The sequence below is a fragment of the Clostridium sp. SY8519 genome (assembly GCF_000270305.1).
Classification (GTDB): Bacteria; Bacillota; Clostridia; order Lachnospirales; family Lachnospiraceae; genus SY8519.
Genome location: NC_015737.1, coordinates 2,259,892 through 2,490,577 on the forward strand (window position 1 = coordinate 2,259,892; position 230,686 = coordinate 2,490,577).

The following is a 230,686-nucleotide window of genomic DNA, read 5'->3' on the forward strand; positions in this document are numbered from 1 at the left end:
CCTATGGTGGAAGCGGCCAGGGCAGGTACCTTCTGGCGAATCAGAATCTGCAGGTCGTTGGGATAGATATTATGTCCGTTAACGATCAGCATCTCTTTGCGCCGGCCGGTAATATACAGATGGCCGTCATACAGAAAGCCCAGGTCACCGGTACGGTAAAACTCCCGGCCGGGGTAACCGTTCATGCGGATGTGGAAATTGCGGTTGGCGGGCGGATTTCCCCAATAGCCGTCTGCGACGCTGTCTCCGCTGATGAGAATCTCGCCGATGCGCAGATCCGGGAACACTTTGCCGGATTTCGGGCTGCCTACCAGAATGGTCAGATCCTTCACCGGCCGTCCGATGCTGACGATTGCTTTGGCGTCCGGCGCATTGCTGAACTGAACGCGGTTGTTCTGGAAGGCTTTCTGGTCCAGCCGCAGTTCCCGGTATTCCCGCATGGTGAAGCTGGCCAGACAGGTGTTTTCTGCCAGACCGTAGCCGGGGGTCATGGAATTCGGATCCAGATGAAACATGGATACGAACTGATGCACAGAAGCCGCGCTGATATATTCGGAGCCGTTCATCAGATGGGTCATGTGGGACAGTTCGCAGCGGTCGGCTTCTTCCCGGGTGAAGATCCGCGTGCAGGCATCAAAAGCGGAGCCGGGCCCTACGGTCAGGTTCAGCTTGAATTCGGACAGCATACGCACCCACAGGCGCGGGTTGGAAAGAAACTGCAGGGTGGACAGGAAATAGACACTGGCGCTTTCCATGCAGATGGGCATCAGGATGGTCACCACCAGTCCGAGATTATGGAAAAAAGGAACCCAGGTGCCCAGACGTCCATGCTGAAAATCACCGGCATGGTCGCACTGTTCCAGCTGTTTTTCCAGATTGCGCCGGGTGATCCGGACGCCTTTGGGCGCACTGGTGGAACCGGAAGTATACTGCAGATAGACCAGGTCCTCCGGTCCGATCCGACGGATCACGTCATCATAAAAATAAGGACCAATCTGGTCCGCGTAGATCCGTTTCATGCGCAGGGCGGTGAAAAGTGCTTCTTTGGCCAGCCGCTTGGCCAGGCTCTGACTGCTGCCGGCAGCCTGTTCCATGGAAAAATTGGAAATCAGGGCCTTGGGACGGCAGGATTTTACGACGGAGATAAACCGTTCGGCTTTGCCTTCGTCAATGGGCGGCGGAATGACGGTAAATGTTACACCGGCCAGGATACAGCCAAGGATGGAATACACAGTGGTGTCATCCTGCATGGAAAAGATCACCACCCGGTCGCCGCGCCGGATTTTTTTCTCCTGCAGCACATGGGCGATGCCAAGGGCTCTCTGATACAGGCTGCGGAATGTGATCTCCTGTATGTCCCAGTCATCCCGTTCCGGGATATAGGTGAGAAACCGGTAAATAATGTGCTGCGGGTTCTGTTCTACGTGCTTTTTTAAAAGATCTATCACGGAATAATCGTTCATAGATGTCTCCCTCTTGTTCGTTTTGTACCTATTTAATGATAATTGATGCAGTGGGAGGTTTCAAGTGAAATAAGTCTAAACTGGAGGGGACGGGAATCATTAATAATGTATTAAGTTTTATTAATTCCGGGCGGAATTCTTGAAAAGAACATAAAATCATGGCACAATATGAAATCAGCAGATAGATACGCGCATATGAAAGGACTTTTTTTCTATGGAAGCAGTACTGCACTTATTCCTGTCAACGGTAGGAAATTATATTTCCAAACAGCTGGCAGTGTTTTTGGTGTCAATCTGTCCGGTCCTGGAGCTCCGGGCAGGGATCCTGGCATCTGTGGCTCTGAAAGTGCCGCTGATTCAGGCGATTCTTCTTTGTCTCATCGGCAACATCCTGCCGATGCCGTTTTTTATGTTTCTTCTGAAACGCCTGTTCGCCGCAGTCCGAAGGAGCCCGGGCAGACACAGATTTGCCGAGTGGATTGAACAGAAAGCATTGAGCAAAAAAAGCGAGCGGATGGAACGGACCGCGTTTTGGGGAATTGTAGCCTTTGTGGCCATCCCGCTTCCCGGAACCGGAGGCTGGTCCGGCGCGATTATCGCCTCGGCGCTGCGCATGGATGTCCGGAAAGCCACACTGGCCCTGTTCCTCGGCATGTGCATTGCCATGTCCATTATGGTACTGGTGTCTTACGGACTGATCGGGCATTTCGTGCATTAGCCCGCGCCTGCCGCGTCCGGCAGATTCCGGCGGGGTCCGTATGACACAAAGGAGACAGTTATGATTTTTCATCGCAGATACGAGGGCCTTGATTTCGGCAGAAGCAGGCGCAGACGCAAACCAGACAAAGAAATGATCCGAAAAAAGGCGGGCTGGGTATTCCGGATTGCGGCAGTGGCCGCATTTGCCTTTTTTCTTGTGTTTTTCTTCGGATACCGGATTACCATATCCGGGTCATCCATGAAGAAGGTTCTGCAGGAAGGGGATCAGGTGCTGGTGAACCGGCTGGTCTATGAAATATCCGTGCCGAAAGAAGGGGATGTGATCGTCTTTGCCCCCAACGGCACCGGACGCAGCAGATATTCGGTCAAACGGGTCATTGCAGGCCCGACTGACACTGTGCAGGTAAAAGACGGTTTTCTGTATGTCAACGGAAAGAAATACCAGAAAGACGGAACCGATGTGGCAGTGGACAATCCCGGAGTCGCAGAAGAGAAAATAAAAGTAGGCGCGGATGAATATTTTGTGCTGGGCGATAATCTTTCCGGCAGTGAAGACAGCCGGTTTTCCAATATCGGGAATATTAATAAGTCAGAGATCGTGGGAAAGGCATGGCTGATTATCCGGCCGTTTTCCAGAATCGGAAGAGTACAGTAATGCATCCGCAGAGAAGGAGATAAAATGGAGTATCAGTGGTACCCCGGCCATATGGCCAAAGCGAAACGTCAGATGCAGGAAGATATCCGCCTGATAGATCTTGTCATCGAGCTGACAGACGCGAGAATTCCCCAGTCTGGCAGAAATCCGGATATTGATGCCCTGGGAAAAAACAAAGCCAGGCTGATTTTGCTCAATAAGGCTGATCTGGCGGACGAACGGTACAATCAGCAGTGGGTCAGCTATTATCAGAGCCTGGGATATGAAGCCCTGGGACTGGATGCCCGCAGCAGGAAATCCATGAACCGCATTACAGATGCGGTAATGTCCGCCTGCAGCGAAAAGCTGGAGCGTGACCGCAGGCGCGGAATCCGCAACCGCCCGATCCGTGCCATGGTGGTGGGTATCCCCAATGTGGGAAAATCCACCTTTATTAATTCCTTTGCCGGCAAAGCGGCCGCTAAAACAGGAAACCGGCCGGGCGTCACCAAGGGCAAACAGTGGATCCGCCTGAATAAGACCCTGGAACTGCTGGACACACCGGGCATCCTGTGGCCGAAGTTTGAGGATCCCGGCGTCGGCCGGAATCTGGCCATGGTCGGATCCATGAATGATCAGATCCTGCCGCTGGACGAACTTTCCCTGGATCTGATCGCGTTTCTGACAGAGGCTTATCCGGGAGTGCTGGAGAAGCGGTACGGCACAGAGGAAACCGGCCGCCCGGTGGAAATCCTGGAGCGGATCGCCCGGGCCCGGCAGTGCATCAAAAAAGGATCCGAAATCGACTACGACAAGGCGGCGGCGCTGATTCTGGACGAATTCCGCTCCGGCAGGCTGGGACGCATTACCCTGGAACGGCCGGATACGGTTTGATTTAGAGGAGAAATTTATGCGCACAGGAGAAACAATTGCCTCCATACGGGCACAGCTGGACCGGACGCCGGACACGGAACTGGATCAGTTTATGGAACGCTATGGTTCGGATCCCCGCAGCGGAGTGCAGCAGCTGGTGCAGCGGGCGGCAAGAAAAAAAGAAAAGCTTCGCGCCGAACAGGAGCGTGTGGAAGCGCTCTGCTATTATGAAAAAAAGTATGAGGATTACGCGATGATCTGCGGAATTGATGAAGCGGGCCGCGGCCCCTTGGCCGGGCCGGTAGTGGCCGGAGCGGTGGTTCTTCCGAAGGACTGCCGGATCTTATATATCAATGATTCCAAAAAACTTTCCCCGGGCAGAAGGGAAGAACTGTATGCGGTGATTCAGGAGCAGGCAGCTGCCTGGTCCGTCGGAATTGTGGGACCGGAGCGGATCGATGAAGTGAATATCCTGAATGCCACCTACGAAGCCATGACGCAGGCCATCCGGGGGCTTTCCCCGGAACCGGATCTGCTGCTGAATGACGCGGTGACGATTCCGCAGATAGATATTCCGCAGGTGCCGATTATCAAGGGGGACGCGAAAAGCATCAGCATCGGCGCCGCCAGTATTCTGGCAAAAGTAACCAGGGACCGGATCATGGTGGAATATGATAAAGTCTATCCGGAATATGGATTTGCCCAAAATAAAGGATACGGCGCGGCGTTTCATATCGAAGCCCTGAAACGTCTGGGCCCTACGCCGATTCACCGGCGTACGTTTATCACACATTTTATCTGAACCCATCGTCAGAACCCTGCAGGACTCATGGAGAGAGGTTATGACAGGAGTGATTGCGATGCGTGACAGAATTCCGTCACAGAATTTCACAGGAAACAAAAGAAATACAGGAACTGTATACGAGCACAGAGCGGCCCGGTGGCTGACCTCCCGGGGGCATGAAATACTTGCCCTCAGTTTTTCCTGCAGATTCGGGGAAGTGGATGTAATCAGCCGGATCGGAAATCTTCTGGTATTTTCAGAAGTAAAGTACCGGAGCACGCTTGCATACGGAAGTCCGGCCCAGGCCGTGACCCGTCAGAAACAGCGCCGCATCAGCAATGTGGCCTCCTGGTATCTGTACAGCCGCGGGTACGGTCCGGACACCCCCTGCCGTTTTGATGTGATCGCGGTATCGCCGGACAGCATCCAGGTCTATGAAAACGCGTTCGGTTATCAGGGGGATTTTGACTACTGACAGCAGCTGCAGAAGCAGACAGGAGAGACAGATGTTTACATGGAAAACAGGCAGCAGCATACCGGAAGTGCGGCATCACAGCCTGAAAAACGGCACAGAACTTCCGGTTCTTGTATTTCCGGCACTGGAGCGTACCGGAATGGTCCGCCAGGCCTTTTCTACCCGCCTGGGAGGCGTCAGTGAGGGCATTTATGCCACAATGAACCTGAAGTTCGAACTGCAGGATGATCCTTCCCGGGTCATGGAAAACTACCGCAGAATCGCGGAAGCGCTGGGGACAGCACCGGATCGGTTCGTTGTGTCTGCCCAGACCCATACCGCCTGCGTGCGCCGTGTGACGGAAGAGGACGCGGGAAAGGGCGTGACCCGTCTTAGGGACTATACGGATGTGGACGGACTGGTGACCGATGTGCCCGGCCTGGTACTGGTGACACAGTTTGCCGACTGTGTGCCGCTGTATTTTGTGGATCCGGTCCGGCGCGCCATCGGTCTGAGCCATTCCGGGTGGAAAGGAACGGTACAGCGGATGGGACAGGCAACGGTACGCAGGATGCAGGAGGAGTTCGGTACGGATCCGGCGGATCTGATCTGTGCCATCGGCCCCTCCATCTGCCAGAGCTGTTATGAGGTCAGCGAAGATGTGGCGGATCAGTTTTTCGCGGAATTTCCTTCCTGTGGAGAGGAGATCCTGCAGCCGGGAGCGGCGGGCAGGTATCAGCTGAATCTCTGGGAGGCAAACCGCCGGATTCTGATGGAGGCCGGTGTGCCCGGACCTCAGATTTCGGTCACCGGACTTTGTACCTGCTGCAACAGAAAACTGCTGTTTTCCCACCGCGCCACCCAGGGAAAGCGGGGCAATCTCGCGGCTTTTCTCGGGTTAAAATAAGCAAGACCTTTACTTTTCCTTTTTCTTTGTGTAAAATGCAGGTTGTGCCTGGACGCGGACCGGCTGCAAACCGGAGAAACGGCAGGAAATGCAGGCAAAGAAACCGAGCTGTTTGATAGTAATAAAGGAGTCCGATTCCTATGATAAGTGCAAATAACATTACCCTTCGCGTGGGCAAGAAAGCCCTTTTTGAAGAAGTCAACATTAAATTTACCGAAGGGAACTGCTACGGGATTATCGGTGCCAATGGTGCCGGCAAGTCCACCTTTTTAAAGATTCTGAGCGGTCAGCTGGAACCCACTTCCGGAGATGTGGTGATCACGCCGGGACAGAGGCTTTCCTTCCTTCAGCAGGATCAGTATAAATATGACGATTATACGGTCATGGATACTGTGATTATGGGGAATCAGCGTCTGTATGATATCTCCAAGGAAAAAGAAGCCATTTATATGAAGGAAGACTTCAGCGAAGAGGACGGGATGCGCGCCAGTGAGCTGGAGGCGGAGTTTGCCGAAATGGACGGCTGGAACGCGGAGGCAGATGCGGCCACCCTCCTGAACGGCCTTGGAATCGAGACCGAACTCCACGGAAACCTCATGAAGGAGCTGAAGGGCGCCCAGAAAGTGAAAGTCCTGCTGGCGCAGGCCCTGTTCGGCAATCCGGATATTCTGCTGCTGGACGAGCCGACCAACAACCTGGACCTGGATGCGATTGCCTGGCTGGAGGAATTCCTGATCAATTTTGACAACACGATCATTGTGGTATCCCATGACCGTTACTTCCTGAACAAGGTATGTACCCATATCGCGGATATTGATTACGGTAAAATCCAGCTGTATGCCGGCAACTATGACTTCTGGTATGAGTCCAGCCAGCTGATGGTGCGCCAGATGAAAGAGGCCAACAAAAAGAAGGAAGAAAAAATCAAGGAACTGCAGGATTTTATCTCCAGATTCTCCGCAAACGCGTCAAAATCCAAACAGGCGACTTCCCGAAAGAAAGCCCTGGAAAAAATCGAGCTGGATGACATACGTCCTTCCAGCAGAAAATATCCCTATATTGATTTCCGGCCCAACCGGGAAATCGGAAATGAAGTCCTGGAAGTCAACGGACTGACCAAAACCATTGACGGTGTAAAAGTCCTGGATCATCTGTCCTTCCGGATTGAGCGGGAAGACAAGGTGGCGTTTGTAGGCGGCAATGAACTGGCCAAAACCACCCTGTTTAAAATCATCACCGGCGAACTGGAACCGGATGAAGGCTCCTATAAGTGGGGCGTAACCACCAGCCAGTCCTATTTCCCGCGGGATAACACCAAAATCTTCGACACAGATCTGGCCATCGCGGACTGGCTGACCCAGTTTTCGGAAATCAAGGACGCGACTTATGTCCGCGGCTTCCTGGGCCGGATGCTGTTCCGCGGAGAGGACGGCGTAAAGAAAATGCGTGTGCTGTCCGGCGGGGAGAAAGTGCGGGTGCTGTTTTCCCGCATGATGATTGAAGGCTCCAATGTGCTGATCCTGGATGAGCCCACCAACCACCTGGATATGGAAAGCATCACGGCGTTAAATGACGGCCTGGTGAAATTCCCCGGGGTGATTCTGCTGGCCTGCCGCGACCATCAGATTGTACAGACCACGGCAAACCGTATCATAGAGATCCTGCCGAACGGTCAGATGATCGACAAGATCACTTCCTACGATGAATATCTGGAAAGTGATGAAATGGCCAGAAAACGTACCGTATACAATATGTTAGACACAGAGGATGAGGTCCCGGAAGAAGCGTAACCTCAGGGACAGCGCCTGGAGACTGGCGGCAGATGTGTCATTGCTGAACAAAGCGCAGAGCACGAAGGAAAGCTTCCGCCAGCTGCTGTCAGTTTCCTGATTCGGAACGGACAGCAGCTTTTTTTATTCATGGACGGATTGGGAGTTTCCAATAAAAAGAAAATGAGTGAGTGAATTTTTTTTCTGCAGTTCATGGAAAAGGTGAACAAAAATATTTTGAAAATGATATTTTTCTTGTTACAAACGCTTTCTTGTATACAACTGGGTTTTTCTTGAATACAATCCCTGAATCCGAGGGAAAACCCTTGTCTGAAAAAATTAGCAGTGGTATATTTAGAAAAGCGAAGAAGTCAGAAGAATATGATTGTATTGAAATATGTACAAAATCATGCTAAGATTCTAAGGGCTTGTTCACAGGTGGTAAACCTGAAGAGTATCTTTTTTTCAATCAAGGAGGAAAGCTAATGAAACGTAAAATGAAAACCATGGATGGTAACCATGCAGCAGCTCATGCTTCCTATGCGTATACCGATGTGGCAGCGATCTATCCGATCACTCCCTCATCCGTAATGGCAGAAGCAACTGATGAATGGGCTACCCAGGGAAGAAAGAACATGTTCGGCCAGGAAGTAAACGTTGTCGAGATGCAGTCTGAGGCCGGCGCAGCAGGTGCCGTACACGGCTCTCTTGCAGCAGGCGCGCTGACCACGACCTACACCGCATCCCAGGGTCTTCTGCTGATGATCCCGAACCTTTACAAGATCGCCGGCGAGGGACTTCCGGGTGTGTTCAACGTATCTGCCCGTACCATTTCTACACATGCCCTGTGTATCTTCGGTGATCATTCCGACGTATATGCATGCCGCCAGACAGGTGCAGCTATGCTGTGTGAATCCAGTGTACAGGAAGTTATGGACCTTACACCGGTTGCTCACTGCGCAGCACTGGAAGGCAGCCTTCCGTTCATCAACTTCTTCGACGGATTCCGTACTTCCCACGAAATCCAGAAGATCGAAGAGTGGGATTACGCAGATCTGGAAGATCTGGTAGACAAGGACGCAATCGCAAGATTCCGCGCAAACGCTCTGAATCCGGAGCATCCGCGTGAGATGGGCTCCGCTCAGAACCCGGATATCTTCTTCCAGGCACGTGAAGCATGCAACCCGCTGTATGATAACATGCCGGCAATTGTTCAGAAATACATGGACAAAGTCAACGAAAAGATCGGCACAAACTACGCACTGTTTAACTACAATGGCGCAGCAGATGCAGAGCACATCATCATCGCTATGGGTTCTGTGAATGAGACCATCGATGAGACTCTGGATTACCTCCTTGCTAAAGGCGAGAAAGTCGGCGTCGTAAAAGTCCGCCTGTATCGTCCGTTCTCTGCAGAAGCACTGATCAAAGCAATTCCGGATACCACAAAGGTAATCACTGTATTAGACAGAACCAAAGAGCCCGGCGCACAGGGCGAGCCTCTGTACCTGGATGTTGTTGCAGCTCTGAAAGGTTCCAAGTTCGATGCAGTGCCGGTTCTGTCCGGACGTTACGGCCTTGGTTCCAAAGATACCACACCGGCACAGATCATCGCTGTATATAAGAACAAAGACAAAGAGAAATTCACCATCGGTATCGAAGATGATGTAACAAACCTGTCCCTGCCGCTGGATGAGAATCCTCATACCGCACCGGAAGGAACCGTTGCATGTAAGTTCTGGGGTCTGGGCGCAGACGGTACAGTAGGCGCAAACAAGAACTCCATCAAGATCATCGGCGACAACACAGATATGTACGCACAGGCTTACTTCGATTATGACTCCAAGAAGTCCGGCGGTGTTACAATTTCCCACCTGCGTTTTGGAAAGAGCCCGATTCATTCCACCTATCTGATCAACAAGGCAAACTTCGTTGCCTGCCATTGTACTGCATACATCCATAAGTACAACATGGTACAGGATCTGGTTCCGGGCGGCACATTCCTGCTGAACTGCTCCTGGGATATGGAAGGTCTTGAGAAGAACCTGCCGGGTCAGGTAAAACGCTACATCGCTGAGAATGACATCCAGTTCTACACCATCGACGGTATCAAGATCGGTAAGGAAATCGGACTGGGCGGACGTATCAATACCGTACTTCAGTCTGCATTCTTCAAACTGTCCAACATCATCCCGGAAGATCAGGCAATTGACCTGATGAAAGCAGCTGCAAAAGCTACTTACGGCAAGAAGGGCGACAAGATCGTACAGATGAACTACGACGCAATCGATGCCGGCGCTAAGAACGTAGTGAAAATCGAAGTTCCGGCTTCCTGGAAAGACGGCGCAGATGAGAGCCTTACCGGCGCTCCGGCAACCGGCAGCCGTCAGGATGCGGTTGATTTCGTTAACAATATCCAGAAGAAGATCAACGGTCAGATGGGCAACACCTTACCGGTATCTGCTTTTGAAGCTTACAAATTCGGCGACACTCCGTCCGGTACAGCAGCATATGAGAAACGTGGCGTAGCCGTAGACGTACCTGTATGGAACAGCGAGAACTGTATCCAGTGCGGATTCTGTTCTTATGTCTGCCCGCATGCGGTAATCCGTCCGTACGCTCTGACAGAAGAAGAAGCTGCAGCAGCTCCGGAAGGCATGCAGACCACAGCTATGATGGGTATGCCGAATTATAAATTTGCGATTGCAGTATCCGCTTACGACTGCACAGGCTGCGGTTCCTGCGTCAATGTATGTCCTGGAAAGAAAGGCAACAAAGCCCTGTCCATGGCTAACTTTGAAGCAAACGAAGGCACACAGAAATACTTCGATTACGCATCCAAACTTCCGGAGAAGGAAGATGTCAAAGAGAAGTTCAAAGCAGATTCTGTAAAAGGATCCCAGTTCCGTCAGCCGCTGCTTGAGTTCTCAGGCGCATGCGCAGGCTGCGGTGAGACACCTTACGCTAAGCTGCTGACCCAGCTGTTTGGTGACAGAATGTATGTTGCTAACGCAACAGGATGCTCCTCCATCTGGGGTAACTCTTCACCGTCCACTCCTTACACCGTAAACGCGAAAGGACACGGTCCTGCATGGTCCAACTCCCTGTTCGAGGATGCGGCTGAGTTCGGTTACGGTATGCTGCTTGGCGCAAACGCAGTACGTGCCGGCCTGAAAGAGAAGGTAGAGGATCTGGCTGAGAACGGCAAGTCCGATGACGTAAAAGCTGCAGCAAAAGAATATCTGGATACCTTCATGAACGGTGTGGCCAACGGTCCTGCAACTGAGAAACTGATTGCAGCCCTGGAAGCTTGCGGCTGTGAGAAAGCACAGGAGATTCTGGCACAGAAAGAGTTCCTGGCTAAGAAATCCCAGTGGATCTTCGGCGGCGACGGCTGGGCATACGATATCGGCTTCGGCGGCCTGGATCATGTCATCGCTTCCGGCAAAGACATTAACATCATGGTATACGATACCGAGGTATATTCCAATACAGGCGGACAGTCCTCCAAATCCACCAAGATTGGTGCAGTTGCACAGTTCGCTGCAGGCGGTAAAGAGACCAACAAGAAAGACCTGGCAGGCATTGCAATGAGCTACGGCAATGTATATGTAGCTTCCATCGCTATGGGCGCTGATTACAACCAGTGCGTAAAGGCAATCGCAGAAGCAGAAGCTTATCCGGGACCGTCTCTGATCATTGCTTACGCTCCTTGTATCAATCATGGTATCAAGATCGGCATGAGCAAAGCACAGACCGAGGAGAAGAATGCGGTAGCATGCGGTTACTGGCATAACTTCCGTTACAATCCTGCTGCCAAAGCAGAAGGCAAACCTGCATTCTCACTTGACAGCAAAGAGCCGAACCTGGATGACTACAAAGCATTCCTGGACGGCGAGGTACGTTTCAACTCTCTGGCAAGACTGGACAAAGAGAAAGCAGCGGCTATGTACGAGGCTTCCGAAGAGTGGGCAAAAGAGAGATATGCTTACCTCAAGAAACTGGTTGCTCTGTACGGAACAGAGGAATAATCCGTTTCACAAAACAACACACAGCTGCCGGTACGGCAGAGAACAGGAGCTGTCCTTCGGGGCAGCTCCTGATTTGTGCTTGAATACAGCAGGTATTTCTGCTATGATGGCATGCGTAGGAGACTGCAGTATGGAAGTAAAAGAACATCAGATTGACAAAATTGAACCAGGAAGCATTGCAGACGAGCTCGGTATTGTACCGGGTGATTTTTTGCTTGCCATCAATGACAGACCGCTGGAAGATATCTTTGACTATCACTATATGATTCAGGATGACCACCTGACCCTTCTGGTGCGGAAACAGGACGGGGAGGACTGGGAATACGATATCGAGAAGAATTACTATGATGATCTGGGGATCGTGTTTTACAACGGACTGATGGATAATTACAAATCCTGCACCAATCAGTGCGTGTTCTGCTTCATTGATCAGATGCCTCCGGGGATGCGTGATACGCTTTATTTTAAGGATGACGATTCCCGGCTGTCCTTTCTGCAGGGAAACTATATCACCCTGACCAATATGAAGGAATCAGATATTGACCGGATCATCCGCCTCCATTTATCCCCCATCAATATTTCCGTGCACACCACCAATCCGGAACTGCGGTGCAGAATGCTCCACAATCGTTTCGCCGGAAGTTCCCTCTCCATGATCCGCCGTCTCTATGAGGCGCAGACGGAGATGAACAGCCAGATTGTCCTGTGCAAAGGGTGGAACGACGGGGAAGAGCTGGAGCGGACGATCCGGGATCTGTCCGGCTATCTGCCGTATATGCGCAGCCTTTCGATTGTTCCGGTGGGAATTACAAAATTCCGGTCCGGACTGGAACCAATGGAACCTTTTTCCAGAGAGGACGCGAAAAAAGTCCTGGATACCGTGCATAAATGGCAGAAAGTCTGTTATGATAAATACGGCATTCATTTTGTCCACGCCAGCGATGAATTTTATCTGCTGGCAGAGGAAGCGTTCCCGCCGGACGATGTGTATGACGGCTTTATGCAGCTGGAAAACGGCGTGGGAATGATTCCCCTCCTGTCCGCGGAATTCACCGAAGCCCTGGATGAGGCGGAGCCCGGGGAAGAAAAGGTTAAGGTACCCTTTTTCCGACCGAAACAGGCCCGCCGGATACCGGACAAACGAAAAATATCCATCGCCACCGGCCGTCTGGCCGCGCCTCTGATGCGGAAGCTTTCCCTGATGTTTATGCTGAAATATCCCGATACAGAGGTACAGGTTTTTGAAATCAGCAACCGGTATTTCGGAGAGACCATTACCGTATCCGGACTGCTGACGGGCACAGATCTCCGCAGTCAGCTGACCGGACAGGAGCTGGGAGAGAAGCTGCTTCTTCCTGTGAATATGATGCGCAGGGATGAAGAAGTGTTTCTGGATGATATGACCCGTTCCGAGCTGGAGGAAGCGCTGGGCGTACCGGTGCATATCGTGGGAACCAGCGGCAGAGAACTTCTGGATGAGCTGATGAGCCACGGGAACACACAGAAAAAATAACACGCAGCGTCTTCGCTGTATCAGACAGATAAGGAGCAGTACATGAGCAAACCAGTTGTAGCGGTGGTGGGCCGGCCCAATGTGGGCAAATCCACACTGTTCAATGCCCTGGCCGGGGAGCGGATTTCCATTGTGGAAGACACCCCGGGCGTAACAAGGGACCGGATTTATGCCGATGTGGAATGGCTGAATCACCCATTTACACTGATTGACACCGGCGGCATTGAGCCGGACAGCAAAGATATTATTTTATCCCAGATGCGGGAACAGGCGGAGATTGCCATTGCTTCCGCGGATGTGATTATCTTTATGACAGATGTCCACCAGGGACTGATCGACGCGGACGCCAAGGTGGCGGATCTTCTGCGCCGTTCCCACAAGCCGGTGATCCTGGTGGTGAATAAAGTAGACAGTTTTCAGAAGATGATGCCGGATGTCTATGAATTCTACAACCTGGGCATCGGCGATCCCCACCCGATTTCCGCCGCTTCCCGGCTGGGACTGGGGGATATGCTGGAGGCGGTGGTGGCCCATTTTCCGAAACAGGAGCAGGAGGAAGAAGAGGATGACCGTCCGAAAGTGGCAATCATCGGCAAGCCCAACGTAGGCAAATCCTCGCTGATCAACAGACTTTCCGGCGACAGCAGAGTCATCGTTTCCGATATCGCAGGCACCACCAGGGACGCGATCGATACGGATATTTCCTACAACGGCAGGGAATATGTGTTTATTGACACGGCCGGCCTGCGGCGCAAAAACAAAATAAAAGAAGAAATCGAACGATTCAGCATTATCCGCGCAGTAACCGCGGTGGAACGGGCAGATGTGGTGGTGATCCTGATCGACGCAGTCGAAGGGGTGACAGAGCAGGACGCGAAGATTGCCGGGATTGCCCACGAGCGGGGCAAAGGAATCATTGTCGCGGTAAATAAATGGGACGCAATCGAAAAAACAGATAAATCCGTTTATCAGTATACGGACAGGATCCGTCAGACGCTGAGTTTTATGCCGTACGCGGAGATTATGTTTATTTCCGCGAAAACCGGCCAGCGGGTATCCAAGCTGTTTGATATGATCGATATGGTCCTGGAGAACAATTCCATGCGGATTGCCACAGGCGTGCTGAATGAGATTCTGATGGAAGCGGTAGCCATGCAGCAGCCGCCCTCAGACAAGGGCCGCCGCCTGAAAATCTACTATATGACGCAGGTGGCTGTGAAACCGCCTACTTTTGTGGTGTTTGTCAACAGCAAAAAGCTGATGCATTTTTCCTATACCCGCTATCTGGAAAACCGGATCCGTGACACCTTCGGATTTCGCGGCACCTCTCTGAAATTTCTGATCCGTGAAAGAAAGGAAGACAAAAAATAATGATAACTGCCCGTATCATCGTATTAGTGATCGGATACTGTGCCGGATTGTTTCAGACCGGAGTGATCTACGGGAAAGCAGTAAAAACAGATATCCGCAAGTCCGGAAGCGGCAATTCCGGCATGACAAATTCCATCCGGGTACTGGGCTGGAAGGCCGGCATAATCGTCTGCGCGGGGGATCTGCTAAAGTGTGTGGCTGCCATGGTTGCTGCCTGGCTTCTGTATCGGAACAGTTTCCCGCAGGGGGTGCAGATGCTGGAATTATATGCCGGACTTGGCGCCATACTGGGACATAACTTTCCGTTTTACCTGAAATTTAAAGGCGGAAAGGGCATCGCCTGTACCGTTGGCCTGATCTGCACATTTGATTTCCGGATGATTCCCATCTGTGCGGTTTTGTTCTTCGCGTCAGTTGTTCCGACCGGTTTTATGTCCCTGGGTTCTCTGGCAATGACCGCAGGGTTCTTTGTGCAGACTCTTGTGTTCGGGCAGCTGGGGCTGCTGCGGGTGGCTGCGCAGTATCTGCCGGAGACGTATCTGGTGTCGGCAGTGATTACCGCGGTGGCGTTTATCAGACATCGTTCCAATATCGTTCGCCTGGTGCATGGAGAAGAGAACAAATTCGCGCCAGGCAGAAAAAAGCAGAAAGCATAGGAGGGTATTATGGCAAAAATCGGTGTGATCGGAGCAGGCAGCTGGGGTACTGCTCTGGCAATTGTATTGGCGGACAATTATCATACAGTCACAGTATGGTCGATTATTGAAGAAGAAGTAAATATGCTGAATGCCAGCCATGAGCATAAAGACAAGCTGCCCAGCGTGAAAATACCGGAATCCATCCGTTTCACCACAGATCTGGAGTCCGCTGTCCGGGATATGGACATGGTGGTGCTGGCAGTGCCGTCGCCCTATGTCCGGAGCACATCCAGGAATATGGCGCCTTTTGTCGCAGAAAATCAGCTGATCGTAGTCGTGTCAAAGGGAATCGAAGAATCCACCCTGATGATTATGACTGATGTGGTGGAAGATGAGATCCCGCAGGCAGATGTGGCAGTGCTGTCAGGTCCCAGTCACGCGGAAGAAGTAGGCCGCAGACTGCCGACCACGGTAGTGGCCGGCGCGCACACCAAAGCAACCGCAGAAAAAGTGCAGGCCATGTTTATCAACAGCCGATTCCGGGTATACACCAGTCCCGACATGCTGGGCATTGAGCTGGGCGCCTCACTGAAAAATGTCATCGCGCTGGCGGCGGGAATGGCAGACGGCTGCGGCTTCGGCGACAATACGAAAGCAGCGCTGATCACCCGCGGAATCAAGGAAATCACCTCCCTGGGACTGAAGATGGGAGCTAAAAGTGAGACATTAAACGGTCTGTCAGGCATCGGCGACCTGATTGTCACCTGTGCCAGCAAACACAGCCGTAACCGGAAGGCAGGCATGCTGATGGGACAGGGCCGGACCATGCAGGAGGCGATGGATGAGGTACAGATGGTGGTAGAAGGCGTATATTCTGCAAAAGCAGCCAAAAAACTGGCAGATAAATACGGCCTGGACCTGCCGATTGTCAATCAGGTCAATGCGGTGCTGTTTGACAATGTATCGGTGGAACAGTCTGTGACAGACCTGATGATGCGTGACAGAAAATCCGAGCACGAAGGACTCTGCTGGGACGACGAACCGAAAAAATCATGAAACAGACAAAGAGACACAGCCGACGGGCGGATGGGAGACAGAATGAAAATTAGAATAAAAAAACTGACAGACCGCGCGAAAGTGCCGATCTCCGGCAGCGCCTGCGCCGCCGGCTATGATCTGTGCGCAGATCTGGAAGAACCGGTGCAGATCGCGCCCCACACCACAGAAAAGATCAGTTCCGGGCTTGCCTTCGAAATTCCGGAAGGGTATTTCGGCGCGGTTTTTGCCCGCAGCGGACTGTCCGTCAAAGAGGGACTGCGGCCGGCCAACTGTGTCGGGGTGATCGATGCGGATTACCGGGGACCGGTGACCGTGGCGCTTCACAATGACAGTGACCTGCCGCGCACTGTGGAACCGGGTGAACGGATTGCCCAGATGGTAATCCTTCCATTCCTCACCGCGGAATTTGAAACAGTGGAGGAACTGAGCGATACGGTCCGCGGCGCCGGTGGCTTTGGCAGCACCGGCAGACAGTAGGATGACAGCGACGGACAGCAGACGGATTCCTGCAGGAACGGAAGAAAAGAATGGGAGACAATCATGGGTATTTTTGACAGACGGCGGGACGCCTACATGGAGCAGCAGATTCATGCAGAGGTTCGCAGACGGGAACAGAAATCAGCGCAGGAAAAAGAACTGATGCATCAGGTGGGGGATCTGCAGAAAGAGACACATCAGCTGACGGATTCCGTGGATCATTTGAATACACAGGTGGAAGTGCTGAAGAACAAGGCAATGGAAGCAGCGGACCGGGAAACGGAAGCTTCCGAAAAACTCCGGGAAGAAAACGCGGCCATGCAGTCCGCCTTGGATCAGACCATTCAGGAAATCCGTACCGATCAGGAAAACTCCCGGGCTGCGATATCCGATTCCGTGATGGAAATGAAGGCGGATATCCAGATGCTTACACAGGAATCCGAGAAAAACAGAGACACCATTGTGGAGACTGTGGGGACCGCTTCCGCCCGGACCAGGTCCGCGATTCTGGATGTGATTGACGTGACTTCCGAGCGGACCCGCAGCTGCGTATCAGAATCGATCGCAAAGGAAGCCGCACGCAACAGAGAAGCGCTGATTCAGGCATTAAACGAAAAAGCGGGAAACAGCAGAGAGGAAATACGGGAACTGATGGTCGACCATTCCCGTCAGAACCAGTCAGAACTGGCAGAAACTATGGATCAGAATTCAGAAAAAATTATTTTAGCAGTAACTGCCGGTCAAAAAGAGGCCAAACAGGAGCTTTTTGACCGGATTCATGAGGAAAGTGTAAAAAATTACCGCAATGTGCAGGCTCTGATGGAGGAGCAGGCCGAGCAGGTAGGCGTCAGTGATATCAGCGAAGACAGTATAGGAAAGATCCGCCGTTCGTTTCGCGGAGTAAAGATTTTCAGCGGTATTTCTTTTCTGGGCGTATTGGCGATCATTGTCTTTCTCATTCTGCAGTATCTGCGGATCATCTGATCCGTCGGCAGATGTCCCTGCTGCGGGACAGACAGGAAAAAAAGCAGCAGTTGAGTATTTAATGGAAAAGAGGAAACAGAATGGAAGAAAAAAAAGTCTGGGTCGTCGGACACAAGAACCCTGATACGGATTCGATCTGTTCCGCAATTGCATACGCCGATCTGAAGAACCGGATCGATGCAAAGACCTATGTTCCGAAGCGTGCCGGTGAAATAAATGAAGAGACACGTTATGTGCTGAATACATTTGGTGTAGATACCCCGGAACTGATTCAGGATGTGGGCGCGCAGGTAAAAGATATTGAAATCCGGAAAACACCGGGAATCAGCGCGAAGTGCTCCATGAAGAACGCATGGGAAATGATGAAAAAGCAGAATGTGGTGACTCTGCCGGTAGTGAATTCCCACGGACGGCTCAGCGGAGTGATCACCACCGGTGATGTGGCAATGTCCTACATGGATATCTATGATAACAACATTCTGGCGCGGGCGAAGACCAAATACCGGAGCATTATAGAAACCCTTGATGGTACACTGCTGGTGGGCGATGCGGAAGACTTTTTTGACGAGGGCAATGTGATGGTAGGATCCGCCAATCCGGAGATCATGGAAGAGTTCATCAACGAAAGGGACCTGGTGATCATGGGCAACCGGTATGAGGCACAGCTGTGCGCCATCGAGATGAATGTCAGCTGCATTATCATTACCGGTACCCCGAAGGTCAGCCGCTCCATCCGGAAACTGGCGGAAGAAAAGAATGTGGTGATCATTGCCACCCCTTATGACACCTATACGGCGGCCCGCCTGATCAACCAGAGCATGCCCATTGATTATTTCATGAAACGGGACGGACTGATTTCCTTTGAACTGGATGAATATATCGACGATGTCCGGGAAGTCATGTCCAAAGAAAGGCACAGAGATTTTCCGATTCTGGATGAAAACAGCAGATACTGCGGCATGATTTCCAGAAGAAATCTTCTGAATATGCAGAAAAAGCAGCTGATTCTGGTGGACCACAATGAAAAGACACAGGCAGTCGACGGGATTGATGAAGCGGATATCCTGGAAATAATCGATCATCACCGAATCGGCAGCCTGGAAACCCTGTCACCGGTATTTTTCCGCAATCAGCCCCTGGGCTGCTCCGCAACGATTGTATACAAGATGTATCGGGAAAGTCAGGTGGAAATACCGAAAACCATCGCAGCCCTGCTCTGTTCCGCGATCATATCCGATACCCTGATGTACCGCTCGCCCACCTGTACGCCGGAAGATCAGAAAGCAGCGGAAGATCTGGCACAGATTGCAGGTCTGGATATTGAATCCCATGCCATGGCCATGTTTCAGGCAGGCAGCGATTTCCGCAGCAAATCGGAAGAAGAGATTTTTTATCAGGACTTTAAAAAATTCGAACTGGGCGACACGGATTTCGGCGTAGGCCAGTTAAGCGCCATGACCCAGAAAGAGCTGGACGAAGTAAAACAGCGCCTGCTGCCTTATCTGAACCAGGCAATGGCAGACCGGAAGATCTCCATGGTGTTTGTGATGCTTACCAATATTATGGAAGAGCGCACGGACGTCATATGCGCGGGAGAAGGCGCGGATGCGGTCGTAACGGAAGCGTACCATGTGGAGAAAGAAGAGGACCGCTTCCGGCTGGACGGAGTGGTATCCCGCAAGAAACAGCTGATCCCGGCATTTATGGAAGTGCTGCAGGGGCAGTAAGCGATGAGCAGACAATACTGGAAACCGGGAAACATGCTGTACCCCCTTCCTGCTGTAATGGTAAGCTGTAAAGACCGGGAAAACAGGCCGAATATCATTACAGTCGCTTGGACAGGCACGGTATGCACCGATCCGCCTATGGTATATATTTCTCTGCGGAAGTCCAGGTATTCCTATGAACTGATTAAGGACAGCGGAGAGTTTGTGATCAATCTGGTCACTTATGACCTGGCCAGGGCCGCGGATTACTGCGGCGTCAGAAGCGGACGGGATGTGGATAAATTCGAGCAGATGCATCTGCATCTGTCACCGTCAAAGACAATTGACACCTGCGGAATCGCGGAAAGCCCGGTCTGCATTGAATGCCGGGTCAGACAGATTCTGCCCCTGGGAACCCACGATATGTTCCTGGCAGAGGTGACTGCTGTGGGAATCAACGAGGAATATCTGGACGAAACAGGCAGGTTCCAGCTGAATGACGCCGGGCTGATTGCGTATTCCCACGGGGAGTATTACCGACTGGGCGAGTACATTGGAAAATTCGGCTACAGTGTGGCCAAAAGACCATCAAAACATACCGGAAGAAAAAAATCCGCGCAGGCAGCGCGGAAGAAAAACGCGAAATCCGGCATAAGACCGGCAAGGAAAAAAAGAAACTGAAGAAAAAAACGGATCCTCTGCTATTTCAGCAGAAGATCCATCAAGCCGGTATAGGCGTCAATATACCCGGAAGACCAGTTGCGGCTGATGGCCGCAGCCTGTTCTTTGGTGCTTACCTCCAGGGTAAGATCCAGAATCGAACGGCTGCCGCTTCGGATTCTGCAGCGCACTTCGTAGCGTCCGCCTTCCACCGAGTAGTAATCCGCGGAGGCCTCTGCCTCCCGATGAATCTCAGAATCATTCGCGCTGAGAAATTCATGGACATCATGTTTGATGGAATCGGATATTTTGTCCTGAAAGAGTTCCAGGGTATAGCGGCCTTCTTCCGTAATCTGGTAGAAGGTGTTGCTGTAAGTGGGTTCTGAGGAAATCAGATCCGCGGCTTCGAGATCGGAAAAAGACTTCTGTATGATAAAATAGTTGGTATATTCCTGATCCAGCATAAATCCTGTGATCTGCGTGTTGCTCAGGGGAAGTTTTGTGTTTGCCAGCATATATAAGATAATGAGGCGGTATAAGGTTTTTAAATCTGCCATGGTACGATTTTCCTGCTGCGTTTTTGGACTGTAGTTTATTCTATTTTATCATGATTCCATGCCCAGCACAACGGAACGAAGGGGCAGAAACGCTTTCCCGGGATTATGGAATTGTTTTGTTACAGGAAAAGTAGTATAATGGCCATAGACAGAAAGCAGCAGATCGCAGGGTTCCTCCAGCAGATCCTGCTGTTTATCCGATTGTTCGATTGATGATTCGCATCATATTTCACAGACAGAATTATTTATTCAGACCATTAGCTTTAGATTTATCAGAGGAAAGAACAGACAGGGAGCACGCGGGAATTCTGCAGCGTGATTCTGTCTGTATGTTTCATTATAATATTCGGATTCCGGCGGGGATTTTACCCTGCTGTATTCTATAGAACAAACCCTGAAAAAGGAGACTTCATGAGAGAAAAATACGAAAGTCTTTCTCTTGCAGCACTGCGCGATCTGGCAAAATCCAGAGGAATGAAAAAGATATCCGCGCTTCGGAAGGCAGAATTGATTGACGCGATTCTGGCAGAAGAAGGGGATACCGGGGCGAATTCAGACCGTCCGCTGCAGCAGGAGAAAAAACAGGCAGCAAAGGAACCGGAACAGGGAAAGGATCCGGCGGTGCCGGATTCTGACGGACCGGACACGTCCAAAGCTGCGGACAGAGGCACCCCTCTGCGGCAGGGGCAGGAAACCGCCCAGGAACCGCCGCGGACACAGGGCAGACCAGCAGATGAGGAATCTGAGGGTACCCATACACGCCGCAAACGGGGAGAGTCCAGAACCCGCGGAAAACGTACGGAACCCGCGGAAGAGAACAAAAGCCGCAGAAAGCGTGTGGAAGCAGCGGAGGAGAACAAGAGCCGCGGCAGACGCATGGAAACCACGGAAGAGAATAAGAGCCGCGGGAAGCGTACAGAAGTCACGGAAGAGCACAAAAATCACCGGAAGCGCACAGAAGCGGCGGAAGAGAACAAGAGTCGCGGCAGGCGTACAGAAACCACGGAAGAGAATAAAAACCGCGGCAGGCGCACAGAAACGGCGGAAGAGAACAGGAGCCGCGGAAAACGTACAGAAGCAGCGGAAGAGAACAGGAGCCGCGGAAAGCGTACAGAAGCAGCGGAAGAAAACAAAGGCCGCAGAAAACGTGCGGAAGCAGCGGAAGAGAGTAAAAGCCGCGGCAGGCACACAGAGGCTGCGGAAGAGATGAACAGCCGCGGCAGACATGCGGAAGACCCGGACGAGGGAAAAAACCGCGCAGGACAGACAGAAGTATCCGAAGAGGGAAGAACCCACGTAAGACACACGGAATCTGCCCATACCAGGGACCACAGAGAAAATCAGGGCGAAAGCTCCGGCAGCGGTCAGCCCCGCACGGAATACGCCAGGACAGAAGCAGAATTTGATACCGGCGTCAAGGCCCATGGCATACTGGAAGTGATGGCAGACGGCTATGGATTTATCCGCTGTGAAAATTATCTGCCGGGAGATAATGATGTGTATGTGTCTCCTTCGCTGATTCGGCGGTTTAATTTGAAAACCGGTGATTTTATCACAGGAAATATGCGGCTGCGTTCCCAGGGGGAAAAGTTCGGCGCCCTGCTGTTTGTGTCGGACGTCAATGGCTATACACCCTTTGAAGCTGCAAAACGAACTGCGTTTGAAGATCTGACACCGATTTTTCCCAATGAAAGAATCCGGCTGGAAACCGACGCTTCCGGCATTTCCATGCGAATCATGGATCTGATTGCGCCGGTGGGAAAAGGACAGCGCGGAATGATCGTCTCTCCGCCAAAGGCAGGAAAAACCACCTTGCTGAAAGAAGTGGCCCGGTCGGTGCGGATCAACAATCCGGAGATGCATCTGATCATCCTGCTGATTGACGAGCGTCCGGAGGAAGTTACGGATATCAAGGAAGCCATTGAATCAGAGAATGCGGAAGTTATTTACTCCACATTTGATGAACTGCCGGAACACCACAAACGTGTATCTGAGATGGTGATCGAACGCGCCAAGCGCCTGGTGGAGCATGGGCAGGATGTCATCATTCTGTTAGACAGCATTACCCGGCTGGCACGGGCGTACAACCTGGTGGTTCCTCCCAGCGGACGTACTTTGTCCGGCGGCCTGGATCCGGCGGCGCTTCACATGCCGAAGCGGTTTTTCGGCGCGGCCCGCAATATGCGGGAAGGGGGAAGCCTGACGATTCTCGCCACCGCCCTGGTGGATACCGGCAGCAAAATGGACGATGTGGTATACGAAGAATTCAAGGGAACCGGCAACATGGAGCTGATTCTGGACCGGCATTTATCGGAAAAACGGATCTTTCCGGCCATTGATATCGTCAAATCCGGTACCAGAAGAGAAGATCTGCTGCTGAATCCGGAAGAACAGGAAGCGGTCAATCTGATACGAAAAGGTATCAATGGCATGAAAACAGAGGAATCGGTGGAATCCATCCTCCGTCTCTTTATTCACACCAGGAATAATCATGACTTTGTCAATTATCTGCGGAAAAAAAGAATTTTTCCATAAGAGAAGAACAGAAGACACTTGCAATCACAAAAAAAATGTGATATAGTTTCATGGATTGTCAGATAGATGACAGAAAAACTGATTTATTGTTTCCGACAGGCCATTGGCAGGAAACAAAGAAATTTGGCAGATGCGAGGTGAAAGATACATGCGCGAGGGAATTCATCCTGAATATTATCAGGCAACTGTAACCTGTAACTGTGGCAATACTTTCGTTACCGGTTCTACAAAGAAAGACATCCACGTGGAGATTTGTTCCAAATGCCATCCGTTCTACACCGGACAGCAGAAGGCAGCTCAGGCTCGTGGACGAGTAGATAAGTTCAACAAGAAGTACGGTATGAAATAATTGCCAGAACGAAGGATTCAGAAAGGTTGAGGAATTTTCCTCAACCTTTTACTCGTTAAATGCCGGTTCGCTGCAGGCAGCGCATGATGCGTACAGGAATCCTGCAGACGGGCAGAGACAGGAGAAAAACGATGAAGTACTCCGGTATTGGCGGACAGGCAGTCCTGGAAGGCGTGATGATGCGAAACGGAGACCGCACAGCAGTGGCGGTGCGCAAGCCCAATCAGGAAATTGCCATTGTGAAAAAAACATATCCCGGCCTGACCAATGAGGTAACCCGCCGGATTCCGATTTTGCGGGGAATTCTGAGTTTTGTGGATTCCCTGATTACCGGCATCTCGACGCTGATGGTTTCCGCCGCTTTTTTTGATGAAGCGGAGGAGCCGGCAGAAGGTGCCCCAGAAGGGGAAACAGGCAGCCGTATTGTGGAAACAGAACAGGAGATTTCCGCGAAGGACAAGCGGATGATGGGAATTACCACAGGAATCTCCCTGGTCATTGCGCTGGCGATTTTTGTCGCGGCCCCCTATTATCTTTCCCAGGTTCTGATGCGGGTGATTCCCAGCCAGACGGCGGTGACATTTTTTGAAGGCCTGATCCGCCTGGCTGTTTTCGTGGGGTATATTCTCCTGATTTCCCGAATGCCGGATATTCAGAGGACTTTCATGTACCACGGGGCGGAACACAAGTGCATCAACTGCATCGAACACGGTCTGGATCTTACGGTGGAAAATGTAACCGCCAGCTCGAAAGAGCATAAGCGGTGCGGCACAAGTTTTCTGATGTTTGTTGTCATCATCAGCATTGTGGTCTTCCTTTTTATCCGGGTGGATTCCCATGTGCTCCGGATTGTTTTCCGCCTGCTTCTGGTGCCGGTGATTGCCGGGATTTCTTACGAGATACTCCGGGCAGCCGGACGGAGAGAGGGACCGATGCTGAACCTGGTCAGCAAGCCGGGACTCTGGATGCAGGGACTGACGACTAAGGAGCCGGACCAGTCGATGATTGAAGTGGGAATCGCGTCCGTAGAGGCTGTATTTGACTGGAAGCCTTATGTCGAGGAAGTTCGAAAGGAAGAAGGGCTCCGGAAGGAGCAGAACAGGAAGGCGTTATTATGACAGACGCTGCAAGGACCTACCGGCAGGCGATGGCAGAGGCCGGGGCGCGGCTCAGGGAGGCTTCTGTAGAGAATGAACAGGAAGAAAGCTGGTTCCTCCTGGAATATGCCGGCGGCATGAGCCGCAGTGAATATTATCTGAAATGCGAAGAACCGATGCCTTTCGAGATATATCAGAAGTATCAGGAGCTGGTGGAAAAGCGCTGTACCCATATACCGCTGCAGTATCTGACCGGTGAACAGGAATTCATGGGACTGGTCTTTCAGGTGAATGAACATGTGCTGATTCCCCGGCAGGATACAGAGACCCTGGTGGAAGAAGCGCTGCGCTTTGCGGCTCCCGGCATGAAGATGCTGGATTTGTGCACCGGCAGCGGCTGTATTGCGGTCAGCATGAAGCATTATGTGCCGGGACTTGCGGTCACTGGGTCGGATCTGTCGGAAGACGCGCTGCGGACAGCCCGGGAAAATGCCCGCCGGAATCACTGCGCGGTTACTTTTGTACACAGTGATCTGTTTGACGCGCTGGAAGGCCCCTTTGACCTGATTGTATCCAATCCGCCCTATATTCCGGAAGGGGTAATCCCTGCGCTGATGCCTGAGGTAAAAGACCACGAACCCATGACTGCCCTGAACGGAGGGAAAGACGGTCTGTATTTTTACCGGGAAATTATTCGAGGAAGCAGTCGGTTCCTGACAGAAGAGGGATATCTGCTGTTTGAAATCGGCTCGGATCAGGGCAGGGCAGTCAGTGAACAGATGGCAGACAATGGATTTTCCGAAATCCGGGTCATCCGGGATCTGGCCGGGCTGGACCGGGTGGTCTGCGGCAGGAAAAAGAGCAGATAACGGGCAAGTTTGAAATATAGAGGAGAAAAACAGCCATGTTCGATAAATTAGAAGATACGCTGCGCAGATTTGAAGAGATTCTTCATTTGCTGACAGAACCGGATGTAGTAAACGATCAAAAAAGATTTCAGGCGCTGATGAAGGAACAGAGTGAACTTTCCCCCATCGTGGAGGCCTATAAAGAGTATAAAAACTGTCAGGAAACCGCGGAAGACGCGCTGGCAATTCTGCAGGAAGAAAAAGATGAAGAGATGCGTGAACTGGCAAAAGAAGAAAAAGCAGAAGCCGAGAACCGCATCGGGGAACTGGAGCAGGAACTGAAAATCCTTCTGCTTCCCAAGGATCCCAATGATGACAAGAATGTCATTGTGGAAATCCGCGCGGGTGCAGGCGGGGATGAAGCGGCGCTGTTTGCCGCGGAAGTCTACCGCATGTATGTGCATTACGCGGAGTCGCAGCACTGGAAAGTGGAAACCATGGATGTGGAGGAAATCGGGATCGGCGGCATGAAGTACGTCAGCTTCATGATCAGCGGCCAGGGCGCCTATTCCAAGATGAAATACGAAAGCGGCGTCCACCGTGTGCAGCGTGTGCCCGAGACAGAATCCGGCGGCCGGATCCATACTTCCACCATTACCGTGGCAATTATGCCGGAGGCGGAAGATGTTGATGTGGAACTGAATATGAATGACTGCAAATTTGACGTGTTCCGGGCTTCGGGAAACGGCGGGCAGTGCGTCAATACTACGGATTCCGCCGTGCGTCTGACCCATATCCCTACGGGAATTGTGATCTCCTGTCAGGATGAAAAATCCCAGCTGAAAAACAAAGAAAAAGCCCTGAAAGTGTTGCGGGCCAAATTATATGATATGGAACTGCAGAAAGCGCATGACGCGGAAGCAGACGCAAGAAGAAGCCAGATTGGTACCGGTGACCGGTCGGAAAAAATCCGCACGTATAATTTCCCCCAGGGACGTGTCACGGATCACCGGATTAAACTGACCCTGTATAAACTGGACGCGATATTAAACGGCGACCTGCAGGAAATCATTGACAACCTGATAGCTGCTGATCAGGCTGCGAAGCTGGCCAAAGTTGACCAGGCATAAGAACGTACAGCTGGCGGCACTGGACCTGGACGGTACCCTGCTGAATCCGGAGAAGAAGATTTCAGCGGAAGACGAGCAGACGATCCGGGAGGCCCTGTCTGCCGGCAGGGAGATTGTGATCGCCAGCGGACGTCCGTATTTTGGACTGCCGCTTAGGAAAATTGCGCAGATGGGCATCCGGTACGCAATTACGGTGAATGGCGCAGCAGTGTATACCATTCCCGATATGAAGTGCCTCTACCAGGATCCCATGCCCAAGGAGGCGGCGCTGACTGTCATGGAACACCTGGAAGACGCGGAAGTATACTGTGATGTCTTTATTGACGGCAGAGGCTATGGGAGCAGGAGCAAGCGGGCCCTTCTGGATCAGCTGCCGCTGCCGGAACCCATGCGCCGGTATAAAAAGGAAACCAGGACTTTTGTGGATGATCTGCCGGCGGCTGTCGGCGCCATGGGACGTCCGGTACAGAAACTTACCCTGGATTTTGTCCGGCGGGACGGTCAGATGCTGCAGCGTCGGGAAACAGAACAATATCTGCAGCAGATGTCAGAACTCTGCGTGGTCAGCGGAGGCGGCGGCAACCTGGAGGTAACAGGTACCGGTACCAGCAAGGGAAAAGCCTTGAAGGTGCTGGCAGACCGGCTGCAGATACCGGTCTGCGACACGCTGGCCTGCGGAGATTCCGGCAATGATCTGGATCTGATCAAAACAGCCGGAGTAGGTGTGGCGATGGCCAATGCAGACCGGGAAGTGCTGGCCGAAGCAGATTTTATTACAAAATCTAATGCGGAATCCGGCGTGGCATATGCCCTTCGCTGTTTTATGGAGTTCTGACCGGCGTTTTTTTGAAAAAACGCAGTTGGCTGCAGAAAAACAGCTGCAGAAAAACAGCTGCAGAAAAAGATTGCAGAGAAAAACGTGGAAAAAAGGTCGCAGAAAAAAGCTGCAGAAAAACGGAACCGCCTTCTTCCGGAAGAAAAGGGAAGAAGGCGGTTTCTTTCCAAATGCACGCAGACTGGAAGCAGTTACTGCTCCGGCGCGATCAGTACCATGCACGGCGAATATTTTACTACATATGCGGTAACAGAACCGATGGCCTGAATCCAGCCTTTTTTGGTGGATTTGGTCATGATAATAATGTCAGTGCCGTCATTTTTGGCGCATTTCAAAATATCTTCACCGGCACGGCCAAAGATAATCGTGGGTGTGACATCATAGTCCGTCAGCATAGCAGCGGCCTTGTCCATCAGTTCTTTGGCGCGGCCTACGGCAGGATCCAGCTCATCACTGGGAACCGGCGCAATGACATCCTCCCGGATCATCAGAAGCCGGATCTTGACATCGCCGGGCTGGAACAGCTTTTTGGCTAATGTGATTGACTTGATACTGCGTTCAGTGCCGTCAATCGGAATAAGAACGTTTTTCATACAAGTTCACCTCCCAAAAAAAGTAATAGATTTATTTCCTATCTTTATTATAATAAGTTTTCGTCAGACAGTAAAGTGATTGCAGAGAAGATGACAGATATAAAGCAGAATCTGAGGCAGATCAGAGAGTACTGGAACTATGGAAAAAAGAATATGGGGACGCTTCTGATTTTTGAAGTGATTTACAAGCTGGCGCTGATCCTGGTGGCCAAGCCCTGCATCAACGGACTGATTCATCTGGCGATGTATCTGCGGGGGCTGACGTTTATTTCGGACGAGACCCTGTTTGAACTCCTTCGGTCGCCCTGGACGATTCTGCTGCTGGCGGTATTCTGTCTGCTGCTCACCTTTCTGGTGCTGTTTGATATTTGCTGTATCATCAAATGTTTTCACGCGACTTATCATCGGCAGCAGATTCCACTTACCGCACTGGCAATGGAAGGACTGCGGGCGGCTACGGGACATCTGTTTCAGCGTTCCATCCTTCTGATTGTCTATTTGCTGGTAATCATCCCGCTGACCTATTCGGCAGTTATGTCCGGCTATGTGGCAGTATGGTCTGTTCCCCATTTTATCATGGAATATATTGATTCCAAACCGATGCTGCGGATTGCGTATGTGGGCGGAATGATTTTTCTTGCCTGGAAGTTTTTTCCCTGGGTATATGCACTGCATATCTATACACTGGATCACGTCAATTTTAAAACAGCCAGAAAACAGAGCAAGCGGCTGGTGTCCGGACATTACTGGATGGATCTGATTTTTCTTGCCGGCTGGTGTATCCTGTTGCTCCTGGCTTATTATGGGATCATTCTTCTGGGCGGCTGGGTAATCTCTTCCGTGAATCATCTGCTGGCCAGTTCAGATCTCTTCAGCAGCCTGACGTTATCCGGTTTTGCGGTGCTGCTGAATGTGGTAGGTGTTGTTTATTACTGTATGGCGCTGCCCATGGTATTTCTGGGGGTGAGCATCCGCTACTACAGCAGAAAAGAGCAGAACGGAGAAACGGCTGCGCCTGCCTTCCGGGATCTGGAGCACTGTTATCATATCTCGGAGGCGGCCTGGGTGCAGAAGATTGTCGAATACCGGAAAAGGATACTGGTGGCGGTGCTTGCAGCCCTCATCGGGACGTTTACCTTTTTGTCTGTAGCAGACAAGAAGGGCTGGGTGCGCATGAATGTGCAGACGGCCACCCAAGTGACCGCACATCGGGGATATTCTGCTCAGTATCCGGAAAATACGATACCGGCGTTTCTGGGCGCTGCCAGGATCGGAGCGGATTTTGCGGAACTGGATGTGCAGCAGACAGCGGATGGAGAACTGGTCGTCATGCATGATGCGTCACTGAAGCGGACCACCGGGTGGAATAAAAAGGTGTGGGAATGCACCGCAGCCCAGATCAGCCGACTGGATGCGGGAAGCTGGTTTGGCAGCAGATATAAAGGGACAGCAGTGCCCACGCTGGAAGAAGTGATCCGCGCAACCAAGGGGAAGATCCGGCTGAACATTGAAACCAAACCCAGTGAGCATGATACCGATCTGGAAGAAAAACTGACGGCGCTGATCAAAAAATACCATCTGGAGAAAAGCTGTGTGGTCTCTTCTCTGAAATACAGCAGCATCAAGAAAGTAAAACAGCTGGATCCGGATATTACCACAGCTTATATTTCATCCATTTCCTATGGAAATTTTTCCGATATGCTGTATGCGGATGCCTACAGTGTGGAATCCTCCGGTGTAACCGCGCAGTTTGTGCACAGAATTCACAGAGCAGGCAAACAGGTATATGTGTGGACGGTGGACGATGAGAGTACGATGAAAGAGATGGTAGAGCTTGGGGCAGACCAGATCATTACCAACGAGCCGGTAGAAGCGGAAAAGCTGATCATTCAGGATAAGCATATGAATTTCTGGGATCATTATCTGGATGATCTGATGGAGCTTGGTAAATGAGACGGATCTTCGGACGCTTTGGACATACCTGTGGGTTAAGTTCCTGGCAGGAATTTGTGCAGTATGCCAAGAGAAACAGGCTGCAGATGTATATTCGATATACAGGAAAAACGGTCTGCAAAAATAGTTCTTACTGTAGGAAAAAAGCCGCTCAGACCTTACGGTCTGGGCGGCTTGTATTCGGGGACTTTTTCAGTCCTATGGATGGGAGGGGGTTATCGGATGCGGATCGTCAGTGTTTTTGTCAGTGTTTTTGCCTGATAGGTTTTGGTAGCTGCCGCACGGATTTTAATTTTGATTTTGTAGGTTCCTTTCTTCAGCCCTTTCGGAATGCGAACGGTTCCTTTCCGGCTGACAGATATTTTTTTGCTGCCGGATTTCCGCGTAAAGGTGACAGGGGCTTTTCCTTTTACGGAAACTTTGAGTTTAAAGCGTTTTGAGGATTTTTTCAGCGCGCGTGCCTTGTAAGTTTTCTTTAAGTATTTTTTGCTGACGCGGATCGTCTGTGTTTTCCTTTTCTTATTTGGTTTCGGAGCAGACGGTTTTTTGGCGGCGTCCTCTGCGTCGGCAGTTTTGACAGCGTCTTCCAGCCAGGAATAGGCTTCCTGCACATCATAGTCACCGGAATGGGGTTTCAGCCATGCAAATTCAAAATTGGCATCCTTGATGCTGGAATCATTGGTCATTGCGTAGCGCAGAACTGTCTGCAGAGCGAAGGAAGTATCCCGGTCCGCCATACCGTGCCGCACATACCAGTACGGTGCGGAATCGCCCAGAGAGTCTTTGCTGCCGGAAATTGTCTGATTGGTCAGATAAGGGATCGGACTTGCCATTTCCAGCTGCAGCGCCAGGGCCTTTCCTTCCTTAGTCTTCATAAATTCATCCCAGGTTTTTCCGGTTTCGTCTTTTCCGGCGGAATTTTTACTGTCCTTATCATTGTTCCAGGAATAAAATTCGTAGGGGGTATAAGCCTGATCGTCAGTACCGAAAAGGTTGTCTTCATTCTGGCCCGCAATACCCATGCCCACATTACTGAAAGCCATGGGAACCTTCAGGGTTTTGTTAGATGCAATATAATACAGATATCTGTCATAATTAAAGCTTGCTGGATCCACTGTGACGGATGCCCGGGGGCCGGAACCTTCGGATCGGAAAGTGATCCAGTCCTGATTCCGGGCGGCCGGAACGGAAGCGTCAGAAGCAGCGGGGAATTTTCCGGTGACATCTGCCTGCATCTGCGCGCCGCCGATTTCATCCGCGGATTCCCTGATCTCATCCTTTAGCAAGCTAATGACAGCATCCTTAAGATTTTCAGAAGTCAGTGGTGTTTTTCCGTCATCCAGTTTCAGTCCAAGGTGATTGACATACTGACCGTATTGCAGTGCCAGCGCTTTGCTGGCAGCCTGGGCTTCCTGCTGAGTGAAGTTGTAGCCGTTGAGTTTCATTCCGAGAGGATCCTGGAAGAGATTGCCCTTTCCGTCAACACCTGTATCAGCCAGCTCCTTGTCTGCATACAGAGCATTTCTGGTGTTCTGGTAGGTCCATTCATAAGCTGCGTCAGCCTCGCGCAGATCATTGATCGGACAATAGGCGATGGTGGCAAATACGTCATCGCGGATGGAAGAGGTATAGGTTCCGTTGGAATGTTTGGTAATACCGGCGGCGCCAATTTCGTACAGGGACTGGAAATAATCAGAACTGTTGCCGCTGGCGGCGATGATCGTGGACAGTGCGCCGCCGCCGGAGGTACCGGTGACAACGATGCGTTCCGGATTGCCGGCTTTCAGACGCGAGGCATTGGCACGCAGATAGCGGATGACAGCTTTTGTGTCTGTCATGGTAGCCGGGGAGTGGCTGATATGCTTTCCGGCAGGATCCGTCTTGTCCGCACGGCTGCGGCAGCCGTAGCTGACAATCACATACCCTTTTTTCAAAGCCTTTCCGATCTTGTCGGTATTGGATGTGCTGAAGTAATTTTTGCCGTTTACAACCTGGGTCCGCGCGGCATAGGCATCGGACATCCAGCCGGCATTGTTTACATACAGCAGGATCGGAGATGAGGAAGTGGCGTTTTCCGGTACATAGATGCTAAGTTTTTGGTCGATGCGGTCTTCATTCTGTACCGTGGCCACATTGGTGGGATGTTTGACATAGCAGTCTTCGTACATGGTGACTTTTTTCGGTTTTCCGTCCACTTTTACGGTCAGTGCGGTGGATGATGCGGTGGAAAAATCCAGATCCTGTGTACCGGCCGGTGCAGTATCGGATGTTTTGGGGCCTGCGGCCAGAACTGTGGGTGCCAGAGTACCTGTTATGGCACATGCCATCAGTATGGCCAGGGCTTTTGCTCGTTTCAATGGGTGGTTCCTCCTTTGTGGTTTGATGAATTTCTTTTTCTTTTGTTGTGACTTCCGTACGGTCTGAAAACAGGTTTCCTGCCGTCTGCTGCTGGGATCCGGATCCTGTCGGCAGGGGTAAATTATCAAATAGTTTATTTATTTGACGAAATTATATAAAAAATAAAAGGAGAAAACCATAAGATTATAGATAAAAATGACAATAATAGAAGAATTTCTATGTTTTGCCCATACAAAATAGATAAAGTATACACTAGGTATATAGAAAAAACAGAAATTACCAGAGGGTCAACCTTTATTACAGAAGATTGATTCTGTTTTGCCTTGTAAATTAATTTCTGTTCGAGGTCATAAAACGCCCACGATACAGAAACATAGCGATTTTCTGTTCTCACGCGTTCTGTGGCATTACGAACACCTGTCAAATCTTCAAGTACGAAAAGAGTATGCTTTGGGTTAGATTCAACGAGTGCCTTTGATACACAATGGTTCACATCCTGCATCCAACGGTTTTCTCGCTGACCAATAGCTTTCAGTCTTCTTCTTGCGGAAGGTGTCTGTCGCATTTGGAGTTCTTTGCGAAGCTTGGAATAGCTGGTGCGTCTCTGCTTGATAGCTTTCCCGCTTACAAAACCAGACTTGTGCTTACTATCATAGGTTGCAACAACGAAGTTAATCCCTCTGTCAATGCCTACCACATTACAAATGTCAGAAATATTACTTTCTTCGACATCATAAGTTACTGGTATGTGAAGATAATATTTACCAAGCTTTTTTGTGAGCTTGGCTGTGCCAAACTTATAGATTGTTTGGTCAAAATATTGAGACATGCCTTCAGTGAAATAGGACAGTTTAACGCGACCATTAAGCGCATTTGCAAGTATGGTTCTTTTCTGTCTAAACAGTATTGGAAGGGCGGCAGGAGTCAGCAGTTTTGCTGGTAAAGGGATTGAATAAAAGAGAGAAGAAAATGTATAATGTACATAAACGATATAACTCCTTACAACGAAGGTTTGCTGAAAAAAGTAATGAAGGAAGGGATTCGCATATATGGATAAGGGCTTATTTGTGTTAGAATAATTATCTAAAAGAGTATTCGATCCCATAAATGGAGAGAGAAAATGAAAAAAATAAATGTGAAATATTATTGGCTGCTCTTTGTACTGTCTGTGGTTTTTTCCATCATGATAATGCCTTGTCGTGTAAGTGCTGATGCTGAACATCCTAATCAGGAAGAGGCCATCGCATGGGTAAATCAGAGAGCAGCAGAATCCTGGTGTAAAAATTTGGACAATTTTGCTGGCTGCCAGTGTGTAGATTTGATTCAGGCCTATTATAATTATCTTGTTGGTTCTAAACAAAGTGGAAATGCAATTGACTATGCTTCAAATACGCCTCCTGATGGATGGAAAATCGTAAACGGATCACCTCGACCCGGGGACGTGGTTGTATGGGGTAAATATGTTAATGTCGGGGATAATAATGTTGGAAACGAATATACCAACAGCGAATTTGGGCATATAGGAATTGTAACGGCAATCATCGATGGGACATATATGTCTACAGTAGAAACGAATACATTATCCGGTCCCGCAGCAAGTACAAAAACAAGGCGGATTGATTCTGCATTGTGTTTTATCAGACCCAAATTTGATTTTATTCCTCCAGAGGTAACTGGTGATGGAAAGGTGATACTCAAAGGATCTTATGGTGGGTTATCTTCTTCTGGAAATTCCAGTGGATTTAGATTTAACCTTAGTTTTACGGTTACAGATAATTGTGGAATTGATCACATATCTGTATTGCAGCGAGAGTTTGGTCAGAATGATTCACAGCTAGTATCTGTTTATGAACTTAGCTGCACTGATAAAGAAGATAAGAAGAAACAAGATGTTGTATGTACACTTACAGCACCAGAAGGTATTTATTATTATAAGGTAATTGCAACTGATGAAGACGGGAATTCTAGGACGCAATGGCTTAACAACACAGTGAATCTTTATGAAGTAAGAACTTCTGATACGGGAACCTACAAGGTTACTGCAGATAAAGCTGTATTGCATTTAGCGCCATGGGCTAAAGTGAATGGCAAGTCTACGAACACAGGTGTATCTGCGCTGAAAGGAACAAAACTCGATGTTATTGGATCTTATACAAATCCGAATAACGGACATGTGTGGTATCAAATCGGAAATGAAAGGTGGATTTATTCAGAACGTGTAAAAAAATGCAGCTGGTTCAGTAATTTTATAGATGGACTATTTTCGATTTTTGGTGGTTCACAAGGCGGATATAGCGTTGAACGGGTAGTTTATACGAACGGTCAGGTCGTAGACCCATCATCAGAGGATGAATCAAAATCATCGATCAGTTATCGATTTGTTGATTCGGCGCCAGATGAGATCGACACAGTGGATGATGATGGCAATTCAGAAGCACCTGTCGGATCTTATAAGGTCAGTTTTGATGCAAATGGAGGTGTCAGCAGTGCATCGCTGAAATATGTAAAGGAAGGAAATGAGTATGGTACTTTGCCGACTGCTTCCCGATCCGGCTATAGCTTTGCCGGCTGGTACACCAAATCTGAAGGCGGAACAGAGATACTGGCGAATAGTATCTGCGAAGGGGATATTACACTCTATGCGCAGTGGAGTGAAAAAGTATCAGATTCTGGTTCTTGTGGCGAGAATCTTACATATAACCTCAGGTCAGATGGAACGTTAATAATTTCCGGAAGTGGTGCCATGACAAGTGCACCGTGGTATACAAAAGGACTGAATAAAAATATTGTAGAAGTCATCCTGCCGGATGGATTGACAAGTATATATAGCAATGCATTCAGTGGGTCTAATCTGTATGAAATTGTAATACCGAGCAGCGTAACCAAAATTGGAGCATCTGCCTTTTCTTCAGCATCCGGACTGCAAGGAAAGGTAACGCTATCATCCAATATAACGGATATTGAGGCATATGCCTTCAGTGGATGCAGTTCTCTGGAAGAGATTGAGATCAGATCATCAAAAGCTGTTTTGGGAAGAGCGGCATTCAGAGGAACAAGCGGTGTACAGAAGGTGACACTGCCGGCGGATATCAAATGGGAATATAGCCGCGGTGCTGATAGCGGTGCTGATACATTTTTAGGCTGCGGAGCAAAAGAAATTGTGTATACAGCCGGAGAGACAGGCGTCATGACCGATGCCGTGCCAGGGAGCGAGAACAATTGTTATACAGGAGGCGTATGCTACGGAACGCGGGCAAATGTGGAGAAGATCACGTTTGAAAAAGGAATCACGCATATCGGAAATTATACCTGCTATTGTAGTGGCAGCGACAGAGCATATCCGAACCTGAAGCAGGTGAACTTCCCTGAAGGGCTGGAAAGTATCGGAGAATATGCGTTTTATAATGCAGGAGGGACGTTTGACTGTACGCTGCCGTCGAGTCTGAAGGAAGTAGGGCAATATGCATTTAGTTCCTGTGGAATCACCGGAAATATCGCTGCGGGCTGTGAGTTTACGTCATTAGGACAATCTGCTTTTGGTGGAGCATCCGGACTGCAGGGGAAGGTAACGCTGTCATCCAATATAACGGATATTGGGGCATATGCCTTCAGTGGATGCAGTTCTCTGGAAGAGATTGAGATCAGATCATCAAAAGCTGTTTTGGGAAGAGCGGCATTCAGAGGAACAAGCGGTGTACAGAAGGTGACACTGCCGGCGGATATCAAATGGGAATATAGCCGCGGTGCTGATAGCGGTGCTGATACATTTTTAGGCTGCGGAGCAAAAGAAATTGTGTATACAGCCGGAGAGACAGGCGTCATGACCGATGCCGTGCCAGGGAGCGAGAACAATTGTTATACAGGAGGCGTATGCTACGGAACGCGGGCAAATGTGGAGAAGATCACGTTTGAAAAAGGAATCACGCATATCGGAAATTATACCTGCTATTGTAGTGGCAGCGACAGAGCATATCCGAACCTGAAGCAGGTGAACTTCCCTGAAGGGCTGGAAAGTATCGGAGAATATGCGTTTTATAATGCAGGAGGGACGTTTGACTGTACGCTGCCGTCGAGTCTGAAGGAAGTAGGGCAATATGCATTTAGTTCCTGTGGAATCACCGGAAATATCGCTGCGGGCTGTGAGTTTACGTCATTAGGACAATCTGCTTTTGGTGGAGCATCCGGACTGCAGGGGAAGGTAACGCTGTCATCCAATATAACGGATATTGGGGCATATGCCTTCAGTGGATGCAGTTCTCTGGAAGAGATTGAGATCAGATCATCAAAAGCTGTTTTGGGAAGAGCGGCATTCAGAGGAACAAGCGGTGTACAGAAGGTGACACTGCCGGCGGATATCAAATGGGAATATAGCCGCGGTGCTGATAGCGGTGCTGATACATTTTTAGGCTGCGGAGCAAAAGAAATTGTGTATACAGCCGGAGAGACAGGCGTCATGACCGATGCCGTGCCAGGGAGCGAGAACAATTGTTATACAGGAGGCGTATGCTACGGAACGCAGGCAAATGTGGAGAAGATCACGTTTGAAAAAGGAATCACGCATATCGGAAATTATACCTGCTATTACAGTGGCAGCGACAGAGCATATCCGAACCTGAAGCAGGTGAACTTCCCTGAAGGGCTGGAAAGTATCGGAGAATATGCGTTTTATAATGCAGGAGGGACGTTTGACTGTACGCTGCCGTCGAGTCTGAAGGAAGTAGGGCAATATGCATTTAGTTCCTGTGGAATCACCGGAAATATCGCTGCGGGCTGTGAGTTTACGTCATTAGGACAATCTGCTTTTGGTGGAGCATCCGGACTGCAGGGGAAGGTAACGCTGTCATCCAATATAACGGATATTGGGGCATATGCCTTCAGTGGATGCAGTTCTCTGGAAGAGATTGAGATCAGATCATCAAAAGCTGTTTTGGGAAGAGCGGCATTCAGAGGAACAAGCGATGTACAGAAGGTGACACTGCCGGCGGATATCAAATGGGAATATAGCGGCGGTGCTGATAGCGGTGCTGATACATTTTTAGGCTGCGGAGCAAAAGAAATTGTGTATACAGCCGGAGAGACAGGCGTCATGACCGATGCCGTGCCAGGGAGCGAGAACAATTGTTATACAGGAGGCGTATGCTACGGAACGCGGGCAAATGTGGAGAAGATCACGTTTGCGGAAGGAATCACGCATATCGGAAATTATACCTGCTATTGTAGCAGCAAAGATTATCCGAACCTCAAACAAATTATTCTGCCGGATTCACTGACCAGCATCGGAAGCAACGCATTTTATAATACAAATTCTCTCACGGCCGTACAGTTCCCGGAGGGAATCACAACGCTTAACAGTACTTCCTTCTATAATATGGCATCGGGTGTAAAGTTCTATGGCTATAAAGGTACCCGTGCCGAAAGCTATGCTTCGGAAAAGAACTACACCTTTGTTCCGCTTTATGATCCTGAGATCAGCGGAATTGCTGATAGCGATGAACTGAAGAGAGGTGAGACTTACCAGCTGAGTGTATCAACCTGCACGGGAATCGATACCTATACAGATGAAGCTGACTGGAGTATCGAAGGGCAGGAATTTGAAGGAACCACAATTGATCAGACGGGAAAACTTGTTATTGATCCGGATGAGATGGCTGAAGCACTTACTATTACGGCTTCCGTCGGAGACCATACAAATTCGGTGAATGTTTCTGTTATACAGGAAACGTATCAGGTTCGCTTTACCGGCGAAATTGAGAAAGAACTGGAACTGAAGCGGGGGCAGAAAGTCTGCAGACCGACAGATGAAGAGGAAGTCGGATATCAGTATTCGTATGTAGCGGTGATAGACGGTGAAGAGAAAACACTTGCTGATGAGAACTGGGAGCTGAAGGTTCTTTCGGATATTACGGTTCAGGTTTCCAGAGAACTTAAGACATTTACAGTCACCTTCATTCCTGGAGAAGGACACTTCACGGAAGAAGGTATGAGCACAGGTACCTATGGATATGGTGCAAAACTCACAGATATGCCGGTTCCGGTCCGGGATGATTATGATTTTGCCGGATGGTATACATCTGAAGCAGAAGAGGGAGAAGAAGTGACGGAAGAAGATATCTGTAAATCGGATATGATTCTGTACGCACATTGGACTCCGCACGTACATCAGTGGGATGAAGGAACTGTAACGACAGAAGCAACTTGCACAGAAACAGGTACTATGACATATACCTGTGCTTGCGGCGAGACAAAGGAAGAGTCAATTGAGGCATTGGGACATGATTATCAGTCTGAAGTAACTACGGAGGCAGGTTGTACAGAAGAAGGAGAACTTACTTATACATGCAGCCGCTGTGAAGATCACTACACAGAGCCTATTCCTGCGAAAGGTCATATATGGAACGAAAACTATACAGTCGATAAGGAAGCCACCTGTTTGGAAGAAGGATCTGAGTCAATACACTGTTCAGTATGTGATACTGTACAGGAAGGAAGTGAGCGTGTCATTGAGAAAGGGCCCCATACTTATGGAGAATGGGTTGTTACAAAAGAAGCAACCTGCACAGATCCGGGAAGCCGGGAGAAGACCTGTACGGTGTGCAGCGACAAAGTAACAGAGGAAATCGCTGCCACCGGTCATGATTACGGTGAGTGGATATCCGATGATGAGTCCGGACACACACATGTCTGCGCAAATGATGCTTCTCATAAAGAGACAGAATCACATACATTTGATGCGTGGAAGAATGTCAAAGAAGCAACCTATGAACAGACAGGACTGAAGGAACGTATCTGCACCGGCTGTGGATACAAAGAGCAGGAAGAGATTCCGAAATTGGAAAAGACAGCAGATCAGAAAGCAGCGGATGTAGTCGCAGAAAAGATTCAGGCAATTGGAGCGGTAACGTTAAATTCCAAAAAGGATATCGAGCAGGCAAGAAGCAGCTATAATGCATTGACAGCCGATCAGAAGAAACTGGTCAATGAGAAGACGGTGCAGGTACTTACAGATGCGGAAAGCCGGTATGCTGAATTAGAGGAAGCGGATGGGAAGTTCAAGGCCGATCAGAAAGCGGCGGGTATAGTCGCAGAAAAGATCCAGGCAATCGGGCCAGTAACGCTGGATTCGAAAACTGCCATCGAAGAAGCAAGAAGCGGTTATGATGCACTGACGGATGCGCAAAAAGATCTGGTGACGTCCAAGCAGTATGCGGCTTTGGTGAAAGCAGAGAAAACATATGCGGAACTGAAAGCTGCAGATGAGCAGAGAAAAGCTGATCAGAAAGCCGTTGCGGAAGTAATCCGGAAGATTAATGCGATTGGAACGGTAACGCTGAATTCGAAAGCTACGATCGAAACAGCCCGAAAAGCATACAATACGCTTTCGGACAGCTTGAAGGGATCCGTTACTAATTACGAAAAATTGAAAAATGCAGAAATGCAGTATTCGAAATTAACAGTAATAAGTCAAAAGATTATTGTTGATAATTCTATTACGAAGATATTTGGCATGAAACCATTTAAAATGAATGCTAAAACAAATGGTGATGGAAAATTATCATATGTGTCATCTGATAAGAGGATTGCTACTGTATCGTCTTCAGGTATTGTTACTATCAAGGGAGTTGGTACTGCACGAATTATTATTACAGCTACACAAACAGAAAAATATAAAGCCGCGTCAGAAACGGTAACAATTAAAGTACTTCCGAAAGGGATAAAGGTTGCGAAGCTTACTGGTGCAAAAAAGTCTTTCTCTGTAAAGTGGTCAAAACAACCGAATATAACTGGCTACCGCATACAATATTCAACGAGTAAATCATTTAAGAAAGGATCAAAGTATAAGATTATAAAAAAATATAACAGCACATCAGCAAAGATCTCTAAATTAAAGAAAAAGAAAAAGTATTATATTCGTATTCAGACATACAAAACAATTGGAGGAAAGAAGTATTATAGCAACTGGTCACAGGTAAAGGCTGTAAAAACAAAATAATTTATCATACAATAGCCAGGGAAACCTGGCTATTGTAGTTTTGGAAGAAAAGGATACTTTGCTTGCAGCATTGGAGAAGTATCGGCAGCGACTATAAAAAAGTATATTAAGAGTCAGGGCTAATGGCTAAAGATTTACAAGGCTCCTCCCACCACCTGAAGGTAGTGGGAGGAGCCTATGCCAAACGAAAGGATTTAATTTATGAAAAAAACACCGGAGAGGTATTCTGATCAGCCCCCTGTCAAGTAGACAGGTAAAATAATTAAAAATAGTTACAGATATCCGTCATGCTGTTATCGGTGTGACGGATTTTTGGGGCGTGTGAATAATTCTCTGTAAATAAGATTTTCTATGATAATTATTGAGGGCTGGACGGCAGAACCTGCTGTTCAGCCCTTGGTTACTATCTAACAGAAATCCACAGGCATGTCAAGGGTACCCGACTCCGTCAGGCGTGCATTTCAACATTTACCTGCCAACGGATTTTTGTTATTCAGGCATCCGTTCCGGATACATGATCGATAATTCTCCGCGGACTCTGCCCCAGTTCCGGATCGGCATAGTCCATTTTTTGCATATTTCGAAGGATGATAAATATAAAGCTTTTAGCAAGGCTTGGGAACTCGGGAAAACGCTGCGCTGCCGGTTCAGTCGGCGGAACGACGAATTTAAGGATTCGATCGCATTTGTCGTATAGAAAGCCGTCCGCACGTCTTTCGAAAATTTAAAAATAGGCGAAATCGCATCCCAGTTTTCATGCCAGCGGTTCATGGCATGGGGATACTGACCGGACCATTTTTCTGTTACGCGGTCAACCTGCTCCAGCGCGGCCTTTTCATCCGCAGCTGTATAAATCGTCTTTAGGTCCTTGGCAAATGCTTTCATGTCCTTGTTCGCGACATATTTCAACGTATTACGCACCATATGGACAACACAGCGCTGCTGTTCTGTTTTAGGGAAGGCAGTGCTGATGGCATCCTTAATTCCCGTCAGACCATCGGAACAAAGGATCAAGATATCCTGTATCCCACGGTTTTTTAAGCTATTTAATACACTCAGCCAGTATTTGCTGCTTTCATTTTCGCCAATCACAATCGTTAGGATTTCTTTTTTGCCTTCATCATTGATTCCCAAGACAACATAGGCAGCAAGTTTTCGTATCACGCCGTCATCACGAACAGAAAAATGAACCGCATCAATAAAAACGATCGGATATACTGCGGAGAGCGGCCGGTTCTGCCATTCTTCAATTTTTGGCAGCAACTTGTCGGTAATATCAGAGACCATGCCTTCACTCACCTCGAAGCCATAAATGTCTTCGATCGTATCTGAAATCTGACGTGTGGACATTCCCTTTGCGTACATGGATATGATTTTTTCATCGATTGACGAAATATCTTTTTTACGTTTCGGAAGGACTTTAGGGGAAAAGGTGCTTTGCCGGTCCTGTGGGACATCTACCTCAAACTCACCATATTTACTGCGGACGCCTTTGGACTTTGTTCCGTTTCGATCATTTGGTTCGGAAGAACGCTCATACTTTTCGTAGCCAAGGTGGTTGTCCATTTCAGCTTCCAGCATTTCCTGGATCGTTCCGGACAGCAGATCTTTCAGGGCGTCCTGAATATCATCCGCTGTTTCGATATCGTACTCTTCAAACAGTCCCTGGATGATATTTCTTTTGTTTTCTGTCATGGGTTTCGGTTTGTAGACATTTCGCTTTTTGTTTGCCATAATCAAAGGCCTCCTATAAATTTGATTTTATCATAGAAGACCTGGATGATACGATTAAGTATTCATTTTTACAGAGATTATTTCATAGGCTCGTGACGGATTTTTGTGTTGAGACGTTTATGCCGCCAATCTTTTAGGCGCACCATTGAGCCTTGTATTTTTTAATTCGTTTATTCTCTGCAATCGGGTATTGCACAGGAGTAGTCGCTTCTAATGCTGCTTGGCGTACCTCACCAGGTGTCATGCAGCCAAACCTTTCCTGCGGTCGTTCATAAGTATAGAATCGCATATAGTTGTGGAGTGCTTCTTTCAGGGAACGTTCATCAGTGATATTGTACATCTGAAACATCTCTGTTTTGATAATTCCCCAGAGTCCTTCGGTCGGGCCATTATCGATACAATGACCAACACGGGACATGGACTGTTTCATGCCTTGTTTCTGTAGCTTCATTTGAAACACTTTGCTGGTATACTGAAATCCCCTGTCGCTATGAAAAATAGGTTTTGCTTCAGGATTGATTTCAAGCGCTTTATTATAAGTATCGAAAACTAACTTATTATCATTCCTTCTGCTTATCACATAGGACACTGGACTGCGGTCATACAAATCCAGGATAGCACTCAGATATAGTTTCTTATCCGTCCCAGGAATCTTAAACTCAGTTACATCTGTTGTCCATTTTTCGTTTGGAGTTGTGGCAAAGAAGTCTCTCTTGAGAAGATTTTCAGCTGTGGCTTCCGGAGTAGATGATCTATATTTTTTCTTACGAATCACGGAATGAATTCCCAGTTTCTGCATGATACGGTGAACTCTGTTTTTGCTGTAATGAGTATGATTGAAGTGATTGATCCACTTCGTCATTCTACGGTATCCAAGGATGTGACAAAAGCGCTCGTCATACTCTTTGATCAGTTCGGCCAGCTTTATATTTTCCTGTTCTTGATCCGGCACAGATCTGTGAAGCCATTTATAATAAGATGAATGTGAGATATCAAGCTGTTGGCACATCCAGTTGATGCTCCAGTGTTTCTCTTCATAAAAGTGCTGAATTGTCAGATATTTTGATTGATTGCGTAGTTTTCCCAGCGTCACATCCTTTCGAATTCCTTCACTTTTTTTAACAGTTCTACCATCATGTCTTTTTCTTCCAACTGGCGTTTCAGCCGAAGGTTCTCCCTACGGAGCTGTGCCAATTCATCTACTTCATCATCTGATTTGTGACGCCCACGTTTATCCGATAGTCCGTCTTCTCCATCGGCATCATATTTTCTTACCCATGAATACACTTGCCCATATGAAACATCATACAGTGAAGCAGTTCCTTTGTAATCTCGATTATGGGCAATGCAGTATTCGACAATTTCCTTGCGCTCGGTTAGCGTTGTCTTTCTTCGTGCTTCTGCCATATAGACCTCCCTCTTGGGATTATAATCCCGAAGTTCTTTATTGGCATTATACAACGAAATCCATTTTTGTAGTGTACCATGTCCAGGAATGCCATATCTGGAACATAAATCCGTAACCGATCCTTCCCCGGCAATATATCTTTGAACCATTTCAATTTTAAAATCCTTGGAATAGGAGTGATTGGCTGTGACAGGGCAGAGAGCTTCTATACCACCATTCTGATATGCCAGTATCCAGTTCCTTATGGTTCGTGTACTATTTATAGATAAGTCGACCATGATTTTAGAGACAGAACGTGTTCCATTCAAGTAATCCTCAACAGCAGCAACTTTTTCTTCAACTGTACACTTGGGTTTTCTTCCCATAAAAATACCTCCAAAGTAGATTTTGGTTATTTAACCTATCTACTTTAGAGGTACCATATCATTCTCCGGTGTTTTCATGCAGTTTTATAGAAAATGATCAGCTTCTTTTTGTCAGCCAGGAGGCGATGAAGGAAGTGATGGGAACCGTAAGGACGATGCCGAGACTTCCGGCCACCCCCTGCATGATTTCAATGCCGATCTGATAGGAGTTGATGAGCTGATAAAAGCTGATGTTGTAGGCGTAGTCAATAACGAGTGTGGTGAGAGATCCGCCTACAAAGGCCAGAATCAGCGTGTTTGTCATTGTCCCCATCATATCGCGGCCGACACGCATGCCTGACGCGAACAGCTGCCGCCGTCCCATAGAAGGATTGGCTTCATGAATCTCCTGGACAGCAGATGCCAGGGACATGCCTACGTCCATGACGGCACCCAGGGCGGAAATGATAATTCCGGCAAACAGCAGCTGACCGATCTGCAGACTGGAGTGCTGTCCGACATACGAAAGGGTTTCGATTTCTGTTACATTATAACCGGAGATTCCGGCTGCAGCTCCAAAGAGCGCGGCAGCGATACCGGCCACAGCCACGCCGAAGGAGGTCCCCAGCATGGCAGACCAGGTTTTCCGCGAGAATCCGTTCAGCAGCCCCAGTGTGACGACTGTTGTCAGCACGGACACCAGGACTGCCATGAGGATGGGGGAGACACCTTGATAGATTGCCGGAAACATCAGGTACAGAATGGCAGTGAAGGCAAAAACCAGTCCGAAGATCGACAGGATTCCTTTGCGGCCGCCGATCAGGCAGACCGCTGCGGTAAAGATACCGATAAATGCAAGAATGGCGGGAATCCGGTTCTGACTGTATACCGTTGCAACCTGTGTACCGCTGGAGGCACTGAAGATTACAATGACATGCATACCCGGTTTGCAGGTGGCCCCGAAGAGCTGACCGCTGGGACTTGTGGCGGAGAAACTCTTTCCTTTGTAAGTACCGGAGTTGATGCGGACCGTTACCTGCTGATTGCCGTATCGGTTGCCGTCTTCTGCCAGATTGTCCCGGGTCACTGCAGTGACAGTCGCACGTTCGTAGGTCTGTCCCGCAGTGGAAGTCAGGGGCTCTTTGGTAAACTGGTTGCATTTGTACAGGATCATGCCAAAGAGCAGGACCAGGATCACCGGGATCAGGATCCGCCGGATGGCGTGGATATTATGGTTGCTTTTCTTTTGAATTGCTGTAACTGCCTTCATGTTCTGTTCCTTTGTGTTCTAGCGATTTTCTGATCAGCGGGTGCGGGCGGTTTTGGAAGCGCTCCAGGTGCTGAAGTAGGTTTTTCCGCCGGTTTTCTTATAGGTGCGTACCCGTACCGAGTATTTCTTTTTGGCGGAAAGCTTTTTGATGGAAACTTTTGTGCCTTTCGCGCTTATGGTCTTCCATGTTTTGGATCCGGATTTCCGGTAAGCAAACTGATAGCGGACACCGCCGGCGGTCTTTTTGGCTGTTGCTTTCAGACTGCGTTTGGATGCTTTCAGGGAAAGAGAAGTCTTTGCGGGAAGTACTTTAAAGTTCAGAGTCTCCTTCTTTGCCACCTTGTAATCACCGATGAATCTGACAGTGACACTGTGGGTTCCGATGGATTTGGAAGAAGAACGGGAAACGGTAAAGTCCCTGCCTTCTTTTAACCAGCTGCCGTCCTCTGCCTTGATCTGTACCTTCGGCGTATGGCTCTTTCCGTTGTAGGTATAGCTGGATTTGCTCAGACGAAGAGACTGGATACCGGCACGCTGCAGGTTTTTCGTTTCTTTTTTGCCGCTGTCCGAGGTATTTTCTTTCGAGTCATCTGTCTTTTTGATGGTATAAGCAGTGGAATTCTCCAGTGCGGCACCGGTGGTTGCATCGTAAGTCCGGATGGAGAAGGAGTCATCTGTGATATTAATTACAGAATAGCTGGGTGTCCAGGTCTGGCTCCGTTCGGAAATGTAATCCTGCTGCGTCGGGATCAGATTGTAGAATTTGGATCCGGTACCGGAGTTGGCCTCCATATATACGGTGCCCTTGGGATTGACCACGGTGCCGCTTCGCTGACCGCTCTTGATGGAGTAGCACAGGTTGTCATTCTGGAAAGCGGTTTTGTCTGCGCTTCCGTAAGAGGATCTGTCATAGGCAGTGTGGGAAGAACCGTCGCTCTGCAGCTGATAGGTACGGGAGTAGGTGTGGTCGTGTCCCTGCAGTACCACATCAATTCCGTATTTGTCAAACAGAGGGGTCAGCTGGGTACGAAGAATGATTCCGTCGCTTGCAGAATGATCCAGGCCGGAACCATAGATATCCTGGTGGATCGTTACCACTTTCCATTTGGCATCCTTGTTTTCACTGATGGCCTTTTTGATGACATTTTCGTGTGTCGCGCAGTTATAGTTGTTGGTATCCAGGGTGATAAACAGCGTATTGCCGTAGCGGTAGTAATAGTCGGTACCTGCTGCCGTGCGCCCTGCGGTATAGGAATCATCGGAATCCGAGAAGGTATTGGGGTTGTTGAAATGCAGGCTGTAACGGCTGCTGGTGGAGTCGTGGTTTCCGATGGTCGTTGCCACCGGAAGACTCTTTAATGCGGAGGCGCTCAGGTATCCGGCATATTCTGTTTCGTGGGTGGAAGCGTTGACCTGATCACCGGCAGAAATCAGAAAGCTGGCGTCAGGATTGGCGGATACGGCCTGCTTGAGCACCTTGTTCCAGTTGTAGGAATCGTTGCGGGCGGCCAGATTGTCCTTAGTATCATATTTGTTTGAGAGCTGGGTATTTTCCGAATCCGTTTGCTTGGTGCTGGCGCCGATCTGCGGATCGCCCACATACAGGACAGAAAAATCGGAAGAATTTCTGGTATGGTAGGAAACCGGATCGCTCCAGGCCCCATTTTTATATACCTGATAGTAGTAACCGGTGTTTTCCTTCAGTCCGGTGACGGTGACTTTGTTGGAGTAGTAACCGTCCAGTCCGTTCAGATCACTTTGGGTAGCATCGATTTTTGTCTGCGTACCGGAAAATTCTGCGGGATTCGTCATATCTTTGGATTCCGACAGACGGATCTGCGGAGTTTCCGCAGTTTTGGAATACCAGGCAAAATTCAGGCTGCTCTGCGTCGCGCCGGGGGTCAGGGACACATTTTCATAATTGGAAGAAATGTCCGCCCAGTTGGATTTATAATTGCTCCAGGCTGTGCTGTCTTTGGATGCGTCATTAAAATGTTCTGTTGCTGCCTGAGCTGTCATCGGGATTATTGTGACCCCGGATGCGGATGCAAGTACGGCAGAGCAAAGAAGAACAGAAAGTCGTTTGATTCTCTTTTTCATAAATATCCTCCAAATGATTGATACGAAGAGAAAACACGTGTCTTGGTAATCTGAGCTCGACTCTTACTATATAGAATCCCGGATACACATACAGTCCAGATCCTGTAAAAAAAATGAAAAAAGACAGGAAAGCCCGAGGAACGAATGTAAACAATATCTAATATAGGTGAAACCAGGTATACATAACATGCATGTGTGGAAAAAGAAGGTAAAGGTTGCTTTACAAATCGCTGTTCTGGAAAGATCGAGACAGTTTTGCGGCAAGTTTTTCCTTTTCAGGTGCAAAAGAAATTCCAAAATGTTATAATATGGACAGCGAAAAGAATAAAGAAAAGAGAGGACAGGTTATGAAGTACGCAGAACGAATTGAAAAAAGACAGTCCATTCGGGAATACCGCAAAAAAGATATCACACCGGCACAGATGGATGAGATCCGTGATTTTTTTGAAAACAAGGCAAAACGTCTGATCCCGGAGATTGCTACAGAACTGCAGATTTTTACCGGCGACGCAGGGGTGCGCTTAGAAGGCGTGGCCGGCTATGGCGGAAAAGCATTCGGCGCTCCGGCCTATCTGGTGCTCCTTACGGAGAAGACAGACTATGCCATTGAAAATGCAGGATTCATCGTCGAGGATCTGGTTCTCCAGCTGGAGGAAATGGGCCTGAACCACTGCTGGCTGTCCGTGAATGATGACGCTTTTGTAAAAAAAGTGCTGAATATTTCTTCTGAGAAAGAAGTGGCAGCGATTGTCGCTTTCGGTTATGGCAAGCAGGAACGCACCCTGAAGCGTCTGGATATCATCAATCCGTCCAATGTAACAATGAATGAGCGCAAGGGACATGTAGCGCCGAAAATCGCCCAGGAAGATATTGCGTATTACGGGGTCTGGGGCAATCCGGTGGACTGGGATCCCAGAAGGATCGCACCCCAGGTGGATAAGGCGATCTATGCCGCCAGCCTGGCGCCGAGCTTCCTGAACCGTCAGCCCTACCGCTTCATGTTCAGCAGCAAGATCCTGCTTTTGCTGGCCAAGAAGGAAGAGATGATCACAGAAAATGACACCCGTCTGGATCTGGGAGCCACGATGCTGAACTTCTACGCCGTAATGGATGAACTCAACGGTACCGGTGGTCCGTGGAAGATGGGGATTCCGGAGCAGATCGGTGATACCAAGAAACCGGATGAATATGAAATTGTCGCATATTATAATTTAGAGAACTGATCAAAACCCACAGAATTTCCCCCGGACGGATTGGCCTGCTGCCAGAGCATACCGGATCCTGTACGGGGGATTTTTTCTGCGGTTTTTCCAAGAGATATCCGTGGGAAAGCAGACGGATATTCGATACAGAGCAGAAGGGAATACAGAATGGAAGAAATACTGGTAAGTGACGGAACCGCCCGATTGAAAAAGGGCGGCGGGAGACTGATGAAAGCAGGCGGCCCCTGGATCTACGACAATGAAATCGCTGCGGTCACCGGAGACTTTGAAAACGGGGAGATTCTCCGGGTGGAGGATTTTGACGGATTTTTTCTCGGCTATGGGTTTTACAACGAAAATTCCAAAATCCGGATCCGTATGCTGTCCCGCTGGAGACAGGAGCCGGTGGATGGGGCTCTGATCCGGCAGCGGGTGGAGGATGCCTGGAATTACCGGAAAATGGTGATGACGGACTGTTCCTCCTGCCGTGTGATTTTTGGCGAGGCGGACTGGCTGCCCGGCCTGGTTGTGGACAAATACGAGGATATCCTGGTGGTGCAGTCGCTGGCTCTTGGAATCGACCGGCTCAAAGAGAGGATTTTAACGGAACTGACCGACGTGCTGCGGCAGGACGGGATCCGGATCCGCGGAATCTATGAGAGGTCGGACGCCCAGGTGCGCCGGAAAGAGGGAATGCCCCTGTATCAGGGATTCTATGGGGATCCCTTCACTACCAAAGTGGAAATCACAGAAAACGGGGTACGTTATCTGGTGGACGTGGCAGAAGGGCAGAAAACCGGATTCTTCCTGGACCAGAAGTACAATCGCCTTGCGATGCAGCGTTTCTGCCGGGGAAAGCGGGTGCTGGACTGTTTTACCCATATAGGAACATTTGCGCTGAATGCGGGACTGGCAGGCGCGGCGGAAGTGATTGGCCTGGATATTTCCGAATTCGCGGTGCAGCAGGCCAGAGAAAACGCTGTCCGGAACGGTCTGTCGGATCGGGTGCAGTTCCGTCAGGTCGATGTGCTGGATGAACTGCCCCGACTGGAGCAGCAGGGGGAGACTTATGATGTGGTGATCCTGGATCCGCCAGCCTTTACCAAGTCCAGGCAGGCCACTCGCCAGGCCATTAAGGGATACCGGGAAATCAACCGCAGGGGAATGAAACTGGTGCGGGACGGAGGAATCCTTGCCACCTGTTCCTGCTCCCACTTTATGACCCAGGAGCTTTTCGCGAAGACCATTGAAGAGGCCGCCCGCAGCGCGCACCGGCGGCTCCGTCAGATTGAGTTCCGGACACAGGCGCCGGATCACCCGATTCTGTGGAACAGGGAAGAAACCTCCTATTATTTGAAATTTTATATTTTTCAGGTGTGTATGGAACAGTAAAAAAAAACGCCTTCCGACTGCAAGAAATCGGAAGGCGTTTTTCAAAACGGGTAAAGGTTCATCCCTTAATAAGCCAGAACAGGAACCAGGAACAGGAAGCCGCAGGCAACAATGATACCGGTTACGATCAGAATAACGGCACAGTAACCCATGATATCCCGGGCGCCCAGACCTGCGATACCCAGAGCGGGAAGAGCCCAGAACGGCTGCAGCATATTGGTCCATGCGTCACCCCAGGCAATACCCATAGCGGTGATGTTCGGTGTAACACCCAGCGCTTTGCCGGCAGGCATCATGATCGGAGCCTGTACTGCCCACTGGCCGCCGCCGGAAGGAACGAAGAAGTTGATAATACCGGCAGAGAGGAATGTCCATACCGGGAAGGTTCTCTGGGTGGAGATGCTTACGAAGAAATCGCTGATGGCACCTGCCAGAGATACGCCGTTGGCACCGGCTGTGGTCATCATACCCATGATTCCGGCATAGAACGGGAACTGCAGGATAATGCCGCCGGCGCTCTTTGCAGCGTCCATGATGGCGCGTACATAGCTGATGGGGGTCTTATGGAAAATGATACCCAGTACCAGGAAGATCAGGTTTACTACATCCAGGGATAAATTGAAAGAACCGCTGGAATAGAAGTAATAGATCAGGTACATGACACCGATAATGGCGATAATCGCGGAAAGAATCGGGCTGTTTTCCATTCTTTCTGCCGGGGTCTCAGCTTTTTTCTTTTCTGGAATCGGCTCATCTACCAGCAATGCAGGATCTACGGTTACCGTATGTTCTGCATCCGGATGCATTCTGCCGTTGACAAAAGTGATGACAATTAATACAGCCAGAACCATAATCAGATTCCAGACAGAAAAAATAGTCTGGGAAGTAGGAATGGCCTTGGTGATAACACCGGCTGTCGCGGTTTTTACACTGTCATTGTAGGTAGCAACGGTTAACGGAATGGAACCTGATACGCCGGCATGCCATACAACGAAGCCGGAGTAAGCGGAGGCAATCAGCAGGCGGTAGTCTACGTTTTTCACCTGTTTTGCAACTTCTTTTGCCAGGATTGCGCCGACAACCAGACCGAAGCCCCAGTTTAACCAGCAGCAGATGGTGGAAACGACGGTAACAAACATGATTGCCTGAACCGGACGTTTCGGAATAGATGCTAAGCGGACAATACCGCGATGTACTGCCGGCGCGTTTGCCAGGGCGGTACCGAGTACGAGTACAAGAGCCATCTGCATGGAGAATGCAAGCAAGGACCAGAATCCGGATCCCCATGCGGATGCCACCTGAATGGGATTCATGCCCGTGACAGGCATGCAGGCCACGAATACTACGATGGTCAGTATGATGCAGAAGATAAATGCGTCGGGCAGTAATCTTTGCACAATACGCACGCAGCCATTTGTGAATTTCTTGAACATAAATGACACCCCTCTTTCAAATTAGATAACAAAATTACTCACTTCACCCGTTTTTGCTAGTGTAACTTTAGCACATTTGCACACTAACTGTATACCAAGTATACATTTATTCAAATGGAAAAGCAATAGATTCCGGTGAATATGGCAGATTTTTTTACATGAAAGTGTATTTTTTCTGTAATGAATAAAAAAAGTACCTGGTGTTATCAGATAAAAAATGCCTTTTCTTCTGTTTTCGGTACAAACAGAAGAAAAGGCACTGGCAAACCAGACAGTCATAGGACTGCAGGAGCAAAAAACGATCAGTTTTCTTCCCGGTAGCGGGAGAATTTCGTCAGGTCATAGTCTGCAAGGTTTTCGTGGATCGTGCGTTTGTCCGCGCGGGCAATCATTTTTTTCCGGTCCCGGACAGCCTTTGCGCTGTCATCCCGGGCGCTGGGACCGTGGAAGCATCCGCCGTCGCAGGCCATGCCTTCGATAAATTCCTCCGGAAGCCGGCCGAGGGAGGCAAGCTTTAAAGCTTTTTTGCATTCTGCTCCGCCGCAGACTTTCAGAATGGAAAGATCTTCCTGATAGCCCTCTTCCTTGAGGTATTCTACGCAGGAATCCGCCACGCCGCCGGCAAATGCGTACATTTTTCCGAAGACACTGGCCCGCTGATAGTCCTCCTCCATGGGTTCCAGAGTGACTCCCCGGGCCCGCAGGATCGCGTTGATTTCAGAAAAGGAAATGGCGTAGTCCGCATTGCCGGGAATTTTCTGATCAATAATTTCGGATTTTTTTGCGACACAGGGTCCGATGAAGACGGTGACCGCGTCCGGATGTTCCGCCTTAATCAGACGGGAGGTCTGGCACATCGGGCTGACAGCGGTGGAAACCTTGTCGGCCAGTTCCGGATAATGACGGTAGATCATATTGACAAATCCGGGGCAGCAGGAAGTCGTGCGCATTTCACCCTTTTCGTGGGCTTCCTTCCAGTCTACCGCCTCGGCGGAAGTGGTCAGGTCAGCGCCGAGCCCCACTTCTACATAGTCGGTGAATCCCACTTCTTTTAATGCTTTGCGCCAGCTGGCCATGGTGATGCCTTCCCCATACTGTCCTTCGATGGAAGGAGCGGCCATGGCATAGACTTCTTTTTCGGATTTCAATGCTTCGATGACATCCACCAGCCAGTATTTGGAACGGATTGCCGCGAAAGGACAGTGGGTGATGCACTGGCCGCAGCGGATGCATTTATCTTCCAGAATAACGGAAAGGCCATTTTCGTCATAGGTCAGGGCATCCACTGGACAGCTGGATTTGCAGGGGCGTTCCAGATGGGCGATGGCGTTAAAGGGGCATGCTTTCGCGCACATGCCGCATTCTTTGCATTTGTTCGGATCAATGCGGGACCGTTTGTCGCCTACGGAAATGGCGCCGAAGCGGCAGGCACTCTGACAGGGCTTGCCTACACAGTTCTGACAGTTGTCTGTAACGACGTAGCTGGAAATGGGGCAGTCCGCGCAGGCTGGCTCTATGACCTGGATGATATTGCCGTCATCCTTCGGGCCGGCGGATTTGCCCATGGCAAGACGCACACGCTGACGTACGATTTCACGCTCTTTGTATACGCAGCAGCGGTAGTGGGGAAGGGTACCCGGCACAATGGTGTCCGGAATGTACTCGGCTTTTTCGTCCAGCGTTCCCTCAAATGCGAGCCGGGCAACTTCATACATAACTTCATGCTGCAGATGTTTGATTGTTCCTGGTTTAGCCATAGCGATTCTCCTTTACCTGATTTTTTCTTAATCATACCATAAGAGTCTCCGGAATATCAGAGTAAAAAGGTACCAAATCTGATGCAATGTATTCTGTATACATTAAAAAACAAATGTTTAACAATCTCTGAAACAGAAATATCATTCCCCTGCTGCAGTGCAGATTGTCACCGGATGGAAATCGCTGTATAATGAGGACATTAGAACAGAAAGAGAGGACATATTTTCGAATGGCAATTTTATCTATCTTATTGGCCATATTGATTGTCTGGCTGATCTGCTCAATCATTTTTGGTTTGATCAAACTGTTTTTGAAATTTTTCTGGATTATACTGGTCATTGCAGTGATTGCGGTGGCCTGCAGCGCAATATAACTGTCCGACCGGACCGCATGATCCGGAGCATAGGGAGCAACAGGATGAAGAAGATGAAAAGAAAGAAACTTGCAGCCATAGGGATCAGCGGCGCGCTGGCAGTCAGTATGCTTTGTCTGCCGGCAGCGCCTGCACAGGCAGCCACAAAAAAGACACTGTATCTTCCGGATAAGATTACGGGAAACATGTACCATTCCGGCAAAACCTATACCGTGACATATCGGTATGATTATACAAAAACCGGAATCCTGAAGAAATCCGTGATTTCGATACCGTCTCTGAACGCTTCGGTTACGCTGACCTATCGCTGCAACAGCAGAAAACAGATTGTCCGGGCAAGTGAGCGCACCCGGTTTGTCAGATCCTCTGATATCACAGGGGTGTATCGATATCAGTATAACCGGGCAGGATATGTGATCCGGCGGAAGTCCTATGATTCTTCGGGGGCTTATGCGGGCCGTGTGAACTATGGGTATAACAGGAAACACCAGCTGATTTCCGAAAAGCAGTACAATGCCAGGGGAAGGCTGCAGCAGAAGACAGCCTATCGCTGTGATGCCAGGGGAAATTATACCGGATACCGGGATTACGATGCTTCCGGCAAAGTGACGGATGTAGGGGTGATCCGTTCGGTCATCCGGTCCGGGCGCGTCAGATCGTCAAAAGAGTATGTCAATGGAAAAAAGGTATCGGTACAGACGTATCACTACAGAAAATTCCGCTTGTCAGGCAGCAGTTACAAAACAGCCAAACGGCAGCTGAATTCCAGCCTGGCGTATCTGATATGATTCTTACCAGCTGGAATATTTTCAGGAGGAGCGTATGGACAGCAGCAAGCAGAATGCGGCGGCCAGGGCAGAAGCAGCCGGCCGATATTTTACCGAAGGGTATAACTGTTCTCAGTCCGTGCTCCTGGCCTTTGCGGATCTTCTGCCGGTGGAGCCGGGGCTCCTGACCCGGATGGCTTCTTCCTTTGGCGGCGGTATGGGCAGGCTTCGGGAAGTCTGCGGAGCCGTCAGCGGGATGTTTCTGGCGGCAGGCATGCTGTATGGCTATGAAGGACCGGAGACGGGGGCGCCGAAGGCGGAACATTACCGCAGGATCCAGGAACTGGCGGCCGCTTTTGAAGCCGAAAACGGCTCCATTGTATGCCGGGAGCTTCTGAATCTGCGGTGCAGGAGGGATCTTCCGGAGCCGGAAGCCCGGACAGAAGAATATTATCGCGGGCGTCCCTGCAGAGAACTGGTGAAAAGCGCGGCCGGGATACTCGGCGCATATATCCGGAATCATCCGGAATACCGGATGGCCGGCAGCGGAGGGCGGCAGGCGGAAACAGCAGAAAAAGAAACAGGACGATAACAGCAAGGAGGCTGACAGATGGGGAAACCGGTCTGTTGGCCTTCCTTTACTGCATAAGAGTAATACAGAAATCCATCCGGAACAGGGATGAGAAAACAGCGAGATTGGAGAAAACAAAATGAAACACGGATTTTTGAAAGTTGCGGCGGCATCCCCGAAAGTGACAGTGGCAGACTGCGGAGCCAATTGTGTGGAAATCCTTCAGACCATACAGCAGCTGGCGGAGGAACAGGTGAAACTGGCAGTATTTCCGGAACTGTGTCTGACGGGATATACCTGCAATGATTTGTTCCTGCAGGGAAGAATGCTGACGGAAGCCAGGGAACAGCTGGCCAGGATTCAGCGGGAAACGGCCCATCTGGATCTGATCGCAGCCATCGGGCTTCCGCTGGAACACGCCGGAAAGCTCTACAATGTGGCGGCTGTGATCAACAGAGGCCGTCTGCTGGCCCTGATTCCGAAGCGTTTTATTCCGAATTACAATGAGTTTTATGAACGGCGTTACTTTGAGCCGGGCAGGGCGGAAGCGGAATGGATTGAAATCAACGGGGAAAAGGTTCCCTTCGGCATGAATATTCTGATCGACGTACCGGAACTGCCCCATCTGGTAATCGGCACGGAACTCTGTGAGGATCTGTGGGTTCCCTGCCCGCCGAGTATCGGACACGCACAGGCCGGAGCTTCCGTAATTCTGAATCTGTCAGCCAGCAATGAGATGGTGGGCAAAGAGGCTTACCGCAGGCAGCTGGTTGCCGGTCAGTCAGCCAGACTGGTCAGCGCCTATCTCTATGCCTCCGCAGGCTATGGCGAATCCACCCAGGATCTGGTGTTCGGCGGTCATGACATGATTGCGGAAAACGGTACCCTGCTGAAAGAATCCCGGCGCTATGGGAACAGCACCATTATTACAGAGATTGACCTGGACCGGATTGCCTTTGAGCGCCGGCGCATGAGTTCCTATCCGGCCGGAGACCGTTCCGCGTATGTGACCGTTCATGGATCCCTGCAGATCAAGGATACGAAGCTGACCAGGCAGTTTGAGGCTCATCCGTTTGTTCCGCAGGATATTCATCAGCGGGAGGAACGCTGTCAGGATATCCTGACCATGCAGGCCATGGGACTGGCAAAACGTCTGGATCATATCCATGCTTCTTCTGTTGTCATCGGGATTTCCGGCGGCCTGGATTCCACGCTGGCGCTGCTGGTGACGGCCCGGGCCTTTGATCTTCTGAAACTTTCCCGCACGGGAATCCATGCGGTGACCATGCCCTGTTTCGGCACGACGGACCGGACCTATCAGAATGCCTGCCTGCTGACCGAGCGGATTGGCGCCCATCTGATGGAGATTCCCATTCGTGATGCGGTGAACCAGCATTTCCGCGATATCGGTCAGGATGCGTCTGTGCATGATGTGACATATGAAAACGGGCAGGCAAGAGAGCGGACCCAGGTACTGATGGACATTGCCAATAAAGAGAATGGAATTGTCATCGGAACCGGGGATCTGTCTGAGCTTGCGCTGGGCTGGGCCACCTATAACGGGGATCATATGTCCATGTATGCGGTAAATGTATCCATCCCGAAAACACTGGTGCGTTATCTGGTGCGCTTCTATGCAGATACCTGCGGGGATCCGGCGCTGGCAGCCGTGCTGGATGATATCCTGGATACACCCGTAAGTCCGGAACTGATCCCGCCGGAAGAAGGAGAAATCAGCCAGAAAACCGAAGACCTGGTGGGGCCCTATGAACTCCACGACTTTTTCCTGTACTATATGCTGCGGGCAGGATATGAACCGGATAAGATCTTCCGCATCGCCTGCGATACGTTTGCCGGTATCTATCAGAAAGAGACGATTCATCACTGGCTGCGGGTATTTTACCGCCGGTTTTTCAGCCAGCAGTTCAAGCGTTCCTGCCTGCCGGACGGCCCGAAAGTCGGTTCGGTGGCTCTGTCTCCCCGAGGAGATCTTCGGATGCCTTCGGATGCATCCAGCGAAATCTGGATGCGGAAGCTGAACGAAATGAATGGACTGTCCGGTACAGATGACAGGAAATAACCGGGACGCCGGGATTTAGACAGGAAATTTCCTGATACATAAAAATACTTCCGGCTTGTTAAGTATACATTACCGCGCACTTGAATAGTTTACCAGACAGGTATATAATTCGCTTGAACTGTCAAAACATACATAATTGAGAGGTTTTGTATTGTTTCGATCAGAAGATAGAAAACTCATTGGCAGGAAAGGAGAATTTATGAAAAAGCCAAAGACAGGCAAGTATCGAAGTCTGGTCAGCGCATTCCTGTGCTGTGCACTTCTGGCAGGCTTGCTGCCAACGGCGGTGTATGCGGATACTTCCCCGGTGGAAGAGCATTCTGCAAATACTGTTCAGACGGACGAAACGGCAGACGGTTCCTCAAACAAGGGATCAGACCGGAGGGAGGATCGTTCCGCAGCGGTATCGAATGATTCCGCCTCGTCAGATACGAAAGCTGCGGCAAAAGAATCCGCTGCGGGAAAAACGGATGCTGCAGACGGGAAGAAAGATCAGAAATCCGAACAGCCTTCGGATGCGTCCAGACAGACTTCTTCCGGAAATGATGCAGAAGAGAAAGCTGCGGAATCATCAGAGAAGAAGACGGCTGCACAGGCGGATGAGGGCAGGCATGCAGCGGAATCTGAAAAAGGTACGGTGCAGCTGAAGGCATCTACGGGATCCAGGGTGGATGTACAGACCGCCTTTTCCGGAAAAACATTTGAAACCACACCGAAGCTTACCGTGTCAGATGTTTCCGAACAGGAAGCGGAGGCAGCGGTAAAAAAAGCCCTGGGCAGGGATACGAAAGTACTGGGTGCCGTGGGGGCAGATATTACATTTCTTGCGAACGGGCAGGAAGTACAGCCGGCAGACGGCGCGCAGGTATCTGTCACGATGAAGTGGCAGGACCCGCTGGCAGAAAAAGAGAAGAATGTATCTTACGTGCTGATTCATGTACACAATGGAGAAGCGGCACGGATGAAATCGGCTGAGGTATCGGATACCAGGGTATCGTTTTCCGCAGACAGTTTTTCGGAGTATATTGCGGCGGCAGTACAGGATACCGGCGAAGCCGGAACCGCGCAGGCCAATGCATCGGATACCAGGATCAAGATTGATTACGACGAAAAAACCGATATCCATTCGGTGGATAATGGAAACATTATCCTGTTCTGCATGAACAACCAGATGCACTGGCCCCATGATACGCCCACGTTTCAGGCGCCGGAATATGTATCCGTGGATTTTAATGATTTCTTTAAAGACAAGGAAAATGCGGCAGAACTGGCACAGCGCCTGAAGGTTCTCCTCTATGCCGGGTATCCCTATAACGGACTGGGGCTTTATGAAATTTCGGATCATGGAACCATTTCTGAGGCAGAGTTCAATCTTTTGCTGAACCCGCCGGAGTGGATCCGGACGGATTTCCCGGACAGTATTGGCAGTGAAACCTTTACCTATGCGGATTTAAAGGACCCTGCCAAGATGGCAAAACTGGACCAGTTCATCAAGGCAAGCGGAACTCTGTTACATGGAGAAAAAACAGCATCCGGCCGTACCTATCAGGAGGTAAGCAGTCTTCCCTTCTGGAAAGCGGCATACTGCATGACACAGTTTTCATCGGATCCGCGGGAAGCTTATACGCAGATTTATAATTCCGGATATTATGTGACAGAATCCCAGGCATATGTAAATACTTCTCATGCCGTCTGGAAGCTGATGTATGACTATGGAGTAGATCATAATAACATCAGTTCTCTCAGCGGTTTTGAACTGGCAGATAATCTGCTGAAGGCATCCACAGATGAAAAAATCCTGGAAAACGAACCGACTTCCGATGCGCTCAGCATTTCCGGAAACAGTACCTTTACTTATGATCCGGATCAGAAAATCTGGCAGACCGGTACGCTGACCCTGAAAGCGCCGGAGAATTATCACGGCAAATTCACACTTACACTGCCAGCGGGCGTATCCACGGAAGACGGAAGCACCACGGTACAGCCGGGAGAGAGTTTCCGGCTGATATCCACAAAGACACCGGAAGATCAGAGTACCGTCTCGTTATCTGCGTCGCTGGTGTGGATGGATGGCGGCCTTCGTATGTATACACCGGCTGCTGCAGCGACAGCTTCTGACGGCAAAGGCTTTCAGAACATGATCGGCGCGGTGATCCGGAAGAAAGAGGTTTCCGCATCTGTGACTCTGAGTCGGAAAGATGACACAACGGCGGTTTCCGTGGAAAAGGTATGGAAGGATGGAGACAACCAGGACGGCATCCGTCCGGAGAAAGTAACCATTCACCTGCTGGCAGACGGAAACGACACGGGAAAGAGTGTCACGCTGAATGCGGATAACAACTGGAAGGCAACTTTCACGGATCTGGATGTGTATGCGTCCGGCAAAAAAATTGCTTATACGGTAAGTGAAGACGGCGTCAAGAATTATGATGCAGAAATCACCGGAACCGCCAAGGACGGATATACAGTAACCAATACCCACGCACCGGAGCAGACCAGCGTATCCGTGGAAAAGGTATGGAAGGATGGAGACAACCAGGACGGAATCCGCCCGGAGAAGGTAACCATCCACCTGCTGGCGGACGGAAAAACCACCGGAAAGAGCGTTACGCTGAATGCGGATAACAATTGGAAAGCATCGTTTGATGATTTGGCCGTATATAATTCGGGAAAGGAGATTGCCTATACGGTAACGGAAGACGAGGTAAACGGCTATACTCCGGAAGTATCCGGAACCGCCAAGGACGGTTATACCGTAACTAATATCCATACACCGAAAAAAAATGGAAATCCGTCAGATCCAGCGGATCATAACGGGAAAAAACCGACGGCTCCGACGGATACCGGAAAAGGTTCCGTGTCCAATGGAACAGGAACTGGAACAGAAACAGGGACAGGAACTGGAACGGAAACAGCAAGTCAGCCCAATACGAGTGATACAAATGCCTTTGCCGGCTATGCCGGCCTTCTGGCAGCCGCCCTGGCGGCAGGCGCTGGATCCCTGATCTGGTACAGAAAAAAACGGAAGATCAGCAAGTAAAAAGAATGGGTGGAACGGGAAAATCCCCAGACCATAACAAATGATATACGGCCCCCGGCAGGACATGGAAATGAACATGTCCTGTCCGGGGGCCGTGTATGTTACAGGATCCGGGGACTATTTTGTGTTCATTCGATGGTAAAACGCAGGCCGGCAGTAAGCGGAACCACACGGTCTCCCAGTTCCTCTTTCAGCCATTTCATGGCAATTGCGCCGGTACAGTGTCCGGTATAGATGCGCTGCAGTCCGCAGGACCGGATGCAGTCGGCCAGATTGCGGACTTCTTCCCGGCTATAGAGGCAGGCTTCCGCGCCGTGCTTTTTTGCGCGCATATGCAGGCCGCCGCAGAAGGCCAGAAGCGGCTGCTCCGGAAACTGCTGACGGACTTCCCGCAGGATCACTTCCAGTCCGCTGTGGGAACAGCTGTTGCAGATTACCAGTCCCTGATCCAGGCAGAAAACAAGGCTGAGTTCATGGGAAAAATCATCCGGAATCAGGCCGCCGTCTGACTGGCGAAAAAGATGGGCGCGCTGCGCAATGGTGGAGAGCCCGGGCGTAGAATGGGGCAGCAGCCAGATGCCATCGGCGATGGATACTGGTTCCCGTACCGCGAGAAACCGCTCTTTGTGGGAAAGAACAGAGGCCGGAACGCCAATGGAGCGTGTGGAGCTGTCAGTATGAAAAAAGAATGGTCGGTCGTAGCCGTCAGCCGCGTAAACAGGAGCATACGCGTTTTGCGCAAAGAAAGTCGCCAGGCCGCCGCCGTGGTCGTAATGGCCGTGGGAAAGCACTGCGGTCTGCACCTGACCCAGATCGATGCCCATCTGCCGGGCGTTGCGGGCAAAACAGTCACTCTGACCGGCGTCCAGCAGGATACAGTGGTCTTTGTACCGGATCAGGAGACTGAGTCCGTGTTCGGCGGTAAGAGACGGATCTCCTGCAGTATTTTCAGTCAGTACGGTAATATTCATAAATGCCCCCTTTCAGATGTCACAGTTTCTGGCTTTATCATAGCACAGCCGGCAGGCGGATGAAATATTCCCGGTGTGTATTTACTTTTCCTGTTTCCACTTTATAATTGAAGATAGTTGACACGACAGAGAAAGGACAGATCGTATGGCACTCAGATACATTGTGGGAAGCTCCGGAAGCGGAAAATCGGATTACCTGTACCGGGAACTGCTGGCACAGGCAGATCAGAATCCGGATCGGAATTTTTATCTTATTGTTCCGGAACAGTTTACAATGCAGACACAGAAAGAGCTGGTCCGGCGAGCAGAACAGCACGTTATAATGAATATTGATGTGGTGAGCTTTGAGCGTCTGGCGTTTCGGATTTTTGAAGAAACAGGCAGAACGCAGAAGATTCTGGAGGATACCGGAATCCGCCTGATTCTGCGCAAACTGGCCCAGGAACAGAAGGAAAATCTTACGGTATTCCGGGCGAATATCGGACGGATGGGCTATATTGACCAGATGAAATCCATGCTGTCGGAACTGGTGCAGTACGGCGTCACACCGGAAGATCTGCGTGAGATTATCGACAAGATGCAGCAAGCGGACGGACTGAAGGATAAGCTGCAGGATGTACTGGTGCTGTATCAGACCTTTGAGGATTATCTGTCCGGTCATTATATTACCGCGGAGCATCTGCTGGACGCGCTGTATGATACCGTGGGGGAATCCGATCACCTGCGGCAGGCGGTGCTGGCCTTTGACGGATTTACCGGATTTACGCCGGTACAGATGAAACTCATGGGTCGGCTGATGGAGACGGTTTCAGAGATCTGGCTGACGGTGACCTTCGATCTGCGGGAAAATCTGCTGTCCGAAAATCATGTGGAAGAATTGTTTTACATGAGCCGCCGGATGGTTCAGGGAATGAACCGGTCCGCGCAGGAAACGGGGTTTGAAATTGGGGAGCCGGTATGGCGGAACCGGCCGGAACAGACACGCTTTCAGGAGAATCCCGCCCTGCGCTTTCTGGAGCACAATCTGTTCCGCAAACAGGTGCAGCCCTTTGCCGGTGATGTGTCTGACAGCGTGAGCATCAAGGTCTGCTCCAATCCCAGGGAGGAACTGGAGCAGGCGGCGGCTGCTATCCTGAAAATGCTGCAGGAGGATGAACAGCTGCGCTATAGGGATTTTGCCGTGGTCAGCGCGGATGTGACCCGTTATGAGCTGTACGCGGAACGGGTATTCGGGCGGTATGGAATTCCCTATTTTACCGACAGGAAGCGCAGCGCCGTGTACCATCCGCTGACCGAGCTGGTACGGGCGCTTCTGGAGGTTGTGGAAACAGATTATTCCAGGGACAGCATTTTCCGGCTGCTGCATACCGGCCTTACCGATCTGCCGGAAGAAGACAGGGATCTGCTGGATAATTATGTCACAGCCCGCGGTATCCGCGGGCACAGGAGATGGAATGAGATGTTTCGGGTGGCTATGCGGAGAAACCGCAGAATCCAGACCCTGCCGGAAAAAGAGGAGGAGCGGCGCAAAGCAGAGGAACTCCTGGCCTTAAACGCTTCCCGCAAATACATTGCCGGACTGACAGAGCCGCTGTATCAGGCGTTTCACAGCGGGGAGGCAACGGTGCGGGAAATCTGCACCTGTCTGTACCAGATTCTGACGGAGCTTCGGGTGGAAGAGAAGCTTTCTGCCCGGCAGGAAGAACTGGAGCGTCAGGACCGAAAGGAGGACGCGGCGATTTACGGACAGATCTATCAGACGTTTCTGGATCTGCTGGATAAGTACGTGGATTTGCTGGGGGAGGAAATTCTGCCGGTGACAGAGTACACGGAAATCCTGGAAACCGGTCTGACCGGCGCCAGGATCGGTATGATTCCGCCGGGCAACGACTGTGTTCTTCTGGGGGATATGGAACGGACCCGTCTGGAGGGGGTCAAACATCTGTTTTTCCTTGGGGTCAATGACGGACTGGTTCCGAAAATCGGCGTGGGCGGAGGCATCCTGTCACAGTATGACCGGGAAAAGCTGCGGGAAACATACGGCCTGGTACTGTCTCCCACCGAGCGGGAAGCCGTATTTATTCAGCGGTTTTACCTGTACTGGAGCCTGACAAAACCTTCTCGGGGACTTCATCTGTCCTACGCGCGCACAAACAGCGCCGGTGATGAAATACGTCCTTCTTATCTGATCGATGTGTTCCGGCAGCTGTATCCCCATCTGCAGGAACAGACCGTGACGGATACCTGCATGGGTGATCTGCTCTCTGCCGGTTCCGCGGTGGAGCAGTATATCCGTGGTCTGGAGCTGGCCCGGGAGGGACAGGTGCCGGAAGCATGGAAAGTGCTGCATCAGTGGTATATGAAAGAACCGGGCTGGAAAGACAGGATCCTTCCGCTGTATCAGGCGCGGTATCCGGTCCGGCACCGGAAGAATCTGACACCGCAGACCGCCTGGTCCGTTTACGGCACCGGTATCCGTGGTTCTGTGACCCGTCTGGAAAGTTATGCCCGCTGTCCCTATGCCCATTTTCTGGAATACGGTCTGAAGCTGGGAGAACGGGAAACCGCGGAATTGAAAGCCACGGATTTGGGAAGCCTGAATCATGAAATTCTGTTCCGGTATTCGGAAAAAGTTACCCGGCAGAACAGCTGGTATACGATTCTTCCGGAAGAAAGTGAGGCTCTGCTGCTGGAAAGCATCCGGGAAGCGGAACTGGCCAGAAAAGATACAGCCCTGTATGACAGTGCCAGAAATGAATACCGGCTGACTATGGTGCGGCGTACGCTGCATACTGTAGTGGACACAATCCACGCCCAGGTAAAAGCAGGTATTCTGGAGCCGGTATGGTATGAACGCACCTTTCACATAACCCGGCGGCTGCAGAGCGCGGCGGAACAGCTTCCGGAAAAGGCGCAGCTGCAGCTCTACGGGGTAATTGACCGGATGGATCTGGCCCGACCGGAAGGAAGACCGGGAGAGCAGCTTCTGCGGATTATTGATTATAAGTCCTCGAAGCGGGAGTTTGATCTGCAGGAATTTTACTATGGTCTGCAGCAGCAGCTGATCGTATATCTGGCAGCTGCGGAGGAACTCCTGCGCAGAGAATACCCGGATCAGAAAATTATCCCGGCGGGCGTCTTTTATTCACAGATGGATGATCCGGTCCTGGAGGATACCGGTCAGACAGCGGAGGAGATTCAGGAGGAAATCCGGGAAAAGCTGAAACTGCAGGGACTGGTAAACCGGGATGTTTTTACCTCTATGGACAGGGAAATGGAAGAAGGAAAGCAGACTTCCCGGGTCATCCCGGTATCCATAAACAAAAACGGCCTGCCCAGCAAACGGTCGGACAGGGTACTGACCAGCCCGGAAGATTTTGAGGCGCTTACGGCATACAGCCGCAGACAGATGAATCGGTTCGGCGCCGAAATTCTCGGGGGGCACATTGAGGTGGCGCCCTATCATATGGACAAAAAAACAGGATGTGATTACTGTATTTACAGCAGTATCTGCGGATTTGACCCGCGGCGGGCAGAAGACGGCTATCGGGAGCTGGAGCAGATGCAGGATGAGGAGATCTGGACACGGATCAGAGAAGCAGCGGAGGATAAGACACAGGCATGGGAACAGAGTGGACAGAAGAACAGCGCAAAGTAATTGACCTGAGAAACCGAAGCATGCTGGTATCGGCGGCTGCCGGTTCCGGCAAAACAGCGGTACTGGTGGAGCGGATCCTTTCCCGGGTTCTGGATCCGGAGCATCCGGTGGATATCGACAGGATTCTGGTCGTGACATTTACCAACGCGGCCGCGGCGCAGATGCGGGAAAGAATTCTCCGGTCCATGGAGCAGAAACTGGAGGAACATCCGGAGGATCAGCGCCTGCGGCGACAGACGACTCTGATCCACAATGCGCATATCGAGACCATTGACAGCTTCTGTCTGCAGGTGGTGCGCAGCCATTTTCACCGGATTGACCTGGAGCCCGGCTTCCGTATCGCGGATCAGGGTGAGATCAAACTGATCAAAGGAGAAGTCTGTGATCGGGTCATGGAGTGGTTTTACGCGGAAAAAGACCCGGAATTTCTGACTTTCGCGGATAATTATTCCAGTGCCGGGAAAGACGAGGGAATCCAGAACATGATTCTGTCCCTCTATGAATATGCCAATTCCTATCCCTGGCCGGAGGAATGGCTGGAAAGCTGTCTGCAGTCCGGACGGGCGGATACGCTGGAAGAAATGGACGAAAAGCCCTGGATGCGTCAGTATATCGGCTTTTTTCGGCAGATGACCGAAGAATATCTGCAGACCATTGAGCAACTGCTGCGGATCTGCCGGGAGCCGGGAGGGCCGGATAAATATGAGGCCGCGCTGGAAAGTGACCGGACACAGCTTTCGGAACTGCTGGAACGGTCGGGCTATTCCGCGTGGCAGCAGGGGCTGAAGGAACTGACTTTTGCCAAACTGGGCAGATGCGGAAAAGAAACGGATCCGGAATGGAAAGACTATGTCAAAAATCAGCGGGACGCCTATAAAGAGGACATCCGCAGCCACTGGAAAAAATATTTTGCCGCAGATCCGGAAGAGCAGAAAAACATACTGCAGGACACGGCAGAGATGCTTCAGGTACTGGTGCGTATGACCCGTTCCTTCGCGGAGGAATTCACAGCGGTGAAACGGAAGAAAAATATCCTGGATTTTTCGGATATGGAACACTTTGCCCTGCAGATTCTGCTGACAGAAGAGGAGCATCAGCCCACAGAGATTGCCCGGGAATATCAGGAACTGTTCGAAGAAATTATGATTGACGAGTACCAGGATTCCAATTATGTGCAGGAGGCCCTTCTGCAGGCGGTTTCCCGGGAATCCGACGGAGAACAGAATGTATTTATGGTAGGGGACGTCAAGCAGAGTATTTACCGGTTCCGTATGGCACGCTCCGAGCTGTTTATGGAAAAATATCATACCTATCAGACAGCGAACAGTCCCCATCAGCGCATCGATCTCCACAAAAATTTCCGCAGCCGGCCCGAAGTGCTGGATTTCGCGAACCGGATTTTCGCGCGGGTGATGCGGGAAGATATCGGAAATATTACCTATGACCGGGAAGCGGCTCTGTATCCCGGCGGAAATTTCGCGGATGATCCGGCGGGAAATTACGACCCGGAAGTGATTCTGCTGGAAAAACAGAAAGGAATGGATGCAGCGGAATCCGAGGCCAGAGCAGCCGCGCTGAAGATCCGCCAGATGGTGGAGGAGCAGGTGATTGAGGGCCTGACCTACGGAGATATCGTGATTCTGATGCGTTCCCCGAAAAAGTGGGCACCGATCTACCAGAGCGTCTTTGCGGATGCCGGAATCCCGTTCCTTGTAACTGCGGACAGCGGATATTTTTCCGCCAGGGAAGTACAGGTCCTGCTGGCATATCTGAAGATCCTGGACAATCCCATGCAGGATATCCCTCTGACCGTTTGCATGACCGGATTTTTCGGAAAGTTTTCTTCGGATGATCTGGCCCGGATCAAAGCGGCTTATCCGTATCTGACTTTTGCGGAATCGGTCTTTGCCTATGGAGGGCGGATTTCCGACACCCTTACATCCAGAATTCCGGAGGAACTGTTCCTGCCGGCAGAAGAACCGGATCCGGAGCTGGCTGCCCGGATCGGAATATTTCTGGATACACTTGAGATCTACCGGAGCCGTGTGCCGGACACCCCGATCCACCGCCTGATGGAGGAGATTATGCGGGAAACCGGGTATTATCAGTATCAGGCCGCGCTTCCTGCCGGCAGACGAAGGAAGGCCAATCTGGATATGCTTCTGGAGAAGGCGGTGGCGTATGAACAAACCAGTTATCAGGGACTGATGCATTTCAACCGTTATATCGAAGAACTGCATAAATATGAAGTAGACTTCGGTGAGGCGGAAACTGCCGAAACCCATGAAAACGCAGTGCATCTGTACAGCATCCACAAGAGCAAGGGACTGGAATTTCCTGTGGTTCTCCTGGGGCAGACCGGAAAAAAATTCAATACCAATGATCAGAAAGGGGATCTGATCCTGCATCCGGAATACGGCGCGGCACTGCGGTACCGGAACCGGGCGGAGCACCGGCGGCGGGACACGATTCTGAAAAATGCCCTGACCCTGGAAGAAAAACGGGACAGCCTGGGCGAGGAACTGCGGATTCTCTATGTGGCCCTGACAAGGGCGGAAAAAAAGGTAATTGTCATGGGAACACTGGAAAAACTTCCCGACGGGGAGAATGAGCCGGACCGGGAGGAAATGGGCATATTTTCCGGGGAAAGCCAGCCCCTGCCATTTGCGCAGCGGTTTTCCGCGGTCTGCTATATGGAGTGGGTGCTTGGCGCGATCCGGGGAGACGCTTCCTGCCACCGGGAAATCTGGAAACCGGAGGACCTGGATCAGATGGAAGCGCGGTACCGGTCTGCGGTCAGCCGGGAATCCGCCCGGATTCTGGAGGAGTCCTACGAAGGGGACCGAACCATGATGCAGGAGCTGGAACACCGGTTTGCCTGGAAGTATCCCTGGGCGGACCGCATGCTGCGCCGTCAGAAAGTATCTGTCTCTGACTTAAAGCACAGAGCCATGGCGGAGCAGATGCGTGCCTTTTCCGATGTGGATGAGCCGGAGCTCCTGCCGCAGAAAGAGCCGGAACCGCATATTCCGGCATTTATTCAGGCGTCGGAAGAAAACGGAGGCGCCTTGTACGGAACGGCCATGCATCGGCTGCTGGAATGTATTGATTATACGGAACTGCCAGAGACCGGGGATCTGTATGCGGTGCTGGAGGCTGTGGAGAAACAGATGGAAAACCTGTATGAAGCAGGCAGAATCGATGCGCAGATCAGAGCGCGGATTGACCGGAAGCGGGCAGCAGCCTTTTTCTGCACGGATCTGGCGCGCCGTATGCGCAGGGCTCAGCAGAAAGGCTGTCTGCACAGAGAACAGCCCTTTGTTATGTCGATCGAAGCGTTCCGGGTCTGGGAAGAGGCAGAAACTGAGGAAACCGTGCTGACCCAGGGAATTATCGATGCCTTCTGGGAGGAAGAAGACGGGATTGTGTTACTGGATTATAAAACGGACCGGGTATCGGATCCGGAAGAACTGCGGCAGCGTTATTCCACACAGCTGAAACTGTATCAGGAAGCCATCAGCCGCAGATATCACGGAAGCGCCGGCGTCAAGGAGACGCTGATTTATTCCTTTGCGCTGCAGACGGTGATCCCTTTGTGAAAAGTTTCTGTTGAGAAGACGGTGCAGACTGAGTATAATGCATTTGTAAGAGGATGATACACAAATCCCGGTATGAAACGACCAGAGGAGAGAACCATGAGAAAAGATGTCAGGATAATCCTAGCCAGCGGATCTCCGCGAAGGAAAGAGCTGTTAAAGCTTCTGGGCCTGGATTTTACAGTGCTTCCGGCGGAAGGGGAAGAGGAGACCCATGCGGAGGCTCCTGCGGACGTGGTACAGGATCTGGCGCTGCACAAGGCGCAGGAAGTCTGTGACCGGACAGCTGCAGAAGCAGGGACAGAGACGGAATCCGATGTTCTGGTGATCGGATCCGACACAGTGGTTGCCAGCGGCGGAACAATACTGGGCAAGCCTGTGGATGAAGCGGATGCTTACCGCATGCTTTCCATGCTTCAGAGCCGGGTGCATCAGGTGTACACCGGCGTGGCGCTTCTGGGACAGATCCGGGGCAGACAGGTGCGCCGGGTGTTTTACGAATCGGTGGATGTGACCTTTTACCCGATGGATGACCGGGAGATCCGGGATTATATCCATACCGGCGAACCGATGGACAAAGCCGGATCCTATGGGATCCAGGGCGGCGGCGGTCTGTTTGTAAAATCCATCCGCGGCGATTACAATACCGTGGTCGGACTGCCGGCAGCCAGATTATATCAGGAACTGAAAGAAATTCTGCGGTAATCATACGGATGCCGGATGCGCCGAATGTATGAAAACGCCTGGATACCGCGCAAACTGCACGAACATTTTTTATAATATTTTAGGGGGTATTTGATATGAATGAATATGATGATATGTGTCTGGAGACATTCCTGGAGAATCAGCTCCAGCTGCTGCCGGAGGAAGTGGCGCAGACACCGGAGGAAGCGGAGGAGTTTCTCGAGGAGTGCATGGCCACCGTCTGCGAAAACAAGCAGGAAGTATTAGCCTATTTCAAAGAAACCGGCGCGGACATCACGGGAGTCGATGATTTCGACAATGTGGCGGAAGTGTTCCCGCTTCCCGACGGACGTTATCTGATAGTAGAAGCTTAAACGGTCTGCATAGAGAAAAATAATTGCCTGCAAAAAGCCCCTCCGCGGTGACAGTACCCTCTTCACTGGACAAACCAGTAAGGAGAGTACCGTCACCGCGGAGGGGCCTTTTCATTTCGGGCGTTCTGTTTTATTTTGTCAGTAAAGACATGATCTGATTGCTGCGAAGAATGAACTGATTCATCTCTTCCGGTGTCAGCGGATGGTTGCTCATTTTGGCCAGATCATAGATCTGGTGGCAGAAGAGAGGCGTATGTTCGGAATCTTCGTGATCCAGGATATACTGAACCAGCGGATTGCTCAGATTCAGGGTCAGGGTCTCCGGCGCGTTGTACATGGAAGGATTCATGCCGTCCATATTGTACATCCGCATCATATCCATCATGCGGTGGCCTTCTTCGGAGACAGTCATGACCGCAGCCAGATCCGCGTCTTTTAACTTCTCTACAGCTACTTCCAGGTGTTCGTTGTCCAGGGCAGTGCGGAAGGTTTTCTGAAGCTGCTCCAGTGCTTTTTTTGCATCTTCTTCCGACAGGTCCTCTTTCAGGGCGCCGGTTACGTCCGCGTCGATCCGTTTGAAGGTGTAGCGTTCGTTTCTGCGCTCCAGCTGTGTAATAAAGGAAGCGTCGATATCGGAATCCAGAATCACCGCGTTCATATCATGCTCTTTGAACATCCGGATATACTGTCCCTGCTGGTTGCGGTCGGTGACATAGTAAACGGTTTCCTTTTCCGGCTCTTTTGCTGTGTCTTCGTCCTTGGCGTCTTTTGCGCTGCCGTCTGCGGAAGCATCCTCTGTCTGCTTGTCTTCGGCACCGGTATCCCCCGGTTTCACCAGAAGTTCCGGCAGTGTAAGATAATGATCGTTGATATCCTTAAAGAGGATGTAGTCATTCATCTTGTCACAGAATTTCTCGTCTTTCAGGCAGCCGTATTTGATAAAGGGACTGATATCATCCCAGTATTTCTCGTAGTTTTCCTTTTCGGTTTTGCACAGGCCGATGAGTTTGTCCGCAACTTTCTTCGTAATATACTCACTGATTTTGTTTACAAAACCGTCATTCTGCAGGGCGCTTCGGGATACGTTCAGCGGCAGGTCCGGGCAGTCAATGACGCCTTTTAACAGCATCAGGAAATCAGGGATGACTTCTTTGATGTTGTCGGCGATGAATACCTGGTTGTTGTAAAGCTTGATGGTTCCTTCCGCTGCCTCATACTGCAGGTTGATTTTCGGGAAGTAGAGGATGCCCTTCAGGTTAAACGGATAATCCATGTTCAGATGAATCCAGAACAGGGGCTCTTTATAATCGTGGAATACCTTGCGGTAGAATTCCTTATAGTCATCCTCCGTGCATTCGCTGGGATTTTTGGTCCAGAGAGGGTGAATGTCATTTAACGGAACCGGGCGTTTGAGAATTTTGAGTTTTTCGGTGCGGGGGGAGACTTCTACGATTTCCTTTTCACCGTTTTCGTTCTCTTTTTCTTCTGTTTTCGCCTCTTCTACGATGGTTTCAATGACAGTATCCTTATCGGTCTTTTCTTCCGGAAGGATGGTCTCATATTCCGGTTCCGCGTTTTCCTTCTGCAGATAGATGGGGGTAGGCATAAAGGAACAGTATTTCTCGATAACTTCCCGGAGACGGTATTCGTTGCAGAATTCCAGGCAGTCTTCGTTCAGGAAAAGGGTGATGCAGGTGCCGACTTCCCCGCGGCTGCCGTCGGTCATGTCAAATTCCGTGCCGCCGTCGCAGGACCAGTGTACCGGTACCGCGTCTTTTTTGTAAGACAGGGAATCGATGTGTACTTCATCGGCTACCATGAAGGCAGAGTAAAAGCCTAAGCCGAAGTGACCGATAATCTGGTCATTGGAATCCTTGTCTTTGTATTTTTCCAGAAATTCGGTGGCGCCGGAAAAAGCGATCTGGTTAATGTATTCGGAGACTTCTTCCGCGTCCATGCCCAGACCGTTATCTGTGAATTTCAGAGTCTTTTCTTCCGGATTGAAGGTCACATGAATGGCCGGTTCATAATCATCCGGCAGTTCATATTCACTCATAAGATCCAGCTTTTTTAATTTTGTAATGGCGTCGCATCCGTTGGAGATCAGCTCACGAACAAAAATGTCGTGATCGGAATAGAGCCATTTTTTGATTACGGGGAAAATATTGTTGCTGTCAATCGACAGGCTGCCATGTACTGCTGCCATGTTTGTATGTTCACTCCTTTGAAATCGAAAATATTTTAGCACTCTAACGTACTGTTTGCTAACAAATATCATACGACGAAACCGGAAAGAAGTCAACCGAATTTTAGCACTCAGATAAAAAGAGTGCCAAAAACAGGAGAAAAACCCAAAGGACATGATTCACGGCGCAGGCAGATACATGTCTCAGGGCGCTTCCGGGCATGGCGTCCACAGAATCAGGACATGGCATCCAGATAAAAGGAGAGAAGCAGATGGAAATATTCATCCGGATTTTCAAAGTCAATGCCGGTCAGCCCCAGGATCCGATCGATGCGGTAAAGCAGCGTGCTTCGGTGGATATAAAGACTGCGGGCGGTTTCGGTGGCATTGCACCGGCAGGTGAGGTAACAATGCAGGGTATGGCTCAGTTCCGTATGGTGTGTCTGATCATAGGTTTTCAGAACAGAGAGCGCAGGATGCCGCAGATCCGTCACGGAATGCTCCTGCAGCAGAGTCAGCAGATAGGGAAGCAAAGCGGACGGAAAGTCCTGAATGGCACCCGGTATTTTTGGCGCATATTCTGCCGCAATGGAAGCCGCGCGAAACTCATCCGGGAGCTGTGCGGGACGGCGAAAGGAAGGACTGGCACCGGCACAGTACCGGACACTGGTCAGAAGATCCGTGAATTCTCTGCGAAAGGGCGTCTGGTCGGTCAGATCGTGATTCACCAGTTCCAGGAGGTGGTTCTGATAAAACAGGACAAAGGCAGCAGGATGGATTGCCTCCAGATGATGAAACAGAACCGTTGGGGGAAAAGTGCTGCTCTCCAGCGGTTTTAATACGTACAGGGTCAGCCGGTCGCCGGAAGACCAGCCGAAGCTGCGCAGGCGCAGATCGATCTGCCGGGGATCTGTCTGTTCCCCATTCAGGATATCCAGAAACAGGCCGGCTTTCTGTGTATGCTCTTTCGTGGAACGATTGCGGGCAAGCCAGCGGCAGAGCAGCTCGGCCAGCTGCCCGTGGAGATCTGTCTGGCCTTCGGTATAGGTATTGTCGGCCGAATCGGCAATGAGCCACCCGGCGTGCAGACCGCCGGTAAAGAGATTGGAGACGATGGCGCTGCCGACAGCGGGAACAGAAACCGGATAGGCAGGAAGGTCCGGTTTCCGGATGCTGCTGCTTTGATTCAGGGCCTGAAGCGCGGGCAGGGGAAGCATGCGGGTGCGCAGCAGGTCTTTGAGCTGCGGATGGGCGGACAGGATGGTATCCGGAGCGAAGAAAGCCCGCATGTAGAAGGTTGCGTCCGCGAAAATCATCAGATGATGGGTGATCATGGAAAACTGCTTCATCAGTTTCTCAATGGAACAGTCGGCTTCTATGGCCTGGAGCATTTGATTTTCACAGTCATTATAGTAGTCAAAGGCGTCCAGGATGCGGTTCAGGATTTCGTTGACATCGTCACAGTGCAGCGTCAGGATGTCATTTCCGTTGGAGCAGACGATTTTTTCCTCTTCCATGGGCATCAGGTAAACGGTGGAGGAAGAGAAGCGGAGCTGCTCGGAAAAAAGCCGTACATTCTGTATGATGCATTTGCCGTTCTGAATCTCCGGTTCCGGGGAATAGTCCCGGAGCCAGTCCTTGAGAATCCACATACTAAGCTTCATAAGTCCCTCCCTGACAAGCGGAATATTCTTTCATACAATTTGTAGGAATAACAGATAAATATTTCCTGCAGTTTTACTATATCACAGGATGCATTTGTCAGTAAATTGTGTAATGATAGAAGCAGGAAAAAGAAGGAGGAAACGCCTATGAACGCAATGGAGAAATTTCAGAAAATGCTGAGCCTTACCCCTTATCAGGACCGGACGGAAATCCCGGTATTCCCCATGATGCTAGTGACTTACGCGGCCATGGCGAAGGGAATTACCCAGGCGGATACCATCCGCAGCGCGGATAAGTGGATAGAAGCAATGCAGCAGGCCTGGGAGATCATCGGCAAGCCGGACTGCGCGATGCCCATGTATCCGGGGGATACGGTTTTTATCATGGGACTGCCTGCCCGTGTACCCGGAAAAGAGCTGGGGGAGAACGAGCTTTACCAGTTTGTGGAAACGCCGTTTTTCGAGGATCAGGAAGAGTATAAGAAAATCATGACTATGGGCTGGCAGGCCTGGCAGGGAATGTACCTGTGCAGGATCCAGAATCCGCCGTTTACCAGTCCGGAACAGCTGATGGCCAGATTCGGAGAAATGGGCCAGAATCTGGGAAAAACCATCGGTTTTCTGTACCGGAACGGTGTGGTGCCGATCTTTGAAGGGGCGACGGCACCGATTTTTGATACCCTGTCCATGGCGCGGTCCATGGAAGAATTTATTTATGATCTGTTTGATGTGCCGGGGGATATCATGGATATTCTGAACAAATACCAGCCGCTGGCGGACGAGGCGACGATTCAGCAGATCAAGGGGAACGGCGGTTCCCGCGTGGGCTGCTTTGCCATGCGTTCTTCTGCGACGTTCCTGTCTCCGGACATGTTTGAGGAATTTGCGTGGCCTGCGTTGAAAGGCATGATTGAACGCTTCCATCAGGCAGGACTGACTACAATTCTGCATGCAGACGGCAACTGGCTGCCGATGATGGAATTCTTCACGCAGCTGCCGAAAGGAAGCGTCCACATCGAGCTGGATGGCGCCACAGATATAGAAAAGGCCTATGAGATTCTGGACGGAAGCCAGAGTATCCGGGGGGATGTCCCGGCCACTCTGCTGTGCTACGGAAGTGAGGCGGAAGTGGCAGAGTATTGCGAAAAACTGATTTATATGGGCAGAAAAGGCGGATTTATGCTGGGTTCCGGATGTGAAGTGCCGATGAACGCGAAACCGGAAAATATCAAGGCAATGATCGATTCTGTTCGATAAAAAACTTCAGAAAGTAAGTAAATGGAAAAGGGGAAGACCGTGTCTGCGGCCTTCCCCTTTTCACGGCTTCCGGCAGGAATTTCCTGCCGGAGTTCTGCCGATCCGCAGAAAGGATATTTCCTGCGGGATCAGTGTGCACTGTTTTGCTGCTGTTTTTTCTTTTCGATATTGCGCTGCGCAGTGGTCAGCATCAGCTTGATACGGTTCAGCTGGTTAACTTCGCTGGCACCCGGGTCAAAATCGATGGCGACAATATTGGAGTCCGGATACTCAGACCGCACTTTTTTGATGACTCCCTTGCCAACGATGTGGTTCGGCAGGCAGCCGAAGGGCTGGCAGCATACGATGTTGTTGACGCCGTGGTTGATCAGCTCGATCATTTCACCGGTCAGGAACCAGCCTTCGCCGGTCTGATTTCCTGCGGATACGATGTCGGCAGATCCCCGGGCCGTGTCATAGATGCTGGCCGGCGGATCGAAATGCACGCTGTCTGCCAGGGCTTTATGGGCAGCGCCCCGGAGTTTCTCGATGGCCCAGATTCCCAGGTTAGCCTTGCGTTTTGCGGCTTTGCTGAAGCCCAGGTTATCGGTCTTGAAATTGTTATTATAGAAACAGTACAGGAAGAAGTCCAGAAAATCCGGAACGACCGCTTCCGCGCCTTCCTGTTCAATCAGTTCTGCCAGGTGGTTGTTTGCCAGCGGCATGAATTTTACCAGGATTTCTCCTACAATACCGACTTTCGGTTTTTCGATATTTTTTCGTTCGATATGGTCAAAATCCCGTACCATTTCCCGGCAGAAGCGTTTGTAGGTCCTGTGGGACAGCCACTTCTTATCCTGGCAGAGGAATTTGTTGATGCGTCTGAGCCATTTCTGGTGCATCTTGTCTGTGGTTCCCGGTACTGCCTCGTACGGGCGTGTGGCGTTGATGACACGCATCAGGATATCGCCGAACACACAGCCATAGACGGCCTTCTGGGCCATGGGCAGGGTAAAGGAAAAGCCCGGATTCTTTTCTAAGTCGGACAGATTCAGGGAAATTACCGGAATCTGCGGATAGCCGGCCTTTTTCAGCGCCCGGCGTATGAAACCGACGTAATTGGACGCCCGGCAGCCGCCGCCGGTCTGTGTCATGATAATGGCCAGACGGTCTGTGTCATATTTGCCGGATTCCACGGCGGCCAGCATCTGTCCCACAACGATCAGGGACGGATAGCAGGCGTCATTGTTCACATATTTCAGGCCGGTGTCCACCGCTTCTTTGGTATCGTTGTCCAGTACCACCACATTGTAGCCGCAGGAGCGGAAGGCCGGTCCCAGGATATCGAAGTGGATCGGCGACAGCTGCGGCGCGATGATGGTATATCCTTCGGCGCGCATTTCTTCGGTGAAAAGTACCCGGTTGTGGTTGGTGGGCACAAGGTCCCGTTTGGTCGGATGCTTTTCCCGGGTGCGGATGGCCGCAATCAGGGAACGGATTCGTATCCGGGCTGCACCTAAGTTGTTTACCTCATCGATTTTCAGGCAGGTGTAGATCTTGCCGGACTGGGTCAGGATATCGCTGACCATGTCGGTGGTGATGGCGTCCAGACCGCAGCCGAAGGAATTTAACTGGATCAGATCCAGGTTATCCGTTGTCTTGACATAATTGGCGGCGGCATACAGGCGGGAGTGGTACATCCATTGATCCAGAACCACCAGGGGCCGTTCCACCTGGTGCAGATGGGAGACGGAATCCTCTGTCAGAACAGCAAATCCATAGGAGGTAATCAGTTCCGGAATGCCATGGTTGATTTCCGGATCAATATGATAGGGGCGTCCCGCGAGCACGATGCCGCGCCGGTGGTTGTCTTTCAGCCACTGGATGGTTTCCTCGCCTTTTTTCCGCATATCATCCCGGGCACTGGCCATTTCTGCCCAGCCGGCTTCCACGGCTTTGGCGGTTTCGTGCTCCGGAATGCCGAATTCCTCTTTCATGACGATTTTCAGGCGGTCCCGAATGGTGTCAAGATCCGCGAAGGACATGAAGGGATTGTGGAATTCGATCTGTCCGCTGGTGATTTCCTCTACGTTGTTTTTGATATTTTCCGCGTAGGATGTCACGATCGGGCAGTTGTAGTTGTTGCTGGCTTCCGGAAATTCCTTGCGCTCATAAGGAATGCAGGGGTAGAAGATCCGTGTGATGCCGTGGTTGATCAGCCACTGGATGTGTCCGTGGGTGATCTTTGCCGGATAGCATTCGGACTCGCTGGGAATGGATTCTATTCCCAGTTCGTAGGTTTTGCGGGTGGACTGTGGCGACAGAATCAGCTGGAATTTCAACTCTTTGAAAAATACAGCCCAGAAGGGGTAGTTTTCATATAAATTCAGCGCCCGGGGCATACCGATGACACCCCGTGCCGCCTCTTCTTTTTTCAGCGGCTTGTAGCGGAAAATCCGCTTTAATTTGTATTCAAACAGGTTTGGAACTTCTTCCTTTTTCACTGTTTCGCCCAGCCCCCGTTCGCAGCGGTTGCCGGTGATGTAGTGACGGCCGTCGCTGAACCGGTTGATGGTCAGCAGACAGTTGTTGGTACACTTGCCGCAGCGTTTCAGGTCGGAATGGAAGGTCAGATGCTCGATTTCATCAATGGTAAGCATCTGGGTCTGATGTCCCTCTTCGTAGCGGTCCCGTGCGATTAACGCGGCGCCGAAGGCGCCCATGATTCCGGCAATATCCGGACGAATTGCCCTGCAGCCGGAGATGAGCTCAAAACTGCGGAAGACCGCATCATTGTAGAAGGTTCCGCCTTGTACCACTACATTTTTGCCAAGCTGGGAAGCGTCGGTCAGTTTGATGACTTTAAAAAGGGCATTTTTGATGACAGAGTATGCCAGGCCGGCGGAAATGTCTGCCACGGAAGCGCCTTCCTTCTGAGCCTGTTTTACCTTTGAGTTCATAAATACGGTACAGCGTGTGCCCAGATCGATGGGATGCTCGGCAAATAAGGCTTCTTTGGCAAAATCTTCTACCTTATAATTCAGGGATTTAGCAAAGGTCTCGATAAAAGAGCCGCATCCGGCAGAGCATGCCTCGTTCAGCATAACATTGTCGACGGTATTGTTTTTGATTTTGATGCATTTCATATCCTGTCCGCCGATGTCCAGGATGCAGTCCACATCAGGATCAAAGAAGGCGGCAGCGGTGTAGTGGGCGATGGTCTCCACTTCCCCTTCGTCCAGACGGAACGCTTCTTTTACCAGAGCCTCGCCATAGCCGGTGGAGCAGGAGTATACGATCTGCGCGTCTGCCGGCAGCTGCTGATGAATCTCGCGGATGGCGCGGATGGAGGTGTCAATGGGGCTGCCGTTGTTGTTGCTGTAAAAGGAATAGAGCAGGGTGCCGTCTTCTCCGACCAGGGCAACCTTGGTGGTGGTGGAACCTGCGTCGATCCCCAGATAGCAGCGGCCTTTGTAAGTGGAAAGATCTCCTTTCTTTACAGTGGCTCCTGCGTGCCGCTGGATAAATTCCTCGTATTCGGCAGAATCCCGGAACAGAGGGTCCATCCGGGCGACTTCAAATTCCATATGAAGCTCGCCGGTTAATTTCTCCAGTAAAGCGCTGAGCTGCAGGGCATTGTCCCGGTTGTAGTTCAACGCGGAGCCTTTGGCGGCAAAAAGATGGGAATCCTCCGGCACGATGGTATGCTCTTCGTCCAGCTTTAGGGTGCGGATAAAAGCTTCTTTCAGTTCCGGAAGAAAATGCAGGGGACCGCCCAGAAAAGCCACATGACCGCGGATAGGTTTTCCGCAGGCCAGGCCGCTGATGGTCTGGTTTACAACTGCCTGAAAAATAGAGGCAGCCAGATCCTCTTTGGAGGCGCCTTCATTAATCAGGGGCTGAATGTCTGATTTTGCAAATACGCCGCAGCGGGCGGCAATCGGGTAGATCGCGTTGTAATGCTTGGCATATTCATTCAGGCCGGAGGCGTCCGTCTGCAGAAGGGATGCCATCTGGTCGATGAAGGAGCCGGTTCCTCCGGCGCATACACCGTTCATACGCTGCTCCACGTTTCCGTTTTCAAAATAAATGATTTTGGCGTCTTCGCCGCCCAGTTCGATGGCCACATCAGTCTGCGGCGCGTCATGTTCCAGCGCGGTGGATACGGCAACCACTTCCTGGATGAAGTCCACACCCAGGTGTTTTGCCAGGGTAAGGCCGCCGGAACCGGTGATCATCGGGCAGATGAGCACGTCCCCGGTTTTCTCATAGGCTTCTTTCAGCAGGTGGGAGAGGGCCTCCCGGATGTTGGCATAATGCCTCTGGTAGTCTGCGAAGATCAGATGATCTGCTTCATCCAGCAGGGCTATTTTGACTGTGGTAGATCCGATATCGATACCAAGCTTGTAAATCTTGTTGTTTTCCATTGAATCACCTTTCGTATTTATCTGTATCTGAAACTAACGGTACGCAGGCTGTCTTTCCGCAGCCTGCGGATTTCTGCAAAAAAATGGATTGGTTCGGTGCAAAAGCACACAAAAAAACTCCACGAAATAACTCATGATATTATACGCCCAACAAATTTAAAACACAACATATTAATATAAACTTTATATTTACCGCTAGATCATGTATAGCAGGGCAGTTTGGGCGGGAAAAGTAAAGAAAAACGTCTTTCATTCCATCGGTGTTTTATGCTACAATGAAATACCGATTAACAGAATAAGTTTTTCAAGGAGCAGATATGAATTTTCTCAATCGTCTCGAAAAAAAGATCGGCCGGTATGCCATACCGGGACTGATGAAATACATGGTGGGCTGTTACGTCATCGGATATATCATCATGTACGCGGCCCCGAACCTGGTGTCCTGGCTGACCCTGGAACCTTATATGATTTTTCACCAGGGGCAGGTCTGGCGGCTGGTATCCTGGCTGCTGATTCCGCCCAGCCGCAGTTATCTGATTTTTGCCATTATCATGATCATCTTTTATTATCAGATCGGTACTGCGCTGGAACACACCTGGGGAGTCTTCCGATTTAATGTATTTATTTTCGGCGGCATCATTTTTACGATTCTCGGCGCCCTTCTTCTGTATTTTGCCACCGGGCAGGCGCCGCTGATCCTGCAGGGCGCGTATTATACGACCTATTATTTGAACCTGTCTATTTTCCTGGCATTTGCGGTATGTTATCCGGATCAGCAGGTAATGCTGTATTTTCTGATTCCGGTCCGGATGAAGTGGCTTGCCATTGTCTATGCCGTCCTAGCGGTGGCCGGCGCTGTCAGCGGAGGTGTGGTCAGCATTGTTGCCATCGCGGCATCTCTGGCGAATTTTTTGATTTTCTTCCTGCTGACGAGAAACTATCACGCGGTTTCGCCGCAGGAGATCCGGAGAAAGCAGTCCTTCCGCAGGCAGATGAACCGCCCTTCCGGAAGCTATCGGTCTGAAGACGGCAGAATCAGCAAGCACAAATGCGCCGTCTGCGGACGTACCGAGCTGGATGATCCGAACCTGGAATTTCGGTTCTGTTCCAAATGCAACGGAAATTACGAATACTGTCAGGATCATCTGTTTACACACAAACATGTGAAATAATTCATCCGATGGAGGAGTTTTTCCATTGACGAAAATTAAAAAACGGGGAGTATGGAGTAACTATGGAAAACGAAACACAATCACGCAACTTTATCGAACTGGCGATTGACAAAGATCTGTCTGAGGGAAAGTATTCCGAGATCTGCACCAGGTTTCCGCCGGAACCAAACGGATACCTGCATATCGGACATGCCAAGTCGATCCTTTTGAATTATGGGATCGCCCAGGAATATCACGGCAAGTTCAACATGCGGTTTGATGACACCAATCCCACTAAGGAAAAACAGGAATTTATGGAGTCTATCCTGGAGGATGTCCGCTGGCTCGGCGCAGACTGGGAAGACCGGCTGTATTTCGCGTCGGATTACTTTGACCGGATGTATGAGGCTGCCCTGATTCTGATCCAAAAAGGAAAAGCATATGTCTGTGATCTTACCGCGGAACAGATCCGCGAATACCGGGGGGATTTTGAACATCCGGGCAAGGAAAGCCCTTACCGCGGCCGGAGCATTGAGGAAAACCTGGACCTGTTTGAACGCATGAAAAACGGAGAGTTCCCGGACGGATCCAAAGTGCTGCGCGCGAAAATTGACATGGCTTCGCCGAATATCAACATGCGTGACCCGGTCATTTACCGGATTGCCCATATGCATCATGTGCGCACCGGTGACAAGTGGTGCATTTATCCCATGTATGACTTTGCGCATCCGCTGGAGGACGCCTTTGAGGGTGTGACCCATTCTCTGTGCACACTGGAATTTGAAGACCACCGCCCGCTGTATGACTGGGTGGTGCATGAGACCGGTCTGTTTGAGCAGCCGCCCCGTCAGATCGAATTCGCAAAATTATATCTGACCAATGTGGTTACAGGCAAACGCTATATCAAAAAACTGGTAGAAGACGGAATCGTGGACGGCTGGGATGACCCGCGTCTGGTGTCCATCGCGGCGCTGCGCCGGCGGGGATACACGCCGGAGTCCATTCGTAAATTTGTGGAACTGTGCGGCATCTCCAAAAGCAACAGTTCCGTGGATTACGCCATGCTGGAGTATTGCATCCGGGAAGATCTGAAGTTAAAGGCACCCCGGGCCATGGCAGTGCTGGATCCGCTGAAGCTGATTATTGACAATTATCCGGAGGGAGAATCCGAGGAACTGGAAGTGCCAAACAACATGGAGAATCCGGAACTGGGCTCCCGTATGGTAAGTTTCAGCCGGGAACTGTATATCGAGCGGGAAGATTTCATGGAAGAACCGCCGAAGAAATACCGCCGGCTCTATCCGGGCAACGAAGTACGGCTGATGAACGCGTATTTCGTAACCTGCACCGGATTTGAGAAAGATGAAAACGGCGAAATCACAGCGGTGCACTGCACCTATGATCCGGCCAGCCGCGGCGGAAACAGCCCCGACGGGCGGAAAGTCAAAGGTACCATCCACTGGGTGGATGCGGCCACGGCATTCCGGGCAACGGTACGCCTGTACGAAAATATCGTAGATGAGGAAAAGGGTGTCTATAATAAAGAAGACGGCTCCCTGAATGTAAATCCGAACTCACTTACCGTCTGCGGGAACTGTTATATAGAACAGGGGCTGCAGCAGGCAGAAGCATATGACAGCTTTCAGTTTGTGCGGACCGGCTTCTTTAATGTGGACTGCAGGGATTCCAGACCGGGTCAGCCGGTGTTTAACAGGATCGTTTCGCTGAAAAGCTCCTACAAACTGCCAAAGGCATAAACAGATACACAGAACCTTTCAAATGCGGGTTCACTGATTTCGGCCTTTCCTTTCGGAAGAACTGTACTTCGTGTACAGCAGCTTTTTCGGAGGGGAAGGCCGATTTCTATATTACAGGGTCTTGCGAAAGCAAACGCAGCAGGGGATATTTTTTGTGAAGATTTTGTACTATTTTCCAATAATAAAGGAAAAGCCCTGCATCCGGCGGAAAACGTGGATGATTGTATACAGACCATTCTTGTATTAAGATCTGTGCAATGATATACTGTAGGTGTTGTATTTACAGGAGAACATAAAAGTACTGTTGGGGAGGAAAGCAATTGAAAGTAAAACAGACAGTCCCTTTTAAAGGCACGAAAGAGCAGGAACAGGAACTGAGACGTTTTATGGCTGCCCATAAGGGACAGCCGGGTGCTGTGCTGCCTGTTATGCAGAAAGCAAAGGAAATTTACGGTTATCTGCCGCTGGAAGTACAGCAGATGATCGCGGAAGGTACCGGCCAGCCGGTCAGTGCCGTTTACGGAATCGCAACCTTTTACTCTCAGTTTAATCTGCAGCCGAAGGGAAAGTATCAGATCAGCGTCTGTCTGGGAACCGCGTGCTACGTGAAGGGATCCGGCGATATTCTCGCCAGAATTGAAGAATATCTGGGGATTTCCAGCGGAGAATGCACACCGGATGGGAAATTTTCCATTGATGCATGCAGGTGCATCGGTGCCTGCGGAATGGCACCGGTCATGACGATAAACAATAAAGTATACGGCCGTCTGACACCGGATGAGGCAGAACGTATTCTGGATCAGTACCGGCAGAGAGAGGAAGCAGGCGGACGATCGGCTTCTTAGCGAAATAACGTCATGGACAAATGGAGGATATCTATGAATTCTTTGAAAGAACTGCAGACAGTCCGGGAACGGATGGAGGAAAAGCTGGCGGTACGCGGGTACCGGCCGGAGGATAAGGGAAACAGACACTGTGTGCTGATCTGCGGCGGACAGAACTGTCAGTCCGCGGACAGCCACAGAATTTATGAACGGTTCTGTGCCCTGCTCCGGGAAAACGGACTGGATCGGGAAATCGACGTGGTGCAAACTGGCTGCCACGGCATGTGTGAACAGGGCCCGCTGGTGCTGGCCTATCCGGAAGGGGCGTTTTATACCAGATTTCGCCTAGAAGATGTGGAAGAAGTGGTGGAAAGGCATCTGAAAGGGCATCAGATTGTAGAGCACCTGGAATATCAGGAAAACGGAAAAGCACTTTCGGTGAATGAAACCGCTTTCTATGGAAGACAGCAGCGGGTGGCGCTGCATAACTGCGGGCATATTGATCCGGAGAGCATCGAGGAATATATCGGTACCGGCGGATACCTGGCATTGGGTAAGGCAGTCACCGAAATGACGCCGGATGAAGTGATCCGGATTGTGACAGACAGCGGGCTGCGGGGACGCGGCGGCGCGGGATTTCCTACCGGGAAAAAATGGGAGTTCGCTTCCGGCAGCCGCGGACAGGTACAGAAATATGTCTGCTGCAACGCGGATGAAGGCGATCCCGGCGCGTTTATGGACCGCTCGATTCTGGAGGGCGATCCCCATGTGGTGCTGGAGGCAATGGCAATTGCCGGATATGCAATCGGTTCGGATCAGGGCTATATCTACGTCCGGGCGGAATATCCTGTGGCCGTGCAGCGTCTGCAGATCGCGATTGACCAGGCCAATGAAAAGGGGCTTTTAGGCGACCGGCTCTTTGGCACAGACTTTTCTTTTCGCGTCGAACTGCGGCTGGGGGCAGGGGCCTTTGTCTGCGGGGAAGAGACGGCGCTGATGACCTCGATTGAGGGACATCGGGGAGAGCCGAGGCCCCGTCCGCCGTTTCCGGCAGTGAAAGGCCTCTTTGGCAAACCGACGATTTTAAATAATGTGGAAACTTATGCCAATGTGCCTAAAATTATTCTAAACGGAGCGGAATGGTTTCGGAATCTGGGCACGGATCAGTCTAAGGGCACCAAAGTGTTCGCCCTGGGCGGAAAAATCAACAATACCGGCCTGGTGGAAGTGCCCATGGGCACCACGCTCCGTACGATTGTAGAAGAGATCGGGGGCGGCATACCAAACGGGAAAAAATTCAAAGCCGCCCAGACCGGCGGACCTTCCGGCGGCTGTATTCCGGAGGAGTATCTGGATGTGGCCATGGACTATGAGCACCTGGCGGAAATCGGCTCCATTATGGGATCCGGCGGTCTGATTGTCATGGACGAAGATAACTGCATGGTGGATGTGGCCAAGTTCTATCTGCAGTTTACTGTGGATGAGTCCTGCGGCAAATGTCCGCCCTGCAGGATCGGTATTAAGCGTATGCTGGATATTCTGGAAAAAATCACAGACGGCCGGGGAGAGATGAAAGACCTGGATCAGCTGGAAAAACTGGCAAAGGATATCAAGCAGAATTCTCTGTGCGGTCTGGGACAGACAGCGCCGAACCCGATTCTGTCCACGCTGAAGTTCTTCCGGAAGGAGTATGAAGCGCATATTCTGGAAAAGAGATGTCCGGCTCATGTATGCAAGGCGCTGCTCCAGTATGAGATCGATCCGGAACTGTGCCGGGGATGCACGCTCTGCGCGAAAAATTGTCCGGCAGGAGCCATTTCAGGAGAAGTGAAACAGCCCCATGTCATTGACGCGTCCAAATGTATCAAATGCGGTGTCTGCATGAGTCAGTGCAGGTTCTCCGCTGTGGTGCGCAGATAACAGACCGGAGGAATTAGTGATCGAGCAATCAGGAGGTTTTAGATATGATCCACGCAATAATCAACGGTACCGCAGTAGAAGCGGAAGAAGGCTCCACCATCCTGCAGGCCGCTGAAAAATATGGAATCCGGATTCCGCAGCTTTGTTATCTGAAAGAACTGAGTCCGGAAGGCGCATGCAGAATGTGCTTTGTAGAGATTGAAGGCAATCCGAAACTGGTGACCGCCTGCTCTTTTCCCATCGGTGAGGGCAATGTGATTCATACGGAAAGTGAACGGGTCATTGAGGCGAGAAAGTCAACCCTGGATCTGCTGCTGTCCCATCACGACATCCACTGTATGACATGTCCGGGAAACGGCAGCTGCAAACTGGCGGATCTGTGTTATGAATATGGGGTAGAAGGATCCAGTTATCCCACAGGAGAGGACGAATTAAAAGAACCGGTGGACGATACCAATGAATTTTTTGTTTATAATCCGAACCGCTGTATTTTATGCCACCGCTGTGTAAACACCTGTCAGAAGATTGTCTGCCGCGGCGCCATCGCCACATCAGAGCGGGGATTCCGGTCGGTGATCAGTACGGCTTTCGGCATCGACTGGAAAGATTCCAACTGTGAGTCCTGCGGAAACTGTGTACAGGCCTGCCCCACCGGCGCGCTGACTATGAAGCGCAGGAAAAACTACCGGCCCTGGGAAGTGAAAAAAATCCGCACGACCTGTCCCCACTGTGCCACCGGCTGTCAGTTTGATGTGTATGTGAAGGACAACCGGGTGGTGGATACCGAGGCGGCGGACGGGCCCTCCAACCGGGGACTCCTTTGCGTCAAGGGCAGAAGCGGCTCCTTTGATTTCGCCATGTCCAGGGATCGGATCCGCACACCGCTGATTAAAAATCGGACGACGGGCAAATTCCGGGAAGCGTCTTGGGATGAGGCACTGGATCTGGTGGCCCGCAGATTTATGGAAATCCGGAAAAAATACGGTTCGGATGCCCTGGCCGGATTTGCGTGTTCCAGATCCCCCAACGAGGATATTTATATGGTGCAGAAGATGGTGCGCACCTGCTTCGGGACCAACAATACCGACAACTGTGCCAGAGTCTGTCATTCTGCCTCGGTAACCGGACTGGCCATGTCTTTCGGTTCCGGCGCCATGACCAATACGATCGAGGACATTACCCATGGTGTGGATATGATTCTGCTGGTCGGTTCCAATCCGGAAGAAGCCCATCCGGTGGTGGGCATGCAGATTCGTCAGGCGGTCAGAAACGGTACGAAGCTTGTGGTTGCGGATCCGCGTACCACCGGACTGGCAGCCCGGGCGGACATTCATCTGAAGCTGCGTCCGGGCACCAACGTAGCGTTTGCCCTGGGCATGCTCCATGTCATGATCTCCGAACATCTGATTGATGAGGAATTTATCCGTACCCGTACGGAAGGATTCGAGGAAACGAAAAAAACGGCGATGGAATATACCCCGGAACGCACCGCGGAAATCTGCCGGATTTCTGCTGATGATCTGCGGGAAGCGGCCCGGATGTATGCCCGGGCGGAAAAAGCGCCGATTATCTATTGCCTTGGAGTGACGGAGCATACCACAGGAACGGAAGGCGTACGGTCTCTGGCAAACCTGGCCCTGGCTGCCGGAAAACTGGGCAAACCGGGCTGCGGCGTCAATCCGCTGCGGGGGCAGAACAATGTCCAGGGCGGCTGCGATATGGGAGCCATGCCGGACAAATTTCCGGGATATCAGAATGTCACCGATGAGAAGATCCGCAGAAAATTTGAACAGGCCTGGGGGGTTCCCCTGTCCGGAAAAATCGGGCTTCACGCCACGGAAGTCTTTCCTGCCGCAGTGGAAGGCCGTATTCGGGGGCTGTATATCTATGGGGAAGACCCTGTAGTGACGGATCCGGACACCCATCATATCCTGAAGGCATTGAAAAGCCTGGACTTCTTTGTGGTGCAGGAACTGTTCATGACGGAGACCGCTCAGCTGGCAGACGTGATTCTGCCGGGGCGTTCCTATCTGGAAAAAGAAGGCACCTTCAGCAATACGGAACGCCGGCAGCAGCGGGTGAGAAAAGCCATCGAGGTACCCGGGGACATGCGTCTGGATACGGATATCATCATTGATCTGATGAACCGTATGGGCTACCCTCAGCCGCAGATGACAGCGGCAGAGATTTTCGATGAAATGGCGTCTCTAACCCCTTCCTTTGCGGGAATCAGCCACAAAAGACTGGATTCCCAAGAGATTGGCGGCAGAGGCATCCAGTGGCCGTGTCCGGCTCCGGATCATCCCGGAACACCGATCCTGCATGTGGGTACCTTTGCCCGGGGGCTGGGCGCCTTCAGCCCTGCGCCGTATAAGGAATCTGCGGAACTGCCGGATGAGGAATATCCGATTCTGCTGATGACCGGACGGATTCTGTATCATTATACGACCCGGGCCATGACCGGACGGACCAAAGGACTCATGAATATCGAAGGGCATTCTTTCATTGAAATGAATGAGCAGGACGCAGCTGCGCTGGGTATACGGGATAAAGAACGGGTCCGTGTCCGTTCCAGACGCGGCGTGATCACATCGGAAGCCAGAGTCAGCGGCAAATGTTCGCCGGGCGAGTGCTGGATGCCGTTCCATTTCCCGGATGGGGACTGCAACTGGCTGACCCATGCGGCGCTGGACCCGTACTGCAAAATTCCGGAATACAAGGTATGCGCGGTCCGTATTGAAAAAATTCCTGACAGCGAAGCGTATACCGCGGAGGGTGTGTATATCACCCAGGCGATGGTTGCCGAGCAGATGCGGCAGCAGATGGCGGAAACTGCAGAGCATCTGGTGGAGCGGGAGAACCATGCGAATTGACAATCGGTTTCATCCGGACGGACTGAGCACAGAGATCCGGGGACAGTGTTATGACCGTCTGGACCAGCGGCATACAACAGAATATGATGTGACCCGGGAACATCTGCTGGATCTGTGGATCAATGAAGTGCGCACCATGCGCTTGGTCTGCAGTCCTTCAGATCTGCCGGAGCTGATCCTGGGAAGACTGCTGACAGAAGGGATCATCACGGACTGCAGCCAGGTCAGCAGTCTCTATATCTGTGAGGAAGGAGCCCGAGCTCGCGTGGTGCTTGCGCCGGATCATGGCAGAAAGCAGGCGGCAGAGGCACGGGATTATGTGGAAACCGTGCCTAGCTGCTGTACCGGCAACCGGGTCTACAACGATCTCTTCGCGGATGCTTCACCCATGGCAGCGGTTACACCGATTCCCTGGAAAAAAGCGTGGGTTACGGCTCTGGTACACAGTTTTGAAAAGCAGCTGCCGCTGTACCGGAAAACCGGCGGCGTGCACAGCTGTCTTCTGGCCTGCCGGGAACGGCTGGTATGCTGGTGCGAGGATCTGGGACGGCACAACGCCATGGACAAGACCATCGGGTATGCGTTGGAACGGGGCGAGTCCCTCAAAGACTGTCTGCTGTACTCCAGCGGACGGATTCCCACCGATATGGTAATGAAGGCAGTACGGGCAGGGGTGCCGATCCTGGCGACCAAAGCCGCACCTACGGATCTGGCGGTCGAAATGGCCAGAACCTATGGACTGACACTGATCTGTTTCGCGCGAAATGGGAAAATGACGGTATTTTCCGGCCGCCTGCCGGAAGAATCCGGCGGCAGGATGCTGCAGAACACGGCGCAGGAAGTGATCTGAAAACAGGCAGTCCGTCAAGAGCGGAAGGATACAGAAATACATAGAAGAACTGAAAAAAGCACCCCCGGCAGTCAGGCGGTGTGCGGTCCCGGGCAGAAGATGAAACATCTGCCTGGGGACGGCGCACCGGAAGATTTCCGGGGGTGCGGTTCTGGCTTTTGATATGATTCAGAAGAAAGAGGAATTATTTTTTGCTTTCGTTCTTTAATTCCTGCATTTTCATGGCACGGACTTTCAGCGGCAGGCCGAAGAGTGTGATGAAGCCCTCTGCATCGTGATGATCATAGAGATCGCCGGTGGTAAAGCTTGCCAGGGATTCGCTGTACAGGGAGTAGGGAGAAGTGGTGCCTTCTTTGATGATATTTCCCTTATAAAGCTTGAATCGTACTTCGCCGGTTACGTATTCCTGGGTTTTTTCCACAAAGGCCTGCAGGGATTCCCTGAGAGGGGTGAACCAGGTGCCTTCGTAGAGGCACTGGGCGAACTGGTTGGCAACGATTTTCTTAAAGCTCATGGTAGCGCGGTCCAGAACCAGTTCTTCCAGCTGGTTGTGTGCTTCCATCAGAATGGTGCCGCCGGGAGTCTCGTAAACGCCGCGGGATTTCATGCCTACGACACGGTTTTCCACGATATCCACAATGCCGATGCCGTGCTTGCCGCCCAGGCGGTTCAGCTCGCGGATGATATCCGATACTTTCATGGCTTTGCCGTTTACTGTCTTGGGCACACCTTTTTCAAAGGTCATGGTAATGTGCTCTTCTTCGTCCGGCGCTTTTTCAGGAGTTACGCCAAGGACCAGGAGATGGTCATAGTTCGGAGCCTGTGCCGGGTCTTCCAGTTCCAGTCCTTCGTGGCTGATGTGCCATAAGTTCCGGTCGCGGCTGTAGCTCTGGTCTGCGGAGAAGGGAAGGTCGATGCCGTGGTCGCGGCAGTACTGGATCTCGTCTTCCCTGGACTGGAGCTGCCACTCATCCTGACGCCACGGAGCGATAATCTTGATGTCCGGAGCCAGTGCTTTGATGCCCAGCTCAAAACGGATCTGGTCGTTGCCCTTGCCGGTAGCGCCATGGCAGATTGCCACTGCGCCTTCTTTTCTGGCAACATCCACCAGTGCTTTGGCGATTCCCGGACGGGCCATGGAGGTGCCCAGAAGGTATTTGTTCTCATATACGGCACCTGCCTGTACGGTGGGCACGATATAATTCTCGCAGAAGTCGTCGATAATATCTATAATATATAATTTTGCTGCGCCGCAGTATTTGGCTCTTTCTTCCAGACCGTCCAGCTCTTCGCCCTGTCCGACGTCGATGCAGCAGCATACAACGTCATAATTATAGGTTTCTTTCAGCCACGGAATAATAGCGGTGGTATCCAGACCGCCGGAGTAGGCCAGAATAACTTTTTCTTTCATCTTGCATGTCTCCCTTATCTATAATTTCTGTGATTTAGAAAAACCGGAGTGCCCGGTATTCTGCTGAAGACTACTATACTACAAACAAATGGAGTTCACAAGTGTAATTTTATACATAAATATTTAATAAAAATACACATATAGATGCAATGTGCAGAAAATAAATTAACTCTTTTCATCTGGGAAGAATGGTGATATATTGATAAGGCACAATGTTTTCAGCAGAATTGGAAAATGTATTGGGAAATGTATAAATGTATATATATTCATTTTCTGGATAATTATATGCATTCCACTTCCTTCCTTTACTTTACTGCTGAGAAGTATTAGAATATTTGAGTTAAAGAAGGCAGCATGGGAGGACAGTTTTTTGGGAATATTCATTCGATCGATGACAATAGAAGATTATGATCAGGTATACGCGCTGTGGAAGACGATTCACGGCTTCGGCATCCGCAGCATTGATGATTCCCGGGAAGGCACGGAGATCTTTCTCCGACGCAATCCGACCAGCAGCATTGTCGCGGAGGAAGACGGAGAGATCGTCGGGGCGATTCTGTGTGGCCACGACGGACGGACCGGTACCTTCTATCATGTATGTGTCCGGGAAGACTGCAGAAACAGAGGAATCGGACGCAGGATGGCTGCCGCGGCCATGCGCGCGCTGCAGGCAGAGCATGTAAACAAGGTAAGCCTGGTGGCTTTTAAGACAAATGCCCTTGGCAACCAGTTCTGGCAGGATGCCGGATGGGTGAAGCGGGAAGACCTGAATTCTTATGAATTCATATTAAATGAAGAGAACATTACCAGATTTAATCAGTAGGAAAGACTTTATCAGTCAATCATAAACGGCAAAGGAAAGGAACAGACAGAGAGATGGAAAAGATCACAGGCGGCGTGACTGCCGCACAGGGGTTCCGGGCTGCATCAGCGGCGGCAGGGATCAAGTATAAGGACAGAAAAGACATGGCCATGATTGTCAGCGAGGTGCCCTGCAGGGCAGCCGGTACCTTCACCACCAATCTGGTAAAAGCAGCACCGGTGCTCTGGGACAAAGAGATTGTCCGGGGCAGCGGCACGGCCCGGGCAGTGGTGGTCAATGCCGGGATTGCCAATGCCTGTACCGGATCCCAGGGCATGGATTACTGCCGGCAGACCGCGGAAGGCGTGGAGAAAGTCTGCGGTATTCCGGCGGACCAGGTGCTGGTGGCATCCACCGGCGTCATCGGCATGCAGCTGCCCATGGACCGGATCCTTGCGGGAGTGAATGCTATGCAGCCGGAGCTGTCGGACACCGCGGAAGCCGGACACGCGGCAGCCTGCGCGATTATGACGACCGACACCAGGGAAAAGGAAGCGGCGGTGACTTTTGAAATCGACGGACATCCGGTGACCCTGGGAGGCATGTGCAAAGGATCCGGCATGATTCATCCCAATATGTGTACCATGCTTGCTTTTCTGACCACAGACCTGGCCATTTCACAGGAACTGCTCCAGGAAGCGCTGTCAGAAGATGTGCAGGATACTTACAATATGATTTCCGTGGATGGGGATACCTCCACCAATGATACGGTGCTTCTGCTGGCCAACGGTCAGGCGGGCAATCCGGAAATCACCGAAAAAAACGAGTCTTACCGGATTTTCTGCCGGGCCCTGCGTCAGATCAATGAGACACTGGCCAAAAAAATGGCCGGTGACGGTGAAGGGGCGACGGCACTGTTTGAAGTAAAGGTCATTCATGCCGCGTCAAAAGAGCAGGCAAAAATCATTGCCAAATCCGTCATCTGCTCGAATCTGACCAAGGCGGCTATTTTCGGCCATGACGCCAACTGGGGGCGGATTCTCTGCGCTATGGGATATTCCGGCGCTGTCTTTGACCCGGATCAGGTGGACCTGTATTTTGAAAGCAGTGCCGGAAGCCTGAAGATCATTGAAAACGGGGTGGCGCTGGATTACAGCGAAGAACAGGCGTCAGAGATCCTGGCGCAGGAGGCTGTGACCGCAGTAGCGGATCTGAAGATGGGAGATGCCCAGGCGGCGGCCTGGGGCTGTGATCTGACTTATGACTATATCAAAATCAACGCGGATTACCGTTCCTGAAATCAGGGCAAAGTGTCCGAATATTCCGGAACCGGCAGACAGAAACAGGAAAGAGAGTGTGTAACGAACATGAATCAGAAGATCAGTGTAATGGACAAGGCGGAGGTGCTGATTGAAGCGCTGCCTTATATTCAGCGATTCAACCGCAAGATTATTGTGGTCAAGTACGGCGGCAGCGCAATGGTAGATGAAGAACTGAAAAGAAACGTGATTCAGGATGTTACCCTGCTGAAACTGGTAGGATTCAAACCGATCATTGTGCACGGCGGAGGAAAAGAAATCAGCCGGTGGGTCAGCAAGTCCGGGATCGATCCGGTATTTGTCAACGGCCTGCGCAAAACCGATGCCCAGACTATGGAAATCGCGGAAATGGTACTGGGACGCATCGGCAAATCCCTGGTATCTTTAGTGGAATCCCTGGGAGTAAATGCTGTCAGCATCAGCGGCAAGGACGGCGGACTCCTGAAAGTGGAGAAGAAGTATTCCGAAGGCCAGGATATCGGGTATGTGGGAGATATCAAACAGGTGAATCCGAAGATCCTGTATGATCTGCTGGAAAAGGACTTTCTGCCGATTGTCTGTCCGGTGGGGCTGGATGAGGATTACAATACTTACAATATCAACGCGGATGACGCGGCCTGCGCAATCGCCCGGGCGGTACAGGCAGAAAAGCTGGCCTTCCTGTCCGATATTGAAGGGGTTTACCGGGACGCGGACGACCCGTCTACCTTGATCAGTGAGCTGACGGTCCAAGAGGCAAAACAGCTGCTGGAAAGCGGCTGCATCGGCGGCGGAATGCTTCCGAAGCTGCAGGGCTGTATCGACGCGGTGGAAAACGGCGTATCCCGGGTCCATATTCTGGACGGCAGAATCGCTCACTGTCTTCTGCTGGAGATCTTTACCAACCGCGGCATCGGAACCGCAATATTAAATACAAAGGAGCAGAAATATTTCAATGAATAAAGAAGGTTATATCGAAGAAGCAGAGCATGCGCTGCTGCATACATACAATCGGTTTCCGGTGGTTTTAGACCATGGGGAGGACGTGTATCTTTATGATACCGACGGAAAAAAATATCTGGATTTCGCGGCGGGCATCGCGGTATGCGCGCTGGGATACAGCAACGAAACTTACAAACAGGCGCTGAAAAATCAGGTGGACAAGCTGATCCACACCTCAAATCTGTACTATAATCCGCCGGTTGCGGAAGCAGCGGAAAAAGTTCTGAAAATCTCCGGCATGGACCGTGTGTTCTTTACAAACAGCGGAACCGAGGCGATTGAGGGAGCCATCAAATCGGCGAAAAAATATGCCTATACACGGGACGGCCATGCCGGCCATGAAATCATTGCCATGAATCATGCCTTTCACGGCAGAAGCCTGGGCGCGCTGTCGGTAACCGGCACCGCCCACTACCGGGAACCCTTTGAACCGCTGGTACCCGGTGTGCATTTCGCGGAATATAACAATCTGGAGAGTGTAAAAGCACTGGTAAATGACAGGACCTGTGCCGTTATTATGGAAACCGTACAGGGAGAAGGCGGAATTTACCCGGCGGATCCGGAGTTTATCCGGGGAGTCCGCAAACTCTGCGACGAAAAAGACATCCTGCTGATTCTGGACGAAATCCAGTGCGGCATGGGGCGTACCGGGTATATGTTTGCCTGGCAGAAATACGGCGTACAGCCGGATATCATGACCGTGGCGAAAGCGCTGGGCAACGGCGTACCGGTAGGCGCTTTCCTTATGACACAGCGGGTGGCGGACAAATCCCTTGCGCCCGGCGACCATGGCACCACCTATGGCGGCAATCCGCTGATTGGCACGGCGGTCAGCACAGTCATTGATATTTTTGAACAGGAACACCTGACGGATCATGTCAGAGAGATATCCGGTTATCTGGTGAAACGGCTGGAAGAGCTGAAAGAAAAGCACAGCTGCATTACAGCCCTGCGGGGCGCGGGACTGATGCAGGGCGTGGTGCTCAGCCTTCCGGTTGGGGAAGTATCCCGGGCGGCGCTGACCAGGGGGCTCCTTGTGATCTCCGCCGGCAGCGATGTGCTGCGTCTGGTGCCGCCGCTTGTGATAGAGGAAACGCATGTGGATGAAATGATCCGCATACTGGATGAAGTGCTGACCGGGCTGGAGGCCCGTCAGTAAACCGCGGCAGAAGAGATTCCGCAGTCGGAAACCTGTACCCGGCGGATCGGCCGGACGGAATAGGACAAGTTCTTTTCCATGCGAAAAAGAACTTGTCTTATTTTCTATATTTCGTTAGAATGAATGAGAAGCATTAAGGGGCCTTTTTAACAGATTCTGTTTGAAAGGATATGCTTTTTATGTATTACAGATACATTTATACAGGTATCATTACGGTTCTGGCATTCATCTGTACCGCGTGCTCGGGACCTTCTCACGGCGTTTTGCTGTCGGAATCCCGAAGTGAATTATCCGAATGGTCCTCCTCCAGTGAGGAGACAGATCCGGTTTTGCAGAAGAAATCCGATTCCCTGCAGAATGGGATTTATGTTTATGTGTGCGGTGCTGTCAGGCATCCGGGCGTCTATCAGCTGCCGGGCGGCAGCCGTCTGTATGAGGCGGTGGACCGGGCAGGGGGATTTACCCGGAAGGCAGACAGGGAAAGCGTGAACCTGGCGGAAGAAGTATCTGACGGTGCCATGGTTCGGATTCCGGCAAAGCCTGCCGACAGCAGACAAACGAACGGCTCCGGCGGAACCGGCGCGGATCAGAGCCGGAAGGCTGCTTCTTCCGGAAGCGCGGATCTCATAAATATCAACACCGCCGATGTGGAGAAGCTGATGACCCTGCCGGGTATCGGGGAGAACAAGGCGTCCGCGATTGTGCGTTACCGGGAGACCAACGGAAGATTCGGCAGAAAAGAAGATCTGATGAATGTGCCCGGAATCAAAGAAGGTACCTTTTCCAAATTTAAAGATCAGATTACGGTATAAGAGGTGTAAAGATGGCAACAAGAGTACTGGTAGTAGATGATGAGGAGCTTATCGTAAAGGGAATCCGTTTCAGCCTGGTACAGGAAGGGATGGAAGTGGACTGCGCCTACGACGGGGAAGAAGCGCTGCAGAAGGCTAAAGACAATGAATATGATATTATTCTCTTGGACATAATGCTTCCGAAGATGGACGGTCTGCAGGTGTGCCAGCAGATTCGTGAATTCTCCCAGGTTCCGATCGTGATGCTCAGTGCCAAAGGCGAAGATATGGATAAGATCATGGGACTGGAATATGGCGCAGACGACTATATTACCAAACCCTTCAACATCCTGGAAGTCAAAGCCAGAATCAAAGCGGTGGTCCGCCGTACTTCCGTACGCCAGACAGAGAAAAAGGACGAAAGCCTGATTGTCAGCGGCGATATGAAAATTGACGCGGAAAGCCGGCGTCTGTTCATCAAGGACAAAGAGATATCCCTGACGGCCAAGGAGTTCGACCTGATGGAGCTTTTCGTGAAAAATCCGGAAAAAGTCTTCAGCCGGGAGCAGCTTCTGAATCTGGTCTGGGGCTATGAGTATCCCGGGGATTTAAGGACTGTGGATGTGCATGTCCGGAGGCTTCGTGAAAAAGTGGAACCGAACCCCAGCGAACCGAAATATGTTCACACCAAATGGGGTGTCGGATATTACTACCATGTGGCTTAGGCTTAGAGGATATTCATGTTTGCTGCTTTACGTAACTTTTTTAAGAGTCTGAAATTTCGTATCTATATTTTTCTGCTGATTTTCGCGGTGATTCCAAGTGTGGTGATTCGTGTCGGTGTGATACGCGCCTATGAGAATTATTCCGCGGAAACAAGAATGAATGATATTATCTCACAGATCCGGCTTCTGAATTCGCAGATCACCAGAAATGACTATCTGAATGACGCGGAATCAGAAGCCATTACCGCACATATCGAACAGCTGGGATCCGTCTATGATATCCGCATTATACTGGTGAATGATTCCTTCCAGGCTGTCACGGACACTTACAACCGCATCGTGGGCAAGGATGTGATTTCTTCCGAGATTCTTACCGCGTACAATGAAGCGCGTACCGTCCGTGAGTACAACCGCAAGGAATCCTATATCCGGATCGCCGTTCCGATTTACCGGGAGGTCCCGGTTCAGGGGGATCGGAACACTGATTCCTCCAACAGCAGCATCCGGACGACACAGGTCTGCGGCGTGGCGCTGGTAAACGGATCCTCGGATTTCATGACGGAGGATCTGAACCACATGATCCAATGGGCCTTTATCCTGCAGCTGATTACCTATGTGATTGTTGTGGTGGGAGGCTTCCTTCTGGCCAATCGTCTGGTGAAGCCGCTGCATCAGCTGGCGTCTTCGATTCAGGAGGTCAAGGAGGGGTATACCTCAGATTTTACAGCCGTCAGCAAATATCAGGAAGTGCAGGAGATTTCCGATGCCTGCAGCGAGATGCTTGGGCGCCTGAAGCTGCTGGATGAGTCCCGGCAGGAATTTGTGTCCAATGTGTCCCATGAGCTGAAGACCCCCCTGACTTCCATGAAAGTGCTGGCGGATTCCTTAAACAGCATGGAGAATGTGCCGGCAGAGCTTTACAGCGAGTTCATGGGGGATATTACCAATGAAATCGACCGGGAAAACAAGATTATCAATGATCTGCTTTCCCTCGTACGACTGGATAAATCCGCCGGCGAGCTGAATATTTCCAATGTAAACATCAACGACTTGTTAAACCTTCTGATGAAGCGCTTAAAGCCGATTGCTGCCCGGCAGGAAGTGGACCTGGTCCTGGAAAGCTTCCGTCCGGTTACTGCGGAAGTAGATGAAACCAAGCTTACGCTGGCACTGTCCAATCTGATCGAAAATGCCATCAAATACAACAAACCGAAAGGGTTTGTCCATGTAAGCCTGAACGCGGATCACAAGAATTTCTTTGTCTCTGTGATGGATAACGGCATCGGGATTCCGGAAGACGCCCAGGCACATATCTTTGAGCGTTTTTACCGTGTGGATAAATCCCATTCCAGAGCCATCGGCGGTACCGGTCTGGGTCTGGCAATTACAAGAAATATTATTATCATGCATCGCGGCGCCATTAAAGTACACAGTATTGAAGGCGAGGGAACGACTTTCCAGGTCAGAATTCCGCTGACGTATGTAGCCAAGACAGAAAGATAGGGTGACGACAGCCGCATGAAAATAAAAATCAAACCAATACTGGCTGCCGTGATTCTGGCGGCGTCAGTTTCCATGGCCGGATGCGGAAAAGATAAAACCGCGTCCTATAACGCCTATCTGTATTATATCAATAATGATGCCACCGGGCTGACCAGGGAGGGAATTACCTGCAGGGGAGACAGTACCCAGGAACAGGTGCTGTATCTTCTGAAGCGTCTGTCCGGGGAGCAGTCCGGCGCCGACCGGCAGCCCATCCTTCCAAAGGATGTTACCATGTCCAGTCCGGAAATCCGGGACCATCAGGTATATCTGTATTTTGATGATAAATATGCAGACATGAAACCCTCCCAGGAAATCCTGTGCAGAGGCGCCATTGTCAAAACCCTGATGCAGGTGGAAGGCGTAAAGGGAATCTCCTTTTTCGTTGACAGCAAGCCCCTGACAGATGCGGGCGGGAAAAAGATCGGCATCATGACAGACACCAGTTTTTCCGACGATCTGGGCAATGTGGAGGATGAATCCTATCAGATGGACTTAAACCTCTACTTTTCCAATAAAAAGGGAGACGGGCTGGTTCGGGAGACCAGGACGGTGCGTTCTGCCAGCAACATTTCCACACCGAAGCTTGTGATGCGGGAACTTCTGAAAGGGCCCAAATCCAAAAACGCCCGTACGACCCTGCCGAATTCTGTGGTACTGAACAGAATTTCTGTTATGGACGGGGTGTGCTATGTGAACCTGGGAAGCTCATTCAACGATCAGGATTACAACATCGGGACGGAAGTGGTGATCTATTCGATCGTGAATTCACTGACAGAACTTCCGGGAATCACCTCCGTGCAGATTTCCATTGACGGCAATTCCGACCTGCTGTACCGCAACTCGATGCCCCTTCAGATCTATTACGAAAAAAATTCTGACCTGGTGAACAGACAGTCCTAGTAATACGGGCAGCAAACTGCAGAAACATGAGAGAGTGTCAGGAGGTTTCGTCTGCGGCACTTCAGAATATTGCTTTTATCCGCTGCGGCAGCCGCGGTGATCTTGATGTATCTATCCGGTATGATGGAATCACAGCGCTGCAGCAGCTTTTTTTCACAGGATCTGCGGGGAACGGCCACCGGCATTGTGACCGAACGAAGCAGAAAAGAGGAAGGCGCGGTCTATGTGATCCACAGGGTGTCGGTACGCAGCGGGAAAGGAGGGTACCGGCTTCCCGGAATGCTTCTGTACAGCCGGAATGACCGGATTCCGGCAGGAAGCAGAGTGCGTGTTTCCGGCGTGATGCAGCCATTTTCCCGCAGGACCAATGAGGGGAATTTTGACCCACGTCAGTATTATCAGCAAAAAAGGATTTTCTGCTGTCTGACCTGCGATTCGATTCAGGTGATCTGTTATCCCCGGTTTCCGGTGAGAGAAGGACTGACAGAGATCAGGGAAAGACTGGCGGCGGTATATCAGCAGGCGCTCCCCGGCCGGACGGCGGGGATTCTCTGCGCGCTTACAGTGGGAGACAGAAGCGGCCTGGAAGAAGAGGAACTGGCGGCCTATCAGGATCACGGAATTGCGCATATTCTCGCGATTTCCGGTCTCCATGTATCTGTGGTGGGCATGAGCTTATACCGGCTGCTGCGGAAGCGGTTCCGTGTTTCCTACGGCGCGGCGGTGTCTGTCTGCGGCATGGTGCTGCTTCTGTACGGAGCAGTCAGCGGCTGGCCGGCCAGCAGTGCCCGCGCGGTGATCATGTCCCTGTACATGCTGGGAGCGGAATGGTCCGGCCGAAAGTATGATTCCCGGATGGGACTGCTCAGCGCGGCCCTTATCCTGCTTCTGGTGGATCCGTTTTTCCTGCGGCAGGCAGGGTTCCAGCTGTCCTTCTGCGCGATTCTGTCGATTCTTGCCCTTTATCCTTCGGTATCTGCGCTGTATGGCCGCTTTCCGCTTCCGCCGCCGGTCCGCGCTCTGCTGGATCGCAGCGGATTTGCCATGAGTCTTACGGTGAGTCTGGGAATGCTTCCTTTGACTGCCTGGTATTTTTATCAGATCCCCGTCTATGCGGTTTTTCTCAACCTGCTGGTCATCCCGCTGTGCGGCCCGCTGCTGATCTGCGCTCTGGCCAGCGGACTGCTCGGGCTGGTATCTCTGACCGGCGCAGGCATCCTGCTGCTTCCCTGCAGGGGGATCCTTGCTCTGTTCCGGTCTGCCATGGATCTGACGGACCTGCTTCCAGGCGGCACATGGATTGTGGGGCGACCGCCGCTTTGGGCAATGGCGCTCTTTTATATTATGTTATTCGGCACGGCAGTATGGATGCGGCTGCTGGAGCGGCGCCTGGTGCAGAGAAGGGATCAGAGCGGTGCGGCACGCAGAAGAAAAATTTACCGCCGCTGCTGTGTGCTGCGGGGTCTGCTGACGGGCGGATCTGCTGCAGTCATGAGTGTTTTTCTGCTGGTTCCGCCCCCGCCGTCCTTTGAGATCAATCTGCTGGATGTGGGGCAGGGGGACGGCATTCACATTCAGACAGCGGACGGCGGCAATGTCTGCATCGACGGCGGCAGCAGCAATATTTCCTCCGTTGGTCTCCGGCGCATTCTTCCCTATCTGCGTTACCGCAAGGTAAAAAAAATAGACTGGTGGCTGGTATCCCACACGGACGAGGATCATATCAGCGGTCTGCTGGAAATCCTCCGCGCAGGGTATCCGGTTTCCAATCTGGTGTTCAGCAGGGCGTCCGCCGCCGCAGATGCCGGGGATGCCGGAATGGGGGAATTGCGCAAAGCGGCGGCAGCAGCAGGCTGCCGGGTGGTATATGTGCAGGCGGGGGACTGTCTGCGCATGGGAAAAATTACAATGACCTGTCTGTATCCCCGCAGGAATGACCGATCAGAAGATCCGAATGAACTTTGCCAGGTCTGGCGTCTGGAAGGCGGGGGGATTTCCGCACTGTTTACCGGAGATCTGGGAAAAAAAGGAGAAGAAGAGATGATCCGGCGCGGACAGGTCAGAAAAGTTGATGTGCTGAAAGTGGGACATCATGGATCCAAAGGCTCCACTTCGGAGGAATTTCTGAGAAAGGCAGCGCCGGAAGCAGCGCTGATTTCTGTAGCGGAACATAACCGCTACCGCCATCCTTCCCCGGATACGCTGAAACGGCTGCGGGAGGCAGGAGCCAGGATTTATACGACGAAAAACGGCGGCCAGATCCGGATCCGCGTCAGGGCGTCTGAAACAGGAACCAATGGAAGCAGGGCCTTTTATACCGAACGTCCCTGTGGCTACTCGGACTGAGGAGAGGCTTCCCTTCGCGTCACCTGATTGACGATTAAGATGCCGGCGCAGACCAGGGCCAGTGCCGGAAATACCGCGAATGGAAGGGTGGAATTTTCGCCGGCGAAAAGCAGGGACAGCAGGACGCCGAAGATCGGAATCGTAAAGGAAAATACGGTTACCCGGGAGACCGGATGGTATTTCAGCAGAATGCCCCAGAGGGTGTAGGCAACGGAAGAGATCAGCGCCATATAAAGCAGAAGAAGGAAGGCGGACGGTCCGGCCGGATGCAGATGGCCGCCCATGCCGGCGCCGATTCCCATCAGCACTATTCCGCCCAGGGAAAACTGCCAGCCGGAAAGCATCACCGGATCATGTTTTCCGGAAAAGATCTTCAGACAGGCGGTGGAAATGCCCGAAGACAGGGCGGACAGAAGCATCAGGGCATCTCCCAGCGGAGCCGCGTGCAGGGAAACAGAGGTGCCGCCCAGGTTTACGAGGACCAGGCCGGCAAATCCGACCAGGCATCCCAGAAGTTTCAGGAGGGACAGCCGCTCGGCGCGGAAGAGCAGCGCCGCCGTCAGAATGGAAAAAAAGGTGGTGGTGCCGGTGATCAGAGCCCCCTTGACTGCCGTGGAGTGCGCCAGGCCTGTGTAAAAAAAAGCATACTGCAGAATCGTCTGAAACAGGCTGAGTACCGCAATGCCCGGTAGGGCAGCCCGGTCCGGAAGAATTACTTTTCTGCGGCGGATGGATTCAAAGATCAGTACCTGGATGCCGGCCAGAAAGAAACGCAGTCCGGCAAAGAGCATCTGCGCGCCGGTATCCGAGCCGGCGACCGCAAACAGGCGGTAGCCGATTTTTATACTTGGGAAAGCGCTGCCCCAGAGGGCGCAGCTGATTAATGCACAGAGAATCAGTGCAGGGGTTTTTGCCATAATCGAAGTTTTTGTATTCATGGCAAATATAGTAGCATGATTTTCCGTGAGAAGCAACGGCTGCCGCGGTTGACAGGCAGGAATCCGACTTGTTAGAATATTTTTATGAAGCAGATAAATACAGATATTAAAAATCAAACCTTTCAAAATCTTTACCTGATTTTCGGGGAAGAACGCTATCTGGCGGTGCAGACCAAAGAAAATCTGATCCGTGCGCTGACCGATCCGCAGGATACGATGAATTATACGGTGATGGAGGGAAAGCGCACAGACCCCGGAGAATTGATCGAACTGGCCAGAACGCTGCCCTTTTTCGCGGAACGCAGGGTGATTCTTGTGGAAGACAGCGGTTTCTTTCGCTCTTCCCAGGAACGTCTGGTGAATTTCCTCCCGGAACTTCCGGAAAGTACGGTTCTGATATTTGCGGAATCGGAAGTGGACAAACGCGGCAAATTATATAAATATATCCAGAAACACGGACATGCGGCAGAATGCGGCAGACAGAAAACAGAGACACTGGTGCTCTGGGTCGGGCAGAAGCTGAAGGCGGAACACAAGAAGATCACCCGCAGTGTGATGGAACTGTTCCTGTCCCGCACCGGGGATGATATGAATGTAATCGCGAACGAACTGGAAAAACTGCTGGCATATACCATGGACCGGACGGTGATATCCGCGGAAGATGTGGAAGCGGTCTGCGGCAGTCAGGTGCAGGGAAAGATATTTGCCATGATTGACGCGATTGCAGAACGGAATCAGCAGAAGGCGCTTCGCTATTATCAGGATCTGGTGATGCTCCGGGAACCGCCCATGCGGATCCTGGCACTGATTACACGGCAGTTCCATATTCTGGAACAGCTGAAAAGCATGCAGGAAAAGGGGGTTCCACGGCAGCAGGCGGCATCCCGGTTAAAGATTCCGCCCTTTGCGGTGAAAAAAAATCTCGGACAGGCGTCGAAATTTACCGCAGACAGACTGCGGAAGGCCTTTGCCGACTGTATCCGTACCGACGAGGAAATAAAAAGCGGCAGACAAAACGACCGCCTGGCGGTGGAACTGCTGATCATCAGGTACAGCGCGTAAATAAAAGCATAAAAAAACAGCTGGATGACGGTTCCAGCTGTTTTTGCGATCTGTTTTACGCCGTATATTAATTCATGCCGTTTACTAACTTGCTTAAACGGGAAACTTTTCTTGCAGCGTTGTTTTTGTGGTAGATTCCTTTGCCGGCTGCCTTGCTGATTACAGAAGTAGCGGCAAGTAATGCTGCGGATGCAGCTTCTTTGTCATTAGCTGCGACAGCTGCTTCCACTTTCTTGATAGCAGTCTTAACAGAAGAGCGGATTGCTTTGTTGCGCTCTGTCTTGGTAGCTGTTACAAGAATTCTCTTTTTCGCTGATTTGATGTTAGCCATTCGTTACACCTCCCATACTGAGTTGTTCTTAGCGTTCATCAGTACAGACACGGAAGCACTGACGAAATCATGCTTATTTATGATAGAAGATCAGATGATGTTTGTCAATAAAAAAATAATTTTTTTTCGATATTTTCCCGCCGGGAGGCCGGTTACAGATTAGACAAATAATTCCTGACTATGCTATACTTTGTTTCGCAGATATTATCAGCCTCTGGAGAGGCTGTACAGGAGGAAATAAATTGATCGATCAGAGTAAAATCAGAAATTTTTGCATCATAGCCCATATAGATCATGGGAAATCCACCCTTGCTGACCGTATCATAGAAATGACGGGCACACTGACCGAACGGGAGATGACCTCACAGGTTCTGGACAATATGGAACTGGAGCAGGAACGGGGCATCACCATCAAATCCCAGGCGGTTCGGATTATTTATAAAGCGGATGACGGCGAGGAATATATCTTTAACCTGATAGACACGCCGGGGCATGTGGACTTCAATTATGAGGTGTCCCGCAGCCTGGCAGCCTGCGACGGAGCGATTCTGGTGGTGGACGCCGCCCAGGGCGTGGAGGCGCAGACCCTGGCCAATGTATATCTGGCCATTGATCACGATCTGGATGTCATGCCGGTGATCAACAAGATTGATCTGCCCAGCGCGGATCCGGACCGGGTCATTGAGGAAATCGAGGACGTGATCGGCATCGAAGCCCAGGATGCGCCCCGTATTTCTGCAAAAACAGGAGAAAACGTGCATCAGGTGCTGGAACAGATCGTTCAGAAGATTCCCGCGCCCACAGGAGATCCCAAGGCGCCCCTGCAGGCACTGATATTTGACTCGGTATATGATTCCTATAAAGGGGTGATCGTATTCTGCAGGATCAAGGAAGGATCTGTGAAAGTGGGAACCCGGATCCGCATGATGGCAACCGGTGCTGAGGCCGACGTAGTGGAAGTGGGATATTTTGGCGCCGGCCGCTATATTCCCTGTGATGAACTGAGCGCCGGCATGGTCGGTTATCTGACTGCCAGCATAAAGAATGTACGGGATACACGGGTCGGAGATACCGTGACGGATCGGGAACGTCCCTGCAGGGAGCCGCTGCCGGGATATAAAAAAGTGACACCCATGGTGTACTGCGGTGTGTATCCGGCAGACGGAGCCAAGTATCCGGATCTGCGGGACGCACTGGAAAAACTGCAGCTGAATGACGCGGCCCTGCAGTTTGAGCCGGAGACTTCGGCAGCGCTGGGATTCGGCTTCCGCTGCGGGTTCCTGGGTCTGCTGCATCTGGATATTATTCAGGAACGGCTGGAACGGGAATACGATCTGGATCTGGTTACCACAGCCCCCAGCGTTATTTACCGGGTGCACAAGACCGACGGAACCATGCTGGAGATCACAAATCCTTCCAACTTACCGGATCCTTCGGAAGTGGAATACATGGAAGAACCGGTGGTAGACGCGGAAATCATGGTAACCAGCGAATATATCGGCAGCATTATGGATCTGTGCCAGGAACGCCGGGGCGAATACATCAGCATGGAATATATTGAAGAGAGCCGCGCGGTTCTGAAGTACGTGCTGCCGCTGAATGAAATCATCTATGATTTCTTTGACGCGCTGAAATCCCGTTCCAGAGGATATGCTTCCTTTGATTATGAAATGAAGGGATACGTAAGGTCAGAACTGGTAAAACTGGACATCCTGATCAACCGGGAGGAAGTGGACGCCCTTTCCTTTATTGTATTCAAAGGCAGCGCGTATGACCGGGGACGGAAGATCTGCGAAAAATTAAAAGAAGAGATTCCGCGCCATCTGTTTGAAATACCGATTCAGGCGGCAGTGGGCGGCAAAGTAATTGCAAGGGAAACGGTCAAGGCGATGCGCAAGGATGTGCTTGCGAAGTGCTACGGCGGTGATATTTCCCGAAAGAGAAAACTGCTGGAAAAACAAAAAGAAGGCAAGAAACGCATGCGCCAGATCGGCAGCGTGGAAATTCCACAGAAGGCATTTATGAGCGTTCTGAAGCTGGATGATAAATAGAAAAGAGAAGAAACCATGAAACAGGCAGAATTGTATCTACACATTCCCTTTTGCGTAAGGAAGTGTGAATACTGCGATTTTCTGTCCGCTGCGCCGAAAGATTTCGCTGAAACAGAAGCTTATCTTTCGGCGCTTCTTCACGAAGCAGAAGAAAAGGCGGAAGATCTTGCGGATTATGAAATCATCAGTATATTTATTGGCGGAGGCACGCCGTCCATTTTAAGACCCCGGCAGATACAGCGGCTGATGGAAGGACTGTACCGGTGGTACCGGATCCGGGAAGACGCGGAAATCACGATGGAATGCAATCCAGGAACGGTGGACAGGGAAAAATTGAAGATCATGAAAGCTTCCGGCATCAACCGGATCAGCTTCGGCCTTCAGTCCTGCAGCAGAGAAGAACTGCAGCTTCTGGGCAGAATCCACACCTTTGAAGAGTTCCTGGACGGTTATCAGACGGCGCGTCAGACAGGATTTTCCAATATCAATGTGGACCTGATGTTCGGCCTGCCCAATCAGTCGCTGAAGACGTATAAGGACACGCTGCAGAAAGTGATTGCCCTGGAACCGGAACATATCTCCGCATACGGTCTGATCATTGAAGAAGGCACGCCGTTTTACCAGCGTTATGAAGAAGATGAACGGGCGCGGCAGCGCGGCGAGGAGCCGCGGGAGCTTCCCTCTGAGGAAACGGAGCGGCTGATGTATCTGCGTACTGCGGAGATTTTACGGCATGCCGGGTATCAGCGCTATGAAATATCCAATTACGCAAAAAAGGGGATGGAATGCCGCCACAACATGGGATACTGGACCGGTGTGGAATATCTGGGCCTGGGGCTGGGTGCCTCTTCCATGATGAAGGTGCATCTCCGGCACCGCAGCGGCGAGCTGACCCGTCCGGATCCGGTTTGGAGATTCCGGACGAACTCGGATCTTTCTTCATATATAAAAGGAGATTTTCACGCGGAATCCGAGACTGCGCTCAGCCTGAAGGAGCAGATGGAGGAATACGCTTTTCTCGGCCTTCGCCTGACGAAGGGGATCAGCAAGGCCGAATTCGGCAAACGCTTTCACAGGCCCTTTGACTCGGTTTACCGGGATACGGTTCGGAAAGCACAGAAAGAAGGCCTGCTGGCAGAAGAGGGAGACCGGGTGCGCCTGACTCCTGCGGGGATTGATATCAGTAATTATGTGCTCAGTCAGTTCCTGCTGGATTCCTGAACGGCAGCCGCGGCACATTTTTTATTATTTTCAGAATTTTTCCGAAAAAAATCTTCCGAATGCTTGACAAAGGATTAGGGTGGTAGTATATTAGCCTCAGAAGCGATTAGCACTCCAGACTAATGAGTGCTAACAAATGAGAAACGAAGGAAGAGGCACGAACGAGATGGATGCACTGGATGAAAGAAAAACAAAAATCCTGAATGCCATCATAAGGACCTATCTGGATACCGGGGAACCGGTCGGATCCAGAACCATATCCAAGATGACGGACCTGAATCTGAGTTCAGCGACGATCCGCAATGAGATGTCTGATCTGGAGGAGCTGGGATACATTCTGCAGCCCCACACATCGGCAGGACGGATTCCTTCGGATCAGGGCTATCGCTTCTATGTGGACAACCTGATGAAAGACAAAGATCAGGAAATCTCCGATATGAAGGATTTCGTTATCGAGCATACAGAAAAAATGGAAAAAGTGCTGAAAGAAGCGGTGAAGCTCCTGGCGGCAAATACCAATTATGCGACAATGATATCCACACCGGCGGTGACGGGCAGCAAGCTGAAATTTATCCAGCTGTCCAATGTGGACCAGAATCATGTGCTGGCGACCATTGTGCTGGACGGGAACCTGGTAAAGAACAAGATGATCAAAGTCAGCGAATCCCTGGATCAGGAGACCATGCTGAAACTGAACATCCTGCTGAATTCCAGCTTAAACGGACTGACACTGGATCAGATTAATCTGGGTACGATTACCCGTCTGAAAGAGCAGGCCGGCAGCCACAGCAGCATGATTTCGGATGTGCTGGACGCGGTTGCCAACGCGATCCAGCCGGATGAAGACCTGGAGGTTTATACCAGCGGGGCCAAGAACATCTTCCGCTATCCGGAGCTGAGTGATTCCCACAAGGCCTATGAGCTGATTTCGGCCCTGGAGGACAAGACCGGACTGAAGAATTTTCTCGCGGACAAGGCTTCCGAACAGTCGGACTCGGATGAGATACAGGTTTATATCGGCAGTGAGAATGAGATGGAAGAGATGGAAGACTGCAGCGTCGTGACAGCAAATTATGACCTGGGCGGCGGCCTGCGGGGAACCATCGGAATCGTCGGTCCGAAGCGTATGGATTACGGGAAAGTGGTTCAAAGCATGAAGATCATCAAGCAGCAGCTGGATGATCTGTATCCGGAACGAAAGAACAAAAAACTGGAAATCGCCATCCGGCAGGATTTTTTTAACGCGCTGACGACAGAAAAAGAGTCGGATGATTAGCAGAAAATAAAGCGAGAAAGGAGTGCGACCATGGAAGACAACAAGACAACGAAGGCTGATCTTGACCAGGAAGAACTCAAACATAAAGCAGAAGATTCCCAGGCGGAAGATTCAGTGAAGAAAACAGAAGAACCGGAACAGGAGCCGGCGGAGGCAGCAGAGCAGGCATCCGCAGAAGGTGAGAAGCTGGACGACGGATTCTTTAAAAAGAAAAAGAAAAAAGACAAAAAAGACGAGCAGATCGAAGAACTGACCGATCGTCTGAAACGCCAGATGGCGGAATTTGACAATTTCCGGAAACGCACCGAAAAGGAAAAAACACAGATGTTTGAAATCGGGGCAAAGGATATTATTGAGCGTATCCTTCCGGTAGTGGACAACTTTGAGCGGGGACTGGCAGCAGTATCCGAAGAAGACAAAGACAGTCCGATTGTACAGGGCATGGAGCAGATTTACAAACAGCTGGTAACCAGCCTGGAAGAAGCAGGCGTTACCGTCATCGAAGCAGAGGGACAGACCTTTGACCCGAACCTTCACAATGCAGTGATGCATGTGGATGACGATGCCTTTGGTGAGAATGTTGTGGCAGAGGAGTTCCAGAAAGGGTATAAATACCGGAATTCTATCGTACGGCACAGCATGGTGAAAGTTGCAAACTAACTGTATTTGAATATAGATTGAGAAAAGCAGGAAACAATTTCAGGAGGATAATACGATGAGCAAGATTATAGGTATTGATTTAGGTACTACAAACAGCTGCGTAGCAGTTATGGAAGGCGGACAGCCGGTAGTAATCGCCAACACAGAGGGCGCAAGAACCACACCGTCCATTGTCGCCTTTACCAAAAACGGCGAGCGTCTGGTAGGCGAGCCGGCAAAACGTCAGGCAGTAACAAATGCCGAAAAGACAATTTCATCCATCAAACGTGAGATGGGTACCGATTACAAAAAGGAAATCGACGGAAAGAAATATACACCGCAGGAAATCTCCGCAATGATTCTTCAGAAGCTGAAAGCAGACGCAGAGAACTACCTGGGTGAGAAAGTGACAGAAGCGGTTATCACTGTGCCTGCATATTTCAATGACGCGCAGCGTCAGGCAACCAAGGACGCAGGCAAGATTGCCGGTCTGGATGTAAAACGTATCATCAACGAGCCTACCGCAGCAGCACTGGCTTACGGACTGGACAACGAAAAAGAACAGAAAATCATGGTATACGACTTAGGCGGCGGTACTTTTGATGTTTCCATCATCGAAATCGGTGACGGCGTCATCGAAGTTCTGTCCACTTCCGGCGACAACCGTCTGGGCGGCGACGACTTCGATAACAAGATCACACAGTGGCTCCTTACCGAATTCAAGAATCAGGAAGGCGTGGATCTGTCCACAGATAAGATGGCGCTTCAGAGACTGAAAGAAGCAGCTGAGAAGGCAAAGAAAGAGCTTTCTTCCGCTACCACTACCAACATCAACCTTCCGTTCATTACAGCTACAGCAGACGGCCCGAAACATCTGGATATGAATCTGACCAGAGCGAAATTTGATGAACTGACCCATGACCTGGTGGAGAGAACTTCCGTACCGGTTCAGAACGCTTTAAGAGATGCCGGAATCACAGCTGCCGACCTGGGACAGGTACTGTTAGTCGGCGGTTCCACACGTATCCCGGCGGTACAGGATAAAGTAAAAGCACTGACCGGCAAAGAACCCAGCAAGAACTTAAACCCGGACGAGTGTGTGGCAATCGGCGCTTCCATTCAGGGCGGCAAGCTGGCCGGAGATGCCGGTGCCGGCGATATCCTTCTGCTGGATGTTACACCGCTGTCTCTGTCCATCGAAACCATGGGCGGCATCGCGACCACACTGATTGAGCGGAATACCACCATTCCTACCAGAAAGAGCCAGATCTTCTCCACTGCGGCAGACAACCAGACTGCAGTAGATATCAACGTGGTGCAGGGCGAGCGTAAGTTTGCCAAAGACAATAAATCCCTCGGCCAGTTCCGTCTGGATGGAATCCCGCCGGCACGCCGCGGCGTTCCGCAGATCGAGGTAACCTTTGATATTGATGCCAACGGTATCGTTAATGTATCCGCTAAGGACCTGGGTACCGGAAAAGAGCAGCATATCACCATTACCGCAGGTTCCAACATGTCGGAAGAAGATATCAACAAAGCCGTGCAGGAAGCTGCTCAGTTCGAGGCAGAAGATAACAAACGGAAAGAGGCAATTGACGCAAGAAATGACGCGGATGCCTTTGTATTCCAGACAGAGAAAGCCCTGGAAGAAGTGGGTGCCAATGTATCCGACGCAGATAAAGCTCCGGTACAGGCAGACCTGGATGCATTAAAGAAGATTCTGGAGGAGCATCCGGATGCAAGCCAGATGACGGATGCGCAGGTAGACGAGCTGAAAGCTGCAAAAGAGAAACTGATGAACAGCGCGCAGACCGTATTCACCAAGATGTATGAGCAGCAGGCACAGGCACAGCAGGGCGCTGCAGGCGCTGATGCCGGCGCACAGCAGCAGAGCACCGGCGGATCCGACGATGATGTAGTAGACGCTGATTATAAAGAGGTATAAGAAATAGCATATGGCAGAACAAAAACGCGATTATTATGAGGTCCTCGGAGTAGACCGAAGCGCGGACGATGCCACGATAAAAAAAGCTTACAGAAAATTGGCGAAAAAGTATCACCCGGATGCAAATCCGGGTGATGCTGAAGCTGAGAAAAAGTTTAAAGAAGCATCGGAAGCATATGCTGTTCTGAGTGACAGCGAAAAGAGAAGACAGTATGACCAGTTCGGCCATGCGGCATTTGAAGGCGGCGCCGGCGGTGGCGGCGGCTTTGATTTCTCCGGAATGGATATGGGAGATATCTTCGGAGATATTTTCGGCGAATTCTTCGGAGGGGGCAGAGCCTCCCGCTCCGCAGGCAGTCAGCCCATGAAAGGCGCCAATCTGCGTGCCAGGGTACGGATTTCCTTTGAGGAAGCCGTATTCGGCTGCGACCGGGAACTGGAGATCACATTGAAAGACGAATGTGAATCCTGCCACGGCACCGGCGCAAAGGCAGGCACTTCACCGGTTACCTGTTCCAAGTGCGGCGGCAAGGGGAAGATTGTCTTTTCCCAGCAGTCGTTATTCGGCATGGTACAGAATGTATCCACCTGCCCGGACTGTAACGGTACCGGAAAAGTAATTAAAGAAAAGTGCCCGGATTGTCACGGAAGCGGCTATATCGCCTCCCGCAAAAAGATCAAAGTCACCATTCCGCCCGGAATTGACAACGGGCAGAGCGTGCGGATCCGCGGAAAGGGAGAGCCTGGTGTAAACGGCGGTCCCCGGGGAGATCTTCTTGTGGAGGTCTCAGTAGGATCCCATCCTTTCCTGCAGCGTTCCGGTATGGATCTGTTTTCCACCGCGCCCATCACCTTTGCCCAGGCGGCACTTGGCGGTGATGTCAGAATCAGCACAATTGACGGTGATGTGATTTATACGGTAAAAGCCGGCACACAGACCGATACCAGAATCCGGCTGAAGGGGAAAGGGGTTCCTTCTCTGAGAAATTCCAGCACCCGGGGCGATCACTATGTGACGCTGATCATTCAGACACCATCCCATCTGAGCACGGAAGCCAAAGAGGCGCTGCGCAGATTTGACGAGCTGACGGATGGTTCTCTCGGAGAACAGGAAAGTTCACCCGAACCCCATCACAAAGGAAAAAATAGAAAAAAAGGATTTTTCAATAAAAAAGAAGATTAGTACAGGGGAACCGCTGGTTGCAGCGGTTCTTTTGCTGTGTGACTGCGGGACAGAGCCTGTACTGGGTAATGACAGAAGAAAACAGTTATGATACAATTGCGTCGGATCAAATCAGGTTTCGGATCAGGCAAAGCGGAGGTTCACCATGAAGTGGGAAAAATACAGAATCAAGACAACGACACAGGCAGAGGATTTTGTCAGCAGCATGCTGGCAGACTGCGGCATCGCAGGCGTGGAGATCGAGGATAACACCCCTCTGACCGAGCAGGAAACTGCCCGGATGTTTATCGATATTCCGCCGGAACTTCCGCAGGATGACGGAACCAGCTATCTGACGTTTTACCTGGAGGCAGACGGCGACCATACGGAACTGCTGGACAGGATCCGGCAGGAACTGGAAGATCTGCGGGATGTGGTTGCGATCGGCGACGGGACGATCACGGTAAGCCAGACCGAAGATCAGGACTGGGCCAATAACTGGAAACAGTTCTTTCACTCCTTCTATGTGGGGGATATTTTTATCCGCCCCACTTGGGAAACAGAAGAGCCAAAGCAGGAGGTAAAGACCGTGATTGAAATCGATCCGGGCATCTCCTTCGGAACAGGCAAACACGAAACCACACAGCTGTGCATCCGGGAACTGGACCGTTATGTGCGGCCGGACAGCCGGGTGCTGGATTTAGGCTGCGGCAGCGGCATTCTTTCCATTGTGGCGCTGAAACTTGGCGCAGCCCATGTCCACGGCACAGATATTGATGAAGACTGTATCCGATCCACCTATGATAATTTTGCCGTTAATCATCTGACCAAAGAACAGGGAACCTTTGAAGTGGGCAACCTGATCACGGACAAAGAGCTGCAGCAGCGGCTGGGACAGGAATCCTATGATATCGTTGTGGCCAATATACTGGCAGATGTACTGATTCCCATGGCGCCCTATCTTCCGGCCTGCCTGAAGCCCCAGGGCATTCTGATCTGTTCCGGAATCATTGATTTTAAGGAGAATGCCGTAAAAGAAGCAGTGGAAGCCGCGGGCCTTCGGGTGGTCCGGGTCGGACATCAGGGAGAATGGGTGTCTGTCACTGCGGTAAAGGAGTAGCTATGCAGCAGTTTTTTGTAGATGATTGTCAGATCGGCAGAGAATATGTTACGATAACCGGACCGGATGTGCGGTATATGCGTGCGGTGCTTCGGATGAAACCGGGGGAAAAGATCCGGGTCAGCAGCGCTTCCGGAAGAAACCTGCTCTGTGCAGTCAGCGAAATCTCCGATGCGTTTGTACAGGCGGATATTATTGACGGAAATGCGCCGGATACAGAACTTCCTTCCAGAATCACCCTGTTCCAGGCCATCCCCAAAGGCGACCGCATGGAATATGTGATTCAGAAGGCGGTGGAACTGGGGGTTTCCAGGATTGTGCCGGTGGCAATGAAGTACTGTGTGGTACGCCTGGACGCGAAAAAAGCGGCGAACAAACAGAAACGCTGGCAAAGCATTGCCCTCAGTGCGGCACGGCAGTCCAAACGAAGCGTGATCCCTCAGGTCTGTCCGGTGATGACGCTGGAGGAAGCGCTGGCAGAGGGAAAGCGTATGGACCTAAGAATTGTACCCTATGAAAATGCCAGAGGCATGCAGAGTACTGCGCAAGTCCTGCCGAAAATCTGCCCGGGACAGGACATTGCGGTTTATATTGGGCCGGAAGGCGGTTTTGCCGAGGAGGAAATCGAAGCGCTGCGTCCCGGCGCGGAAGTGATTTCCCTGGGCAGAAGAATTCTACGCACCGACACAGCGGCTGTTACCGTTATGTCATTTTTGAGCCTCCGGCTGGAATATGCGCTGGAACAGCAGAATCATACAGAAAGTATGCAGGAATAAGAATGGAAATATATTTGGATAATTCAGCAACGACCAGATGCGATGCAGAAGTAACGGATCTGATCGTCAAACTGCTGACAGAAGATTACGGAAATCCGTCTTCCCTTCACAGAAAAGGCATCGAGGCGGAAAATCATGTAAAAAAAGCGGCGTCCAGAATTGCGAAGACGCTGCACTGCAAAGAAAAGGAAATTATATTCACTTCCGGCGGAACAGAGTCAAACAATCTGGCACTGATCGGGACCGCAAGGGCGAATCAGCGGAAGGGAAAACATATCATCACGACGGCCATCGAACACCCTTCGGTCCGCAATGCCTGCGAACATTTGAAAGAAGAGGGATTCCGCGTAACCTATATCCAGCCGGACGCATCCGGAACGGTGGCGCCGGAGGCTGTGGCGGCAGCGGTATGTGAGGATACGATTCTGGTTTCGGTGATGCTTGTGAACAATGAAATGGGCGCCCTGGAGCCGGTGGCGGATATCGCGGCGGCGGTCAAAGGCAAGAATCCGGAAGTGCTGATGCATGTGGATGCGATACAGGCCTACGGCAAGATCCGCATCCATCCGAAACAGATGGGCATCGACCTTTTGTCGGTCAGCGGACATAAGATCCACGGACCGAAGGGGATCGGTTTTCTTTATGTGAAAGAAGGAACAAAGATCCGACCGATCTGTTACGGCGGAGGCCAGCAGAAAGGTATGCGTTCCGGCACTCTGAACGTGCCGGGAATTGCCGGCATGGGGCTGGCAGCGGAGCTTTCTTACCGGAATCTGGAGGAAAAAATCCGGGCAATGTATGCGCTGCGCAGCGATTTTATGGAACAGATGAAGGAGATTCCGGATGTGGTGCTTAACAGTCCCGAAGGAACCGACTGCGCCCCCCAGATTGTAAATATCAGTTTTCCGGGAGTCCGCAGCGAGGTGATGCTGCATGCCCTGGAAGACCGGGGAATCTATGTTTCATCCGGAAGCGCCTGCGCTTCCAACCATCCGGGAGAGGGAAGCACACTGATGAAGCTCGGAAAACCGAAAGAAATCACGGACTCTGCGCTGCGCTTCAGCTTTTCGTTTTCCACCAGCAGAGAAGAACTGGACCGGACGGTGCAGGCGATTCGTGAACTGGCTCCGGTACTCAGAAAATTTATACGTCGATAAGGAGAAGATATCGCATGGTATTTCGACAGTTTTTAATTAAATACGGTGAAATCGGCATCAAAGGGAAAAACCGCCGCAATTTTGAAGAAGCGCTGATGAATCAGATCCGGTTCGCGCTGCGCCGCATCGAGGGCGAATTCCGGGTAACGAGAGAACAGGGGCGGATTTATGTCTATGCACCGGAATCCTATGATTATGAAGATGCGGTGACAGCACTGACACATGTGTTTGGCATTGTAGGCATCTGCCCCATGTTCCAGGTAGAGGATCAGGGATTTGACCAGCTGGTGCAGGATGTATTTCACTATCTGGATACGGTGCATCCGGAGCAGGGGCATACCTTTAAAGTGAATGCCAGACGGGCAAGAAAAGATTATCCCCTTAACTCCCAGCAGATCAATATGGATCTGGGAGAAAAAATCCTGGAGCATCGTCCGGATCTGAAGGTGGATGTGCATCATCCGGATATTATGCTGACGGTGGAAGTCCGCGAAAAAATAAATATTTACTCAAAAATCATTCCGGGTCCGGGCGGAATGCCGGTGGGAACCAACGGCAGCGCCATGCTGCTTCTGTCCGGCGGAATCGACAGCCCGGTGGCCGGCTATATGATTGCGAAACGGGGAGTATCCATTGATGCCACCTACTTCCACGCGCCGCCGTACACCAGTGACCGGGCGAAACAGAAAGTAGTGGATCTGGCCCGTATCATTTCCAGATACTGCGGACCGATTCGTCTGCACGTGGTAAATTTCACAGATATCCAGCTGGCAATTTATCAAAAATGCCCCCATGATGAACTGACGATTATTATGCGGCGGTATATGATGCGGATTGCCGAGCATTTTGCCGAAAAACAGGGGAACCTGGGACTGATCACAGGGGAAAGCATCGGACAGGTGGCGAGTCAGACCATGCAGTCTCTGGCGGCTACCAATGATGTATGCACCATGCCGGTGTACCGGCCGCTGATTGGTTTTGATAAAAGCGAAATCGTCCGTGTGGCGGAAAAAATTGACACCTACGAAACGTCGATTTTGCCCTTTGAGGACTGCTGTACCATTTTTGTCGCAAAACATCCGGTTACCAAGCCGAATCTGAATATTATTCGCCGTTCGGAACAGAAGCTTGCGGGAACCATTGAAGCGCTTGTGCAGCAGGCCATTGACACCACACAGGTGATACGGATTGAACCGGAAGAGTATCAGGCATAAAAAAAACGGGCTGTGATCAGAAGTTTTGAAAACAGCCCGTTACTTTTTCGCTTGTGATGAATTCCCCCGGATACAGCGGATCCGCAGTCAGACGATGAATGGTTTCAGCTCTTCCATGGCTTTGGCGAGCTCGTCACCGGATGCGTGGATCGTCAGTTTGATCGGTTTGGAAAGATCAAGACTGAAGATTCCCATAATCGACTTGGCATCAATTACATAACGTCCGGATACCAGGTCAAAGTCAAAGGGAAAAGCAGTTACGATATTCACAAAGCTTTTTACTTTTTCGATTGAATTTAAGAATACATTCACGCTGTCCACTCGAAGTACCTCCCTGTTGATATTAAGTCACAAAAACTATATTTATATAGTATACATTATTGTGAAAAATGTCAATCAAGAGCAGGGTATTTCTGTCAAAAAACATAGAATCAGAAAGGGTTAGGCATGAAAACAGCCGCGTTACATAATTTGGGATGCAAAGTGAATTCCTACGAAACAGATGCCATGCAGCAGCTGCTGGAAGAAGCGGGATATCAGATTGTTCCGTTTCACGAACGGGCAGACGTCTATGTGATTAACACCTGCTCGGTCACAAATGTGGCAGATCATAAATCCAGACAGATGATCCATCGGGCAAAAAAACAGAACCCGGAAGCGGCGGTGGTGGCTGCCGGCTGTTATGTCCAGACTTCGCCGGGGCAGATGCGGGAAGATTTGGCGGTGGATATTATTCTGGGCAACAACAGAAAAAACGATCTGATCCGGCTGCTGGATGAGTATTTTTCCGAACATTCCCGCCGGGAAGAGACAGAAGCCGGGGAGATGGCGCTGGAAGACCTGGTGGATATCAACAGCGGGCTGCAGCCTTATGAGGACCTGAAAGTCTCCGGACCGAAAGAGCACACCCGTGCCTTTGTCAAAATCCAGGACGGATGCAATCAGTTCTGCAGCTACTGCATCATTCCCTACGCAAGGGGAAGAATCCGCAGCCGTTCGGTGGAGAGTGTCATAGCCGAAGTGCAGGGACTGGCAGAACAGGGGATTCAGGAAGTGGTGCTTACGGGGATACATATCAGTTCCTATGGAAAGGACAGTTCGGATACCCTTTTGCATCTGATTCAGGAAGTGCACGGGATTGCCGGAATCCGGCGGATCCGCCTGGGATCGCTGGAACCACGCCTGATCACGGAAGAGTTTGCCCGGTCCCTTGCCGCGCTGCCGAAAGTCTGCCCCCATTTCCATCTGTCGCTGCAGAGTGGATCCGCCGGGGTGCTGCAGCGGATGAACCGTCATTACACGCCGGAAGAGTTTTTGGATAAATGCAGAATTCTGCGCAGCGTCTATGACCATCCCGGGATCACGACAGACATTATTGTCGGATTCCCGCAGGAAACGGAGGAAGAATTCCGGGAAACCTGCGCGTTTGCCAGACAGGCACAGTTTTATGAAGTGCATGTCTTTAAATATTCCCGCAGGGACGGGACGAAGGCTGCTGCCATGAGCGGGCAGATTCCGGAACAGGAGAAAACAAGACGCAGCCATATACTCATGGGCCTGGCAGAGGAACTGAAAAGGGACTATTTGGCCCGGTATGAGGGGAAAACAGTGGAAGTGCTGTTTGAGCATCAGACAGAACGGGGCGGCGTACGCGGATTTGAAGGATTTACCAGAGAATATGTAAAAGTATTTCTTCCGGAATCCGGGAGGGATTTACATAATTGCATAGAGACGGTTGAATTTTCGCAGTGTTTATATTAAACTGGTGATAGTTTCAGATAGCGAAAGGTATCTGGGAAAAGAGAACGAAGACAGAGGTACAGACATGCAGGATCTTGGAAATACACAATATTTTAAAGTAGAAAAAGAGCCGGAACTGCGGATCGGCGATGTGCTGGAGATCGTATATAAGGCCATGCTCGAGAAAGGATACAGCCCGATCAACCAGATTGTCGGGTACATTATGTCCGGAGATCCTACTTATATCACCAGCCATAAGAATGCCAGAAGCCTGATTATGAAGGTGGAGCGGGACGAGCTTGTGGAAGAAGTACTGAAATATTACGCAAAGAATCACGAATGGGAATAAATCAAAAACGAATCATGGGACTGGATTTCGGAAGCAAGACAGTGGGTGTCGCAGTCAGCGATCCGCTGCTGATCACTGCGCAGGGAGTGGAAATCATCCGGCGCAAATCACCCTCCAAGCTTCGCCAGACACTGGCCAGGATCCAGGAGCTGACAGAAGAGTATGACATAGGTACCATTGTTCTCGGATATCCCAGGAATATGAACGGAACAGAAGGAGAACGGTGCGGGAAGACGATGGAATTCAAAGAAATGCTGGAAAAGCGTCTCTCACTGCCGGTTACGCTCTGGGATGAGCGCTTGTCCACCGTGGAATCGGAACAGATTATGATCCGGCGCGGAATCCGCAGAGAACATCGCAAAGAATATGTGGATCAGATCGCGGCCACGATCATTCTGCAGGGGTACCTGGACTTCAGCGCCCGTGAAGAAAATCAGACAGTTATGGAGTAAACAGCGGATGGAAACAATCAGCTTTTACGATACAGAAACCAACGAACTTTTAGAAGCATATGTACTGGAACAGACGGTAATCGGCGGCGTTCCGTATCTTCTTGTGACGGAAAGCGAAGATCAGGAAGAAGACGCCACCGCTTATATTCTTCGTGAAGTACAGGGCGGCCAGGCGGAAGCCTGCTACGAAATTGTCAATGATGATAACGAATTACAGGCAATTTCCAAGGTGTTTGCCGAAATGCTGGAAGACGTGGATTTTGAAATTTAAACAGAAGAAAAGCCCGGGAAACACGCTGTCTGCCGTATCAGGCCGAACCTGCGTTTTTCACGTTTGTTCCGCAGAGGAAACGGAAGCAGCCGGTTTCGCGGCGCCTGTCGGATGTGAGTGCATCACAGAGGACAACAGAAAACAGTTTACGGATCAGCGGACAGAGATGCCCGCCTGTTTCTTTGCGCAGAGGCAGCAGAGGGACTGTTTTTCTGTGTGTAAAAACAGAAAAGAGGTAGGAGTTTGGCAAAACAAAACAAAAAAAATCAGGTAAATTATGACAAAAAACTAAAGATTATCCCCCTGGGCGGTCTGGAAACCATCGGAATGAATATTACCGCCTTCGAATATGACAACAGCATTATTGTGGTGGACTGCGGAATGGCATTTCCGGATTATGATATGTACGGAATTGACCTGTGTGTGCCGGTGCTGGATTATCTGCAGGAAAATCTGGACCGGGTCAAAGGATTTTTCATCACCCACGGCCATGAGGACCATATCGGCGCGCTGCCCTATGTGCTTCTGGAGGTCAATGTGCCGATCTACGCCACCAAGCTGACCATGGGACTGATTGAGCATAAACTGGAAGAACACAGCCTGCTGGATCAGGTCAAACGGAAAGTGGTGAAATACGGCCAGCACATTAATCTCGGATGTTTCCGGGTGGAATTCATCAAGACCAATCACAGCATTCAGGATGCGGCTGCCCTGGCGATCTATTCTCCGGCAGGTATTGTTGTGCACACCGGCGATTTTAAAGTGGATTTCACACCGGTGTTCGGCGACGCGATTGACCTGCAGCGTTTCGGAGAACTGGGCAAAAAGGGTGTGCTGGCGCTGATGTGCGACAGTACCAATGCCGAGCGTCCCGGCTTTACCAAGTCTGAACGGGTAGTGGGCAAGGCCTTTGACACCATTTTCAGGGAACACCAGAACCAGAGAATTATTATTGCCACCTTTGCGTCAAATGTGGACCGTGTGCAGCAGATCATCAACACCGCGCATGTCTACGGCAGAAAAGTCTGCGTGGAAGGCAGGAGTATGGTAAACATCATCTCCATTGCTTCCGAGCTGGGCTATCTGAAGGTGCCGAAGGATACACTGGTGGAAGTGGACCAGTTAAAGAACTATCCGGATGAAAAGACGGTGCTGATTACCACCGGTTCCCAGGGAGAACCGCTGGCTGCCCTGTCCCGGATGGCCATGGGGATCCACAGAAAAGTAAAAATCAGCCCCAACGATCTGATTGTATTCAGTTCCAATCCGATTCCGGGCAACGAAAAAGCCGTATCAAAGATCATTAACGAACTGTACGCCCAGTCCGCGGAAGTGATTTTCCAGGATACCCATGTATCCGGCCATGCCTGCCAGGAAGAGATCAAACTGATTTATTCCCTGGTGCATCCCAAATATGCGATCCCGATTCACGGAGAATTCAAGCACAGAAAAGCACAGGCAGCGATTGCCGCGGAAATGGGATATGACAAAGACCATATCCTTATGATCAACTCCGGCGATGTGCTGGCGATTGATGATGAGGGAGCGGATGTGATCGGAACCGTTCCGGTAGGAAATGTATTTGTAGACGGACTGGGCATCGGCGATGTGGGAAACATTGTCATGCGCGACCGGCAGCATCTGGCAGAGGACGGCATCGTGATTGTGGTCATGACCATGGATTCAGCTTCCGGACAGATTATCGCGGGTCCGGATATTGTGTCCCGGGGATTTATCTACGTGCGGGAGTCTGAGAGCCTGATGGAGGAATCTCAGGGAGTCCTGAATGATACCGTCGACCGCATTGCCAGAAAAGGCATCCGGGACTGGGGAAAGATCAAGAGTGAAATCCGGGAGAATCTTGGCAGCTTCTTCTGGAAAAAGACAAAACGGAAACCAATGATCATTCCGATTATTATGGATGTATAGGAAGTATTCGGAAGACATATGATAGTAAACAGTCGTTACACCACGTTTATGAATTCCTTCAGCCAGGAACTGCCGCCGCTGCTGAAAGCGATCGAGCAGGAGGCCCTTGCGGACTATGTGCCCATCATCAGGAAGGAGACCCAGTCACTGCTGCGGGTCATGCTTGCGGCAGTCCGGCCGGGCAGAATTCTCGAAGTCGGTACGGCAACCGGGTTTTCCTCCCTGCTGATGGCGGAATCCGCGCCGGATCCGGTGCGGATTACAACGATTGAGAATTATAAAAAAAGAATCCCCATTGCCCGGGAGAATTTCCGGCGGGCCGGCAGAAGCGATGAGATCACGCTGCTGGAAGGGGATGCGGCGGATGTGCTGAAGACGCTGACAGAACCATATGATTTTATTTTCATGGATGCCGCGAAAGGGCAGTATCTGAGCTTCCTGGATGATATTATGCGTCTCCTGGCGCCCGGCGGAATGCTGATTTCCGATAATGTGCTTCAGGACGGGGATATCATTGAATCCAGGTATGCGGTTGCGCGGCGCAACCGAACGATTCACAAGCGGATGCGGGAGTATCTGTATACCCTTACCCACAGAGAAGATCTGGATACCTGTATTCTGCCATCCGGCGACGGTGTAACCATCAGCGTAAAGAAAACCGCTGAGAAAGGACGGGAATGAGAAATATTGAATTACTGATACCTGCCAGCTGTCTGGAAGTGCTGAAAGTAGCAGTTATTTTCGGCGCGGACGCGGTGTATCTCGGCGGCGAGGCCTTCGGGCTCCGCGCGAAGGCCAAGAATTTTACCAATGATGAGATCCGGGAGGGCATTGCGTTTGCCCATGCGCATCAGGTGAAAGTATATATTACGGCAAACATTCTGGCCCACAACAGGGATCTGGAAGGCGTGCGGGAATATTTCCGGGAACTGAAGGAAATACGCCCGGACGCGATCCTGATTTCGGATCCGGGAGTTTTTGCAATTGCGAAAGAAGTATGCCCGGAAATCGACATTCACATCAGCACCCAGGCGAATAACACCAATTACGGCACTTATAATTTCTGGCATTCCCTGGGGGCTACCCGTGTGGTGACAGCCCGGGAACTTTCCATTGAAGAGATCCGGGAGATCCGGGCCCACATTCCGGATGATCTGGAAATCGAAACCTTTGTCCATGGGGCCATGTGCATCTCCTATTCCGGCCGCTGCCTGTTAAGCAACTATATGACGGGCCGGGATGCCAATCAGGGAGCCTGCACCCACCCCTGCCGCTGGAAATATTCCGTGGTGGAGGAGACGAGGCCCGGAGAGTATATGCCGGTCTATGAAAATGAACGAGGCACCTTTCTGTTTAACTCCAAGGATCTGTGCATGATTGAACATCTGCCGGAGCTGATCGAAGCGGGCGTGGACAGCCTGAAGGTAGAGGGACGGATGAAGACGGCGCTGTATGTGGCCACCGTGGCACGTACTTACCGCAGGGCAATTGACGATTATCTGGAAAGTCCGGAAAAATACCGCGCAAATATGCCCTGGTATCTGGATCAGATTTCCGACTGCACTTACCGCCAGTTTACAACCGGATTCTTTTTCGGCAAACCGTCGGAAGAAGCCCAGATCTATGATAACAACACCTATGTCCGTGCCTATACCTATCTTGGGGTGATCCGTCAGCTGGATGCGCAGGGCAGAGGCGTGTTTGAACAGAAGAATAAATTTTCAGTGGGAGAAACCATTGAAATCATGAAACCGGACGGCAGAAATCTGTCTGTGACCGTGCGGTCCCTCACAGACGCGGAAGGAAATGAGATGCAGAGCTGTCCGCATTCCAGACAGGAAGTCCATGTGGACCTGGGAGCGGAACTGGAGCCTTATGATATTCTGCGGAGACAGGAGAAAGAAGGAGTACAGGCATAATTATGGAACAGTATGTAGCTTATGTTGGAACCTATACACACGGCAGCAGCAGGGGAATCCATATTTATGATATAGATCCGGCTACCTGGAAGATGCGGGAACGAAAAGTGGTGCCCATCAATAATCCGTCAGATATCGTGGTATCCAAGGACCGCCGTTTTCTGTATTCCATTGCGGATGAAGGCGTCCGTTCTTTCCGGATTCAGAAAGACGGCGATCTGCAGCCGCTGAACGCGGCCTGGACAGGGGCGATGCGCGGAACAGATCTGGAAATCTCAAAAGACGGAAAATATCTGTTTGTGGGCGGCTACCATGACGGCAGCGTTTCTGTGCTGCACGTAAATGAGGACGGCTCCGTGGGGGCGATCGCGGATAATGTGTTTCATGAAAACACAACAAAAGGTCTGACAAAATCTGCATCCGCGCCCCATGTCACCTGTATCCGTCAGCTGCCGGACACCGTGGGATTCGCGGCAGTGGATTCCGGACTGGATCATGTAAAAATCTATCATCTTCAGCCGAAGACCGGCAAGCTGAAGCTCCATGATATCCTGCGGCTGGAAATCAACAGTTCGCCGATCGCGATCCGTTTTTCCGCGGACGGGAGATTTTCCTATCTTCTTTCCGAGGCGGACAATACCGTAACTGTTTTTCAGCTGGGAATCGATAAAGACGGCTTCAATACCTTTGAAACCATTCAGAAGATCCCCTGTTCCGAAGAGAAAGATTTCCGCAGTATCGCAGCCTGCTCCATGGAACTGACCATGGGAGGCAAACATCTTCTTGTGGGAAATAACGGCACAAATACCATGACAGTGTTTAATGTGGATCTGAAGACCGGACTGCTGAGCAAACTGTTTGAAAACCGCACCAGCGGCAGTTATCCGAAAGCACTGGGGCTCATGCCGGACAACCGGCATGTGGCAGTGCTGGCCCATGATACTAATGAGATTATTTCTCTGTACATGAATTATCCGAAAAATTATTTTCTTATGGATGCAAAGCCAATCCAGGTGGAACAGCCCAACTGCATTGCAATCTGCAAGCTGGTGTAGCCGGCAGCGCGGTTTACCGACCGCCTGCAGGCTACCGCAATTTACGAACTGCTGCAATCAGCGAAAAAAACCTGCCTTCCGAAAACAGGATCTGTACGGTCCATATACGGAAGACAGGTTTTTTGCAGAAATAGATAAGTTCGGACTGACCGGTAACTAGCTGGCATTACCGGTAAATGCGGAGGAGATAATCCATGGTGGCAGACATATTTGTCATCAGCAGATCCAGGATCGTTATGGCGGCCATGGATTCCACAACTACCACGGCACGGGGGACAATGACCGGATCGTGACGGCCGCCGATGGTGATTTCACAGGGCTGATGCTCCCGGTTTACGGTCTGCTGGGGCTGGGCGATGGAGGGCGTGGGCTTGACTGCGGCACGGAAACAGAGTGTATCGCCGTCGCTGATGCCTCCCAGGACACCGCCGGCATGATTGGTCTGCTTGCCCACAGAACCGTCGCTGCGGCGGCAGAAGGGATCATTGTTTTCCGAGCCTCTGTTTCCGGCGGCCTGAAAACCGTCGCCGATTTCGAATCCTTTGACCGCGCCGATGGAAAGGACTGCCTGTGCCAGGCAGGCGTCCAGCTTGCGGAAGACCGGGTCGCCCAGTCCGGCCGGGAGTCCGGTCACCCGGCATTCGATGATTCCCCCGATGGAATCTTTTTCCTTCATGCACTGCCGAATGTATTCCGATGCCCGGGCCGCAGCCTCTGCATCCGGCATATAGAGGGCATTGCGGCGGATCTGATCCGGGTCGAACCCCAGGGGGTCACAGGAAACCGGTCCGATGGAACTGGTGTAGGTACACAGGGAAATCCCCAGTGTATTCAGAATGCGGGAGGCGACCGCGCCGGCCGCCACCCGGCCGATGGTTTCGCGTCCGGAGGAACGGCCGCCGCCGCGGTAATCCCGGAAGCCGTATTTCCGGTCAAAGGTATAGTCTGCGTGGCCGGGACGGTATACATCCGCTAATTTGCTGTAATCGCCGGAGTGCTGGTTCGTATTGGGTACGAAGAGACTGATGGGCGTGCCGGTGGTCTTCCCTTCAAAGACGCCGGACAGGATCTGCACTGCGTCAGCTTCCTTTCGCGGGGTGGAAAATTCGGATTGACCGGGTTTCCTGCGGTCCAGAAAGTCCTGAATGTGGGAAGGGGACAGGGACAGACCGGCCGGACAGCCGTCTATGACGACACCGATGCCGGCGCCGTGGGACTCTCCCCAGGTTGTAATGGAAAATAAAGTTCCGTATGTGGATCCTGCCATATGGATCTCCTCCTGCAGTGATAAAAATTCGGGTGTTAAACTTCTTGACAGATATTCCTGTTCCATGAATAATATCGGATGGACTCAGTATTTATCCATCATAATGGAAATAAAAATAAAAGTAAAGAGAGGCAATCCATGTATCAGGTTTTAAAAACAGACGGCAGGGCAAAACGCGGACGCCTGAAAACCGTTCACGGCGTAATCGAGACACCGGTTTTCATGAACGTGGGAACTGTGGCGGCAATCAAGGGCGCGGTAGACGCTTCCGACCTGGAGAAGATCCATACCCAGGTCTGGCTGGCCAATACCTATCATCTCCATGTGCGGACGGGAGACAAGTTAATCCATGAACTGGGCGGCCTGCACCGTTTTATGGACTGGCACGGCCCGATTCTGACAGATTCCGGCGGATTTCAGGTGTTTTCCCTGGCCGGACTGCGAAAAATCAGGGAAGAGGGCGTCAGCTTCCGCTCCCATATCGACGGACATAAGATCTTTATGGGGCCGGAAGAGAGCATGCAGATCCAGTCAAATCTGGGATCGACGATTGCGATGGCGTTTGATGAGTGTCCGCCGGCGCTGGCGGAACGCAGCTATGTGGAACAGTCGGTCAATCGTACCACCCGCTGGCTGAAACGGTGCCAGGAGGAAATGGGGCGGCTTAATCGAATGGAAACCACCCTCAACCGCAGCCAGCTTCTGTTTGGAATCAATCAGGGAGCGATATATGAAGATATCCGGATCGAACACGCCAAAACCATCGCGGATATGGATCTGGACGGATACGCGGTCGGCGGCCTTGCTGTAGGAGAAACCCATGAAGAGATGTATCACATCCTGGATGTGACGGTGCCGTATCTTCCCCAGGACAAACCCACCTATCTGATGGGAGTCGGCACACCGGAGAATATCCTGGAGGCCGTGGACCGGGGCGTGGATTTCTTCGACTGTGTATACCCGAGCAGAAACGGCCGCCACGGGCATGTGTATACGAATCACGGAAAGATCAATCTGTTTAACCGGAAATATGAGAAGGATATGACCCCCATCGAGGAAGGCTGCGGCTGTCCCACCTGTCAGAGATTCTCCAGGGCATATCTGCGTCACCTGCTGAAAGCGAAGGAAATGCTGGGCATGCGGCTCTGTGTGCTGCACAACCTGTATTTCTACAATACCATGATGCAGGAAATCCGGGATGCGATTGAAGCAGGCAGGTTTCAGGAATACAAAAATGAGAAGATTTCAGGTATGAAATCACTTGAATAATTTTCAGATTTCTTGTAGAATATAGAGCAGTGTTTTTATCAATTTAGGAACACAAAGTATACAGGTTGATGTTAGGAGGATTTAACATGGCAATTTTATCCGGCGGCGGACAGTCAGGAAGTATGCTGATTATCTGGGTGGTTATCCTGGTGGTCTTCATGTTCGTATTTATGATTCGCCCGCAGAGAAAGGAACAGCAGAGAAAGAATGATCTTATGTCCCGGATGGCAGTCGGAGATACCGTACTGACTACCAGCGGTTTCTATGGTACGATTATTGACATTGAGGATGAAACCGTGATCGTTGAGTTCGGCAACAACAAAAACTGCCGGATTCCGATGCAGCGTGCGGCAATTGCTCAGGTGGAAAAGGCAGAAGATGCAATCGCGACAGAAGAAGATACAGCAAAGGAAAATGACGAAGAATTAAACAAGCCAAAAGGACTGTTTGGCCGTAAGAAGAAATAAATCAATTCTGCCCCCGGATTTTTCGGGGGCATTCTTCACATTCCAGTGGGAGGTTACAGACATGGTCTATCATGTTGGTGTGATTTCCGGTGACGGAATCGGACCGGAAGTTGTTAACGAAGCGAAAAAAGTGTTAAATAAAGTCGGAGAAAAGTTCGGCCATACCTTTGAATATGACGAGATTCTGATGGGTGGGGTGTCCATTGACGCCACCGGTGAGCCCCTGACCAATCATGCCATTGCGCAGGCCAAGGCATCGGATGCGGTTCTGATGGGATCCATCGGCGGCAATACCAGCACATCGCCCTGGTATCAGCTTCCGCCGGACAAACGGCCGGAAGCGGGATTATTAAAGCTGAGAAAAGCCCTGAATCTTTTCGCAAATCTCCGCCCGGCGCATCTGTATGAAGAACTGAAGGCGGCATGTCCGCTGCGCCCGGACATCAGCGGGGACGGTTTTGACCTGATGATTATGCGGGAACTGACCGGCGGGCTTTATTTCGGAAAGAGAAGCACGGAGACCGTGGACGGTGTGCTGACAGCGACAGACACCCTGACGTACAATGAAAACGAGATCCGGCGGATTGCCGTCAAGGCCTTTGACATTGCCCGCAAACGCCGCAGAAAAGTAACCAGTGTGGATAAGGCAAATGTGCTGGATTCCTCCAGACTCTGGAGAAAAATCGTGGAAGAGGTGGCTGTGGACTATCCGGACGTATCCTATGAGCATATGCTGGTGGATAACGCGGCCATGCAGCTGGTAAGAGATCCCCGTCAGTTTGATGTGATCCTGACAGAGAACATGTTCGGCGATATCCTTTCGGATGAAGCCAGCATGGTTACCGGTTCCCTGGGAATGCTGGCATCCGCCAGTCTGAACGATACCAAGTTCGGCCTGTATGAGCCCAGCGGCGGATCCGCGCCGGATATCGCCGGCAAAGGCATCGCAAATCCGATTGCGACGATCCTGTCCGCGGCTATGATGCTTCGGTATTCCTTTGATCTGGATCAGGAGGCGGCGGCTGTAGAAAATGCAGTGACACAGCTGCTGAAAGATCAGTACCGTACCATTGATATCATGCCCCATGATGAGGAAGATCGGAAAAAAGTCACACAGATCGGCACAGTCCAGGCCGGTGACCTGATCTGCGAGAGAATCTGAAAGAACAGTCAGAAACCGGGCACCTGTCCCGGACTGGATAAAATGTTTTATATGTTAAAGGAGAAACCAAAATGAGAAGTGATAACGTAAACAAAGGCATGCAGCAGGCACCCCACAGATCACTGTTTAATGCGCTGGGATTTACCGCGGAAGAAATGCAGAAACCGCTGGTAGGCATTGTAAACGGATACAATGAAATCGTTCCCGGTCACATGAACCTGGATAAAATCTGCCAGGCAGTAAAGCTGGGTGTAGCAGAAGCCGGCGGTATGCCGGTGGAATTTCCCGCCATCGCGGTCTGCGACGGAATTGCCATGGGCCATATCGGAATGAAATATTCTCTGGTAACCCGTGACCTGATTGCGGATTCCATCGAGGCCATGGCCATGGCACATCAGTTTGACGCGCTGGTTATGATCCCCAACTGCGATAAAACAGTTCCGGGCATGCTGATGGCTGCAGCCCGTCTGAATATCCCCACGGTATTCGTAAGCGGCGGTCCCATGCTGGCAGGACGTGTCAATAATCATAAGACCTCCCTTTCTTCCATGTTTGAGGCAGTCGGTTCTTATGCGGCTGGAAAGATGGACGCAGACGGCGTACTGGACTTTGAAGAGCATGCATGCCCGACCTGCGGTTCCTGCTCCGGTATGTATACCGCAAACTCCATGAACTGCCTGACCGAATCCCTGGGTATGGGACTTCCCGGAAACGGTACCATCCCGGCAGTTTATTCCGATCGTATCAAACTGGCAAAACATGCCGGCATGGCGGTTATGAATATGCTGGAGAAAGACATAAAACCTCTGGACATCATGACACGGGACGCGTTCATGAATGCGCTGACCATGGATATGGCACTGGGATGCTCCACAAACTCCATGCTGCATCTTCCGGCCATCGCCCATGAAGCAGGAATCGAAATCGATCTGGATGTGGCAAATGCCATGAGCGACAAGACACCGAACCTGTGCCATCTGGCACCGGCAGGCCCTACCTACATGGAAGACCTGAACAATGCCGGCGGTGTCTATGCGGTAATGAATGAATTAAACAAATTAAATCTTCTGCATACAGACTGCATGACGGTTACCGGCAAGACCATCGGTGAGAACATGAAAGGCCGGATTAACCGTGATCCGGAAGTCATCCGTCCGGTAGATCATCCTTACAGCAAAACCGGCGGCATTGCCGTACTGAAAGGAAATATTGCCCCGGATTCCGGCGTGGTAAAACGTTCTGCCGTGGCTCCGGAGATGATGGTGCACGAAGGACCTGCCCGGGTATTTGACTGTGAAGAGGATGCCATCACCGCAATCAAGGGCGGCAAGATCAACCCGGGTGATGTGGTAGTCATCCGCTATGAGGGCCCGAAGGGCGGACCCGGCATGCGTGAGATGCTGAATCCGACTTCCGCGATTATCGGCATGGGTCTCGGATCCACTGTGGCACTGCTGACAGACGGACGTTTCTCCGGCGCTTCCCGCGGCGCGGCTATCGGACATATTTCTCCGGAGGCAGCAGTGGGTGGCCCCATTGCACTGGTCGAAGAGGGCGATATCATCAAAATCAACATCCCGGAGAATACACTGAATGTGGATGTTCCGGATGAAGTACTGGCAGAAAGAAAGAAAAAATGGCAGCCGAGAGAACCGCGTGTAACCACCGGATACCTGGCACGTTACGCTGCAATGGTTACTTCCGGTAATACAGGAGCGGTACTGAAAGTTCCTGGGAAAGAGGATTAAGAACCAATGCTTTTAACTGGAGCAGAAATCGTAATCGAATGTTTGAAAGAACAGGGGGTGGACACCGTCTTCGGTTATCCGGGCGGTGCCATCCTGAATATCTATGATGAGCTGTACAAGCACGCAGACGAAATTCACCATGTGCTGACGTCCCATGAGCAGGGGGCATCCCATGCGGCAGACGGCTATGCCCGCTCTACCGGCAGGGTAGGTGTCTGTTTCGCCACTTCCGGTCCCGGCGCCACAAACCTTGTGACAGGAATCGGAACTGCCTATATGGATTCCGTTCCCGTGGTTGCCATCACCTGCAATGTGGGCGTGCCGCTCCTTGGAAAGGACAGTTTCCAGGAAGTGGATATCGCGGGCATCACCATGCCGATCACCAAGCATAATTTTATCGTAAAAGATGTGAACCGTCTGGCAGATACCATCCGCCGCGCCTTCCGAATTGCCAGAAGCGGCAGACCGGGGCCGGTTCTGGTGGACATCCCGAAGGATGTGACTGGCGCGAAGGCAGAGTTTATCCGCAGACCGGTGGAAATTCCGCCGCGCAGTACCGAACGGATCAGCAATGAAAGTCTTCACCATGCTGTTTCCATGATCCAGTCTTCCCGCAAGCCTTTTATTTTTGTGGGAGGCGGCGCGGTGATTTCCGAAGCCAGCAGCGAACTGAAGGAGTTTGTGGAAAAAGTACAGGCTCCGGTCTGTGATTCGCTCATGGGAAAAGGGGCCTTCAGCGGAACGGATCCGCTGTATGCCGGCATGCTTGGCATGCACGGAACCAAGGCATCCAACCTGGGTGTCAGCCGCTGCGATCTTCTCATCGCCATCGGCACCCGTTTCAGCGACCGTGTGATCGGCAACGCGAAACGGTTTGCCGCGGATGCGCAGATTCTCCATATTGATGTGGATCCGGCAGAAGTCAACAAAAATATCCATACGGATGAATGCATCATCGGTGATGTCCGGGAAGTCCTGGCTCGCCTGAACCAGCTGCTGACCAGACAGAACCATGATCCGTGGATCGCGGAGGTGGAGGAATACAAGCAGAAATATCCCATGCGGTACAGTGAGCAGGGACTCTGCGGCCCGTATATGATGGAAGAAATCTACCGTCAGACCAAAGGAGACGCCATCATTGTGGCGGAAGTGGGACAGCACCAGATGTGGGCAGCCCAATATTACAAATACAGCAGGCCCCGGACCTATCTCACATCCGGCGGACTGGGGACCATGGGATTCGGCCTGGGCGCCGCCATCGGCGCACAGATGGCAAACCCGGACAAACAGGTGGTCAACATCGCCGGTGACGGATGTTTCCGCATGAATTTCAATGAGATTCTGACCGCTGTCCGGGAACAGGTGCCCCTGATTGAAGTCATTGTCAACAATTCCGTTCTGGGAATGGTGCATCAGTGGCAGAAACTTTTTTACGGAAAGCGTTACTCCAATACATCGTTTACCGATGACGTGGATTTTGTCCGGGTGGCGGAAGCCCTGGGAGCCAGGGGATTCCGCGTCAGCACACGGGAAGAGTTCCAGGAGGCATTTGCCGCAGCCCTGAAGGAAAACGGACCGGTTGTCCTGGACTGCAGGATTGGAAGCGATGACAACGTATGGCCCATGGTAGCCCCTGGGGATTCCATCGGAAACGCATTCGATGAAGCTGATTATTCCAAAAAAATTCAGAATAAATAAATTGGTACAGTAGGAGGTACAACAGTAATGAGCAGAGTGTATAATTTTTCTGCAGGTCCGGCTACCCTGCCGGAAGAAGTGCTGAAAGAAGCACAGGAAGAAATGATGGATTACCGCGGATGCGGTATGTCGGTAATGGAGATGAGTCACCGTTCCTCCATGTTCCAGGATATTATCGATGAAGCAGAGAAAGATATCCGTGAACTGGTAGGAATCCCGGATAACTATACCGTATTATTTCTTCAGGGTGGCGGTACCGCTCAGTTCGCGGCTGTTCCGCTGAATCTGATGCGCAACGGCAAAGCAGATTATATTATCACCGGCAACTGGGCAAAGAAAGCTTACGAAGAAGCACAGAAATATCTGGATGCGAAGGCAATCGCTTCTTCCGCTGACAAGACATTTACCTATATCCCGGATTGTTCCGACCTTCCGATTCGTGAGGATGCAGACTATGTATATATCTGCGAGAACAATACCATTTACGGAACCACATACTGGAATCTGCCCAACACCAAAGGCAAAGATCTGGTATCGGATGCCTCCTCCTGCTTCCTGTCCCGCCCGGTTGACATCACAAAGTACGGCGTATACTACGGCGGCGTACAGAAAAATGTAGGCCCGGCCGGCATGGCGATTGTCATCGTGCGCAACGACCTGATCCGTGAAGATGTGCCGAAGTACACACCGACCATCTTAAACTGGAAGACTTTCGCGGATAAACAGTCCCTGTACAACACACCGCCTTGCTGGAATATCTATATGTGCGGCAAAACCTTCAAATGGATCAAGCAGATGGGCGGCCTGGAAGGCATGCACAAGCATAATCAGGAAAAGGCAAAGATCCTTTACGATTATCTGGACAATAATGATATGTTCAAGGGAACCGTACGGAAAGAGGACCGTTCTCTGATGAATGTGCCTTTTGTCATCGGTGACAAAGATCTGGAAGCTAAGTTTGTGGCAGAATCCAAAGCTGCAGGTTTTGAAAACCTGAAGGGTCATCGTACCGTAGGCGGCATGCGCGCATCGATTTACAACGCAATGCCGACCCAGGGTGTCATCGATCTGGTTGCGTTTATGAAGCAGTTTGAGAAAGACAACAAAGATGCCCTTGTGAAATAAAATTTCATACAGGAAGCCTATCAAAGGAACGGAGATTGATCAGAATGATTAAGTATACAACTTTAAATCCCATCGCAGCCTGCGGTCTGGATTTATTTACCGATGAATATGAGAAAACAGAAGAGCTCAAAGACGCTGATATTGCACTGGTCCGCAGTGCCGCAATGCATGACCTTGCGCTTCCCAAACAGCTGATTGCCATTGCCCGGGCCGGCGCAGGTGTGAACAACATCCCGCTGGACAAATGCGCGGAGCAGGGAATTGTCGTATTTAATTCCCCCGGAGCAAATGCCAACGGCGTCAAAGAGCTGGTACTGGCCGGCATGCTTCTGGCAAGCAGGGATATCCTGGGCGGAATTGACTGGGTGAAGGCAAATGCCTCCGATGACGGCATCGCCAAATCTGCGGAAAAAGCGAAAAAACAGTTTGCAGGCTGTGAGATTGCCGGCAAGAAGCTGGGCGTCATCGGTCTGGGTGCCATCGGTGTCCGCGTCGCAAATGCAGCCCTTGCTTTGGGAATGGATGTCGTAGGTTACGACCCCTATCTGTCTGTGAATGCTGCATGGTCGATTTCCAGAGATGTACATCGTGTGAATGATCCGGCAGAAATCTATAAAACCTGTGATTATATCACAATTCATGTGCCGCTGCTTGAGAGCACCAAGGGCATGATCAGCCGGGAGGCAATCGCTTCCATGAAGGAGACTGCCGTTGTCCTGAACTTTGCCAGAGATACACTGGTAGACGAGGAGGCTATGGTAGAAGCCCTGGCAGCCGGCAAAGTTGCGAAATATGTCGTGGATTTCCCTTCCGCCAAAACAGCAGGAAAAGAGGGATGCATTGTCATTCCTCATCTGGGCGCTTCCACTGCCGAGTCCGAGGATAACTGCGCAGTCATGGCTGTGGATGAGATCATGGATTATGTGTCCAATGGAAATATCCGCAATTCTGTCAACTACCCGGCCTGTGAGATGGGCACCTGTGAAGCTGCAAGCCGTATTGCGATTATGCATAAAAACGCGAAATCTTCCATCAGCAAATATACGACGATTCTCGGCGACGCAGACATTAACATCGCAGAAATGAAAAACAGCAGCAGGGGGGATTACGCCTATACCCTGATCGATCTGGACGAACCGGCATCGGACGAGCTGATTCGTACCCTGAGCGAAGTGGACGGTGTGATCCGTGTACGCGTTGTAAAATAGTTTTACCAGATACTGCCGTGTTTTGAGGAATACTGATCCGTGCTTGAACCAATGGAAGGTGCGGATCAGTTTTTTCTATCAGTACCGGATTTCGTCAGCAGAGAAAGGAAACAGATATGGCAACCATAAAACCATTCCGATGCATTCGCCCATGCAGGGAGAAGGCCTCCCGTATCGCGGCGCTGCCCTATGATGTATATAACGAAGCGGAGGCCCGTGAGGAAACCGCAAGAGAACCGGAGTCCTTCCTCCGGATTGACCGGCCGGAAACACAGTTTCCGCCGGGAACAGACATGTACGCTGATGAGGTTTACCGGAAGGCACACGATCTGCTGTGGGAAATGGTAGACTGCGGCGATTTTGTCCGGGAAGAGACGCCCTGCTACTATATTTATGAACTGACCATGAACGGACGCACTCAGACCGGAATTACAGCCTGCGCGTCCATCGATGACTATCAGAACGGTGTTATCCGCAAACACGAAAACACCCGGGAGGAAAAAGAACTGGATCGTATCCGCCATGTGGATGCCTGCAATGCGCAGACCGGTCCGATCTTTCTGGCCTACCGTTCCAGCGAACCGATTAACGCTGTGGTTTCCCGGACAAAAGAAAAGGAGCCGGTGTACGATTTTACTGCTCCGGACGGCGTCCGGCATACCGTATGGATTATTTCTGATCCGGCGGATATCGGTCAGATTCAGCAGGCTTTTGCGGCCATTGACAGCATTTATATAGCGGACGGTCACCATCGGAGCGCTTCCGCCGTGAAAGTCGGTCTGAAGCGACGCAGGGAACATCCGGATTATGACGGCAGTGAACCCTTTAATTACTTTTTGTCCGTGCTGTTTCCGGATGATCAGCTCTACATTATGGATTACAACCGGGTACTGAAAGATCTGAACGGCCTGACACCGGAGGAATTCCTTCAGAAACTCCGGGAAGTATTTGAGGTCTCCCTGCTGACCGGTTCGGAACACCATCCGCAGCAGAAGGGCGAGTTTACTGCATATTTGGATGGAAACTGGTATCTGTGCCGGATCAAACCGGAAAACCGTTCCGAGGATCCGGTCAATGGCCTGGATGTATCCCTGCTTCAGAATCTTTTCCTGGAGCCGGTGCTTGGGATCAAAGATCCGAAGACAGATCCGCGCATTGATTTTGTCGGCGGCATCCGGGGAACGGAAGAGCTGGAACGCCGGTGTGGCACGGACTGCCGGGCAGCCTTTGCCATGTATCCCACATCGATTCACGAGCTTTTTGCAGTGGCTGACGCGGGACGGTTGATGCCGCCGAAATCCACCTGGTTTGAACCGAAGTTACGAAGCGGACTGTTTATTCACGAAATCTGAGGAGAATTATGCTGATATCACTTACATCCGCGGCAGCGTCTTCTTCCGGGGAGGAACTGACCAAACAGCTGAATGAAGTCAGCAAACCGGTGTCCTTTGACTGGTCTTCGCTGGTTCAATGGTTTAACAGCAGCCTGCCGGGACTGGTAAATATCGGGATCAAAGTGGTCCTTGCCCTTGTGGTCTTTTTTGTGGGACGCAGGATCATACGCGCACTGAAAAAGCCAATCCGCAGGATGATTGACCGAACGTCCCTGGATACCGGGGTGAAACAGTTCTTTTCCCAGGTGATCGGACTGGTGCTTTATGTGGTTCTGATTCTTCTGATCCTGGCAGTCTTCGGTATCCCCGCCAGCAACGCGGCGGCGGTCATTGCCTCCCTGGGACTGACCGCAGGGCTGGCGCTGCAGGGGAGCCTGTCGAATTTTGCCGGAGGATTTCTGATCCTGATTCTGCATCCCTTTCGGGTAGGGGACTATATCCGGGAAGATTCCAATGGAAACGAGGGGATCGTGGAGGAAATCCAGCTGTGTTATACCAAACTTCGGACCTCTGACCGGAAAACCCTGGTGCTGCCGAATGGCGCGCTGTCCAACAGCAGTCTGACGAATTTCAGCCGCAACGGGAATATGGCGGTGAATTTCAGTTTAAAAGTTCCGCTGAACGCGGATACGGTTCAGATCCAGGAAGATTTAAAAGAAATCCTGAACCGGTACCCGAATCGCTGCAAGGATGTGCCGGTCAGCGCGTTTATCCGGGGGCTTACCGGGGACGGGGCTGAGATCGGGTACCGTATGTATGTGCCGGTCAGCGATTACTGGAACTGCACCGGAGTGATTTATGAAGAAGTACGGCGCTATTTAATTGAGGCGAAGATTCCGATTCCCGCGCAGCATATGGAGATCCGTCTGGAACAGCAGCTTCCGGTATAAATAAAGCGGAAGCTGTAAAACAATCAGAAATTGTACATATTGCATAATAAACCTGATACAACTATAAATATATTGACAAATAAAAACAAATATGATAGATTAATTTCTATATAAGATGCACAAATGCATCAAAAAGCATTCAGTAGGAGGACTTTAGTTATGCAGCAAGGTACAGTAAAATGGTTTAATGCGAAAAAAGGATACGGATTTATTTCCGATGCCGAGGGAAATGATGTATTCGTTCATTTCTCCGCACTGAACATGGATGGATTCAAAGAACTGAAAGATGGGGAATCTGTTGAGTTCGAAGTTGTCCAGGGCGAGAAGGGGCCTCAGGCAGCAAATGTGAACCGCATCAGCTAAAAAGGGGAATCCACAGAACAATACTGAACCAAGGACTGTCAGACAAATTGCCTGGCAGTCTTTTTTTACGAAGTTCTGAGGGTGGTTTTTTCTGTCAACTGCGGTATAATGTAGAGTACGTCAGATGACGGGAAACAGAAATCAAAGACAGTGTGTGCGTTCTGCACGCAAAGGAGAATATATGGATTACAAAGAGAACAATGCCTATGAACTGATCAAAGAGGAATCCCTGGAATCTGTGCAGTCCAGGGGACTTCTTCTGCGGCACAAAAAAAGCGGCGCCAGAATTGTGATTCTGTCCAACCGGGATGAAAACAAAGTCTTTTCTATCGGGTTCCGCACGCCGCCCTGTGACAATACGGGAACACCGCATATTATTGAGCATACGGTATTATGCGGCAGCCGTAAGTTTCCGCTGAAAGATCCCTTCATCGAACTGGTGAAAGGATCCATGAATACCTTTCTGAATGCCATGACCTATCCGGATAAAACGGTTTATCCTGTGGCCAGCTGCAACGACAAGGATTTTTCCAATCTGATGGATGTCTATCTGGACAGTGTATTTTATCCGAATATCTACAGCAACATCAACATTTTCCGCCAGGAAGGCTGGCACTATGAAGCGGAGCGTCCGGAGGATGACCTTACCATCAACGGAGTCGTGTACAATGAGATGAAAGGCGCGTTTTCCTCCCCGGACAGTGTGCTGGAACGTGAGATTCTGCGCTCCCTGTATCCGGATACTGCCTACCGCTATGAATCCGGCGGAGACCCGGCGGAAATTCCCCAGCTGACCTATGAAAAATATCTGGAGTTCCACAGAACCTATTATCATCCCTCCAACAGCTATATCTATCTGTATGGAGATATGGATATCAATGAGAGACTGGAGTTCCTGGACCGGGAATATCTGTGCCATTTCGATTCTGCCCCGGTGGACTCCGCCCTTACGCTGCAGCCGCCGTTTCAGACACCCCGGGAGCTGCGCAGGGAATATCCCGTCAGCGCCTCCGAATCAGAGGAAAAGAATACCTATCTTTCCGTAAGCTGGTCCATTGGAACCGCCCTGGATCAGTATCACTACATTGCCTTTGAGCTTCTGGATTATGCCCTGTTAAGCAGCCAGGGTTCCCCGATCCGCCAGGCACTGGTGGAAGCGGGAATCGGAGATGACATTTACGGCGGATTTGATTCCGGGATATATCAGCCTTATTTTTCTGTAATCGCCAAACATGCGGAAGAATCCCAGAAAGAGGAGTTCCTTTCTGTGATTGACCGGACGCTGCGGGAGCAGGTGGAAAAAGGAATTAACCGGCGGGATCTGCTGTCTGCTTTAAACAGCGCCGAATTCAAATTCCGGGAAGGGGATTACGGCCGTTTCCCGAAGGGACTGATGATCGGCCTGCAGCTGATGGACAGCTGGCTGTACGATGAAAATCAGCCGTTCCTGCATCTGGATGAACTGCGGGTATTTGACGAACTGCGGAAGAAACTGGATACGGATTATTACGAACGGCTGGTACAGACCTGGATGATTGAGAATCCCCATCGCTCTGCGGTAACGGCTGTACCGAAGCGCGGACTGAACGGCGTGCGGGAAGCAGCGCAGAAAGAAGCGCTGAAACAGTACAAAGACTCGCTGGAGCCGGAAGAAATCCAGAGACTGATCCGGGAGACCGAGGCAGTGCATCAGTTTGGCGCCGAGGAATCTACCCAGGAAGCGCTCCGCACCATTCCGATGCTGAGCAGGGAAGATATGAAAAAAGAAGCGGAACCCTTCTCCAATGTGGCTTCCCGGGTGTCGGACATTCCGGTGCTGTATCATGAGTATGAGACCAACGGGATCATTTACGCGGACCTTCTTTTTGACCTTCATGATCTTCCGGAGGAACTGCTTCCCTATGCGGGAATTTACCGTCATTTACTGGGAAAACTGGACACAGACACTTATACCTACCGGGAACTGACAGCGGAAATCGGCCTGCATACCGGCGGCGTCTGGGAAGAAATCAATGTATACGCCGATCTGAAACAGGCAGGCGGCTATCATCCGGCCTTTGAGGCACGGACGAAAGTGCTGGCCCAGAATTACAGAAAAGCCCAGGAACTGATGGAAAGCATTCTGTTCCATACCCGGTTTACGGACAAGGAGCGGATCAGCAATGTACTGGCGGAAGCAAAATCCCAGCTTCGTACCGAACTCAGCGAAAACGGCCATGCGGCAGGCGTCACCCGTGCCCTGTCCCATACTTCCGGCAGATATCGGTTCCAGGATCTGGTATCCGGCATTGCCTACTATCAGGTGCTGGAAGATATTGTCAATCATTTTGAGGAACGCTGGCCGGAACTGCAGCATACGCTTACCGGGTTGGGGCAGCAGATCTTTACTGCCGACCGGCTGCAGGTCAGTGTGACCTGCCTGCCGGATCTGCGTCCGGAATTTGAACAGAATTTCCCGGATTTCGCAGGCCGCCTGTATGCCTCCGGAAAGCGGATGCCACAGATGCTTCAGCCGCGTCTGCCAAAGGCAGAAGGATTTACCGATGCTTCTATGATCCAGTATGTAACAGAAGCAGGACATTTTGATACCGCCCGTTATCCGTACCATGGCAGCATGCGTATTTTCAAATCCATTATGAGCTTTGACTATCTCTGGAACAGAATTCGTGTCAAGGGAGGCGCTTACGGGTGTTCCGCGGCCATTACGCGAAGCGGTGACGTGTATTTTACTTCTTACCGGGATCCGAAACTGAAGGAATCCCTGGCTGTTTATGAAGCAGTTCCGGAGTATCTGAAAAACTTTACCATCGATTCCCGGGATATGACAAAATTTGTCATCGGTACATTCAGCGAAATGGATGCTCCCCTGTCTCCGGCAGCCAAAGGAAGGCGGTCCCTCCTGGCGGCAGTCAGCGGGCTCACATGGGAGGATGTACAGAAAGAGCGGGAAGAAGTGCTTCGCGCAGACACGGAACAGATACGCGGACTTGCCGACGCGCTGGCTGACGCATGCAGAGACAGGGAAATCTGTGTGATCGGCAATGAAGATACACTGAAAAAGGAAAAGTCTCTGTTTGACGCACTGACTGCGCTGGCACAGAATAAACAGGAGAACGCATGATGAAAGACAAGTTCAAATCAGGATTTGTGACACTGATCGGCCGTCCGAATGTGGGGAAATCCACATTGATGAACCGGATCATCGGGCAGAAGATTGCCATTACGTCCAACAAACCGCAGACCACCCGCAATCGGATCCAGACCATCTATACCGATAAGGAAACCGGACAGATTATTTTTCTGGACACCCCGGGGATTCATAAAGCCAAAAATAAGCTGGGGGAATACATGGTGCATGTGGCAGAGCATACGCTGTCAGAAGTGGATGTGATTCTCTGGCTGGTGGAACCCAGTAATTTTATCGGCGCCGGTGAAAAGCATATCATCGAAGAACTGAAAAAAGTAAAAACACCGGTGATTCTGGTGATCAATAAAATTGACACCGTAAAAAAAGAGGAAATCCTGGAGTACATTGATACCTACCGAAAAGTCTGCGATTTCGCGGAAATCATTCCGCTCTCCGCCCTGAAAGGCGACAATGTGGAGGATCTGGTTCAGACCATTTTCAAATATCTGCCCTATGGTCCCATGTTTTATGACGAAGACACGATTACGGACCAGCCGGAACGTCAGATTGTGGCTGAGCTGATCCGGGAAAAGGCCCTTCGCGCGCTGAAGGAGGAGGTTCCCCATGGCATCGCGGTGGCAGTGGAATCCATGAAAGAGCGTCCCGGCAAAAAGGAAATGGTGGACATTGAAGCAACCATTATCTGCGAGCGGGACTCCCATAAGGGAATTGTCATCGGAAAAAAGGGAGCGATGCTGAAAAAGATCGGCAGTCTGGCCCGGCCGGAGATAGAAACGATGCTGGGGAAAAAAGTCAACCTGCAGCTGTGGGTAAAAGTCAGAAAAGACTGGCGGGACAGTGATATTCAGATGAAAAATTTCGGCTACAACAAAAATGACATTTATTAACAGAGACGGCGGTGAGAAACTGTGTCACAGATGATTACCCTGACCGGAATGGTCCTTGCATCCGCGCCGGCCGGTGAATACGACAAACGAATCGTTCTGCTGACAAAAGAGCACGGGAAAGTGACTGCTTTTGTCCGCGGGGCCCGGCGGCCCAAAAGCTCCCTGCAGGCTGCGACAGGCCTGTTTTGTTTCGGAACCTTTGAAGCGTATGCGGGTCGAACCAGCTATACCATTGTAAAAGCGGAGATTTCCAATTATTTCCGGGAGATCACCGGGGATCTGGATCTGACGTATTACGGCTGTTACTTTCTGGAAATTGCCGATTATTTCTGCGCGGAAGAAGAGGAAAATATCCAGCAGCTGAAGCTTTTGTATCAGGCCCTCCGGGCATTGATTGCCGGACGGGTGCAGCGCCGGCTGATCCGGTGTATTTATGAGTTAAAGACGCTGAGCTTTAACGGCACCTATCCGGATGTGTTCCAGTGCAGGTACTGCGGCAGCAGGGAACATCTGGAATATTTTGATCCCGCCGGTCAGCGGGTGGTCTGCAGCAGCTGCTATGACGGCACCCATGGAACGCCCATTGACGCATCCGCGCTGTACACCCTGCAGTATATTATCGCCTCTCCGGTGGAAAAACTCTTTAATTTTCGCGTGACAGATGAAGTATATGATACGGTTTCCCATATCATTCACCGGTTTTTCCATGTGTACCTGGACCGGCCGCTGAAGAGTGAGCGCTTTCTCCCGGCGGAGTTCTGATTCATGCCATATTCTTTTCTGAAATGAATCCGGCTACTTGCAAAGATGTATGGATAACGATATACTGAAAAGCGAGTGTTTTTAACCCAATAACAAAATAAGAAATGAGGAATTCGAGTTATGGAAAAAACAATGGAAAAAATCATTTCCGTTGCCAAATCAAGAGGATTTGTATATCCGGGATCCGAGATTTACGGCGGACTGGCCAATACCTGGGATTACGGCAACCTGGGTGTGGAATTAAAAAATAATGTGAAAAAGGCCTGGTGGCAGAAGTTCATCCAGGAAAGTCCGTACAATGTCGGGATCGATGCGGCGATTCTGATGAATCCGCAGACCTGGATCGCTTCCGGACATCTGGGAAGCTTTTCCGATCCGCTGATGGACTGCCGGGAGTGCCATGAGCGTTTCCGGGCGGATAAGATCATAGAAGATTATGCCCAGGAGAAGGGAATCTCCCTGACGTCATCGGTTGACGGCTGGACCAAGGAAGAGATGAAATCCTTTATTGATGAGAACCAGATTCCATGCCCTACCTGCGGAAAGCATAACTTTACGGATATCCGTGAATTCAATCTGATGTTCAAGACCTTTCAGGGGGTTACGGAAGACGCGAAAAATACCGTTTATCTTCGTCCGGAGACCGCACAGGGTATTTTTGTCAACTTCAAGAACGTACAGCGTACCTCCCGCAAGAAGATTCCCTTCGGAATCGGACAGATCGGAAAATCCTTCCGGAATGAGATCACACCGGGCAATTTTACCTTCCGTACCCGTGAGTTTGAACAGATGGAACTGGAATTTTTCTGTGAACCGGATACGGACCTGGAGTGGTTTGAATACTGGCGTTCCTTCTGCGTCAACTGGATTACCAGCCTTGGCCTGAAAGAGGATGAAATCCGTCTGCGGGATCATGACAAGGAAGAGCTGTCTTTCTACAGCAAGGCAACCACAGATATCGAATTCCTCTTCCCCTTTGGCTGGGGCGAACTGTGGGGAATCGCGGATCGCACCGATTACGACCTGACACAGCATCAGACCGTATCCGGTCAGGATCTGACCTATTTCGATGACCAGAAAAACAAGAAATACATTCCTTATGTAATTGAACCGTCTCTGGGCGCAGACCGTGTTGTTCTGGCCTTCCTCTGCAGCGCTTATGATGAAGAGGAGCTGGAAGGCGGAGATACCCGTACGGTGATGCATTTCCATCCGGCGCTGGCCCCGGTAAAGATCGGCGTTCTGCCCCTGTCCAAAAAACTGGCGGAACCGGCAGGAAAGATCTATACGCAGCTGAGCAAAAAATTCAACTGTGAATATGATGACCGCGGAAATATCGGCAAGCGCTACAGACGTCAGGATGAAATCGGTACGCCGTTCTGTGTAACCTATGATTTTGATTCCGAGGAAGATCATGCCGTAACCGTGCGGGATCGTGACACCATGGAGCAGGTGCGGATTCCCATTGATGAATTGGATGCGTACTTTGCGGATAAGTTCACCTTCTGATCGGTAAGCAGCAGAATTTAAGACAAAATAAAAACAAAAAGCCGACGTATTCGTCCGCCTGTATGTTGCCTGCGTTGCCGCGGGCAGCAGGGCGGGAATACGCCGGCATTTTTTGTCAGCCGGTATACCGCAGCGCTTCGATGGGATTTTTCTTTGCGGCCCGATTGGCCGGATAGAGGCCGAATAAAATTCCTATGGCAGAGGAAAATAGGATAGAGATCCAGACCACTCCCATGGACATGGTATAGCTGCTGCCGGAAATCACTGAAATTATCCGCAGGACCAGGAAGGATCCGCCGATGCCGATGGCGCATCCCAGCAGCGAGATGCTTACCGCTTCAATCATGAACTGAAGCATGATACTTCCTCTGCCGGCCCCGATGGCTTTGCGGATGCCGATTTCTCTGGTGCGTTCCGTAACCGATACCAGCATGATATTCATAATGCCGATTCCTCCGACCAGAAGGGAGATAGCTGCAATTCCGCTCAGCATGAATGCCATGGTGCTCTGTACATCTTCCATGGCATCGGCTACTTCCGACTGATTCTGAATGGTAAAAGCATCGGAATCATTCTGAAAGCGGCTGAGAAGAATCTGCTCCAGTTCACTTTCTGCCTGATCCATGGCGTCATCACTGACAGCGGATACAACAAAAGAGGTTACTTCCGAGGAAACAGAGTCTGACAGACGGATCAGGGAAGTATAGGGAATGTATGCCTTATAATCCTTGTAGCTGGAAGAACTGCCCCGATGGAAGGAGGCGGAAGGAGAGGAGGAATTCTCTGATTCCAGCACGCCGATAATCTGATAATCCACCCCGTTGAGACGGATGGTTTCACCGACGCATCTGCTGCTGCCCATGATGGTTTCCGCCAGGTCCGCGCTGATTACAGCCACATTGGTATGGTTGGTTACATCGGTGACATTGAAATAGCGTCCGGACGCAATTGTAAGTCCGGAGATATCGGAATAGGAGCTGCCTGTGCCATAAACGGTGGTGTCTGCTGTGGAATCATCGGAAGCGTAGGTTTTGGAAAAAGTGCTGTCTGCTGTGACAGAGGTATTGGATGAGGCAGATATTTCCTTTAAATAACGGGAATTGCTGATGATGTCATCCAGGTCGCCGACGGAGTAGGGCGTTCCCTTGCTGTCAGAAATCCGCACGGTCAGCGTATTGGTTCCCAGGGAATTGATGGAATCGCTGACGGAGGCAGTGGCGCCCTTTGCCATGGATACCAGTACAATCAGGGACATGACACCGATAATAATGCCCAGCATGGTGAGAAACGAGCGCATCTTATTTCCGACGACAGATTTTATGGACATTTTAAAGGCTTCGAAAAACATCAGGCAGTCACCTCCGTTACATGGCCGTCCCGGATACGGATTTGCCGGGCGGTCTGATTGGCGATCGTTTCATCATGGGTGATAATGACAATGGTATTGCCGGCGGCATGCAATTCGTGAAACAGATCCATAATTTCATCCCCTGTTCTGGAATCCAGATTTCCCGTCGGCTCATCAGCCAGAAATAAAGAAGGCTGTGTGGCAATCGCCCGGGCAATGGCTACACGCTGCTGCTGGCCGCCGGACAGTTCGTTCGGTCTGTGGCCGGCTCTGGCAGAAAGGCCGACACGGTCCAGGGCCCGGGCCGTGCGTTCTTTTCGCTCTGCTTTCGGCAGACGCTGATAGATCATGGGAAGCTCCACATTTTCTTCCGCCGTCAGATTGCCGATTAAGTTAAAATTCTGGAAAATAAATCCGATCTGCCGGCTTCGTATGGCGGTCAGTTCGGCTTCGCTGTAGGATTCAATGGGCTGTCCGTTTAAGATATACTGTCCGTCATCCGGAGTGTCCAGACAGCCGATGATATTCATCATCGTAGATTTTCCGCTGCCGGAAGGACCGATGATGCCAACGAATTCTCCTGCCCGGATCGTAAGAGACGCCTCGTCCAAGGCGCGTACCTGTGTTTCTCCGATCTGATAATATTTACAGATATGATTCAGTTCGATCATTGGTGTTCTGGTGTTCATGATTTGCTCCCTCCGTTTCTGCCTGGCCCGCCGGATGGTATAGAGCCGTTTTTCGCGCTGCTGCTGTCGGATTTAGAGGAAGAACTGTCGGTCTCTGTCACGGTGTAGTATACGGTATCGCCTTCTGACAGACCGCTGGTGATCTGCACCTGTGTCCCATTGGACAGTCCGGTGGACACTTTTGTTTTTCCGGCCAGATTGCCTTTGGAATCTTTGGAAGTGTATACATAGGTGGAACCTTTGCTTTCCCGGATTGCGGCAGAAGGAATCAGAATTGCATGATCCGCTTCTTCCACATGAATGACACAGGAAGCGCTCATGCCTTCCAGCATGCCGGATTCCCTGCCCACAGTGATTTCCACTTCATATTTTACTGAACTGCTGTTCGAGGAGCTGGAAGAGGAGCTGGAAGAGGAGCTGACTTCTGTGATTTTTCCCTCGATGCTTTCGTCGGAGACCGCACTGACAGTCACGGAGGCTGTCTGTCCGGTTTTTACAGAATTGATATCCGCTTCGTCTACGGACACAGATACGATCATAGCATCGGAACTGGCGATGGTTACCGCACTGACAGTATCTGTGGAGGTGATGCTTACGGTACTGTCAGAGGTGGAAGCAGCGGATGCTGATGAGGCAGAGGAACTGCTGCCGGAAGAGACAGACCCGGAAGTTCCGGAAGAGGCAGAACCGGACCCGCCGGAAGACGAGCCTGAGACACCGGATACCGAAGATGTTTTTGCCGAATCGGAAGAAACGGTACCGGTTTTGCCGGAAGCTTCTTTTTGGCTGCCGGAAACAGAGGAAGAGGATTTGCTTCCGGAAGAAGAATCGGACTTGCTTCCGGAGGAGGAAGAACCGGATTTACTTCCGGAGGAAGCAGAATTGGAGCTGCCCGCGGAAGCGGAGGATCCGGAACTGTTTCCGGAAGATGCGGAAGAAGCCGGAATCGAATACGCCGCCTGGATGGTCATGGTGGATCCATCGTAGGAAACGCGGATGAGGGTGGCGTCCCCTAATTGTATTTTGTCATAGGCGCTGTCATTGGAAGAAAACCGATACCCGTCCTTTGCTGTAAGTGTTATGGAAGCAGTATATGTTTTTCCGGACTGGAAGGTACCGGACACTTTGGAACCGCTGCAGGTCCAGGATATTTTCCCGGTATACGAATCAGAAGCGGATACAGAGGTCTGCATAGCCGCGCCGGCCTTTGGCGCCGTAATGCGGAAAGAGGAGAGGTCAGATACGGTGATTTCCTTTTTTGCAGCTGTTGTTTTGCCGGATTCGGAAGTTGCGGAAGTATCGGATTCCGAGGAAGAGGCAGATACTTTCCGCAGAGATGCCGTAAGACTGCCGGAAGTCACGGAAGCAGTGCCGGATGCTGCAGCGGTACCGGAGGATGAACCGGAGGCGGAGGAAGACCCGGAGGAGCCAGAGGATCCGGAGGAGGAAGCAGTTCCGGAAGAAGCGGATACTTCCGTATTGCTGCTGATAGTTACGTCACCGATTGTGCCGGATGCGGAAGAACTGATATAACCGGTTTTCAGCATGGATTTTAAAGAAGACCGCAGGGTCTTCTGTTCTTTTAATTCCTCCTGATAAACCAGGGCCTGAAGATAATCATCCGATGAAGTGTCATCTGCATCATCCAGATCATCGATCGCATCATTGAGTGTGGAAATGTTATCATTGACCGTCAGAAGAACGGAAGCCACGGAGGACTGGTAGACAGAAGCCAGTTTCTGTCCCTTTTTTACGGTATCGCCGGAAGAGACAAGTACTTTTTTGATTTTTACACCGGCGGGAACCTCAACGGACACATCATCATCACTTTGCAGGGTACCTGTGGAACTGATGGTTGTGCTGATCTCTCCGGTTTTTGCCGTGGCGCTTTTTACGGTAGCGGCGGAGGCAGTATCTGTATGAAACTTCCCGTTGATGGTGACGGCGGCAATTACTGCTGCAGCTGCGGCTGCCCCAATGGGAATCAGGCGTCTGCGCCCGGTCAGACCGATGGGTGCTGTCTTTGCAGATTTTTTCTTCTGGGCCGGAGATTCCGGCCGGTTGGTTTTCTTTCGGAAATGCATAAGGTACCTCCCGGATTTGTGCGGATTCTGGATACAATAATTCCGTCACGGTGTATTTTCCGCCGTGCGGTATGTTAAACTGTATGTATCATAGGTGCTGTCTGTGAACAAATTGTGTAAGAGATTTGAAAGAATCATGTTTCAAAAAAAATAATTCTGATTTCAAAAAAATCAATTGACATTTTGGGAGAATCACTTTAGACTAGACTGCATCAAGGTAATTGAATAAAGTATAAAATCAATGACCAGAAGAAGTAGCCTGAGCGTACTGTCCTACAGAGAGCCGGCGGCGGTGAGATGCCGGCAGATAAGTGACAGGTGAATGGATCTGTGAGATGCAAAGCGAACACGGAAACGTCAGTAGCGGATGCCGTATTCTCTACGTGACAGGGAAAGGATATAGATTTTATGATTGTATCCGACAGAGGCCGCGGGGTTCTGCGGTGAATTAGGGTGGCACCACGAGTATATTCGTCCCTGACTTCGGTCAGGGACGTTTTTTAGTTGTAATCAGAGGGGCATCATCAATGGAAACTAAGTTGCGTGTATACAAAAAAACAGTCAGTATTGTAAACGAAACCGCCTGTGATATGTACCAGAGCCTGGTGGGCAGCCAGACCGGATTTCTGATGGAAAGTTATGACAAGGAATATGACCGTTTTACTTTTTTCGGCGGAAATCCCATGGCAGTGATCCGGGGAGAAAAGGACCGGCTGGTTCTGAATTTCCGGGACGGATCCAGAGAAGTCCGCAGAGGAAATCCGCGGGAACTGCTGAAGGAATTGTACAGCGAATTCCAGGTGGACCGGGAATCGGATGAGCTGGCATTTTCCGGCGGACTGGTGGGAAACCTGGGGTATGATTATATCCGGTATACGGAAGATCTGCCGGACAGCAATCCGGATGAAATCGGCATCGAGACCATCTGTATGATGCTGGTGACGGAATTCGTGATCGTGGATCATGTGGCGGAAACCATGACCGGTATCGTCCTGGACACGCCGGATGAGGCAGGCAGACAGCGGGCAATGGCAAAAGCGGAGGAACTGGTGACAAAAGCCCGTGCCGTGCCTGACATACCGGTACAGCATACATTTGTCCGGGACGGACGGGTGATCCGGGAAACAGACACCTGTGAGTCTTACAGTAAAAAAGTGGAAAAGATCCGGCAGTATATCGTGGACGGGCATGTGTTCCAGACCGTTCTTTCCCAGCGCTGGACTGTGGAAACCGGACAGTCCGGTTTTGCGCTTTACCAGGAGCTGCGGGAACTAAATCCGTCCCCCTACCTGTATTATTTTAATTATGGGGATTTCGAAGTGATCGGCAGTTCTCCGGAGATGATCGTCAAACGGCAGAACGGGAGAATTTACACCTGCCCAATCGCCGGGACGCGTCCCAGGGGAAAAACACCGGAGGAAGACCGTATCCTGACAGAAGAACTTCTAAATGATGAAAAAGAGACGGCGGAGCATATTATGCTGGTGGATCTGGCCAGAAACGATATGGGGCGGGTCTCTGAGTTCGGAACCGTGAAAGTAACCCGGCTGAAAGAAGTACAGTATTATTCCCATGTGATGCACATTGTTTCTCTGGTGGAGGGACGCAGCCGAAAGGAGGTGCATCCCTGTGACCTGATTTCTTCCTTCCTGCCGGCCGGGACACTCAGCGGCGCGCCGAAAATCCGTGCCATGGAGATTATCGATGAGCTGGAAAATGTACGGCGCGGATTATACGGAGGGGCAACCGGATATATTGATTTTTCCGGAGATATGGATTTCTGCATTACCATCCGCACCATGATCAAAAAGGGATCCCGGGTGTATCTGCAGGCGGGGGCTGGCATTGTTGCCGATTCTGTTCCGGAAAATGAGTATAATGAATGCCGCAACAAAGCAATGGCTCTGGCCAAAACACTGCTTCCGTAGTATGGACACAGAAGACAGTGCAGAGCAGAGGGGAGATTTTCTATGATTTTGCTGATCGATAATTACGATTCCTTTACCTATAATCTGTATCAGTATATCGGAGTATTCACGGAAGATATCACAGTGGTTCGAAATGATAAAATCACGGTCGATGAAATCCGGGAAATGCGTCCGGAGCGTATTGTGCTTTCTCCGGGACCCAAATCCCCGGATGAGGCCGGAATCTGCATGGATACCGTGCGGGAGTTTTATGACAAAGTTCCGATTCTGGGCATCTGCCTCGGGCATCAGGCCATTGTACAGGCCCTGGGCGGCAGAATTGTCCATGCCGGGAAAATATGCCATGGGAAACAGTCTCTGATCCGCCACACGGAGGACGGGATTTTTACCGGAATCCCTTCCCCGCTTCGGGTGGCGCGGTACCATTCCCTGGCAGCGGATCCGGAGCGGATCCCGGACACGCTGCAGGTGCAGGCCGTGGCGGATGACGGGGAAATCATGGCTGTCCGGATGAAGGACTATCCGGTGGAAGGACTTCAGTTTCATCCGGAATCCATTATTACGGAACATGGAAAACGGATGATCGACAATTTCCTTAATGACATCATCTGACGGAAGACAGGAAAGGACATAGCGAATGATATTGGATGACATTGTTGAAAAGAAGCAGATACGCCTGAAGGAACACAAATCCAGAATCCATCCGGCAGAGATGATACGGCTGGCGGATGAGGCGCAGGCGTCCGGAGGGAATTTTTACCAGGCACTGAAAAAGCCGGGAATCTCCATTATCGGCGAGTTTAAGAAGGCATCGCCGAGTCTGGGAAAAATCCGGCAGACCATGGAGCTGACCGACCGCATTGATGAATACAACCGCGCGGTGGACTGCATCTCCTGCCTGACGGAAGAAGATTATTTCCTTGGCAGCACTGAATATCTCCGCCAGATTCGCGGAATATCCCCCCTGCCGATTCTGCGCAAGGATTTTATGATCGATCCCTATCAGTTTTATGAGGCAAAGGCAATCGGCGCGGACGCGATTCTTCTGATTACCGGAATTCTGGATGATGCGCAGCTGAAGGATTTTTATCAGCTGTCGGAAGAACTGGGACTGGATGCGTTATTTGAGGCGCATACCGAAGAACAGATGGACCGGACACTGAACTGCGGGGCAAAAATCGTCGGTGTCAACAACCGGGATCTGCGGGATTTTTCCATTCATCTGGAAACCACGGAGCGTCTGGCTTCCATGGTGCCTGAGGACCGGGTCTTTGTGGCAGAGAGCGGGATTGTGCAGGATGAAGATGTGCGGCTTCTGGCCAGATGCCGGGTGGATGCGTTCCTCATCGGAAGGGCATTTATGGAATCCCGTCATCCGGAAGCCGTGGCAAAGCACTGGAAAGAAGTTTATCTGGAAGCAAAAAAAGCCATAGGGCCGCAGGGCGGGAACCGGATGCCATGAAACAGGTCAAAATTAAAATCTGCGGGATCACAACGGAAGAAGATGTAAAGTGGATCAATCAGTATCAGCCGGAGTATGCCGGCTTTGTCTATTATCCCAAAAGCCGGCGGCATATTTCGCTGGACCGCATGAAACAGCTGATGCGGCTGACCGCACCGGAAATCCGGAAAGTGGCGGTATGCGTAGAACCTTCTGCAGAGGAAGCAAAGGCTCTTGAGGCCTGCGGCGCGGATCTGATCCAGATTCACGGCAGACTGGACCCGGACTTGCCGGAAGCAGTCCACGTGCCGCTGTGGCACGCAGTGAATATTCAGCCGGAAATGGACCGGATACCGGATCCGGATCCGAAAATATCCGGTTACGTGGCAGACGGATCCCGGTATGGCGGCGGAAAGACCTTTGACTGGAAGGACAATGCCGGGATTTTTGACCGGTTCCGCAGAAATTTCCGGGAACAGCGGCCGGAAGAAAAAGAACCGGAACTGATTCTTGCGGGAGGGCTGAATCCTTCCAACGTGACAGCAGGAATCCGGATGTTCCACCCGGATATTGTGGATGTAAGCAGCGGCGTGGAGTCTCCCGGACGGCCGGGAAAAGACCCGGAGCTGATCCGGCAGTTTATTCATACAGTACGAGCATTAAATCAGAAAGGAAGTACCATGAAGAAATCATCAATGAGAGAGCATGCATATATCGGAGAATTCGGCGGTCAGTATGTGGCGGAAACGCTGATGAACACCCTGGAAGAATTGAATGATGCCTTTGAAGAAGCCATTCATGATCCGGAATTTATGAAGGAATATCATTACTATCTGGACGAATATGTGGGACGGGCAACCCCTCTGTATTACGCCGAGCGGCTCAGTGAAAAATACGGAACAAAAATCTACCTAAAACGGGAAGACCTGGACCATACCGGCGCCCACAAAATTAACAATGTGATCGGTCAGATCCTTCTGGCAAAACGGATGGGCAAAACCAAGGTAATCGCGGAAACAGGCGCCGGCCAGCACGGCGTAGCCACAGCCACCGGCGCGGCGCTGTTTAACATGAAATGTACCGTATACATGGGAAAGGAAGACATGGAACGGCAGGCATTAAATGTATTCCGTATGCGCCTGCTGGGAGCTGACGTGGTCAGTGTGGAATCCGGCAGCAACACATTAAAAGACGCCACCAATGAAGCGATCCGCACCTGGGCCAAGACAGCGGAAGATACATTTTATATCATCGGATCCGCAGTGGGGCCCTATCCGTATCCTAAGATGGTGAAAGAGTTTCAGCGGGTCATCAGTACGGAAGCCAGGGCACAGCACCTGGAAAAGGAAGGCCGTCTTCCGGACGTGGTAATGGCTTGTGTGGGCGGCGGCTCCAACTCCATCGGCATGTTTGCGGATTTCATTGATGACAGGGATGTGCAGCTGATTGGTGTGGAAGCTGCCGGCAGAGGAATTGAGACCGGAGAACACGCAGCGGCATTCGCGGACGGGACACCGGGCACGCTGCATGGCATGCGTTCTTATCTGCTGCAGGACGAAGACGGCAATATTAAGCTGGCCCATTCGATTTCCGCCGGACTGGATTACCCGGGCGTCGGACCGGAACATGCCTATCTGAGAGACAGCGGACGCGCCCAGTATGTGTCAATTACGGACGCGGAAGCCATGGACGCCCTGATGGAACTGACCCGGGTCGAAGGAATTATTCCGGCCATCGAGAGTGCCCACGCAATGGCCTATGCCTTCAAAAAGGCGAAGGAGATGACGATGGATCAGTCCATGATTGTCTGCCTGTCCGGGCGCGGAGATAAAGATATCAATACAATTGTCAATTATGTAGAAGGAAAAGGATATCAGAATTAGGAGAGTGTGTCATGAATCGAATTGAAGAAAAATTTCAGCAGCTGAAAAAGGAGCAGAAGAAAGCGTTCGTTACCTATATTACTGCAGGACTTCCGGATATGGAACGCTGCAAAGAACTGATCAAAGCCCAGGAAGAGGCGGGACTGGATGTGCTGGAACTGGGCGTTCCTTTTTCCGATCCGGTTGCTGACGGACCTGTGATCCAGGATGCTTCTTTCCGGTCCATCCAGAAGGGCACCTCTTTGCGAAAGTGTTTTGATCTGGTGGAAAAAGTCAGAAAAGAGGGCGTGGAACTCCCGATTGTTTTCATGATGTACTATAACACCATAACACACTACGGTCTGGAGGAATTTGCCAGAAAGTGCAATGAGACAGGCGTGGACGGACTGCTGGTTCCGGATCTTCCGATGGAAGAGCAGGGACCGTTAAAGGAAGTGCTGGGAGACCGGGACGAAACGATTTTGCTGCAGCTGGTTTCCCCGGTTTCCGCGGGGCGGATTCCGGAGATTCTTCAGGATGCCCGGGGATTTGTTTACTGTGTGTCTTCCATGGGAGTTACCGGTCAGGCAGCAGATTTCCACAAATCCGTTCTGTCCTATCTGAAGGACGTAAAGCAGCAGTCTTCGATTCCGGTGTTAATGGGATTCGGAATCCGGACGCCGCAGGATGTGGCACCAATGAAAGAGATCATCGACGGCGCGATTGTCGGTTCTCACTTTATCAATCTGATGGAACAGAACAATTACGACCTGGATACCGCACGGAATTATATCCGGGAATTTAAGGCGGGATTCTGATTGCGGAAGTCAAAGAAATAAGAACAGAAAAACCAGAGATTCCGGTTATTCCAGATCTCTGGTTTTTCTGTTGATATATTCTGCCTTGTATTTGGAGTAGGCGATTTTCTGGCTGGAGTACAGCCCGTAATAACCGGAAAGGGCGTAGCTTAAAGCAATGGCCAGCAGATAATAGGGCAGTCCCCGGAGCCCGAACAATTCGAAACAGATCAAAAGCGAAGCGATGGGGCAGTTGGTGACCGCGCAGAACATAGAGCCCAGTCCGACTGCTGCGCAGAGGGACGGCGACAGACCGAGCACTCCTGCAAAAGTACTTCCCAGGGCGGCGCCAATGATCATGGATGGAACAATTTCGCCTCCCTTGTATCCGGCGCCTAATGTGGCAACGGTCAGGATCAGTTTCAGGGCAAAGGCACCGGGAACCGCCGTTCCCGCGAAGCACCGTGCCAGAAGCTGGAGACTGATTCCGTTGTAATCCCTGGTTCCGAACAGAAGGGTCAGTGCAATAACCACACAGCCGCCTGCGGCAATGCGCAGATAGACATTCGGGAAGATGCGCTTGTATAATGCTTCAGATTCATGCAGAAGGATACAGAAGATGATGCTGACAATTCCGCAGATGACAGCCATCAGCGCGGTATACAGTGCTGTCGTAACGGTAAAGGAAGGCACCTGTGTGACTGTTAGCGGGATCGTCTGATCCAGAAAATGTGATGCGATGCCGTGGGCCAGCAGCGCGGAAATCGCGCAGGGAACCAGGGCGGCATACTGCATGATGCCCACACTGATCACTTCGATGGCAAATACGGTGGCCGCCATGGGCGTGCCGAAAATAGCGGAAAATCCGGCGCTCATGCCGCACATGATCAGAAGGTTTCTGTCTTTTTCGTCCAGATGCACCAGTTCGCCGATGGTGTTGGCGATGCTTCCGCCGATCTGAAGCGCGGCGCCTTCCCGTCCGGCCGAACCGCCGAACAGATGTGTAATCAGTGTACAGATAAAAATCAGGGGTGCCATCTGAGGCGGAAGCTTTTCATCGGAATGCACGGCGGAAAGCACCAGATTGGTGCCGGCATCTTTGTCATCCCGCATGACATGATAGAGCCAGGCGATGAGCAGCCCGCCCGCCGGAAGAAAATACAGCAGCCAGGGATGGGCCAGCCGCAGGGCAGTGGCCTTTGTCATCAGAAGAAAAAAGGCGGTTCCCACAAAGCCGAGAATCGTGCCCACAGTCACCGCCAGAAGGATCCACTTTCCGGAAACCCGCAGCTGTCTGCTGTACTGCAGCAGCGTCTTTTTCAGTGAATTCAGCATAGTTCCTCCTGTCAGATGCTGCTTAGGCAATCCAGCAGTCTGGTATTCATTTCCGGACTCATGACACAGAAGCGAATGTAGCTGTTATCCAGAAACGGGAAGGTGGAGCAGTCGCGGATCATCATTTTCTGACGGATTGCTTTTTCGAAGATATCCTCAGAAGTGACGCCTGGTTTTTTGATGCGGGCCAGGAGAAAATTGGCGGATGGTTCGTAAACCTTGTATTTGCCGGTGGCGGACAGCTCCTTAAACATCCGGCTGCGTTCCGTCTGGATCAGTTCCCGGGTTTCCCGGATGTAGGATTCATCGGAAAACATGGATTCTCCCGCGATTGCCGCCAGGGAATTGATCATCCAGGGATTCTTGTGGGTGTTGATGTACTTGATCAGATCCTGGTTGCCGGTGACGGCATAACCGAGCCGCAGGCCCGGGGCTGCGAAGAATTTGGAAGTACCCCGCAGGATAATGATATTGTTATAGTCTTCCGTCAGAGGGACGGAAGTGAATGCGTCCAGATTTTTCTCGAATTCGATGTAAGTTTCGTCCACCATGACAAAAATATGATGCTGCATGCAGGCATCCAGAATCCGCCGCATATCCGTGGTGCGTACACCGGTGGAGGTGGGGTTGTTGGGGTTGCACAGAATCAGCAGATCGGTGGATTCATTCAGTTCCTGTATGAATTCGTCGGTGTTTAACTGAAAGCCGTTGGCTTCTTTGAGCGGATAATAGTAGCAGGAAGCGCCTTCCATCGAGACGGAGCGTTCGTATTCGGAATAGGTGGGACCAACAATCAGGGCCCGTTTGGGATGACGTACCTGAATGATCAGGGAAATCAGTTCCGTGGTGCCGTTGCCGACAATGATATTGCCGCAGTCGGTGTCGCAGTAGGCGGCAATGCTTTTGCGCAGGGAAAGGTATTCCCGGTCCGGATAGGCGGTAATGGCGTCAATGTGATCTGTCAGTGTCTTCCGCAGCAGGGGTGACAGCCCCAGCGGGTTGACATTTGCGGAAAAACTGGTGATCTCTTCTTTGCGGATGCCGTATATTTCCTCGATTTTTTCCAGGTCGCTGCCGTGAAAGTGGTCTCTGTGTTTCAGTTTCATAGGTTCCCCCTTTGTTGCAAGATAATTGCAAATCGTTTATACTATTATAAATCCAGCGTGAAAAATTTCAAACAGGATATTAAGCGGAAATACAAAGAATGCGTAAGAAAATACAAGAAACCATCAGAGGAAAAATAGAATCCGTCCGCCACAAAATGATTTTCCCGGAAAAAGAACTTCGCTTCTCCGTCATTGAGAACGATACTTTTCAGGGAAAGTTTTCATTTGAGGCGGAAAATCACATGCAGATACGCGGAATTGTCTCCTGCCCGAATTCCCATGTCACATGCCTGAACCCAGGCTTTGACGGCAGGCGGATCCGGATTCCGTTTGAATACCGCAGCGAAGGCATGACCGAAGGCAGTGAAGAGGAAGGATACTTTGTCATCACTTCAAACATCGGCGAATTTCTCTATCCCTATCATGCCGTGATCCGCAAAAATTATACCCATACATCCATCGGATGGATCAAAACCCTGAACGATTTCACAAATCTGGCCAAGCTGAACTGGCCGGAGGCCCTGGCCCTTTTTTCATCCGGTTCCTTTTCCCAGATCTTCCACAAAGGGGAGGAACGGGAACTGGCCCTGTACCGCGGACTTACGAGCAGAGGGTTTTCTTCCGCCCAGATGGAAGAGTTCCTGACCGCCGCCGGCAGAAAAGAGCAGAATTACTTTTTCCTTAATTCTGGCAAGCAGACATTCGTCACCTCTGACCGTCCGATTTCAGACTTTGTGCCGGTGGAGAAGGCAAACTGGGGATATATGCAGATTCACGTCAGCTGCGACAGCGATTTTGTGGAGCTGTCTGCCCCTGTGATTTCCGGAACGGATTTCACCGGAAAACACGCGGAATTCGCTTACCGGATTCTGCCGGAACGCATGCATGACGGCCGCAATCTGGCGCAGATTGTCTTTGAGACCGTTGATCAGCGGGAAACGGTGGAAATTACCGCAGCCAGTGAAGACTCCTTCCGTTACAGGCTGGACAGTCACCGCAGGGATGTTACGGATCTTCAGCTGGAACTGCAGTACATCGGTTTTCGCCTGGGACGGATCGAACAGCAGGCCTGGAAGAAGAATTCCCTGGATATCCTGACGGAATATCAGAACAGTCATCCGGAAGATCTCTGGCATCAGCTGTACGCCGCCTATGTGCGGTTTATCTGCAAAGACACTGCCGCAGCAGAGGAAATTCTTGTGGAATTTGATGCCCGGGCAGACTGGAAACGCACTCCCATGGAAGGGCTTTACCTGTATCTGACCACCTTTCAGAAGGGAGATCCGGAGTATGCGGCGGAGGTGACCGCCCTGGTCCGGGAACTGTATCAGCGTTTTCCCGGCCATCCGGTGCTGGCCTGGGTGCTGCTTTCCATGGATGAAGCGCTGCTGCGCAACGAAGAGCGGAGGTATCTGTTCCTGAAACGCCTGATGACCAGAAGCAGCACCAGTCCCGTCTTTTATCTGGAAGCGTATCGTCTGGCTCTGAAAGATACCGGGCTCCTGAACGTGGGAGACCGGTTCGAACGGCGGTTGGTACACTGGATTCTTGGCGAAAACCTGCTGTTTCCGGACCTGATACCGGTCATTATCCTGATGTCGGAAAAAGATACGGATTACCATCCGCAGATGCTGCAGAATCTGAAACAGTGCTACCAGACCGCCCCGTCAGTGGATCTTCTCAAGGCGATCTGCACATATCTGATCAGTTTTCACCGCTGCCAGGAGTCCGATTTTGCGTGGTATGCCCTCGGGGTCAGAAAGCAGATCAAGGTGGCAGGGCTCTATGAAGCGTTTCTGAAGTGCTGGAATCCGGAAAAAACACCACTGCCGATTCCTGTTGTGAAATATTTCATGATGCAGGACAAGATTCAGTGGAAATGGAAGGCGCGCATCTACGCCTGGCTGATTGCGCACCGTTCCGATTTCGCGGCAGAATGGGACACCTATGACAGACAGATCTGTTCCTTCGCGGCAGAGGCTCTGCGTACCGGCTATCGGAGCGATGAGCTTTTTGATGTTTTCCGGTATTACAAATCCCGTATCCCGCGGAAGCAGTGGGAAGAAGAGAAAAACGACTGTGAGGAAACCAGCAAAATCACTATTGAGAATGACAGCGTCACACATCTCTGTGTCCTGGAGGCGGATTCCCGCCGAATGATTACGGTACCGGTACACAACGGCTGCGCTTTCGTGCGGCTGCCGCGTCAGGAAGCCCTGCTTCTTCTGCAGGATTCTTACGGCAACCTGCACAATCTGCGTTCTTATGTCCGGATCACATCCATGTTTGAGAAGGAAGAAGATGCGGCGGACCGTTTTGCTGTTTCCGCCGCCGCTGCGGAAGCAGAGCCGCAGATCAGTCCGGTGGATGAGACCGCGGCCCGTCTGGAACAGTTTGCGGACAGGCTTTCGGTCATGGACGCGCTGATTGTACAGGGCAAAACGCTGGGACTCCATGTGCAGCGCTACGAAGAGCAGATCCTGGCACGCTCTCTGTTCTGCGGGGAGTTCCCTGAGCACCATGTGCTTTTTTTCAGGGATCTGTGCGCCTATCCGAACAATGAAAGACTCTGTGACGCGTATGTATCCAGGATATCCCTGGAATACCTGTGCGGCCATCTGCCCATCAGCACAGAAGCCCTGACGTATATTCTGCAGTCAGAGGAAAAGGGACATCATCTCAGTGACTACTGCAAGGCGGCCCTGGTCCGGAACTGGTATCTTCCTGTGGAAGAACCGGTACTTTCCCGGGAAAAGGCGGAAGCCCTGCTGCAGGAGCTGATCCTGAAAGGCAGAAGGTTTGACTTTTACAATCAGCTGCCGGAAGAGATCCGGGGCAGATACCTGCTGGACGGCCTGCTTTATATCCAGTTTGCCGGGTCCGCCGGCGCGCATTATGAAATTCGGTATAATATTCGGATGCGCAGCGGCTCTCAGGAAGAAGATGATGTTTACATCACCCGGAGCGCGGCTATGCCGGAGTCCCTGTCCGGGATTTTCTGCGCAGGCATTCCCGCGGTTCCGGGAGCGATGTATCAGTATCAGATTCTATGCGCCGGAGAGCCCTGCACGGACTGGCTTCCCCTGCATCTGGAAGCAGAACCGGACAGCAGATCAGGTTCCCGGATCCGCCGGATGATGGGCCTGGTATCGGAAAACGGGCTGGATGGCCCGCGGGCAGAACAGTATGAAACAGAAAGACAGCTGGCCGATCAGTACTTTGTGCAGATGAGGAATGATGATGAATGGGAAACAATCAGATAATGAACTGTATATCGGAATTGATCTGGGGGAAAAGCGGGCGCTGGTAAGCTTTTATACAGCGGGCATGGTGGAGCCGGAGACCGTCACCACAAGAACCAGCGAAGAGCATTATGAGATTCCCACCGCAATCTGCCGAACCAAAAACGGAAAGCTGTTCTACGGGGAGGAAGCTGTCAAGCGGCGCGCAGAGGAGGGGGCAGTTTTTGCCGATCATCTGCTGCAGCAGGCAGTGCAGCTTCGGACAGAGGAGAAACTGGAAGACCTTACCCTGTTTCTGAAACGACTGACAGCCTTTCGGCGCAGTTATGCCAGAGATATGCAGGAACCGTATCATCTGGGAATCGCGGTTCCCCACCTGAACACGGAAACGGTAAGCATTCTGCTGCAGATCCGTGACCGGCTGCAGATTGCGCCGGAACGGTTTCGAATGACAGACTACCGGGAAAGTTTTTTTGACTATACGATCCTGCAGGACCGGTCCATCTGGAAAAATGACACAGTAATGTTTGATTTTACCGACCGTCAGCTTACCTGCTATCACCTGAAGATACGGGGCAAACGGCATCCCCTTCGCGCCCAGGTGCATACGTCCCGCTGGGAAGTTCCGGAACTGGCCATGGCAGACCGGGGGGAACGGGACCGCTTTTTTTCCGCCCGGGTGGAAGAGTCGTTTCTCGGCCAGAATATATCAGGCGTGTATCTGATCGGCGACGGGTTTGACGGCGGCTGGTTTGACCGCACACTGGAGGCTTTCGGCCCCAGCAAACGGATTTTTATCGGCAAAAATTTATATACAAAAGGCGCCTGCCTGGGGGCCTTCCGCCGTCTGCACGATGAGGGCGAGTGTATTCGTTTTGTATGTGATTATAAGATCCGCCGGGAACTCTGCATCCGGGTCAGCCAGGAGCGGCGGGAAGTCTTTCTGCCGATTGTGACTGCCGGAAAAAACTGGTTTGAAAGCAGTTTTTCCTGCTGCCTGCTCTATAACGGCTCCAGTGAAATCCGGCTGTATGAACGGGAAACCGGGCACGGGCCGAAGCTGCGCCAGACCCTTTTTCTGGATGATTTTCCGGCACGCAAGCCGAAATCCGTGCGTCTGCGGTTTTCCGCATATCCCATCAATGCGGGACAGCTGCTGATTCGGATCAGCGATGAGGGGTTCGGCGGATTTTATCCGAATACGGGAAAAGCATGGAGTTATACGGTGGATCTGAACGAGGACAATGGAAATGAGTGAATTTATCCTGTGCAGCGGGGAAAAAGCGGAACACCCGTATCTGATTATGAAGCGGGAACTTCCGGTTTATACAATGGAAGAACTTTGCTTTTTCCTGCATGAATACCTGTTTTTCTTAAATGAAGAATTTTTCTGTCCGGAACTTTATTCCTGGATCCGGAATGAGCTGAAATTACCCGGACTGGCGTCTTCCCTGATTAATCTGTCCAACCGGGGCGGCTCGCCGTATGAAGCAGCAATGATGATTTTTGATTTCTCCGGCATCTACAGCCTGCAGGAAATGAATGCCATTCGAAGCACCATTCACGATCTGGAGAACCGCACCGATCTTGAGAAGCTGAAATACCGCGCGGATTTTCTGCTGGCGACAGACCGGTTCCGGGAGGCGCTGTATCTATATCTCCGGCTGCTTCAGTCCAAAAACACGTCCCGTATGACAGAAGGCATGCGAAAAGAGATTCTGTTCAATACCGGAGTGATTTACGGCAGGTGTTTTCTCTATGGGGAAGCAGCCGATTACTTTCGCCGGGCGTATCAGCTGGAACCGGATGATACAGCGGCCGCCTGCTATTACCGTGCCCGTTTCCTTGCGGCACCGGATCAGGATCTGAAGCAGGATCCGGAAGTCCCGCTGGAGGACCGGCAGCTGAAAACGATCTGCGGGGAGCTCCGCACTGCGGCCGAGACCAAGCATCCGGCAGAGATCAAAAGCCTGGAATCCTGGTTTGAAACGTACGAACAGCTGATACGATAAACCGGAAGACAGACACCGGGAAAAAATGAATATAATCTCTTTACGTTATTTTTTTGACGTGGTATAATGAGTCGGCTTGGATGGTATCCAGAAAATGGAACTATACCAGATGACTCCTTTTCAGACAGCTGCAGGCTGTCTGGCATAAGCTTATTTTGATCGGAACCGTATCTGTGACAGAACGGCATCCGCTGTCCCGCCTGAACAATGCGATGCATCACCGTATGGATCGCCTGGAAAAAAGGAGGGATGATCATGAAAGCAGGTTTTATTGGCGCGGGAAAGGTCGGCTTTTCCATCGGAAAGCACCTGACAGCGCACGGTACAGAGGTATCCGGCTATTACAGCAGAACACCGGAATCCTCACGGCAAGCGGCAGAATTTACCGGCTCACGGCAGTACATGAGCCTGAAACAGATAGCTGAGGACAGTGACATACTGTTTTTAAGTGTGTGTGACAGTGCGATTGCACCGGTCTGGGAACAGCTGAAAAAACTTCCGCTTCAGAATAAGCTGATCTGTCATTTCAGTGGAGTGTTAAGCTCCGGTATATTTTCAGATATTGAGCGTGTTCACGCTTACGGATATTCCGTACATCCGCTTTTCGCTTTCAGCGACCGGTACGAATCCTACCGGCATCTGGCGGATGCGTTTTTTACCATCGAAGGCAATCCAGAACAAATTCACAGCATCGAGAAGATCTTTAATTCCTGCGGCAATCATACGGCAGTGATTTCTTCGGAGGCAAAAGTGCGCTACCATGCGGCGGCGGCTGTTGCCAGCAACCTGTATGTAGGCCTGGCATTTCTGGCAGAAGAGATGCTGCAGGACTGCGGGTTTTCACCGGAAGCCGCCCATGAGGCGCTGGCTCCGCTGATTCGCGGCAATGCGGAGAATATTGTATCTTCCGGGCCGGTGCAGGCACTGACAGGACCTGTGGAGCGCAACGACACAGATACCGCGGCGGCCCATCTGTCCTGCCTGACCGGACAGGAGCGGGAGATCTACCGGCTGCTGTCACTGAAAGTGCTTCAGGCAGCGCAGCAGAGGCATCCGGACCGTGATTACCGGGAAATGAAAGGGGTATTACAATGAGCAAGACACTGAATACATTTCGTAAAATGAAGGCGGCAGGAGACAAAATCACAATGATTACCTGCTATGACTATTCCATGGCGAAACTGATGAGCGAAGCAGATCTGGACATTCTTCTGATCGGCGACTCCCTGGGCATGACCATTATGGGATATCCGGATACTTTAAGCGTCACCATGGAAGACATGATTCATCATACGGCCTGTGTATCCCGGGGAGCTGGCGATTCCTTTGTGATCGCGGATATGCCGTTTATGTCTTACCAGACCTCGGTCTATGACGCGGTGAAGAATGCCGGCCGCCTGGTTCAGGAGGGACATGCCAACTGCGTGAAATTAGAGGGAGGCGCTTCCGTATGCCCGCAGATCGAGGCGATTGTGAAGGCATCTGTTCCGGTCTGCGCCCATATCGGCCTGACACCCCAGTCGGTCAATGCCTTTGGCGGATTCCGGGTACAGGGAAAAAGCGCGGAAGCTGCCCAGAAGATACTGGATGATGCCCGGAAGGTAGAAGCGGCCGGTGCCAGCCTGGTGGTTCTGGAAGGAATTCCGGCGAAACTTGCGGCAAAGATCACCGAAAACCTGACGATTCCTACCATCGGGATCGGAGCGGGAGCCGGATGTGACGGTCAGGTTCTGGTATATCAGGACATGCTGGGGATGTTTACCGATTTTGTTCCGAAATTTGTCAAACATTTTGCCAGCTGCGGCGCGATCATGAAAAAAGCCTTTTCTGATTATGCGTCAGAGGTGAAAGCCGGTACGTTTCCGGCGGAGGAACACACCTACGGGATTTCCGATGAAATTATGGATGCCCTGAAATAAATACAAGACAGTTCTTGTTCATAAAACAGTTCCTGTGCTATATTTAAGTTTAACTGTCATACCCTGTTCTGCCCGCCTGCAGAACAGCTGTGCCAGATAAATGAAGGAGAGAATTATGCAGATCACAGACAAGATCAAAGAAGCAAAAGAAATTACGCGTGCCTGGGCCCGAGAAGGCCTGACCATAGGCTTCGTTCCCACCATGGGATATCTTCATGAGGGACATGCCAGCCTGATCCGGCGTGCGCGGGAAGAAAATGACCGTGTGGTTGTGAGTATTTTCGTAAATCCGATTCAGTTCGGTCCCACAGAGGATCTGGAAAGCTACCCGAGAGATTTTGAAAAAGACAGCGCCCTGTGCGAATCCCTTGGGGCAGACCTGATTTTCCATCCGGAGCCGGAGGAGATGTACGGGGATCATTTCACAACCTATGTGGATATGACCGTACTGACGGAAGAACTGTGCGGCCTCAGCCGTCCGGTACATTTCCGCGGTGTATGCACCGTACTGACCAAACTGTTTCATATTGTCGCGCCCAGCCGCGCGTACTTTGGAGAGAAGGACGCCCAGCAGCTGGCAGTGGTCAAACATATGGCAGAAGATCTGAATATGGACCTGGAGGTCATCGGCTGCCCGATTGTCCGGGAAGCGGACGGCCTGGCAAAAAGCTCCAGAAACACTTATCTGTCCCCGGAAGAGCGCAAAGCAGCTCTTTGCCTGAGCCGTTCCATCCGGCTGGCTGAACAGATGATCGCAGACGGGGAAAAACGCGCATCCGTGGTTCTTGACGCAATGAAAAAAGAGATCAGCAGCGAACCGCTGGCCCGTATCGATTATGTCAAGGCTGTGGACGGGCTGACCATGCAGCAGATTGAACAGCTGGATGCCCCCGCTCTGATTGCGATTGCTGTTTATATCGGAAAGACACGGCTGATCGATAACACACACATTCGCTGACAGAAGTTACTGTCGGATCCGGAGCTGCCCGGTGCAGCATCGGCCGCCGCAATATATAGTAATCAAATGCAAGTAAGAGGAGACAGATTATGTTTATTACCATGCTGAAAGGAAAAATTCACCGCGCAGTTGTATCACAGGCGGAACTGAACTATGTAGGCTCGATTACAGTGGACGAAGACCTGCTGGATGCAGCCGGAATCATGGAGTACGAGAAAGTTCAGATCGTAGATGTGAACAACGGGGAACGCTTTGAGACTTATACGATCAAAGGAGAGAGGGGCAGCGGAATGATCTGCTTAAACGGCGCTGCCGCAAGATGTGCCTCTGTGGGCGACAGAATTATCATCATGTCCTATGCGCAGATGACACCGGAGGAAGCAAAAGAGATCAAACCCTCGGTTGTTTTCGTGGATGATGACAATCATATTTCACGCATTACCAATTATGAGAAATACGGACATCTCTATGAGGATGAAAAAACAGAGCAGTAATTCCTTCCTGTTTTCCGGAAGAAGTGTACAGAAACGGAGAGATCTATGCTAACAGGCAAAACAGTTGTTCTTGGAGTTACAGGAAGCATCGCGGCCTATAAGGCAGCCGGACTGGCAAGCATGCTGGTGAAACAGCATGCGGATGTCCATGTGATTATGACGAAAAACGCCACGAATTTTATCCATCCGATTGCTTTCGAAACCCTGACCAATCACAAGTGTCTTGTGGATACTTTTGACAGAAATTTTCAGTTTCATGTGGCCCATGTAAACCTGGCGCAGCAGGCGGATCTGATGATGATCGCACCGGCTTCCGCCAATGTAATCGGAAAGCTTGCCCACGGAATCGCGGATGACATGCTCACGACTACCGCAATGGCCTGCCATGCTCCCATGTATATTTCACCGGCAATGAATACAAATATGTACTTAAACCCCATCTTACAGGAAAATCTTGAAATCCTGCGCAGATTCGGAAAGCATATTATTGCGCCGGCCACGGGCATGCTTGCCTGCAGGGATGTGGGAGCCGGCAAAATGCCGGAACCGGAACTCCTTATGGAATATATTCTGGCAGAAATTGCCTGCAAAAAAGACCTGGCAGGCAAAAAGGTGCTGGTTTCCGCAGGACCTACGCAGGAAGCCATCGATCCGGTGCGCTTTATCTCCAACCATTCCACCGGAAAGATGGGATATGCGCTGGCGGAAAACGCGATGCGGAGGGGCGCGGAAGTCACACTGGTCAGCGGACCCTGCTCCATTCAGCCGCCGGAGTTTGTGCAGGTGGTTCCTGTTCGTTCGGCCCAGGAGATGTATGACGCCATTGTACCGCGCAGCGCAGAGGCGGATATCATAATTATGACTGCCGCGGTGGCAGATTACCGTCCGGCTGCTGTCAGTACGGAAAAAATCAAAAAATCAGACCGGGAACTTTCCATTGACCTGACACGGACAAAGGACATTCTCGGCACGCTTGGGAAAAATAAAAAAGCCCATACATTTTTGTGCGGATTTTCCATGGAAACAGAGCATATGCTGGAAAATTCCAGGGATAAACTCCGCAGAAAAAACCTGGATCTGATTGTGGCCAACAACCTGAAAGTAAAAGGCGCAGGCTTCGGAACAGATACCAATGCAGTGACACTGATTGGAAGAAATGAGGAAAAGGAACTGCCGCTGATGGACAAAAAGCAGGTGGCTTCCGGTATCCTCGACTACATTGCGGCACATAGTTCCGCATCTGCCGAAGAGAACTAGTTTTTTCGGCAGTCCGCCCGGGAGGTGGTAGTGATCGACAGCTGTCAGATACGGGCAGCCCGGCACAGAGACGGCCCTATGCTGGTAATTGCCGGTCCGGGATCCGGCAAGACTACCGTGATTACAGAGCGCACCCGCTGGCTGATTGAAGGCTGCGGGGTGCCTCCTTCTGAAATTCTTGTTCTTACATTTACCAGAGCCGCTGCGGGAGAAATGCGGGAACGGTTTCTCCGGATGACCCAGGGAAAAAATTATCCGGTCTGTTTCGGTACATTCCACGCGGTTTTCTTTATGATTCTGAAAGAATCCTTTCATTATTCTGCCTCAGATATTCTTCGTGAGGAAGAAAAATATGCTTTTTTCAAAGAGCGTCTTTATGCGCATTCCATTGTTTTTGATGACGAACATACTTTTATCGGGCAGCTGATCCGGGAGATCAGTCAGCTGAAAAATTCCGGCGCTTTGCCGGAAACCTGTGAATCTCCGGGGATGCCTGCAGAAACTTTCCGTAGGATCTGTCAGGAGTATCAGGAAGAACTGCGCCGCAGGCACGGACTGGATTTTGACGATATCCTGATTCGCTGCAGGGATCTTCTGACGGAACATCCGGAGGTGCGAAGCGCCTGGCAGCAGAGGTTTTCCTATATTCTGGTGGATGAGTTTCAGGATATTAATCCGCTCCAGTATCAAATTGTCCGTATGCTGGCAGAACCGGAAAGAAATCTGTTCCTTGTAGGGGATGATGACCAGTCGATCTACCGGTTCCGCGGTGCGAAACCGGAGCTGATGCTTCGGGTCCCGCAGGATTATCCGGATCTGATCCGGGTCAGCCTGTCGGTCAATTATCGCAGCGGAGCAGCAATTGTTTCCCTGGCCTCTCAGCTGATCAGCCGGAACCGGGAGCGCTATGAAAAGCAGATCCGTCCGGGCTGCCGGATCCGGGACCGGGTGTTTTTCCGGCAGTACGACAGCCAGCAGATGCAGAATCTGAGCATCATAGGGGAAATCCGACGTCTGCTGTATCAGGGGATGCCAGCGGAGGAAATCGCCGTTTTGGCCCGCACCGGCCGTCAGCTGATGCTTCTGACCCAGCAAATGGATGCATACAGCATCCCCTATCATTCCAGGGACCATATTCCGGATCCGTACCATCACTGGATTATGGATGATATCCTCTGCTATCTGCGGGCTGCCGTCGGCAGCTGCAGCCGATCCGCAATCCTCCGCATTATGAATCGGCCCAACCGTTTTCTTTCCCGGGACGGGCTGCCGGATCCGGAGGTGAACTGGAACCGGTGGATGGCTTATTACAGAAATAAAAATATGGACTGGCTGGAAGGGCGTGTGCGCCGGCTGCAGGAAGATCTGAAGCAGCTTGGGGGAATGCGGCCCTATGCGGCGCTTATTTATATACGCAAAGGCATCGGGTATGAAGCGTTTCTGCAGGAATACGCGGAGAGTCACGGAACGGAAGCGGAAGAACTGATGGATCTCCTGGATGCAGTCACTGCCCATGCCGCGGAATATCCCTCCCTGGAAGCGTGGCTGGCAGCCGTTGAAAGAATCCGGAAACAGGTCCGCCGCCGGCCGGGTCCGTGTGGGACAGAAGAAAAAGGGGTGACGGTAGGCACCTATCATTCCTCCAAAGGGCTGGAGTTTGACGCGGTGTTTCTGCCGGATTTAAACGAAAGGCTCATTCCGCATAAACGCGCGGTACTGGAAGTCGATCTGGAGGAAGAACGCCGGATGCTTTACGTGGCAATTACCAGGGCCAGAAAAAGGCTCTACCTCCTTGTGCCTGCGCATATACGCAACAAGGAGACAGAGCCTTCCAGGTTTCTGAAAGAAATGAATCTGGAGAACGCCTTGCCTAGCCCTCCCCGTCAGCAAGACGGTGAAATGCCTGGATGACACGTTCCAGTTCTTCATCGGAATCGATATTTCCAATGGAATAATTTTCCTGCTCATCCTCAAAGTAGCGATACAGGTAGACGCCTTTGCTTTCCACAATCTGATTCTGTTCGTCAGTGGGAAGCAGGGCAATGTAATCCTGAGGGCCGACGGAGAAAATCGTCAGAATCTCGCAGTCGATGCTGGAGCCGTCTTCCAAGTCAATGGTGACGACAATGTCTTCCGGGTCCAGGATATCAGGGTCGCTGGTGTTGTTGCTGAAATGATCTGCCATAGTACGGGTACTCCTTTCCGGGTCCTAAGTTCCGCGGTCATTTTCCTTAATTATAGTTTAGAAGACTGTATTTTTGCAATGCCTGTTTATGGTGATTTTTCTGGAAAAAGGTGGTATAGTAAATATGTTTGGTTATCGAACAGGATATGCTGGAGGAAGAAGGTTGCAGATCTGGAATCATTTTCGTACAATTACATACCACCGGTTTCTGGTGATGTACAATTGCTTCCAGTGCGGACTGTACTGGCAGGGGCTGACCCATGATCTGTCCAAATATTCCCCTGTGGAATTCCTGAATGGCTGCCGGTTTTATCAGGGAACCATGAGTCCCAATAATGCGGAGCGGGAGAGCCGTGGATATTCGGCTTCCTGGCTGCACCACAAAGGGCGGAACAAGCATCATTTGGAATACTGGATCGACTACAGCCTGAAAAAGGATCCGCCGCTGATCGGCATGAAGATGCCGGAACGCTATGTTGTGGAGATGCTCTGTGACCGGATTGCGGCATCCCGGGTGTATCAGAGGGACGCGTATACCAGAAGGAGTGCCTGGGAGTATTATCAGAAGGGAATTGAAGTCAACCGGGCGCTGCTTCATCCGGAATCCAGGAAATTGCTGGAAAAGCTTCTGCGGATTGCGGCCCGGCGGGGAGAACGCGCCGCCTTTTCTTATGCCAGACATTATGTATTAAAAAAGAAGAAGCCCATGAAAATTTTAGGAGGAACCAGAAGATGTTAAACGATAAAAAGGTACTGTTCAGCGCAATGCAGTCCACAGGGAACCTGACCCTTGGAAACTATCTGGGGGCATTGAAGAACTGGGTTGCCCTGAGTGATGAGTATGAATGTTTTTATTCCGTGGTGGATATGCATTCCATCACTGTCAGACAGAATCCGGCAGAACTCCGCAAACGGGCGCGGGCGCTGCTGATCCTTTACATTGCCGCGGGCCTGGATCCGGAGAAAAACTGCATCTATTACCAGTCCCATGTGTCCGGTCACGCGGAACTGGCCTGGATTCTTGACTGTTTCACCTATATGGGGGAACTGAACCGCATGACACAGTTTAAGGATAAAGCAGCCAAGCACGCGGATAATATCAATGCCGGTCTTTTTACCTATCCGGTACTGATGGCGGCAGACATCCTTCTGTATCAGACCGATGTGGTTCCGGTGGGAGTCGACCAGATGCAGCATCTGGAACTGACCAGAGATATTGCCACCCGGTTTAACGGCATCTACGGAGATGTGTTTACCATTCCGGAGGCATATATCGGAAAGGCGGGCGCACGTATTATGTCGCTGCAGAATCCGGAGAAAAAAATGTCCAAATCCGATGAAAATCCCAATGCCAGCATTTATCTTATGGACGATCCGGACACGATCATGCGGAAATTTAAACGCGCCGTGACAGATTCCGAGGCAAATATCTGCTATTCCGATGCGCAGCCGGGGGTACGCAATCTTCTGGACATCTACTGCGCATGCACGCAGAAAACACCGGATGAGGCGGTTGCCGAGTTTTCCGGCCGGGGGTATGGTGAGCTGAAAACAGCCGTTGGAGAGACGGTGGTGGATCTGCTTCGTCCCCTGCAGGCCAGAGTGCGGGAACTGGAACAGGACAAGGCATATATTGATTCCATGATTAAGAACAACACAGAAAAAGCGCAGTATTTCTCAAACAAAACCCTGCGCAAAGTACAGAAAAAAGTCGGATTCCCGGAAAGAATCCGCTGATTCGGTTCAGCAGTTGATTTTTCTGATACCGGAAGTATACTGATAGAGACAGGAGGGGATATCTTCCTGCCTCTATTTTTTATTTCATCCGAAACCTTCTGAATTATTCCAAAATCAAATCTATGTACAGTAAGATACATACTGCCGTTCTCCACGGCATTGAAGCGGTTCCCGTTCAGGTGGAAGCAGATGTGGCTGATGGGATGCCGCGTTTTGAAATGGTGGGGCTGCTTTCCTCTGAAGTCAGGGAAGCAAGAGAGCGGGTGACCGCTGCCCTGCGCAATTCGGGCTACCGGCTTTCTGCGAAGAAAATCACTGTGAATCTGACACCCGCAAACATACGGAAGTCCGGAAACAGCTGCGATCTGCCGGTGGCTGCCGCCGTTTTGGCGGCCTTCGGCTATCTGTCGGACGAACTGCTTTCCTCCTGGCTGCTCATGGGGGAAGTGGGACTGGACGGGAGCGTGCTTCCGGTACACGGGGTACTGGCTTGCGCCATTCTGGCAAAATCCCTGGGGCTTAAGGGCGTGATTGTACCGGAAGCCAACGCGGAGGAAGCGGCAGTCTATCCGGAAATCCGTGTGATTGCGCTGAAAAGCATCCGGCAGCTGACGGAACTGTGCAGCTGCTGTCTGCCGGAATCCGGCTGTTATCAAAAAAAGCTGCTGCGCAGTGATACGCCCTCCTATTCTGTGGATTTTGCGGAAATGAACGGACAGGAGGATTTGAAGCGGGCTTGTGAGATTGCGGCAGCCGGCATGCACAACCTTCTGATTGTCGGGGCGCCGGGCAGCGGCAAGACCATGGCGGCCAGCCGTATGCCCACCATTCTTCCGGAGCTGACCCTGCAGGAAAAGCTGGAAATCGCAAGGATCTATTCGGCCTGCGGCCTTCTGGATCCCCGGCAGATTCTGCGCAGGGAACGGCCGTTTCGCGCGCCGCATCATACCGTCACCCCACAGGCCCTGGCCGGCGGAGGCCTGCCTCCCCGGCCGGGAGAAATATCCCTGGCACACCATGGTGTCCTGTTTCTGGATGAACTGACGGAATTTTCCCCGCAGACGCTGGAAATTCTGCGGGAACCGCTGGAAGAGAAACAGATCCGTATTTCACGGCTGGGGGTATCGGTTACCTATCCAGCAGATTTTATTCTGTTGGCGGCAATGAATCCGTGCCGGTGCGGATATTATCCGGATCTGAACCGGTGCACCTGCACAGCAGCCGATCTGCAGCGGTATCGATCCAGAATCTCGCGTCCCCTTCTGGATCGGATGGACTTATGTGTGGAAGCGCAGCAGATTTCTTTTCGTGAACTGGCGCAGCAGCCCTCCGGCGAATCTTCTGCCGCGATCCGGAAACGGGTTAAGACCGTACAGCAGATCCAGGAAGAACGGTACGCGGCCTGCGGGTTCCAGTTCAACAGCCAGATTCCGGCATCTGTGATCGGCAGATTCTGTCCTCTGCCGGATCAGTTAAACCGCTGGCTGGAGGAACGCTATCAGGAATACGGGCTGAGCGCCAGAGGATACTGTAAAGTGCTGCGGACAGCCCGGACAATCGCCGATCTGGAAGGCAGCGCACAGATCTGCCGCAGCCATCTGGAAGAGGCACTGTATTTCCGGGCTGCAGATACAAATGACTGGAATCCCGCCGGCGGATACCGGTAAGACGGGCTTGCTTCCGAACGCAGGACCTAAGAGAGAGGGAACAGGAGAAGCGTATGACACGATATGATTGCTGGTTTGCGGCTTTGCAGGGAATATCCAGAGCGCATCGCAGGGCGTTTCTGGCGGAGTATGATCCGGAAGCGCTGTATCGGATGTCTGACCGTGAAGCAGAGGAACTGACTTGTTTTTCGTCCCGGGAACTGGACGTTCTGCGGCAGTCAAAAACATCCGATCTCTGCGGAAAAACAGAACGGGCCATGGAGGAGAACCGGATGAGGTTCTGCTCCATCCGGGATCCTGAGTACCCGCAGCGGCTGCGCTATATTCCGGATCCGCCGCTGGGACTGTTTGTCCGGGGCAGTCTGCCGCCGGAGGATATGCCTGCCGTGGCTGTGGCAGGCGCCCGCATGTGTTCGGAATACGGAAGATCGGTTGCCACGCAGATCGGACGCAGACTGGCGGAGCAGGGGATTGCCGTGATCAGCGGACTGGCCCTGGGCATTGACAGCGCATCCCATGCCGGCGCGCTGCAGGGACATGGGTACACCTGCGCCGTTCTCGGCAGCGGCGCGGATATCTGCTATCCCAGGTCTTCCCGTACGCTGTACGAGAATATGATACAGGCCGGGGGCGGTGTTGTGTCGGAGTATCCGCCGGGATCTCCGCCGGAGCGCTGGCATTTTCCGGAGCGTAACCGGATCATCAGCGGACTGGCAGACACGCTGGTGGTCGTGGAGGCGAAGGCGCGGAGCGGCTCGCTGATTACGGCGGACCAGGCATTGGAGCAGGGGAGGGATGTGTTTGCTGTTCCGGGCCGTCTGGGGGACGCGCTGAGTGAAGGGTGTTTCCGGCTGGTGGAACAGGGGGCGAAAATTGTGTATTCTCTGGAACAATTACCGCAAACTTTCAATCTAATGCCTCAGAAGCCGATGAAAAGTGTGCCGAAAATAAAACCTGTACTTGAAAAAGAAGAATCTCTGGTGTATAGTTGTCTCGATTTGTACCCGAAAAACATCAGGCTTATTTCGGAACATACGGGACTGCAAAGAAAAAAACTTCTTGAAATACTGAATCTTTTAAAAGAAAAGGGACTGATTCGGGAAGACATTCGAAATTATTACACACGCCTGTTAACATGAGGTTTTTAATATTATGGCAAAATATCTGGTTATTGTAGAATCACCGACAAAAGTTAAAACGATCAAGGCCTTTTTGGGAAAAAACTATCAGGTAGTTGCTTCCAACGGACACGTGAGGGATCTGCCGAAAAGTCAGCTGGGAATTGATACCGAGCATGACTTTACGCCGAAGTATATTACCATCCGCGGAAAGGGAGAAATCCTCGCAGGCCTCCGCAAGGAAGTGAAAAAGGCTGATAAAGTTTATCTTGCCACTGACCCTGACCGTGAGGGAGAAGCCATTTCCTGGCATTTGACCGCTGCGCTGAAACTGGAAGACAAAAAATACAGCCGTATTACATTTAATGAAATCACCAAGTCCGCAGTAAAGGAATCTCTGAAGCATCCGCGGGAAATCGATATGGACCTGGTGGATGCCCAGCAGGCCCGCCGTGTGCTGGACCGGCTGGTGGGATATAAAATCTCGCCGCTGCTCTGGGTAAAGGTAAAACGCGGGTTAAGTGCCGGACGCGTGCAGTCGGCGGCCCTGCGCATCATCTGTGACCGTGAGGAAGAGATCAACAATTTTATTCCGGATGAATACTGGTCCCTGGAAGCCGATTTAAAGCCGGAAGGGGAAAAGAAACCTCTTACCGCAAAGTTTTACGGGGATGAAAACGGAAAAATCGCCCTGTCCGGCCAGCAGGATGTGGATCAGCTGATGAAAGAACTGTCCGGAGCAGAGTACCGGGTGCTGGATATCAAACGGGGCACACGGAAAAAGAAGGCGCCGCTTCCGTTTACGACCAGTACCCTGCAGCAGGCAGCCAGCAGCTATCTGAATTTTTCCACCCAGAAAACCATGCGGGTGGCACAGCAGCTGTATGAAGGAATCAAACTGAAGGGAAACGGCACCGTCGGTCTCATCACTTATCTGCGAACGGATTCCACCAGAATATCGGAAGAAGCGCAGGCAGCGGCCCGGGAGTTCATTCAGGCAGAATACGGAGAAGAATATCTGGCAGAAGGGCAGAAAAGCCGGAAATCCGACGTGAAAATTCAGGATGCCCATGAAGCCATCCGTCCTTCGGACATCACCAGGACGCCGGCTGCGATCAAAGAATCTCTGAGCCGAGACCAGTTCCGGCTGTATCAGCTGATCTGGAATCGCTTTACCGCCAGCCAGATGGCGCCGGCCGTATATGAAAACGTAAATGTTACCATCGGCGCCGGCACTTACCGGTTTAAAGTAACCGCTTCCGCAGTAAAATTTATGGGATATTTAAATGTGTATTCCGTGGAAGAGGACAAATCCAAATACGCGGCGCTGAGCAAAAAGCTGGAACCGGACAGCATCCTTCAGCTGGTGGAACTGAAACCGGAGCAGCATTTCACCCAACCGCCGGCGCATTTTACCGAAGCTTCCCTGGTCAAGGCCATGGAAGAGCTGGGAATCGGCCGTCCCAGCACTTACGCGCCGACCATCACCACATTGATTGCCCGGCATTATGTGGTCAAAGAAAAGAAAAATCTGTTTGTCTCCGAACTGGGCGAAGTGGTAAACAAGATCATGGTGGAGTCCTTTCCGGAAATTGTGGATCAGCATTTCACCGCGAATATCGAATCCCTGCTGGATGCGGTCAGTGAAGGCAAAATTCCCTGGAAAACAGTAATCGCCAATTTCTATCCGGATCTGGACCGCCAGGTGAAAAAGGCAGAAGCCGAACTGGAAAAAGTAGAGCTCCATGATGAAGTGACTGACGTGGTCTGCGAGCAGTGCGGACGCCATATGGTGGTGAAGTTCGGCCCCCATGGCAAATTTCTGGCCTGCCCGGGATTTCCGGAATGCCGCAATACGAAGCCGTATCTGGAAAAAATCGGCGTATCCTGTCCGAAATGCGGAAAGGAAATCGTCATGCGCAAGACCAAAAAGGGCCGCCGGTTCTATGGCTGTGAAGATTATCCGGACTGCGATTTTACATCCTGGCAGAAGCCATCCGCTGAGAAATGCCCGCAATGCGGCAGCTATATGGTGGAAAAAGGCAGCAAGCTGCAATGCGCCAACGATCAGTGCGGCTACATTATGAAAATGCCGGAACAAAAGGATGAAAAAGATTCCGATCAGTAAAATTCGGTGAAAATTCGAAGAATTTTGTGAATTGCATTGAATTAACTGAAAAGTAGTGATAAAATTACGGAAATTAAATGAATCTGCGGATTTTCCGGCAGGCAGCAGACCGAACATCATGCGCTGACAGATCACAGCTTCGGTTTATGCAGGATTCAGTAATTAGCAGTATGTATGGAGGAAAAGGAATGAGCAGCATACAGTTATTAGACCGCACACGCAAAATAGGCAATCTGCTTCATAATAACAATTCATCAAAGGTGATTTTCAATGATATCTGTGATGTCATGACAGATATTCTGGATTCCAATGTGCTGGTGATCAGCCGAAAGGGAAAAGTACTGGGAGCCAGTCTTTCCCGCAGCGTAACGGAAATCACCCATCTGATCCACAGCCACGTGGGCGACTATGTGGATGAGGCGCTGAATGAGCGGCTGCTGGGAATCCTGTCCACCAAAGAAAATGTCAATCTGGAAACTCTGGGATTTGAACATGCCCAGCCCCACAGTTACGCGACCACCATTACACCGATTTACATTGCGGGAGAACGGCTCGGAACCCTGTTTGTTTACCGGCAGTCCGGCGAGTATGACATCGATGACATCATTCTGTGCGAATACGGCACAACGGTGGTGGGCCTGGAAATGCTCCGGTCGGTCAATGAAGAAAACGAAGAGGAAAACCGGAAAAAGCAGATTGTCAAATCCGCCATCAATACCCTGTCCTATTCGGAAATGGACGCGATCTGCCATATTTTCGACGAACTGGACGGCACCGAGGGGATTCTGGTGGCCAGCAGAATCGCTGACCGTGTGGGAATCACCCGCTCAGTGATTGTGAATGCGCTCAGAAAATTTGAAAGCGCCGGCGTCATCGAGTCCCGGTCTTCCGGCATGAAGGGCACCTATATTAAAGTGCTGAATGATTCGATTTTTGAGGAACTGGAACATTTAAAGGAAAACAGCAAAGAATAAGGGGTCTGCCGCCGCAAAGTCCCTTTTTCAGAGCTACGAAATTATCTTGCATTCCCTTCCGGAGTGTGATATTATTTTAAGGCTGAATTTCATTAAACACATACACGGATGATCAGTATGGTGCCGCAGGGAACACCCTACGGTAAGCTGATCGATAAAATGTATGGAAGTAAAACCATGGAGGTAAAAAATGAGTGTAGTATCAATGAAACAGTTACTGGAAGCAGGCGTACATTTCGGACATCAGACCAGAAGATGGAACCCGAAAATGGCTCCGTATATTTACACCAACCGCAACGGCATCCATATCATCGACCTGCAGAAGACAGTGGGCATGATTGATGATGCTTACAACGCAGTTGTGGATCTGGTGGCCAACGGCGGTATTGTGCTGTTTGTAGGTACCAAAAAGCAGGCACAGGATACCATCAAGGCTGAGGCAGAGCGCTGCGGCATGTATTATGTAGATGAGAGATGGTTAGGCGGTATGCTGACAAACTTCACCACCATCCAGAGCCGGATTGAGCGTCTGAAAGCCATCGAGAAAATGTCAGAAGACGGTACTTTTGACGTGCTTCCGAAAAAAGAAGTCATCCAGTTAAAGAAAGAATGGGATAAGCTTGAAAAGAACCTTGGCGGTATCAAGGAAATGGGCAGAATCCCGGATGCAATCTATATCGTAGATCCGAAAAAAGAGAGAATCTGTGTAAAAGAGGCAGAAGCTCTGGGCATTCCGCTGATCGGTATCGCTGATACCAACTGTGATCCGGAAGAGCTTGACTACATCATCCCCGGCAATGACGACGCAATCCGTGCCGTTAAACTGATTACAGCAACAATTGCAGACGCGGTAATCGAAGGCCAGCAGGGTGTGTCCGAACAGGATGTTCCGGAAGAAGCAGAAGAAGCTGCTGCAGAAGAAGAGTAAATCCGGAATCAGCCGGGACCCCTGGCACTGATGTGGAATCCAGAAAATACGGAGGTATGACAGAGATGGCTATTACAGCAAAAATGGTAAAAGAATTACGTGATGTAACCGGCGCTGGTATGATGGACTGCAAAAAGGCCCTGACAGAGACAGACGGCGATATGGACGCTGCTGTGGAATATCTGCGCAAGAACGGCATCATGAAAGCAGAGAAAAAGCAGAGCCGTATCGCGGCAGAGGGACTTGTCCGCGTGGCATTCAACGGGGAAAAGGCCGCTGCTATCGTTGAGGTGAATTCAGAGACAGACTTTGTGGCAAAGAATGATACTTTCCAGCAGTTTGTTGAAGCAGTTGCAAAACAGGCAGCAGCATCTGACGCTGCGGATATGGATGCTTTCATGGCTGAGAAATGGATCGAAGACGACTCCAAGACAGTCAGCGAAGCATTAGTGGAAAAAGTTGCCGTAATCGGTGAGAAATTAAGCATCCGCCGTTTTGAAAAAGTTACGGTTGACAATGGTGTTCTGGTGGATTACATCCATGGCGGCGGACGGATCGGCGTAATCGTAAAAGCTGAGACAGACGTGGTAAATGACGAAGTCAAAGAAGCGCTGACCAATATCGCGATGCAGATTGCCGCAATGAACCCGAAATATGTCTCCACTGATGAAGTCAGTGAAGAATACAAGAACCATGAGAAAGAGATTCTTCTGGCACAGGCTAAGACAGAAAATCCGGACAAACCGGACAATATCATCGAAAAGATGATCATCGGCCGTCTGAACAAGGAACTGAAAGAGGTTTGCCTGCTGGAGCAGCAGTATGTAAAGGCAGAAGGCGACAAGCAGACCGTTGCGAAATACCTGGATCAGGTAAGCAAGTCCGTCGGTTCTCCGGTCAAGGTCGTATCCTTTGTTCGTTTTGAGACCGGCGAAGGCCTGGAAAAGAAAAACGAAGACTTTGCTGCTGAAGTAGCTGCACAGATGAATGCGTAAACTGAACAAGAAATTCGTCTGCTGATCGCAGCAGAAGCGAATTTGCTGATACCGGCTCTCTGCACCTGATATGCAGGGAGCCGGTATTTTTCTTTTGTGCAGCCATGCAGATAAAAATTTTGCAAAAAAACACAAGACTTTGAAAAAAATACTGCTGGCTCCCTGTTAGAATAACAGGAAAGAGAAGTATTTACGAAACGCAGTGACAGGAAAACCCAAAAGGAGAACCGAAGCTATGGCACAGTTACTGACAGGAAAAGAAGTTACGCAGGCACTGAACCGTGATCTGCTGCAGCGGTCGGAGAAGCTGAAAGCAGCCGGCATCTGCCCTGCCCTGGGAATTATCCGTCTGGGGGAGCGTCCGGATGACCTGGCTTACGAACGGGGAGCGATGAAGCGCGCGGAAAAGACCGGCGTGGCGGTACGCAGATTTCTGCTGCCGGAAGATATGTCCCAGGAGGCGCTCTGCGCGGAAATAAGAAAAATCAATGCAGATGCTTCCATTCATGGCGTACTTCTGTTCCGTCCGCTTCCCGGACAGATGAATGACGATGTGGTGCGCAATACCCTGGCACCCGAAAAAGACATGGACGGAATTACGGATTATTCCATGGCGGGGGTCTACAGCGGGGCGAATCTTGGCTTCCCGCCCTGTACCGCAGAGGCATGTATGGAAATCCTGGATTATTATCAGGTGGAACTGCAGGGCAAAACCGCAGCAGTCATCGGCCGCAGCACAGTCATCGGCAAGCCGGTGGCCATGATGCTGATGAAGCGCAATGCTACCGTCACCGTCTGCCATACGAAAACAGAGCATATGGCAGAGATCTGCAGGGACAAGGATATCATTATCGCGGCGGCCGGTCACAGCGGCACGGTAACCGCCGATTTTGTCCGTCCGGGACAGACCGTTATTGATGTGGCAATTAATTTTACCGCAGACGGAAAGATGTGCGGCGATACCGTATTTGAAGAAGCCGAACCTGTGGTGGCTGCAATTACTCCCGTTCCCGGCGGTGTGGGCACAGTGACGACTTCCATGCTGATGAAACACGTAATCGAAGCAGCAGAGAAAACGCGGAAAAAATAAGACGGGATATGGATAACAGCAGAATCCCCCGGAAGCGACTGCTCTGCAGCAGCCGCTTCCGGGGGATTTTTTGAAAGGGTACGGATACACGCCGGGGATCCGTGGAAAAAAGCAAAAAGAAAGAAACTTATTCTTCGTCATCCAGAAAGTCGATACGATCCGGACTCATCTGACGAATCCGGGCCAAGGAGCAGATGTGCAGTCCCTGTTCTTCCAGTTTTTCCCTGCCGGGCTGGAAGGATTTTTCGATTACAATACCTAACCCTGCCACAGTCGCATCTGCCATGTGTATGAGCCGCATGGCACCGGCGGCGGCTTCGCCGTTGGCAAGGAAGTCATCCACAATCAGCACATGGTCATCTGCGGACATCACCTTTTTGGACAGGGTCAGTTTGTATCCGATTTTTTTCGTGTAAGAATTAATTTCGGTACAATAGACATCCGGATACAGAATAGAAGACGGCTGCTTCTTCAGAATAATCATCGGAACCTGCATGGCGGCCGCGGTCATCAGCGCCGGAGCAATGCCGGAAGATTCGATTGTGGCCACTTTTGTGATACCCTGCCCTGCAAAATGCGCGGCAAAAGCTTTTCCGATGTTCTGCATCAGATTCGGATCCACCTGATGGTTCAGAAAGCTGTCCACTTTGATGATATCCGCATCCACCACAATAGCGTCTGATAAGATTTTTTCTTTTAATTCTTTCACGATTGTCACCTCTTAGATAATTCTGGAATTCAGAAGAAAACGGCCGTTTCTTCCGGAAAAACAGATCCGTCCGGATACGGGTAGGATTTTCTCCGGCTTTGACCTGTTCTGAAAATTCTGCTAAAATTATATCATATTTTTTTGGAATACCAAAGAGAAAGAACAGAAAAGGATTGAAATGAGCGTATGCCTGTGGGATAATACGGTGATATGAATATTTCGATTTATACAGTAGGAAAACTGAAAGAACGTTTTTTCCGGGACGCAGCAGCAGAATACACCAAGCGTCTGAGCCGATACTGTCACGTCAGAATCATAGAAGTGCCTGATGAAAAGACGCCGGAGCATGCCAGCGTCACACAGAAAAAACAGATTACACAAAAGGAAGGACAGAGACTGCTGGCGAAGATCAGCAGTTCTTCTTATGTTATTGCGCTGGCCATTCCGGGCAGGTCTTATACCTCTGAAAAGCTGGCGGCGCACATCAGCGATCTGACGCTGCACGGCCGCTCGGAACTTGCCTTTGTCATCGGAGGATCCCTCGGCCTTTCCGATGAAGTGATGCAGCGCGCGGACGAACAAATAAGTTTCTCTGATCTGACGTTTCCCCATCAGCTGATGCGGGTGATACTCCTGGAACAGATTTACCGCTGTTTCCGGATCAATCACGGAGAACCTTATCATAAGTAAGCAAAAAATCAAAGGAAGCAATATGGCAGTGACTGAAATAAAATTAAATATTCCTGTTTCACATATGGGAAATATATTTGGAAGTTTTGATTCCAATCTGAAACTGATGGAAGACCGGCTGAAGGTCAGCATTATTGTCCGGGATGAGGTGACCAAAATCACGGGCGAGGCGTCTGCTGTACGCCATGCGGCAGGAATTCTGAAAGAGCTTCTTGCCCTGTCAGAAAAAGGAGTGGAGATTACGGAACAGAATGTCCGCTATTCGCTGGATACCAGTTCTCCGGAAACCACCGGTCAGATTGTGTCCATGAGCGATGATATCATATGTCATACCATCAACGGAAAGCCGGTGCAGCCGAAAACACTGGGGCAGAAGCGCTATGTGGACCTGATCCGGAACAAAATGATCGTGTTCGGCAACGGACCGGCGGGCACCGGAAAGACCTATCTGGCGATGGCCATGGCCATTACCGCCTTTCAACGCGAGGAAGTGAGCCGGATTATTCTGACACGTCCGGCCATTGAAGCAGGCGAAAAACTCGGATTCCTTCCTGGGGACCTGCAGAGTAAAATTGATCCGTATCTGCGCCCGCTGTACGATGCGCTGTATATGATTATGGGAGCGGAGAATTTTATCCGCAATCAGGAACAGGGATTGATTGAGGTGGCGCCGTTGGCTTATATGCGCGGCCGTACGCTGGACAATGCCTTTATTATTCTGGATGAGGCCCAGAATACGACGCCGGCCCAGATGAAAATGTTTCTGACCAGAATCGGGTTTGGCTCCAAAGTGGTGATCACCGGGGACCCTTCCCAGAAAGATCTGGCAAAAGATGTCCGTTCCGGTCTTGACGTGGCGCTGCGGGTTCTGAAGGATGTGGAGGATATCGGATTCTGCAGTCTCACCAGCAAGGACGTGGTGCGTCACCCGCTGGTACAGAAAATCGTCAAGGCATATGAGCGCTATGAAGAGCAGGAAGCTGCCCGGGCCAGATCCCACGGACGTTCCCGGCAGAAAAAGAAATAATATGCAGGAATCTTTACAGGAGAAAATAACAGTTTATGACAGTAGAACTATGGAATCAGGTTCCGCCGAACCTTTCGTTTCATTATCGGCAGCTGGCACAGCAGGTGGTGCAGACCGCCTGTGAGGCAGAACAGTTTCCCTATGCGCCGGAAGTCAGCATCACACTGACCGATGACGCGCATATCCGCGAACTGAACCGGGAATCCAGGGGAATTGACGCGCCGACGGATGTGCTTTCTTTTCCTATGGTTGACTATTGCAGACCGGCAGACTATACTCTGCTGGAAGAAAACCTGGAAGCATGCATCAATCCGGACACAGAGGAAGTCTGTCTGGGGGATATTGTCCTGTCTCTGGAACGGGTCAGGGCGCAGGCAGAAGCCTATGGCCATTCGGTGCGCCGGGAGTACGCTTTTCTGATTGCGCACAGTATGCTGCATCTGCTCGGCTATGACCATATGGAAGAAGAAGAGCGGGCAGTGATGGAAGAACACCAGCGGATCATTATGCATCGTCTGGGAATAAAACGTTAGGAAATAAATGATATGAGTAAGAAAAAAGACACCAGTTTTCTGATCCAGGGATCCATTCTCGCGATCGCGTCGATTGTCAGCCGTGTCATCGGACTGGTATACCGAATTCCGCTGACCGCAATTATCGGCGACCACGGGAATGATTATTACAGTACGGCCTTTGAAATCTACAGCCTGATTCTTCTGTTGTCTTCCTACAGCCTGCCGATGGCGGTTTCCAAAATGGTTTCCGCGCGCAACGCGCGCCGGGAACGGCGCAATGCCTACCGGGTATTTCAGGGAGCCCTGGTTTTTTCGGCAATTACCGGAGCGATCGGCGCTTTGTTTATTTTCCTGTGTGCCGGACCGCTGACGGAACTGTTTAAGACCCCCATGGCAGTCTACGCCCTGCGGGTGCTTTCTCCGACCCTTGTTATTGTTGCAGTTATGGCCGTGATCCGTGGATTTTTCCAGGGGATGGGAACGATGGTCCCCAGCGCGATTTCTCAGGTCATCGAGCAGATTGTCAATGCGGTTGTCAGCGTCGGCGCCGCCTATGTGCTGTACGCCTACGGCATGCGGATTGCTGCTGCGACGGGCAGCGGGAAGGATTATCCGGCGGCATTTGGCGCCGCGGGCGGTACCATAGGCACCGGTGCAGGTTCCCTGGCCGGACTGATCTTTGTCATCTTTGTGTATTTCCTGTTTCGTCCCAGTCTGCGCAGAGCGATCAGGAAAGAAGAACGCAGAGCGGAAAAGCAGGGCGCAGCGCCCACCGAAAGTTACCGCAGTATCGTGAAAATCCTGGTTTTCACAATTGTTCCGGTTCTTCTAAGCACAACCGTTTACAATCTGGTTTCCATCGTTGACCAGGGTATTTTTAAAAATTTCGCGGCCTTCCAGAACTATGACGCGTCCACCGTGTCCACCTGGTGGGGCGTGTTTGCGGGAAAATATCGGGTGTTAGTCAATGTACCGATTTCCATTGCCTCCGCCCTTGCCGTCTCCGCGGTGCCTACCCTTTCCGCGGCCTTTGCACGGGGAGAGCGCAGACAGGTACAGCGACGCATCGGTCTTTCCCTCCGGTTTGAAATGGTGGTGGCATTTCCCTGCGCGGTTGGCCTGTTTGTGCTGGCTTCTCCGATTCAGCAGCTTTTGTTCCACGATTCTTCCCGCCTGGCAGCCGGTCTGATGATGCTCGGCGCCTGCAGTGTGATCTTTTATTCCATTTCCACACTGTCCAACGCGGTGCTGCAGGCCATTGACCAAATGCGCACCCCGGTGATCAATGCGGTTATTTCGCTGATCGTTCAGGTGGTGGCGATTTTTATTTCCATGTTTGTCTTTGATTTAAAGATCTACAGCGTGGTCATTGCCAATATTGTATTTTCACTTGTGATGTGCATATTAAACGGAAGAGCCGTACAGAAACATTCCGGATTCCGGCCGGAAGTGATGAAAACCTTTGTCAAACCGGCACTGGCCGCAGTCATTATGGGGATTGTCACTCTGGGCGCATATATGGGAATACACAAAGTAACCGGTCATAACAGCATCGCCTGTGTGGCTGCCATCCTGGTGGCAATGATTGTATACAGCGTTGCCCTGCTTCTGACGAAAGCACTGACCGAAGAGGAACTGAAAAGTTTCCCGAAAGGAACCGTAATTATTCGCTTTGCAAAAAAACTGCATTTGTTATAAGTTCTGTCAATGCCGCATTCCAAGGGGTTGACAGCAGGGAGTATTATGAACAGGACAGAACCATGGGATGTCATTGTGATCGGAGCAGGCGCCGCGGGCCTTATGGCTTCCATTCATGCGGCGGCAGCCGGCGCCTCTGTGCTGGCACTGGATCATAACGGACAGCCCGGTAAAAAAATTCTGAGCACCGGAAACGGACGGTGCAATTTTACGAATACAGAGCAGGGGAGCGCGTGCTATCACAGCGGCTGCCCTGCCTTTGTCTTGCCGGCCCTTTCCTATTTGAATGCCGCAGACACCATACGGTTTTTCCGGGATGTGCTGCATATTCATCATGCGGAACGCGGTGGATACTGCTATCCCCGCTCACTGCAGGCTTCCGCGGTGCGCAGCGGCCTCCTGGCTGCCTGCAGCGCGAATGGCGTCTCGATTCTGTCAGATACAGAGATTCAAAGCATCCGGCACAGTTCCGAGGGCTTTTCCATCCGCAGTCAGGAACATACCTGGCATGCCCGGACCGTGATTCTGGCAGCCGGGGGGAAGGCAGCCCCGAAATCCGGCAGTGACGGCAGCGGCTACCGATTCGCCAGACAGCTCGGTCATCGGATCACACCGACATATCCGGCGCTGGTTCCGCTGGAATGCCGGGCCTCCTGGCTGAAGCAGACCGCAGGCGTACGTGCCCGGGGCAGGGTGCGTCTGTATTCCGACGGCCGGATGCTGGCGGAGGATACCGGAGAAATCCAGATGACCAAATACGGGATTTCCGGCATTCCGGTTTTTCAGATCAGCCGCTTTGCCGCGTTATCCCTGGCGGAAGGAAAAAAAACAGAAGCAGAGCTGAATTTCCTTCCGGATTATTCGGAACGGGAGTGTACAGCACTGCTGAAAGACGCAGTTACCCATGCGGATGCAGCCTTTGACCTGCGCACCAGGCTGAACGGACTTTTAAACGATAAGCTTACGGATATGTTTCTTTCGCGGTTTCCCCGCGGCGGCCGTCCGGAACAGCTTGCCCGCAGCATCTGTCATACCAGACTGCCGGTTACCGGAACTAGGGACTATGATATGGCACAGGTTACCTGCGGCGGGGTGGATGTCTCCCAGATTGACAGCAAAACGATGGAATCGAAACGCGTTCCCGGACTCTTTTTTGCCGGAGAAATTCTGGATGTGGATGCCATCTGCGGCGGATACAACCTGCAGTGGGCCTGGTCCAGCGGCGCGTTAAGCGGGGCTTCGGCAGCCGGCTGCGCCAGGTCTGCCGGATCGAACAGGAGAGGCGCGAAGAAACGAAAATAAGGGAAACAGAATCATGCAGAACGAAAAAACCATCCGTATTTCTCAGATCAGAATGCCGGTCCGTCACACGGCGGAACAGGTGATTCGCAGGGCGATCCATATTGCCGGCGGTGACCCGAAGCACGTTACAGGCGCTTCGATTGTCCGACAGTCGCTGGACGCCAGAAAGAAAGACGACATTCATTATATCTATGCCGTAGATCTGACCATTGAACGCAGATTTCAGTATCAGAAGCGAAAAAATGTCACGCCCATCGTGCCGAAGATCTACGATCCGCAGGTAACCGGACGGGAAGAACTTTCCCATCCGGTCACAGTTGTGGGCAGCGGTCCGGCGGGACTGTTCTGTGCCTATCTCCTGGCAAAAAAGGGCTATCGTCCCCTTTTGCTGGAACGGGGACCCAGTATCGATCAGAGGATGCGGGATGTGGAACGTTTTTGGGATACGGGCGAACTGAATCCGGAATCCAATGTCCAGTTCGGGGAAGGCGGCGCCGGTACATTTTCTGACGGAAAGCTGAATACCCTGGTAAAAGACAAATATGGACGCAATCGGTTTGTTCTGGAGACATTTGTCCGATATGGCGCTCCGGAAAGCATTTTGTACGAAGCCAAGCCCCACATCGGAACCGATCGGCTGGTTTCCTGCGTCTCCGGTATGCGGGAGGCGATCCGCAGGATGGGCGGAACGGTGCGGTTCGAATCCAAAGTAACCGGAATTACCGTGCAGAAGGGCCGGCTTACCGGGCTGACGGTCAATGAAAAGGAACAGATTCCGGTGACTGCCGCTGTATTCTGTATCGGACACAGCGCGCGGGATACGTTTGCGATGCTGCATCAGGCAGGGGTTCCCATGCAGCCCAAGGCCTTTGCCGTCGGCCTGCGCATCGAACATCCGCAGGCAGAGATCAGCTGTGCCCAGTACGGCAGTCTCCATGCAAAGGAGCTTCCCCCTGCCCCCTATAAGCTGACCCACCAGACGGAAGCGGGCCGGGGGGTATATACTTTCTGCATGTGTCCCGGCGGATATGTGGTGAATGCCTCATCGGAACCGGAGGGAACAGCAGTAAACGGCATGAGTTATCACGGGAGAAATTCCGCGAATGCCAACAGCGCGGTGATTGTTACCGTCACCCCGGAGGATTTCCCGGCGGAAGGGTATCCCTTAAACGGGATCCGGTTTCAGAAAGACCTGGAACACAGGGCATGGCTTCTGGGAAAAGGAAGCGTTCCCCAACAGCTTTTTGCTGATTTCGAGACAAACACGGCATCCCGGTCCTACGGCTCCTTTGCCTCCTGCCTGAAGGGGCAGCATACCTTTGCCAATCTTCGGGAGCTTCTGCCGGAAACCTTGAATCAGTCCCTGATTGAGGGAATACATGCCTTCAGTCACAGGCTGAAAGGGTTTGACCGGGAGGATGCCATACTTTCCGGTGTGGAGAGCCGTACTTCCTCACCGGTGCGGATCACACGGAATCCTCAGTTTGAAAGCGAACTGCGCGGATTTTATCCCTGCGGCGAGGGTGCCGGCTATGCCGGTGGAATTATGTCTTCTGCCATGGACGGATTAAAATGCGCAGAGGCAGTGATGCAGGTTTACCTGCCGGTATAGCGGCGGCAGGAAGCAGCAGAGACAGAAAGGAATGGTAGTTTGACGGATTACAGCGCAATCATAGACAAGGTAACCCCCATGATGCGGGTTTATCTGGAAACCAAACAGCAGTACAGTGACTGCATTCTTTTTTACCGGCTCGGTGATTTTTATGAAATGTTTTTCGAGGACGCGGAACTGGTGTCCAGGGAACTGGAGCTGACTCTGACGGGCAAATCCTGCGGTCTGGAAGAACGGGCGCCCATGTGCGGAATTCCCTACCATGCCTATGAAGGGTATCTGAACAAGCTGGTTGCCGCAGGACACAAAGTGGCCATCTGCGAACAGGTGGAAGATCCGAAAACTGCCAAAGGCCTGGTGAAAAGAGAAGTGATCCGTGTGGTGACCCCCGGTACGAATCTGAACCCGGGCGCACTGGATGAATCAAAAAACAATTATATTATGTGTATCGTCTACACCGACGGGCGGTACGGAATTTCTGTCGCGGATATTACAACCGCGGACTATCTGGTTACGGAAGTGGACACAGAGCGCAGACTTCTGGATGAAATCAGCAAATACATGCCTTCGGAAATCATATGCAATGAATCGTTTTATATGAGCGGTGTTGATCTGGAGGATCTGAGCTTTCGCCTCGGAATTCAGCTGAACGCACTGGATTCCTGGTATTTTTCCAACGACACCACCAGAGAGATCCTGAAAGAGCATTTTCATGTGGCTACCCTGGACGGACTGGGGCTTGGAGACTACAGCTGCGGTGTGACGGCTGCCGGTTCCCTGCTGAAATATCTGTATGAAACCCAGAAAAACGGCATGACACAGCTGACCAAAATCGAGCCGTATTCCACCGGCCGGTACATGGTGATCGACAGCTCCACCCGGCGGAATCTGGAACTGACCGAGACGCTGCGGGAAAAAAACAAACGGGGCTCCCTCCTGTGGGTTTTGGATAAAACAAAAACCGCCATGGGCGCCCGGACACTGCGTTCCTATATTGAGCAGCCCTTGATTGACCGAAAGGAAATCAATCAGAGGCTGGACGCGGTGGAGGAACTGAAAAAAAATATGATCGGACGGGAAGAACTCCGGGAATACCTGAATCCGATTTATGATCTGGAACGCCTGATCAGCCGGATTGTCTACCAGAACGCAAATCCCAGGGATTTGATCGCCTTTCGGAATTCCATTGCCATGCTGCCGCCGATTAGGGAGATTCTGAAAGATTTTTCCTGTGAGCTGCTGCAGCAGATCAATCAGCGGATGGATGACCTTTCGGATCTCTTTTCCCTGATTCAGGCATCCATTACGGAAGATCCGCCGGTTTCCGTCCGGGAGGCCGGCATCATCCGGGAAGGGTACAGTGAAGAGGCGGACCGTCTTCGTTCAGCCCGCAGTGACGGCAGAAGCTGGCTTGCCCGCATTGAGCAGGAGGAAAAAGAGAAAACCGGGATCAGGAATCTCCGGATCAAATACAACAAAGTCTTCGGCTATTATCTGGAAGTCACCAATTCCTACCGGGATCTTGTTCCGGATTATTTTATCCGCAAGCAGACCCTTACCAACGCGGAACGTTATATTACCCCGGAATTAAAGGAACTGGAAGAGACCATTCTCGGCGCGTCGGATAAATTAAATGCACTGGAGTATGATCTGTTCTGTGAAATCCGTTCGAAAATCGCCGGACAGGTGGTGCGGATCCAGCAGACAGCCCGGGCAGTGGCGGAACTGGATGTCTTTGTTTCGCTGGCGCAGGTGGCAGACAGTAACGGGTATGTGCGCCCGAAGATCAATGAAAAGGGCAGTATCCGCATTACCGAGGGGCGCCATCCGGTTGTGGAACGGATGATTCGCAATGACATGTTTATCCCCAATGACATGACACTGGATAATCACAGCAACCGAATCGCCATTATAACCGGACCGAATATGGCGGGCAAGTCCACGTATATGCGGCAGAATGCCCTGATTGTGCTGATGGCGCAGATCGGAAGCTTTGTTCCTGCCAAATCCGCCTCCATCGGTATTGTGGACCGAATCTTTACCCGTGTGGGCGCGTCGGATGACCTTGCTTCCGGTCAGAGTACCTTTATGGTGGAAATGACAGAAGTCGCGAATATCCTCCGCAACGCCACCGCCTCCAGCCTTCTGATCCTGGATGAAATCGGCCGGGGTACCAGCACCATTGACGGCCTCGGCATCGCCTGGGCTGTGGTGGAGTACATCAGCAATCCGAAACTGCTGGGCGCAAAGACACTGTTTGCCACCCATTACCATGAGCTGACCGAACTGGAAGGAAAACTGGATGCCGTACACAATTACTGTGTCGCTGTGCGGGAAAAAGGGGATGATATTGTTTTCCTGCGAAAGATTGTCCCGGGCGGCACGGACCGCAGTTACGGAATTCAGGTGGCGAAAATTGCCGGGGTACCGGATCCTGTGATCCGGCGTGCGAAGGAGATCTGTGAAGAGCTTGAAAAATCCGGGCTGCAGAATATTGCCGCCAGTCTGCACGCAGACGATTCCCTGGATAAAATCACACAGAAAGTGCCGAGCGAAATGGAACTGTCACAGATTTCCCTGTTTGACACGGTGAAAAATGATGATATCATTGAGGAATTAAAGAACATCAATATCAGCACACTGACGCCGCTGGATGCGTTAAACCGGCTGAACGAACTGCAGAGTAAAGTAAAGAACCGCTGGTAGGAGAAGTTTTATGCCGCAGATTGAACTGCTGGATCAGCAGACCATAGACAAAATTGCCGCCGGAGAAGTCGTAGACCGTCCTTCCTCCGTTGTAAAAGAACTGGTGGAAAATGCCATCGACGCGGGGGCTACGGCCGTCACAATTGAAATTCAGGACGGCGGCAGCTCAATGATCCGCATTACCGATAACGGGTGCGGAATCGAAAAGGAACAGATTTCCCTGGCCTTCTGTCGGCATTCGACCAGCAAAATCCGTCAGGCAGCGGATCTTATGGAAATCCATTCCCTGGGATTTCGCGGCGAGGCGCTGTCCAGCATTGCCGCGGTTTCCCAAGTGGAACTGATCACAAAGCCGACCCGGCAGCTGATCGGCTGCCGCTACCGCATCGAAGGCGGTCAGGAAAAACAGCTGGAGGAAATCGGTGCACCCAATGGAACAACGGTTTTTGTGCGCAATCTGTTTTACAACACACCGGCCCGCAGAAAATTTTTAAAAACCGCGAAGACAGAGGGCGGCTATGTGGCTTCCCTGGTGGAGCAGCTGGCATTTTCCCATCCGGAAATTGCCTTTAAGTTTCTGATGAACGGGCGGATGAAGCTTCACACATCCGGAAACGGAGAATTAAAAGACATTATTTATCAGATCTACGGCCGCTCCATTGCCGGCAATCTGCTTCCGCTCAGCGGAACCTTTGAGCATTTTTCTGTTTCCGGTTATATCGGAAAGCCGCTGATCAGCCGGGGAAACAGAAATTTTGAAACATACTTTGTAAACGGCAGGTACATCAGGAGCAAGCTTCTGGCAAAGGCGATCGAAGACGGATATCACGGGTTCCTGATGCAGCATAAATTTCCCCTGACGGTCCTGCATCTTTCGATTGACGGCCGTATGGTAGATGTCAATGTGCACCCGAACAAGATGGAAATGCGGATTTCCGGTCAGGAGGAAATCTACCGGCAGATTTCGGAACTGGTGCACCATACGCTGCAGCAGCAGGAACTGATACCGGAAGTCCTGCCGGGAGGCAGGGATATGCCGCAGGACAGCCGCACGGCAGGAGCCTCCGGCGCCGGTACACCAGCGGAAGAAGACACAGGAACCGGTACATCTGCGGCAGAAGTCTTAGGAGCTGACACGTCTGCTGCAGGGAATCCAGAAACCGGCACGGCTGCGGTAAAAGCCTCCGGTACCGGAACATCTTCGGCAGAATGCCCTGGAACCGACCTTTCTGCATCCGAAAAGCCCCGGGAAGCAGAAAGACCACGGGCATCGGCGGCTTCCCCGGCACATCCCGGGGATACGGCTCCAGAGCCCTTTGAAGCGCACCGCCTGGAACAGATCCGCCAGTCGGTGGCAAAGGACAGCCCCTATGAAAAAAAATACGAGTATCATCAGGAAACGCTGAAGCTTGGGGAAGGAGCAGGCGGAGAAAAACTGCTTTCCAGACAGGCCCGGCCGAACTACCGGATTCTGGGGCAGCTTTTTGAAACATACTGGCTGCTGGAGTACAACGACCACCTGTATATTGTGGATCAGCATGCCGCCCATGAAAAAGTCCTGTATGAACGGACCATGCAGGCGTTTCAGACCAGACAGTTTTACGCCCAGCTGATCAGTCCGCCGATGATTCTGGACCTGACCATACAGGAACAGGAGCTCATGGATCGTTTTCACGGCTATTTTGAAGAAATGGGCTTCGAACTGGAGCCTTTCGGCGACGGGGCCTGGGCTGTCCGCGGGATCCCGGCCAACTTATTTCAGCTGAACGGGAAGGAACTGTTTCTGGCATTGATCGATGAACTGTCCGATCTGCCGGACAGTGAGGCCCCAGCGGTGGTTCGCGAAAAAATCGCTTCCATGTCCTGCAAGGCCGCGGTAAAAGGCAATCAAAATCTGTCCCGTCCGGAAGCGGAAAAATTACTGGATGAGCTCCTGACGCTTGAAAATCCGTATTTCTGTCCCCATGGACGGCCGGTGATCATCTCCATGTCACACTATGAAATTGACAAAAAGTTTAAGCGAATTTTATAAAATCGCAATAACAAGGTAAGAAACCTATGATAGAATTAAACCCTGTCAGCAGTCAGATCATTCAGCCGGATAAAATACCGCTGCTGATTCTGGCCGGACCGACAGCAGTTGGAAAAACCAGCCTGTCCATTCGTCTGGCCCAGGCCCTTCACGGATCCGTTGTTTCCGCGGATTCCATGCAGGTCTACCGCGGAATGGATATTGGCACAGCCAAGATTACAGAAGAAGAGAAACAGGGGATTCCCCATTATCTGATTGACGTGCTGGATCCTTCGGAAGAATTTAATGTGGTGCTTTTCCAGAAGATGGCAAAGGATGCCATCCGCCGGATCCGCGCTTCCGGCAGGCTGCCGATTCTTACAGGAGGGACAGGATTTTATATTCAGGCGCTGCTCTATGATATTGATTTTACCAGCCAGGAGGAAGACAGGGGCTTCCGGGAAGCGATGGAGCAGAAGGCCAGAGACGAGGGGCCCCATGCCCTTCATGAAATGCTTCGGCAGGTGGATCCTGTTTCCGCTGAAAAGATTCACGCAAACAACATCAAACGCACGATCCGTGCCCTCGAATTTTACCGGAGTACCGGCAGGCCCATTTCCGAACACAATGCAGAGGAACGGCAGAAAGAATCTCCATATGATTACTGCTATTTTGTACTGACGGATGACCGTGAAAAACTGTATCAGAGAATCGAAGACCGGATTGATCAGATGATGGAAAAAGGCCTGCTTCGGGAGGTGGAGACCCTGATGAAACAGGGAGTACCGAGAACTTCCACCGCGATGCAGGGACTTGGCTACAAAGAACTGTATGCCTGCCTGTCCGGAGAATGTTCCCTGGAGGAAGCAGTCCGTCTGCTGAAACGGGATACCAGACATTTCGCCAAACGGCAGCTGACATGGTTCCGGCGGGAAAAACAGGTGATCTGGATCAACCGTCAGAATTATCAGGAAGACGAGGACAGGATCCTTCAAACAATAAAGACCCGATGGGAGAACAGAAGTGAATGAATTAAAACTTGAACAAATGTACCGGCAGCTTGGAATATCCGAGGAAGTATACCGGTTTGGACAAAAGGTGGAAGAATCGCTGAAAGAACGGTTTTCCGGTTTTGACGCGGTCATGGAACTGAATCAGCTGAAAGTGATTCATGCCATGCATCAGGCAAAGGTATCCACAGAATGTTTTCAGTCCACCAGCGGATACGGATACAATGATCTCGGAAGAGATACGCTGGAACAGGTGTACGCGGCCTGCTTTCACACGGAAGACGCGCTGGTGCGTCCGCAGATCACCTGCGGAACCCATGCGCTGGCGCTGGCATTATCCGCGAACCTGCGCCCGGGGGATGAGCTGCTTTCCCCGGCCGGCAAACCCTATGACACCATGGAGGAAGTAATCGGCATCCGTCCTTCCAGGGGTTCTTTAGCGGAATACGGGGTTACCTACCGGCAGGTGGACCTGCTGGAGGACTTCCGTTTTGATTATGAAGGGATTCGGCAGGCAATCAATGACCGGACCCGGGTTGTGACGATCCAGCGTTCCAAGGGGTATCAGACCCGGCCGTCCTTTTCCGTTGCACAGATCGGCGAACTCATTCGCTTCATCCGGGGAATCAAACCGGATGTTATCATCATGGTGGACAACTGCTATGGGGAATTTGTGGAACCGGAAGAACCTTCCGACGCAGGGGCGGATATGATCGTAGGCTCACTGATCAAAAATCCGGGCGGTGGCCTGGCGCCCATTGGCGGGTATATCTGCGGAACCCGGGAATGTGTGGAAAATGCCGCCTGCCGCCTGACTTCGCCGGGGCTCGGCAGAGAAGTAGGGGCCACCCTCGGGGTAAACCGCAGCATGTTCCAGGGACTGTTTCAGGCCCCGGTGGCAGTCAACAGCGCGCTGAAAGGGGCGGTGTTTGCGGCAAATATTTATGAGCAGCTCGGTTTTCCGGTGATTCCCAACGGCACCGAATCCCGGCATGACATCATCCAGGCAGTCACCCTCGGCACACCGGAGGGGGTTGTGGGATTCTGCGAAGGCATCCAGGCGGCAGCGCCGGTGGACAGCCATGTGACACCGATTCCCTGGGATATGCCGGGCTATGACAGCCAGGTAATTATGGCAGCCGGAACTTTTGTTTCCGGGTCTTCCATTGAGCTGAGCGCAGATGCTCCCATGCGGGAACCCTATGCGGTTTATTTCCAGGGCGGACTGACCTGGCCCCATGCGAAATACGGCATCCTGATGTCACTGCAGAAACTCACGGAACGGGGTCTGGCCGTGCTTCCGGGCCTTACATCCTGAGCAGATGTTTTTCATGTACTTTGAAAATCTTTTGTGTTATTATAATGGGAATGATACTGCGTCCTTGAGAGAGTGCAAGGAGTTTTATGGCAGATTCACTTACAATTAAAGAATTACCGAATTCTGAGAAACCCTACGAAAAATGTCTCGCCCACGGGGCAGCGTCCTTGTCCGACGCGGAGCTTCTGGCAGTGATTATCCGTACCGGAAGCTGCGGAGAGCCATCGATAGAACTGGCCCGAAGAATTCTTGCCATGGGACCGGATGGAATCCTGAACCTCCATACCATGTCCATCGGAGAACTGACTGCCCTGAAGGGAATCGGACCTGTGAAGGCGGTTCAGCTGAAGTGCGCGGCAGAGATATCGGTGCGTATGGCAGGCGCCCTGCGCGCAGACCGTATCGAAATGAACAGTCCGGAAACCATTGCTTCCTACTATATGGAACGCATGCGGCATCTGGACCGGGAGACCGTGCTTTTGTCCATGTACAATGTACGCTGCAGGCTGATCGGGGATGAGGTGATGACCATCGGTACATCTACGTCCTCGCTGATTTCCCCCGGCGGGATTTTTCGCTGTGCGCTGAAGCACGATGCGGAATATATTGTTCTGCTCCATAATCATCCCAGCGGAGACCCGTCACCTTCAGAGGATGACATGCTGTCCACGGACCGGATCGCGTCCTGCGGCAGACTGATGGGAATTCCGCTGATGGATCACATTATTATCGGTGATAACAGATACTACAGTTTTAGAGAAAATCATCTGATCACAGACTGATATTTTCTCGGAAAGCAGAGGAAAGACGAATGGCAAACATGTTTGGTGTTGACCTTGGCACTATGAATTTAAAGGTTTACAACCGCCACAATAAATCCATAACAAAAACCAAAAACACAATCTCCCTGATCAATAAAAAACAGATCTACGCATTCGGGGACGAAGCCTACCAAATGTACGAAAAGGCACCGGAGAATATTGAAGTAACCTTTCCGATTGTCAATGGTGTCATTGCGGACTTCAACAATATGCAGAATATGATCCTTGCCTATCTGGAGACCATTTCCAAGGGAAGGGTCAAGGGTTCTGATTTTATTGTGGCAGTACCGACGGATATTACCGAAGTGGAAAAAAAGGCTTTCTTTGATCTGTTTTACCGCAGCAAGGCAAAGCCGAAAAATGTGCTCCTGTGCGAAAAACCAATTGCAGACGCAGTGGGACTGGGATTAGATTCCACAGAACCCACCGGGATCATGATTGTTGATATCGGTTCCGCCACGACAGAGATTTCCGTGGTGTCTCTGGGCGGAATGGTTTTAAGCGAACTGCTTCATTACGGCGGCAACCGCCTGGATGAATCCATCAGCAGCTATATCCGGCGCAATGACAACCTGGTGATCGGACAGAAGTCCGCAAAACTCTTAAAGGAAAAAATCGGTTCCGCACTGCCGCAGGAGGAGGAAACCACCTATCGGATTGTCGGCCTGAATGTGGTCAGCGGACTGCCGATGGAGATGGAGATTTCTTCCAAGATTATCTATGAGTCGATCAAAGACACTCTGGATTCCATCTGCAGCGCCGTCAAACGGATTCTGGAGAAGACGCCGCCGGAACTGGCGAAGGATGTGGTTAAGTCCGGCATTTACATTACGGGCGGAAGCTCACAGCTGAAAGATTTCGACAAGCTTATCGCGGACGTGACGGGAATACAGGTGAATACCTGCGAAAATCCGGAAGAATGTGTGGTGCGCGGCCTTTCCTCCATTATTGCAGAACCCGGCTACCACAAGCTTGCCTATACTATGAAACCGAAATCATTTAAGTAAGGGATCGCATGAAAAGACAACAACGCAAAAAAAGAAAATCTCCTGCACCGCGTTACGTGCTGGTCATTATGGTGATTCTCTGTATTGTGCTGATCAGTATCGGAAAGACGGCCTCAGCTTCTAAGAGCGGGGCAGGCGCATCCATTGCCGGCTACGCAGTGGTGCCTATGCAGAAGGGAATCAACAAGGTGGGCACTGTGTTCCACGGCGTCTCCACTTTTTTCACTTCCAAGCAGAAACTGGAAAAAGAGAACACAAGCTTAAAGCAGCAGATTGACGAGCTGCAGCTGCAGGTAGACGCGTCTGAGATCACGAAGCATGAGCTGGAGCAATACCAGGACATGTACAAAACAGACAAGACATACGACAAGTATGAAAAGGTCGCCGCAGATATTATCGACAAAAACTCCGGCAACTGGTTCTCCACGTTTCTGATTAACCGGGGCAGAGATTCCGGCATTCGGGCCGGCATGAATGTGATTGCCGGAGGCGGACTGGCAGGGATCGTCACGGATGTGGGCAAAGATTATGCGAAAGTCCGTTCCATCATTGATGACTCCAGCAATGTCAGTGCCATGGACAGCGCCACCTCGGATCTGTGTATCGTCAACGGATCCCTGAAATCCATGAACCAGAAGCAGCAGATCGAATTTTCCGATATGCGCAATTCAAAGAAGCTGAAGGCAGCCAAAGGGGATAAACTGGTGACCTCTGCGGTCAGCAGCCGTTATCTGAAGGGAATTCCCATCGGATATATCACTTCTTTGGAGACAGATTCCGGGGATCTTACAAAATCCGGTACCGTGGTACCGATTGTTGACTTTGACCACCTGGAACATGTTTTTGTGATACTTACCACGAAAAACTACGACAACGCAAATGATTAGGAGGTGACAGCCGGATGATCCGTAGAATCCTTATTACTGCTGCAGAGATTATCTGCTGTTACCTGCTGCAGTGTTCTGTATTTGAGCACCTGGCCATTGCAGGGATCCTCCCGAATCTGATGATTATACTGACAGCGGCCACCGGGTTTATGCGGGGACCGAAAGAAGGGCTTTTCACCGGATTTTTCTGCGGTCTTCTGCTGGACATCATGTCCGGCAATGCCCTGGGCTTTTACACGATGATCTATCTGTTCGCCGGATATCTGAACGGATTTTTCAAGCGTTCGTTTTATCCGGAAAACATCAAGCTTCCGGTAGGATCTGTGATCCTGACGGATTTCTTTGTGAATGTTGTGATTTATATCGCATCTTTTCTGATCCGCGGGAAATTTGCCTTCGGATATTATCTGTTCCATATCATTTTTCCCGAACTTGTGTATACAGCACTGGTTGCCCTCGTGCTGTATCCGGTAATTTTAAAGATCAACCAGCGGCTGGAAGCCATTGAGAAAAGGAGCGCGGCAAAGTTTGTTTAAAATATTAAGAGAGATTGCTGAGAGACTGCTGAAAACAAGGATTTTCATTCTGCTGCTCATAATAGTTCTGCTGTTTCTGGTGCTGGTTCAGCACCTTTTTAATATGCAGATTATTCACGGCAATGACTATCAGGAGACCTATACAGAAAGTATCCAGAAAACCATTACTGTGGACGGGGTACGGGGAAATATCTACGACAAAAACGGAGTGCTGCTGGCCTATAACAAACTGGCGTACAAGGTTACCCTGCAGGATTCCGGCACCTATTCCACAAATAAGGAAAAGAACGCGGCCCTGAATCAGGAAATCAACCGGATTATCGAACTGATTCAGGCGGGGAAGGACAGCATCGAAAACAATTTTTCCATGACCTACCATAAGAGTACCGGCAAGGTCACCTATGATGTGTCCGGCACCGCCCTGCAGCGCTTTCGCGCGGATGTCTTCGGACATTCCAAAATTTCCGACCTGAGCTATAACAAGAAGCTTGGCGGCAATGAAGCCACTGCGTCTGCTTCCGATGTTTACGCCTTCCTGTTAAAGCAATACGGCCTGGATACCAAAGAGATTCAGAACAGCTATACCCCCTACCGGATCTACCAGATTCTGGTGGTTCGTTATGCCCTGGCAGCCAACAGCTATCAGAAATACGTAAGCACAACCATTGCGAAGGATGTATCGGATGAAACCGTTGCGGCCATCAAGGAAAATTCGGACAGCCTGGAGGGCGTGTCCATTGAAAATGACACTAAGCGTGTCTATACCTATCCGGAATACTTATCCGGCATTATCGGCTATGTGGGACAGATTTCCACCGATGAGTATTCGGATTATTCCAAAAATGATTCCACCTATTCCCTGTCGGATTATGTAGGAAAAACCGGCATCGAAAAGGTGATGGAATCCCAGCTGCGCGGGAAAAAAGGCAGGCAGGAAGTATACGTCAACAATGTGGGAAAAATCCAGAAAGTAATCAGTTCCACCAGCGAGCAGACCGGCAATAATGTCTATCTGTCCATTGATGCCAAACTTCAGAAAGCAGTCTATCAGCTGCTGGAACAGGAGATTGCGGGTATTTTAAGCTCCAGCCTGGAAGACACCAAATCCACTTCTTCCAAGAAAAATATTTTTGCGTCCAGCTATGAAGTGTATACGGCACTGCTGACTAACAATGTGATTGATCTGGATCAGCTTCCTTCCGCAAAATCCGGGACAGTCTCCGCAAAACTCTACAGCAGTTACCGATCCAGACGAAAATCAGTGCTGAAATCCACCCGCGCGGCGCTGAATGCCGGCACCCGGTACAAAGATCTGTCGGATACCATGCAGGATTATATTTCCTATATTATCAAGTATCTGCAGGGAAACGGCGTCTTTGATTCCAATATGGTGGACTCTTCCAACCGCACATACAAAGCCTGGAAAAAGGGCACCATTTCAGCAAAAGAGTATCTGGAATATGCCATCGAACAGAACTGGATTGATATCTCATCCCTGAATATCAGGAGCAAATACTCAGATATTGATGAACTGTACAAAAGCCTTACAGACTATGTGATTTCAGAAATGTCAGACAACAGCGGATTTGACAAGCTGATTTACAAGGATCTTCTCTACAGTGATTCCATCAGCGGGAGAGACGTCTGCCTGGTGCTTTATGAACAGAAGGTATTAAAGAAAGACCGTGATTACAGCAGGTTAAAATCAGGAGCCATCAGCTCCTATGCCTTTATCCGGTCGAAGATCCATTCCTTGAAGATCACGCCGGGGCAGCTGGGACTGGATCCCTGTTCCGGCTCCTGCGTGATTATGGATCCCAACAATGGCTCCATCCTGGCCTGTGTATCCTATCCGGGTTATGATACCAACAAACTGTCAAATGCGGAGAATTCGGATTATTACAATGACCTGCTGACCAATGCCTCCCTGCCGTTATACAATAACGCGACACAGCAGACGACTGCGCCGGGCTCCACGTTCAAACTTTTAAGCTCGGTTGCCGGTCTGACAGAAGGCAGGATTACAACAGGAACCACTATTAATGATACGGGTATCTACACCAAACAGGGAATGAACCTGAAGTGCTGGGTCTATCCGTCAAATCACGGAAACGAAAACGTATCCCAGGCAATCCGGGACTCCTGTAACTATTTCTTTGCGGAAGTCGGCTACCGGCTCAGCCTGAAAAACGGAAAATACAACGAGTCGGCCGGAGTTAAAAACATCCAGAAATACGCAAAGGAGATGGGACTTGGATCCAGGACCGGTGTGGAAATCGCGGAAAGCAACTCGCAGATGGCCAGCGAGCAGCCGATCCCTGCGGCCATCGGACAGTCCAACAATGCCTATACCACCATCCAGCTGGCGCGCTATGTATCCGCCATTGCCAATCAAGGAACGGTGTATGATCTGACGCTTTTAAACAAAGTGACTTCTGCGTCCGGAAAGACCAGGAAAACTTACCACGCGACAGAAAAGAATCAGATGAGCAACGTATCTTCCAGTACCTGGTCTGCCATAAAAACCGGTATGATCGGGGCGGTGAAGGAGCACGAACAGTTTAGCGGAGTGACTTCTGTCAAACTGGCCGGCAAAACCGGTACCGCCCAGGAATCGCAGATACGTCCGAACCATGCGCTGTTTGTCGGGTTTGCGCCTTATGACCATCCAAAAATTGCCATAGCGACCCGAATTGCCCACGGATACAGTTCCAGCAATGCATGCTCTTTTGTGGCAAAGGTAATGGAGTATTATTTCGGGCTGAAGGACAAAAAGGATCTCCTGAAGGGAACCGCTTCTTCCAGCAGCAGTTCCAGCAATGGAAATGATTAATCCGGAGATGATAAGAATATGTTAAAGAAATACCGTTTCAGAGATTTTCGTATTCGACTGGTTGCCTATATTCTGGTACTGAGCTTTATCGGCATTCTTGCCATCGGAAGCGCAAATGCTTCCTTTCAGGCCAAACAGGTCATCGGTGTCATTGGCGGGACAATCCTGATGCTGATTGTTTCTGTTATTGATTATGAATACTTTGTCAAATATTCCCGCCTGTTCTATCTGCTGGCTGTCCTTTTGCTTGCGGTAGTGCTTGTGGCGGGACAGAACGTCAACGGAGCCACCCGGTGGATCATGATCGGAGGGGAAGGCGGCATTCAGTTTCAGCCGTCGGAATTCGCAAAAATATTTTTGATTATTTTCTTTTCCGCCTTTCTCATGAAATACCGGGAAACACTGAATACCTGGAAAACACTGCTTATGGCAATCATTCTGTTTGCAGTTCCGGCAGCGCTGATTTTCAAAGAGCCGAACCTCTCCACCACGATTATTACCGGACTGATTTTTGTTACCCTATTGTTTATTGCCGGGTTAAGTTATAAAATAATCCTTGGAGTACTGGCGGTCTGTGTACCGGCCGGAATCCTTGGAATCGTCCTGATTGTCAAGGATATTCTTCCGATTCACGATTATCAGCGCAACCGTGTCATGGCATGGATTGATCCGAGCCAGTATTCGGACAACGCATACCAGACCCAGTATTCCATCCGCGCCATCGGTTCCGGCAGACTCTGGGGAAAGGGACTGTATAACCACTCCGTTCTTTCTGTGAAAAACGGTCACTTTATCTCAGAACCGCAGACAGACTTTATTTATGCGGTGATCGGCGAGGAAATGGGATTTATCGGATGTGTCATTGTACTGATTCTGCTGGCACTGATTGTGGTCGAGTGTATTATTGTCGCCCGTAACGCCAAGAATTTATCCGGCCGCCTGATTGCCTGCGGAGTAGCCGGATGGGTCGGGTTTCAGACCTTTGTCAATATCAGTGTCGCCACCGGTCTTATGCCGAATACCGGCGTACCCCTTCCGTTTGTCAGCTATGGCCTGACCTCTCTGGTCAGTCTGTTCATTGCTATGGGGATCGTACTGAATATCGGGCTTCAGGCCCGTCGCTATGGGAAAGGAGATGTTCTCGAATGAATATCGCATTAGTCGCGCATGATTCCAAAAAGAAACTGATGCAGGATTTCTGCATTGCCTACCGTGGAATTATCGGAAAACATAAAATCTTTGCCACCGGAACAACCGGCAGGCTGGTGGAAGAGGCTGCCAACCTTCCGGTTCACAAATATCTTTCCGGACATCTGGGCGGAGTCGAACAGCTGGGTGCGGATATCACAAGCAATAACATCGACCTTGTGATTTTTCTGCGGGATCCCCTGGCAGCGAAACCCAATGACCCAAGTATCGCGAATATACTTTCCCTATGCGATATGCACAACATACCGTTGGCTACCAATGTGGCCACAGCGGAACTGTTAATTCATTCACTGGAACGAGGAGAGCTTGACTGGCGTGAAATGTACAAATAAATTACGGCTTAAATTCTACACGCTGCTGATCGCAGGCACTGTCACCACGCTGTCTGTTACCGGCTGCTCCAATATGAAGAATGTTTCAGACGCCTATCAGGCATATCAGACATCTGTTTCCTACGGGCTGGCTTCCAGCCCTGCGGATTCGGCTGACGTATCCCTGATGGGAGAGGGGCTGTGTGTCGGCGGAACCTCCAATACGGATTCCGGTTCGGTGAAAACAGATACCGCGAAGGCAGCAGCGGTGTTCAACACCAGCACACAGAAAATTACTTTTTCCAAGAATATCTATCAGCGTGTCTATCCGGCCAGCACTACCAAGTGTCTGACCGCGTATCTGGCATTGAAATACGGGAATCTGGACGATAAAATCACAGTTTCCTCCACAGCAGCCGCGGTTCCGGCCGGTTCATCCATCGCCGGATTTAAAATCGGCGACCGGATTACCCTGCGGACTGCTTTATACGGACTGCTGTTAATGAGCGGAAATGATGCCGCCAATATCATTGCCGAGCATATTTCCGGCAGCACCTCAAAATTCGCGGTCATGATGAATCAGGAAGCGCAGAAGATCGGCGCGACGGACTCTCATTTCGTGAATCCCCACGGATTTCCCACCGCCAACCATTACACCACCGTTTATGACATGTACCTGATTTTCAACAAGGCGCTGTCCAGTCCGGAGTTTGTCCGGATCATTAACACAAAGGCCCAGACGGTCACCTATCAAAATGCCGCAGGGAAAAAAGTGACTGCCACCTTCCGGAATACAAACTGGTACAAAACAGGACAGGCTGCTTCTCCGGCCGGCTATACCATTATCGGCGGAAAAACAGGATCCTCCGACAGTTCCGGTTACTGTCTTGTGTTATACAGCCAGAAGGAACAGGGGGATGACCGTATGATCTCCATCATTATGAAGAGTGATACGAAGGAAAATCTCTACCGTCTGATGAACGCTCTGCTGACCGGTTTTTCCAATTAACGGTTGTTTTTTAATATTCATTATAATATAATAAATCTAACAAATCTGTGGGGATCACAGGATAGCAGGAGGATAAATTATGGTTGAGATTATTGCTGGCGAAAAGGGCAAGGGAAAGACAAAATATCTTCTCGATATGGTCAATAAGTCCGTGGAAAATTCGAAGGGTAACATCGTTTATCTGGATAAGAGTCAGAAGCATATGCATGAACTGAGCAATAAGGTTCGGCTGATCACGGTTACCGAGTATCCGATTTCCAATTGTGACGAATTTCTGGGCTTTATCTGCGGCATTGTTTCGCAGGATTACGATCTTCAGGAGATGTATCTGGACAGCTTTCTGACGATTGCCAATGTCAGCGAGAATCAGCTGGTGCATGCCATTGAGAAGCTGGACGTAATCAGCGAGAAATTCAATGTGAAGTTTATCCTGAGTATTTCCAGAGGCGAAGCGGATCTTCCGGAAAGTGTCAAAGCGAAGCTAATCGTATCTTTGTAGCACATGTTTCAGATCCTGTATCAAAAGGCGGATGTATGACGCGAATTAATACGGTGTCTTAAGGTTACCACTTAAGACACCGTATTTGTTGATTGCAACGAGTATCTGCTGATCACACAGCGATTTATGAGTTACCTGATTGTTTTCCGAACTAAAGAAGGATTCCCTGTATATGACGCAACGCAACACCAACAGAAAACAGAACAACCGTAAAATTCTGCGTTTTCACGGACACCCGCTCCATATCAATATCGGGATTCTTTTGTTTGCCCTGGTACTGATCTATTTTATCGTCAATATTCTGTCCTATTCCTTCCGCAGCCATGTATCCGGCTACGAGGTACAGGCCGGACAGATCGCGGATACTGCCGGTTATACCGGTCTGATCCTCCGCAGCGAAAAGGTCGTGAATTCCACTGCCGCAGGCAGTCTGAATTATTATAAAAAAGAAGGGGACAATGTAGCGGTCAGAGACCGGATCTGTTCCATAGACAAAGACGGCTCCCTTTCCAGTAAAATCACGGCAGCCGGCAAAGATGTCTCCAAGTTAAGCGATGAGGATCTGGACGGAATCCAGACATCCATCGCATCCTTCAGCGCGGACTATACCAGTGATTCGTTTTACAAGGTCTATAATTTTAAGAACAGCATCAATTCCGTCCTGCAGGAAGATCTGTATCTCAACGCTTTGAAAAATTACTCAGAAGAGACTTCAAAGGCAGTCAGCAACCGTACGTTCACTTTTCTCCGCGCGGCTGATACCGGTATCCTGGCGCTGTATTCCGACGGGTATGAATCCATAACCCCTGCAAACTTCAAAGCAAGCGATTATTCGCCTGCGGATTACAAAAAAACAGATTTCAAGGAGCGGACAACGGTAAAATCCGGCAGTCCGATCTATAAACTGGCAACCAGCGAAAACTGGTATATTATGGTACCGATCACCGAGGAAGAGAAAAAGACCTATGCAGACCGTTCGGTTTTGAAAGTCACATTTCTCCAGGACAGCAGCAGCTGTTACGCAGCCGCAAAGATCATATCCTCCAGCGGGAAAAATTTTCTTCGCCTGAGTTTCAACAGTTCTATGGTACGCTATATTTCAGATCGGTACATTGATATTTCCATCGCAATTAATACCAGCAGCGGTCTGAAAATACCAAACTCGTCAGTCACCAGCAAGGAATTCTTTGTTATCCCCAAGGATTACCTGACCAAGGGAAATGACTCCTCCAGTCAGGGGGTGCTGAAGCATTCTGCCGGTTCGGACACGCCGGAATTCACACCGGTTGCCATTTATAATGAAACCAGCAAATATTACTACATCAAGGAAGACAGTCTGGAGGCCGGCGATACCATACAGATGCCAAATTCCACCAGACAGTACACCATCAGTAAAACGGCTTCCCTGAAGGGAGTGTATAATATTAACAAAGGCTATGCCGTATTCAAAGTCATCAAGGTCCTGAGTTCCAATGACGAATATTCGATTGTGGCTTCCGGGACGGATTACGGGATTTCCCTTTACGATCACATTGCTTTGAATGCGGATCAGGTTTCGGAAAATCAGGTGATTTCCTGATTTTGCGAAAAGCTTTCACAGCGGCGCCGGACAGCAGGTTCACAGCCCGGCAAATAGTATAAGGAGGCAGGACATATCCATATGGTTACAGAAAATCTGAAAGATATCCGGCAGCGGGTTGCTGACGCATGCCGCAGAGCCGGACGGAATCCGGAAACGGTTACATTGATTGCAGTCAGCAAAACAAAACCGGCCGAGATGCTGCAGGAGGCATATGATGCCGGTGTGCGCGATTTCGGTGAAAACAAAGTGCAGGAGATGATGCAGAAAGAAGAAATTCTGCCTGCAGATATCCGCTGGCATATGATCGGGCATCTGCAGCGCAACAAGGTAAAATATCTGATGGGAAAAACCGAACTGATCCATTCCGTGGACTCCCTTCGGCTGGCGGAGGAAATCAGCCGCCTGTCGGTAAAAAATCAGATCTGTACAGATATCCTGATTGAAGTAAATATTGCAGGGGAGGAGAGCAAATTCGGCACGTCCCGCCAGGAAGCCTTTGATCTGGTACGCGCAGCGGCACAGCTTCCGGGCATCCGGATCCGCGGTCTTATGACCGTTGCGCCATATACGGAGCATCCGGAGAACAACAGGGGCTATTTCCGGAAGATACGGGAATTATCGGTTGACATAGCTGCCGAAAACATTGATAATGTACACATGGATTTTCTGTCAATGGGCATGACAGGAGACTTTGAGATCGCCATTGAGGAAGGCGCCACACATGTGCGTGTCGGGACAGGGATCTTTGGTGAAAGAAATTATACGATTTAATCAATTGGATTGGAGACATATCTTATGGGCTTTATGGACAAATTCATGAACGCAATGCGTCTGAATGCGGATGATGAAGAATATTACGATGACTATTACGACAAAGAAGATGAGTATATGGACGATGAGCCGATTCGGCCCAGGCGCAGTGCCTTCCGCCGTAATGAAAACCGGGAGGATGATATGGAACGGCCTTCCGTATCTCATTCTGACTCACTGAAGTCATCCGCTTCTTCCAAAATCACACCGATGCGTTCTTCCCGCAGAGCAAATCAGAGCGTTGCGATGGAAGTATGTGTCATTAAGCCGAAAACCGTGGACGACGCCCGTGAGATCGCGGAAACATTGCTGGCAGGCCGCACGATTGTGCTGAATCTGGAGGGCATTGACCTGGAAGTGGGACAGCGTCTGATTGATTTTACATCCGGCTCCTGTTTTGCCATCGGCGGCAATCTTCAGAAGATTTCCAACTATATCTTTATTGTGACCCCGCAGGCAGTTGATATTTCCGGCGATATTCAATCCATTGTGGATGCTTTTGATGTATCCTCGATCCAGATGGATATCTGATCGCTTTTTACTCAGAAGAATGAAAAAGAAAACTTTCAGCGCGGTTCTGGGCATTCTGTTTTTCCTGATCCTGATCTGGGCAGATCGTATCACGAAAAATCTAGCAGTTCTCCATTTGAAAGACCAGCCGGAAATGCCCCTGATCCGCGGTATCTTTGTTCTCCAGTATCTGGAAAACCGAGGAGCCGCCTTTGGTATTCTCCAGGGGCGTCGGCTCCCGCTGATTCTCATTACAATTATTATCCTGGCTGTGGTTCTTTATGTATATGCCAGAGCGCCATATACGCGTAAATTTATTTTCCTGCGGGTGATCCTGGTACTGGTAGGTGCCGGAGCTGTGGGAAATTTTGTTGACCGTATTTCCAACGGATACGTTGTGGACTTTCTTTATTTTAAGGCCATTAACTTTCCGATTTTTAACGTGGCGGATATTTATGTGGTTGCAGCAGCAGTCCTGCTGATTTATGCCGTATTGTTTTTGTTCCAGGAAGAGGATTTTGCGGCACTGAAAGATCGGCTGGTGCCCCACAGGTCCCGCCATTCAGAGAAGAACCATGAGTGAATCCATACAGACATTTGAAACAGGCACAGCAGACAATATTCGAATCGATCGCTATCTGGCGGAACAGTTTCCTGATAGATCCCGAGCCTTTCTGCAGAAACTGATCCGTTCCGGTGAAGTGACAGTAAACGGCCGGCCGGTTACGAAAGTCAGCACCCTGCTGGCACCCGGCGCACAGGTTACCGTATGTATTCCGGAGGCCAGACCGGCAGAAATCCTCCCGGAGGACATTCCTCTCTCCATCCTTTATGAAGATGAGGATCTGTTGGTGATTGACAAACCTAAGGGAATGGTTGTGCATCCATCCGCCGGGCATGCCGGCGGAACACTGGTCAATGCTGTTTTGTATCATTGCCGCGGACAGTTATCCGGCATTAACGGGGAGATCCGCCCGGGAATCGTGCACCGTATTGACAAGGATACGACCGGCGCCTTGATCGTTTGCAAAAACGACAGTGCCCATCGGAAAATTGCGGAACAAATCAAAGCGCACAGTGTGACCCGAAGGTATGTGGGCATCGTATACGGTAATTTTTCCGATACCACCGGAACCGTCGAAGGTCCTATCGGCAGACATCCGGTACACCGGCAGAAGATGGCAGTCAATCCCAAAAACGGAAAACCGGCCGTCACACACTATACCGTTCTGGAGCAGTTCAGAGGATATTCCTATCTGCAGTTTGAACTGGAAACCGGACGCACCCATCAGATCCGGGTTCACATGGCATCCATCCATCACCCGCTGCTTGGGGATACGGTCTATGGCCCGGCCCGCTGTGAATTCAGCAATCTGCAGGGGCAGACGCTGCATGCCAGAACCATCGGATTTATCCACCCGACCACCGGGCAGTATATGGAATTTTCCGCTCCGATCCCGGAGTATCTGGACAAACTCCTGTCCATTCTGCGCAGACGCGGGTAAGTGCAGTTCAGATCCAGCCCGCTCGGTACGGACGGCGCAAATGCAGTTCAGACCCTGTCCCTTTGTACGGGTGGCGGAGAAGGGCAGAAGCGATCGGTGCAGAACAGGAAAAAGACAGATCAAAGGAAGATATGAAAGTATTACGCAGATGGAATCAGTTCATTGAACAGCATATGCTCTTTACAGCGCCCTGCTGCCTGGCAGCAGGGATTTTGCTGTCCCGGTGGCTGGAGCCCTTTGCGGTTTTGTCCCCCCTCTTTTTTGTGATTATGGCATTTGAGGGAAGCCTGGGCACTACCTTCCGTTCGGTAGGAACGGTTGCCTCCCATCCGGCCTCTCTGATCACGGTATTGATTATTCTTCATGGAATCATGCCGTTTCTGGCTTTTTTTACCGGCATGTTCTGTTTTGGAAAACAGCCGGATATTATGACGGGAATCCTGATTGAGACAGCGATTCCCGCTGCGATTGTCAGTCTGACCTGGTCCGGGATCTATAAAGGCAATGCGGCTCTTTCGCTTTCCATCGTCGTAATCGACACACTGATTTCTCCCTTTGTGATCCCACTGCTGATTCACCTGTTTCTCGGAAGTTCCGTTTCGATTGCCCTGGGCTCCATGATCCGCAGTCTGCTTTTGCTGATTGCGCTTCCTGCTTTTGCGGCAATGCTCTGCAACCAGATGACCCATAACCGGGCAAGAGAGCAGTGGAAGCCGAACTTAAAGCCCTTTTCCAAACTTTGCATGATCGCGGTCATTACACTGAATTCCACCAAACTGAGTCCCTATGTCCGCACGCTTTCCGGGGAGCGGATTCTGGAAGCGCTGTTTATGTGGGGAATGGTGATCGCTGGGTTTTTGATTTCGCTGGCGGCCGCGGTCCTGCTTCGCAGCAGCCGGGAAGACACCGTATCGGTTCTGTTTGGCGGCGGTCTGCGGAATATTTCAGCAGGAGCGGTGATTGCTGTTGCCTTCTTTCCGGGACAGGCGATTTTTCCGGTAATGATGGGGACGCTGTTTCAGCAGATGACTGCAGGAATTCTCAGCACCCTGTTCTTTTCTAAAATTCTGAAGGAAACACCCGAAGAGAAATGACAGAAATCCGGGAGGAGACACTCAAAGCAGCATAACGGCGATTCGGAAGCAATGATCCAAAGCGGAAGGAAGACCTAAGGCTGATCCGGCTTTTCTTCCGGTTCCCGCAGACGGACCGCTTTGGCTGCCATGCGCCGCCGGCTGTCTGTCTGCGCCGCGTAATGCTTTCTGGTTGTATTCACATCTTTGTGTCCCAGGACATCAGCCACCAGATAAATATCACCGGTTTCCTGATAGAGATTCGTTCCATAGGTACTTCTGAGTTTGTGGGGCGTGATGTTTTTGACAGTGGTAACCAGCCGGGAGTATTTTTTCACCAGGTTCTCCACAGAACGCACACTGATTCTCCGGTTCTGCAGGGAGAGAAACAGGGCATTCGTATGGCCTTCCTGGGGGTGCATTTCCTTACGCTCGGCCAGATATTCCTGCAGTGCGTCAGCCACTTCATCGCCAAAGTATAATACCACTTCGCTGCCGCCTTTCCGACGGATTCGCATGCCGTTATTTTTGAAATCCAGATCATCCAGATCCAGACCCACGCACTCGGATACACGGATTCCCGTACCCAGAAGCAAGGTCATCATTGCCAGATCCCTGGCTTTTGTTTTTTCGTGAAACCGTTTCTGCTGTGGGGTGAGTTTTTCCCCGCTTTCCACTTCATCCAGAAGAATGGCCACTTCATCCACATCCAGACGGACGATATTTTTCTGGTGCAGTTTCGGCATTTTTACCAGCTGTGCCGGGTTTTTCTCAATCAGTTCCTTTTGGAAAAAATAATTGTAGAAACTGCGCAGGCTGGCCAGTTTGCGCATCTGTCCCCGTTCGTCATTGGTATGTTCCTGACCGTTGTGGATATAAAACTTCAGATACTGAAGGTATTCTTCAATATCCTGGGGCGTAATCTGCTCCAGCAGTTCCAGGGGAAACTCGCGGATGTTTAATTTGCGGTATACCGCATTGTTTTCATGAATATAGTGAAAAAAGACGCCAAGGTCATAGGCATAGGCAATTCTTGTCCGGGAAGAGGTGGTTGGTTCGATTCCTATGAAAAAATCCCCGCAGAAAGCCGGAAGGTCGTGAATCAGTTCCCGAAGTTTCTTTTCCTGTTCGATATACAGCCTGTCATGATAATTTCGTTCTTTCACCTGTGTGCTCCTTTTGCAAGATGCGAAACTTTTTTCAAAAGACCCGTATGAATTACCAACCGGATCTGTTATTTTATAATAGGATGATAGAAATAAGATACATGCCGGAACAGATGCCGGCATGTATTCTCTATTATAAAAGATTTCCCGGCGTTTGACAAACGGGGGATTCAAAGGAGGTTCCTATGAAATTTGTAATCCAGCGGGTGACACATGCCAGTGTAACCATTGATCATGAATTGGCAGGCGCGATTCAGAAAGGCTTTCTGGTGCTGATCGGAATCGGGGAGGATGATACCGAAGCGGTTGCGGATAAAATGGTCCGCAAACTGGTGAATCTGCGTATCTTCGAAGATGAAAACGGCAAGACCAATCAAAGCCTTGCAGATGTCGGCGGAGGCCTGCTCCTGGTTTCCCAATTTACGCTTTACGCCGACTGTAAAAAGGGCAACCGGCCCTCTTTCATAAAAGCGGGAAATCCGGAACTGGGCAGCAGACTCTATGATTATATCATTGACCAGTGCCGGAAAACCGTTGCGCAGGTGGAGACCGGCTCTTTTGGCGCAGATATGAAAATTGACCTGTGCAATGACGGACCTTTTACAATCATTCTGGATTCTGACCAGTTGTAGGCGTACACGGGCCGGACGCTTGAAGCGTCATGCCAGGGGAAGCAAAGGATGGATCGAACATGAATACCGAGGGATATTTTCACAAACTGAATCACACACTGGATCTGTTCGCCAATGCGGTGGGTATTGGAACCACACTCCTGGATCTGGATGGAAATGTGGTGGAACATTTTGGACATATCTGTGCCTACTGTTCCATGTTTCGCCAGAATGCCCTGCTGTGTGAACGCTGCAACGGATATCATACAGAAGCAGGAGAGCAGGCCGCCCGTTTTGGGGAATGCTATTATTTTTACTGCTACAATGCCCTGGCCTGCGCATCCATCGCCCTCTACCGGGCCGGGCGTTATGTCTGCAGTGTCCTGATCGGTCCCGTGCTTCTGGAATATCCCGATACAGACACCATGAATGACATCATCGCCTACGGCGCAATGAACCAGGCATCCAGAGCCCTGCTGTATCAGTATCTGGAAGACATTCCGGTTCTGACTCCGGAACGCTTTTACTATACCGGAGAGCTGCTCAGTCAGCTGATGTCCAGTTATCTGGATGACCGCCAGAAGCAGCTGGCGGTAAGGACCAGGGAGCAGAACCGTCAGATCCGTCAGATCAGCTGGGCTTACCAGCAGCAGAAAAAGCATCCGGCGGCACGTACGCTGCAGGAATCCAGGGAACTGGAGCTGACCAGCCTGATGGAAGAAGGAAACCTGGAAAACGCTCAGATTCTTCTGAATGATCTTCTGGGAAATATCTATTTTTCTTCCGACAACAATCTGGAACTGATTAAAATCCGGGTGACGGAACTGATTACCGTTGTTTCCCGCCGCCTTTACCGGAGCGGGTATACGGATGAGAGTTTCTTTGACCTGGTCAATGAGTTTCAGAAAAAAACCGCATCCTACAAGGACGCAGATGATTTAAGCTACGATCTGTCCCTGCTTCTGGAACAGATGATTCATTTAATCCGGGAACATGTCTATCCGAAATCCGGCTATCAGGTAAAAAAATGTCTGGAGTACATTCACCGAAATTACCGGGACAATGTAACGCTGGAAGATGCAGCTGCGTATTCCTCTACCAGTCCCACCTATCTGTCCCGGCTGTTCAAGGCGGAAACAGGCGTGGGATTTGCCGCGTATATCAATCATCTGCGACTGAAAAAAGCTAAGGAACTTCTGCTGGACACTACGCTGAGCCTGGCTGAAATTTCCACAGAATGCGGCTACAGCAGCCAGCAGTATTTTACCAAAGTGTTTAAAAAAGAAACCGGCAGGACGCCGGCCAGTTACCGCAATACGGTCAGTCAGCAGCGCGATCCGGATTAGAAGCAGCTTCCGCCGGTATATCCGATTCTCTGATCAGAGGCACTTACTACAGAAAACTTTTTTAAACGTTTCAGCAGTCCCTGCTTTTTTCCTGTTTTGTACACAGAAAGAAAAAGCAGGGATATCTTTTTGTTGCGTTTTGTATATTTTTGCCTTATGGTAAGTATGCGGAAGTTAATATTTTACAAAAGATACAAAAAAAATTATTATACGCATTGTATCATTCTCAGTACAATTTAGATAATTCAGGAACTCGAAAGAAATTGCAGAACGAAAGGAGTCAGATATGATAATTATCGGAGAAAAGCTGAACGGAGCGATTCCGTCTATGGCCAAGGCCATTGAAGCAAGAGATGCCGATCATATCCGGGATCTGGCAAAACGCCAGACCGAAGGGGGAGCTGATTTTATTGATGTGTGTTCCTCTGTGGTAGAAGGGGATACCGAGGTGCTGAAGTGGATGATCGAACTGGTACAGGAGGTCAGTGATGCCAGAATCTGCATCGACAGTCCCAACGCCCATTCGATTGTGGATGTGATGAAATACTGCAGCAAGCCGGGACTGATCAATTCCGTGTCTCTGGAAGGAGACAAAATTGATACGGTATTTCCGGTGATCGCGGATACCGACTGGGAAGTAATCGCGCTGTTATGTGATAACAATAAAATCCCGGATGGAATTGAAGACCGGGAACAGATTTTTGATAAGATCATGGAGAAGGCAAACGAGTACCACATCGCTCCAGAGCGGATCCATATTGATCCACTGGTATTTTCGGTAGGAACCAAACCGGATGCCTTTACAAATTTTGCGGAAGTTACGAAATATGTAAAAGACGCATATCCGGATATCCATGTTACCAGCGGCCTGTCCAATATTTCCTTTGGCCTTCCTTCACGTAAGACCATCAATCAGGCATTTCTTGTGCTTGCCATGGCAGCAGGCATGGACAGCGCCATCATGGATCCCACCAACCGAAATATGCTGGGCGCATTATATGCCACGGAAGCACTGCTGGAAAAAGACGAATTCTGTATTGAATACATTGAAGCATATCAGGCGGATCTTTTCGGCGTGCAGAAAAAATAACGGAAAGCTATTTCCGCAGCTTTCCTGTGAGATAATCTGAATTGTATTGAGAGGTACCCATTATGCCAGATAAATATACCTGTGAAGTGGAAATGAATCCACCGAAACAAAATTCCCAGAAACTGGAAGAAGATCTTGCCACTTTTGCCGAGCGTTTTGAGCGGGTGATGGAAAGCGGCTTTGTTGCGTCCATTACGGACAATGCAATGGGGATTCTTCATTTTCAGCCCCATGAGATGATTGAGGAACTGGACCTTAAGCCCAGAGAAAATCAGGTGCTGATTCATTTAAATACGTTTCACACCAAAGAAGTACTGGATGAAATCCTTGCCTTTGGAAAAAGCCATAACATTACAAACTTTCTTTGCCTCTCCGGAGACGGATCGGATAAGATGCACAAGCTGGAGCCGGAAGAGCTGGAAGCTCCGGAAGTGCCGGTTACCACTTCTGTGGAACTGATCCGCTACATCAGAAAATATTATCCGGAGTTCCATCTGGGCGCTGCCTTTAATCCCTATGAGCCGGAGGAAAAGGAATTTGCCAAGTTGAAAAGAAAAGTGGAGGCCGGCGCGGAATACATCATCACGCAGCCGATCCTGGGGCGAAATCCGCTGGTGGACCGTGTGATGCGGGAGTATCCGGACCTTCCGGTCGTTATTGAATGTTGGATGTCAAAAAAGGTTTATCTTCTGTCGGAAGTCATCGGAGAAACCATACCGGAAGACACCGTATATGACGGATATGAAAAGCTTCTGGAACTGCAGAAAGAATATCCGGACAGTGGAAATTACCTGGCTATGATGGGATTTAAAAAGACCTACCCACGGGTAGAAGAACTCTGGAAAACAAGAGGAGCATCCTGAGGGACAATCTATGGATGCATATGGAACACAAGGAGGTTTCCAATGGGATTTAAATCCGATATTGAGATCGCGCAGGAAGCGGAGATCCGCCCGATTAACGAAATCGCAGAAAAACTGGGCATACCCGATGAATATGTGGAGAATTACGGAAAGTATAAGGCAAAAATTGATTACCGCTATTATAACCGGGAACTGAAAAACCGGTCGGACGCAAAACTGGTGCTTGTCACCGCGATTAACCCGACGCCTGCCGGTGAGGGAAAGACCACCACAACCATCGGACTGGCCGATGGGCTGAACCGTCTGGGACATAAAACGATGGTGGCGCTGCGTGAGCCTTCCCTCGGCCCGGTATTCGGCATCAAAGGCGGGGCAGCAGGCGGCGGATATGCGCAGGTTATCCCCATGGAAGACATTAATCTGCACTTTACGGGCGATCTGCATGCGATTGGAGCAGCGAACAATCTTCTGGCTGCCCTGCTGGACAATCATATCCATCAGGGAAATCAGCTGCGTATTGTTCCGAAGACCATTACCTGGAGACGCTGTGTGGATATGAATGACCGGCAGCTGCGCAACATTGTGGACGGTCTCGGGAAAAAGGCAGACGGAGTAACCAGGGAAGATGGGTTTGACATCACAGTAGCTTCTGAAATTATGGCGATTTTCTGTCTGGCCACAGACATCCCGGATTTAAAGAAACGTCTTTCCAAAATCGTGGTTGCATACAATGAAGACGGTCAGCCGGTTACCGCCGGGGATCTGCATGCCCAAGGCGCTATGACCGCCTTGCTGAAAGACGCCATCAAACCCAATCTCGTTCAGACACTGGAAGGGACACCGGCTCTGATCCACGGCGGTCCCTTTGCCAATATCGCCCATGGGTGCAACAGTGTGATCGCAACGAAAATGGGGATCAAACTTACGGACTACATGATTACAGAAGCCGGTTTCGGCGCAGATCTTGGCGCGGAAAAATTCCTGGATATCAAGTGCCGGCAGGCCGGCATACAGCCCAGTGCCGTTGTGATAGTAGCCACGGTACGGGCTCTGAAATACAATGGCGGCGTACCAAAAACAGAGCTGAATCAGGAAAACCTGCAGGCACTGGAAGCCGGAATCCCCAATTTGTTAAAACATGTGGAAAATATTACCCGGCAGTTCGGCCTTCCGGCTGTTGTTGCCATTAACAAATTCCCGACAGATACGGATGCGGAAGTCACACTGGTACGCGAGAAATGTAAGGAAATGGGTGTAAATGTTGCGCTGTCTGATGTATGGGCAAACGGCGGCAAAGGCGGCGAAGAACTGGCAAAAGAAGTGCTCCGCCTGACGGAAGACGGTGCAAAGGAAATCCACTACACCTATGATCTGGATCTGCCCATCAAAGATAAAATCCAGGCAATTGCCACCAAGATCTACGGTGCAGACGGTGTGGACTATACTGCAAAGGCCAATCGGGAAATAAAGAAATTTGAGGAATTGGGTTTTGGAAATCTTCCGATCTGTATGGCGAAAAATCAGTATTCCCTGACGGATGACGCGAAAAAACTCGGCCGGCCGGAAGGCTTCCGGATTACGATCCGGGATATTACCGCATCCATCGGCGCAGGATTCCTGGTGGCCCTCACCGGAGATATTATGAAGATGCCGGGACTTCCGAAAGTTCCTGCCGCTGAAAAAATCGATGTGGATGAGGACGGAGTGATAACCGGACTGTTCTAAACTGCAGGAAGATGCACACTGCAGGAAGGTGCACACTGCAGGAAGGTGCACACTGCAGGAAAATGTATACCACAGGAAGATTGTACACCGCAGGAAGAACAGAAGTTTTCTCTGGTTTTGATCAGCAGGAGCTGCTGCATGCGGCAGCTCCTGCTGAATTGTTAGTTACAATGAAATCTTTTCGAAGAACTCAGTTCGAATCATCCCGGGAGGAGATCATACGATTGAATATGAATATAGGAAATAAAATCTTTGCGGAGTTTGTCCGTGAACTGTCCAGCAGCGCGCCGGTGCCTGGAGGAGGAGGCGCATCTGCGGCAGCAGGAGCACTTGCGTCTGCTTTGGTATCCATGGTGGCAAATCTGACCGTCGGTAAGAAAAAATATGCCGCCTATGAAGAAGATATGAAGCGAATACGGGCAGAGGCCGCACGGCTCTCAGATCAGCTGATCCGGCTTGCGGATGCAGATGCGGAAGCCTTCGCGCCTCTGGCAGAGGCCTACCGTCTGCCGCAGACAACGGATCAGGAAAAGCAGCACAGGGAAGAAGTGATGAAAACCGTTTTGTGGAATGCTTCCAATGTTCCTTTGCGGATCATGGAGACGGTAGCGGAAGTCATTGACCTGACAGCAGAAGCAGCGGAAAAGGGCAGCAGGATGGCTGTCAGCGATGCCGGAGTGGCTGCCGTATTTGCGCAGGCCGCATTAAAAGGCGCGTCTCTCAATATTTTTATTAATACAAAATCAATGAAAGACAGAACTGCAGCGGAGGAACTGAATGCCAGGGCAGCAGCTCTGATTGCAGAAGGACAGGAAAAAACGGACCGGATTTTTCAGCAGATCCTTTCGGATCTTCGCTCCTGATCTGTTTTTTGTGTTCTTCCGTCTTTCGGAGTGCGGAAGAATTTTCCGGTCTGCGGAATGACCCTTTGGTCTGCAGAAGATTAATGGCCCTCTGGTCTGCAGAAGATTCTTTGAATAAAATAGAATATATATTTGAATAGAATATAAGAGAAAGGCGACAGAGATGATCCTGGATAATTTCGATAATTTCTGCCAGGTTCTGGAAGAAGAAATGAAACTTCTGCCGGATTATGTATATGAAGAATTAAACGGCGGCGTTCTTGCGGATGAATCCGCTTTTCTTCATCCGGGGCGTGTCACCGATGACCTTTATATTCTGGGGACGTATACCAACCATGGGATACTCGGAAAACAGATCGTCCTGTTTTATGGGTCTTTTGCAGCCGCGCTGGGACAGGCAGACGATGATACTGTACGAAACCAGATTCGTGAGACCATCCGTCATGAGTTTCGGCATCATCTGGAAACAAGGGCCGGACTGTTTGGCAAAGGGACTTTAATCGAAGAGGATGCCGGACGCATGCGGAAATATTATATGATGCACGCAGACAAAGGAAAATAACGCAGCATGCAGATGTTCTTACTTGGACACTCAATATGTACCGGATAAATACATTTTATGAATCGGATACTGCAGGAATCTGCAGGGATCAGATACCGGTTTCAGGAGAAGGGAGAGCGGAGAAAATGAAATTAATTACGTTGATCGAAGATACGACCCATGGACCATTGAAGGCGGAACATGGCCTCTGCATTTATCTTGAAACGGAGCATCACAAACTGCTGTTTGATGTAGGATCTTCCGATCTGTTTCTGAAAAATGCCCGTGCCTGTTCCGTTGATATCGAACAGGTGGATACCGTTGTGATATCCCATGGACATGAAGACCATGGCGGAGGACTTGCGTCTTTTCTTTCCGTAAATCATCACGCGAAAATATATCTGCAGAAAGAGGCCTTTCAGAAACATTACGCAAAGCTGCCGGACGGACCGTCATATATCGGATTGGATCCGGAGCTGATGCGGCATCCGCAGGTTGTTTTGCTGAATGGAAATAAACGACTGGATGATGAACTGGAGCTGTTTACCCATGTACCGGGAGAATGTTATCCCACAAATAAAAATCTTCTGAAGGAAGATTTTGCCCGTGATACGTTTCAGCATGAACAGCATCTGATCATTCACGGTGAAAAAACTGTATTGCTTATGGGCTGCGGACACAAAGGGGTTCTGAATATCCTGCAAAGCTGTCCCTGTAAACCGGATGTTGTGATCGGCGGATTTCATTTATTCAGCCCGCGGACAGGGGAAATGCTGCCGGAGGAAACCGTTCGGAATCTGGCGCACAGCCTGCCGAAAATCATTTATTATACCGGTCATTGTACCGGAAGCCAGGCCTTTGACCTCTTGAAGAAAGAGGGGGTGGATATTCATGCCTTATCCACGGGAACAGAGCTGGAGATTTAACTATTCGCAAAAGACAACTTTAACGAAAAGTTACATGTTTTTCACAGAGGAAACTATCTATGAACCTATCTGCGCTTTATGATCCGCTGCCGGATCCCGCTGCTTATTTAGAACGTATTCAGTGCGATTTTTCGAATTCATTAAACAAGGCGTATCTGGATCATCTGATTTTTCAGCACCAACTGCTGATTCCATTTGAAAACCTGGATATTATTCCCGGCGGCAGGCTGATTTCTCTGGAAATTCCGGATCTGTACCGCAAAATTGTCCGGAAGAAACGGGGCGGCTATTGTTTTGAACTGAACAGCCTGTTTTTCAGTCTGCTGACTGCACTTGGCTATCAGGCATATCCTGTGCTCTGCAAAGTTCTGGAAGGTTCTGATCCCTATTATCCGGCGCTGCATCGCGCTACAGTTGTCCGGATCGGGGACTCAAGTTACTATTGTGATGTGGGCTTTGGCGGACCGGTCCCCGGCGGTGCTTTGGAAATTCAGACCCTTCATCCGGAAAAAATAGCCATGGATACTTACCGGCTTGTTTCTCTGCCGCATCAGTGGCTGCAGCTGGAACGCCTGTCAAAGGGCAGGTATGTGCCTATGCTCCGAATTTGTCTGCAGCCCCAGGATCCGGCGGATTTTCTGGCGTTAAGTCATTATTGCTGCTGTCAGGCCCAGGAAGAATTCAATCATTTTACCGAAGGAATGCTTCTGAATATTCGTCTGAGAAATGGATATGCTGCATTAAACGGACCGTTTCTGCAGGTGGTAAACGGTGATGAGAATTCATGTATACAAAAAAGAATTCATGAAAAGGAAGAAATGGATCAGGTTCTGACCCAAATCTTCCGTCTGCCGGAACACCTGCTGGATCATCTGACCCAGAATGAGATTCGGCCCTGAGAATATTTTTCTCCGTTTTCTCCGCTGCAGGCGCTCAGTCTTCCGGATACGTCGGTACTGTCAGGTAAGCGCCGGAATGAATGATATTTCTGTCGTTGATATGATTCATCTTTTTGATTTCCCGGATATAGGCTCGATTGCTGACGGTACCGGATGTATTATAGGTCTGGGCCAGATCGGACAGAGTCATGCCTTCCTCGATATAAACCGAGGTATATACGGCTTTTCGGTCATGACTGGGGGAGGCGTCTGTTTTCAGGGCGGAGGCGGCGAAAATGCCCGCGGCAGCGCCCAGCACCAGGAAAAAGATACAGATTCCGGCAAAGCGCCGTTTCATTTTTCGCAGCTGCTTCTCTCTCGCTGCACGGATCCGTCTGTTCCTGTGGGATTCGCTGTGGATACAGGAAGGATCATACTGGTTTCTGCTGCAGAAATCTTGCTTACTATATGCTGCTGTGTACATCATTCATAACCTCCTGTGTAACTAATTGCCAATGGTTCGAATACATGTTCCGAACTCTTGTTTGCATGCTTATAATATCGAACTTCTGTTTGGTTGTCAACCGAAAAGCAAACGTTTTTTCGGAATATATGTTTGCTTTTCTCTTTGCTCCATGGTAAAATTATAATAAATATTATACTTTATTCAGAATCAGCAGATCCGGCTGCGCTCGGTCTTTTCCTGCCGTTCTTCCAGGCGCTCTGCTGTGAGGAGGATATCACATGGCCTATGGAATAATCAGCAAGAAACAGAGTGAAATTCTTGACTTTATCAAAAGTGAAATTCTCAGCAAGGGCTATCCGCCGGCAGTGCGTGAAATCTGCGACGCGGTGCATTTGAAATCCACTTCTTCTGTCCACGCGCATCTGGAAAAGCTGGAAAAAAACGGATATATCCGCAGAGATCCCACCAAGCCACGGGCCATAGAAATCATTGATGACAATTTCAACACGATTCGCACAGAAACTGCCAGTGTCCCGCTGATCGGCAAAGTTGCCGCCGGTATCCCGATTACTGCCGTAGAGAATGTGGAATCCTATCTTCCGGTTCCGGCGGATCAGATTCCCCGAGGGGAAACTTTTATTCTGCGGGTACAGGGAAACAGTATGATCAAAATCGGGATTATGGATGGGGATTATATTCTTGTTTCTCAGCAGAATACAGCAGAAAACGGGGATATTGTGGTTGCTTTGATTGATGATTCCGCGACGGTAAAGACCTTTTACCGGGAATCGGATCACATCCGGCTGCAGCCGGAAAACGATGAAATGGATCCGATTCTTGTACAGGATGTGACCATACTCGGAAAGGTGTTTGGCGTGTATCGCTTTTACTGATTGCCTTTTTCCGCAAAAAAGCAGAGAGCTATGTATGCTCCCTGCTTTTTTTGGCCTAATACTGGATCTCTACAGTTTTTCCGTCTGCCTTTATAAACGTCATATCGGTCATGTGCAGACGGCGTGCTGTTTCTTCGGCACTATACTGATATGTCTTTTCTTCAGGTTTCTGGCATCTGATGATCGCAGTTTTTCTGCCATGATCGTCATAGTGCTTTTCAACAGCTGGTGTGCTGTCCTGAACAAACACGATATCAGCCGCCTCATCGAGCGTGATCTGTTCAAGCCCATCGATCAGTGACACATGCTACGATGTTATCGCCGTCAAGAAAAAATTTTGTAGCAACATATCTTACATCAGGTCTTTTCACATTGAATTTCTTTTCCATAATACATAGGCGCAAGGGAACCTGCGAATTTATTCGCAGGTTCCCTTGCGCCATCCTCCTTTTGTTTTTTGGAAAACAAAATTAAGCTGTTACGCGTTAAGCTTTTAAGTCTTCCGGATCCATAAGCTTTCCGTCTTTCCAGATTCTCTCCAGATCGTAGAAGAGCCGGTCCTCTTTCAGAAAAATATGAATGATGATATCTTTGTAATCAATAAGGAACCAGCTGGATCTCTGATTTCCTTCCTTCCGGCACTCGGTGTACCCGGCTTTATACATTTTTTCATCCACGTTATCCACCAGAGCGCTCATCTGACTCTGGTTTCCGGCGGTCGCAATCACAAAATAATCTGCAATCACAGATACTTCGCTGATATCAATTACTTTAATTTCCTCTGCTTTTTTTTCTTCCAGTGCAGCGCATGCAACGGAAGCCATTTTTCTGGATTCATCGTACATTGTGTAGGATCTCCTTTTCTTCTGATAGTACTGATAGGCCAGATTGGTTGTTGTATCAATCGTTCCGTTCGAATCCTTCAGATATTCCACGGTGTCAGAAAGGATTCGATACACGGTTTCTTCCAGATCTGTCTGCGCTGTTTTCCGCAGCTGTTCCAGATGAGGGGCCTGATTTCTGCCGGGTTCTATGTAGTCAGATACAAAAATAATCTGATCCAGCAGATTCATGGCCGGCTCACCGGTGGTATGGACGGAAATGGCATGCAGAATTTCCGGATCTGTGACACCATAGTGTTCCCGGGCCAGAATAGATCCGCATTTGGCATGCAGAAGGGTCAGATTCCGGCGTTCCGCTTCACTGACCGGTACACCATGGGATTCACAGTAAGAAATTCTCTGGGAAAGGGGCATGTATTTCGCACAGTCATGCAGCAAAGCGGCCGTTTCCGCCTGACTTCTGTCGGCGCCGTACCGGTCCGCCAGTGTCCGTGCGGTGTCCACGACCCCCATCGTATGCTGATATCTGCTTTCTTTCAGTTCATGCTGCAGCTGTTCCTGCATTTCCGAAAATGTCACTTTTCTTCCTCCCGAATGTACAGACTGTGTTCCCGGATATATGCTTCTACACGGTCCGGAAGCATATAACGGATAGTTTTTCCCGTTTGAACCCTCTGGCGCAGTTTTTTGCCGGATACGTTAAAATTCGGAGTTTCCAGTCTGTGGATTCTGCCATGGTATTTGTCCTGCAGATAGGCGATCTGCGTGTCGACTTTTTTCTCATTATAGGTATCCCGCACAGCGGCCAGAAGAATGGCCTCCCGGCAGATCAGCTCCGGATGCTTCCAGGTTTCGAATTCAATCAGTGAATCCGCGCCGACAATAAAATACAGCTCCGCATCCGGATACTCTGCCTTGAAATGCTGCAGTGTGGAATAGGTATAACTGACGGTGTTTTTCTGTGTTTCGTAGTAGGAAATCGTAAAACGGGGATTGTCTGCAATCGCTTCTTCTACCATCCGGCATCTGTGATAAGTCATGGCTTCCCCGCCGTATTCTTTATGCGGGGCATGACCGGTGGGAAGAAAAATCACCTGATCCAGATGATACTGATGCATCGCGTTATCACCGATAATCAGATGACCGTAGTGAATTGGATTGAAGGTTCCCCCAAGGATTCCGATTCGTTTTGAACTGCTGTCCATGCTTCTGACCCTCTGCTCAGGATTTCGGTAAAATAATTTTCGGTTCGTCTTTAAACGGACGGTACAGGATGATTTTTCGTCCGATTACCTGTACAACCTCGGAACGGGTGCGGCCCGCAAGCATTTCGGCAATTTTACGGGGATCTTCCATGCAGTTTTTCAGAACTGTGATTTTAATCAGTTCATGGGTGTGAAATCCTTCGGTTACAGCTGTTACCAGCTCCGGTGTCAGGGAACTCTTGCCGATCTGAAACAGAGGGGTAAGGTTCATGGCAAGGCTCCTGAGATATGCGCGCTGTTTGCTCGTCATGTTAGATGCTCCTTTTCCTGTATTAAAAGTTTTCTGTACGGAAAAAGCAGGATTTTACTGCTCTTCTATTTGTAATAATCAAATGTCAGACCGTACATACGGACGGTATCGCCCTCCTGAATCCCTGCTTTTTCCAGTTCATCCAGGATGCCCTGCTCTTTCAGAAAGTTCTGGAAAAACAGGAAGCCCTTTTCCGAATCAATGTTGGTATACCCCAGCATCTTTTCAATCCTGGGTCCTTCTACCACATATTCCGCTTCCTTGCTGTCATAAGAAACCGTATAGGGATCTTCTGAGAAAAGATGATATTCCGGAAAGTATTCCTGGGAATAAATCACCGGTTCAGAGTCATCTGCTTCCAGCATGTTCTCAATGGCATAGAGCAGTTCACGGATTCCCTGGCCGGAAACTGCGGAAATCGGATAGACACGGGTTCCTTCCGGTTCCAGTGCCCGGCGCAGGGACGCAAGGGCTTCGTCCTGTTCCTCCGGTGTGAGAACATCCATCTTATTGGCGGCGATCATCTGCGGTTTGCGGGCCAGGGCCTCACTGTACTCTCTCAGTTCCCGGTTAATTGCCCGGATATCCTGAAGCGGGTCTCTTCCTTCAGTAGATGCTGCGTCCACGACATGGACAATGACGCGTGTGCGTTCAATGTGCTTTAAAAACTCGTGGCCCAGTCCGACGCCTTCCGAAGCGCCTTCAATCAGACCCGGGATATCTGCCATCACAAATCCGCGGCCGTTGCCCAGGTCCACAACCCCCAGATTCGGATTCAATGTCGTGAAGTGATAATTGGCAATTTTCGGATTGGCATTGGAAACATGGGATAAGAAGGTGGATTTTCCTACATTGGGAAATCCGACCAGTCCGACATCTGCGATGACTTTTAATTCCAGGATTACTTCCAGCTGCATGCCCGGTCTGCCCGGCTGTGCGTATTTCGGTACCTGCATGGTGGATGTGGCATAGTGCTGGTTGCCGTTTCCGCCGCGGCCTCCCTTTAAAACAATCTGGCGTTTTCTGTCACCGGACATATCCGCGATGACTTTGCCGCTTTCTGCCTCTTTAATAATGGTTCCTGCCGGAACTTTCAGAATGATGTCTGTGCCGTCTTTGCCGTGGCATCTGCGTTTTCCCCCCGGCTCTCCGTTCTGTGCCGCGTAGGTATGGCGATGCCGGTAATCGGATAACGTGTTCTGTCCTTCATCGATTTCAAAGATGACATCTCCGCCTTTTCCGCCATCTCCGCCATCCGGGCCGCCATGGGATACATATTTTTCGCGGCGGAAGCTGACTGCTCCATCGCCTCCTTTTCCGGATCGGATCACGATTCTGGCTGTATCTGCAAACATGGGTTTCCTCCTGTTTCAAAAAAACAGACCCGTCAAATCTGGCGGGTCTGTCTTAGCAAATGCGTATTCTTATTCGTTGCTGGCAACTGGATATACGGAAGCCTGTTTTTTGTCTCTTCCTTTTCTCTCAAATCTTAACACGCCATCAACCTTGGCATACAGAGTATCATCGCCGCCAATTCCTACATTCACACCCGGGTGAATCTTGGTGCCGCGCTGTCTGTAAAGAATATTGCCGGCTTTTACAAACTGTCCGTCTGCTCTCTTGGCTCCAAGTCTCTTTGCCTCAGAGTCACGTCCGTTCTTTGTGGAACCAACACCTTTTTTATGAGCAAAGAACTGAAGATTCATATTCATCATAGCTGTTACACCTCCTTAATAATCAAATCAACATATCTGCTATAGTTATTCTCAATCTCCTGAATTCCCAAAAGGAAGGACTGCATCAGCAAGTCGGCATCCTTTCCGGGTGCTCCCTTCAGCCGGAACCGAATCCGGGCCTCCGCCTCTTCTGCTTCATGTTCAAAAGAAGTATCGGTAAGCCTTTCGATGGAGTTGATACAGTTAATGGTTAACGCAGATACAGCAGCACAGATAATGTCGGTGCCCTCTTCTGCGTATTCCGCATGATCCCACACGTCAAACCCGGTGTACAAACCGGCGGAATTCCGGTAAACTGTAACTTTCACCATAACAAACACCTAAAAACTAAGCATTGATTTTGTCAATTTTTACCTTAGTATAGCACTGTCTGTGGCCGTTTTTCTTATGATAGCCGGTTTTTCTCTTGTATTTGTAAACGATCACTTTCTTTGCGCGTCCGTTTTCTACAACAGAGGCTTCTACAGTTGCGTCTGCAACAGTAGGAGTTCCGACTTTTAAAGAACCGTCATTAACAGCTAACACCTGGTCGAATGTAACTTTTTCGTCTGCTTCCGCATTGAGTTTCTCAATGGTAATGACATCTCCTTCAGAAACTTTGTACTGTTTTCCTCCGGTAACAATGATTGCGTACATAAATGGCACCTCCTATTATCATTACTCGCCAGTTCCGGTGCTGTATTTCTACAGACTTCTACCTTCCTGAGCGGCATACTGGTGTATTTTAGCACAGCATCAATCAGAAGTCAACTGATCTGCCAGGCATTTCGAGATTTTTTTACGGGTGATTTCCACCAGACCCAGGGCGGTCCGATCAATGACCTGAGCCGGAACCGGATCCTCCTGCAGCAGCATCTGCATCTGACGCATCAGGGCATGGTTGGCTTCTTCTGACTTCATATTGATAAAATCGATCAGAATGATCCCGGACAGATTACGAAGCCTGATCTGACGGGCGATTTCCAGGGCAGCCTCCCGGTTTGTTTTCTGATAATGGAGTTCCTTGCTGTGTTTTCCACTGATGCTTTTTTCCGTGTTTACGTCAATGACTGTCAGGGCTTCCGTGGGTTCGATAATCAGTGATCCGCCGGATTTAAGCCACACTTTTTTTCTGAGCGCTTTTTCCAGCTGGGACGAAAGCCCTGCGGCAGATGCCAGCGGATAGGAATCTTCATACAGGCGAACCGGCGGCAGCGGCAAACTTTGATTCTGCTGTTCGGCAGTCAGTTCCTGACAGATCTCCGGAAGATCTGTTACAATCTCCGTCACCCGGTCCGGCCGCACACGGTGCATCAGACGGATGTACTGGGGAATTCCCTGATACAGACAGCTGTAGCAGCTTCTGGTTTCGCTCTTCCGCAGAATGGCGGTCAGTATGCGGTCCAGCTGTACCCTCTCCTTTTCCAGTTCTTCCTCTTTGGCGAAACAGGCATTGGTGCGTACAATAATGCCATAGTCCTTCCGCGGCATGGACTCTGCAGCTGCTTTCAGCTTTTTACGGGTATCCGGATCGATTTTCCCGGAAATACCGAGTTTGCGGTCTCCTGTGGTCAGTACCAGATATTCGCCTGCCAGGGATAGATTCGTAGTCACAGTGGGAACTTTTCCGCCTTTTGCGTCTTTTTGAATCTGTACCAGAAGCTCATCACCCGGGACAATTTTTCCTGCAGCATTCTGGGCTCTGACCCGATGGCAGTGTTCTGTATGCTCCAGGCTCAGATAGGTCGAAACTCCAGGAGCAATATCGACAAAGGCTGCCTGTATATTCGGTACAATTTTCCGGACTTTTCCGATATAAATACTCCCAATCCGAAGATTCTGCTCGGTTGGTTCCGCATAAATTTCGGACAGCCGACCGTCTTCTGTCAGAGCCGTCAGTATTCTGGTCTTATGGGAGGTGACTGCATGATTCAGTTCGGTAACAATCAGTTTCTGTTTTTTCATAGGGCTTCTGCAGCAGGCTGTAAAATCGGAGTGCCCAAAGCATCCAGTGTTTTCCAGGCTCCGGGAGCGCCGGTATATACATCCAGCCGACGCCGCTCGTAGCAGTAAGGGTCAAAGGTTTCTCCGAAATAATTCAGAAAATCCGAAAGCACAAGTTCCGGCTTGATGTTTTCCTGGCTGCCGGCCGATAGCTTCAGAAACACTGCCGGACGGCCCTCAGACTCCACGGCCTTCATGCTGTAAATCAGCGGTTTGATATCCAGGACACGCTCGGATTTTTTTGATTTTTTGGTTACCGTAATGATTTCCTGCGCTTCATAATAGGTGCGGATCCGATCCTGCAGCAGGTCAAATGCGACAGTTCGTTCCTCCGGAAGAACGGTATAGCGATAGTCGGCACAGGTTACCAGAGACATGGATGGTTTGCTGTCATCCGGGAGAAGCACATAGTTCAGCACTTCGATTCCGTCTGCCATCTGGGCGTTCAGCTTTTTCAGCGCAGTTTCCGTGGATTCTGTAGAATTGACTTCTATGTCAAAATATTCCCCGTCGCCAATCATACCGACGCCCAGCGGAAGAGCAAAAGACATAATCTGATGGGGATGGAATCCCTGGGTATAGCGGATATCAATACCGCTTCTGCGGATTGCCTTCTGGAAAAAGCGCATCAGATCCAGGTGTCCGATGTATTTCATTGTGTCATATTTCCGGAATTTAATTCGGATTTTCATAACAGACTCCTTCCTTCCATACTGCGGCTCCGCATCCGCTGCACTGTTCCCGGCAGTTTGGCGTCACTTTACCGGCGAGGGCCTGCTGCCATTCCCGGTAAAGAAACTGTTTGCTGACACCGGCATCAATGAAGTCCCAGGGGAAGATCTCCTCTGCCGCCCGCGGCCGTACCGTATAAAAGTCCGTATCGATTCCGGTTTCCTGAAAGGCTTCTGCCCAGTGGGAACGGTCAAAAAAGTCTGTCCAGGCAGCGAAAATACCGCCCTTTTCATAGACGCGGATCAGCGCCTCGGAAAGTCTGCGGTCGCCCCGGGCCAGGATTCCTTCGATTACTGTCACATCGGAAGAATGCCAGTGATAACGGATGCTTTTCTGATTCGTCTGGGAACGAATCGATTCTTTTACTACGGATGCCCGGTGCTCAAAATCTTTCATCCGGCACATGGGATACCACTGAAACGGCGTAAAGGGCTTCGGAACGAAAAAGGAGGTGCTTACCGTAATCTGGCATTTCCCGTTCCTGGACTCCTTCGGAATTTCGTAATACTGCTCCGCGATTTTCTGTGCCAGTTCGCCTATGGCCCGCATATCTTCTTCGGTTTCCGTGGGCTGTCCAAGCATAAAATACAGTTTCACTTTATTCCATCCGCCCTGAAACGCCAGAGAGGCACCGGACAGAATCTCCTCCTCTGTCAGCCCCTTGTTAATGACATCACGCAGGCGCTGGGAACCGGCTTCCGGCGCAAAAGTCAGACTGCTTTTTTTCACATCCTGCAGCCGGGACATAATCCCCAGGGAAAAGGCGTCGATGCGCAGTGACGGCAGGGTCACGGAAATTCCCTGGCTTGCGTACTCTTCTGTGAGAAAATGAAGCAGCTCTTCCAGTTCGGAATAATCACTGGAACTTAAGGAACTCAGGGATATTTCATCCTGGCCGGTGGCCGCAAGCATCTGCGCAGCAGCCTGCTTCAGCATTTCCACCTTCCGTTCCCGCAGGGGACGGTAAATCATTCCGGCCTGACAGAACCGGCAGCCCCGGATGCAGCCCCGCATAATCTCCAGTACCACACGGTCCTGCGTCGTTCTGAGAAACGGAACAAGCGGACGTTTGAGAAAATACTGGCCTTCCATGTCGGTCACAACCTGTTTCCGCACTTTTTCCGGAACGCCCTCCGCGGTCGGAACAAAGGAGGCAATGGTCCCATCGGCGTGATAACTCACCTCATACAGGGACGGCACATAGATTCCCTCAATTCCGGCTGCCTGCCGCAGAAATTCCTGCCGGGAACAGGAGCTATCCTTCCGGCAGGCCTGGTACAGATCCAGGAGACGGTCATAGGAGGTTTCCCCTTCTCCGATATAGATCAGATCAAAAAAATCCGCAATTGGCTCCGGATTGTATACACATGGGCCGCCTGCAATGACAATGGGATCCTCCCAGGTCCGTTCTGCCGCGCGGAACGGAATGCCGGACAGGTCAAGAATCTGCAGAATATTGGGATAACACATCTCATACTGCAGGGTAATGCCGAGAAAATCGAAGGAACGGATGGGATCCTGCGATTCCAGTGCAAACAGGGGGATGTTGTTTTCTTTTAAAATTCGATGCATGTCCGGCCAGGGGGAATAGACCCGTTCGCACCAGACATCTTTCCGCTGATTGAACATTTCATACAGAATCTGTATGCCCAGATGAGACATACCGATTTCATAGACATCCGGGAAGCAGACAGCAAAGCGGATCCCGACAGCAGCGGGATCCTTCTGGATACTGTTAATTTCATTGCCGATGTATCGCTCCGGCTTTTCTGCCTGCATCAGAAGACGTTCAGAAAGCGCCAGTTTTTTCATAGTATTCCTCCATTATGCCGGCGTTTGGTCCGCCGGTTCTGCCAGAGTCCGGTAAAAGCAGCTGTGATGGCCCGTATGGCAGGCTGCGCCGGTCTGAATGACAGAAGCAAGTATGGTATCGTTGTCACAGTCAATGGCCAGGGCCTTCACTTCCTGAAAATGGCCGGAAGTCATTCCTTTGACCCACAGTTCCTCCCGGCTTCTGCTCCAGTAGGTCATTCGGCCGGTCTGCATGGTGGCAAGGTATGCTTCTTCATTCATATAGGCAAGCATCAGGACTTCGCCGGTGCCGTATTCCTGTACAATGACCGGAACCAGGCCGAGGCTGTCTGTCTTTAAATCGGAAAATGAAAGCGTTGCCTTCCATTTTTTTGTCTGTTCTGTCATGGTTCCTCCTTACAGGCTTCCTTTAGTGGAAAGAATCCCGTCGATTCTTCCGTCCCCGGCTAACGCGGCATCCAGGGCGCGGGCAGTGGCTTTAAAAATGGCTTCGATGATGTGATGGGCATTTTTTCCCTCCAGGACTTTGATATGGAGATTCATGCCGACGTGGGAACTGAGGGCATAAAAAAATTCATGCACCATTTCCGTATCAAAACCGCCCACGGAGGGCACACGGAAATCATAGTCAAAGACCAGAAAGGCTCTGCCGGAAAGATCCACAGCAGACAGTACAAGGGCCTCATCCATCGGAAGAATCATACTGCCGAAGCGGCAGATCCCTTCTTTTGTGCCTGCTGCCTGGCGGATCGCCTCTCCGAGCACAATAGCCGTATCTTCGATGGTATGATGGCAGTCCACTTCCAGATCGCCGCGGGCCGTCACCTGCAGATCAAGAAAACCGTGGCGGGCAAAACTGTTCAGCATGTGGTCGAAAAAGCCGATTCCTGTATGAATATCTGTCTTTCCGCTGCCGTCCAGATTGATGGTGATCGTAATATCTGTTTCTCCTGTTTTTCTGCTGACCGTCGCTGTACGCTGATTCATAAATCTTCCTTTCTCTTACTTTTCCTCAAAACGGACACGGATGGAATTGGCATGGGCTGTCAGGTGTTCTGACTCGGCAAAACGGATGATATCCTCATGGATTTCCTCCAGGGCTTCTCTGGAATAAGAGATAATGCTGGATTTTTTGATAAAATCATCCACAGACAGGGGAGAAAAGAATTTTGCTGTGCCATTGGTGGGCAGGACATGGTTCGGCCCGGCAAAGTAATCCCCTAAGGGTTCGCTGGAATATTCACCAAGGAAAATCGCTCCGGCATTGCGTATTTTTGTCATAACCTGATACGGATCTTTTGTGACGATCTCAAGATGCTCGGAAGCAATGGCATTGGCGGTGTCCACAGCAGTCTGCAGATCCTCTGCGATGAGGATATATCCGTAATTTTCCAGAGATTTTTCAATGATGTCCCGACGCGAAAGTACCTTCAGATAGCCGTCAATCTCCCTGTTTACCTGCTCTGCCAATGCCGGGCTGGTGGTGATCAGGATCGCGCTGGCCATTTCGTCATGCTCCGCCTGGGACAGCAGGTCAGCGGCCACATAATGGGCATTGGCGGTTTCATCCGCAATCACCAGAATCTCGCTCGGACCGGCGATGGAATCGATGCTGACATATCCGAAGACCGCTTTTTTGGCCAGAGCCACATAGATATTGCCGGGACCGACGATTTTGTCTGTTTTCGGAATGGATGCGGTACCGAATGCCATCGCGGCAATGGCCTGCGCACCGCCCACTTTGAATGCGCGGTCGATGCCTGCTTCTTTTGCAGCGATCAGTGTGCCGGGATTTACTTTTCCCTCTTTGTTACAGGGGGTACACATGATAATCTCATCCACACCGGCCACTTTTGCAGGGATAATATTCATCAGCACGGAAGAAGGATAGGCTGCTTTTCCACCGGGGACGTATACCCCCGCCCGCCGGATCGGTGTCACTTTCTGACCCAGTAACGTTCCTTTTTCTGTGCTGTCAAACCAGCTGTACTGCTTCTGCTTCTCGTGATACGCGCGGATATTTTCCTTTGCTCTCCGGATGACGCGGATGAAATCCGGATCTGCAGAGGCATAGGCTTCTTCATACTCTGCCTCTGTAATCTCTACTGTCTCCGGTGTCAGAACCGCGCCGTCGAACTGTCTGGTATAATCAAAGACTGCCGCATCGCCGCGTTCCCGCACACTGCGGATGATCGCATTTACACTGTCCTCATAACTGGAATAATTGTTGGGGCTTCTCTTCAGAAGGTCCTCCAGGATTCTGTCGGTTGTTTCCTTGTTTAAATTTAATGTACGCATTCTGTCAGTACACGCTCCTTATTTACTCTTTTTCCTGCAGCAGTTTCCGAAGCCGGGTGATAATATCCGTAATCCGCTCCTGCTCCATTTTCATGCTTACGGGATTCACTACCATACGCGCAGACAGGGGGGTGATTTCCTCCAGAACGTTCAGGCCGTTTTCCCGCAGGGTGGTTCCTGTTTCCACAATATCCACGATTACATCCGAAAGTCCCACAATGGGGGCCAGTTCGATGGAACCGTTGAGTTTGATGATTTCCACTGTCTGGTGCTTTTTATTGTAAAAATAATCTTTTGCGATCTTCGGATATTTTGTGGCAACCCGGATCTGTTCATGGTGATTCAGCAGATCCCGGGCACTTTCCTTTCCGCAGACGCACATTCTGCATTTTCCGAAGCCCAGGTCCAGCACTTCATAGATATTGCGGCCTTCCTCCAGAATGGTGTCCCGGCCCACAATGCCGATATCCGCAGCTCCGTATTCTACATAAGTAGGCACATCCGGACCTTTGGCAAGAAAAAACCGCAGTTTCAGTTCTTCATTGACAAAAATCAGTTTCCGTGTTTCCTTGTCTTTTACCTCTTCACAGGGAATCCCGATTTGTTCAAACATATCCACCGCCTGATTGGCAAGCCGGCCCTTTCCCAGGGCAAATGTCAAATATCGCATACTCTCAATCTCTCCTTCGTGTTATCCAAGATAGTAAATCAGATCCTGGATGCCGCTGCGCCGCGCGGCGGCTTCATAAATCTCCTTTGGCCTGGATGCCGTGACTTTCATCAGTTCCACTTTTTCTCCGGACATCCGAAGATCACAGGCGTCTTTCAGCGCATCTTCCCGGCGTTTATCTGTATAAAGGATCCAGCGTGTGTTTTTCGTCAGGGGAATCTGAATCTTCTGTCTGCTCAGTGCAGTAAACAGCTGGTCTACAATAATGGCAAATCCGGTAGCCGGCGCGTCCTTTCCGAAATAGGTCAGCAGCTGGTCATAACGTCCTCCGTTTACCACTGCTTCCCCGCTGCCGAACGTATATCCGGCAAAAATGATTCCGGTATAATAATTCAGTCCGGATACCAGTGCCAGCTCATAGGATACATAATGGCTGACCCGGTAATAATCCAGAAGAGTATCCAGTTCAATGAGGCGGTCCAGGGCCTGATAGATTTTTTCATAGTCGGCCGCCAGCTTTCTTGCCTGTTCCAGCGCTGCCCGATCCATAGCGACGGATTTTAACAGTCCGAAAAGTTCCGTAAGATTCTGCTCTAAGTTCAGTTTTCCCACAATTTCATCGACACCGTAAAAGTTACGGTTCAGAATCAGGGTGCGGATCTCCTCCTGCATGTCTTCATCAATACCGGATGCTTCAAACAATCCGGACAGGTAATCCACATGTCCCACAGAGATCTGGAATTTTTTCAGTCCGGCAGACTGCAGCAGTTTTACGGATAAGGCAATCATCTCCGCGTCACCGTCTACCGATCCGTCTCCGATCAGCTCTGCGCCGAGCTGGGTCCGTTCCTTCAGGCGGCCCTGATAACTGTTGTTATTGATAAAAGTATTGCCGGTATAAGAAAAACGAAGCGGAACATCCTCATCCTGAAAATAAGTGGCCGCGCATCTGGCAATGGATGGCGTGATGTCCGGCCGAAGAACCAAGGTATTGCCTTCCCGGTCAAAAAATTTGTAAAGATCCCGGGAGGATGTGGCGCCGTATTCCTGGTTAAACACATCAAAATATTCGAAGGTGGGGGTCTGTATCTGATGATATCCGTAAGTCTTCAGCACTTCATAGAGCTTTTTCTCCAGTATCATCTTTTTCTCACATTCGTCGTTATAGATATCCCGTACGCCCTCCGGTGTATGAAGAATATTATTTTTCATGAAAACCTCCTGTATTCCCATGGCACTTTAGCGTGCTACCATGCTACCACGTGAAATTACGTTAATTATACGTAACCTCCCGTGAAAAGTCAACTGTTATCCGGCCGGTGATCCAGATCATACTGCAGCGGCACCAGATAAGGCACCAGGGTGCTGCCGCTGCGCTGAAAGTAATAGGCCGGATCCAGTTCCTCCCGGCGGAAGCTCTTGCGTCCGCCGGCTTCCTTTCGATCCCAGAAACGGTTCAGATCACGCAGCGGCAGATAGTAATACTGTTCCAGCGCAGCATAATAAATAATCAGAAAGGCAATGCCTCCCTGCCGTTCAAAACAGCGCATAAACTCCACCTGATGGGGGTGAACGTTATGAAGGGGGAAGGTATCTGTCCTGCATTCTTTTGCATCAAAGCATACCGGGATTCCCTGCACGACACCAATATAATCCACCGTACTTTTCTGATCAAAATAGGCCAGGGTAATGTGCCGGCTCTGCTTGTCTATGGTAATTGGCGTAATCGGTGTCGGGATTTTCTGGATCAGCGCCAGATTTTCCAGTTTGTATAATTCATTGGTCCGGTTAATGTACTCTTCTAAGGAAGAGCCTCTCAATCCTCTGGAATTC

The 230,686-nt window shown here is 50.9% G+C and carries 187 protein-coding genes, 2 pseudogenes and 1 other annotated feature (2 of these 190 running past the window's edge); of the genes and pseudogenes, 142 read left to right on the plus strand and 47 right to left on the minus strand.

The annotated features are described in order from the left end of the window. Positions 1-1,463 carry the 5' end (the start) of a thioester reductase domain-containing protein gene (locus CXIVA_RS10525; protein WP_013978015.1) on the minus strand. 1,753 nt of this gene lie to the left of the window's left edge, so 1,463 of the gene's 3,216 nt are visible here — the first part of the coding sequence; its start codon is at positions 1,461-1,463; its stop codon lies off the left edge, out of view. Between the two features lie 214 nt (positions 1,464-1,677). Between CXIVA_RS10525 and CXIVA_RS10530 the strand changes: the two genes are divergently transcribed. The 16 genes from CXIVA_RS10530 (at position 1,678) to CXIVA_RS10605 (ending at position 20,064) form a co-directional block, all read left to right on the plus strand. Continuing rightward, positions 1,678-2,181, plus strand: coding sequence for a small multi-drug export protein (locus CXIVA_RS10530; protein ID WP_013978016.1), 504 nt, complete (start codon positions 1,678-1,680; stop codon positions 2,179-2,181). A 60-nt stretch (positions 2,182-2,241) separates the two neighbouring features. Further along, on the plus strand, positions 2,242-2,838 hold the full coding sequence (gene lepB / locus CXIVA_RS10535) for a signal peptidase I (RefSeq protein ID WP_013978017.1): 597 nt from the start codon (positions 2,242-2,244) through the stop codon (positions 2,836-2,838). 24 nt (positions 2,839-2,862) lie between these two features. Further along, positions 2,863-3,711: a ribosome biogenesis GTPase YlqF gene (ylqF, locus tag CXIVA_RS10540; protein ID WP_013978018.1), complete on the plus strand. Its 849-nt coding sequence runs from the start codon at positions 2,863-2,865 to the stop codon at positions 3,709-3,711. A gap of 16 nt (positions 3,712-3,727) precedes the next feature. Continuing rightward, positions 3,728-4,492: a ribonuclease HII gene (locus CXIVA_RS10545; protein ID WP_013978019.1), complete on the plus strand. Its 765-nt coding sequence runs from the start codon at positions 3,728-3,730 to the stop codon at positions 4,490-4,492. A gap of 40 nt (positions 4,493-4,532) precedes the next feature. Beyond that, the gene (locus tag CXIVA_RS10550) at positions 4,533-4,949 is read left to right on the plus strand and encodes a YraN family protein (RefSeq protein WP_013978020.1); all 417 of its coding nucleotides are present in this window, start codon (positions 4,533-4,535) and stop codon (positions 4,947-4,949) included. Positions 4,950-4,980: 31 nt separating this feature from the next. After that, positions 4,981-5,835: a peptidoglycan editing factor PgeF gene (gene pgeF, locus CXIVA_RS10555; RefSeq protein ID WP_013978021.1), complete on the plus strand. Its 855-nt coding sequence runs from the start codon at positions 4,981-4,983 to the stop codon at positions 5,833-5,835. A 140-nt stretch (positions 5,836-5,975) separates the two neighbouring features. Beyond that, on the plus strand, positions 5,976-7,625 hold the full coding sequence (locus CXIVA_RS10560) for an ATP-binding cassette domain-containing protein (RefSeq protein ID WP_013978022.1): 1,650 nt from the start codon (positions 5,976-5,978) through the stop codon (positions 7,623-7,625). A 464-nt stretch (positions 7,626-8,089) separates the two neighbouring features. Beyond that, a complete protein-coding gene (gene nifJ, locus CXIVA_RS10565) occupies positions 8,090-11,635 on the plus strand; it encodes a pyruvate:ferredoxin (flavodoxin) oxidoreductase (protein ID WP_013978024.1) in 3,546 nt (1,181 codons plus the stop codon). Positions 11,636-11,765: 130 nt separating this feature from the next. Next, positions 11,766-13,148, plus strand: coding sequence for a DUF512 domain-containing protein (locus CXIVA_RS10570; protein WP_013978025.1), 1,383 nt, complete (start codon positions 11,766-11,768; stop codon positions 13,146-13,148). A gap of 42 nt (positions 13,149-13,190) precedes the next feature. Next, positions 13,191-14,519, plus strand: a complete 1,329-nt coding sequence (der, locus tag CXIVA_RS10575; protein ID WP_013978026.1) for a ribosome biogenesis GTPase Der — start codon at positions 13,191-13,193, stop codon at positions 14,517-14,519. Then, positions 14,519-15,175 (plus strand): glycerol-3-phosphate 1-O-acyltransferase PlsY, encoded by a 657-nt coding sequence (gene plsY / locus CXIVA_RS10580; protein ID WP_013978027.1) that lies wholly within the window; start codon positions 14,519-14,521, stop codon positions 15,173-15,175. Before der ends, plsY begins: the two co-directional genes overlap by 1 nt. A 9-nt stretch (positions 15,176-15,184) precedes the next feature. Next, positions 15,185-16,213 carry an NAD(P)H-dependent glycerol-3-phosphate dehydrogenase gene (locus CXIVA_RS10585; protein ID WP_013978028.1) on the plus strand — a complete coding sequence of 343 codons (1,029 nt, stop codon included), beginning with the start codon at positions 15,185-15,187 and terminating at the stop codon, positions 16,211-16,213. A 42-nt stretch (positions 16,214-16,255) separates the two neighbouring features. Further along, positions 16,256-16,693 carry a dUTP diphosphatase gene (gene dut / locus CXIVA_RS10590; RefSeq protein WP_013978029.1) on the plus strand — a complete coding sequence of 146 codons (438 nt, stop codon included), beginning with the start codon at positions 16,256-16,258 and terminating at the stop codon, positions 16,691-16,693. A 63-nt stretch (positions 16,694-16,756) separates the two neighbouring features. Further along, complete coding sequence (locus CXIVA_RS10595) at positions 16,757-17,677, plus strand: hypothetical protein (RefSeq protein WP_013978030.1); 921 nt, start codon at positions 16,757-16,759, stop codon at positions 17,675-17,677. Between the two features lie 80 nt (positions 17,678-17,757). Next, positions 17,758-19,404, plus strand: a complete 1,647-nt coding sequence (locus CXIVA_RS10600) for a putative manganese-dependent inorganic diphosphatase (RefSeq protein ID WP_013978031.1) — start codon at positions 17,758-17,760, stop codon at positions 19,402-19,404. A gap of 3 nt (positions 19,405-19,407) precedes the next feature. Next, a complete protein-coding gene (locus CXIVA_RS10605; protein ID WP_013978032.1) occupies positions 19,408-20,064 on the plus strand; it encodes a flavin reductase family protein in 657 nt (218 codons plus the stop codon). 20 nt (positions 20,065-20,084) lie between these two features. Here the strand turns inward: CXIVA_RS10605 and CXIVA_RS10610 are convergent, their stop codons facing one another. Beyond that, positions 20,085-20,600 (minus strand): DUF4364 family protein, encoded by a 516-nt coding sequence (locus CXIVA_RS10610; RefSeq protein WP_013978033.1) that lies wholly within the window; start codon positions 20,598-20,600, stop codon positions 20,085-20,087. A gap of 411 nt (positions 20,601-21,011) precedes the next feature. On the opposite strand from CXIVA_RS10610, the gene rho reads away from it, so the two are divergent. From rho to CXIVA_RS10640, 6 genes are all read left to right on the plus strand, one after another. Continuing rightward, the gene (gene rho, locus CXIVA_RS13670) at positions 21,012-23,135 is read left to right on the plus strand and encodes a transcription termination factor Rho (protein WP_013978034.1); all 2,124 of its coding nucleotides are present in this window, start codon (positions 21,012-21,014) and stop codon (positions 23,133-23,135) included. Positions 23,136-23,283: 148 nt separating this feature from the next. Next, complete coding sequence (gene rpmE / locus CXIVA_RS10620; protein ID WP_041729023.1) at positions 23,284-23,484, plus strand: 50S ribosomal protein L31; 201 nt, start codon at positions 23,284-23,286, stop codon at positions 23,482-23,484. A 131-nt stretch (positions 23,485-23,615) separates the two neighbouring features. Then, entirely contained in the window at positions 23,616-24,602 is a 987-nt protein-coding gene (locus CXIVA_RS10625; protein WP_013978036.1) for a DUF1385 domain-containing protein, read from the plus strand. Further along, on the plus strand, positions 24,599-25,450 hold the full coding sequence (gene prmC / locus CXIVA_RS10630; protein WP_013978037.1) for a peptide chain release factor N(5)-glutamine methyltransferase: 852 nt from the start codon (positions 24,599-24,601) through the stop codon (positions 25,448-25,450). The genes CXIVA_RS10625 and prmC overlap by 4 nt, the downstream gene beginning before the upstream one ends. A gap of 35 nt (positions 25,451-25,485) precedes the next feature. After that, positions 25,486-26,559, plus strand: a complete 1,074-nt coding sequence (gene prfA, locus CXIVA_RS10635; protein WP_013978038.1) for a peptide chain release factor 1 — start codon at positions 25,486-25,488, stop codon at positions 26,557-26,559. Continuing rightward, positions 26,546-27,394 carry an HAD family hydrolase gene (locus CXIVA_RS10640; RefSeq protein WP_013978039.1) on the plus strand — a complete coding sequence of 283 codons (849 nt, stop codon included), beginning with the start codon at positions 26,546-26,548 and terminating at the stop codon, positions 27,392-27,394. Before prfA ends, CXIVA_RS10640 begins: the two co-directional genes overlap by 14 nt. Positions 27,395-27,585: 191 nt before the next feature. Here the strand turns inward: CXIVA_RS10640 and CXIVA_RS10645 are convergent, their stop codons facing one another. Continuing rightward, positions 27,586-27,987: a universal stress protein gene (locus CXIVA_RS10645; protein WP_013978040.1), complete on the minus strand. Its 402-nt coding sequence runs from the start codon at positions 27,985-27,987 to the stop codon at positions 27,586-27,588. Between the two features lie 90 nt (positions 27,988-28,077). On the opposite strand from CXIVA_RS10645, the gene CXIVA_RS10650 reads away from it, so the two are divergent. After that, complete coding sequence (locus tag CXIVA_RS10650) at positions 28,078-29,940, plus strand: glycerophosphodiester phosphodiesterase (protein ID WP_041727872.1); 1,863 nt, start codon at positions 28,078-28,080, stop codon at positions 29,938-29,940. 215 nt (positions 29,941-30,155) lie between these two features. Here CXIVA_RS10650 and CXIVA_RS10655 read toward each other — a convergent pair whose 3' ends face one another. After that, a complete protein-coding gene (locus tag CXIVA_RS10655; RefSeq protein WP_013978042.1) occupies positions 30,156-32,297 on the minus strand; it encodes an alpha/beta hydrolase fold domain-containing protein in 2,142 nt (713 codons plus the stop codon). 134 nt (positions 32,298-32,431) lie between these two features. Further along, positions 32,432-33,520 (minus strand): transposase, encoded by a 1,089-nt coding sequence (locus CXIVA_RS14555; RefSeq protein ID WP_347475628.1) that lies wholly within the window; start codon positions 33,518-33,520, stop codon positions 32,432-32,434. On the opposite strand from CXIVA_RS14555, the gene CXIVA_RS10670 reads away from it, so the two are divergent. Next, on the plus strand, positions 33,419-40,288 hold the full coding sequence (locus tag CXIVA_RS10670; RefSeq protein WP_013978044.1) for a leucine-rich repeat protein: 6,870 nt from the start codon (positions 33,419-33,421) through the stop codon (positions 40,286-40,288). The genes CXIVA_RS14555 and CXIVA_RS10670 overlap by 102 nt on opposite strands. 489 nt (positions 40,289-40,777) lie before the next feature. Here CXIVA_RS10670 and CXIVA_RS10675 read toward each other — a convergent pair whose 3' ends face one another. From CXIVA_RS10675 to CXIVA_RS10695, 5 genes are all read right to left on the minus strand, one after another. Further along, the gene (locus tag CXIVA_RS10675; protein WP_013978045.1) at positions 40,778-42,022 is read right to left on the minus strand and encodes an IS256 family transposase; all 1,245 of its coding nucleotides are present in this window, start codon (positions 42,020-42,022) and stop codon (positions 40,778-40,780) included. A gap of 133 nt (positions 42,023-42,155) precedes the next feature. Beyond that, positions 42,156-43,115, minus strand: coding sequence for an IS3 family transposase (locus CXIVA_RS10680; protein ID WP_013978046.1), 960 nt, complete (start codon positions 43,113-43,115; stop codon positions 42,156-42,158). Beyond that, positions 43,112-43,795 (minus strand): helix-turn-helix domain-containing protein, encoded by a 684-nt coding sequence (locus CXIVA_RS10685; protein WP_013978047.1) that lies wholly within the window; start codon positions 43,793-43,795, stop codon positions 43,112-43,114. The genes CXIVA_RS10680 and CXIVA_RS10685 overlap by 4 nt, the downstream gene beginning before the upstream one ends. A 97-nt stretch (positions 43,796-43,892) precedes the next feature. Continuing rightward, positions 43,893-45,044: a YibE/F family protein gene (locus CXIVA_RS10690; RefSeq protein ID WP_013978048.1), complete on the minus strand. Its 1,152-nt coding sequence runs from the start codon at positions 45,042-45,044 to the stop codon at positions 43,893-43,895. Positions 45,045-45,077: 33 nt separating this feature from the next. Then, entirely contained in the window at positions 45,078-47,144 is a 2,067-nt protein-coding gene (locus CXIVA_RS10695; protein WP_013978049.1) for a metallophosphoesterase, read from the minus strand. 347 nt (positions 47,145-47,491) lie between these two features. On the opposite strand from CXIVA_RS10695, the gene CXIVA_RS10700 reads away from it, so the two are divergent. Both CXIVA_RS10700 and CXIVA_RS10705 read left to right on the plus strand, forming a co-directional pair. Further along, complete coding sequence (locus CXIVA_RS10700; RefSeq protein ID WP_041729032.1) at positions 47,492-48,367, plus strand: nitroreductase family protein; 876 nt, start codon at positions 47,492-47,494, stop codon at positions 48,365-48,367. Between the two features lie 147 nt (positions 48,368-48,514). After that, entirely contained in the window at positions 48,515-49,738 is a 1,224-nt protein-coding gene (locus CXIVA_RS10705) for a class I SAM-dependent rRNA methyltransferase (RefSeq protein WP_013978051.1), read from the plus strand. A gap of 65 nt (positions 49,739-49,803) precedes the next feature. Here the strand turns inward: CXIVA_RS10705 and CXIVA_RS10710 are convergent, their stop codons facing one another. Next, complete coding sequence (locus tag CXIVA_RS10710; RefSeq protein WP_013978052.1) at positions 49,804-51,171, minus strand: short-chain fatty acid transporter; 1,368 nt, start codon at positions 51,169-51,171, stop codon at positions 49,804-49,806. Between the two features lie 302 nt (positions 51,172-51,473). After that, positions 51,474-52,928 carry a 4Fe-4S dicluster domain-containing protein gene (locus tag CXIVA_RS10715; RefSeq protein WP_013978053.1) on the minus strand — a complete coding sequence of 485 codons (1,455 nt, stop codon included), beginning with the start codon at positions 52,926-52,928 and terminating at the stop codon, positions 51,474-51,476. 418 nt (positions 52,929-53,346) lie between these two features. Between CXIVA_RS10715 and CXIVA_RS10725 the strand changes: the two genes are divergently transcribed. The 4 genes from CXIVA_RS10725 to CXIVA_RS10740 all read left to right on the plus strand — a co-directional run bounded on the left by CXIVA_RS10725 (position 53,347) and on the right by CXIVA_RS10740 (position 59,760). Next, positions 53,347-54,090 carry a hypothetical protein gene (locus CXIVA_RS10725; protein ID WP_013978054.1) on the plus strand — a complete coding sequence of 248 codons (744 nt, stop codon included), beginning with the start codon at positions 53,347-53,349 and terminating at the stop codon, positions 54,088-54,090. A 34-nt stretch (positions 54,091-54,124) separates the two neighbouring features. Then, complete coding sequence (locus tag CXIVA_RS10730) at positions 54,125-54,661, plus strand: C-GCAxxG-C-C family protein (protein WP_013978055.1); 537 nt, start codon at positions 54,125-54,127, stop codon at positions 54,659-54,661. Positions 54,662-54,779: 118 nt separating this feature from the next. Beyond that, positions 54,780-56,720 (plus strand): NAD(+) synthase, encoded by a 1,941-nt coding sequence (locus CXIVA_RS10735; protein ID WP_013978056.1) that lies wholly within the window; start codon positions 54,780-54,782, stop codon positions 56,718-56,720. A 199-nt stretch (positions 56,721-56,919) separates the two neighbouring features. Continuing rightward, complete coding sequence (locus tag CXIVA_RS10740) at positions 56,920-59,760, plus strand: Cna B-type domain-containing protein (protein ID WP_013978057.1); 2,841 nt, start codon at positions 56,920-56,922, stop codon at positions 59,758-59,760. Positions 59,761-59,888: 128 nt separating this feature from the next. Here CXIVA_RS10740 and CXIVA_RS10745 read toward each other — a convergent pair whose 3' ends face one another. Next, positions 59,889-60,731: an MBL fold metallo-hydrolase gene (locus CXIVA_RS10745; RefSeq protein WP_013978058.1), complete on the minus strand. Its 843-nt coding sequence runs from the start codon at positions 60,729-60,731 to the stop codon at positions 59,889-59,891. Positions 60,732-60,876: 145 nt separating this feature from the next. Between CXIVA_RS10745 and CXIVA_RS10750 the strand changes: the two genes are divergently transcribed. The 4 genes from CXIVA_RS10750 (at position 60,877) to CXIVA_RS10765 (ending at position 69,043) form a co-directional block, all read left to right on the plus strand. Beyond that, complete coding sequence (locus tag CXIVA_RS10750; protein ID WP_013978059.1) at positions 60,877-64,389, plus strand: PD-(D/E)XK nuclease family protein; 3,513 nt, start codon at positions 60,877-60,879, stop codon at positions 64,387-64,389. Next, positions 64,353-67,988, plus strand: a complete 3,636-nt coding sequence (gene addA, locus CXIVA_RS10755; RefSeq protein WP_013978060.1) for a helicase-exonuclease AddAB subunit AddA — start codon at positions 64,353-64,355, stop codon at positions 67,986-67,988. Before CXIVA_RS10750 ends, addA begins: the two co-directional genes overlap by 37 nt. A 96-nt stretch (positions 67,989-68,084) precedes the next feature. Continuing rightward, entirely contained in the window at positions 68,085-68,690 is a 606-nt protein-coding gene (locus CXIVA_RS10760; RefSeq protein WP_013978061.1) for a Maf family protein, read from the plus strand. 95 nt (positions 68,691-68,785) lie between these two features. Further along, complete coding sequence (locus CXIVA_RS10765; protein WP_013978062.1) at positions 68,786-69,043, plus strand: hypothetical protein; 258 nt, start codon at positions 68,786-68,788, stop codon at positions 69,041-69,043. A 130-nt stretch (positions 69,044-69,173) separates the two neighbouring features. Here the strand turns inward: CXIVA_RS10765 and htpG are convergent, their stop codons facing one another. Together htpG and CXIVA_RS10775 are read right to left on the minus strand one after the other, a co-directional pair. After that, positions 69,174-71,249 carry a molecular chaperone HtpG gene (gene htpG / locus CXIVA_RS10770; RefSeq protein ID WP_013978063.1) on the minus strand — a complete coding sequence of 692 codons (2,076 nt, stop codon included), beginning with the start codon at positions 71,247-71,249 and terminating at the stop codon, positions 69,174-69,176. 215 nt (positions 71,250-71,464) lie between these two features. After that, on the minus strand, positions 71,465-72,892 hold the full coding sequence (locus CXIVA_RS10775) for a helix-turn-helix domain-containing protein (RefSeq protein ID WP_013978064.1): 1,428 nt from the start codon (positions 72,890-72,892) through the stop codon (positions 71,465-71,467). Between the two features lie 147 nt (positions 72,893-73,039). Between CXIVA_RS10775 and CXIVA_RS13545 the strand changes: the two genes are divergently transcribed. Then, positions 73,040-74,149 (plus strand): uroporphyrinogen decarboxylase family protein, encoded by a 1,110-nt coding sequence (locus tag CXIVA_RS13545; RefSeq protein ID WP_013978065.1) that lies wholly within the window; start codon positions 73,040-73,042, stop codon positions 74,147-74,149. A gap of 128 nt (positions 74,150-74,277) precedes the next feature. Here CXIVA_RS13545 and CXIVA_RS10785 read toward each other — a convergent pair whose 3' ends face one another. Then, positions 74,278-78,555: a 2-hydroxyacyl-CoA dehydratase gene (locus CXIVA_RS10785; protein WP_013978066.1), complete on the minus strand. Its 4,278-nt coding sequence runs from the start codon at positions 78,553-78,555 to the stop codon at positions 74,278-74,280. Positions 78,556-78,872: 317 nt separating this feature from the next. Between CXIVA_RS10785 and CXIVA_RS10790 the strand changes: the two genes are divergently transcribed. The 6 genes and pseudogenes from CXIVA_RS10790 to fdhD all read left to right on the plus strand — a co-directional run bounded on the left by CXIVA_RS10790 (position 78,873) and on the right by fdhD (position 87,930). Then, positions 78,873-79,727 carry a membrane protein gene (locus CXIVA_RS10790; protein WP_013978067.1) on the plus strand — a complete coding sequence of 285 codons (855 nt, stop codon included), beginning with the start codon at positions 78,873-78,875 and terminating at the stop codon, positions 79,725-79,727. Positions 79,728-79,789: 62 nt separating this feature from the next. Continuing rightward, on the plus strand, positions 79,790-81,463 hold the full coding sequence (locus tag CXIVA_RS10795) for a glutamine--tRNA ligase/YqeY domain fusion protein (RefSeq protein ID WP_013978068.1): 1,674 nt from the start codon (positions 79,790-79,792) through the stop codon (positions 81,461-81,463). Positions 81,464-81,783: 320 nt separating this feature from the next. Further along, a complete protein-coding gene (locus CXIVA_RS10800; RefSeq protein ID WP_013978069.1) occupies positions 81,784-82,308 on the plus strand; it encodes an NAD(P)H-dependent oxidoreductase subunit E in 525 nt (174 codons plus the stop codon). Positions 82,309-82,380: 72 nt separating this feature from the next. Then, positions 82,381-84,207 carry an NADH-quinone oxidoreductase subunit NuoF gene (locus CXIVA_RS10805; RefSeq protein ID WP_050979270.1) on the plus strand — a complete coding sequence of 609 codons (1,827 nt, stop codon included), beginning with the start codon at positions 82,381-82,383 and terminating at the stop codon, positions 84,205-84,207. A gap of 44 nt (positions 84,208-84,251) precedes the next feature. Beyond that, positions 84,252-86,951: pseudogene (gene fdhF, locus CXIVA_RS10810) on the plus strand (formate dehydrogenase subunit alpha); the annotation flags it as partial. Positions 86,952-87,069: 118 nt separating this feature from the next. Further along, a complete protein-coding gene (gene fdhD, locus CXIVA_RS10815) occupies positions 87,070-87,930 on the plus strand; it encodes a formate dehydrogenase accessory sulfurtransferase FdhD (RefSeq protein ID WP_013978072.1) in 861 nt (286 codons plus the stop codon). A gap of 184 nt (positions 87,931-88,114) precedes the next feature. Here fdhD and CXIVA_RS10820 read toward each other — a convergent pair whose 3' ends face one another. Then, entirely contained in the window at positions 88,115-89,341 is a 1,227-nt protein-coding gene (locus CXIVA_RS10820; protein WP_013978073.1) for an argininosuccinate synthase, read from the minus strand. Positions 89,342-89,732: 391 nt separating this feature from the next. Here CXIVA_RS10820 and CXIVA_RS10825 point away from each other — a divergent pair, with 391 nt between their 5' ends. The 9 genes from CXIVA_RS10825 to CXIVA_RS10865 all read left to right on the plus strand — a co-directional run bounded on the left by CXIVA_RS10825 (position 89,733) and on the right by CXIVA_RS10865 (position 99,909). Then, positions 89,733-90,164 carry a GNAT family N-acetyltransferase gene (locus CXIVA_RS10825; protein WP_041727885.1) on the plus strand — a complete coding sequence of 144 codons (432 nt, stop codon included), beginning with the start codon at positions 89,733-89,735 and terminating at the stop codon, positions 90,162-90,164. 53 nt (positions 90,165-90,217) lie between these two features. Then, complete coding sequence (gene argJ, locus CXIVA_RS10830; protein ID WP_013978075.1) at positions 90,218-91,441, plus strand: bifunctional glutamate N-acetyltransferase/amino-acid acetyltransferase ArgJ; 1,224 nt, start codon at positions 90,218-90,220, stop codon at positions 91,439-91,441. A 69-nt stretch (positions 91,442-91,510) separates the two neighbouring features. Next, entirely contained in the window at positions 91,511-92,404 is an 894-nt protein-coding gene (gene argB, locus CXIVA_RS10835; RefSeq protein ID WP_041729049.1) for an acetylglutamate kinase, read from the plus strand. Further along, positions 92,397-93,602 carry an aspartate aminotransferase family protein gene (locus CXIVA_RS10840; RefSeq protein ID WP_013978077.1) on the plus strand — a complete coding sequence of 402 codons (1,206 nt, stop codon included), beginning with the start codon at positions 92,397-92,399 and terminating at the stop codon, positions 93,600-93,602. Before argB ends, CXIVA_RS10840 begins: the two co-directional genes overlap by 8 nt. A gap of 179 nt (positions 93,603-93,781) precedes the next feature. Then, the gene (locus CXIVA_RS10845; RefSeq protein ID WP_013978078.1) at positions 93,782-94,414 is read left to right on the plus strand and encodes a helix-hairpin-helix domain-containing protein; all 633 of its coding nucleotides are present in this window, start codon (positions 93,782-93,784) and stop codon (positions 94,412-94,414) included. Positions 94,415-94,425: 11 nt separating this feature from the next. Then, positions 94,426-95,118 carry a response regulator transcription factor gene (locus tag CXIVA_RS10850; protein WP_013978079.1) on the plus strand — a complete coding sequence of 231 codons (693 nt, stop codon included), beginning with the start codon at positions 94,426-94,428 and terminating at the stop codon, positions 95,116-95,118. Between the two features lie 15 nt (positions 95,119-95,133). Then, the gene (locus CXIVA_RS10855; RefSeq protein WP_013978080.1) at positions 95,134-96,621 is read left to right on the plus strand and encodes a HAMP domain-containing sensor histidine kinase; all 1,488 of its coding nucleotides are present in this window, start codon (positions 95,134-95,136) and stop codon (positions 96,619-96,621) included. A gap of 15 nt (positions 96,622-96,636) precedes the next feature. After that, positions 96,637-97,563: a GerMN domain-containing protein gene (locus tag CXIVA_RS10860; protein WP_013978081.1), complete on the plus strand. Its 927-nt coding sequence runs from the start codon at positions 96,637-96,639 to the stop codon at positions 97,561-97,563. Positions 97,564-97,614: 51 nt separating this feature from the next. Continuing rightward, positions 97,615-99,909: a DNA internalization-related competence protein ComEC/Rec2 gene (locus tag CXIVA_RS10865; RefSeq protein ID WP_083835027.1), complete on the plus strand. Its 2,295-nt coding sequence runs from the start codon at positions 97,615-97,617 to the stop codon at positions 99,907-99,909. Here CXIVA_RS10865 and CXIVA_RS10870 read toward each other — a convergent pair. Further along, positions 99,897-100,826: a DMT family transporter gene (locus CXIVA_RS10870; protein ID WP_013978083.1), complete on the minus strand. Its 930-nt coding sequence runs from the start codon at positions 100,824-100,826 to the stop codon at positions 99,897-99,899. The two genes, CXIVA_RS10865 and CXIVA_RS10870, sit on opposite strands and share 13 nt — an antisense overlap. Positions 100,827-100,931: 105 nt before the next feature. On the opposite strand from CXIVA_RS10870, the gene holA reads away from it, so the two are divergent. Continuing rightward, complete coding sequence (gene holA / locus CXIVA_RS10875) at positions 100,932-101,909, plus strand: DNA polymerase III subunit delta (protein WP_013978084.1); 978 nt, start codon at positions 100,932-100,934, stop codon at positions 101,907-101,909. Between the two features lie 67 nt (positions 101,910-101,976). On the opposite strand, the gene rpsT is transcribed toward holA, so the two are convergent. Beyond that, positions 101,977-102,240, minus strand: a complete 264-nt coding sequence (rpsT, locus tag CXIVA_RS10880; protein ID WP_013978085.1) for a 30S ribosomal protein S20 — start codon at positions 102,238-102,240, stop codon at positions 101,977-101,979. Between the two features lie 242 nt (positions 102,241-102,482). On the opposite strand from rpsT, the gene lepA reads away from it, so the two are divergent. From lepA to thiI, 10 genes are all read left to right on the plus strand, one after another. Continuing rightward, positions 102,483-104,291: a translation elongation factor 4 gene (gene lepA, locus CXIVA_RS10885; RefSeq protein WP_013978086.1), complete on the plus strand. Its 1,809-nt coding sequence runs from the start codon at positions 102,483-102,485 to the stop codon at positions 104,289-104,291. A gap of 15 nt (positions 104,292-104,306) precedes the next feature. Then, entirely contained in the window at positions 104,307-105,512 is a 1,206-nt protein-coding gene (hemW, locus tag CXIVA_RS10890) for a radical SAM family heme chaperone HemW (RefSeq protein ID WP_013978087.1), read from the plus strand. 136 nt (positions 105,513-105,648) lie between these two features. Beyond that, a complete protein-coding gene (hrcA, locus tag CXIVA_RS10895; protein ID WP_013978088.1) occupies positions 105,649-106,788 on the plus strand; it encodes a heat-inducible transcriptional repressor HrcA in 1,140 nt (379 codons plus the stop codon). Between the two features lie 30 nt (positions 106,789-106,818). Next, positions 106,819-107,448 carry a nucleotide exchange factor GrpE gene (gene grpE / locus CXIVA_RS10900; protein WP_013978089.1) on the plus strand — a complete coding sequence of 210 codons (630 nt, stop codon included), beginning with the start codon at positions 106,819-106,821 and terminating at the stop codon, positions 107,446-107,448. Between the two features lie 55 nt (positions 107,449-107,503). Further along, positions 107,504-109,372 (plus strand): molecular chaperone DnaK, encoded by a 1,869-nt coding sequence (dnaK, locus tag CXIVA_RS10905; protein ID WP_013978090.1) that lies wholly within the window; start codon positions 107,504-107,506, stop codon positions 109,370-109,372. 10 nt (positions 109,373-109,382) lie between these two features. Beyond that, positions 109,383-110,555, plus strand: coding sequence for a molecular chaperone DnaJ (gene dnaJ / locus CXIVA_RS10910; RefSeq protein WP_013978091.1), 1,173 nt, complete (start codon positions 109,383-109,385; stop codon positions 110,553-110,555). Between the two features lie 145 nt (positions 110,556-110,700). Continuing rightward, positions 110,701-111,654 carry a 50S ribosomal protein L11 methyltransferase gene (gene prmA / locus CXIVA_RS10915; RefSeq protein ID WP_013978093.1) on the plus strand — a complete coding sequence of 318 codons (954 nt, stop codon included), beginning with the start codon at positions 110,701-110,703 and terminating at the stop codon, positions 111,652-111,654. Positions 111,655-111,656: 2 nt separating this feature from the next. Further along, on the plus strand, positions 111,657-112,430 hold the full coding sequence (locus CXIVA_RS10920; RefSeq protein ID WP_013978094.1) for a 16S rRNA (uracil(1498)-N(3))-methyltransferase: 774 nt from the start codon (positions 111,657-111,659) through the stop codon (positions 112,428-112,430). Between the two features lie 14 nt (positions 112,431-112,444). Next, a complete protein-coding gene (locus CXIVA_RS10925) occupies positions 112,445-113,587 on the plus strand; it encodes a cysteine desulfurase family protein (protein WP_347475629.1) in 1,143 nt (380 codons plus the stop codon). A 14-nt stretch (positions 113,588-113,601) separates the two neighbouring features. After that, entirely contained in the window at positions 113,602-114,801 is a 1,200-nt protein-coding gene (gene thiI / locus CXIVA_RS10930) for a tRNA uracil 4-sulfurtransferase ThiI (RefSeq protein ID WP_013978096.1), read from the plus strand. A gap of 87 nt (positions 114,802-114,888) precedes the next feature. Here the strand turns inward: thiI and CXIVA_RS10935 are convergent, their stop codons facing one another. Continuing rightward, positions 114,889-115,122, minus strand: a complete 234-nt coding sequence (locus tag CXIVA_RS10935) for an HPr family phosphocarrier protein (RefSeq protein WP_013978097.1) — start codon at positions 115,120-115,122, stop codon at positions 114,889-114,891. 126 nt (positions 115,123-115,248) lie between these two features. On the opposite strand from CXIVA_RS10935, the gene mtaB reads away from it, so the two are divergent. From mtaB to CXIVA_RS10980, 8 genes are all read left to right on the plus strand, one after another. After that, complete coding sequence (gene mtaB, locus CXIVA_RS10940; RefSeq protein WP_013978098.1) at positions 115,249-116,562, plus strand: tRNA (N(6)-L-threonylcarbamoyladenosine(37)-C(2))-methylthiotransferase MtaB; 1,314 nt, start codon at positions 115,249-115,251, stop codon at positions 116,560-116,562. A gap of 64 nt (positions 116,563-116,626) precedes the next feature. Next, positions 116,627-116,890, plus strand: coding sequence for an IreB family regulatory phosphoprotein (locus tag CXIVA_RS10945; protein WP_013978099.1), 264 nt, complete (start codon positions 116,627-116,629; stop codon positions 116,888-116,890). Continuing rightward, positions 116,881-117,342, plus strand: coding sequence for a Holliday junction resolvase RuvX (gene ruvX / locus CXIVA_RS10950; protein ID WP_013978100.1), 462 nt, complete (start codon positions 116,881-116,883; stop codon positions 117,340-117,342). The genes CXIVA_RS10945 and ruvX overlap by 10 nt, the downstream gene beginning before the upstream one ends. A 7-nt stretch (positions 117,343-117,349) precedes the next feature. Beyond that, entirely contained in the window at positions 117,350-117,613 is a 264-nt protein-coding gene (locus CXIVA_RS10955) for a DUF1292 domain-containing protein (protein WP_013978101.1), read from the plus strand. 243 nt (positions 117,614-117,856) lie between these two features. Next, complete coding sequence (locus tag CXIVA_RS10965; protein ID WP_013978102.1) at positions 117,857-119,542, plus strand: ribonuclease J; 1,686 nt, start codon at positions 117,857-117,859, stop codon at positions 119,540-119,542. Between the two features lie 18 nt (positions 119,543-119,560). Further along, positions 119,561-120,223, plus strand: a complete 663-nt coding sequence (locus CXIVA_RS10970) for an O-methyltransferase (protein WP_013978103.1) — start codon at positions 119,561-119,563, stop codon at positions 120,221-120,223. Further along, positions 120,220-121,461 carry a U32 family peptidase gene (locus CXIVA_RS10975; RefSeq protein ID WP_013978104.1) on the plus strand — a complete coding sequence of 414 codons (1,242 nt, stop codon included), beginning with the start codon at positions 120,220-120,222 and terminating at the stop codon, positions 121,459-121,461. The genes CXIVA_RS10970 and CXIVA_RS10975 overlap by 4 nt, the downstream gene beginning before the upstream one ends. Before the next feature lie 2 nt (positions 121,462-121,463). Beyond that, a complete protein-coding gene (locus CXIVA_RS10980) occupies positions 121,464-122,516 on the plus strand; it encodes a beta-propeller fold lactonase family protein (protein WP_013978105.1) in 1,053 nt (350 codons plus the stop codon). Between the two features lie 166 nt (positions 122,517-122,682). Here CXIVA_RS10980 and aroC read toward each other — a convergent pair whose 3' ends face one another. Further along, positions 122,683-123,783: a chorismate synthase gene (gene aroC / locus CXIVA_RS10985; RefSeq protein WP_013978106.1), complete on the minus strand. Its 1,101-nt coding sequence runs from the start codon at positions 123,781-123,783 to the stop codon at positions 122,683-122,685. Between the two features lie 138 nt (positions 123,784-123,921). Between aroC and tgt the strand changes: the two genes are divergently transcribed. From tgt to CXIVA_RS11055, 14 genes are all read left to right on the plus strand, one after another. Beyond that, positions 123,922-125,052 (plus strand): tRNA guanosine(34) transglycosylase Tgt, encoded by a 1,131-nt coding sequence (tgt, locus tag CXIVA_RS10990; RefSeq protein WP_013978107.1) that lies wholly within the window; start codon positions 123,922-123,924, stop codon positions 125,050-125,052. Between the two features lie 86 nt (positions 125,053-125,138). Then, on the plus strand, positions 125,139-125,519 hold the full coding sequence (yajC, locus tag CXIVA_RS10995; protein ID WP_013978108.1) for a preprotein translocase subunit YajC: 381 nt from the start codon (positions 125,139-125,141) through the stop codon (positions 125,517-125,519). Between the two features lie 61 nt (positions 125,520-125,580). After that, positions 125,581-126,681: a 3-isopropylmalate dehydrogenase gene (gene leuB / locus CXIVA_RS11000; protein ID WP_013978109.1), complete on the plus strand. Its 1,101-nt coding sequence runs from the start codon at positions 125,581-125,583 to the stop codon at positions 126,679-126,681. A 71-nt stretch (positions 126,682-126,752) separates the two neighbouring features. After that, positions 126,753-128,429: a dihydroxy-acid dehydratase gene (gene ilvD / locus CXIVA_RS11005; protein ID WP_013978110.1), complete on the plus strand. Its 1,677-nt coding sequence runs from the start codon at positions 126,753-126,755 to the stop codon at positions 128,427-128,429. A 6-nt stretch (positions 128,430-128,435) separates the two neighbouring features. Further along, positions 128,436-130,127, plus strand: a complete 1,692-nt coding sequence (gene ilvB / locus CXIVA_RS11010; RefSeq protein WP_013978111.1) for a biosynthetic-type acetolactate synthase large subunit — start codon at positions 128,436-128,438, stop codon at positions 130,125-130,127. A 27-nt stretch (positions 130,128-130,154) separates the two neighbouring features. Beyond that, positions 130,155-131,252, plus strand: a complete 1,098-nt coding sequence (gene serC, locus CXIVA_RS11015; RefSeq protein ID WP_013978112.1) for a 3-phosphoserine/phosphohydroxythreonine transaminase — start codon at positions 130,155-130,157, stop codon at positions 131,250-131,252. Positions 131,253-131,296: 44 nt separating this feature from the next. Then, positions 131,297-132,460, plus strand: coding sequence for a phosphoglycerate dehydrogenase (locus tag CXIVA_RS11020; protein WP_013978113.1), 1,164 nt, complete (start codon positions 131,297-131,299; stop codon positions 132,458-132,460). A 116-nt stretch (positions 132,461-132,576) separates the two neighbouring features. Next, on the plus strand, positions 132,577-133,812 hold the full coding sequence (locus CXIVA_RS11025) for a DUF1015 domain-containing protein (protein ID WP_013978114.1): 1,236 nt from the start codon (positions 132,577-132,579) through the stop codon (positions 133,810-133,812). Positions 133,813-133,820: 8 nt separating this feature from the next. Further along, a complete protein-coding gene (locus CXIVA_RS11030) occupies positions 133,821-134,744 on the plus strand; it encodes a mechanosensitive ion channel family protein (protein WP_013978115.1) in 924 nt (307 codons plus the stop codon). Between the two features lie 159 nt (positions 134,745-134,903). Further along, positions 134,904-135,107, plus strand: coding sequence for a cold shock domain-containing protein (locus CXIVA_RS11035; protein ID WP_013978116.1), 204 nt, complete (start codon positions 134,904-134,906; stop codon positions 135,105-135,107). A 181-nt stretch (positions 135,108-135,288) separates the two neighbouring features. Then, positions 135,289-138,228 carry an insulinase family protein gene (locus CXIVA_RS11040; protein ID WP_013978117.1) on the plus strand — a complete coding sequence of 980 codons (2,940 nt, stop codon included), beginning with the start codon at positions 135,289-135,291 and terminating at the stop codon, positions 138,226-138,228. Next, a complete protein-coding gene (gene era, locus CXIVA_RS11045) occupies positions 138,228-139,142 on the plus strand; it encodes a GTPase Era (protein WP_013978118.1) in 915 nt (304 codons plus the stop codon). The genes CXIVA_RS11040 and era overlap by 1 nt, the downstream gene beginning before the upstream one ends. 30 nt (positions 139,143-139,172) lie before the next feature. Next, positions 139,173-139,904: a DNA repair protein RecO gene (gene recO / locus CXIVA_RS11050; protein WP_242822932.1), complete on the plus strand. Its 732-nt coding sequence runs from the start codon at positions 139,173-139,175 to the stop codon at positions 139,902-139,904. A 120-nt stretch (positions 139,905-140,024) separates the two neighbouring features. Further along, a complete protein-coding gene (locus CXIVA_RS11055) occupies positions 140,025-141,413 on the plus strand; it encodes a glycine--tRNA ligase (RefSeq protein WP_013978120.1) in 1,389 nt (462 codons plus the stop codon). Positions 141,414-141,528: 115 nt separating this feature from the next. Here the strand turns inward: CXIVA_RS11055 and CXIVA_RS11060 are convergent, their stop codons facing one another. From CXIVA_RS11060 to CXIVA_RS11070, 3 genes are read right to left on the minus strand one after another with little or no spacing between them, the layout of a single operon-like run. Continuing rightward, a complete protein-coding gene (locus CXIVA_RS11060) occupies positions 141,529-142,761 on the minus strand; it encodes an ABC transporter permease (protein WP_013978121.1) in 1,233 nt (410 codons plus the stop codon). Further along, the gene (locus CXIVA_RS11065) at positions 142,761-143,450 is read right to left on the minus strand and encodes an ABC transporter ATP-binding protein (RefSeq protein ID WP_013978122.1); all 690 of its coding nucleotides are present in this window, start codon (positions 143,448-143,450) and stop codon (positions 142,761-142,763) included. The genes CXIVA_RS11060 and CXIVA_RS11065 overlap by 1 nt, the downstream gene beginning before the upstream one ends. Further along, positions 143,447-145,534, minus strand: coding sequence for an HlyD family efflux transporter periplasmic adaptor subunit (locus tag CXIVA_RS11070; RefSeq protein WP_041727897.1), 2,088 nt, complete (start codon positions 145,532-145,534; stop codon positions 143,447-143,449). The genes CXIVA_RS11065 and CXIVA_RS11070 overlap by 4 nt, the downstream gene beginning before the upstream one ends. A 232-nt stretch (positions 145,535-145,766) precedes the next feature. Continuing rightward, positions 145,767-146,016, plus strand: a binding site (T-box leader). Positions 146,017-146,061: 45 nt separating this feature from the next. On the opposite strand from CXIVA_RS11070, the gene trpE reads away from it, so the two are divergent. The 6 genes and pseudogenes from trpE (at position 146,062) to trpA (ending at position 151,583) form a co-directional block, all read left to right on the plus strand. After that, entirely contained in the window at positions 146,062-147,462 is a 1,401-nt protein-coding gene (gene trpE / locus CXIVA_RS11075; RefSeq protein WP_013978126.1) for an anthranilate synthase component I, read from the plus strand. Between the two features lie 42 nt (positions 147,463-147,504). After that, positions 147,505-148,074, plus strand: a complete 570-nt coding sequence (locus CXIVA_RS11080; protein WP_013978127.1) for an aminodeoxychorismate/anthranilate synthase component II — start codon at positions 147,505-147,507, stop codon at positions 148,072-148,074. A gap of 25 nt (positions 148,075-148,099) precedes the next feature. After that, entirely contained in the window at positions 148,100-148,924 is an 825-nt protein-coding gene (gene trpC, locus CXIVA_RS11085) for an indole-3-glycerol phosphate synthase TrpC (RefSeq protein WP_013978128.1), read from the plus strand. Beyond that, a pseudogene (locus CXIVA_RS14405) lies at positions 148,921-149,538 on the plus strand (phosphoribosylanthranilate isomerase); the annotation flags it as partial. The gene trpC and the pseudogene CXIVA_RS14405, both read left to right, overlap by 4 nt. Before the next feature lie 60 nt (positions 149,539-149,598). Then, a complete protein-coding gene (gene trpB / locus CXIVA_RS14410) occupies positions 149,599-150,786 on the plus strand; it encodes a tryptophan synthase subunit beta (protein WP_041729065.1) in 1,188 nt (395 codons plus the stop codon). Between the two features lie 11 nt (positions 150,787-150,797). Further along, positions 150,798-151,583, plus strand: a complete 786-nt coding sequence (trpA, locus tag CXIVA_RS11095) for a tryptophan synthase subunit alpha (RefSeq protein ID WP_013978130.1) — start codon at positions 150,798-150,800, stop codon at positions 151,581-151,583. Between the two features lie 45 nt (positions 151,584-151,628). On the opposite strand, the gene CXIVA_RS11100 is transcribed toward trpA, so the two are convergent. Beyond that, complete coding sequence (locus tag CXIVA_RS11100; RefSeq protein ID WP_013978131.1) at positions 151,629-152,897, minus strand: chloride channel protein; 1,269 nt, start codon at positions 152,895-152,897, stop codon at positions 151,629-151,631. Positions 152,898-152,908: 11 nt separating this feature from the next. Then, a complete protein-coding gene (locus CXIVA_RS11105; protein ID WP_013978132.1) occupies positions 152,909-154,003 on the minus strand; it encodes a histidinol-phosphate transaminase in 1,095 nt (364 codons plus the stop codon). Between the two features lie 98 nt (positions 154,004-154,101). Here CXIVA_RS11105 and CXIVA_RS11110 point away from each other — a divergent pair, with 98 nt between their 5' ends. The 9 genes from CXIVA_RS11110 to CXIVA_RS11150 all read left to right on the plus strand — a co-directional run bounded on the left by CXIVA_RS11110 (position 154,102) and on the right by CXIVA_RS11150 (position 165,796). After that, positions 154,102-157,266: a DUF5717 family protein gene (locus tag CXIVA_RS11110; protein WP_013978133.1), complete on the plus strand. Its 3,165-nt coding sequence runs from the start codon at positions 154,102-154,104 to the stop codon at positions 157,264-157,266. Beyond that, a complete protein-coding gene (locus CXIVA_RS11115) occupies positions 157,238-158,503 on the plus strand; it encodes a DUF5716 family protein (protein ID WP_148267820.1) in 1,266 nt (421 codons plus the stop codon). The genes CXIVA_RS11110 and CXIVA_RS11115 overlap by 29 nt, the downstream gene beginning before the upstream one ends. After that, on the plus strand, positions 158,496-159,257 hold the full coding sequence (locus CXIVA_RS11120) for a hypothetical protein (protein ID WP_013978135.1): 762 nt from the start codon (positions 158,496-158,498) through the stop codon (positions 159,255-159,257). Before CXIVA_RS11115 ends, CXIVA_RS11120 begins: the two co-directional genes overlap by 8 nt. Before the next feature lie 255 nt (positions 159,258-159,512). Then, on the plus strand, positions 159,513-160,352 hold the full coding sequence (locus CXIVA_RS11125) for a Rossmann-like and DUF2520 domain-containing protein (RefSeq protein WP_013978136.1): 840 nt from the start codon (positions 159,513-159,515) through the stop codon (positions 160,350-160,352). After that, the gene (gene panB / locus CXIVA_RS11130) at positions 160,349-161,176 is read left to right on the plus strand and encodes a 3-methyl-2-oxobutanoate hydroxymethyltransferase (protein ID WP_013978137.1); all 828 of its coding nucleotides are present in this window, start codon (positions 160,349-160,351) and stop codon (positions 161,174-161,176) included. Before CXIVA_RS11125 ends, panB begins: the two co-directional genes overlap by 4 nt. 115 nt (positions 161,177-161,291) lie before the next feature. Beyond that, positions 161,292-162,134: a pantoate--beta-alanine ligase gene (gene panC / locus CXIVA_RS11135; protein ID WP_013978138.1), complete on the plus strand. Its 843-nt coding sequence runs from the start codon at positions 161,292-161,294 to the stop codon at positions 162,132-162,134. A gap of 89 nt (positions 162,135-162,223) precedes the next feature. After that, positions 162,224-162,628, plus strand: a complete 405-nt coding sequence (panD, locus tag CXIVA_RS11140) for an aspartate 1-decarboxylase (protein WP_013978139.1) — start codon at positions 162,224-162,226, stop codon at positions 162,626-162,628. A gap of 45 nt (positions 162,629-162,673) precedes the next feature. After that, positions 162,674-163,885, plus strand: a complete 1,212-nt coding sequence (gene coaBC / locus CXIVA_RS11145) for a bifunctional phosphopantothenoylcysteine decarboxylase/phosphopantothenate--cysteine ligase CoaBC (RefSeq protein WP_013978140.1) — start codon at positions 162,674-162,676, stop codon at positions 163,883-163,885. Between the two features lie 30 nt (positions 163,886-163,915). After that, positions 163,916-165,796, plus strand: coding sequence for an ATP-dependent helicase (locus tag CXIVA_RS11150; RefSeq protein WP_013978141.1), 1,881 nt, complete (start codon positions 163,916-163,918; stop codon positions 165,794-165,796). On the opposite strand, the gene CXIVA_RS11155 is transcribed toward CXIVA_RS11150, so the two are convergent. Next, positions 165,756-166,070 carry a DUF1292 domain-containing protein gene (locus CXIVA_RS11155; RefSeq protein WP_013978142.1) on the minus strand — a complete coding sequence of 105 codons (315 nt, stop codon included), beginning with the start codon at positions 166,068-166,070 and terminating at the stop codon, positions 165,756-165,758. The genes CXIVA_RS11150 and CXIVA_RS11155 overlap by 41 nt on opposite strands. A gap of 163 nt (positions 166,071-166,233) precedes the next feature. Here CXIVA_RS11155 and CXIVA_RS11160 point away from each other — a divergent pair, with 163 nt between their 5' ends. The 9 genes from CXIVA_RS11160 to CXIVA_RS11200 all read left to right on the plus strand — a co-directional run bounded on the left by CXIVA_RS11160 (position 166,234) and on the right by CXIVA_RS11200 (position 176,707). Beyond that, on the plus strand, positions 166,234-166,809 hold the full coding sequence (locus tag CXIVA_RS11160) for a DUF5662 family protein (protein WP_013978143.1): 576 nt from the start codon (positions 166,234-166,236) through the stop codon (positions 166,807-166,809). Continuing rightward, positions 166,803-167,807, plus strand: a complete 1,005-nt coding sequence (gene trpS / locus CXIVA_RS11165) for a tryptophan--tRNA ligase (RefSeq protein WP_013978144.1) — start codon at positions 166,803-166,805, stop codon at positions 167,805-167,807. Before CXIVA_RS11160 ends, trpS begins: the two co-directional genes overlap by 7 nt. A gap of 122 nt (positions 167,808-167,929) precedes the next feature. Beyond that, complete coding sequence (locus tag CXIVA_RS11170) at positions 167,930-169,474, plus strand: YifB family Mg chelatase-like AAA ATPase (RefSeq protein ID WP_013978145.1); 1,545 nt, start codon at positions 167,930-167,932, stop codon at positions 169,472-169,474. A gap of 53 nt (positions 169,475-169,527) precedes the next feature. Then, complete coding sequence (gene dprA, locus CXIVA_RS11175; RefSeq protein WP_013978146.1) at positions 169,528-170,613, plus strand: DNA-processing protein DprA; 1,086 nt, start codon at positions 169,528-169,530, stop codon at positions 170,611-170,613. Between the two features lie 13 nt (positions 170,614-170,626). Continuing rightward, positions 170,627-172,720 (plus strand): type I DNA topoisomerase, encoded by a 2,094-nt coding sequence (gene topA / locus CXIVA_RS11180; RefSeq protein WP_013978147.1) that lies wholly within the window; start codon positions 170,627-170,629, stop codon positions 172,718-172,720. A gap of 188 nt (positions 172,721-172,908) precedes the next feature. Continuing rightward, positions 172,909-173,694 (plus strand): GTP-sensing pleiotropic transcriptional regulator CodY, encoded by a 786-nt coding sequence (codY, locus tag CXIVA_RS11185; protein ID WP_013978148.1) that lies wholly within the window; start codon positions 172,909-172,911, stop codon positions 173,692-173,694. A 190-nt stretch (positions 173,695-173,884) separates the two neighbouring features. Then, positions 173,885-174,622 carry a 30S ribosomal protein S2 gene (gene rpsB, locus CXIVA_RS11190; RefSeq protein ID WP_013978149.1) on the plus strand — a complete coding sequence of 246 codons (738 nt, stop codon included), beginning with the start codon at positions 173,885-173,887 and terminating at the stop codon, positions 174,620-174,622. Between the two features lie 65 nt (positions 174,623-174,687). Next, positions 174,688-175,617 carry a translation elongation factor Ts gene (gene tsf, locus CXIVA_RS11195; RefSeq protein ID WP_013978150.1) on the plus strand — a complete coding sequence of 310 codons (930 nt, stop codon included), beginning with the start codon at positions 174,688-174,690 and terminating at the stop codon, positions 175,615-175,617. 235 nt (positions 175,618-175,852) lie between these two features. Next, positions 175,853-176,707 (plus strand): bifunctional 5,10-methylenetetrahydrofolate dehydrogenase/5,10-methenyltetrahydrofolate cyclohydrolase, encoded by an 855-nt coding sequence (locus CXIVA_RS11200; protein ID WP_013978151.1) that lies wholly within the window; start codon positions 175,853-175,855, stop codon positions 176,705-176,707. A gap of 127 nt (positions 176,708-176,834) precedes the next feature. Here CXIVA_RS11200 and CXIVA_RS11205 read toward each other — a convergent pair whose 3' ends face one another. After that, positions 176,835-177,416: a xanthine phosphoribosyltransferase gene (locus tag CXIVA_RS11205; protein ID WP_013978152.1), complete on the minus strand. Its 582-nt coding sequence runs from the start codon at positions 177,414-177,416 to the stop codon at positions 176,835-176,837. Positions 177,417-177,626: 210 nt separating this feature from the next. Here CXIVA_RS11205 and rlmH point away from each other — a divergent pair, with 210 nt between their 5' ends. The 25 genes from rlmH to CXIVA_RS11330 all read left to right on the plus strand — a co-directional run bounded on the left by rlmH (position 177,627) and on the right by CXIVA_RS11330 (position 205,918). Continuing rightward, positions 177,627-178,106, plus strand: coding sequence for a 23S rRNA (pseudouridine(1915)-N(3))-methyltransferase RlmH (gene rlmH / locus CXIVA_RS11210; protein ID WP_013978153.1), 480 nt, complete (start codon positions 177,627-177,629; stop codon positions 178,104-178,106). A gap of 22 nt (positions 178,107-178,128) precedes the next feature. Then, positions 178,129-179,133, plus strand: a complete 1,005-nt coding sequence (locus tag CXIVA_RS11215) for a PhoH family protein (protein ID WP_013978154.1) — start codon at positions 178,129-178,131, stop codon at positions 179,131-179,133. A gap of 35 nt (positions 179,134-179,168) precedes the next feature. After that, positions 179,169-179,666 carry an rRNA maturation RNase YbeY gene (ybeY, locus tag CXIVA_RS11220; protein WP_013978155.1) on the plus strand — a complete coding sequence of 166 codons (498 nt, stop codon included), beginning with the start codon at positions 179,169-179,171 and terminating at the stop codon, positions 179,664-179,666. Positions 179,667-179,678: 12 nt separating this feature from the next. Further along, positions 179,679-181,346 (plus strand): polysaccharide biosynthesis protein, encoded by a 1,668-nt coding sequence (locus tag CXIVA_RS11225; protein WP_013978156.1) that lies wholly within the window; start codon positions 179,679-179,681, stop codon positions 181,344-181,346. Positions 181,347-181,355: 9 nt separating this feature from the next. After that, positions 181,356-182,648 carry an NAD(P)/FAD-dependent oxidoreductase gene (locus CXIVA_RS11230; protein ID WP_278244604.1) on the plus strand — a complete coding sequence of 431 codons (1,293 nt, stop codon included), beginning with the start codon at positions 181,356-181,358 and terminating at the stop codon, positions 182,646-182,648. A gap of 13 nt (positions 182,649-182,661) precedes the next feature. Next, positions 182,662-184,260: an FAD-dependent protein gene (locus CXIVA_RS11235; RefSeq protein ID WP_013978158.1), complete on the plus strand. Its 1,599-nt coding sequence runs from the start codon at positions 182,662-182,664 to the stop codon at positions 184,258-184,260. Between the two features lie 78 nt (positions 184,261-184,338). Beyond that, the gene (gene mutS, locus CXIVA_RS11240; protein ID WP_041729073.1) at positions 184,339-186,966 is read left to right on the plus strand and encodes a DNA mismatch repair protein MutS; all 2,628 of its coding nucleotides are present in this window, start codon (positions 184,339-184,341) and stop codon (positions 186,964-186,966) included. Positions 186,967-186,976: 10 nt separating this feature from the next. Next, positions 186,977-188,998: a DNA mismatch repair endonuclease MutL gene (gene mutL, locus CXIVA_RS11245; RefSeq protein ID WP_013978160.1), complete on the plus strand. Its 2,022-nt coding sequence runs from the start codon at positions 186,977-186,979 to the stop codon at positions 188,996-188,998. Between the two features lie 26 nt (positions 188,999-189,024). Further along, on the plus strand, positions 189,025-190,008 hold the full coding sequence (miaA, locus tag CXIVA_RS11250; RefSeq protein ID WP_013978161.1) for a tRNA (adenosine(37)-N6)-dimethylallyltransferase MiaA: 984 nt from the start codon (positions 189,025-189,027) through the stop codon (positions 190,006-190,008). Beyond that, positions 190,001-191,305: a methionine gamma-lyase family protein gene (locus CXIVA_RS11255; protein WP_013978162.1), complete on the plus strand. Its 1,305-nt coding sequence runs from the start codon at positions 190,001-190,003 to the stop codon at positions 191,303-191,305. The genes miaA and CXIVA_RS11255 overlap by 8 nt, the downstream gene beginning before the upstream one ends. 86 nt (positions 191,306-191,391) lie before the next feature. Further along, on the plus strand, positions 191,392-192,087 hold the full coding sequence (radC, locus tag CXIVA_RS11260) for a DNA repair protein RadC (protein WP_013978163.1): 696 nt from the start codon (positions 191,392-191,394) through the stop codon (positions 192,085-192,087). Between the two features lie 29 nt (positions 192,088-192,116). Further along, positions 192,117-193,133 (plus strand): rod shape-determining protein, encoded by a 1,017-nt coding sequence (locus tag CXIVA_RS11265; protein ID WP_013978164.1) that lies wholly within the window; start codon positions 192,117-192,119, stop codon positions 193,131-193,133. A gap of 8 nt (positions 193,134-193,141) precedes the next feature. Then, positions 193,142-194,020 carry a rod shape-determining protein MreC gene (mreC, locus tag CXIVA_RS11270; RefSeq protein WP_041727903.1) on the plus strand — a complete coding sequence of 293 codons (879 nt, stop codon included), beginning with the start codon at positions 193,142-193,144 and terminating at the stop codon, positions 194,018-194,020. 14 nt (positions 194,021-194,034) lie between these two features. Then, on the plus strand, positions 194,035-194,556 hold the full coding sequence (gene mreD / locus CXIVA_RS11275; RefSeq protein WP_013978166.1) for a rod shape-determining protein MreD: 522 nt from the start codon (positions 194,035-194,037) through the stop codon (positions 194,554-194,556). Next, entirely contained in the window at positions 194,549-197,389 is a 2,841-nt protein-coding gene (locus CXIVA_RS11280; RefSeq protein WP_013978167.1) for a penicillin-binding transpeptidase domain-containing protein, read from the plus strand. The genes mreD and CXIVA_RS11280 overlap by 8 nt, the downstream gene beginning before the upstream one ends. 18 nt (positions 197,390-197,407) lie before the next feature. Next, positions 197,408-198,538 (plus strand): FtsW/RodA/SpoVE family cell cycle protein, encoded by a 1,131-nt coding sequence (locus CXIVA_RS11285; protein WP_013978168.1) that lies wholly within the window; start codon positions 197,408-197,410, stop codon positions 198,536-198,538. Then, positions 198,535-198,930: a methylglyoxal synthase gene (locus CXIVA_RS11290; protein WP_013978169.1), complete on the plus strand. Its 396-nt coding sequence runs from the start codon at positions 198,535-198,537 to the stop codon at positions 198,928-198,930. The genes CXIVA_RS11285 and CXIVA_RS11290 overlap by 4 nt, the downstream gene beginning before the upstream one ends. Then, a complete protein-coding gene (locus tag CXIVA_RS11295) occupies positions 198,914-199,918 on the plus strand; it encodes a serine hydrolase (RefSeq protein ID WP_013978170.1) in 1,005 nt (334 codons plus the stop codon). The genes CXIVA_RS11290 and CXIVA_RS11295 overlap by 17 nt, the downstream gene beginning before the upstream one ends. 79 nt (positions 199,919-199,997) lie before the next feature. After that, a complete protein-coding gene (locus CXIVA_RS11300) occupies positions 199,998-200,417 on the plus strand; it encodes a hypothetical protein (RefSeq protein ID WP_013978171.1) in 420 nt (139 codons plus the stop codon). 172 nt (positions 200,418-200,589) lie between these two features. Beyond that, the gene (locus CXIVA_RS11305; RefSeq protein ID WP_013978172.1) at positions 200,590-201,996 is read left to right on the plus strand and encodes an HlyD family efflux transporter periplasmic adaptor subunit; all 1,407 of its coding nucleotides are present in this window, start codon (positions 200,590-200,592) and stop codon (positions 201,994-201,996) included. Between the two features lie 81 nt (positions 201,997-202,077). Further along, on the plus strand, positions 202,078-202,770 hold the full coding sequence (locus CXIVA_RS11310) for a YggS family pyridoxal phosphate-dependent enzyme (RefSeq protein WP_013978173.1): 693 nt from the start codon (positions 202,078-202,080) through the stop codon (positions 202,768-202,770). A gap of 24 nt (positions 202,771-202,794) precedes the next feature. Further along, on the plus strand, positions 202,795-203,340 hold the full coding sequence (locus CXIVA_RS11315; protein ID WP_013978174.1) for a cell division protein SepF: 546 nt from the start codon (positions 202,795-202,797) through the stop codon (positions 203,338-203,340). A 19-nt stretch (positions 203,341-203,359) separates the two neighbouring features. Beyond that, on the plus strand, positions 203,360-203,902 hold the full coding sequence (gene lspA, locus CXIVA_RS11320; RefSeq protein ID WP_013978175.1) for a signal peptidase II: 543 nt from the start codon (positions 203,360-203,362) through the stop codon (positions 203,900-203,902). After that, positions 203,895-204,824: an RluA family pseudouridine synthase gene (locus CXIVA_RS11325; protein ID WP_013978176.1), complete on the plus strand. Its 930-nt coding sequence runs from the start codon at positions 203,895-203,897 to the stop codon at positions 204,822-204,824. The genes lspA and CXIVA_RS11325 overlap by 8 nt, the downstream gene beginning before the upstream one ends. Positions 204,825-204,955: 131 nt before the next feature. Beyond that, the gene (locus tag CXIVA_RS11330) at positions 204,956-205,918 is read left to right on the plus strand and encodes a bile acid:sodium symporter family protein (protein ID WP_013978177.1); all 963 of its coding nucleotides are present in this window, start codon (positions 204,956-204,958) and stop codon (positions 205,916-205,918) included. Between the two features lie 74 nt (positions 205,919-205,992). On the opposite strand, the gene CXIVA_RS11335 is transcribed toward CXIVA_RS11330, so the two are convergent. Next, positions 205,993-207,063, minus strand: coding sequence for a tyrosine-type recombinase/integrase (locus tag CXIVA_RS11335; protein ID WP_013978178.1), 1,071 nt, complete (start codon positions 207,061-207,063; stop codon positions 205,993-205,995). A 185-nt stretch (positions 207,064-207,248) separates the two neighbouring features. Here CXIVA_RS11335 and dtd point away from each other — a divergent pair, with 185 nt between their 5' ends. The 9 genes from dtd (at position 207,249) to CXIVA_RS13550 (ending at position 215,927) form a co-directional block, all read left to right on the plus strand. Then, complete coding sequence (dtd, locus tag CXIVA_RS11340; protein WP_013978179.1) at positions 207,249-207,695, plus strand: D-aminoacyl-tRNA deacylase; 447 nt, start codon at positions 207,249-207,251, stop codon at positions 207,693-207,695. Between the two features lie 59 nt (positions 207,696-207,754). Next, entirely contained in the window at positions 207,755-209,020 is a 1,266-nt protein-coding gene (locus CXIVA_RS11345; RefSeq protein ID WP_013978180.1) for a PocR ligand-binding domain-containing protein, read from the plus strand. A gap of 286 nt (positions 209,021-209,306) precedes the next feature. Next, complete coding sequence (locus tag CXIVA_RS11350; RefSeq protein WP_013978181.1) at positions 209,307-210,110, plus strand: methyltetrahydrofolate cobalamin methyltransferase; 804 nt, start codon at positions 209,307-209,309, stop codon at positions 210,108-210,110. 62 nt (positions 210,111-210,172) lie between these two features. Continuing rightward, positions 210,173-210,973 carry a methylenetetrahydrofolate reductase gene (locus CXIVA_RS11355; protein WP_013978182.1) on the plus strand — a complete coding sequence of 267 codons (801 nt, stop codon included), beginning with the start codon at positions 210,173-210,175 and terminating at the stop codon, positions 210,971-210,973. 42 nt (positions 210,974-211,015) lie between these two features. Next, positions 211,016-212,698: a formate--tetrahydrofolate ligase gene (locus CXIVA_RS11360; protein WP_013978183.1), complete on the plus strand. Its 1,683-nt coding sequence runs from the start codon at positions 211,016-211,018 to the stop codon at positions 212,696-212,698. Positions 212,699-212,928: 230 nt separating this feature from the next. Beyond that, positions 212,929-213,561 carry a cyclodeaminase/cyclohydrolase family protein gene (locus CXIVA_RS11365; RefSeq protein ID WP_041727907.1) on the plus strand — a complete coding sequence of 211 codons (633 nt, stop codon included), beginning with the start codon at positions 212,929-212,931 and terminating at the stop codon, positions 213,559-213,561. A gap of 163 nt (positions 213,562-213,724) precedes the next feature. Beyond that, on the plus strand, positions 213,725-214,123 hold the full coding sequence (locus CXIVA_RS11370; protein WP_013978185.1) for a metallopeptidase family protein: 399 nt from the start codon (positions 213,725-213,727) through the stop codon (positions 214,121-214,123). Between the two features lie 125 nt (positions 214,124-214,248). Beyond that, positions 214,249-215,028, plus strand: a complete 780-nt coding sequence (locus CXIVA_RS11375; protein WP_013978186.1) for an MBL fold metallo-hydrolase — start codon at positions 214,249-214,251, stop codon at positions 215,026-215,028. A gap of 59 nt (positions 215,029-215,087) precedes the next feature. Next, a complete protein-coding gene (locus CXIVA_RS13550; protein ID WP_013978187.1) occupies positions 215,088-215,927 on the plus strand; it encodes an arylamine N-acetyltransferase in 840 nt (279 codons plus the stop codon). Between the two features lie 34 nt (positions 215,928-215,961). Here the strand turns inward: CXIVA_RS13550 and CXIVA_RS13555 are convergent, their stop codons facing one another. Next, positions 215,962-216,393, minus strand: a complete 432-nt coding sequence (locus CXIVA_RS13555) for a LysM peptidoglycan-binding domain-containing protein (RefSeq protein WP_013978188.1) — start codon at positions 216,391-216,393, stop codon at positions 215,962-215,964. Positions 216,394-216,650: 257 nt separating this feature from the next. Between CXIVA_RS13555 and lexA the strand changes: the two genes are divergently transcribed. Further along, positions 216,651-217,265 carry a transcriptional repressor LexA gene (gene lexA / locus CXIVA_RS11390; protein WP_013978189.1) on the plus strand — a complete coding sequence of 205 codons (615 nt, stop codon included), beginning with the start codon at positions 216,651-216,653 and terminating at the stop codon, positions 217,263-217,265. A 55-nt stretch (positions 217,266-217,320) separates the two neighbouring features. Here the strand turns inward: lexA and CXIVA_RS11395 are convergent, their stop codons facing one another. The 17 genes from CXIVA_RS11395 to CXIVA_RS11475 all read right to left on the minus strand — a co-directional run. Continuing rightward, positions 217,321-217,569: a hypothetical protein gene (locus CXIVA_RS11395; RefSeq protein ID WP_013978190.1), complete on the minus strand. Its 249-nt coding sequence runs from the start codon at positions 217,567-217,569 to the stop codon at positions 217,321-217,323. A gap of 181 nt (positions 217,570-217,750) precedes the next feature. Further along, positions 217,751-218,686 carry a bis(5'-nucleosyl)-tetraphosphatase (symmetrical) YqeK gene (yqeK, locus tag CXIVA_RS14415; protein WP_013978191.1) on the minus strand — a complete coding sequence of 312 codons (936 nt, stop codon included), beginning with the start codon at positions 218,684-218,686 and terminating at the stop codon, positions 217,751-217,753. Continuing rightward, the gene (gene nadD / locus CXIVA_RS11405) at positions 218,683-219,312 is read right to left on the minus strand and encodes a nicotinate-nucleotide adenylyltransferase (protein ID WP_013978192.1); all 630 of its coding nucleotides are present in this window, start codon (positions 219,310-219,312) and stop codon (positions 218,683-218,685) included. The genes yqeK and nadD overlap by 4 nt, the downstream gene beginning before the upstream one ends. Before the next feature lie 16 nt (positions 219,313-219,328). Beyond that, positions 219,329-219,622, minus strand: a complete 294-nt coding sequence (gene yhbY, locus CXIVA_RS11410) for a ribosome assembly RNA-binding protein YhbY (RefSeq protein ID WP_013978193.1) — start codon at positions 219,620-219,622, stop codon at positions 219,329-219,331. A gap of 65 nt (positions 219,623-219,687) precedes the next feature. Next, positions 219,688-220,977, minus strand: coding sequence for a GTPase ObgE (gene obgE, locus CXIVA_RS11415; RefSeq protein WP_013978194.1), 1,290 nt, complete (start codon positions 220,975-220,977; stop codon positions 219,688-219,690). A 69-nt stretch (positions 220,978-221,046) separates the two neighbouring features. Further along, positions 221,047-221,337: a 50S ribosomal protein L27 gene (rpmA, locus tag CXIVA_RS11420; RefSeq protein ID WP_013978195.1), complete on the minus strand. Its 291-nt coding sequence runs from the start codon at positions 221,335-221,337 to the stop codon at positions 221,047-221,049. A gap of 5 nt (positions 221,338-221,342) precedes the next feature. Further along, positions 221,343-221,669, minus strand: a complete 327-nt coding sequence (locus CXIVA_RS11425; RefSeq protein ID WP_013978196.1) for a ribosomal-processing cysteine protease Prp — start codon at positions 221,667-221,669, stop codon at positions 221,343-221,345. Between the two features lie 16 nt (positions 221,670-221,685). After that, on the minus strand, positions 221,686-221,994 hold the full coding sequence (gene rplU, locus CXIVA_RS11430; protein WP_013978197.1) for a 50S ribosomal protein L21: 309 nt from the start codon (positions 221,992-221,994) through the stop codon (positions 221,686-221,688). A gap of 99 nt (positions 221,995-222,093) precedes the next feature. Beyond that, positions 222,094-223,302: a ribonuclease E/G gene (locus tag CXIVA_RS11435; protein ID WP_013978198.1), complete on the minus strand. Its 1,209-nt coding sequence runs from the start codon at positions 223,300-223,302 to the stop codon at positions 222,094-222,096. After that, the gene (locus CXIVA_RS11440) at positions 223,299-224,033 is read right to left on the minus strand and encodes a TIGR03936 family radical SAM-associated protein (RefSeq protein ID WP_013978199.1); all 735 of its coding nucleotides are present in this window, start codon (positions 224,031-224,033) and stop codon (positions 223,299-223,301) included. The genes CXIVA_RS11435 and CXIVA_RS11440 overlap by 4 nt, the downstream gene beginning before the upstream one ends. Next, positions 224,017-225,885, minus strand: a complete 1,869-nt coding sequence (locus tag CXIVA_RS11445) for a TIGR03960 family B12-binding radical SAM protein (protein ID WP_013978200.1) — start codon at positions 225,883-225,885, stop codon at positions 224,017-224,019. Before CXIVA_RS11445 ends, CXIVA_RS11440 begins: the two co-directional genes overlap by 17 nt. A gap of 12 nt (positions 225,886-225,897) precedes the next feature. Next, the gene (gene hisI, locus CXIVA_RS11450; protein ID WP_013978201.1) at positions 225,898-226,272 is read right to left on the minus strand and encodes a phosphoribosyl-AMP cyclohydrolase; all 375 of its coding nucleotides are present in this window, start codon (positions 226,270-226,272) and stop codon (positions 225,898-225,900) included. A 9-nt stretch (positions 226,273-226,281) separates the two neighbouring features. Continuing rightward, complete coding sequence (gene hisB / locus CXIVA_RS11455; RefSeq protein WP_013978202.1) at positions 226,282-226,872, minus strand: imidazoleglycerol-phosphate dehydratase HisB; 591 nt, start codon at positions 226,870-226,872, stop codon at positions 226,282-226,284. 15 nt (positions 226,873-226,887) lie between these two features. After that, positions 226,888-228,183: a histidinol dehydrogenase gene (hisD, locus tag CXIVA_RS11460; protein WP_013978203.1), complete on the minus strand. Its 1,296-nt coding sequence runs from the start codon at positions 228,181-228,183 to the stop codon at positions 226,888-226,890. A gap of 22 nt (positions 228,184-228,205) precedes the next feature. Then, positions 228,206-228,853 carry an ATP phosphoribosyltransferase gene (gene hisG / locus CXIVA_RS11465; protein ID WP_013978204.1) on the minus strand — a complete coding sequence of 216 codons (648 nt, stop codon included), beginning with the start codon at positions 228,851-228,853 and terminating at the stop codon, positions 228,206-228,208. 21 nt (positions 228,854-228,874) lie between these two features. Further along, positions 228,875-230,065, minus strand: coding sequence for an ATP phosphoribosyltransferase regulatory subunit (hisZ, locus tag CXIVA_RS11470; RefSeq protein WP_013978205.1), 1,191 nt, complete (start codon positions 230,063-230,065; stop codon positions 228,875-228,877). A gap of 89 nt (positions 230,066-230,154) precedes the next feature. Continuing rightward, on the minus strand, positions 230,155-230,686 hold the 3' portion of the coding sequence (locus tag CXIVA_RS11475; RefSeq protein WP_013978206.1) for a Holliday junction resolvase RecU. It continues 11 nt past the right edge of the window; the window shows 532 of its 543 coding nt (coding positions 12-543); its start codon lies beyond the right edge, outside the window; the stop codon is at positions 230,155-230,157.

What these genes read in the sequence shown, in the direction of transcription:
- CXIVA_RS11170 (WP_013978145.1), top strand. Translation starts at nt 167,930, where the DNA reads ATGTACAGTAAGATACATACTGCCGTTCTCCACGGCATTGAAGCGGTT.
- CXIVA_RS10860 (WP_013978081.1), top strand. Translation starts at nt 96,637, where the DNA reads ATGAAAATAAAAATCAAACCAATACTGGCTGCCGTGATTCTGGCGGCG.
- CXIVA_RS11330 (WP_013978177.1), top strand. Translation starts at nt 204,956, where the DNA reads ATGAAAGTATTACGCAGATGGAATCAGTTCATTGAACAGCATATGCTC.
- prmC (WP_013978037.1), top strand. Translation starts at nt 24,599, where the DNA reads ATGACAGACGCTGCAAGGACCTACCGGCAGGCGATGGCAGAGGCCGGG.
- CXIVA_RS10610 (WP_013978033.1), bottom strand. Translation starts at nt 20,600, where the DNA reads ATGGCAGATTTAAAAACCTTATACCGCCTCATTATCTTATATATGCTG.
- CXIVA_RS10605 (WP_013978032.1), top strand. Translation starts at nt 19,408, where the DNA reads ATGAGCAGACAATACTGGAAACCGGGAAACATGCTGTACCCCCTTCCT.
- prmA (WP_013978093.1), top strand. Translation starts at nt 110,701, where the DNA reads ATGAAGTGGGAAAAATACAGAATCAAGACAACGACACAGGCAGAGGAT.
- CXIVA_RS11215 (WP_013978154.1), top strand. Translation starts at nt 178,129, where the DNA reads ATGGCAGTGACTGAAATAAAATTAAATATTCCTGTTTCACATATGGGA.
- lepB (WP_013978017.1), top strand. Translation starts at nt 2,242, where the DNA reads ATGATTTTTCATCGCAGATACGAGGGCCTTGATTTCGGCAGAAGCAGG.
- CXIVA_RS10840 (WP_013978077.1), top strand. Translation starts at nt 92,397, where the DNA reads ATGAATAAAGAAGGTTATATCGAAGAAGCAGAGCATGCGCTGCTGCAT.
- trpC (WP_013978128.1), top strand. Translation starts at nt 148,100, where the DNA reads ATGATATTGGATGACATTGTTGAAAAGAAGCAGATACGCCTGAAGGAA.
- ilvB (WP_013978111.1), top strand. Translation starts at nt 128,436, where the DNA reads ATGCTTTTAACTGGAGCAGAAATCGTAATCGAATGTTTGAAAGAACAG.
- CXIVA_RS11265 (WP_013978164.1), top strand. Translation starts at nt 192,117, where the DNA reads ATGGCAAACATGTTTGGTGTTGACCTTGGCACTATGAATTTAAAGGTT.
- CXIVA_RS10850 (WP_013978079.1), top strand. Translation starts at nt 94,426, where the DNA reads ATGGCAACAAGAGTACTGGTAGTAGATGATGAGGAGCTTATCGTAAAG.
- ruvX (WP_013978100.1), top strand. Translation starts at nt 116,881, where the DNA reads ATGGGAATAAATCAAAAACGAATCATGGGACTGGATTTCGGAAGCAAG.
- hisZ (WP_013978205.1), bottom strand. Translation starts at nt 230,065, where the DNA reads ATGAAAAATAATATTCTTCATACACCGGAGGGCGTACGGGATATCTAT.
- CXIVA_RS10570 (WP_013978025.1), top strand. Translation starts at nt 11,766, where the DNA reads ATGGAAGTAAAAGAACATCAGATTGACAAAATTGAACCAGGAAGCATT.
- CXIVA_RS11370 (WP_013978185.1), top strand. Translation starts at nt 213,725, where the DNA reads ATGATCCTGGATAATTTCGATAATTTCTGCCAGGTTCTGGAAGAAGAA.
- CXIVA_RS10745 (WP_013978058.1), bottom strand. Translation starts at nt 60,731, where the DNA reads ATGAATATTACCGTACTGACTGAAAATACTGCAGGAGATCCGTCTCTT.
- CXIVA_RS10775 (WP_013978064.1), bottom strand. Translation starts at nt 72,892, where the DNA reads ATGAAGCTTAGTATGTGGATTCTCAAGGACTGGCTCCGGGACTATTCC.
- ilvD (WP_013978110.1), top strand. Translation starts at nt 126,753, where the DNA reads ATGAGAAGTGATAACGTAAACAAAGGCATGCAGCAGGCACCCCACAGA.
- leuB (WP_013978109.1), top strand. Translation starts at nt 125,581, where the DNA reads ATGGTCTATCATGTTGGTGTGATTTCCGGTGACGGAATCGGACCGGAA.
- CXIVA_RS11425 (WP_013978196.1), bottom strand. Translation starts at nt 221,669, where the DNA reads ATGGTGAAAGTTACAGTTTACCGGAATTCCGCCGGTTTGTACACCGGG.
- pgeF (WP_013978021.1), top strand. Translation starts at nt 4,981, where the DNA reads ATGTTTACATGGAAAACAGGCAGCAGCATACCGGAAGTGCGGCATCAC.
- rplU (WP_013978197.1), bottom strand. Translation starts at nt 221,994, where the DNA reads ATGTACGCAATCATTGTTACCGGAGGAAAACAGTACAAAGTTTCTGAA.
- CXIVA_RS11020 (WP_013978113.1), top strand. Translation starts at nt 131,297, where the DNA reads ATGATTAAGTATACAACTTTAAATCCCATCGCAGCCTGCGGTCTGGAT.
- CXIVA_RS11125 (WP_013978136.1), top strand. Translation starts at nt 159,513, where the DNA reads ATGAAAGCAGGTTTTATTGGCGCGGGAAAGGTCGGCTTTTCCATCGGA.
- ybeY (WP_013978155.1), top strand. Translation starts at nt 179,169, where the DNA reads ATGACAGTAGAACTATGGAATCAGGTTCCGCCGAACCTTTCGTTTCAT.
- CXIVA_RS14555 (WP_347475628.1), bottom strand. Translation starts at nt 33,520, where the DNA reads ATGTTCAGCATCAGCACTTACACGACAAGGCATTATCATGATGGAAAA.
- plsY (WP_013978027.1), top strand. Translation starts at nt 14,519, where the DNA reads ATGATAACTGCCCGTATCATCGTATTAGTGATCGGATACTGTGCCGGA.
- CXIVA_RS10735 (WP_013978056.1), top strand. Translation starts at nt 54,780, where the DNA reads ATGAAACACGGATTTTTGAAAGTTGCGGCGGCATCCCCGAAAGTGACA.
- rpsB (WP_013978149.1), top strand. Translation starts at nt 173,885, where the DNA reads ATGAGTGTAGTATCAATGAAACAGTTACTGGAAGCAGGCGTACATTTC.
- CXIVA_RS11060 (WP_013978121.1), bottom strand. Translation starts at nt 142,761, where the DNA reads ATGTTTTTCGAAGCCTTTAAAATGTCCATAAAATCTGTCGTCGGAAAT.
- CXIVA_RS10980 (WP_013978105.1), top strand. Translation starts at nt 121,464, where the DNA reads ATGGAACAGTATGTAGCTTATGTTGGAACCTATACACACGGCAGCAGC.
- CXIVA_RS11365 (WP_041727907.1), top strand. Translation starts at nt 212,929, where the DNA reads ATGAATATAGGAAATAAAATCTTTGCGGAGTTTGTCCGTGAACTGTCC.
- CXIVA_RS11360 (WP_013978183.1), top strand. Translation starts at nt 211,016, where the DNA reads ATGGGATTTAAATCCGATATTGAGATCGCGCAGGAAGCGGAGATCCGC.
- CXIVA_RS11200 (WP_013978151.1), top strand. Translation starts at nt 175,853, where the DNA reads ATGGCACAGTTACTGACAGGAAAAGAAGTTACGCAGGCACTGAACCGT.
- argJ (WP_013978075.1), top strand. Translation starts at nt 90,218, where the DNA reads ATGGAAAAGATCACAGGCGGCGTGACTGCCGCACAGGGGTTCCGGGCT.
- CXIVA_RS11035 (WP_013978116.1), top strand. Translation starts at nt 134,904, where the DNA reads ATGCAGCAAGGTACAGTAAAATGGTTTAATGCGAAAAAAGGATACGGA.
- CXIVA_RS10625 (WP_013978036.1), top strand. Translation starts at nt 23,616, where the DNA reads ATGAAGTACTCCGGTATTGGCGGACAGGCAGTCCTGGAAGGCGTGATG.
- rho (WP_013978034.1), top strand. Translation starts at nt 21,012, where the DNA reads ATGAGAGAAAAATACGAAAGTCTTTCTCTTGCAGCACTGCGCGATCTG.
- lexA (WP_013978189.1), top strand. Translation starts at nt 216,651, where the DNA reads ATGGCCTATGGAATAATCAGCAAGAAACAGAGTGAAATTCTTGACTTT.
- CXIVA_RS11065 (WP_013978122.1), bottom strand. Translation starts at nt 143,450, where the DNA reads ATGAACACCAGAACACCAATGATCGAACTGAATCATATCTGTAAATAT.
- serC (WP_013978112.1), top strand. Translation starts at nt 130,155, where the DNA reads ATGAGCAGAGTGTATAATTTTTCTGCAGGTCCGGCTACCCTGCCGGAA.
- CXIVA_RS11040 (WP_013978117.1), top strand. Translation starts at nt 135,289, where the DNA reads ATGGATTACAAAGAGAACAATGCCTATGAACTGATCAAAGAGGAATCC.
- CXIVA_RS11110 (WP_013978133.1), top strand. Translation starts at nt 154,102, where the DNA reads ATGCGTAAGAAAATACAAGAAACCATCAGAGGAAAAATAGAATCCGTC.
- CXIVA_RS10550 (WP_013978020.1), top strand. Translation starts at nt 4,533, where the DNA reads ATGACAGGAGTGATTGCGATGCGTGACAGAATTCCGTCACAGAATTTC.
- coaBC (WP_013978140.1), top strand. Translation starts at nt 162,674, where the DNA reads ATGCTAACAGGCAAAACAGTTGTTCTTGGAGTTACAGGAAGCATCGCG.
- panD (WP_013978139.1), top strand. Translation starts at nt 162,224, where the DNA reads ATGTTTATTACCATGCTGAAAGGAAAAATTCACCGCGCAGTTGTATCA.
- yhbY (WP_013978193.1), bottom strand. Translation starts at nt 219,622, where the DNA reads ATGACGAGCAAACAGCGCGCATATCTCAGGAGCCTTGCCATGAACCTT.
- CXIVA_RS11315 (WP_013978174.1), top strand. Translation starts at nt 202,795, where the DNA reads ATGGGCTTTATGGACAAATTCATGAACGCAATGCGTCTGAATGCGGAT.
- CXIVA_RS10695 (WP_013978049.1), bottom strand. Translation starts at nt 47,144, where the DNA reads ATGAAAAAGAGAATCAAACGACTTTCTGTTCTTCTTTGCTCTGCCGTA.
- mtaB (WP_013978098.1), top strand. Translation starts at nt 115,249, where the DNA reads ATGAAAACAGCCGCGTTACATAATTTGGGATGCAAAGTGAATTCCTAC.
- yajC (WP_013978108.1), top strand. Translation starts at nt 125,139, where the DNA reads ATGGCAATTTTATCCGGCGGCGGACAGTCAGGAAGTATGCTGATTATC.
- CXIVA_RS10715 (WP_013978053.1), bottom strand. Translation starts at nt 52,928, where the DNA reads ATGGCTAAACCAGGAACAATCAAACATCTGCAGCATGAAGTTATGTAT.
- CXIVA_RS11310 (WP_013978173.1), top strand. Translation starts at nt 202,078, where the DNA reads ATGGTTACAGAAAATCTGAAAGATATCCGGCAGCGGGTTGCTGACGCA.
- lspA (WP_013978175.1), top strand. Translation starts at nt 203,360, where the DNA reads ATGAAAAAGAAAACTTTCAGCGCGGTTCTGGGCATTCTGTTTTTCCTG.
- CXIVA_RS11070 (WP_041727897.1), bottom strand. Translation starts at nt 145,534, where the DNA reads ATGCATTTCCGAAAGAAAACCAACCGGCCGGAATCTCCGGCCCAGAAG.
- rpsT (WP_013978085.1), bottom strand. Translation starts at nt 102,240, where the DNA reads ATGGCTAACATCAAATCAGCGAAAAAGAGAATTCTTGTAACAGCTACC.
- CXIVA_RS11440 (WP_013978199.1), bottom strand. Translation starts at nt 224,033, where the DNA reads ATGAAAATCCGAATTAAATTCCGGAAATATGACACAATGAAATACATC.
- CXIVA_RS11435 (WP_013978198.1), bottom strand. Translation starts at nt 223,302, where the DNA reads ATGAAAAAACAGAAACTGATTGTTACCGAACTGAATCATGCAGTCACC.
- CXIVA_RS11350 (WP_013978181.1), top strand. Translation starts at nt 209,307, where the DNA reads ATGATAATTATCGGAGAAAAGCTGAACGGAGCGATTCCGTCTATGGCC.
- CXIVA_RS10845 (WP_013978078.1), top strand. Translation starts at nt 93,782, where the DNA reads ATGTATTACAGATACATTTATACAGGTATCATTACGGTTCTGGCATTC.
- CXIVA_RS10545 (WP_013978019.1), top strand. Translation starts at nt 3,728, where the DNA reads ATGCGCACAGGAGAAACAATTGCCTCCATACGGGCACAGCTGGACCGG.
- CXIVA_RS11375 (WP_013978186.1), top strand. Translation starts at nt 214,249, where the DNA reads ATGAAATTAATTACGTTGATCGAAGATACGACCCATGGACCATTGAAG.
- ylqF (WP_013978018.1), top strand. Translation starts at nt 2,863, where the DNA reads ATGGAGTATCAGTGGTACCCCGGCCATATGGCCAAAGCGAAACGTCAG.
- der (WP_013978026.1), top strand. Translation starts at nt 13,191, where the DNA reads ATGAGCAAACCAGTTGTAGCGGTGGTGGGCCGGCCCAATGTGGGCAAA.
- holA (WP_013978084.1), top strand. Translation starts at nt 100,932, where the DNA reads ATGAAGCAGATAAATACAGATATTAAAAATCAAACCTTTCAAAATCTT.
- topA (WP_013978147.1), top strand. Translation starts at nt 170,627, where the DNA reads ATGGCAAAATATCTGGTTATTGTAGAATCACCGACAAAAGTTAAAACG.
- mutL (WP_013978160.1), top strand. Translation starts at nt 186,977, where the DNA reads ATGCCGCAGATTGAACTGCTGGATCAGCAGACCATAGACAAAATTGCC.
- CXIVA_RS10530 (WP_013978016.1), top strand. Translation starts at nt 1,678, where the DNA reads ATGGAAGCAGTACTGCACTTATTCCTGTCAACGGTAGGAAATTATATT.
- rlmH (WP_013978153.1), top strand. Translation starts at nt 177,627, where the DNA reads ATGAATATTTCGATTTATACAGTAGGAAAACTGAAAGAACGTTTTTTC.
- CXIVA_RS11055 (WP_013978120.1), top strand. Translation starts at nt 140,025, where the DNA reads ATGGAAAAAACAATGGAAAAAATCATTTCCGTTGCCAAATCAAGAGGA.
- CXIVA_RS11025 (WP_013978114.1), top strand. Translation starts at nt 132,577, where the DNA reads ATGGCAACCATAAAACCATTCCGATGCATTCGCCCATGCAGGGAGAAG.
- CXIVA_RS10870 (WP_013978083.1), bottom strand. Translation starts at nt 100,826, where the DNA reads ATGGCAAAAACCCCTGCACTGATTCTCTGTGCATTAATCAGCTGCGCC.
- CXIVA_RS10645 (WP_013978040.1), bottom strand. Translation starts at nt 27,987, where the DNA reads ATGAAAAACGTTCTTATTCCGATTGACGGCACTGAACGCAGTATCAAG.
- CXIVA_RS11225 (WP_013978156.1), top strand. Translation starts at nt 179,679, where the DNA reads ATGAGTAAGAAAAAAGACACCAGTTTTCTGATCCAGGGATCCATTCTC.
- radC (WP_013978163.1), top strand. Translation starts at nt 191,392, where the DNA reads ATGGCAGATTCACTTACAATTAAAGAATTACCGAATTCTGAGAAACCC.
- CXIVA_RS10710 (WP_013978052.1), bottom strand. Translation starts at nt 51,171, where the DNA reads ATGTTCAAGAAATTCACAAATGGCTGCGTGCGTATTGTGCAAAGATTA.
- panB (WP_013978137.1), top strand. Translation starts at nt 160,349, where the DNA reads ATGAGCAAGACACTGAATACATTTCGTAAAATGAAGGCGGCAGGAGAC.
- CXIVA_RS10790 (WP_013978067.1), top strand. Translation starts at nt 78,873, where the DNA reads ATGAATTTTCTCAATCGTCTCGAAAAAAAGATCGGCCGGTATGCCATA.
- CXIVA_RS10855 (WP_013978080.1), top strand. Translation starts at nt 95,134, where the DNA reads ATGTTTGCTGCTTTACGTAACTTTTTTAAGAGTCTGAAATTTCGTATC.
- CXIVA_RS11355 (WP_013978182.1), top strand. Translation starts at nt 210,173, where the DNA reads ATGCCAGATAAATATACCTGTGAAGTGGAAATGAATCCACCGAAACAA.
- hemW (WP_013978087.1), top strand. Translation starts at nt 104,307, where the DNA reads ATGAAACAGGCAGAATTGTATCTACACATTCCCTTTTGCGTAAGGAAG.
- CXIVA_RS11105 (WP_013978132.1), bottom strand. Translation starts at nt 154,003, where the DNA reads ATGAAACTGAAACACAGAGACCACTTTCACGGCAGCGACCTGGAAAAA.
- hisB (WP_013978202.1), bottom strand. Translation starts at nt 226,872, where the DNA reads ATGAATCAGCGTACAGCGACGGTCAGCAGAAAAACAGGAGAAACAGAT.
- CXIVA_RS10685 (WP_013978047.1), bottom strand. Translation starts at nt 43,795, where the DNA reads ATGGGAAGAAAACCCAAGTGTACAGTTGAAGAAAAAGTTGCTGCTGTT.
- CXIVA_RS11290 (WP_013978169.1), top strand. Translation starts at nt 198,535, where the DNA reads ATGAATATCGCATTAGTCGCGCATGATTCCAAAAAGAAACTGATGCAG.
- recO (WP_242822932.1), top strand. Translation starts at nt 139,173, where the DNA reads ATGATTACCCTGACCGGAATGGTCCTTGCATCCGCGCCGGCCGGTGAA.
- CXIVA_RS10805 (WP_050979270.1), top strand. Translation starts at nt 82,381, where the DNA reads ATGGAGGAAAAGCTGGCGGTACGCGGGTACCGGCCGGAGGATAAGGGA.
- dnaK (WP_013978090.1), top strand. Translation starts at nt 107,504, where the DNA reads ATGAGCAAGATTATAGGTATTGATTTAGGTACTACAAACAGCTGCGTA.
- CXIVA_RS10920 (WP_013978094.1), top strand. Translation starts at nt 111,657, where the DNA reads ATGCAGCAGTTTTTTGTAGATGATTGTCAGATCGGCAGAGAATATGTT.
- CXIVA_RS10595 (WP_013978030.1), top strand. Translation starts at nt 16,757, where the DNA reads ATGGGTATTTTTGACAGACGGCGGGACGCCTACATGGAGCAGCAGATT.
- trpB (WP_041729065.1), top strand. Translation starts at nt 149,599, where the DNA reads ATGAGAGAGCATGCATATATCGGAGAATTCGGCGGTCAGTATGTGGCG.
- codY (WP_013978148.1), top strand. Translation starts at nt 172,909, where the DNA reads ATGAGCAGCATACAGTTATTAGACCGCACACGCAAAATAGGCAATCTG.
- CXIVA_RS10785 (WP_013978066.1), bottom strand. Translation starts at nt 78,555, where the DNA reads ATGGAAAACAACAAGATTTACAAGCTTGGTATCGATATCGGATCTACC.
- CXIVA_RS11305 (WP_013978172.1), top strand. Translation starts at nt 200,590, where the DNA reads ATGACGCAACGCAACACCAACAGAAAACAGAACAACCGTAAAATTCTG.
- CXIVA_RS10690 (WP_013978048.1), bottom strand. Translation starts at nt 45,044, where the DNA reads ATGAAGGCAGTTACAGCAATTCAAAAGAAAAGCAACCATAATATCCAC.
- CXIVA_RS10795 (WP_013978068.1), top strand. Translation starts at nt 79,790, where the DNA reads ATGGAAAACGAAACACAATCACGCAACTTTATCGAACTGGCGATTGAC.
- dtd (WP_013978179.1), top strand. Translation starts at nt 207,249, where the DNA reads ATGAAATTTGTAATCCAGCGGGTGACACATGCCAGTGTAACCATTGAT.
- CXIVA_RS11120 (WP_013978135.1), top strand. Translation starts at nt 158,496, where the DNA reads ATGAGTGAATTTATCCTGTGCAGCGGGGAAAAAGCGGAACACCCGTAT.
- CXIVA_RS10970 (WP_013978103.1), top strand. Translation starts at nt 119,561, where the DNA reads ATGATAGTAAACAGTCGTTACACCACGTTTATGAATTCCTTCAGCCAG.
- CXIVA_RS10760 (WP_013978061.1), top strand. Translation starts at nt 68,085, where the DNA reads ATGAGAAAAGATGTCAGGATAATCCTAGCCAGCGGATCTCCGCGAAGG.
- mutS (WP_041729073.1), top strand. Translation starts at nt 184,339, where the DNA reads ATGATGCGGGTTTATCTGGAAACCAAACAGCAGTACAGTGACTGCATT.
- fdhD (WP_013978072.1), top strand. Translation starts at nt 87,070, where the DNA reads ATGCGAATTGACAATCGGTTTCATCCGGACGGACTGAGCACAGAGATC.
- CXIVA_RS10675 (WP_013978045.1), bottom strand. Translation starts at nt 42,022, where the DNA reads ATGGCAAACAAAAAGCGAAATGTCTACAAACCGAAACCCATGACAGAA.
- dnaJ (WP_013978091.1), top strand. Translation starts at nt 109,383, where the DNA reads ATGGCAGAACAAAAACGCGATTATTATGAGGTCCTCGGAGTAGACCGA.
- CXIVA_RS10700 (WP_041729032.1), top strand. Translation starts at nt 47,492, where the DNA reads ATGAAGTACGCAGAACGAATTGAAAAAAGACAGTCCATTCGGGAATAC.
- CXIVA_RS10740 (WP_013978057.1), top strand. Translation starts at nt 56,920, where the DNA reads ATGAAAAAGCCAAAGACAGGCAAGTATCGAAGTCTGGTCAGCGCATTC.
- CXIVA_RS11030 (WP_013978115.1), top strand. Translation starts at nt 133,821, where the DNA reads ATGCTGATATCACTTACATCCGCGGCAGCGTCTTCTTCCGGGGAGGAA.
- CXIVA_RS10945 (WP_013978099.1), top strand. Translation starts at nt 116,627, where the DNA reads ATGCAGGATCTTGGAAATACACAATATTTTAAAGTAGAAAAAGAGCCG.
- CXIVA_RS13550 (WP_013978187.1), top strand. Translation starts at nt 215,088, where the DNA reads ATGAACCTATCTGCGCTTTATGATCCGCTGCCGGATCCCGCTGCTTAT.
- CXIVA_RS10705 (WP_013978051.1), top strand. Translation starts at nt 48,515, where the DNA reads ATGGAAGAAATACTGGTAAGTGACGGAACCGCCCGATTGAAAAAGGGC.
- CXIVA_RS10585 (WP_013978028.1), top strand. Translation starts at nt 15,185, where the DNA reads ATGGCAAAAATCGGTGTGATCGGAGCAGGCAGCTGGGGTACTGCTCTG.
- tgt (WP_013978107.1), top strand. Translation starts at nt 123,922, where the DNA reads ATGTATCAGGTTTTAAAAACAGACGGCAGGGCAAAACGCGGACGCCTG.
- rpmE (WP_041729023.1), top strand. Translation starts at nt 23,284, where the DNA reads ATGCGCGAGGGAATTCATCCTGAATATTATCAGGCAACTGTAACCTGT.
- CXIVA_RS10560 (WP_013978022.1), top strand. Translation starts at nt 5,976, where the DNA reads ATGATAAGTGCAAATAACATTACCCTTCGCGTGGGCAAGAAAGCCCTT.
- CXIVA_RS11325 (WP_013978176.1), top strand. Translation starts at nt 203,895, where the DNA reads ATGAGTGAATCCATACAGACATTTGAAACAGGCACAGCAGACAATATT.
- dut (WP_013978029.1), top strand. Translation starts at nt 16,256, where the DNA reads ATGAAAATTAGAATAAAAAAACTGACAGACCGCGCGAAAGTGCCGATC.
- CXIVA_RS10670 (WP_013978044.1), top strand. Translation starts at nt 33,419, where the DNA reads ATGAAAAAAATAAATGTGAAATATTATTGGCTGCTCTTTGTACTGTCT.
- CXIVA_RS11345 (WP_013978180.1), top strand. Translation starts at nt 207,755, where the DNA reads ATGAATACCGAGGGATATTTTCACAAACTGAATCACACACTGGATCTG.
- CXIVA_RS10975 (WP_013978104.1), top strand. Translation starts at nt 120,220, where the DNA reads ATGAGAAATATTGAATTACTGATACCTGCCAGCTGTCTGGAAGTGCTG.
- era (WP_013978118.1), top strand. Translation starts at nt 138,228, where the DNA reads ATGAAAGACAAGTTCAAATCAGGATTTGTGACACTGATCGGCCGTCCG.
- CXIVA_RS11300 (WP_013978171.1), top strand. Translation starts at nt 199,998, where the DNA reads ATGGTTGAGATTATTGCTGGCGAAAAGGGCAAGGGAAAGACAAAATAT.
- CXIVA_RS11445 (WP_013978200.1), bottom strand. Translation starts at nt 225,885, where the DNA reads ATGAAAAAACTGGCGCTTTCTGAACGTCTTCTGATGCAGGCAGAAAAG.
- htpG (WP_013978063.1), bottom strand. Translation starts at nt 71,249, where the DNA reads ATGGCAGCAGTACATGGCAGCCTGTCGATTGACAGCAACAATATTTTC.
- CXIVA_RS11155 (WP_013978142.1), bottom strand. Translation starts at nt 166,070, where the DNA reads ATGGCAGATCATTTCAGCAACAACACCAGCGACCCTGATATCCTGGAC.
- CXIVA_RS10765 (WP_013978062.1), top strand. Translation starts at nt 68,786, where the DNA reads ATGAATGAATATGATGATATGTGTCTGGAGACATTCCTGGAGAATCAG.
- miaA (WP_013978161.1), top strand. Translation starts at nt 189,025, where the DNA reads ATGATAGAATTAAACCCTGTCAGCAGTCAGATCATTCAGCCGGATAAA.
- hisD (WP_013978203.1), bottom strand. Translation starts at nt 228,183, where the DNA reads ATGCGTACATTAAATTTAAACAAGGAAACAACCGACAGAATCCTGGAG.
- grpE (WP_013978089.1), top strand. Translation starts at nt 106,819, where the DNA reads ATGGAAGACAACAAGACAACGAAGGCTGATCTTGACCAGGAAGAACTC.
- rpmA (WP_013978195.1), bottom strand. Translation starts at nt 221,337, where the DNA reads ATGATGAATATGAATCTTCAGTTCTTTGCTCATAAAAAAGGTGTTGGT.
- thiI (WP_013978096.1), top strand. Translation starts at nt 113,602, where the DNA reads ATGGTATTTCGACAGTTTTTAATTAAATACGGTGAAATCGGCATCAAA.
- nadD (WP_013978192.1), bottom strand. Translation starts at nt 219,312, where the DNA reads ATGGACAGCAGTTCAAAACGAATCGGAATCCTTGGGGGAACCTTCAAT.
- mreD (WP_013978166.1), top strand. Translation starts at nt 194,035, where the DNA reads ATGATCCGTAGAATCCTTATTACTGCTGCAGAGATTATCTGCTGTTAC.
- CXIVA_RS11235 (WP_013978158.1), top strand. Translation starts at nt 182,662, where the DNA reads ATGCAGAACGAAAAAACCATCCGTATTTCTCAGATCAGAATGCCGGTC.
- CXIVA_RS10750 (WP_013978059.1), top strand. Translation starts at nt 60,877, where the DNA reads ATGGCACTCAGATACATTGTGGGAAGCTCCGGAAGCGGAAAATCGGAT.
- CXIVA_RS10650 (WP_041727872.1), top strand. Translation starts at nt 28,078, where the DNA reads ATGACAGATATAAAGCAGAATCTGAGGCAGATCAGAGAGTACTGGAAC.
- trpA (WP_013978130.1), top strand. Translation starts at nt 150,798, where the DNA reads ATGAATCGAATTGAAGAAAAATTTCAGCAGCTGAAAAAGGAGCAGAAG.
- CXIVA_RS11115 (WP_148267820.1), top strand. Translation starts at nt 157,238, where the DNA reads ATGATGATGAATGGGAAACAATCAGATAATGAACTGTATATCGGAATT.
- CXIVA_RS13545 (WP_013978065.1), top strand. Translation starts at nt 73,040, where the DNA reads ATGAACGCAATGGAGAAATTTCAGAAAATGCTGAGCCTTACCCCTTAT.
- CXIVA_RS11230 (WP_278244604.1), top strand. Translation starts at nt 181,356, where the DNA reads ATGCCGCATTCCAAGGGGTTGACAGCAGGGAGTATTATGAACAGGACA.
- trpE (WP_013978126.1), top strand. Translation starts at nt 146,062, where the DNA reads ATGGAAACTAAGTTGCGTGTATACAAAAAAACAGTCAGTATTGTAAAC.
- CXIVA_RS10730 (WP_013978055.1), top strand. Translation starts at nt 54,125, where the DNA reads ATGGACAGCAGCAAGCAGAATGCGGCGGCCAGGGCAGAAGCAGCCGGC.
- prfA (WP_013978038.1), top strand. Translation starts at nt 25,486, where the DNA reads ATGTTCGATAAATTAGAAGATACGCTGCGCAGATTTGAAGAGATTCTT.
- nifJ (WP_013978024.1), top strand. Translation starts at nt 8,090, where the DNA reads ATGAAACGTAAAATGAAAACCATGGATGGTAACCATGCAGCAGCTCAT.
- CXIVA_RS11285 (WP_013978168.1), top strand. Translation starts at nt 197,408, where the DNA reads ATGTTAAAGAAATACCGTTTCAGAGATTTTCGTATTCGACTGGTTGCC.
- trpS (WP_013978144.1), top strand. Translation starts at nt 166,803, where the DNA reads ATGTTAAACGATAAAAAGGTACTGTTCAGCGCAATGCAGTCCACAGGG.
- obgE (WP_013978194.1), bottom strand. Translation starts at nt 220,977, where the DNA reads ATGTTTGCAGATACAGCCAGAATCGTGATCCGATCCGGAAAAGGAGGC.
- tsf (WP_013978150.1), top strand. Translation starts at nt 174,688, where the DNA reads ATGGCTATTACAGCAAAAATGGTAAAAGAATTACGTGATGTAACCGGC.
- argB (WP_041729049.1), top strand. Translation starts at nt 91,511, where the DNA reads ATGAATCAGAAGATCAGTGTAATGGACAAGGCGGAGGTGCTGATTGAA.
- CXIVA_RS13555 (WP_013978188.1), bottom strand. Translation starts at nt 216,393, where the DNA reads ATGATGTACACAGCAGCATATAGTAAGCAAGATTTCTGCAGCAGAAAC.
- mreC (WP_041727903.1), top strand. Translation starts at nt 193,142, where the DNA reads ATGAAAAGACAACAACGCAAAAAAAGAAAATCTCCTGCACCGCGTTAC.
- aroC (WP_013978106.1), bottom strand. Translation starts at nt 123,783, where the DNA reads ATGGCAGGATCCACATACGGAACTTTATTTTCCATTACAACCTGGGGA.
- CXIVA_RS10600 (WP_013978031.1), top strand. Translation starts at nt 17,758, where the DNA reads ATGGAAGAAAAAAAAGTCTGGGTCGTCGGACACAAGAACCCTGATACG.
- dprA (WP_013978146.1), top strand. Translation starts at nt 169,528, where the DNA reads ATGACACGATATGATTGCTGGTTTGCGGCTTTGCAGGGAATATCCAGA.
- CXIVA_RS10820 (WP_013978073.1), bottom strand. Translation starts at nt 89,341, where the DNA reads ATGAAAGAAAAAGTTATTCTGGCCTACTCCGGCGGTCTGGATACCACC.
- hrcA (WP_013978088.1), top strand. Translation starts at nt 105,649, where the DNA reads ATGAGAAACGAAGGAAGAGGCACGAACGAGATGGATGCACTGGATGAA.
- hisI (WP_013978201.1), bottom strand. Translation starts at nt 226,272, where the DNA reads ATGACAGAACAGACAAAAAAATGGAAGGCAACGCTTTCATTTTCCGAT.
- CXIVA_RS10725 (WP_013978054.1), top strand. Translation starts at nt 53,347, where the DNA reads ATGAAGAAGATGAAAAGAAAGAAACTTGCAGCCATAGGGATCAGCGGC.
- panC (WP_013978138.1), top strand. Translation starts at nt 161,292, where the DNA reads ATGCAGATCACAGACAAGATCAAAGAAGCAAAAGAAATTACGCGTGCC.
- CXIVA_RS11100 (WP_013978131.1), bottom strand. Translation starts at nt 152,897, where the DNA reads ATGCTGAATTCACTGAAAAAGACGCTGCTGCAGTACAGCAGACAGCTG.
- hisG (WP_013978204.1), bottom strand. Translation starts at nt 228,853, where the DNA reads ATGCGATATTTGACATTTGCCCTGGGAAAGGGCCGGCTTGCCAATCAG.
- addA (WP_013978060.1), top strand. Translation starts at nt 64,353, where the DNA reads ATGGGAACAGAGTGGACAGAAGAACAGCGCAAAGTAATTGACCTGAGA.
- CXIVA_RS11080 (WP_013978127.1), top strand. Translation starts at nt 147,505, where the DNA reads ATGATTTTGCTGATCGATAATTACGATTCCTTTACCTATAATCTGTAT.
- CXIVA_RS10825 (WP_041727885.1), top strand. Translation starts at nt 89,733, where the DNA reads ATGACAATAGAAGATTATGATCAGGTATACGCGCTGTGGAAGACGATT.
- CXIVA_RS10955 (WP_013978101.1), top strand. Translation starts at nt 117,350, where the DNA reads ATGGAAACAATCAGCTTTTACGATACAGAAACCAACGAACTTTTAGAA.